General features: G+C 73.1%; 202 protein-coding genes and 1 tRNA gene (1 of these 203 only partly in view). 124 read left to right on the top strand and 79 right to left on the bottom strand.

The window, feature by feature from the left end:
- Positions 1 to 56: 56 nt before the first annotated feature.
- The gene (locus ACN27A_RS16495) at positions 57 to 797 is read left to right on the top strand and encodes a sirohydrochlorin chelatase (RefSeq protein ID WP_421454373.1); all 741 of its coding nucleotides are present in this window, start codon (positions 57 to 59) and stop codon (positions 795 to 797) included.
- Positions 798 to 887: 90 nt separating this feature from the next.
- Here ACN27A_RS16495 and ACN27A_RS16490 read toward each other — a convergent pair whose 3' ends face one another.
- Together ACN27A_RS16490 and ACN27A_RS16485 are read right to left on the bottom strand one after the other, a co-directional pair.
- Positions 888 to 1,145 (bottom strand): WhiB family transcriptional regulator, encoded by a 258-nt coding sequence (locus ACN27A_RS16490; protein WP_007072794.1) that lies wholly within the window; start codon positions 1,143 to 1,145, stop codon positions 888 to 890.
- 450 nt (positions 1,146 to 1,595) lie between these two features.
- Entirely contained in the window at positions 1,596 to 2,546 is a 951-nt protein-coding gene (locus ACN27A_RS16485) for a diacylglycerol/lipid kinase family protein (RefSeq protein WP_357580022.1), read from the bottom strand.
- Between the two features lie 43 nt (positions 2,547 to 2,589).
- Here ACN27A_RS16485 and ACN27A_RS16480 point away from each other — a divergent pair, with 43 nt between their 5' ends.
- A complete protein-coding gene (locus ACN27A_RS16480) occupies positions 2,590 to 2,979 on the top strand; it encodes a hypothetical protein (protein WP_421454369.1) in 390 nt (129 codons plus the stop codon).
- A gap of 42 nt (positions 2,980 to 3,021) precedes the next feature.
- Here the strand turns inward: ACN27A_RS16480 and ACN27A_RS16475 are convergent, their stop codons facing one another.
- Complete coding sequence (locus ACN27A_RS16475) at positions 3,022 to 3,429, bottom strand: ATP-binding protein (protein ID WP_132231108.1); 408 nt, start codon at positions 3,427 to 3,429, stop codon at positions 3,022 to 3,024.
- Between the two features lie 203 nt (positions 3,430 to 3,632).
- Positions 3,633 to 4,037, bottom strand: coding sequence for a superoxide dismutase, Ni (gene sodN, locus ACN27A_RS16470; protein WP_088998581.1), 405 nt, complete (start codon positions 4,035 to 4,037; stop codon positions 3,633 to 3,635).
- 86 nt (positions 4,038 to 4,123) lie between these two features.
- Here sodN and ACN27A_RS16465 point away from each other — a divergent pair, with 86 nt between their 5' ends.
- The 3 genes from ACN27A_RS16465 to ACN27A_RS16455 all read left to right on the top strand — a co-directional run bounded on the left by ACN27A_RS16465 (position 4,124) and on the right by ACN27A_RS16455 (position 6,850).
- On the top strand, positions 4,124 to 4,474 hold the full coding sequence (locus ACN27A_RS16465; RefSeq protein ID WP_421454366.1) for a S24 family peptidase: 351 nt from the start codon (positions 4,124 to 4,126) through the stop codon (positions 4,472 to 4,474).
- A gap of 140 nt (positions 4,475 to 4,614) precedes the next feature.
- A complete protein-coding gene (locus tag ACN27A_RS16460) occupies positions 4,615 to 5,790 on the top strand; it encodes an NAD(P)-dependent malic enzyme (protein ID WP_421454363.1) in 1,176 nt (391 codons plus the stop codon).
- A gap of 97 nt (positions 5,791 to 5,887) precedes the next feature.
- Positions 5,888 to 6,850, top strand: coding sequence for a zinc-binding dehydrogenase (locus ACN27A_RS16455; protein WP_421454361.1), 963 nt, complete (start codon positions 5,888 to 5,890; stop codon positions 6,848 to 6,850).
- Positions 6,851 to 6,938: 88 nt separating this feature from the next.
- Here ACN27A_RS16455 and ACN27A_RS16450 read toward each other — a convergent pair whose 3' ends face one another.
- Together ACN27A_RS16450 and ACN27A_RS16445 are read right to left on the bottom strand one after the other, a co-directional pair.
- Positions 6,939 to 7,934 (bottom strand): alpha/beta hydrolase family protein, encoded by a 996-nt coding sequence (locus tag ACN27A_RS16450; RefSeq protein ID WP_421454359.1) that lies wholly within the window; start codon positions 7,932 to 7,934, stop codon positions 6,939 to 6,941.
- Positions 7,935 to 7,988: 54 nt separating this feature from the next.
- Positions 7,989 to 8,876: an alpha/beta hydrolase family protein gene (locus ACN27A_RS16445; RefSeq protein ID WP_421454356.1), complete on the bottom strand. Its 888-nt coding sequence runs from the start codon at positions 8,874 to 8,876 to the stop codon at positions 7,989 to 7,991.
- Positions 8,877 to 9,034: 158 nt separating this feature from the next.
- On the opposite strand from ACN27A_RS16445, the gene ACN27A_RS16440 reads away from it, so the two are divergent.
- Positions 9,035 to 9,205, top strand: coding sequence for a hypothetical protein (locus tag ACN27A_RS16440; protein ID WP_421454353.1), 171 nt, complete (start codon positions 9,035 to 9,037; stop codon positions 9,203 to 9,205).
- Positions 9,206 to 9,210: 5 nt separating this feature from the next.
- A complete protein-coding gene (locus ACN27A_RS16435; protein ID WP_421454351.1) occupies positions 9,211 to 9,906 on the top strand; it encodes a hypothetical protein in 696 nt (231 codons plus the stop codon).
- An 88-nt stretch (positions 9,907 to 9,994) separates the two neighbouring features.
- Here ACN27A_RS16435 and ACN27A_RS16430 read toward each other — a convergent pair whose 3' ends face one another.
- The 9 genes from ACN27A_RS16430 to ACN27A_RS16390 all read right to left on the bottom strand — a co-directional run bounded on the left by ACN27A_RS16430 (position 9,995) and on the right by ACN27A_RS16390 (position 21,907).
- Positions 9,995 to 11,146, bottom strand: coding sequence for an acetate/propionate family kinase (locus ACN27A_RS16430; RefSeq protein WP_421454349.1), 1,152 nt, complete (start codon positions 11,144 to 11,146; stop codon positions 9,995 to 9,997).
- A complete protein-coding gene (gene pta / locus ACN27A_RS16425; protein ID WP_421454346.1) occupies positions 11,143 to 13,215 on the bottom strand; it encodes a phosphate acetyltransferase in 2,073 nt (690 codons plus the stop codon). The genes ACN27A_RS16430 and pta overlap by 4 nt, the downstream gene beginning before the upstream one ends.
- Positions 13,216 to 13,386: 171 nt before the next feature.
- Positions 13,387 to 14,121, bottom strand: a complete 735-nt coding sequence (locus ACN27A_RS16420; protein WP_421454343.1) for a hypothetical protein — start codon at positions 14,119 to 14,121, stop codon at positions 13,387 to 13,389.
- A gap of 221 nt (positions 14,122 to 14,342) precedes the next feature.
- Positions 14,343 to 14,522, bottom strand: coding sequence for a DUF6104 family protein (locus ACN27A_RS16415; protein ID WP_121399674.1), 180 nt, complete (start codon positions 14,520 to 14,522; stop codon positions 14,343 to 14,345).
- 234 nt (positions 14,523 to 14,756) lie between these two features.
- Entirely contained in the window at positions 14,757 to 18,506 is a 3,750-nt protein-coding gene (locus ACN27A_RS16410) for a multifunctional oxoglutarate decarboxylase/oxoglutarate dehydrogenase thiamine pyrophosphate-binding subunit/dihydrolipoyllysine-residue succinyltransferase subunit (protein ID WP_421454341.1), read from the bottom strand.
- A 280-nt stretch (positions 18,507 to 18,786) separates the two neighbouring features.
- Entirely contained in the window at positions 18,787 to 19,599 is an 813-nt protein-coding gene (locus ACN27A_RS16405) for an ABC transporter permease (RefSeq protein WP_421454338.1), read from the bottom strand.
- Positions 19,596 to 20,531: an ABC transporter ATP-binding protein gene (locus tag ACN27A_RS16400; protein WP_421454335.1), complete on the bottom strand. Its 936-nt coding sequence runs from the start codon at positions 20,529 to 20,531 to the stop codon at positions 19,596 to 19,598. Before ACN27A_RS16400 ends, ACN27A_RS16405 begins: the two co-directional genes overlap by 4 nt.
- A gap of 131 nt (positions 20,532 to 20,662) precedes the next feature.
- Positions 20,663 to 21,322, bottom strand: a complete 660-nt coding sequence (locus tag ACN27A_RS16395; protein WP_421454332.1) for a hypothetical protein — start codon at positions 21,320 to 21,322, stop codon at positions 20,663 to 20,665.
- A 93-nt stretch (positions 21,323 to 21,415) separates the two neighbouring features.
- Positions 21,416 to 21,907, bottom strand: a complete 492-nt coding sequence (locus ACN27A_RS16390; protein ID WP_421454330.1) for a hypothetical protein — start codon at positions 21,905 to 21,907, stop codon at positions 21,416 to 21,418.
- Between the two features lie 51 nt (positions 21,908 to 21,958).
- Here ACN27A_RS16390 and ACN27A_RS16385 point away from each other — a divergent pair, with 51 nt between their 5' ends.
- The 4 genes from ACN27A_RS16385 (at position 21,959) to ACN27A_RS16370 (ending at position 25,099) form a co-directional block, all read left to right on the top strand.
- A complete protein-coding gene (locus tag ACN27A_RS16385) occupies positions 21,959 to 22,558 on the top strand; it encodes a TetR/AcrR family transcriptional regulator (protein WP_421454328.1) in 600 nt (199 codons plus the stop codon).
- 109 nt (positions 22,559 to 22,667) lie between these two features.
- Positions 22,668 to 23,174 (top strand): hypothetical protein, encoded by a 507-nt coding sequence (locus ACN27A_RS16380; RefSeq protein WP_421454327.1) that lies wholly within the window; start codon positions 22,668 to 22,670, stop codon positions 23,172 to 23,174.
- A 105-nt stretch (positions 23,175 to 23,279) separates the two neighbouring features.
- Positions 23,280 to 24,059: a GNAT family N-acetyltransferase gene (locus tag ACN27A_RS16375; RefSeq protein ID WP_421454324.1), complete on the top strand. Its 780-nt coding sequence runs from the start codon at positions 23,280 to 23,282 to the stop codon at positions 24,057 to 24,059.
- Positions 24,056 to 25,099 carry a lysophospholipid acyltransferase family protein gene (locus ACN27A_RS16370; protein ID WP_421454322.1) on the top strand — a complete coding sequence of 348 codons (1,044 nt, stop codon included), beginning with the start codon at positions 24,056 to 24,058 and terminating at the stop codon, positions 25,097 to 25,099. The genes ACN27A_RS16375 and ACN27A_RS16370 overlap by 4 nt, the downstream gene beginning before the upstream one ends.
- Here ACN27A_RS16370 and ACN27A_RS16365 read toward each other — a convergent pair.
- Both ACN27A_RS16365 and ACN27A_RS16360 read right to left on the bottom strand, forming a co-directional pair.
- On the bottom strand, positions 25,038 to 25,238 hold the full coding sequence (locus ACN27A_RS16365) for a DUF397 domain-containing protein (protein WP_393168069.1): 201 nt from the start codon (positions 25,236 to 25,238) through the stop codon (positions 25,038 to 25,040). The genes ACN27A_RS16370 and ACN27A_RS16365 overlap by 62 nt on opposite strands.
- The gene (locus tag ACN27A_RS16360; protein WP_421458491.1) at positions 25,229 to 26,026 is read right to left on the bottom strand and encodes a helix-turn-helix domain-containing protein; all 798 of its coding nucleotides are present in this window, start codon (positions 26,024 to 26,026) and stop codon (positions 25,229 to 25,231) included. The genes ACN27A_RS16365 and ACN27A_RS16360 overlap by 10 nt, the downstream gene beginning before the upstream one ends.
- 555 nt (positions 26,027 to 26,581) lie before the next feature.
- Between ACN27A_RS16360 and ACN27A_RS16355 the strand changes: the two genes are divergently transcribed.
- The 8 genes from ACN27A_RS16355 (at position 26,582) to ACN27A_RS16320 (ending at position 34,597) form a co-directional block, all read left to right on the top strand.
- Complete coding sequence (locus ACN27A_RS16355; protein ID WP_421458490.1) at positions 26,582 to 26,920, top strand: hypothetical protein; 339 nt, start codon at positions 26,582 to 26,584, stop codon at positions 26,918 to 26,920.
- A gap of 97 nt (positions 26,921 to 27,017) precedes the next feature.
- Positions 27,018 to 27,848: a DUF4097 family beta strand repeat-containing protein gene (locus ACN27A_RS16350; RefSeq protein WP_421454319.1), complete on the top strand. Its 831-nt coding sequence runs from the start codon at positions 27,018 to 27,020 to the stop codon at positions 27,846 to 27,848.
- Entirely contained in the window at positions 27,845 to 28,528 is a 684-nt protein-coding gene (locus tag ACN27A_RS16345; RefSeq protein WP_421454317.1) for a PadR family transcriptional regulator, read from the top strand. Before ACN27A_RS16350 ends, ACN27A_RS16345 begins: the two co-directional genes overlap by 4 nt.
- Before the next feature lie 73 nt (positions 28,529 to 28,601).
- Entirely contained in the window at positions 28,602 to 29,303 is a 702-nt protein-coding gene (locus ACN27A_RS16340; protein ID WP_089003225.1) for a response regulator transcription factor, read from the top strand.
- Positions 29,300 to 30,859: a HAMP domain-containing sensor histidine kinase gene (locus ACN27A_RS16335; protein WP_421454313.1), complete on the top strand. Its 1,560-nt coding sequence runs from the start codon at positions 29,300 to 29,302 to the stop codon at positions 30,857 to 30,859. Before ACN27A_RS16340 ends, ACN27A_RS16335 begins: the two co-directional genes overlap by 4 nt.
- 62 nt (positions 30,860 to 30,921) lie before the next feature.
- Complete coding sequence (locus ACN27A_RS16330; RefSeq protein WP_421454310.1) at positions 30,922 to 32,502, top strand: trypsin-like peptidase domain-containing protein; 1,581 nt, start codon at positions 30,922 to 30,924, stop codon at positions 32,500 to 32,502.
- Positions 32,503 to 32,677: 175 nt separating this feature from the next.
- Positions 32,678 to 33,349: a BON domain-containing protein gene (locus ACN27A_RS16325; RefSeq protein ID WP_421454308.1), complete on the top strand. Its 672-nt coding sequence runs from the start codon at positions 32,678 to 32,680 to the stop codon at positions 33,347 to 33,349.
- A 129-nt stretch (positions 33,350 to 33,478) separates the two neighbouring features.
- Positions 33,479 to 34,597, top strand: coding sequence for a glycosyltransferase family 4 protein (locus tag ACN27A_RS16320; protein WP_421454305.1), 1,119 nt, complete (start codon positions 33,479 to 33,481; stop codon positions 34,595 to 34,597).
- A 10-nt stretch (positions 34,598 to 34,607) separates the two neighbouring features.
- On the opposite strand, the gene ACN27A_RS16315 is transcribed toward ACN27A_RS16320, so the two are convergent.
- On the bottom strand, positions 34,608 to 36,269 hold the full coding sequence (locus ACN27A_RS16315; protein WP_421454302.1) for a serine/threonine-protein kinase: 1,662 nt from the start codon (positions 36,267 to 36,269) through the stop codon (positions 34,608 to 34,610).
- A gap of 257 nt (positions 36,270 to 36,526) precedes the next feature.
- Here ACN27A_RS16315 and ACN27A_RS16310 point away from each other — a divergent pair, with 257 nt between their 5' ends.
- The 5 genes from ACN27A_RS16310 (at position 36,527) to ACN27A_RS16290 (ending at position 43,732) form a co-directional block, all read left to right on the top strand.
- Positions 36,527 to 37,360 (top strand): patatin-like phospholipase family protein, encoded by an 834-nt coding sequence (locus tag ACN27A_RS16310; protein ID WP_132231132.1) that lies wholly within the window; start codon positions 36,527 to 36,529, stop codon positions 37,358 to 37,360.
- The gene (locus ACN27A_RS16305; RefSeq protein WP_421454299.1) at positions 37,360 to 38,376 is read left to right on the top strand and encodes a 1-acyl-sn-glycerol-3-phosphate acyltransferase; all 1,017 of its coding nucleotides are present in this window, start codon (positions 37,360 to 37,362) and stop codon (positions 38,374 to 38,376) included. Before ACN27A_RS16310 ends, ACN27A_RS16305 begins: the two co-directional genes overlap by 1 nt.
- 9 nt (positions 38,377 to 38,385) lie before the next feature.
- Positions 38,386 to 38,706 (top strand): divalent-cation tolerance protein CutA, encoded by a 321-nt coding sequence (gene cutA, locus ACN27A_RS16300; RefSeq protein WP_132231134.1) that lies wholly within the window; start codon positions 38,386 to 38,388, stop codon positions 38,704 to 38,706.
- Between the two features lie 47 nt (positions 38,707 to 38,753).
- Positions 38,754 to 42,530 (top strand): SCO7613 C-terminal domain-containing membrane protein, encoded by a 3,777-nt coding sequence (locus tag ACN27A_RS16295; protein WP_421454296.1) that lies wholly within the window; start codon positions 38,754 to 38,756, stop codon positions 42,528 to 42,530.
- 152 nt (positions 42,531 to 42,682) lie between these two features.
- Positions 42,683 to 43,732, top strand: a complete 1,050-nt coding sequence (locus ACN27A_RS16290; RefSeq protein ID WP_421454293.1) for a fatty acid desaturase family protein — start codon at positions 42,683 to 42,685, stop codon at positions 43,730 to 43,732.
- Positions 43,733 to 43,789: 57 nt separating this feature from the next.
- Here the strand turns inward: ACN27A_RS16290 and ACN27A_RS16285 are convergent, their stop codons facing one another.
- Entirely contained in the window at positions 43,790 to 44,563 is a 774-nt protein-coding gene (locus ACN27A_RS16285) for a hypothetical protein (protein ID WP_421454290.1), read from the bottom strand.
- Positions 44,564 to 44,762: 199 nt separating this feature from the next.
- Between ACN27A_RS16285 and ACN27A_RS16280 the strand changes: the two genes are divergently transcribed.
- Both ACN27A_RS16280 and ACN27A_RS16275 read left to right on the top strand, forming a co-directional pair.
- Positions 44,763 to 45,056 (top strand): 4a-hydroxytetrahydrobiopterin dehydratase, encoded by a 294-nt coding sequence (locus ACN27A_RS16280; RefSeq protein WP_421454287.1) that lies wholly within the window; start codon positions 44,763 to 44,765, stop codon positions 45,054 to 45,056.
- Positions 45,053 to 46,204: an FHA domain-containing protein gene (locus tag ACN27A_RS16275; protein ID WP_421454286.1), complete on the top strand. Its 1,152-nt coding sequence runs from the start codon at positions 45,053 to 45,055 to the stop codon at positions 46,202 to 46,204. The genes ACN27A_RS16280 and ACN27A_RS16275 overlap by 4 nt, the downstream gene beginning before the upstream one ends.
- 65 nt (positions 46,205 to 46,269) lie before the next feature.
- Here the strand turns inward: ACN27A_RS16275 and rocD are convergent, their stop codons facing one another.
- The 4 genes from rocD to ACN27A_RS16255 all read right to left on the bottom strand — a co-directional run bounded on the left by rocD (position 46,270) and on the right by ACN27A_RS16255 (position 50,206).
- Entirely contained in the window at positions 46,270 to 47,484 is a 1,215-nt protein-coding gene (gene rocD / locus ACN27A_RS16270) for an ornithine--oxo-acid transaminase (protein WP_421454284.1), read from the bottom strand.
- Positions 47,481 to 48,296: a dimethylargininase gene (ddaH, locus tag ACN27A_RS16265; protein ID WP_421458489.1), complete on the bottom strand. Its 816-nt coding sequence runs from the start codon at positions 48,294 to 48,296 to the stop codon at positions 47,481 to 47,483. The genes rocD and ddaH overlap by 4 nt, the downstream gene beginning before the upstream one ends.
- 340 nt (positions 48,297 to 48,636) lie before the next feature.
- Positions 48,637 to 49,473: a thrombospondin gene (locus ACN27A_RS16260; protein WP_421454282.1), complete on the bottom strand. Its 837-nt coding sequence runs from the start codon at positions 49,471 to 49,473 to the stop codon at positions 48,637 to 48,639.
- 169 nt (positions 49,474 to 49,642) lie between these two features.
- Positions 49,643 to 50,206, bottom strand: coding sequence for a hypothetical protein (locus tag ACN27A_RS16255; protein ID WP_421454279.1), 564 nt, complete (start codon positions 50,204 to 50,206; stop codon positions 49,643 to 49,645).
- A 339-nt stretch (positions 50,207 to 50,545) separates the two neighbouring features.
- Between ACN27A_RS16255 and ACN27A_RS16250 the strand changes: the two genes are divergently transcribed.
- A complete protein-coding gene (locus ACN27A_RS16250; protein WP_421454277.1) occupies positions 50,546 to 51,355 on the top strand; it encodes an Fpg/Nei family DNA glycosylase in 810 nt (269 codons plus the stop codon).
- Between the two features lie 213 nt (positions 51,356 to 51,568).
- Here the strand turns inward: ACN27A_RS16250 and ACN27A_RS16245 are convergent, their stop codons facing one another.
- From ACN27A_RS16245 to ACN27A_RS16220, 6 genes are all read right to left on the bottom strand, one after another.
- Positions 51,569 to 52,447 carry an aminoglycoside phosphotransferase family protein gene (locus ACN27A_RS16245; protein WP_421454274.1) on the bottom strand — a complete coding sequence of 293 codons (879 nt, stop codon included), beginning with the start codon at positions 52,445 to 52,447 and terminating at the stop codon, positions 51,569 to 51,571.
- Between the two features lie 120 nt (positions 52,448 to 52,567).
- Positions 52,568 to 54,049 carry a WGR domain-containing protein gene (locus ACN27A_RS16240; RefSeq protein ID WP_421454271.1) on the bottom strand — a complete coding sequence of 494 codons (1,482 nt, stop codon included), beginning with the start codon at positions 54,047 to 54,049 and terminating at the stop codon, positions 52,568 to 52,570.
- Positions 54,050 to 54,205: 156 nt separating this feature from the next.
- Positions 54,206 to 55,585 (bottom strand): FAD-dependent oxidoreductase, encoded by a 1,380-nt coding sequence (locus ACN27A_RS16235; protein ID WP_421454268.1) that lies wholly within the window; start codon positions 55,583 to 55,585, stop codon positions 54,206 to 54,208.
- Between the two features lie 13 nt (positions 55,586 to 55,598).
- A complete protein-coding gene (locus ACN27A_RS16230; protein ID WP_421454265.1) occupies positions 55,599 to 56,747 on the bottom strand; it encodes a carboxylate-amine ligase in 1,149 nt (382 codons plus the stop codon).
- Positions 56,748 to 56,895: 148 nt separating this feature from the next.
- Entirely contained in the window at positions 56,896 to 57,243 is a 348-nt protein-coding gene (locus tag ACN27A_RS16225; RefSeq protein ID WP_421458488.1) for a hypothetical protein, read from the bottom strand.
- Positions 57,244 to 57,281: 38 nt separating this feature from the next.
- Positions 57,282 to 57,752, bottom strand: a complete 471-nt coding sequence (locus tag ACN27A_RS16220) for a hypothetical protein (protein ID WP_421454263.1) — start codon at positions 57,750 to 57,752, stop codon at positions 57,282 to 57,284.
- A 155-nt stretch (positions 57,753 to 57,907) separates the two neighbouring features.
- Here ACN27A_RS16220 and ACN27A_RS16215 point away from each other — a divergent pair, with 155 nt between their 5' ends.
- The 4 genes from ACN27A_RS16215 (at position 57,908) to ACN27A_RS16200 (ending at position 62,183) form a co-directional block, all read left to right on the top strand.
- Positions 57,908 to 58,201 carry a DUF6412 domain-containing protein gene (locus tag ACN27A_RS16215; protein ID WP_421454260.1) on the top strand — a complete coding sequence of 98 codons (294 nt, stop codon included), beginning with the start codon at positions 57,908 to 57,910 and terminating at the stop codon, positions 58,199 to 58,201.
- Positions 58,202 to 58,294: 93 nt separating this feature from the next.
- The gene (locus tag ACN27A_RS16210) at positions 58,295 to 59,044 is read left to right on the top strand and encodes a YidC/Oxa1 family membrane protein insertase (RefSeq protein ID WP_421454257.1); all 750 of its coding nucleotides are present in this window, start codon (positions 58,295 to 58,297) and stop codon (positions 59,042 to 59,044) included.
- Positions 59,045 to 59,115: 71 nt separating this feature from the next.
- On the top strand, positions 59,116 to 60,540 hold the full coding sequence (locus tag ACN27A_RS16205; protein ID WP_421454254.1) for a carbohydrate-binding protein: 1,425 nt from the start codon (positions 59,116 to 59,118) through the stop codon (positions 60,538 to 60,540).
- Positions 60,541 to 60,779: 239 nt separating this feature from the next.
- The gene (locus ACN27A_RS16200; RefSeq protein ID WP_421454252.1) at positions 60,780 to 62,183 is read left to right on the top strand and encodes a chitinase; all 1,404 of its coding nucleotides are present in this window, start codon (positions 60,780 to 60,782) and stop codon (positions 62,181 to 62,183) included.
- A 290-nt stretch (positions 62,184 to 62,473) separates the two neighbouring features.
- Here the strand turns inward: ACN27A_RS16200 and ACN27A_RS16195 are convergent, their stop codons facing one another.
- The 3 genes from ACN27A_RS16195 to ACN27A_RS16185 form a co-directional block, all read right to left on the bottom strand.
- Positions 62,474 to 63,130 (bottom strand): DedA family protein, encoded by a 657-nt coding sequence (locus ACN27A_RS16195; protein WP_421454249.1) that lies wholly within the window; start codon positions 63,128 to 63,130, stop codon positions 62,474 to 62,476.
- An 84-nt stretch (positions 63,131 to 63,214) separates the two neighbouring features.
- Positions 63,215 to 63,817 carry a DUF1349 domain-containing protein gene (locus tag ACN27A_RS16190; protein WP_421454248.1) on the bottom strand — a complete coding sequence of 201 codons (603 nt, stop codon included), beginning with the start codon at positions 63,815 to 63,817 and terminating at the stop codon, positions 63,215 to 63,217.
- Positions 63,818 to 63,923: 106 nt separating this feature from the next.
- On the bottom strand, positions 63,924 to 64,223 hold the full coding sequence (locus ACN27A_RS16185; RefSeq protein ID WP_421454245.1) for a hypothetical protein: 300 nt from the start codon (positions 64,221 to 64,223) through the stop codon (positions 63,924 to 63,926).
- Between the two features lie 456 nt (positions 64,224 to 64,679).
- Between ACN27A_RS16185 and ACN27A_RS16180 the strand changes: the two genes are divergently transcribed.
- The 3 genes from ACN27A_RS16180 (at position 64,680) to ACN27A_RS16170 (ending at position 69,442) form a co-directional block, all read left to right on the top strand.
- Positions 64,680 to 66,272 carry a class I SAM-dependent methyltransferase gene (locus tag ACN27A_RS16180; RefSeq protein WP_421454243.1) on the top strand — a complete coding sequence of 531 codons (1,593 nt, stop codon included), beginning with the start codon at positions 64,680 to 64,682 and terminating at the stop codon, positions 66,270 to 66,272.
- 118 nt (positions 66,273 to 66,390) lie between these two features.
- Complete coding sequence (locus ACN27A_RS16175) at positions 66,391 to 67,728, top strand: peptidoglycan DD-metalloendopeptidase family protein (protein ID WP_421454240.1); 1,338 nt, start codon at positions 66,391 to 66,393, stop codon at positions 67,726 to 67,728.
- 61 nt (positions 67,729 to 67,789) lie between these two features.
- Positions 67,790 to 69,442, top strand: a complete 1,653-nt coding sequence (locus ACN27A_RS16170) for an alpha-amylase family protein (RefSeq protein ID WP_421454238.1) — start codon at positions 67,790 to 67,792, stop codon at positions 69,440 to 69,442.
- Between the two features lie 49 nt (positions 69,443 to 69,491).
- On the opposite strand, the gene ACN27A_RS16165 is transcribed toward ACN27A_RS16170, so the two are convergent.
- Complete coding sequence (locus tag ACN27A_RS16165; RefSeq protein WP_421454235.1) at positions 69,492 to 71,075, bottom strand: DUF4139 domain-containing protein; 1,584 nt, start codon at positions 71,073 to 71,075, stop codon at positions 69,492 to 69,494.
- Between the two features lie 112 nt (positions 71,076 to 71,187).
- On the opposite strand from ACN27A_RS16165, the gene fabG reads away from it, so the two are divergent.
- Positions 71,188 to 71,946 (top strand): 3-oxoacyl-ACP reductase FabG, encoded by a 759-nt coding sequence (gene fabG / locus ACN27A_RS16160; protein ID WP_421454232.1) that lies wholly within the window; start codon positions 71,188 to 71,190, stop codon positions 71,944 to 71,946.
- A 120-nt stretch (positions 71,947 to 72,066) separates the two neighbouring features.
- Here fabG and ACN27A_RS16155 read toward each other — a convergent pair whose 3' ends face one another.
- The gene (locus ACN27A_RS16155; RefSeq protein ID WP_421454230.1) at positions 72,067 to 72,477 is read right to left on the bottom strand and encodes a hypothetical protein; all 411 of its coding nucleotides are present in this window, start codon (positions 72,475 to 72,477) and stop codon (positions 72,067 to 72,069) included.
- On the bottom strand, positions 72,470 to 72,865 hold the full coding sequence (locus ACN27A_RS16150) for a hypothetical protein (RefSeq protein ID WP_421454227.1): 396 nt from the start codon (positions 72,863 to 72,865) through the stop codon (positions 72,470 to 72,472). Before ACN27A_RS16150 ends, ACN27A_RS16155 begins: the two co-directional genes overlap by 8 nt.
- A gap of 303 nt (positions 72,866 to 73,168) precedes the next feature.
- On the opposite strand from ACN27A_RS16150, the gene ACN27A_RS16145 reads away from it, so the two are divergent.
- From ACN27A_RS16145 to ACN27A_RS16135, 3 genes are all read left to right on the top strand, one after another.
- Positions 73,169 to 74,578 (top strand): glycosyltransferase family 2 protein, encoded by a 1,410-nt coding sequence (locus ACN27A_RS16145; RefSeq protein WP_421454225.1) that lies wholly within the window; start codon positions 73,169 to 73,171, stop codon positions 74,576 to 74,578.
- A gap of 90 nt (positions 74,579 to 74,668) precedes the next feature.
- Complete coding sequence (locus ACN27A_RS16140) at positions 74,669 to 75,895, top strand: glycosyltransferase (RefSeq protein WP_421454223.1); 1,227 nt, start codon at positions 74,669 to 74,671, stop codon at positions 75,893 to 75,895.
- A 703-nt stretch (positions 75,896 to 76,598) separates the two neighbouring features.
- Positions 76,599 to 76,823 (top strand): GntR family transcriptional regulator, encoded by a 225-nt coding sequence (locus ACN27A_RS16135; RefSeq protein WP_421454220.1) that lies wholly within the window; start codon positions 76,599 to 76,601, stop codon positions 76,821 to 76,823.
- A gap of 59 nt (positions 76,824 to 76,882) precedes the next feature.
- Here ACN27A_RS16135 and ACN27A_RS16130 read toward each other — a convergent pair whose 3' ends face one another.
- Complete coding sequence (locus ACN27A_RS16130) at positions 76,883 to 78,253, bottom strand: pentapeptide repeat-containing protein (protein WP_421454217.1); 1,371 nt, start codon at positions 78,251 to 78,253, stop codon at positions 76,883 to 76,885.
- 645 nt (positions 78,254 to 78,898) lie between these two features.
- Here ACN27A_RS16130 and ACN27A_RS16125 point away from each other — a divergent pair.
- Positions 78,899 to 79,252, top strand: coding sequence for a hypothetical protein (locus ACN27A_RS16125; RefSeq protein WP_421454214.1), 354 nt, complete (start codon positions 78,899 to 78,901; stop codon positions 79,250 to 79,252).
- 211 nt (positions 79,253 to 79,463) lie between these two features.
- Here the strand turns inward: ACN27A_RS16125 and ACN27A_RS16120 are convergent, their stop codons facing one another.
- Both ACN27A_RS16120 and ACN27A_RS16115 read right to left on the bottom strand, forming a co-directional pair.
- Positions 79,464 to 79,718 carry a hypothetical protein gene (locus ACN27A_RS16120; protein WP_421454211.1) on the bottom strand — a complete coding sequence of 85 codons (255 nt, stop codon included), beginning with the start codon at positions 79,716 to 79,718 and terminating at the stop codon, positions 79,464 to 79,466.
- A gap of 516 nt (positions 79,719 to 80,234) precedes the next feature.
- Complete coding sequence (locus ACN27A_RS16115; RefSeq protein ID WP_421454208.1) at positions 80,235 to 80,684, bottom strand: DUF664 domain-containing protein; 450 nt, start codon at positions 80,682 to 80,684, stop codon at positions 80,235 to 80,237.
- A gap of 63 nt (positions 80,685 to 80,747) precedes the next feature.
- On the opposite strand from ACN27A_RS16115, the gene ACN27A_RS16110 reads away from it, so the two are divergent.
- Entirely contained in the window at positions 80,748 to 81,653 is a 906-nt protein-coding gene (locus ACN27A_RS16110) for a Gfo/Idh/MocA family protein (protein ID WP_421458487.1), read from the top strand.
- 447 nt (positions 81,654 to 82,100) lie between these two features.
- A complete protein-coding gene (gene erm, locus ACN27A_RS16105) occupies positions 82,101 to 82,898 on the top strand; it encodes an ErmE/ErmH/ErmO/ErmR family 23S rRNA (adenine(2058)-N(6))-methyltransferase (RefSeq protein ID WP_421454205.1) in 798 nt (265 codons plus the stop codon).
- 4 nt (positions 82,899 to 82,902) lie between these two features.
- On the opposite strand, the gene ACN27A_RS16100 is transcribed toward erm, so the two are convergent.
- Positions 82,903 to 83,094, bottom strand: coding sequence for a DUF2795 domain-containing protein (locus tag ACN27A_RS16100; RefSeq protein ID WP_132231166.1), 192 nt, complete (start codon positions 83,092 to 83,094; stop codon positions 82,903 to 82,905).
- 90 nt (positions 83,095 to 83,184) lie between these two features.
- On the opposite strand from ACN27A_RS16100, the gene ACN27A_RS16095 reads away from it, so the two are divergent.
- Entirely contained in the window at positions 83,185 to 84,441 is a 1,257-nt protein-coding gene (locus ACN27A_RS16095) for an erythromycin esterase family protein (protein WP_421454201.1), read from the top strand.
- 111 nt (positions 84,442 to 84,552) lie between these two features.
- On the opposite strand, the gene ACN27A_RS16090 is transcribed toward ACN27A_RS16095, so the two are convergent.
- The 3 genes from ACN27A_RS16090 to ACN27A_RS16080 all read right to left on the bottom strand — a co-directional run bounded on the left by ACN27A_RS16090 (position 84,553) and on the right by ACN27A_RS16080 (position 87,883).
- On the bottom strand, positions 84,553 to 86,748 hold the full coding sequence (locus tag ACN27A_RS16090) for an MMPL family transporter (protein ID WP_421454198.1): 2,196 nt from the start codon (positions 86,746 to 86,748) through the stop codon (positions 84,553 to 84,555).
- Between the two features lie 38 nt (positions 86,749 to 86,786).
- Complete coding sequence (locus ACN27A_RS16085) at positions 86,787 to 87,332, bottom strand: TetR/AcrR family transcriptional regulator (protein ID WP_421454195.1); 546 nt, start codon at positions 87,330 to 87,332, stop codon at positions 86,787 to 86,789.
- A 98-nt stretch (positions 87,333 to 87,430) separates the two neighbouring features.
- Positions 87,431 to 87,883 carry a winged helix-turn-helix transcriptional regulator gene (locus ACN27A_RS16080; protein WP_421454192.1) on the bottom strand — a complete coding sequence of 151 codons (453 nt, stop codon included), beginning with the start codon at positions 87,881 to 87,883 and terminating at the stop codon, positions 87,431 to 87,433.
- A gap of 155 nt (positions 87,884 to 88,038) precedes the next feature.
- Here ACN27A_RS16080 and ligD point away from each other — a divergent pair, with 155 nt between their 5' ends.
- From ligD to ACN27A_RS16060, 4 genes are all read left to right on the top strand, one after another.
- The gene (gene ligD, locus ACN27A_RS16075; protein ID WP_421454190.1) at positions 88,039 to 88,998 is read left to right on the top strand and encodes a non-homologous end-joining DNA ligase; all 960 of its coding nucleotides are present in this window, start codon (positions 88,039 to 88,041) and stop codon (positions 88,996 to 88,998) included.
- A 344-nt stretch (positions 88,999 to 89,342) separates the two neighbouring features.
- Entirely contained in the window at positions 89,343 to 89,894 is a 552-nt protein-coding gene (locus tag ACN27A_RS16070) for an anthrone oxygenase family protein (RefSeq protein ID WP_421454187.1), read from the top strand.
- A 151-nt stretch (positions 89,895 to 90,045) separates the two neighbouring features.
- A complete protein-coding gene (locus ACN27A_RS16065; protein ID WP_421454184.1) occupies positions 90,046 to 92,277 on the top strand; it encodes a PQQ-binding-like beta-propeller repeat protein in 2,232 nt (743 codons plus the stop codon).
- A gap of 769 nt (positions 92,278 to 93,046) precedes the next feature.
- On the top strand, positions 93,047 to 93,928 hold the full coding sequence (locus ACN27A_RS16060) for a hypothetical protein (protein ID WP_421454181.1): 882 nt from the start codon (positions 93,047 to 93,049) through the stop codon (positions 93,926 to 93,928).
- 658 nt (positions 93,929 to 94,586) lie between these two features.
- Here ACN27A_RS16060 and ACN27A_RS16055 read toward each other — a convergent pair.
- Complete coding sequence (locus ACN27A_RS16055) at positions 94,587 to 95,444, bottom strand: AAA family ATPase (protein WP_421454179.1); 858 nt, start codon at positions 95,442 to 95,444, stop codon at positions 94,587 to 94,589.
- Positions 95,445 to 95,888: 444 nt separating this feature from the next.
- Between ACN27A_RS16055 and ACN27A_RS16050 the strand changes: the two genes are divergently transcribed.
- From ACN27A_RS16050 to ACN27A_RS15975, 16 genes are all read left to right on the top strand, one after another.
- Positions 95,889 to 96,137, top strand: a complete 249-nt coding sequence (locus tag ACN27A_RS16050) for a DUF6284 family protein (RefSeq protein WP_421454176.1) — start codon at positions 95,889 to 95,891, stop codon at positions 96,135 to 96,137.
- Complete coding sequence (locus ACN27A_RS16045; RefSeq protein ID WP_421454173.1) at positions 96,137 to 96,511, top strand: RRQRL motif-containing zinc-binding protein; 375 nt, start codon at positions 96,137 to 96,139, stop codon at positions 96,509 to 96,511. The genes ACN27A_RS16050 and ACN27A_RS16045 overlap by 1 nt, the downstream gene beginning before the upstream one ends.
- Positions 96,508 to 97,182 carry an NUDIX domain-containing protein gene (locus ACN27A_RS16040; RefSeq protein ID WP_421454170.1) on the top strand — a complete coding sequence of 225 codons (675 nt, stop codon included), beginning with the start codon at positions 96,508 to 96,510 and terminating at the stop codon, positions 97,180 to 97,182. Before ACN27A_RS16045 ends, ACN27A_RS16040 begins: the two co-directional genes overlap by 4 nt.
- Positions 97,179 to 98,201, top strand: a complete 1,023-nt coding sequence (locus ACN27A_RS16035) for a DUF2637 domain-containing protein (protein WP_421454167.1) — start codon at positions 97,179 to 97,181, stop codon at positions 98,199 to 98,201. Before ACN27A_RS16040 ends, ACN27A_RS16035 begins: the two co-directional genes overlap by 4 nt.
- Before the next feature lie 93 nt (positions 98,202 to 98,294).
- Complete coding sequence (locus ACN27A_RS16030; protein WP_421454164.1) at positions 98,295 to 98,762, top strand: DUF3307 domain-containing protein; 468 nt, start codon at positions 98,295 to 98,297, stop codon at positions 98,760 to 98,762.
- Positions 98,763 to 98,791: 29 nt separating this feature from the next.
- Positions 98,792 to 98,962 (top strand): hypothetical protein, encoded by a 171-nt coding sequence (locus ACN27A_RS16025; RefSeq protein WP_421454161.1) that lies wholly within the window; start codon positions 98,792 to 98,794, stop codon positions 98,960 to 98,962.
- Positions 98,963 to 99,049: 87 nt separating this feature from the next.
- Positions 99,050 to 99,250, top strand: coding sequence for a hypothetical protein (locus ACN27A_RS16020; RefSeq protein ID WP_421454159.1), 201 nt, complete (start codon positions 99,050 to 99,052; stop codon positions 99,248 to 99,250).
- Between the two features lie 90 nt (positions 99,251 to 99,340).
- Positions 99,341 to 99,670 (top strand): hypothetical protein, encoded by a 330-nt coding sequence (locus ACN27A_RS16015; RefSeq protein ID WP_421454156.1) that lies wholly within the window; start codon positions 99,341 to 99,343, stop codon positions 99,668 to 99,670.
- The gene (locus tag ACN27A_RS16010) at positions 99,667 to 101,850 is read left to right on the top strand and encodes a cell division protein FtsK (RefSeq protein ID WP_421454153.1); all 2,184 of its coding nucleotides are present in this window, start codon (positions 99,667 to 99,669) and stop codon (positions 101,848 to 101,850) included. Before ACN27A_RS16015 ends, ACN27A_RS16010 begins: the two co-directional genes overlap by 4 nt.
- A 147-nt stretch (positions 101,851 to 101,997) precedes the next feature.
- Positions 101,998 to 102,237 carry a hypothetical protein gene (locus ACN27A_RS16005; protein ID WP_421454151.1) on the top strand — a complete coding sequence of 80 codons (240 nt, stop codon included), beginning with the start codon at positions 101,998 to 102,000 and terminating at the stop codon, positions 102,235 to 102,237.
- The gene (locus ACN27A_RS16000) at positions 102,234 to 102,536 is read left to right on the top strand and encodes a hypothetical protein (protein WP_421454149.1); all 303 of its coding nucleotides are present in this window, start codon (positions 102,234 to 102,236) and stop codon (positions 102,534 to 102,536) included. Before ACN27A_RS16005 ends, ACN27A_RS16000 begins: the two co-directional genes overlap by 4 nt.
- Positions 102,537 to 102,715: 179 nt before the next feature.
- Positions 102,716 to 103,675 carry a bifunctional DNA primase/polymerase gene (locus tag ACN27A_RS15995; RefSeq protein WP_421454147.1) on the top strand — a complete coding sequence of 320 codons (960 nt, stop codon included), beginning with the start codon at positions 102,716 to 102,718 and terminating at the stop codon, positions 103,673 to 103,675.
- Positions 103,672 to 105,231, top strand: a complete 1,560-nt coding sequence (locus tag ACN27A_RS15990; RefSeq protein ID WP_421454144.1) for a hypothetical protein — start codon at positions 103,672 to 103,674, stop codon at positions 105,229 to 105,231. The genes ACN27A_RS15995 and ACN27A_RS15990 overlap by 4 nt, the downstream gene beginning before the upstream one ends.
- Before the next feature lie 455 nt (positions 105,232 to 105,686).
- Entirely contained in the window at positions 105,687 to 105,854 is a 168-nt protein-coding gene (locus tag ACN27A_RS15985) for a hypothetical protein (RefSeq protein WP_421454141.1), read from the top strand.
- Complete coding sequence (locus ACN27A_RS15980) at positions 105,851 to 106,072, top strand: helix-turn-helix transcriptional regulator (protein WP_421454138.1); 222 nt, start codon at positions 105,851 to 105,853, stop codon at positions 106,070 to 106,072. Before ACN27A_RS15985 ends, ACN27A_RS15980 begins: the two co-directional genes overlap by 4 nt.
- Positions 106,069 to 107,436: a tyrosine-type recombinase/integrase gene (locus tag ACN27A_RS15975; protein WP_421454135.1), complete on the top strand. Its 1,368-nt coding sequence runs from the start codon at positions 106,069 to 106,071 to the stop codon at positions 107,434 to 107,436. Before ACN27A_RS15980 ends, ACN27A_RS15975 begins: the two co-directional genes overlap by 4 nt.
- A 150-nt stretch (positions 107,437 to 107,586) precedes the next feature.
- On the opposite strand, the gene ACN27A_RS15970 is transcribed toward ACN27A_RS15975, so the two are convergent.
- The 4 genes from ACN27A_RS15970 to ACN27A_RS15955 form a co-directional block, all read right to left on the bottom strand.
- A tRNA-Arg gene (locus tag ACN27A_RS15970) sits at positions 107,587 to 107,658 on the bottom strand.
- Between the two features lie 355 nt (positions 107,659 to 108,013).
- Entirely contained in the window at positions 108,014 to 108,706 is a 693-nt protein-coding gene (locus tag ACN27A_RS15965) for a winged helix-turn-helix domain-containing protein (RefSeq protein ID WP_421458486.1), read from the bottom strand.
- Positions 108,707 to 108,938: 232 nt separating this feature from the next.
- Complete coding sequence (locus ACN27A_RS15960; protein ID WP_421454132.1) at positions 108,939 to 109,601, bottom strand: DUF305 domain-containing protein; 663 nt, start codon at positions 109,599 to 109,601, stop codon at positions 108,939 to 108,941.
- A gap of 8 nt (positions 109,602 to 109,609) precedes the next feature.
- Positions 109,610 to 110,476, bottom strand: coding sequence for a DUF3105 domain-containing protein (locus tag ACN27A_RS15955; protein ID WP_421454130.1), 867 nt, complete (start codon positions 110,474 to 110,476; stop codon positions 109,610 to 109,612).
- A gap of 100 nt (positions 110,477 to 110,576) precedes the next feature.
- Here ACN27A_RS15955 and argS point away from each other — a divergent pair, with 100 nt between their 5' ends.
- The 6 genes from argS (at position 110,577) to ACN27A_RS15925 (ending at position 121,122) form a co-directional block, all read left to right on the top strand.
- Positions 110,577 to 112,241: an arginine--tRNA ligase gene (gene argS, locus ACN27A_RS15950; RefSeq protein ID WP_421454127.1), complete on the top strand. Its 1,665-nt coding sequence runs from the start codon at positions 110,577 to 110,579 to the stop codon at positions 112,239 to 112,241.
- 8 nt (positions 112,242 to 112,249) lie between these two features.
- On the top strand, positions 112,250 to 113,635 hold the full coding sequence (lysA, locus tag ACN27A_RS15945; RefSeq protein ID WP_421454124.1) for a diaminopimelate decarboxylase: 1,386 nt from the start codon (positions 112,250 to 112,252) through the stop codon (positions 113,633 to 113,635).
- Between the two features lie 8 nt (positions 113,636 to 113,643).
- On the top strand, positions 113,644 to 114,957 hold the full coding sequence (locus ACN27A_RS15940) for a homoserine dehydrogenase (RefSeq protein WP_421458485.1): 1,314 nt from the start codon (positions 113,644 to 113,646) through the stop codon (positions 114,955 to 114,957).
- A 216-nt stretch (positions 114,958 to 115,173) separates the two neighbouring features.
- Entirely contained in the window at positions 115,174 to 116,223 is a 1,050-nt protein-coding gene (gene thrC / locus ACN27A_RS15935; RefSeq protein WP_357577226.1) for a threonine synthase, read from the top strand.
- 237 nt (positions 116,224 to 116,460) lie between these two features.
- Positions 116,461 to 119,766 (top strand): efflux RND transporter permease subunit, encoded by a 3,306-nt coding sequence (locus ACN27A_RS15930; protein ID WP_421454122.1) that lies wholly within the window; start codon positions 116,461 to 116,463, stop codon positions 119,764 to 119,766.
- A gap of 111 nt (positions 119,767 to 119,877) precedes the next feature.
- A complete protein-coding gene (locus tag ACN27A_RS15925; protein ID WP_421454120.1) occupies positions 119,878 to 121,122 on the top strand; it encodes an MFS transporter in 1,245 nt (414 codons plus the stop codon).
- 12 nt (positions 121,123 to 121,134) lie between these two features.
- On the opposite strand, the gene ACN27A_RS15920 is transcribed toward ACN27A_RS15925, so the two are convergent.
- Positions 121,135 to 121,665, bottom strand: coding sequence for a hypothetical protein (locus ACN27A_RS15920; RefSeq protein WP_421454118.1), 531 nt, complete (start codon positions 121,663 to 121,665; stop codon positions 121,135 to 121,137).
- Positions 121,666 to 121,804: 139 nt separating this feature from the next.
- On the opposite strand from ACN27A_RS15920, the gene thrB reads away from it, so the two are divergent.
- The 3 genes from thrB (at position 121,805) to ACN27A_RS15905 (ending at position 129,600) form a co-directional block, all read left to right on the top strand.
- Positions 121,805 to 122,749 carry a homoserine kinase gene (thrB, locus tag ACN27A_RS15915; RefSeq protein ID WP_421454115.1) on the top strand — a complete coding sequence of 315 codons (945 nt, stop codon included), beginning with the start codon at positions 121,805 to 121,807 and terminating at the stop codon, positions 122,747 to 122,749.
- Positions 122,750 to 123,045: 296 nt separating this feature from the next.
- On the top strand, positions 123,046 to 125,226 hold the full coding sequence (gene rho / locus ACN27A_RS15910; protein ID WP_421454112.1) for a transcription termination factor Rho: 2,181 nt from the start codon (positions 123,046 to 123,048) through the stop codon (positions 125,224 to 125,226).
- 876 nt (positions 125,227 to 126,102) lie between these two features.
- Entirely contained in the window at positions 126,103 to 129,600 is a 3,498-nt protein-coding gene (locus tag ACN27A_RS15905; protein ID WP_421454109.1) for a phosphodiester glycosidase family protein, read from the top strand.
- A gap of 64 nt (positions 129,601 to 129,664) precedes the next feature.
- On the opposite strand, the gene ACN27A_RS15900 is transcribed toward ACN27A_RS15905, so the two are convergent.
- Positions 129,665 to 130,561, bottom strand: coding sequence for an AAA family ATPase (locus ACN27A_RS15900; RefSeq protein WP_421458483.1), 897 nt, complete (start codon positions 130,559 to 130,561; stop codon positions 129,665 to 129,667).
- Between the two features lie 299 nt (positions 130,562 to 130,860).
- On the opposite strand from ACN27A_RS15900, the gene rpmE reads away from it, so the two are divergent.
- Together rpmE and prfA are read left to right on the top strand one after the other, a co-directional pair.
- A complete protein-coding gene (gene rpmE, locus ACN27A_RS15895) occupies positions 130,861 to 131,085 on the top strand; it encodes a 50S ribosomal protein L31 (RefSeq protein WP_088998650.1) in 225 nt (74 codons plus the stop codon).
- Between the two features lie 98 nt (positions 131,086 to 131,183).
- Complete coding sequence (gene prfA, locus ACN27A_RS15890; RefSeq protein ID WP_421454106.1) at positions 131,184 to 132,272, top strand: peptide chain release factor 1; 1,089 nt, start codon at positions 131,184 to 131,186, stop codon at positions 132,270 to 132,272.
- A 27-nt stretch (positions 132,273 to 132,299) separates the two neighbouring features.
- Here the strand turns inward: prfA and ACN27A_RS15885 are convergent, their stop codons facing one another.
- Complete coding sequence (locus ACN27A_RS15885; protein ID WP_421454103.1) at positions 132,300 to 133,850, bottom strand: GGDEF domain-containing protein; 1,551 nt, start codon at positions 133,848 to 133,850, stop codon at positions 132,300 to 132,302.
- 81 nt (positions 133,851 to 133,931) lie between these two features.
- On the opposite strand from ACN27A_RS15885, the gene prmC reads away from it, so the two are divergent.
- The 4 genes from prmC (at position 133,932) to ACN27A_RS15865 (ending at position 138,354) form a co-directional block, all read left to right on the top strand.
- Entirely contained in the window at positions 133,932 to 134,870 is a 939-nt protein-coding gene (gene prmC, locus ACN27A_RS15880; protein WP_421458482.1) for a peptide chain release factor N(5)-glutamine methyltransferase, read from the top strand.
- Positions 134,870 to 135,514 carry an L-threonylcarbamoyladenylate synthase gene (locus tag ACN27A_RS15875; protein ID WP_151452912.1) on the top strand — a complete coding sequence of 215 codons (645 nt, stop codon included), beginning with the start codon at positions 134,870 to 134,872 and terminating at the stop codon, positions 135,512 to 135,514. Before prmC ends, ACN27A_RS15875 begins: the two co-directional genes overlap by 1 nt.
- Positions 135,515 to 136,126 (top strand): phosphotyrosine protein phosphatase, encoded by a 612-nt coding sequence (locus ACN27A_RS15870; RefSeq protein ID WP_421454100.1) that lies wholly within the window; start codon positions 135,515 to 135,517, stop codon positions 136,124 to 136,126. It abuts the gene before it with no gap.
- A 116-nt stretch (positions 136,127 to 136,242) separates the two neighbouring features.
- Positions 136,243 to 138,354 carry a transglycosylase domain-containing protein gene (locus ACN27A_RS15865; protein WP_421454098.1) on the top strand — a complete coding sequence of 704 codons (2,112 nt, stop codon included), beginning with the start codon at positions 136,243 to 136,245 and terminating at the stop codon, positions 138,352 to 138,354.
- 29 nt (positions 138,355 to 138,383) lie between these two features.
- Here ACN27A_RS15865 and ACN27A_RS15860 read toward each other — a convergent pair whose 3' ends face one another.
- A complete protein-coding gene (locus ACN27A_RS15860; protein ID WP_421454095.1) occupies positions 138,384 to 139,877 on the bottom strand; it encodes an SDR family oxidoreductase in 1,494 nt (497 codons plus the stop codon).
- A 35-nt stretch (positions 139,878 to 139,912) separates the two neighbouring features.
- Between ACN27A_RS15860 and glyA the strand changes: the two genes are divergently transcribed.
- The 13 genes from glyA to ACN27A_RS15795 all read left to right on the top strand — a co-directional run bounded on the left by glyA (position 139,913) and on the right by ACN27A_RS15795 (position 150,860).
- Positions 139,913 to 141,199, top strand: a complete 1,287-nt coding sequence (gene glyA / locus ACN27A_RS15855; RefSeq protein ID WP_421454092.1) for a serine hydroxymethyltransferase — start codon at positions 139,913 to 139,915, stop codon at positions 141,197 to 141,199.
- Positions 141,196 to 141,627, top strand: coding sequence for a hypothetical protein (locus tag ACN27A_RS15850; protein ID WP_421454090.1), 432 nt, complete (start codon positions 141,196 to 141,198; stop codon positions 141,625 to 141,627). The genes glyA and ACN27A_RS15850 overlap by 4 nt, the downstream gene beginning before the upstream one ends.
- Before the next feature lie 164 nt (positions 141,628 to 141,791).
- The gene (locus tag ACN27A_RS15845) at positions 141,792 to 142,013 is read left to right on the top strand and encodes a hypothetical protein (protein ID WP_132231195.1); all 222 of its coding nucleotides are present in this window, start codon (positions 141,792 to 141,794) and stop codon (positions 142,011 to 142,013) included.
- Positions 142,014 to 142,835 (top strand): F0F1 ATP synthase subunit A, encoded by an 822-nt coding sequence (gene atpB, locus ACN27A_RS15840; protein WP_392999009.1) that lies wholly within the window; start codon positions 142,014 to 142,016, stop codon positions 142,833 to 142,835.
- Between the two features lie 93 nt (positions 142,836 to 142,928).
- The gene (atpE, locus tag ACN27A_RS15835; protein WP_088998660.1) at positions 142,929 to 143,156 is read left to right on the top strand and encodes an ATP synthase F0 subunit C; all 228 of its coding nucleotides are present in this window, start codon (positions 142,929 to 142,931) and stop codon (positions 143,154 to 143,156) included.
- A gap of 31 nt (positions 143,157 to 143,187) precedes the next feature.
- Entirely contained in the window at positions 143,188 to 143,718 is a 531-nt protein-coding gene (locus tag ACN27A_RS15830) for a F0F1 ATP synthase subunit B (protein ID WP_088998661.1), read from the top strand.
- A complete protein-coding gene (locus tag ACN27A_RS15825) occupies positions 143,718 to 144,539 on the top strand; it encodes a F0F1 ATP synthase subunit delta (protein WP_151452881.1) in 822 nt (273 codons plus the stop codon). The genes ACN27A_RS15830 and ACN27A_RS15825 overlap by 1 nt, the downstream gene beginning before the upstream one ends.
- Positions 144,540 to 144,631: 92 nt before the next feature.
- Positions 144,632 to 146,287, top strand: coding sequence for a F0F1 ATP synthase subunit alpha (gene atpA, locus ACN27A_RS15820; RefSeq protein WP_357577210.1), 1,656 nt, complete (start codon positions 144,632 to 144,634; stop codon positions 146,285 to 146,287).
- A gap of 10 nt (positions 146,288 to 146,297) precedes the next feature.
- Positions 146,298 to 147,227 (top strand): F0F1 ATP synthase subunit gamma, encoded by a 930-nt coding sequence (locus ACN27A_RS15815; protein WP_151452879.1) that lies wholly within the window; start codon positions 146,298 to 146,300, stop codon positions 147,225 to 147,227.
- Positions 147,227 to 148,663 (top strand): F0F1 ATP synthase subunit beta, encoded by a 1,437-nt coding sequence (atpD, locus tag ACN27A_RS15810; RefSeq protein ID WP_421454085.1) that lies wholly within the window; start codon positions 147,227 to 147,229, stop codon positions 148,661 to 148,663. The genes ACN27A_RS15815 and atpD overlap by 1 nt, the downstream gene beginning before the upstream one ends.
- 212 nt (positions 148,664 to 148,875) lie before the next feature.
- Positions 148,876 to 150,018, top strand: a complete 1,143-nt coding sequence (locus ACN27A_RS15805) for an LCP family protein (RefSeq protein WP_421454083.1) — start codon at positions 148,876 to 148,878, stop codon at positions 150,016 to 150,018.
- An 89-nt stretch (positions 150,019 to 150,107) separates the two neighbouring features.
- The gene (locus ACN27A_RS15800; RefSeq protein WP_132231208.1) at positions 150,108 to 150,392 is read left to right on the top strand and encodes a F0F1 ATP synthase subunit epsilon; all 285 of its coding nucleotides are present in this window, start codon (positions 150,108 to 150,110) and stop codon (positions 150,390 to 150,392) included.
- A 12-nt stretch (positions 150,393 to 150,404) separates the two neighbouring features.
- Positions 150,405 to 150,860 (top strand): DUF2550 domain-containing protein, encoded by a 456-nt coding sequence (locus ACN27A_RS15795; RefSeq protein WP_421454080.1) that lies wholly within the window; start codon positions 150,405 to 150,407, stop codon positions 150,858 to 150,860.
- A 166-nt stretch (positions 150,861 to 151,026) separates the two neighbouring features.
- Here the strand turns inward: ACN27A_RS15795 and ACN27A_RS15790 are convergent, their stop codons facing one another.
- Both ACN27A_RS15790 and ACN27A_RS15785 read right to left on the bottom strand, forming a co-directional pair.
- Entirely contained in the window at positions 151,027 to 151,479 is a 453-nt protein-coding gene (locus ACN27A_RS15790; RefSeq protein ID WP_421454077.1) for a VOC family protein, read from the bottom strand.
- A complete protein-coding gene (locus ACN27A_RS15785) occupies positions 151,455 to 152,027 on the bottom strand; it encodes a cob(I)yrinic acid a,c-diamide adenosyltransferase (protein ID WP_132231212.1) in 573 nt (190 codons plus the stop codon). Before ACN27A_RS15785 ends, ACN27A_RS15790 begins: the two co-directional genes overlap by 25 nt.
- Between ACN27A_RS15785 and murA the strand changes: the two genes are divergently transcribed.
- Together murA and ACN27A_RS15775 are read left to right on the top strand one after the other, a co-directional pair.
- Positions 152,026 to 153,465 carry a UDP-N-acetylglucosamine 1-carboxyvinyltransferase gene (gene murA / locus ACN27A_RS15780; protein WP_421454074.1) on the top strand — a complete coding sequence of 480 codons (1,440 nt, stop codon included), beginning with the start codon at positions 152,026 to 152,028 and terminating at the stop codon, positions 153,463 to 153,465. The genes ACN27A_RS15785 and murA overlap by 2 nt on opposite strands.
- A 102-nt stretch (positions 153,466 to 153,567) precedes the next feature.
- Entirely contained in the window at positions 153,568 to 154,416 is an 849-nt protein-coding gene (locus ACN27A_RS15775; protein WP_421454072.1) for a 3-hydroxyacyl-CoA dehydrogenase family protein, read from the top strand.
- A gap of 15 nt (positions 154,417 to 154,431) precedes the next feature.
- Here the strand turns inward: ACN27A_RS15775 and ACN27A_RS15770 are convergent, their stop codons facing one another.
- Positions 154,432 to 155,616, bottom strand: coding sequence for an MFS transporter (locus ACN27A_RS15770; RefSeq protein WP_421454069.1), 1,185 nt, complete (start codon positions 155,614 to 155,616; stop codon positions 154,432 to 154,434).
- Between the two features lie 58 nt (positions 155,617 to 155,674).
- Between ACN27A_RS15770 and ACN27A_RS15765 the strand changes: the two genes are divergently transcribed.
- Positions 155,675 to 156,631, top strand: a complete 957-nt coding sequence (locus tag ACN27A_RS15765) for a helix-turn-helix domain-containing protein (protein WP_421454066.1) — start codon at positions 155,675 to 155,677, stop codon at positions 156,629 to 156,631.
- A 21-nt stretch (positions 156,632 to 156,652) separates the two neighbouring features.
- On the opposite strand, the gene ACN27A_RS15760 is transcribed toward ACN27A_RS15765, so the two are convergent.
- Both ACN27A_RS15760 and ACN27A_RS15755 read right to left on the bottom strand, forming a co-directional pair.
- Positions 156,653 to 157,498, bottom strand: coding sequence for an ABC transporter permease (locus ACN27A_RS15760; RefSeq protein ID WP_421454063.1), 846 nt, complete (start codon positions 157,496 to 157,498; stop codon positions 156,653 to 156,655).
- Positions 157,495 to 158,343, bottom strand: a complete 849-nt coding sequence (locus ACN27A_RS15755; protein ID WP_421454060.1) for an ABC transporter ATP-binding protein — start codon at positions 158,341 to 158,343, stop codon at positions 157,495 to 157,497. The genes ACN27A_RS15760 and ACN27A_RS15755 overlap by 4 nt, the downstream gene beginning before the upstream one ends.
- Before the next feature lie 150 nt (positions 158,344 to 158,493).
- Here ACN27A_RS15755 and ACN27A_RS15750 point away from each other — a divergent pair, with 150 nt between their 5' ends.
- Positions 158,494 to 160,500 carry a protein meaA gene (locus ACN27A_RS15750; RefSeq protein ID WP_421454058.1) on the top strand — a complete coding sequence of 669 codons (2,007 nt, stop codon included), beginning with the start codon at positions 158,494 to 158,496 and terminating at the stop codon, positions 160,498 to 160,500.
- 48 nt (positions 160,501 to 160,548) lie between these two features.
- Here the strand turns inward: ACN27A_RS15750 and ACN27A_RS15745 are convergent, their stop codons facing one another.
- Together ACN27A_RS15745 and ACN27A_RS15740 are read right to left on the bottom strand one after the other, a co-directional pair.
- The gene (locus tag ACN27A_RS15745) at positions 160,549 to 160,851 is read right to left on the bottom strand and encodes a DUF1540 domain-containing protein (RefSeq protein WP_421454055.1); all 303 of its coding nucleotides are present in this window, start codon (positions 160,849 to 160,851) and stop codon (positions 160,549 to 160,551) included.
- Between the two features lie 61 nt (positions 160,852 to 160,912).
- Positions 160,913 to 161,839 (bottom strand): polysaccharide deacetylase family protein, encoded by a 927-nt coding sequence (locus ACN27A_RS15740; protein WP_421454052.1) that lies wholly within the window; start codon positions 161,837 to 161,839, stop codon positions 160,913 to 160,915.
- Between the two features lie 735 nt (positions 161,840 to 162,574).
- Between ACN27A_RS15740 and ACN27A_RS15735 the strand changes: the two genes are divergently transcribed.
- On the top strand, positions 162,575 to 163,171 hold the full coding sequence (locus tag ACN27A_RS15735) for a hypothetical protein (protein WP_421454050.1): 597 nt from the start codon (positions 162,575 to 162,577) through the stop codon (positions 163,169 to 163,171).
- A 69-nt stretch (positions 163,172 to 163,240) separates the two neighbouring features.
- Here the strand turns inward: ACN27A_RS15735 and ACN27A_RS15730 are convergent, their stop codons facing one another.
- Positions 163,241 to 163,858, bottom strand: a complete 618-nt coding sequence (locus tag ACN27A_RS15730; RefSeq protein ID WP_421454047.1) for a DUF4126 domain-containing protein — start codon at positions 163,856 to 163,858, stop codon at positions 163,241 to 163,243.
- Positions 163,859 to 163,929: 71 nt separating this feature from the next.
- Between ACN27A_RS15730 and nucS the strand changes: the two genes are divergently transcribed.
- Positions 163,930 to 164,589: an endonuclease NucS gene (gene nucS / locus ACN27A_RS15725; RefSeq protein ID WP_421454045.1), complete on the top strand. Its 660-nt coding sequence runs from the start codon at positions 163,930 to 163,932 to the stop codon at positions 164,587 to 164,589.
- Between the two features lie 53 nt (positions 164,590 to 164,642).
- Here the strand turns inward: nucS and ACN27A_RS15720 are convergent, their stop codons facing one another.
- Both ACN27A_RS15720 and ACN27A_RS15715 read right to left on the bottom strand, forming a co-directional pair.
- On the bottom strand, positions 164,643 to 165,320 hold the full coding sequence (locus tag ACN27A_RS15720; RefSeq protein WP_421454042.1) for a methyltransferase domain-containing protein: 678 nt from the start codon (positions 165,318 to 165,320) through the stop codon (positions 164,643 to 164,645).
- 68 nt (positions 165,321 to 165,388) lie between these two features.
- Positions 165,389 to 166,885, bottom strand: coding sequence for an aldehyde dehydrogenase family protein (locus ACN27A_RS15715; RefSeq protein WP_421454039.1), 1,497 nt, complete (start codon positions 166,883 to 166,885; stop codon positions 165,389 to 165,391).
- 263 nt (positions 166,886 to 167,148) lie between these two features.
- On the opposite strand from ACN27A_RS15715, the gene ACN27A_RS15710 reads away from it, so the two are divergent.
- From ACN27A_RS15710 to ACN27A_RS15680, 7 genes are all read left to right on the top strand, one after another.
- Positions 167,149 to 167,613, top strand: coding sequence for an FHA domain-containing protein (locus ACN27A_RS15710; RefSeq protein WP_421454036.1), 465 nt, complete (start codon positions 167,149 to 167,151; stop codon positions 167,611 to 167,613).
- 99 nt (positions 167,614 to 167,712) lie between these two features.
- A complete protein-coding gene (locus ACN27A_RS15705; protein WP_421454033.1) occupies positions 167,713 to 168,771 on the top strand; it encodes an alpha/beta fold hydrolase in 1,059 nt (352 codons plus the stop codon).
- Between the two features lie 189 nt (positions 168,772 to 168,960).
- A complete protein-coding gene (locus tag ACN27A_RS15700) occupies positions 168,961 to 170,748 on the top strand; it encodes a 3-hydroxyacyl-CoA dehydrogenase family protein (RefSeq protein WP_421454030.1) in 1,788 nt (595 codons plus the stop codon).
- Between the two features lie 40 nt (positions 170,749 to 170,788).
- The gene (locus ACN27A_RS15695; RefSeq protein WP_421454027.1) at positions 170,789 to 171,283 is read left to right on the top strand and encodes a SigE family RNA polymerase sigma factor; all 495 of its coding nucleotides are present in this window, start codon (positions 170,789 to 170,791) and stop codon (positions 171,281 to 171,283) included.
- The gene (locus ACN27A_RS15690) at positions 171,280 to 172,326 is read left to right on the top strand and encodes a hypothetical protein (protein ID WP_421454024.1); all 1,047 of its coding nucleotides are present in this window, start codon (positions 171,280 to 171,282) and stop codon (positions 172,324 to 172,326) included. Before ACN27A_RS15695 ends, ACN27A_RS15690 begins: the two co-directional genes overlap by 4 nt.
- A 104-nt stretch (positions 172,327 to 172,430) precedes the next feature.
- Positions 172,431 to 172,718 carry a hypothetical protein gene (locus tag ACN27A_RS15685; RefSeq protein ID WP_421458481.1) on the top strand — a complete coding sequence of 96 codons (288 nt, stop codon included), beginning with the start codon at positions 172,431 to 172,433 and terminating at the stop codon, positions 172,716 to 172,718.
- Between the two features lie 66 nt (positions 172,719 to 172,784).
- Positions 172,785 to 173,594, top strand: a complete 810-nt coding sequence (locus ACN27A_RS15680) for an alpha/beta hydrolase (RefSeq protein WP_421454021.1) — start codon at positions 172,785 to 172,787, stop codon at positions 173,592 to 173,594.
- Between the two features lie 63 nt (positions 173,595 to 173,657).
- Here ACN27A_RS15680 and ACN27A_RS15675 read toward each other — a convergent pair whose 3' ends face one another.
- From ACN27A_RS15675 to mce, 5 genes are all read right to left on the bottom strand, one after another.
- Complete coding sequence (locus ACN27A_RS15675) at positions 173,658 to 174,902, bottom strand: AI-2E family transporter (RefSeq protein WP_421454018.1); 1,245 nt, start codon at positions 174,900 to 174,902, stop codon at positions 173,658 to 173,660.
- 322 nt (positions 174,903 to 175,224) lie between these two features.
- Entirely contained in the window at positions 175,225 to 177,438 is a 2,214-nt protein-coding gene (locus tag ACN27A_RS15670) for a hypothetical protein (protein WP_421454015.1), read from the bottom strand.
- 186 nt (positions 177,439 to 177,624) lie between these two features.
- Complete coding sequence (locus ACN27A_RS15665) at positions 177,625 to 178,884, bottom strand: cell division protein DivIVA (protein WP_421454012.1); 1,260 nt, start codon at positions 178,882 to 178,884, stop codon at positions 177,625 to 177,627.
- 310 nt (positions 178,885 to 179,194) lie between these two features.
- Positions 179,195 to 180,550 carry a crotonyl-CoA carboxylase/reductase gene (gene ccrA / locus ACN27A_RS15660; RefSeq protein ID WP_421454009.1) on the bottom strand — a complete coding sequence of 452 codons (1,356 nt, stop codon included), beginning with the start codon at positions 180,548 to 180,550 and terminating at the stop codon, positions 179,195 to 179,197.
- Between the two features lie 345 nt (positions 180,551 to 180,895).
- Positions 180,896 to 181,369 (bottom strand): methylmalonyl-CoA epimerase, encoded by a 474-nt coding sequence (mce, locus tag ACN27A_RS15655; RefSeq protein WP_121399562.1) that lies wholly within the window; start codon positions 181,367 to 181,369, stop codon positions 180,896 to 180,898.
- A gap of 61 nt (positions 181,370 to 181,430) precedes the next feature.
- Between mce and ACN27A_RS15650 the strand changes: the two genes are divergently transcribed.
- The 6 genes from ACN27A_RS15650 (at position 181,431) to ACN27A_RS15625 (ending at position 188,511) form a co-directional block, all read left to right on the top strand.
- Entirely contained in the window at positions 181,431 to 182,630 is a 1,200-nt protein-coding gene (locus ACN27A_RS15650; protein WP_421454005.1) for an acetyl-CoA C-acetyltransferase, read from the top strand.
- Positions 182,631 to 182,732: 102 nt separating this feature from the next.
- Entirely contained in the window at positions 182,733 to 183,668 is a 936-nt protein-coding gene (gene meaB, locus ACN27A_RS15645) for a methylmalonyl Co-A mutase-associated GTPase MeaB (RefSeq protein ID WP_421458480.1), read from the top strand.
- A 74-nt stretch (positions 183,669 to 183,742) separates the two neighbouring features.
- Complete coding sequence (locus ACN27A_RS15640) at positions 183,743 to 184,156, top strand: Asp23/Gls24 family envelope stress response protein (RefSeq protein WP_311412026.1); 414 nt, start codon at positions 183,743 to 183,745, stop codon at positions 184,154 to 184,156.
- Positions 184,157 to 184,264: 108 nt separating this feature from the next.
- A complete protein-coding gene (locus ACN27A_RS15635; protein WP_421454002.1) occupies positions 184,265 to 185,953 on the top strand; it encodes an acyl-CoA mutase large subunit family protein in 1,689 nt (562 codons plus the stop codon).
- Between the two features lie 233 nt (positions 185,954 to 186,186).
- Positions 186,187 to 187,104 (top strand): tetratricopeptide repeat protein, encoded by a 918-nt coding sequence (locus tag ACN27A_RS15630; protein ID WP_421453999.1) that lies wholly within the window; start codon positions 186,187 to 186,189, stop codon positions 187,102 to 187,104.
- An 87-nt stretch (positions 187,105 to 187,191) separates the two neighbouring features.
- Entirely contained in the window at positions 187,192 to 188,511 is a 1,320-nt protein-coding gene (locus ACN27A_RS15625; protein WP_421453997.1) for an arginase family protein, read from the top strand.
- A gap of 354 nt (positions 188,512 to 188,865) precedes the next feature.
- On the opposite strand, the gene ACN27A_RS15620 is transcribed toward ACN27A_RS15625, so the two are convergent.
- The gene (locus ACN27A_RS15620; protein ID WP_421453994.1) at positions 188,866 to 190,827 is read right to left on the bottom strand and encodes a penicillin-binding transpeptidase domain-containing protein; all 1,962 of its coding nucleotides are present in this window, start codon (positions 190,825 to 190,827) and stop codon (positions 188,866 to 188,868) included.
- 287 nt (positions 190,828 to 191,114) lie between these two features.
- On the opposite strand from ACN27A_RS15620, the gene ACN27A_RS15615 reads away from it, so the two are divergent.
- Positions 191,115 to 196,193, top strand: a complete 5,079-nt coding sequence (locus ACN27A_RS15615; RefSeq protein ID WP_421453992.1) for an NAD-glutamate dehydrogenase — start codon at positions 191,115 to 191,117, stop codon at positions 196,191 to 196,193.
- 85 nt (positions 196,194 to 196,278) lie between these two features.
- Here the strand turns inward: ACN27A_RS15615 and ACN27A_RS15610 are convergent, their stop codons facing one another.
- Both ACN27A_RS15610 and ACN27A_RS15605 read right to left on the bottom strand, forming a co-directional pair.
- Complete coding sequence (locus tag ACN27A_RS15610; protein ID WP_421453989.1) at positions 196,279 to 196,962, bottom strand: class F sortase; 684 nt, start codon at positions 196,960 to 196,962, stop codon at positions 196,279 to 196,281.
- A gap of 1 nt (position 196,963) precedes the next feature.
- Positions 196,964 to 198,013: a hypothetical protein gene (locus ACN27A_RS15605; protein ID WP_421453987.1), complete on the bottom strand. Its 1,050-nt coding sequence runs from the start codon at positions 198,011 to 198,013 to the stop codon at positions 196,964 to 196,966.
- 568 nt (positions 198,014 to 198,581) lie between these two features.
- Between ACN27A_RS15605 and ACN27A_RS15600 the strand changes: the two genes are divergently transcribed.
- Positions 198,582 to 200,369 (top strand): glycoside hydrolase family 6 protein, encoded by a 1,788-nt coding sequence (locus ACN27A_RS15600; protein WP_421453984.1) that lies wholly within the window; start codon positions 198,582 to 198,584, stop codon positions 200,367 to 200,369.
- Positions 200,370 to 200,480: 111 nt separating this feature from the next.
- Here the strand turns inward: ACN27A_RS15600 and ACN27A_RS15595 are convergent, their stop codons facing one another.
- From ACN27A_RS15595 to ACN27A_RS15575, 5 genes are all read right to left on the bottom strand, one after another.
- Positions 200,481 to 200,846, bottom strand: a complete 366-nt coding sequence (locus tag ACN27A_RS15595; RefSeq protein WP_327029414.1) for a hypothetical protein — start codon at positions 200,844 to 200,846, stop codon at positions 200,481 to 200,483.
- Between the two features lie 87 nt (positions 200,847 to 200,933).
- Complete coding sequence (locus ACN27A_RS15590; RefSeq protein WP_421453982.1) at positions 200,934 to 201,242, bottom strand: hypothetical protein; 309 nt, start codon at positions 201,240 to 201,242, stop codon at positions 200,934 to 200,936.
- A 16-nt stretch (positions 201,243 to 201,258) separates the two neighbouring features.
- Positions 201,259 to 202,917, bottom strand: a complete 1,659-nt coding sequence (locus ACN27A_RS15585) for a sodium:solute symporter family protein (protein ID WP_421453979.1) — start codon at positions 202,915 to 202,917, stop codon at positions 201,259 to 201,261.
- A gap of 236 nt (positions 202,918 to 203,153) precedes the next feature.
- Positions 203,154 to 204,155: a hypothetical protein gene (locus ACN27A_RS15580; RefSeq protein WP_421453977.1), complete on the bottom strand. Its 1,002-nt coding sequence runs from the start codon at positions 204,153 to 204,155 to the stop codon at positions 203,154 to 203,156.
- Positions 204,156 to 204,165: 10 nt separating this feature from the next.
- Complete coding sequence (locus ACN27A_RS15575) at positions 204,166 to 204,759, bottom strand: hypothetical protein (protein WP_421453974.1); 594 nt, start codon at positions 204,757 to 204,759, stop codon at positions 204,166 to 204,168.
- A 277-nt stretch (positions 204,760 to 205,036) separates the two neighbouring features.
- Here ACN27A_RS15575 and ACN27A_RS15570 point away from each other — a divergent pair, with 277 nt between their 5' ends.
- The 8 genes from ACN27A_RS15570 to ACN27A_RS15535 all read left to right on the top strand — a co-directional run bounded on the left by ACN27A_RS15570 (position 205,037) and on the right by ACN27A_RS15535 (position 215,636).
- Positions 205,037 to 206,527, top strand: a complete 1,491-nt coding sequence (locus tag ACN27A_RS15570; RefSeq protein ID WP_421453972.1) for a catalase — start codon at positions 205,037 to 205,039, stop codon at positions 206,525 to 206,527.
- Positions 206,528 to 206,757: 230 nt separating this feature from the next.
- A complete protein-coding gene (locus tag ACN27A_RS15565) occupies positions 206,758 to 209,502 on the top strand; it encodes a nitrate- and nitrite sensing domain-containing protein (protein ID WP_421453970.1) in 2,745 nt (914 codons plus the stop codon).
- Positions 209,502 to 209,921, top strand: coding sequence for a roadblock/LC7 domain-containing protein (locus tag ACN27A_RS15560; RefSeq protein WP_421453967.1), 420 nt, complete (start codon positions 209,502 to 209,504; stop codon positions 209,919 to 209,921). Before ACN27A_RS15565 ends, ACN27A_RS15560 begins: the two co-directional genes overlap by 1 nt.
- A complete protein-coding gene (locus tag ACN27A_RS15555) occupies positions 209,911 to 210,300 on the top strand; it encodes a DUF742 domain-containing protein (protein WP_357578797.1) in 390 nt (129 codons plus the stop codon). The genes ACN27A_RS15560 and ACN27A_RS15555 overlap by 11 nt, the downstream gene beginning before the upstream one ends.
- Complete coding sequence (locus tag ACN27A_RS15550) at positions 210,281 to 210,883, top strand: GTP-binding protein (RefSeq protein ID WP_421453964.1); 603 nt, start codon at positions 210,281 to 210,283, stop codon at positions 210,881 to 210,883. Before ACN27A_RS15555 ends, ACN27A_RS15550 begins: the two co-directional genes overlap by 20 nt.
- 116 nt (positions 210,884 to 210,999) lie before the next feature.
- Positions 211,000 to 212,037 (top strand): lactonase family protein, encoded by a 1,038-nt coding sequence (locus tag ACN27A_RS15545; RefSeq protein WP_421453962.1) that lies wholly within the window; start codon positions 211,000 to 211,002, stop codon positions 212,035 to 212,037.
- Positions 212,038 to 212,180: 143 nt separating this feature from the next.
- Positions 212,181 to 213,941 carry a substrate-binding domain-containing protein gene (locus ACN27A_RS15540; protein WP_357578800.1) on the top strand — a complete coding sequence of 587 codons (1,761 nt, stop codon included), beginning with the start codon at positions 212,181 to 212,183 and terminating at the stop codon, positions 213,939 to 213,941.
- Between the two features lie 213 nt (positions 213,942 to 214,154).
- A complete protein-coding gene (locus ACN27A_RS15535; RefSeq protein ID WP_421453959.1) occupies positions 214,155 to 215,636 on the top strand; it encodes a sugar transferase in 1,482 nt (493 codons plus the stop codon).
- Between the two features lie 12 nt (positions 215,637 to 215,648).
- Here the strand turns inward: ACN27A_RS15535 and ACN27A_RS15530 are convergent, their stop codons facing one another.
- The gene (locus ACN27A_RS15530; protein ID WP_421453957.1) at positions 215,649 to 216,779 is read right to left on the bottom strand and encodes a PP2C family protein-serine/threonine phosphatase; all 1,131 of its coding nucleotides are present in this window, start codon (positions 216,777 to 216,779) and stop codon (positions 215,649 to 215,651) included.
- A gap of 95 nt (positions 216,780 to 216,874) precedes the next feature.
- Between ACN27A_RS15530 and ACN27A_RS15525 the strand changes: the two genes are divergently transcribed.
- Positions 216,875 to 217,408, top strand: a complete 534-nt coding sequence (locus tag ACN27A_RS15525; protein ID WP_421453955.1) for a MarR family winged helix-turn-helix transcriptional regulator — start codon at positions 216,875 to 216,877, stop codon at positions 217,406 to 217,408.
- Positions 217,409 to 217,528: 120 nt separating this feature from the next.
- Here ACN27A_RS15525 and ACN27A_RS15520 read toward each other — a convergent pair whose 3' ends face one another.
- Both ACN27A_RS15520 and ACN27A_RS15515 read right to left on the bottom strand, forming a co-directional pair.
- On the bottom strand, positions 217,529 to 219,199 hold the full coding sequence (locus ACN27A_RS15520) for a PP2C family protein-serine/threonine phosphatase (protein WP_421453952.1): 1,671 nt from the start codon (positions 219,197 to 219,199) through the stop codon (positions 217,529 to 217,531).
- A 127-nt stretch (positions 219,200 to 219,326) separates the two neighbouring features.
- Positions 219,327 to 220,565, bottom strand: a complete 1,239-nt coding sequence (locus tag ACN27A_RS15515; RefSeq protein WP_421453949.1) for an ROK family protein — start codon at positions 220,563 to 220,565, stop codon at positions 219,327 to 219,329.
- 75 nt (positions 220,566 to 220,640) lie between these two features.
- Here ACN27A_RS15515 and xylA point away from each other — a divergent pair, with 75 nt between their 5' ends.
- The 4 genes from xylA (at position 220,641) to ACN27A_RS15495 (ending at position 225,922) form a co-directional block, all read left to right on the top strand.
- Positions 220,641 to 221,828: a xylose isomerase gene (gene xylA / locus ACN27A_RS15510; RefSeq protein ID WP_421453946.1), complete on the top strand. Its 1,188-nt coding sequence runs from the start codon at positions 220,641 to 220,643 to the stop codon at positions 221,826 to 221,828.
- A gap of 11 nt (positions 221,829 to 221,839) precedes the next feature.
- On the top strand, positions 221,840 to 223,291 hold the full coding sequence (xylB, locus tag ACN27A_RS15505) for a xylulokinase (RefSeq protein WP_421453943.1): 1,452 nt from the start codon (positions 221,840 to 221,842) through the stop codon (positions 223,289 to 223,291).
- Between the two features lie 40 nt (positions 223,292 to 223,331).
- Positions 223,332 to 224,435 carry a DUF5925 domain-containing protein gene (locus ACN27A_RS15500; RefSeq protein WP_421453941.1) on the top strand — a complete coding sequence of 368 codons (1,104 nt, stop codon included), beginning with the start codon at positions 223,332 to 223,334 and terminating at the stop codon, positions 224,433 to 224,435.
- A 62-nt stretch (positions 224,436 to 224,497) separates the two neighbouring features.
- Positions 224,498 to 225,922: an MFS transporter gene (locus ACN27A_RS15495; RefSeq protein WP_421453938.1), complete on the top strand. Its 1,425-nt coding sequence runs from the start codon at positions 224,498 to 224,500 to the stop codon at positions 225,920 to 225,922.
- Between the two features lie 53 nt (positions 225,923 to 225,975).
- Here the strand turns inward: ACN27A_RS15495 and ACN27A_RS15490 are convergent, their stop codons facing one another.
- Entirely contained in the window at positions 225,976 to 227,652 is a 1,677-nt protein-coding gene (locus ACN27A_RS15490) for a glycoside hydrolase family 13 protein (RefSeq protein WP_421458479.1), read from the bottom strand.
- Between the two features lie 61 nt (positions 227,653 to 227,713).
- Positions 227,714 to 228,371 carry the 3' portion of a LacI family DNA-binding transcriptional regulator gene (locus ACN27A_RS15485; protein WP_421453936.1) on the bottom strand. The gene runs 389 nt beyond the window's last position, so 658 of the gene's 1,047 nt are visible here — the last part of the coding sequence; its start codon lies beyond the right edge, outside the window — the gene reads right to left on this strand; the stop codon is at positions 227,714 to 227,716.

The following is a 228,371-nucleotide window of genomic DNA, read 5'->3' as shown; positions in this document are numbered from 1 at the left end:
CGTCAGGGGCGGCCGGGGCGTGGCGGCCGGTCGGGCCGTCGGAGGCGGCCGACCCGGTGGTCCTGGTCGCCCACGGCAGCCGGGACCCGAGGGCCGCCGAGGCGACCCGGGCGCTGGCCCGGGCCGTGTCGGCCGCCCGGCCGGGCACGCCGGTGCTGGCGAGCTGGTTGGACCACACCGAACCGGGGCCGGCGACCGTGCTGCGGAACCTGGCCGCCGCCGGGCACCCCCGGGCCGTGCTGGTGCCGCTGCTGCTCACGGCGGCGTACCACCGGCGGGTGGACGTCCCGGCGGCGGTCGCGGCCGCCCGGGAGTCGGGGTCCCCGATCGCGGTACGGGTGACCGACGTGCTCGGCCCGGCCGACGGGGCGGTGGACGCCGCTCTGCTGGCGGGCCTGCACCGGAGGTTGGGGGAGGCGGGGGCGGGGCGCTTCGACGGACTGGTGCTGGCCGCGGCCGGCACCAGGGACGCCCGGGCGCGCGGGTCGGTGGGCCGGGTGGCCGCCGCGCTGCGCGCCGGTCTCGGCGTGCCCACCCGCGTGTCGTACGCCTCGGCGGCCCCGCCGGCTGTCGCGGCGGCGGTGGCGCGGCTGCGTGCCCGGGGCGCCGGGCGGGTGGCGGTGTCGGCGTACTTCCTGGCTCCGGGCCTGTTCCACGACGCCGTCGCCACGGCGGCGCGGGGCGCCGGTGCGGTGGCGGTGTCCGCCCCGCTGACCGACGCGCCGGAGCTGGCCGAGCTGGTCCTGCGGCGCGTGGACGCGGCGAGCCGGGTGGCTGGGCTCACGGCCGGGTCGTGACCGGAGGCCGGATCACCGGTACGGCCACCGGACAGCAGTACGCCCCGGCGGGCGTACCCGGCCGGGGCGTACTGACTGGTGCGTTGGGGATCAGGCGGAGTGAGCGCGCAGCACCCGGAGGCCACCGCGGCGCTTGACAGCCCGCCGCTCCTCCTCGCTCATCCCGCCCCAGACGCCGGCGTCCTGACCGGACTCCAGCGCCCACTGCAGGCACTGGTCGGTCACGGAGCAGCGCCGGCAGACGGCCTTGGCCTGCTCGACCTGCAGGAGAGCCGGCCCGGACGTCCCGATCGGGAAGAACAGCTCCGGGTCCTCGTCGCGGCAGACAGCATGGTGACGCCAGTCCATGGCGGCAACACTCCTCATTCTGGGTGGGTGGCAGAGATTGCTTCTGTTGCTTTTCCTATATGCATCCGCAGCGCCGAATGGTGACGGTTCGCGTACGCCTATTCGGCAGTGCGTGAGCAGGCTGTGTCGGCCCCGCGGACCTGCTGGAACAGCTCAACCTGACGAGCCTATCCAAACAATGTCCCGGTAACTCAAGTTCGCTTGTGAATACTTTCACGAACGCCCGGGATGTCAAGGGTGACGCTCGGAAAAACTCCGGGCGGTGAGCAAGCCCACAACCCCTTTGTCCGGATTCCAGCACCTTCCTGGTTACCCGGCGTACCACTGTCGAGGATCAATATAGTACAGTCCGCGTGACATTGCTGACATTTCCGGCACAGCCCCTCGGTGTGGCGGCCGTCGCATCGGTCCGGTGTCGCGGCCGCGTCGACCTAGGGCAGTACCCGAGACCTAGCAGATTACTCTCAGTGCGGCGGGAATGGATGTGAATCTGACTTTCTCCCGCTCGCCAAGGTAGTCGCCGTCGAGCTGGAACGCCTGCGGACGGGCCGAGACCAGGGTGAACTCCGCGACATCGTGCAGCCGCAGCACCTGGCGGCCGTGCGGATCCGGGGTCCGGGAGAAGAACTGCGTCACCGTGCGTGTCGTACTGGCCACCCGGAGCTGCCGCAGGGCGAGCACGTCCAGGCCCAGGTCGAACGACGCCTCCGGGTTCGGGTTGACCTCGCGGTCGCCCAGGTACGTCCACGGCGCGGTGTTCTGGATGATGACCGTCGCCAGCTCGCCCTCCGGCAACTCGTCCGGGCGCTCCAGGCTGATCGCCGGATGGCGGCGGTCGGAGTTGAGGAAGTACTGGGCCGCGGTGGACCGGAAGTAGAGCGCGGGCGTCGAGACCCGGCCCCGCCGGCGGGCCTGCTCCACCCGGTGGATGACGGCCGCGTCGAGGCCGAAGCCCGCGCAGAAGGTGAAGTAGCGGTCGTCGGCCCGGCCGAGCCCGATCGTCCGGTAGCGGCCCAGCCGCAGGCCCTCCAGGATCATGCTGGTCCCGTCCGGCCAGTCCCGGGGCAGGCCCAGCGCCCGCGCGAAGACGTTGGTCGAGCCCCCCGGCACGGTCGCCAGGGCGGGCAGCCGCTCGGCCGGCGTGGTGCTGGCGGGGATGGTCGGCGGCTGCGCCGCCATCAGGCCGTTGACGACCTCGTTGACCGTGCCGTCGCCACCGAGCGTCACGACGACGTCGACGCCCTCCTCGGCCGCCTCGCGCGCCAGGTCGGTCGCGTGCCCCCGCCGCCGGGTGTAGCGCACGGACAGGTCGACTTCGCTGCGCAGTGCCCGGACCAGGACGTCCCGGCTGCGCTCGCTGGTGGTGGTGGCCTTCGGATTGACCACCAGGACGGCCCGCATGGGCGGCACTGTACCGCGCGCCACCACGGGTATCGTGGCGCGCGTGACCATCGACTCCGACCCGATCCCCGCCACCCTCAGCTGGGCGGTCCGGCTGCTGCGGGCCGAGGCGGTCGCCGTGGGACTGGTCGCCGCGTGGCTGCTCTGGGCCGATCTCACCGCCACGACCACCGACCTCACGTCGGCGTTGCTCGTGACCGCGTTCGCCATCGGCGCGGCGGCGGCCCTCTGGGCGCTGGGCGGCGCGCTGGCGCACCGGAAGGCGGGAGCCCGGGCCCCGGCGATCGTGCTCCAGTTGATGCTGCTGCCCATCGGCTGGTTCATGGTCCAGGGCGGGATGGGGTGGCTCGGCGTACCGCTGATGGCGCTCGGCCTCGGGATGACCGCTCTGCTGGTGAGCACCCCCACCACCCGGGCGCTCGGCTTCGAGTGACCCCGCCGGGCCCGCGCGGCCAGGCGCCGGACGGGCGGCCGGTCAGTAGCCGGAGGCGCGGCGGGTGAGCAGCGAGATGGTGGCCCGACCGTCGGAGGCCGTCGCGGCCGCCGCCGTGGTCAGCGCCGTGAGCACCTTCCAGGCGAAGGACGACTCGGCGGGGAGCGTCGCGCCGCGGACCGTCGGCACGGTCACCTCCACGGTGAGCGCGTCGTCCGTGACCGCGAAGCGGCAGTCGAGCTCCGCGTCGCGGGTGGCGATGGCGAGCAGCATCGCGCACGCCTCGTCGACGGCGATGCGCAGGTCCTCGATCTCGTCGAGGGCGAACTGCAGCCGCGCCGCGAGCCCCGCGGTGGCGGTACGTAGCACCCCGAGGTAGCCCCCGTCCGCGGGCACGGTGAGGTGCACGACGTCGTCGTCGGTCGTCGGCTGCCCGGTCAGTTGAGTCACCACTCATCCCCCCGGTCGGGGACTCTACCCGCTCGGTCGCCCGAACGTGTGGGGACCGCCACGTTCCCGCCCGCGGGACCCGTCAGCGCGCCCCGCCCGGCTGGTGGGAGCGGGTCCGGGCCCGGCCATGACGTGCGCCATGACGACGACGGCCGGCACGCCCTGGGGACGTGCCGGCCGGATCGTCGGCGGACCGGAGAGGGTCACGCCTGCTTGGTCTCCCAGAAGATCTTGGAGATCTCGTCGATCTTCTGGAGCAGCTCGTCGGCCTTGGACGGGTCGGTGCCGCCCTTCGCGCCGGCGGCGCCGGCCAGCTTGGTGGCCTCGTTGAACAGCTGGTGCAGGTGCGGGTACTTCTCGAAGTGGGCCGGCTTGAAGTAGTCGGTCCACAGCACCCACAGGTGGTGCTTCACCAGGTCGGCGCGCTGCTCCTTGATCAGGATGGCGCGGGTGCGGAACTCGGGGTCGGTGTTGGCCTGGTACTTCTCGCAGATCGCCTTCACCGACTCGGCCTCGATCCGGGCCTGGGCCGGGTCGTAGACGCCGCAGGGCAGGTCGCAGTGGGCGCTGGCGGTCACGCGGGGCGTAAGGATGCGCGGAAGTCGCATCAGGATCCTCCATGGGAAGTTTGCGATGATCCAAGACGACATTACTCCTGGACGCGCTCCGGGGAGGCCGGGTGGAGGGGAAACCGATGGGGACCGATCACCCGACGGTGGCCCCCCGGCTGCGGTGGCCGCTGACCGCCGTACTGGTGACCGGTCCGTCCATGTCGCCCACGCTGCGGCACGGCGACGCGGTGCTGGTCCGCCCCGGCGGCCGGGCGGTCCGCCCCGGCGACGTCGTGGTCGCGGTCTTCCGCAGCCGCCCCGACCTGCTCGTGGTCAAGCGCGCGATCCGCGTCCAGGACGGCGGGTGGTGGCTGCGCGGCGACAACGACCTGGTCACCGACGACTCCCGGGCGTACGGGGTGGCCGACGTGCGGGGCCGCGTGGTGGCCCGCTACTGGCCCCGGCCCGCCCGGGTGCGCCCACAGCGGATATGACCCCGCTCACACCGGTGTGACGGTGGCGACACTATGCTCCAGACGTGCCCGGGTGACCCCCGCACCGCGTGCCGCCGCTCGGCGCCTCACCTCGCGTCCGCGCCGGCCGCCCCGTCTGCTCGACAGATCCTGGAGTCACCATGTCATCCTCCACCGTGGACCCCGCTGATCCCGTCTTCCGGCTGCACCGGGGCGGCAAGATGGCCGTCGCCTCGACCGTCCCGCTGACCAGCCGCGAGGACCTCTCCCTCGCGTACACCCCGGGTGTGGCCCGGGTCTGCGAGGCGATCGCCGCCGACCCGACGCTCGCCGACGACTACACCTGGGCGTCGCACACCGTCGCGGTCGTCACCGACGGCTCGGCCGTACTCGGGCTCGGCAACATCGGCCCGCGCGCCTCGCTGCCGGTGATGGAGGGCAAGGCGGTGCTGTTCAAGCAGTTCGGCGGCGTCGACGCGGTGCCGGTCTGCCTGGACACGCAGGACGTGGACGAGATCGTGGCGGTGGTGCGGGCGCTGGCCCCGTCGTTCGGCGGGATCAACCTGGAGGACATCAGCGCCCCGCGCTGCTTCGAGGTGGAGCGCCGGCTCGACGAGGCCCTGGACATCCCGGTCTTCCACGACGACCAGCACGGCACCGCGATCGTCGTGCTGGCCGCCCTGCGCAACGCCGCCAGGCTGCTCGACCGCAAGCTCGGCGACCTGCGGGTGACGGTCAGCGGCGCCGGCGCGGCGGGGGTCGCGGTGACGAAGATGCTGATCGCCGGCGGCGTGAACCCCGACCAGGTGGTGGTCTGCGACTCCAAGGGGATCATCGGCCGGCACCGGCCCGAACTGACCGGCACCAAGGCCGAGCTGGCGGCGGCCACCAACGCCGACGGTCGCGAGGGCGACATCACCGAGGCGCTGCGCGACGCGGACGTGCTGATCGGCGTCTCGGGCGGGCAGATCCCCGAGGCGGCGGTCGCCGGCATGGCCCCCGGCGGCATCGTCTTCGCCCTGGCGAACCCGACGCCCGAGGTGCACCCCGAGGTGGCCGCCCGGCACGTGGCGGTCGTCGCCACCGGCCGCAGCGACTACCCCAACCAGATCAACAACGTGCTGGCCTTCCCGGGTGTGTTCCGGGGCGCGCTGGACGCCAGGGCCACCCGGATCACCGAGGGGATGAAGGTCGCCGCCGCCGACGCGATCGCAGGCGTGGTGGCCGAGTCGCTCACCGCGGAGGCGATCGTCCCGTCCCCGCTCGATCCCCGGGTCGCCCCCGCGGTGGCCGAGGCGGTCGCCGAGGCCGCCCGCCGCGACGGCGTCACCCGCTGAAAGTTCAAGGAAGGGCTCCTTCCTGTCGCCCAGGCGACAGGAAGGAGCCCTTCCCTACACGTCGGTGCCCTTCTTGTCGGGGGCTCGGCTTGTTACCGTGCCGATCATGCGTGCCGCCTTCGCCTCCCGCTTCGACGACGCCAACCCGCTCGCCGCGCTCACCGTCGGCGAGCAGCCCGAGCCGACCCACCCGGCCGACGACTGGGTGACCGTGCAGGTGCGGGCCAGCTCCCTCAACCACCACGACCTCTGGTCCCTGCGGGGGGTGGGGCTGCGCGCCGAGCAGCTGCCCATGATCCTCGGCTGCGACGCCGTCGGCGTGGACCCGGACGGCAACGAGGTCGTCGTCTACCCGGTGATCCCCACCCCGGGTGACCCGCGCGGCATCTCCATCCTCTCGGAGCACTTCCCCGGCACGCTGGCCGAGCGGGTCGCCGTACCCCGGTCGAACCTGCTGGCCCTGCCGGCGGGACTGGCGGCGGCCGACGCGGCCTGCCTGCCGACGGCCTGGCTGACCGCGTGGCGGATGCTGACCACCGTGGGCCGGGTCGACGAGGGCGACGCCGTGCTGGTGCAGGGCGCTGGCGGGGGCGTGGCCACCGCGGCCGTCGCGCTCGCCGCCGCGATGGGCAAGCGGGTGTACGCGACCAGCCGCGACGCCGCCAAGCGGGAACGGATCGCCGAGCTGGGCGCCACCGCCGTCGAGCCTGGCGCCCGGCTGCCGGAGCGGGTCGACGTGGTGATCGAGACGGTCGGCGCGGCCACCTTCGACCACTCGCTGAAGTCCGCCGCGCCGATGGCCCGGATCGTGGTCTCCGGCGCCACCTCGGGACACGAGCCGAAGGTCAACCTGCGCCGGGTCTTCGCCATGCAGCTGGAGATCCTCGGCACCTCGATGGGCACCCCCGACGAGCTGGCCGCCCTGCTCGCGTTCTGCGCCGAGCGCGGCGTGCGCCCGGTGGTGGACTCCGTGCTCCCGTTCAGCGAGGTCGCCGACGCCTTCGCCCGCCTGCACTCCGGCGACGTCTTCGGCAAGGTCGTCGTCGACCACACCGCCTGAGTCCCGCCGTCGCCGGTGGCCTCCCTGGTCGGGGAGGCCGCCGTCGGTGTCGCCGTGGGCCTCCCCTGGGCAGGGAGGCCGCCGTCGGTCAGAGGCGGTTGTCGAGGGTGGCGACGTCGTCGCGGGCGGCGTCGGTGGGGATGCGGCCCTTGGCGGCCTGGTCGCCGTAGAGCGACCAGCGCAGGAACTCGACAGTGGTGTCCGAGACCACCCGCAGCGAGGCGCCGTCGCTGAGCAGCGCCCGGCCGTGGTCGCCCTTCGGCAGGCTCAGCATCGCCTTCGGCCAGGGCACCCGGTCGTAGGCGGCCTTGCCGGCGGCGTACTCGACCACCTCGTCGGCCTCGCCGTGCACGAAGAGCTGCGGGGCGGCGGCGCCCGCGAAGGCGGTGCCGACGCCGAGCGCCGTGCCGGCGAAGACGACCCCGGCGTCCAGCCGTTCGTCCCGGCCGGCGGTGAACAGGCCGATGGTGGTCACCCCGCCGGCCGAGTGCCCGGCCGCCGCCACCCGGTCCGTGGCCAGCCGGCCGCGCAGCGGGTCGCCGGCCTTGCCGTCGAGGGCGAGGACCTGGGTCAGCACGTACGACACGTCGGCCGGCTGGTTGAGCACGTCGAGCACGTTGCCGTCGCCACCCCGGGCGGTGTGCGGGAAGGTCGGCGCGGCCACCACGAACCCGGCCGCCGCCCAGCGGGTGAGTAGCGTCTCGTAGTCGGCCGGCCGGGCGCTCAACCCGTGGCTGAACATCACCACGGGGAACTTCCCCGTGGCGGCGTCCGCCGACCGCTCCGGCTGCCCGCCGGGCTTTCCGGCCGCCGGGTACCAGACGGTCACCGGCAGCGGGCGCTTCCCGTCGCGGTTCAGCTTCAGCTGCCGTACGCCGACGGCGAAGGCCTTCTCGGGTGCGGTGCCGACGGGCACCTGCGGGGTGGGGCCGGCCGCCTGTGCGGGCGGCGCCGAGGCCGTCACCTGCGGGGCCGCCTGGGAGCCTGCCGCCTGCGGGGCCGGCCCGGCGTCGTCGGAGCAGCCGACCAGACCGGCGGTGAGCAGTGCGGAGGCGAACAGGGCGGGGGTGACACGACGCGGCATGGGAACGATTGTGCCTCGCGGCCCGCCCCCGCCCGCCGGGGATCGACGCGGTGGTCAGCGGGCGGGGCGGGTCTCGTAGAGCGTCACGCCGGGGCGGCGGGCGTCGCCGGGCAGGCGGCGGCCGGCGGCCGGGTCGCCGTAGAGCGTCCAGCGGAGGAAGTCCGTCGTGGTGGCCAGGACCTGGTCGAAGCCGGGCCGCCCCGGGTTCAGGTACTCGCCGTGGCCCTGCCCGAGCAGGCTCAGGAACGCGGTGGGGCCGGTCGTGCGCTGGTACGCGGCGCGGCCGACCGTCACCGGCACGATCTTGTCCGCCGTACCGTGCACGAAGAGCAGCGGGGCCGCCGGACCGGCGAAGCTGCCGGCCGTTCCGCCACCGGCGATCACGATGCCGGCCCGTAGCCGCCCCGAGCGTCCGGAGGTGAACATGCCGGCCGTGGTGAAGCCGCCCGCCGAGTGGCCGGCGGCGGCGACCCGGGTGACGTCGAGGTGCCCGGCGAGCGGGTCTCCGGCGCGGGCGTCGAGCCGCGTCAGGTGCCGGATCAGCCGCCAGCCGTCGGCCGGCTGGTGGCGTACGTCGGCACGGCTGAACCGGGCCGCGCCCCGCCGGGTGTGCGGGTAGGCCGGGGCGGCGACCACGAACCCCGCGGCGGCCCAGCGCGCGGTCAGGCCGGCGTGCAGCTCGGGCAGGCTGTGCAGCCCGTGGCTGTAGACCACCACGGGGAAGCGCCCGGCGGCCACCGCGTCGCCCTCCGCCGGGTACCAGACGGTCACCGGCAGGGGACGCGCCGAGGTCGGGTCGACGGTGAACGTGCGTACGCCGACGGCGTAGGCGGCCACGGGCGCCGGGCGGGCCGGCGGTGTGCCGGGCGCGGCGGCTCCCGCCGGGGCGCAACCGGCCAGCAACGTCGTCATCAGCACGGCGACCAGCCGCCTTGTCCCCACGGATTCACGGTAGGTGCCCGGCGGCCCGCAGTGGTCCCGCCGTCCGGACCGGACGCCCTCACCACCCGGGCGGATCGTCTCCACCGGCCGGCTGGACCTGACCCCGGGACGCGCGCCGGGGACGGCGGCGCGCAACCGGCTTGGCTAGGGTCACCGCCATGCCTGAGAACCGCACCGACCCGAGCGGCAACACCGAGGCGTTCCGCGCCTACGCCCACACCGCCGAGCCCGAGGCACCGACCGGCGCGTCCCGGACGCCGCTGCTCGTCGGCGCGGTGGTCGTCGCGGTCGTGCTGGTCGCCCTCCTCGCCTGGCTCGCGCTGGGCTGAGCGGCGTGGCGCCGCCTGGAGGCCCGGAGCCGGGCGCGGGGGAGCCGCCGACGGTAAGCCCTGAGCCGGGCGCGGGGGAGCTGCCGAGGGAAAACCCGGAGCCGGCGGCGGGCCCGGGGCGGTGGCGGAGGCTCCGCTCCGGTCTTCGCGGCGTCCACCGGGGCAGTGCCGCCCTCGGCCTGGTACTGCTGCTCGCGGGCCTGACGTACGCGGTGGCCATCGGGGCGTACAAGTGGCACCTGCACGCCAAGGCGGAGCGGCTGCGGGCGGACGGCATCCCGGTGCGGGCCACGGTGAGCGACCGCCGCGACACCGTCGGACGCGGCGGCGGCACCGACACCGTCCAGGTCTGGTACGAGTACGGCGGCGTCCAGCACAACGAGCGCATCCTCTGCGGCTCGGCGGGCGGCTGTACCGAGGACCCCCCGGCGGAGATGATGCTCTGGGTCGATCCGGAGCGCCCGGCGGAGTTCGTGGCCGCCAACGGCAACACCGACGACTCGGTCTTCTTCCTCAACTCCTGGGGCGGCGTCCCGTTCGGGCTGCTGGGTGCGGCGTTGGGCGGGGGTTTCCTCTTCGCGGCCCTCGTTCCGACGGGGATGCTCGACCGGCCCGCCCCCGCACCGCCCCGGCGGAGGCCGGGGCGCGACCGCGTCCGGCGTACCCGGGCCGCCCGGCGGCGGGGCAAGGCCCGCCGCTGAGGCCGACGGCATTGGCGCGCGGACTCGACCCATCGGCCAGCGACAGGCTCGCCGGCGCGACGGGCGCTTGCCGTTGCGGCCTGGGCGGTCAGGCGGTGGCCTCGACCACCGCGCGGGTCTGTAGGGCGATCTCGCGTTCCTCGTCGGTGCCGACGACGCAGACGGTCACCTCGGCGCCCTCCGGCGAGATGACCCGGTCGCCGGAGCCGGCGTTGCGTTCGGGGTCCACCGCGATGCCGAGCCGCTCCAGGCCGGCCAGGGCGGCGGCGCGGACCGGCGCGGCGTGCTCGCCCACGCCGGCGGTGAAGGTGACGGCGTCCACCCGGCCGAGCAGCGCGTAGTACGCCCCCACGTAGCCGGTGATCCGCCGGCAGTAGACGTCGAAGGCGAGCGCCGCTGCCGGGTCGCCGTCCGCCCGGCGGGCGAGCACCTCGCGCATGTCGTTGGCGCCGGTCAGTCCGAGCAGGCCGCTGCGGTGGTTGAGCAGGTCGTCGATCTCGTCGACGGAGAGCCCGCCCTCGCGGCGCAGGTGGAAGATCACGGTCGGGTCCAGGTCGCCGCTGCGGGTGCCCATCACCAGGCCCTCCAGCGGGGACATCCCCATCGAGGTCGCCACGCTCCGGCCGCCGGCCACCGCGCAGGCGCTCGCGCCGTTGCCGAGGTGCAGGGTGATCGTGTTCACCTCGGCGTACGGGCGGCCGAGCAGTTCGGCGGTGCGCCGCGACACGTACGCGTGCGAGGTGCCGTGGAACCCGTAGCGCCGGATGCCGTACCGCTCGGCGGTGTCCCGCTCGATCGCGTAGGTCGCGGCGGCCTCGGGCAGGGTGGTGTGGAACGCGGTGTCGAAGACGGCGACCTGCGGCACGTCCGGCAGCGCCGCCCGGGCGACCTCGATGCCGGCCAGGTTGGCAGGGTTGTGCAGCGGCGCGAGCGGGACCAGGTCGCGGATCGCGGCCAGCACCGCGTCGTCGATCAGCACCGGCTCGCCGAACCGCCTCCCGCCGTGCACCACCCGGTGCCCGACGGCGGCCAGCCCGGTCAGGTCCAGCCCGTCGAGGATGCCCCGGACGGCCGTCTCGTGGTCGGCCGGACCGCCGCCGGCCTCGCCGACCCGCTCCACGGTGCCCTTGTCGACCACCCGGTCGCCGTCGAAGAGCCGGTACTTCACCGACGACGACCCGCAGTTGAGGACGAGGACGCGACCGGCCGGGCGCTCCTGCGGGGCGGCGGTACCGCTCATGACGACTCCTCGGTGGCCGCGGCCTGGATGGCGGTGATCGCCACGGTGTTGACGATGTCCGGCACGGTGGCGCCCCGGGACAGGTCGTTGACCGGCCGGCGCAGGCCCTGCATCACCGGCCCGACGGCCACCGCCCCGGCGGAGCGCTGCACCGCCTTGTACGTGTTGTTGCCGGTGTTGAGGTCCGGGAAGATGAAGACCGTGGCCCGGCCGGCGACGTCGCTGCCGGGCAGCTTCGTCGCCGCCACGGCCGGGTCGATGGCCGCGTCGTACTGGATGGGCCCCTCGACGAGCAGGTCGGGCCGGCGCTCGCGGACCAGCTTGGTGGCCGCCGCGACCTTCTCCACGTCGGCGCCCGCCCCGGAACTGCCGGTGGAGTAGGAGAGCATCGCGACCCGGGGCTCGATGCCGAACCGGGCGGCGGTGTCGGCCGAGGAGATGGCGATGTCGGCGAGCTGGGCGGCGTCCGGGTCGGGGTTGACGGCGCAGTCGCCGTAGACCAGCACCCGGTCGGCGAGCAGCATGAAGAAGACGCTGGAGGCCACCGAGACGCCCGGCACGTTGCGGATGATCTCGAACGCGGGACGGATGGTTGCGGCGGTGGTGTGCGTCGCGCCGGAGACCATCCCGTCGGCGTGCCCCGTCTGGACCATCAGCGTGCCGAAGTAGTTCGGCTGGGCGACGACGTCGTGGGCCAGGTCGGCGGTCATGCCGCGGTGCGCGCGAAGCTCGGCGTACGTGGTGGCGAACTCGTCGCGCCACCCGCTGGTGACGGGGTCGACCACCTGGGCGCCGGTGATGTCGATGCCCAGCTCGCGGGTGCGCCGGGCGACGTCGTCGGGGCGGCCGAGCAGGGTGATGTCGGCGACGCTCCGGCGCAGCAGGATCTCCGTGGCCCGCAGGATCCGTTCCTCCGCCCCCTCGGGCAGCACGAGGTGCCGGCGCCGGGCCCGGGCGCGGTCGATCAGGTCGTACTCGAACATCAGCGGGGTGACCCGCTCGGAGCGGCTGACCCGCAGCCGGCGGGCCAGGTCGTCGGTGTCCACGCAGCGTTCGAACGCGCCGAGCGCGGCCTCCACCTTGCGCGGGTTGGCCGCGCTGGGTCGCCCCTCGATCCGGCTGGACGCGGCCACGGTGTCGTAGCTGTCTCTGGGCACGGAGAGCACCGCGAGCCCGGTGTTGAGGCCCTCGACCAGCCGCATCGCGCGCGGGTCGGGCTGCTCGCCGAGGGTCAGCACCAGCCCCGAGACGGAGACCTGCCCGGCCACGTGCGCGGCGCTCGCCGCCACCAGCAGGTCGGCCCGGTCGCCGGGGGTGATCACCAGAGCTCCGTCGGTCAGGTGGTCCAGCAGCGTCGGCACGTGCGCCGCGCCCACCACGTAGTCGAGCACGTCGCGGCTGAGCGCGTCGTCGTCACCGGCGAGCAGGGTGGCGCCGAGCGCCGCCGCCACCTCGGCCACCGTCGGCGCCGACACGGTCGGCACCTCCGGGATGGCGTACGTGGGGACGGGCAGCTCGGGCAGCGTCATCGGGCCCGGGACCCGGTTGGCGATCACCGCCAGCACCGTCGCCCCCAGGTCCTCCAGATCGTGGTACGCCCCGCGCGCGGCGGCCGCGATCGCCGCCGGCTCCTGCCCGAAGCCGTCGACGACGGGCACCACCACGCTGCCGAACTCGGTGGCCAGCCGGGCGTTGAAGGCCAGCTCGCGGGGGCCGGCCCCGTCGCCGCCGTCGGCGAAGTCGCTGCCGACCACGACCACGGCGGGGCAGCGCCGCTCGACCTCCCGGTAGCGCTCGACGATGCCGGCGATGAGCTGCTCCCGCCGCCCGTCGGCGACCAGCGCGGTCGCCTCGGCGTAGCTGGTGCCGCTCAGGTCGGCCAGCGGAAGCTCGATCCGGTAGCGGTCACTGAGCAGGGCGAGGATCGGGTCGGGGCCGTGCCCCCGGACCAGCGGCCGGAACGCGCCGATCCGCTCGACCTGCCGGGACAACAACTCGGCCAGGCCGAGGGCGATTGTCGACTTTCCGCCGCCGGATCCCACGCTGGTCAGGTACACACTCCGCGCCACCCACCCACCCTAGAAGATCTTCGGATCCCCGGCTCGGGTCCTTCGCCCCCCTTTCGTCGATCATGAAGTTGTTGCGGCGACACGCCGGAGTGGAGGGCAACACCTTCATGATCAACAAGTCTGGGTGGCGGTGGGAGGGCGCGTCCGCGCCACCTGGAGGACGGGCCGGCGTCAGCGGGGGGCGCCGGGCGCGTCCGGGTACTGCCGGCGTTCCCAGAGGGGCATGTCAGCGAGAGCCTTCTGGCCGAAGCCGCCGCAACCCGGGCAGACCCTCGACCCGAGACAGACGACGCACCGCCGCCGCGCGCCGCTGTCGTCGTCGAGGAGGTATCCCCGGGTGAGGCACTCCGGGCACCAGCCGATCCCGTCGCAGTCGGGGCAGAGCACCTGACCGGGCTCGCGGGTGGCCTCGGTGACGACCGGTTCGGGCGGTACGAACCGCTCCGGCGGGGCGGGAGGGGGAGGGGGGCGGACCGCAGCGCCGGCCGGATCCGCATAGAGCAGGACGGGCGGGGTGCTGCCGCCGAGGTCGGCCCGGGACAGGCCGGGGTACGCCATGACCCAGAGGAGGAAACCGTCGCGGGTGGCCGACGCGGTGGCGACCGCCGTCGAGGAGGCGTCGAGGGTGGTGTGCCAGCCCTGCGCCGCGAGCCGGTGCGCGATGTGCCGGACGACCTCGACCGAGCCGAAGTCGGCGGTGAGACGGAGCGTGGCCCGGCGGGCGTACCAGAGTGGTTCGTGCCGGAGGTGGTCCTTTGGCTCCCGGGACATCGGAACGGGGAGCCTCCGCCCGGGGGCGAGGTGGGCGGCGACCCCGAGGAGTTCCTCGCGCAGGACGCGACCGTGTCGTTCCAGCGTCTCCCGCGCGCCCGGAACCTCGGCGACGTCCTCCCAGCCGTCAAACACGGCGCTCTGCCGGTCGCTCCGGGGCCCCGATCGCTCCGGGGCCTTCGGCCGGTCGCTCCGGGGCCCTGGTCGCCCCGGCGCGCGTGCGTGGGCGGGAGAGCGGTGGGCGCCGTCGGCCGGCGTGACCGTGGCGCCCCCTGCGCGTCTGCATGCCGTGCCCCGACCCGTCGAGCGGACAGACCGACGTCACTGTAACGCCGGGCCCGTCGACTCGGGTAGGGCTACTCGTCGTCGGGGTCGTCGAGGCGGGCCAGCCAGGTGGCGAATCGCTCGATCGGGGTCTCGAACTCGGGGTTGAGGTCGACGAAGTCGCGCAGACGCTCGCCGAGCCACTCCATGCTGACCTGCTCGTCGCCCCGGCGCTGGACCAGTTCCTCGATGCCTCGGTCGGTGAAGTACATGCTCTCCGTTGCCTCCTCGTGGTCGGTGTGCGTCCCGACGCTCCGCAAGGGCCGGCCCCGCCGGGCCTCGCTCCGGTAAGGCCGAAGCCCGCCGGATTCTCGTGCTGGTGTGGCCGGGCGCCGGATTCCCGCGCCGGTGCGGACAGGTGCCGTCGCGTGCGGGACGGCCGGGACGGCGACCGGGGCAGAGCCGTCGTCGTGACGGTCCCTGCCCCGGTCGGCGGTGCTGTCAGGTCACGGGCGGGGCAGGGCCGCCTCGATCAGCGCGGTCTGCTCGACCTCGTGCATCTTCGCCGAGCCGACGGCCGGGGCGGCGGCGGCCGGGCGGGAGATCCGGCGCAGCCGTACGTCCGACAGGTGCTCCAGCAGGTTGAGCGCGACGAACGACCAGGCACCCTGGTTGGCCGGCTCCTCCTGCACCCAGGCGAAGTCCTCCGCGTTCGGGTACGCCGCGAGGGCGGCCCGGATCTCCTCGACCGGCATCGGGTAGAGCTGCTCGATGCGGATGATCGCGGTGTCGGTGACGCCCCGCTCGGCGCGGGCCTGGAACAGGTCGTAGTAGACCTTGCCCGAGCAGAGCAGCACCCGCTTCACCTGCTCCGGCGCCGGAGAACCCGAGTCGGGCAGCACCGGCTGGAAGGTGCCGGTGGTGAAGTCCTCGACCGGGGAGACGCAGAGCTTGTGCCGCAGCAGCGACTTCGGCGTGAACACCACCAGCGGCTTGCGCTTCGGCGAGAGCGCCTGGCGGCGCAGCAGGTGGAAGTAGTTCGCCGGGGTGGTCGGGATCGACACCCGCATGTTGTCCTCGGCGCACATCTGCAGGAACCGCTCCGGGCGACCGGAGGTGTGGTCCGGGCCCTGGCCCTCGTGGCCGTGCGGCAGCAGCAGGGTGACGGCGGAGCGCTGGCCCCACTTCACCTCGCCGGAGGAGATGAACTCGTCGATCACCGACTGGGCGCCGTTGACGAAGTCGCCGAACTGCGCCTCCCAGGCGACCAGCGCGTTGATGTTCTCCACCGAGTAGCCGTACTCGAAGCCCATCGCCGCGTACTCGCTGAGCAGGGAGTCGTGCACGAAGAACCGGGACCGCTCGCCGTCGCCGGTCAGCGACTGCAACGGCAGGTAGTCGTCGCCGGTCTTGGCATCGACCACGGAGGCGTGCCGCTGGACGAAGGTGCCCCGGCGGGAGTCCTGACCGGCGAGCCGGACGGTGACCCCGTCGTGCAGCAGCGAGCCGAACGCGATGATCTCGCCGAAGCCCCAGTCGATGTTGCCCTCGACGGACATCTTGGCCCGCCGGTCGAGCAGCTGCTGGATCCGCTTGTGCGGGGTGAAGCCCTCCGGCAGGTTGACGTGCGCCTCGCCGACGGCCTTGACGACGGCCGCGTCGGTGGCGGTCTCCACCTGCGGCTCCGGCTCGTCCTCCCGCTTGGGGCGGCTGAGCTGCCGCGGCGTGGTGGCGGCGTCGCGGGTGGCCTTGAAGACCCGCTCCAGCTGCGACTGGTAGTCGCGCAGCAGCTCCTCCGCGTCCTCCACGGTGATGTCGCCGCGCCCGATCAGCTCCTCGGTGTAGAGCTTCCGGACGGACCGCTTCGAGTCGATGATCTTGTACATCTGCGGGTTGGACATCGACGGGTCGTCGCCCTCGTTGTGCCCGCGCCGGCGGTAGCAGACCATGTCGATGACGACGTCCTTGTTGAACGCCTGCCGGTACTCGAAGGCCAGCCGGGCGACCCGGACCACGGCCTCGGGGTCGTCGCCGTTGACGTGGAAGATCGGCGCCTGGATCATCCGGGCGACGTCCGTGCTGTAGAGGCTGGAGCGGCTGTACTCCGGGGCGGTGGTGAAGCCGACCTGGTTGTTGACCACCACGTGGACGGTGCCGCCCGTGCGGTAGCCGCGCAGCTGCGAGAGGTTGAGGGTCTCGGCGACCACGCCCTGGCCGGCGAAGGCGGCGTCACCGTGCACCGCCAGCGGCAGCACGGTGTAGCCCTCCAGCTTGAGGTCTATCCGGTCCTGCTTGGCCCGGACGATGCCCTCCAGCACCGGGTCGACGGCCTCCAGGTGCGACGGGTTCGCCACCACCGAGACCTTGACCGCGTGGTCGCCGTCGGGCGTGGTGAACTTGCCGTTCTGGCCGAGGTGGTACTTCACGTCGCCGGAGCCCTGGGTGGAGCGCGGGTCCAGGTGCCCCTCGAACTCCGAGAAGATCTTCTCGTACGGCTTGCCGACGATGTTGGCCAGCACGTTGAGCCGGCCACGGTGGGCCATGCCGATGACGACCTCGTCCAGGCCGCCCTCGGCGGAGGCCTCCAGCACCTCGCCGAGCAGCGGGATCAGCGACTCGCCGCCCTCCAGCGAGAAGCGCTTCTGCCCGACGTACTTGGTCTGGAGGAAGGTCTCGAACGCCTCGGCGGCGTTGAGCCGGTTGAGCACGTGCTTCTGCTCGTCGGCCGACGGCTTCTCGTACTTGCGCTCGATCCGTTCCTGGATCCAGCGCCGCTCCTCCGGGTCCTGGATGTGCATGTACTCGATGCCGACGCGCCGGCAGTACGAGTCGCGCAGCACGCCGAGGACGGCGCGCAGCTTCATCCGCTGCTTGCCGGCGAAGCCGTTGACGGGGAACTCGCGGTCGAGGTCCCAGAGGGTCAGTCCGTGCTGGAGCACGTCCAGGTCGGGGTGCTTGCGGATCTTGAACTCGAGCGGGTCGGTGTCGGCCATCAGGTGACCGCGCACGCGGTACGCGTGGATCAGCTCGTGCACCCGGGCGGTCTTGTTGATCTGGCCCTCGTTGTTGACCGCGACGTCGCGCATCCAGCGCACCGGCTCGTACGGGATGCGCAGCGAGGTGAAGATCTGGTCGTAGAAGCCGTGCTCGCCGAGCAGCAGCTCGTGCATGACCTTCAGGAACTCGCCGGACTGGGCGCCCTGGATGATCCGGTGGTCGTACGTGCTGGTGAGGGTGATGACCTTGCTGACGGCCAGCTCGGCCAGGGTGGCCTCGGACATGCCCTGGTAGGGGGCCGGGTACTCCATCGCGCCCACGCCGATGATGGCGCTCTGCCCCTGCATGAGCCGCGGCATCGAGTGGACGGTGCCGATGCCGCCGGGGTTGGTCAGCGAGATCGTGGTGCCGGAGTAGTCGTCCATGGTCAGCTCGTTGCGGCGGGCGCGCCGGACCACGTCCTCGTACGCCTGCCAGAACTGCCGGAAGTCCATCTGCTCGCAGGCCTTGATGGAGGGGACCACCAGGTTGCGGCTGCCGTCCGGCTTGGCCAGGTCGATCGCGATGCCCAGGTTGACGTGCTCCGGCCGGACCATGACCGGCTTGCCGTCGACCTCGGCGAAGGAGTTGTTCATCTCCGGGTGGGCGACCAGGGCCCGGACCATCGCGTAGCCGATGAGGTGGGTGAAGCTGACCTTGCCACCGCGCCCACGGGCGAGGTGGTTGTTGATCACAATGCGGTTGTCGACCAGCAGCTTGGCCGGGACGGCGCGCACGCTGGTGGCGGTCGGCACGGCCAGCGAGGCGTCCATGTTCTGGACGATCTTCGCGGCCACGCCGCGCAGCGGGGTGGTCTGCGGGCCGGTGGCGGTCGGCTTGGTGGCCGCGGGCTTGGCGGGGGCCGCCTTCGCGGGCGCCGGCTTGGCCGGGGCGGCCTTGGCGGCGGGCTTCTCCGGCTTGCTCTCCGGCTTGGCCTCGGGCTTCTTCTCCGCCGGCTTCTTCTCCGCCGGCTGCGCGACCGCGGTGGCCGCCTCCTGCTGGCCGGCGGGCTCCGGCTTGGCGGCCGGCTTCGGGGCCTGCTCAGTTCCGCGCGGCTTCCCGGCGCCGGGCGCCGGGCGGTAGTCCGCGAAGAAGTCGTGCCAGGCCGAATCGACGCTGGTGGGGTCGGCGAGGTAGCGCTGGTACATCTCCTCGACGATCCACTCGTTCGGACCGAAACCCGCCAGTGGGTTCTCCTGCGAAGTCTGCTGGGTCGACACGGCCGGTAATCGCCTCTTTCACGCGGGTTTGTGTGTCACGCGGTGTCCGGTGTCGCCCTGCCTTCGAGCGCGCACGAGACGGCTCCCAGGCTACGCCGTACGGATGCCACAGGCATTTCCGCCTCCGACCCGTGGCCCGTTTCACAGAAGATGCCAGAAGTTCACCAAACGCTGCGTGTGCGGCCGGCTGCTGGTAAGGCCCGATGTGGTGGTGGGCCCCATGTCGTACGGCGGCGGGGGTGGTGCCCGGCACCACCCCCGCCACCGACGCCCGGACGCGTCAGGAGATGTCGCGCCGCCGGGTGATGAGCACGCCGGCGACCCCGCTCACCACCGCGTAGCCGATCAGCACGAGCGCGCCGACCCACCACGCGGGGGTGAAGTCGGTCTGGCCCTCGCTGACCATGACGGTCGAGGCGACGGCCGGCCAGATCACCTGCCACTTGACCACGGCCTCGCTGTTCAGCAGGTTCGACAGCAGCACGAAGAGCAGCCCGACGACCTGCGTGCCGACCAGGTAGAGCACCGCCGCGGTGATCACCGCGCCGAGCTGGTTCGTGATCAGCGTGCCGATGCCGATGCCGAGGACCGTCCAGATCGCGTACGCCAGCAGGTTGAGCAGCAGCGCCCGCTGCACGGCCCACTCGCCGAGCAGGGTCCCGTGGCCGTTGGCCGACAGGAACACCGCCCCGGCGGCCAGGTCGATCAGCGTGGTCACCAGCCAGAACGCGAAGCCCAGCAGGCTGGCCGCGACCAGCTTGCTGAGGATCACCGACGTGCGCCGCGGCGTGGCCAGGAACGTCGTGGTCGCCGTCTGGTGGAAGAACTCGTTGGTGACCATCAGGATGCCGATGAGCATCACGAACATCAGGCCCAGGTACTGCCCGGAGGTGTACAGGTTGGCGGCCTGCGCCGCCGCGGAGGCCTGGTCGCCGGTGACGCCCAGTTCCTCGGCGTTGCCGTTCAACGTCTCGTTGGCGACCCAGGCGTTGAAGGCGAAGGCCAGCGCGATCGACAGGAACGCGGCGATGGCCAGCCACCACCACGTGCTGGTGGTGCGGATCTTGAGAAGCTCGGACCGGACGAGGTTCATCGGATGCCCGCCTTTCCGGCCGTCAGCTCCAGGAAGACCCGTTCCAGGTCGGGCCGTTCCGTGGTCAGTTCGTGCAGTTCGACGCCCGCCGTCAGGGCGATTCGCCCCACGGTCGGGGCGTCCACCCCGCCCACCAGCAGGACGCCGTGCTCGTCGCGGTCGACGGTGGCCGGCCCCTCCTTGAGGGCGGCGGTCAGCGCGTCGGCCTGCGGGGTGCGGACCCGGACCCGGACGCCCTGCGCCATCGAGCCGATCACCTGCTCGACCGTGCCCTGCCGGACCAGCTGCCCGGCTGCGATGATCACCACGTCGTCGGCGAGCAGCTGCATCTCCGACAGCAGATGGCTGGAGACCAGCACCGTGCGGCCCTCGTGCGCGAGGTTCTTGAGGAAGCCACGCATCCACCGGATGCCCTCCGGGTCGAGCCCGTTGGCGGGCTCGTCGAGGATCAGCACGCGGGGGTCGCCGAGCATCCCGGCGGCGATCCCGAGCCGCTGCTTCATGCCCAGCGAGTAGCCCTTGAACTTGCGCTTCGCCGCCGGCGTCAGCCCGACCTGCGCCAACGCCTCGTCGGCCCGGTGCCTCGGCAGGCCGGCCGCCGCGGCGATCACCCGCAGGTGGTTGATGCCGGTGCGGCCCTTGTGCGCGCTGGACGCCTCCAGCACGGCGCCGACGTGCCGCAGCGGGTCGGTCAGGTCGGCGTAGCGCCGCCCGCTGATGGTCGCCGTCCCGCTGGTCGGCGTGACCAGGTTCAGCAGCATCCGCAGCGTGGTCGTCTTGCCGGCGCCGTTGGGGCCGAGGAAGCCGGTCACCCGCCCCGGTTGGACGGTGAACGACAGGTCGTTGACGGCCCGGACGTTCTTGTACTGCTTCGTCAGGCCGGACACCACGATCTGACCGTCACCGGTGGGGCTTCTCTGCCCGTCAGTCATTGCTCTCCTTCGTGCGGTGGCGTCGGGGTACGCCGTGACACAGCGTGGCGGGCGGGCGCAACCAGGTCAATCAGGCGCACTTCCGAGATCCACCTCCGCCTCAGGCAGGAGGCCCTCATCCCCAGGAACGATTATCCGGCGTCGTCGGCCACGGCGATCCAGGTTGCCCGGGCCCAGGCCAACAGAGCGCCGTCGGGGGCGTACAGGCTGGTGTGCGCGAGCGCCTTGCGGCCCTCGCCGCCGACCATGACGCCGGTCACCACGCACTCGTCGCCCGGCTCCGGCAGTGCCGCGACCACCGCCGCGATCCGGCCCAGGACGTACGGCCGGCCGGGGGCGATCACGGCCCAGCCGCCGGGGCAGTCCAGCGCGGCCCAGACGGTGGCGGCCGTGACCGACCCGGGCACCCGGAACGGCGCGGCGGTGCGGCCGTCCGGCAGCCGCCCCGGAAAGATCCGCAGCCCGTCGGCGCGGTCCGGGCCGCAGACGTAGCAGCCCGGGAAGGGGTGGTCGACCAGCCCGGGGTACGCCGCCGAGGCGGCCCGCGCAGCCGGCAGGTCCACCGGCGGCACCACCGCCCGGGGGTCCTCCGTGGGGCGGACCTGGGCGACGAGACTGCCCTGCGGGTCGCGGACCTCGCCGTCGGCGAGAGTGAGCGGGGTCTCCAGCGGGGGCGGGCGACGCAGCGTCACCTCGACCGGTCCGGGGCCGGCGGCGCCGGCGAGGACCCCGGCGCTCCAGCCGCCGTTGCCCGAGCCGGGCGGCCCGTTGAAACGCGACTCGATGATCATGAGACACCTCCGACCGCGACGCCCGGCCCCGTCGCCGGTGCGCTCCCGGCAGCCTCGCACGTCGCGGTCCTGCGCCGGCACGGGCCGGGCGCCTCAGGGCTGTCGGCGGCGGGCCAGCGAGCGGAGGCCCCGGACCCGCCGGGTCCAGCGGTGCGACGGGGCCGATGCCAGCCCCAGGTGGTGAGCCGCCGTGTCCAGGCTGTCCTCGATGAGGGCGTCGTGCAGCGGGCGGTAGACCATCGGCCAGCTCACCCACGCCGGCCACCGCGTGGTCATGACGAGGGAGTGACGCAGCAGGCAGCGTCGGTCGGTGACCCGAAGGACCTCGTACCCGTGATGGCCACGGAAGCCGGCCGGCGCGGAGAACTCGAACCGGATCCGCGCCCCGGGCTCGTACGCGACGACGGTGTAGCGGATCGGCCCGTGCCCGCCACGGGCGCCGACGCCGAGCGGGCGGTCGAAGCGCATGGCCGGCCACTGCCCGCGCGGCCACAACCGGTCATCTGCGGTCGCGAGGGAGTCGATCAACGCGCCCACGGCTGCGGGAGGCGCCGCGAGCTGCCGCTCGTGGATGTTGCGGACCATGACTCTCCTAGCGAGCATTCGCTACTTCAAGTAGAGGGTAGTCTCTACCTCATGCCGCAGCCGGTCAAGCACTCGGCCGACGTGATGCTCGACGCCGTCCGCGCCCTGGTGCTCTCAGGCGGGCCTGCCGCCGCCTCAGCCCGTGCCGTCTGCCTGGCCACCGGCGCCTCCAGCGGTTCGGTCTACCACCGCTTCCCCCGCCGCGACGACCTCGTCGCCGCCGCCTGGCTGCGCGCGCAGGACCGCTTCCTCCGCGTCTACCTGGAGGCCCTCACACCCGCCGACGCGCAGGCCGGCGTCCGGGCCGCGGTCGCCGTCCTGACCTGGTGTCGTTCCCATCCCGAGGACGCCGCCCTCCTGATGCGCCACGCCCTGCGTGACCTGCTGCGCGGCGACACCTCACCCGCGCTCGCCCAGCAGGCGCAGGCCCACCACCGCGCCCTCGGCGACGCCCTCGCCGAGGTGGCCCGCGCCACCGGGCACCGCCTGGCCGACGTCGTGTTGGCCGTGGTCGACCTGCCCTACGCGGTCGCCCGCCGCGCCATGCGCGACAACGGCACTCCCGGCGAGGACGACGTCGAGGCCGTACGACGGGCGGTCGCCCTGCTGCTGTCCGGCCCTTCGGACTCCTCGCCGGCGTCGCCGCCGTGACCGGGCGCTGAGGACCGATGTCGAATCGCCCGGGACCGGCCCGCACGAGCGTCCTCCGGGGAGCCGGTGCACATCGGTGGCCGTCCGGTGCTGTGCCACTGTTGGGGCCGTGCCCAGTCCTCACCTGCCGGTCGGCCCGACCCGCGAGGCGGCCCGGCGCCGGCTCCGCGCGCTCGCCGGCTGGGAGCTGCTGAACATCCCTCTACAGGCGTGGGTGTGGTTCCAGTTGGTCGGCCTGCCGCCGACGGCGGCGAACCTCGCCGGCTTCGGGGCGTTCGCGGCCCTGCTCGTGGTGGGCGCGGCCTACTGGGCGCTCAAGCTCCGGCAGTTGCGCCGCGGGGAGCCGCGCCTGCCCGGCCGGCGCCACTTCGTCACCGCTCGCGCCGCCCTGCCGATCCTCCTGGCCGCCGTGATCGCCGCCTGCGCGGTGGCCGCCGCGCAGGCGCCCGGCGCGCGGTCGTACCCGGGGCTGGCCTTCGGCCTCTTCGCCGTACTGGAGTACGTCAACTACTTCCACGTGCAGCTCATGCACGACAACCGGGCCGACCTGCGGCGGCTGGTCACGGTCGGGTTCCGGCGCTCGCATCTCTCCCGGGACCTGCGCGCCACCCGCTGAGGCGAGCGGGCCCGCCGTCGTCGTCCCGACTCCGGCACGGGCCGTTCACCTCATCGACACTCCTCACCCCGCCGGCCGGCAACCCGGGCCGCCTACACAGGTCCCATGGCCGTTCTGCACGCCGCTGGCGCACCCCTGACGACCAGCGGTTACACCCTGCTGATCGCCGACGACCCGCGCGAGGTCGCCGCCGCGCAACGCCTCCGTCACGAGGTGTTCGCCACCGAACTCGGCGCCACCCTGCGCCCGGGGGCCGCCGGGCTCGACGTCGACGACCTCGACGCGTACTGCGACCACCTGATCGTCCGGCAGGAGGGCACCGGCGAGGTGGTCGGCACGTACCGGCTGCTTCCGCCGGGCCGCACCGACCGGCGGTACGCCGCGACCGAGTTCGACCTCATCGGGCTCGACCCGCTCCGCGACGACCTGGTCGAGGCCGGCCGGTCCTGCGTGCACCCCGATCACCGATCCGGCGCGGTGATCAACCTCATGTGGGCCGGCATCGTCCGCTACCTGCACCTACGCGGGTCGCGCTGGCTCGGCGGCTGCGCGTCGGTGCCGGTTGCCGACGGCGGCGGGACCGTCGCGCGGGTGTGGGACGAGGTCTCGGCCCGGCACCTGGCCCCGCCGCGGCTGCGCGTACGGCCGAGGCGCCCCTGGTTCGCCGAGCCGGACCGGATCGCCGGGCCGGCGGCGGCCGACGGCTCGACGGCGCGGACCACGGTCCCGCCGCTGCTGCGCGGCTACCTGCGCCTCGGGGCCTGGGTCTGCGGCGAGCCGGCGTACGACCCGGACTTCGGGGTCGCCGACTTCTACGTGCTCTTCTCCCTGGACCGGATGAACCCCCGTTACCTGCGGCACTTCCTCGGCGGGGCCGAGCGGTGAGCACCGCCGGACGCCTCTGGCTGCCCGCGTCGGGGTGCGGGCCGACCTGCCTCCCGCCGGCCGGCGAGGTGCCGGCCGTGTCGCCCGTACGACGGGCGGGCCGGACCCTCGCCGTCCTCGGGACGCTGTCGGCGGGGGCGGCGCTGGCGGCGCTGCTGCCGGTGCTGCCGGCCGGGGACCGGGCGGCGGCCCTACGTGGTTGGGCCCGGTGGACGCTGCGCGCGTTCGGCGTGCGCCTCGTGGTGCGCGGCCGGCCGCCCCGGCGGCCGGCGCTGCTGGTCGCCAACCACGTCTCCTGGCTGGACGTGCTCGCGCTGCTGGCCGTCGCGCCGGCTCGGATGGTGGCCAAGCGGGAGGTCCGGTCCTGGCCGCTGGTCGGGCTGCTCGCGGCGGCGGCGGGCACGGTCCTGGTCGACCGGACCCGCCCCCGCGCGCTGCCCGCGACGGTCGCCCGGGTCACCGCCGCGCTGCGCGCCGGCAGCCCGGTGGCGGTCTTTCCGGAGGGTACGACCTGGTGCGGCGCCGCCGACGCGGTCGCCTGCCGCCCCGGCCGGGGGTTCCGTCCGGCGCTGTTCCAGGCGGCGATCGACGCCGGGGCGCCGGTGGTGCCGCTGCGGATCGGCTACCGGTGGGCCGCGACCGGCGTGCCGACCACGGCCGCCGCATTCGTCGGGGACGACGACCTGCTGCGCTCGGTGGGCCGGGTGCTCGCCGCCCGGGGCCTGGAGGTGCGGGTGAGCGTCTCCGCCGCGCTGCATCCCGCCCGGGACGCCGACCGGCGGCTGCTCGCCCGGACGGCCGAGTCGGCAGCGCACGCCCCCGCCGAGGCCGTCGAAAGGACGCCGGCGGGGGGTCGACGGGATCACGCGAGCATGGCCCGGGGAACCGTGCCGGGGAAGCCAACTGCCCGCCGGGCGGAACGCGAAGAGGCCCCCGGCGCGGGGGCCCCTTCGGTGTCCGGGTGGAGAGAGAGGCGGGTCAGCCGACCGGGCCGACGTGCTTGGCCAGGCCGACGAACGACTGCCACGCCCGGGCGCTGAAGTGGAGGGTGCCGCCCTCCCGGTCCTTGGTGTCGCGCACCAGCACGACGCCCGGCAGGTTGTCGGCGACCTCGACGCAGGAACCGCCGTTGCCGCCGGATCTCGTCGACTTACGCCACCGCGGGGTCGTCACGTCCATGACTTCGCCACCTCCTTGATCAGCACGGTCGACTGCCGGCGGGGGAGGGCCTCGTTCCGCACGATCTCCCACGTCCTGGCCAGCCTAGCAACATCGGTGGATGCGTCGACGATCTGCGCGCTGAGCTGATTGTCCGCATGGGCCACGCGGGTGCCGTCCGGCAGCTCGGCGATGATGAACTGGCCGGCCAGCCCGAGATACATGCCGGCGTCGGCCGGGACGACGTGGAGCTGCACGTGTTCCAGCGTCGCGACGGCCACCAGGTGGTCGAGCTGCTCGGCCATGAGCCCCGGTTGGTCGAGCACCGGCCGGCGCAGCACGGCCTCGTCGACGACGGCGATGAGCTGGGGTGGCCGCTCCCGGCCGAGGATCGCCTGACGCTCCAGCCTGGACGCGACGATCCGCTCCACCTCGTCGGCCGTGAACCGGCCCCCCGCCAGCGTGGCGCGGGCGTAGCGTTCGGTCTGGAGCAGGCCCGGCACGTACGCCAGCTCGAACCAGCGCAACGTCGCCGCCTCCCGCTCGAACTCGATCCACTCCCGCAGCCAGGCCGGCGTGGCGTCCAGCCGGGCCAGCTCACGGAGCATCCGGCCGAACCGCTCGCCCGTGTCGTGCTGGTCGTCGATCGCCTTCATGTACTCCCGGGTCGGCGGGCGACCGCCCGTCTCGACGGAGCTGACGTGCGATCCGGAGTAGCCGATCGTCCTGCCGAAGTCGTCCTGGCTCAGGCCGAGCTGAGCGCGGAACGTGCGTAGCTCACCCAGCACGTAGTTGGTGGCGGTCCCCATCGATTCCCCACATTCTGCCCGGTCCCGTCGGCGTGTCTCCCGTGCCCGCTCGACCGACTCGTTGACCTGCGCGGATGCGGCGAGCATGTGTCGACGGTAGTGGTGTCCTCACCAGACTGTCACCACGCGGGCCCGTTCGCCGTCGTCGAGGACGTGGGCGGGTCCTGCCGGGGCCGCCCCGCTTTCCCGTGGCGGGGCGGCCCACCTCGACAGCGGGGTGGGGGAGAAAGTGGGCCACCGTGGAGGCTGGCACCGGAGTCGGTGCGGACGGCACTGCGCCTGCCCGAACTGCGCGGAGCGGCGGGAGATCCGGAGCAGGAGTCCGAAGCCGGCGCCGGGGGTCTGGGGCGCGCGGCCGGAGCCCGCTCCGGCGCCGCACCCGCCACCCCGGCCGAGCAGGCCGGCTCCGTACATCCCCGGCCCCATCGGGCCCTTCGTACCGCCTCCGGTCGGGCCGAGGGCGAACGACGCGACCGAGATCCTGTGGTACGGCGCGGCCGATCTGGCCGCCGCCGGGCGGGCGCGGCGGTCGAACGGGGGGCGCTGGTGAGGCCCGTGCTCTCCACCCGGCTCCCGCAGCCCGGCCCCGGGCCGCGCCCCGAGCGGCCCCGCCACCGGATCGAGGGCCGGCCGCCGCACACGCCGCTGCGACCGCACTGGGGTTGTCGCTCGTGCGGCCAGCCGTGGCCCTGCGCGACCGCGCGACTGTTGCTCAAGGCCGAGTACGAGGGCGCGCCGCAGAGCCTGGCGATCTACCTGGCCGGCCTCATGTACGAGGCGATGCGCGACCTCTACCACCTCGACCCCCACGGCGGCCCCAGCCCTCGGGCCATGTTCGACCGCTTCGTGGCCTGGGGCCCGTACCGCCGGCCGCTCGTGGAACCGGTGCCGTGAGGCCGTCCCGTCGGCGCTTGTCATATCGCGATGTATCGCGTTAGTGTCCTGCCATCCGACGCGCCGGCGACTCGGCACGTCGCGGAGGGAGGGACCGATGACCGACTGGACCGTGCACGCCCCGCAGCGGATCACCCTGGACGGGCCCGTCGACCGACTCGACGTCCACCTGCTCAGCGGTCGCCTCAACGTGGTGGCCACCGACGGGCCGCCCCGGGTCGACATCACCCGGGTCGGTCGCCGGCCGGTCTTCGTGGAGCATCGCGACGGCCGGCTCTCCGTACGCCAGCAGCGACGCTGGCGGCTCTCGGACCACGTCTTCTGGCTGGGCCCGCTGTCCCGGCTGCCCCGGGTCGACGTCTCCGTCGCGGTCCCGGCCGACGTGCTGGCCGACCTGGAACTGGTGGAGGGTCAGCTGGTCGCGTCGGGGCTGCGCGGCAAGACCCGGGTGGAGGTGACCTCCGGCCGGATCGCCCTGATGGGCCTGCACGGTCGGACGTCGGCGAAGACCATGGCGGGCCCGGTCGAGGCGCTGGGCGTGGCCGGCGACCTGGACCTGGAGACCGTCGCGGGAGAGGTGACCCTCGCCGACAGCGCGGCCGGGCGGGTCCGTGCGCACACCGTCTCCGGGGCCATCACCTGCGACCTGGACAACCCCCGGCGCAGCGACGTCCGGCTCAGCACGGTCTCCGGCAGCATCACCGTCCGGGTCCGCGCGGACAGCGACCTGGCCGTCCGCCTGCACACCACGTCGGGCCGGATCACCAGCGGCTTCCCCGAGGTGCGGGGCAGCACCGTCCCCGGGTCCGTGGTGGACAGCGAGGGGGTGCTCGGCGCGGGTGGGGGTAGGCTCTCCGCGTCCGCCACGTCGGGCAGCATCGCGCTGCTCGCCCGCCCGGTGGACGACGACGAGGAGGAGCTGCCGTGACGGCCGTGTTCAGTCACGGGCGGCTCCGGCTCTACCTGCTCAAGCTCCTCGACGACGGCCCGAAGCACGGCTACGAGCTGATCCGCCTGCTGGAGGAGCGCTTCCTCGGCCTCTACGCGCCCAGCGCCGGCACCATCTATCCCCGGTTGCAGCGGCTGGAGGCCGACGGCCTGGTCACCCACACCGCCGCCGGTGGCCGGAAGGTCTACGAGATCACCGAGGCGGGGCGGGCCGAGCTGCGGCAGCGGGCCGGCGAGCTGACCGCCCTGGAGTCGGACATCGCCGCCTCGGTGGAGGACCTGTCGGCCCTGGCCGGAGAGATCCAGAACGAGGTACGCGGTTCCGTCCGCGACCTGAAGCGGGAGCTGCGCGAGGCGGCCCGGCAGACCCGTCGTCCCCGCTGGGCGGCCCCCGGCTCCGGCAGCCCGACGCCCGCCCCCGCCCCCGGCCCGTCGCCCGTACCCCCCGCCGGCCCGTCGCCCGCGTTCGGCGCGTCGTCGGAAGCTGGGCCGGCGTCCGCGTCCACCGCCACGCTGGCCGAGTTCGACCAGCGGCTGGCGACCTTCGCCGTCGAGGTGGGCGCCCTGGTCCGGGCCCGCCGGCTCAGCGACTCGCAGCTGCGTACGGCCATCCGGCTGCTCGACGGCGCGCTGGACGGGCTGCGCCGGCTGCTGCGCTGAGCCACGCCGCCTCACAGGTTCTTTCCAGCGAGTGCCCAGCGCGGACGCAGCGAGAGCACGGATGATGGGCGGCATGGCCGCTACCCAGACCGAGGCGCGACTGCTCGTCGTCGAGGACGATCCCAACATCCTCGAACTGCTCTCCGCGAGTCTGCGCTTCGCGGGCTTCGACGTGGCCACCGCGACGAGCGGCAGCGCCGCCCTCAACGCCGCCAAGGACCACCGGCCCGACCTGGTGGTGCTCGACGTGATGCTGCCCGACCTGGACGGCTTCGAGGTCATCCGGATGCTGCGCGAGGGCGGCACCCGTACGCCGGTGGTCTTCCTCACCGCCCGTGACGCGACCGACGACAAGATCCGGGGGCTCACCCTGGGCGGGGACGACTACGTCACCAAGCCGTTCAGCCTGGAGGAGCTGACCGCCCGGATCCGGGCGGTGCTGCGGCGGACCAGCAGCGGCGAGCAGGCGCCCTCCCGGCTCACCTTCGCCGACCTGGAGCTGGACGAGGAGACCCACGAGGTGCACCGGGCCGGCCAGCGGGTGCAGCTCTCGCCCACCGAGTTCAAGCTGCTGCGCTACCTGATGCTGAACGCCAACCGGGTGCTGTCCAAGGCGCAGATCCTCGACCACGTGTGGAACTACGACTTCCGGGGCGACGACAACATCGTCGAGTCCTACATCTCCTACCTGCGCCGCAAGGTGGACAACACCCAGCCCCGGCTGATCCACACCCTCCGAGGCGTCGGCTACGTCCTGCGCAAGCCGGCGGCGTGAAACCGCTCGACCAGGGCAAGGCGCGGCTGCGCAGCGTCCCGCTGCGGGTCAAGCTGGTCGCCGCGGTCCTGGCCCTGGTCGCCGCCGCGCTCCTGGTGATCAGCTCGCTGACCACCGTCTTCCTCCGCGGCTACCTCATCGAGCAGGTGGACGGGGAACTGCGCGGCACCACCCGCTCGGTCGACGCGGTGCTCAACCTCTACAAGGAGGGCAGGGCGGGCGGCACCGTGCTGCCCAGCGACTTCGTCGTGGCCCTGGCCGAGCCGGGCGGGGTGATGTCGCCCGTGTACGACACCCGCAACTTCCGGTCCGACCAGCTGCCGCGACTCCCCGACACCGTCGCGGGTTTCGCCGAGGAGACCGGCGAGCCGCGCACGGTCACCTCCCAGGACCACAGGTCCCGCTGGCGGATGCTCTACACCCAGCTGCCCGATGGTGAGGTCCTGGCTGTCGGGCAGCACCTCACCGACGTCGACCGTGCCGTCAAGCGGCTGGTCTGGATAGACCTGCTGGTCGGCGGCGCGGTGCTGGTCCTGCTCGCCTCCATCGGCGCGGCGATCGTCCGGACCAGCCTGAAGCCGCTGGTGGAGATAGAACGTACGGCCGCCGCCATCGCCGGTGGCGACCTCACCCGGCGGGTGCCCGACCCGGAGCAGGGGCAGCCCGTCCCCACGTCCGAGCTGGGGCGGCTGTCCCGGGCGTTGAACGCCATGCTGAACCAGATCGAGGTCGCCTTCACCGCGCGGGCCGCCTCGGAGCTGGCCGCCCGGTCCGCCGAGGCCGCCGCCCGGGAGGCGGCCGGCTCGGCGCGGGCCTCCGAGGCGCGGGCCCGCCGCTCCGAGGAGCGGATGCGGCAGTTCGTCGCGGACGCCTCGCACGAGCTGCGGACGCCGCTGACCACCATCAGGGGCTTCTCCGAGTTGTACCGGCAGGGCGCGGCGAGCGCGCCGGAGCAGACCGCCGACCTGCTGCGCCGCATCGAGCAGGAGGCGGCCCGGATGGGGCTGCTGGTGGAGGACCTGCTGCTGCTCGCCCGGCTGGACCGGGAGCGACCGCTCTCCCTCGCTCCGGTGGAGCTGCCCGTGCTGGCCAGCGAGGCGGTCGAGGCCGCCCGGGCGGTGGCGCCGGAGCGCCGGATCGAGCTGGAGGTCACCCCCGGCTCCGGTCCGCTGGTGGTCTACGGCGACGACGCCCGGCTGCGCCAGATCATCGGCAACCTGATGACCAACTCGCTCACGCACACCCCGCCGGAGGCCTCGGTGACCCTGCGGCTGCGCGCCGAGCCCGGGAACCTGGCCGTGGTCGAGGTGGTGGACACCGGTCCCGGGCTCACCCCAGAGCAGGCGGAGCGGGTCTTCGAGCGCTTCTACCGGGTGGACGCGGCGCGTACCCGGCGGGCCGGCGGCAACACCGGCACCGGCCTCGGCCTGGCCATCGTCGCGGCGCTGGTGCGCGCCCACCACGGCACCGTCGAGGTGGCCGAGACCCCCGGCGGGGGAGCGACCTTCCGGGTCCGGCTCCCGCTCGTGCCGGACGACGATGGCGATGGCGAGTGACTTTCAGCCAACATTCAGGTGCGTTCCAGGCGGATCGCAGTGGTGCGCGTCAAGGTGGAGACATGACCGAGCACGAGTCCGACCCGCAGCGCCGGCCGGCACACCCCGACGCCGAGCCGTCGCACCCCACCGCCGAGCTGCCGCGCGCCGAGCGCGCGCAGTCCGACTCCACCCCCGCCGGTGACTCCGCCCCGACCATCGGCCTGACCACCGTGCCCGGCGGCGACCCCGCCCCGGCCGCCGGTGACTCCGTCCCGCCCGGCCCCTTCGCGCCCGCCCCGGCCGTTGTGCAGCACCCGGCCGCCGGCCAGCCCCAGCCGTATCATCCGCAGGCCGCCAGCCAGCCCGGTCACCCGCAGGCCGCAGGCCAGTCCGGTTACCCGCAGGCCGCGGGTCAGCCCGGCTACCCCCAGGCCGCCGGGCAACCAGGTCACCCGCAGCCCGGCTACCCGCAGGCCCCCGGCGCGCCCTGGTACGGCCAGCAGTCCGGCTGGAGCGGCGGGGGACAGCCGGGACAGCCGTACGGTCACCAGCCGCACCCCTCCGGCCAGCCGGTCCCGCCCTGGGCGGCCCCGCAGACGGCGGGCCCCCGGCCCAGCCGGATCGCCAAGTTCGCCGGCGCCGGGGTGGCGGTCTTCGCGCTGATGCTCGGCTCGGGCGTCGCCGGCGGGGCGCTCGCGCTCGCCGTCGACGGCGACTCGGGCATCACCCGCACCTACTCCGCCGCGCCGATCATCAACGGTGCCGACCTGCCCCGGATCGCCGCCGCCGTGCAGCCCAGCGTCGTCTCGATCGGCACGGACAACGGCGAGGGCTCCGGCGTGATCCTCACCGCCGACGGCTTCGTGCTCACCAACAACCACGTGGTCGCCTCCGCCACCGACGGCAAGGCCGTGGTGACCTTCGCCGACGGCAAGACCGCCGAGGCCAAGATCGTCGGCACCGACCCGAAGACCGACCTCGCGGTGGTCAAGGCCGACGGCGTCAGCGGCCTCAAGGCCGCCACCTTCGGCGACAGCGACGCGATGCAGGTCGGCGACCAGGTGCTCGCCCTCGGCAGCCCGCTGGGCCTCCAGGGCTCGGTCACCGCCGGCATCCTCAGCGCCCGGGACCGCACCATCCAGGCGGGCAGTGGGCAGCAGCGGCAGGACCCGTCACAGGGGGCCAGCTCGATCGCGGGGCTGCTCCAGACCGACGCGCCGATCAACCCGGGCAACTCCGGCGGCGCACTGGTCAACACCAGGGGCGAGGTGATCGGCATCAACACCGCGATCGCCACCGCCGGGCAGGGCAGCAGCGGCAACATCGGCGTCGGCTTCGCCATCCCCAGCAACAAGGCCAAGGACGTGGCCGGCAAGCTCCAGCGGGGCGAGAAGGTCAGCCACCCGTCGCTCGGGGTCAGCGTGACCCCCGCCGAGGGCGGCGGGGCCCTGGTCGCCGCCGTCACGCCGGGCAGCCCCGCCGAGAAGGCCGGCCTGCAGCGCGGCGACGTGGTCACCCGGTTCGGCGACAAGGTGGTCAACGACTCGGACGACCTGGTCGGCGCCGTGCAGGCCGGCAAGGTCGGCGACCGGGTCGAGGTGACCTACAAGCGCAACGGCACCGAAGCCAGGGCGACCGTGACGCTCGCCGAGACGTCATAACCGGCGACCGAAGACATTCCTCCTCCCTCCGGGCGGCGGGTGGCGGGGCCAAGGGGGTTGGCTCCGTCACCCGTCGCTCCCTCTGACGGCGGTTCACCCGGTGCGGGTGAGCCGCCGTCACCCGTCGTGCCGGAATCGTCGGCAGTCAGGACCGGCGAGGCGTACGGAGGGTGCGATGACCACGGCAGCGGCCGTTCGGACCGACGAGCGGATCCAGCGGGACGTGCTCGACGAACTGGGCTGGGACGCCCAGGCGCAGCCGAACGAGATCGGGGTGACCGTCCACGACGGCGTCGTCACCCTGACCGGTTGGGTCGACGGGTACGCGCGCAAGTGGGCGGCGCGGCGCTGCGCGCAGCGCGTACGGGGGGTGCGGGCGGTCGCCGACGACGTCGAGGTGCGCCTGCCCGGCGAGCCGGGTCGTACGGACGCCGAGATCGCCATCGCGGCGGGCCGGGCGCTGGAGTGGGACAGCTTCGTCCCCGCCGAGCGGCTGGACGTCACGGTGGCCAACGGCTGGGTGATGCTCCGTGGCGAGGTGGAGTTCGGCTGGCAGCGGCGCACCGCCGAGCGGGAGTTGCGCCGGCTGCGGGGCGTACGCGGGGTGACCAACCTGGTCGAGGTGCGCCCCGTCACCCGTGCCGACAGCGAGCGGCTCCGGCGCGACCTCCAGCGGGCGCTGGGGCGCGGCATCGGCACGGAGCGGGTGACCGTCGAGGTGGACGGGGACACGGTCGTGCTGACCGGGGTGGTGCGCTCCTGGTGGGAACGGGACGAGGCGGAGCGGGTGGCCTGGTCCGGCGAGGGGGTTCGGGCGGTGCGGGAGCAACTCCTCGTGGGCGGGTGACCGCCCGGATCGTCCCGTTTAGTGGCGCCGCCGCCGGGAAACCGTCGTCGACCCCGCCCGCCCCGCGGGCATCGGTCGCGGCGGGGCCGGCCCGGTGATGCCACAGCAGTGACCGAGGGGGAGGAATCCGTGGCCGTGAACCGTCCGTCGCCCGACCGATCGGCACCGCGGCCGTTGCGGATCGCGATGGTGGTGCCGCCGTGGCTGTCGGTGCCGCCGCCCGGCTACGGCGGGCTGGAACAGGTGGTGACCGGCCTGGTGGAGACGCTTGTCGACCGGGGTCACGCGGTCACCGTGTTCGGGGCGGGCCGGGAGCACGGGACCGCCGCGGCGTTCGTCTCCACGGTGCCCGAACTCCAGTTCGACCGGCTCGGCGAGGCGCTGCCCGAGCTGGCCCACCTGGCCCGGGTCAACCACCGGGTCCACGCCGGCGACTTCGACATCGTCCACGACCACACCACCATCGGCCCGCTGATCGCCGGCCACCGGGCCGTGCCCACCGTCGCCACCGTGCACGGCAACCCCGTGGGCGAGTACGGCGACGTGCTCAGCGAGACCGACAGGGGGGTCGGGCTGGTGGCCATCTCGCACGCCCAGCGCCGGCTCAACCCGCCGCTGCACTGGGTCGGCACGGTGCACAACGCGATGGACGTCCGGGGCGTCCCGCACAAGACCGCCCCCGGGCAGGGGCCGGTGCTCTGGCTTGCCCGGTTCAGCCCCGACAAGGGCCCGGACGTCGCCATCCGGGCCTGCCGGGCCGCCGGCCTGCCGCTGGTGCTGGCCGGCAAGTGCAACGAGCCGGCCGAGCGCCGCTACTACGACCAGGTGGTCCGGCCCATGCTCGGCGAGGACGTCCGGGTGGTGCTCGACGCCGACCGGGCCGAGGCGCTGCGGCTGCTGGTCGAGGCCCGGTGCCTGATCATGCCGATCCGGTGGGACGAGCCGTTCGGCATGGTGATGGTGGAGGCGATGGCGACCGGGACGCCGGTGGTGGCGCTGGACCGGGGGGCGGTGCGGGAACTCGTCCGCCCGGGAAGGACCGGCCTGATCTGCGAGCACGTGGACGAGCTGCCCAGCGCTCTGCGCGCGGCGACGGGCATCGACCCGGCGGCCTGCGTCGCGCACGTGGCGGAGAACTTCTCCACCGGGCGGATGGCCACCGGCTACGAGGAGGTGTACCGCCGCTTCATCGCGGAGGCGGCGTCGCCCGAGGCGGCCCGGGAGCCGGTCCGGGCGCGGGCCCGCTGACCCCCGGCGGTCAGACCCGCGCCGCCCCGAGCGCGGTGATCGCGCTGTCCAGCCGGCGGGCGTACGCGTCGGTGAGGGCGCCCTCGCCGCGCCGGATCGCGACCTTCTCGCGGAGCCGGGCGATCCGCTCGCCCAGGTCGCCCGAGCGGGCGCGGGCCGCGTCGGTCAGGTTACGCAGCTCGTTGCGGAAGTCGAGGCCGACGTCGGGGCGGATCCCCCCGTCGTCGAGACCGGCGCCGATCAGCCCGTCGATCCGGTTGGCCGCCTCGATGAGGTCGCCGCGCTCCGGAGACGTCGGGGTCGGCCGGGGCGCGACCGGCGGGGCGGACGTCGGGGCCGGGGAGGCCGCCGGGAGCGGTGCGGCGTCGACCGTGGGCGTGGGGGAGGGCGGTGGATCGGACGGGCCGGTGCTGGGCAGCGCCCGGGGCGGGCTCGACTCCTCCTGACGGATCGCGGGCACGGCCAGGGCCACCCCCACGAGCAGTACGACCGGCACGATCAGCACCGGGCGCGGCAGGCGGCGCCGACGGCGCTCCCGGGCGTGGCGGGCGCTGCGCGGCTCGGACCCGCCGCCCGGCCCTGCCGCGCCTGGATCTGTCACGCCTGGATTTGCCACGGCCCGCCCTGCCACGGCTGGTCCTGCCGCCCCGCTGCCCGCCTTCCCGCCGGCCGGTTCTCCCGTGCCGCCCGGGCCTCCCGTGCCCGGCACCGTCCCGTCCGCCGGCACCGCTCCGTCTGCCGGCAGCGTCCCGCCCCCCGGGGCCGGGGTGGCCGGCCCGGCGGGCAGGGTCGGGAGGGTGACCGTCGGCGCGAGCATGGTGGCGGCCTGCGGATCGGCGGGGAGCAGCTGGTCGCGCAGGAGGGTGGCGACCTGGCGGGCGGTGGGCCGGGCCAGCGGGTCCCGCTCCAGGCAGCGCAGGCAGGTGCGGGCGACCTCCGGCGGCAGGCCCGGCAGGTCGGCCAGCGAGGGCGGGCCCTCCCCGGCGAGCGCCTCGCTGAGCTGCTCCCAGGTGTCCGCCGGGTACGGCACCCGACCGGTCAGCGCCTCGTAGAGCAGCACGCCGAGGGAGTAGACGTCGGTGGCCGGCTGGGCGGGTGCCCCGTCGAGCCGTTCCGGCGCCACGTACGCGGGCGTGCCGAAGGTGCCCCCGTCCTCGTCGTCGTCCGGCGCGCCGATCCGGGTGGCGATGCCGAAGTCGAGCACCTTGACCCCGGCCCGGGTCATCATCACGTTGGCCGGGGTGATGTCCCGGTGCACGATGCCGAGCCGGTGCGCGGCGGCGAGCGCGTCCGCCACCTGGGCGGCTACCTCGACCGCCTCGGTCCACGGCAGCGGCCCCTCGGTGAGCCGCACCTCCAGCTCCTCGCCGGCCAGCAGCTCCATCACCACGAACGACGTTATCGAACCGTCGGGCGCGACGGTCTCGCCGTAGTCGTGCACCGAGGTGACGTGCGGGTGGACGAGCTGGGCGGCGGCGCGGGCCTCCTCGCGCACCATGTCGCGGAAGCGGGCGTCGGCGGCGAGCGACGGGGCGAGCACCTTCAGCGCCACGATCCGGTCGAGCACCTCGTCGCGCGCCCGCCAGATCACCGACATGCCGCCGGCGCCGATCTGGTCGACGAGCCGGTACCGGCGGGCCAGCAACCGGCCGGGGTGCAGTGCTGGCTTCACGGAACGCACCTGCCTCGCTGTGGGAGCGCTATCAGGTTGCGCGAATGTGTCGGGCCTGTCAACGGTCGACTACCTTCCGGGACCCGGGCCGCGTCGGCGACCTGCCCCTCCGCCGTCCCCGGGCCGACAACGGGCTGCCCCCGGGCCGCCCCTCAGCCGAGGAGCGGGCCGGCACCGGGCCGCCCCCGGCCCGCTCCTCGGCCGCCGCCGGGCCGGCACCGGGCGGGCGCTTTTGCGCCCGTGCCAGGATGGAACGCATGTCGCAGGGACCGGTGGCGTTCGTGCTCGGGGGCGGGGGAGTCCTCGGGGCGGTCGAGGTGGGCATGCTGCGGGCGCTGTTCCGGGCCGGCATCCGGCCCGACGTGGTGCTCGGCACCTCGATCGGGGCGGTCAACGGCGCGCTGGTCGCGGCCGAACCGTCTGAGGCGGTCACCGACCGGCTGGTCCGGCTCTGGGCCTCCCCCGAGGCGAGCGAGGTGTACGGCGACTCGGTGGCCCGCCAGCTGCGCCGGTTCGCCGCCCGTACCCACCTGCACTCGCCGCGCCCGCTGCGCAAGCTGCTGGAGGCCGAGCTGGGTGCGGAGACCACCTTCGCCGACCTCAAGGTGCCCTTCCGCTGCTGCGCAGCCAACATCGAGCGGGCCGCCGAGCACTGGTTCGACAGCGGGCCGCTGGTGCCGGCCGTGCTCGCCTCCGCCTCGGTGCCGGGGCTCCTGCCGCCGGCCCGGATCGACGACCAGCACTACATCGACGGCGGAATCGTGAACTCCATCCCGATCGGCGAGGCGGTCGCCGTGGGCGCCACGCGGATCTTCGTACTCCAGGTGGGCCGGATCGAGCGGGCCCTGACCCCGCCCCGGCGTCCCTGGGAGATCGCCCAGGTCGCGTTCGAGATCGCCCGGCGGCACCGGTTCGCCCGGGAGATGGCGGCCCTGCCCGACGGGGTGGAGGTGCACGTGCTGCCCACCGGCGGGCTGGAGCCGCGCGACGACACGCCGTGGGCGTACCGGGACATGGCGGCGGTGGGGCGGCGGATCAGCCGCGCCTACACGGCCTCCCGGCGCTACCTGGCGACGCAGTTGGAGCACTGATGCCCCTACCGCCGCGGTGGGTGCGTCGGCTGCTCCTGGCCCCCGGCGTGGTGCTGCTGGCCTTCCTGGTCGTGACGACCCTGCCGGTCTGGGCGCTGCTCGCGGCGGCCGCCTCGCCGCTGGTCCCGGGCCGGCTACGACCGCTGCGCCTGCTCTGGCTCGGCTGCGTCTACCTGGTCTGGGACGCGACGGCGCTGCTCGCGCTCTTCATGCTCTGGGTCGCCTCCGGCTTCGGCTGGCGGGTCCGCTCGCCCGGCTTCCAGCGGGCGCACTACGTGCTCGCCGGCTGGTTCCTGCGGGCGCTCTTCTGGCACGCCCGCTGGGCGCTGCACCTGAGCCTCGACGTGGTGGGCACCGACCCGGACACCGCGCTGCCCGGCCGGCCCGAGCTGGTGCTCTGCCGGCACGCCGGCCCGGGCGACTCGTTCATCCTGATTCACGCCCTGGTCAACTGGTTCAACCGGGAGCCGCGGATCGTGCTGAAGGACAGCCTCCAGTGGGACCCGGCGGTCGACGTGCTGCTCAACCGGCTGCCGAACCGCTTCCTCGCGCCGGGGCCGGACCGCCGGGGGTCGGTGACCGAGCAGATCGGGCACCTGGCCCACGGCCTGGACGACGACGACGCGTTCGTGATCTTCCCGGAGGGCGGCAACTTCACCCCCGGCCGCCGGCTGCGGGCCATCGAGAAGCTGCGCGGCCTCGGCCTCGAACGGATGGCGCGGCGCGCGGAGCGGATGCGGCACGTGCTCGCCCCGCAGCCGGGCGGGCTGCTCGCGGCGCTGGACGCCGCGCCCGACGCCGGGGTGATCTTCGTGGCGCACACCGGCCTGGACCGGATGCTGAGCGTCGGCGACGTGTGGCGGGAACTGCCGATGGACAAGCGGATCATCATGCGCTTCTGGTCGGTGCCGCCCGAGGAGGTGCCGACCGGTCGCCAGGAGCGGATCGACTGGCTTTTCGACTGGTGGGCGCGGATCGACGAGTGGATCGCGGCCAATCGGGACGGTGCCGCGTAGGGTGCGCTGGTGGACCAGATCTGCGTGGTGACGACGGTGGTGGACGCCCGTTCGGTCGCGGACGTGATGGCGGCGGCGGCCGTCGCCGGTCGGCTCGCGGCCTGCGCCCAGGTGGGCGGCCAGGTGGACAGCACCTACTGGTGGCGTTCCGGGGTGGACACGAGCACCGAGTGGTCGGTGCAGTTCAAGACCGCACCGGACCGGGCCGCCGCGCTGGTGGAGCAGATCCGGGCCAGCCACCCGTACGAGGTGCCGGAGATCCTGGTCACCCGGGTGGAGTGCGGCGACCCCGCCTACGCCGTCTGGGTGCACGAGCACACCCGGCCCTGAGTACCCGCACTCTGGTCAGGTGATCTCCCGGCCACCATGATGGCCGGGTGCAGAACACCGGTTACCCCTGTCCCGCCTGCGGCGCGCCGGCCGACCTCGGCTCCGGCTGCTCCGGTTGCGGCCGACCGCCGTACCCGGCCGCCGCCGAGGTGGTCCGGCTCGACCGGGAGATCGTCGCGCTCGGTGGCGAGGTCGAGCGGGCCCGCGCGGCGTACCAGGGACTCGCCGGCCGGCTGAACGCGGCCCGGCAGCGTCGGGCGGCGCTGGCCGCCGCGGTCCGGGCGGAGTTCCCCGCCCCGCGCCCGGCGGCGCCCGCGACTGCGGGGCCGGTGCGCCCCGCGTCCGTCGCGGCCCCGGTGCCGACCCGCCCGGCGCCGGGCGTGACCGCGCCGGTCGCGACCCCGGTGCCGGCGTGGCCGGGCCGGGGGCCCGTCGCTCCGGTCCCCGCGCCGCCGGGTGCGGGCGTCGGCGGGGCGGAGACCTCCACCCGTACGGTGCAGGGCCTGCTCTTCGTCCTCGGCGGGCTGCTGCTGGGCACCGCCGCGGTGGTCTTCACGGCGGTGGCCTGGGCGTCGGTGGGGGTCGCCGGCCGGGCCCTGATCCTGTTCGCGTTCACCGCCCTCGCCCTGGCCGCGCCGCTGGTGGCGGTGCGGCGTGGGCTGCGCGGCACCGCGGAGACCTTCGCCGCCGTGGGGCTGCTGCTGGTGCTCCTCGACGGGTACGCCGCCTGGTCGGTGGACCTGGTCGGGGTAGCGGACTGGCCCGCCACCCGGTACGCCGCGCTGGTTGGGGGGGCCGGCGCGGCGGTCGCCGCCGGGTACGCCCGGCTCAGCGGACTGACCGTGCCGTGGTTCGCGGCCCTGGTGACCGCGCAGCCGGTGCTGCCCCTGCTCGTCGTCGACGCCCGGCCGGACGCCGCCGGCTGGGCGATGACCTTCCTGGGGGTGGCGCTGCTCGACCTGGCGGTGCTGGTCGCGCTGCGCCGCCGGGGCACCCCGACGGCCGGTGCCGGTGCCGTCAAGCCGCCGGCGGCCGGGGCCGTCGGGACGCCGGCGGCCGGGGGCCCGACCGCTGGCGGCCCGGTCGCCGGTGCCGTCGCCCCGGCCGGTGCCGTCGCCCCGGCCGGCGTGGCGCCCGGGCCGTCCGGCGAGCGTCCGGCGGTCCTCGCCGGGCGCGTCCTCGCCTGGGTGGGGCACGCGGGCGCGCTGTTCGTGGCCGCGTGCTGCGCGCTCGTACCGCTGGCCCTCGGCCGGGCCGCCGGCGTTCCGCTGCTGGCCGGTGCGCCGCTGCTGCTGGTGGCGCTGACCCTGCTCGGCACGGCGCTGCTCACCGGCGGGGCGGTGTTCCGCGCCGTGGCCGCCGCGCTGCTGGTGCCGGTGCTGGCCGGCGCGGTGATCCGCCCGATCGCCGAGCTGGACCTGTCGCTGCTGCTCACGGCGCTGGTCGTGGTGGCGGTGGCCGGCGCGGTACGGCTGCTGCCCGCCGGGTGGCGGACCGGTCTCCGGGCCGGCGCGCTGCTGGTGGCCGGCGGGATGGCGCAGTTCGTCGTGCTGCTGGCCGTCGCGCTCGCAGGCGCCACCGCCGGCCGGTCGCTGCCGCCGTGGCAGGGGGCCGCGGCCGGGCCCGACGCCGACGGGGGGTGGCAGTTTCCGGTGGCGATCGCGCTGACCGTGGCCGCCTTCGGGTTGTTGCTGCCGAGGGCCGCCCGGCCGGCGCTGGCCGCGATCGGCGCGGCGGTCGTCGTGCTGGCGGTGCCGGCCGGCTGGCCGTCGCCCTGGCCCGCGGTGGTGGCGCTGGACCTGGTGGCGGCGGTGGGCCTGCTGGCCGTCGCGGTGGGGCGTCCGGGCGTCCGGTCCTGGACGGTCCTGGCCGCGGGGGTGGCCGGGACCCTCCTGCTCGGGCACGGACTGGTCGTCGGGCTCGCCGCGACGGCGGGTGCGGGGGCGGCGCTCGCGGTGGTGCTGGTCGCCGGGACCGCCGTGGCGGCGGCCGGCCGGCGCGGCACGGCCGTGCAACGCCGGGTGGCCGGGACGGCGTCGGCCGTCGTGCCGGTCGCGGTGCCGGCCGGCGCGGTCGTCGCCCTCCTCGCCGTTGGTGCGCCGGCCTGGTGGCAGGCGCGGGCGGCGCTCGCCGCCGTCGCGCTGCTGCCCGTCGGGCTGCTCGCGGTCCGCCGGCACTGGCCCGACCTGCGGGCGTACGCCTCCGTCGGGCTCGCCGTGGCGGTCACGGCGGTCGGGTTGGCGCCGCTGGTAGTACCGGCCGACGAACCGGTGACGCTCTACGCCGCCGTGGCGGTCCTGCTGGCGACGCTGGGCGGTGCGGTGCGCTCCGACGTCGTCCTGCGGGTGGCCGGCATCGGGTTGCTCGTGGTCTCGGCCGCCGCCGCCCTGCCGGTGGCGTTGACGGCGCTCGTCGCCCCGTACGGCGAGGTGTCGCCCTGGTCCGGGGCGCCCACGGTCCGGGCCGAACCGGGGGCGCTCCCGGTGGGCCTGGCGTTGGCCGTGCTGGCGGTGGCCGGGGTGCTGGCCGGCCGGCAGGACCGGGCCGTCGTGCGGACCGGCCCCACCGGCGCGGACGCCGTCGTGTCGGCGGGCGCCGTTCCGTCGGCGGGCGCTGTCGCGTCGGCGGGCGCCGTTCCGTCGGCGGGCGCTGTCGCTTCGGCGGGCGCCGGTCGGTGGCGGGCCGCGCTGGTCGCGGTGCCGTTCGCCGCGGCCGCGCTGCCCGTGCTGCTGGTGGCCGCAGGGGTGCCGTGGCCGGTGTTGCCGGTCGGCACGCTGCTCGGCGGGGTGGCCCTGGTGCTCCTCGCAGCCCTGGCCGCACCGCGTCCGCTGCTCGCCCCGGTCGGGTTGCCGGTGGGGCTGGTGCTGGCGGCGTCCGGGCTGCTCGGGCTGCTGGCCACCCGGACGGGCACGATCGTCGGCCTCGGCGTGCTCGTCGTCGCGGCGGCGGTGGTCGGGATGGCGGCCCGCCGGGACGACGCCCGGCTGGGCGGCGCCCTGGTCGCGGTGGCCGCCGCGACCAGCCTCGCGGTCGTCGCGCCGCTGGCCGGCGGGCTGCCGGTACGGGCGGCCACGTTCAGCGTGCTCGCCGTCGCGGCACTCACCCTGGCCGCCGCGGCGGTGCTCGGTCAGGGCGCGGCCGGTCCGGCCCGCCGGGGACGGGCCACGGCGGCGGCGTTGGACGCGGCGGCCCAGGCGGTGGCGCTGGTCGCGCTGCTGCTCGCGGTGGGCTCGCTGCGCCACGCCGCGGCGGTCTGCGTGCTGTGGGGCGCCGCCGTCGCGCTGCGGGTGCTGCCCCGGGGCGAGTCGGCGGGCCGGCGGTGGGCCTTCGCGGGCATCGCCGGCGGCAGTGAGCTGCTCGGCGGCTGGCTGCTGCTGGCCGCCGGGGACGTGGCGGTGCTGGAGGCGTACACGGTGCCGGCGGCGGCGCTGGCTCTCGTGGCGGGCGTGGTGGCGCTGCGTACCCGGCCCGGGCTGAACAGTTGGCTGGCACTGGGTCCGGGGCTCGCGGCCGGGCTGCTGCCGAGCCTGGTGTCGGTGCTGGTGGCTGCGGACCCCCAGCCGTGGCGGCGGCTGCTGCTGGGCGTCGCCGCGCTCGCCGCGGTGCTCGCCGGGGCGACCCGCCGCTGGCAGGCGCCGGTGCTGCTGGGCGGGGTGACCCTGGCACTGCTCGCGCTGCACGAGCTGGTCCGTGGCTGGGACCTGCTGCCCCGCTGGATCTTCCTGGCCGTCGGCGGGTTCGCGCTGATCGGGCTCGCCACGACCTACGAGCGGCGCCGCCGGGACCTGGCCCGGCTCCGGGCCGCCGTCGGCCGGATGGGCTGATCAGGCCCGGTCACGGGTGCCGGAGGTAGGGCTCGCCCTACCCCCGAACCGGGGGTGGGCAGGGTTACTCAGCGCAACCGTTCGCCGGAGACTGAAAGCGGGACGCGCCGGCCGGCGCGCTCCGGGATCGAGGAACGGGAACGGGAGCCGCGATGGTGCTCGGAGCGGTGGCGGAACCGCCGGTACGGCGGGGCAGTGACTACGCGCAGTTGTCCCGGCGGATCAGCGGGGCGGGCCTGCTGGAGCGACGCCCGGGCCGGTACGTGACCCGGATCGTGCTCACGCTCGGCGTCTTCGCGGCGGGCTGGGCGGCCGTCGGCCTGGTCGGCGACTCGTGGGCGCAGCTCCTGGTCGCCGTCTTCCTCGCCGTCGCCACCACCCAGGTCGCGTTCCTCGGCCACGACGCCGGCCACCGGCAGATGTTCCGGCGGCGCGGGCCGAGCGAGGCCATCGGCCTGCTCACCGGCAACCTGGCGGTCGGGCTCAGCTACGGCTGGTGGGTCGACAAGCACAACCGGCACCACGCCAACCCCAACCACGAGGATGAGGACCCCGACGTCGGGGCCGGCGCGCTGGTCTGGACGTACGAGCAGGCCGCCGCGACGCGCGGGTTAGGCCGCCGGCTGGCCCGCCGGCAGGCGTGGCTGTTCTTCCCGATGCTGCTGCTGGAGGGGCTCGCCCTGCACGTGGCGAGCGTGCAGGCGATCGTGGGGCGGGACTCCGACGGTCGGTTCCGTACCCCGATGCGGCGCCGCGGTGTCGAGGCGCTGCTGCTGGTCCTGCACGCCGTGGGCTACCTCGGTGCGCTGCTGCTGGTGATGTCGCCGGTGAAGGCGCTGCTGTTCGTCGCCGTCCACCAGGGGCTGTGGGGCTTCTACATGGGCTGCTCGTTCGCCCCCAACCACAAGGGCATGCCGATGCCCACCGCCGACGACGACCTGGACTTCCTGCGTAAGCAGGTGCTCACCTCCCGCAACGTGCGGGGCGGCCGGCTCGTCGACGTCGCCCTGGGCGGGCTCAACTACCAGATCGAGCACCACCTCTTCCCGAACATGCCCCGGGCCAACCTGCGCCGGGCCCGGCCGATCGTCCGCGCCTACTGCGCCGAGCAGGGCATCCCGTACGCCGAGACGGGGCTGGTCGAGTCGTACCGTCAGGCGCTCGCGCACCTGCACGAGGTGGGCCGGCCGCTGCGCGGCTGAGACGCGCGAACGGGGGCGGCGCGGTCGGCGCCGCCCCCGTTCCGTGTGCGGTAGGGCTCAGGAGCCCATGGACTCGATCAGCTCCTGCGGTGCCTCCTGCGTGTCGCCCGCGGCGGGCTTCTTGACGGTGACCGGGGCGCCGAAGTCCGAGTAGTTGGTGATCATGGTGCCCAGCGACTCGTGCAGCACCTGGGTGTCGATGGCGAACTCGACGAGCCGGCCCTGGTCGTCCACCCTGGCGGTGAACGGGACGGCCTTGGCCTTGTCGCCGAGGGCCTGGATGGCCTTGTCGTCGGGCTTGGTGCGGGTGTAGTCGAGGGTGCCGGAGTAGCTGCCCGGGGCGGTGCTCTCGACGTCCACCACGCTGTCGACCATCTGCTTCGCGCCGCCCGGGTCGCCGTCGGGCATCAGGTTGAGCTGGCCGCTCTTGCCGAGCTTGGTGGCATCCATGTGCATCCACTTCTTCGGCATCCCCTGCATGCCGGTGACCTTCAGGTAGACGTCGTTGCCGAGCATCAGGATCCGGAAGGTGCCCTCGGCGCCCATCTTCAGCGTCATGTCGCCGGTCTTGGTGGCCGGGTCCATCACGCCGCTGCCGTTGATGACCGGCGACGTGAGCTGCATCTTGACGGTCTGCTGGTTGAGCTTCTGCGCGGCGGCGGCCAGCTCGGCGCGGGCGTCGGCGGGGGCGCTGCTGGCCGGTGCCGCGCCCGTGGTGCCACCGTCGCCGGCCGGAGCAGCCGTGTCCGTCCCCGTACCGCACCCGGTGAGACCGAGGGCGAGGGCGGCGACGAGCGCGACCCCCGTGGTCGCCAGCCGTCGAGTGTTCATCGTGGAAATCTCCTCACGCAGGGTGGGCCGGGGGCGACGCCGGTCGCGGGCCCGGCCGGGCCGCCGGTCAGCCTAACCCCGCCGGTCCACAGCCGCTCATCTATGCCGTGGCGGTCCCCGGGCCGCCGCGCCGCCGGGGTGGGCCACACCTCCCGCCGCTGGTCGGCGTCGTCGCGACCGGTCCCGGTAGGGTCTCCCCATGGCAGACGTGCTCACCGCCGAGGCGGTGCGAGACGAGCTGGGTGGGCTGGCGGGCTGGTCGGGAGACCCCGCCGGGATCACCCGCACCGTGGAGCTGGCCAGCTTCCCGGAGGCCATCGCGGTGGTCGACCGGGTCGCCGTGACGGCGGAGGAACTGGACCACCACCCCGACATCGACATCCGCTGGCGGACCCTGACCTTCCGGTGCGTCACGCACTCGGCGGGTGGGGTCACGCGGCGTGACCTGGAACTGGCTCGGCGGATCGACGAGATCGTGGGGAGCGTCGGATGAGATTCGAGATCAGCAAGGTGCTGGACGCCATCGAGGGCCGGGTCAGCACCGACCCGTCGCTGGCCCGGGCCGTCGTCGACCTGGCCGAGGTGATCCGCTACCAGGATCTCGACGGCGGCCGGCCGGCGAGCCTGCTCCGCCTCGGCATGGTGATCGACGCCCTCGCCCGGGAGATGGAGGAGGACAGCGTCCCGGTCTACGCGGTGGTCCACCGGGCCCTGCTCTCCGACGCCGACCTCACCTCCAACGAGCGCATGGTGGTCCGCCGGTGGGCCGACGACGGGCTGGTCGAGGTGCTCGACAACCCGGGCGACCGGATGCTGGAGGTGGCGGACCTGCTCGGGCTGCCCGTCCTCACCCGGGTGCGGGCCGACGGCCTGCGCGGGCGCTACCCGTGGCTGGTCGAGCAGGCCGGCCGGGTGCTCGCCCCGGTGCCCGGCGCCGGCGGGCCGGCCTTCGTCGCCCACGTCGGCGGCGGGCACACGCCCGTCGCCGGTGACCGGTCACCGGCCGGCGTGAAGCTGCTCGCCCGACGCTGGCGCTGCGCGGAGCCCGGCTGCGCGCTCTTCGGCGGTGGTGGGGGCGGCGGGGCCTTCGCCGACCTGTCCCGGGTGGTGGAGCGCAGCCCGGCCGGCCAGCCGCCGCCCACGCTGCGCGGCGGCGTGCCGACCTGCCCCCGGCACGGCACCCGGCTCGGCGACGCCGGTCCGCGACCGCGGAGCGCCGTCCTGGCCGTGCGCGTGGGAGGGCTGATCCGCCGACGCTTCGTGCTCACCGAGGACGAGCCGGCGGTGGTCGGCCGCGCCCCCGACCAGGCCGGCGGGATCACCCTCGGGCAGTGGCTCAACGACGAGGCGCGCCGCTGGATCAGCCGCAGCCACGTCCGGTTCGAGCTGCGGGTCGGCGAGGTGATCGTGACCGACGTGAGCACCAACGGCTCGGGCATCCGCCCGGGCGGGTCGATGGCGGAGCCCGACCGGGTCCCGCTGGCGCCGCAGCAGTCCCGGGTGCTCGCCGAGGGCGACATGGTGGAGCTCTACCCCGGCGTGCAGATCGGCCGGCCCGACGAGCTTCCCACCGGCGCCCCCTACACGCCCACGTCGGTCATGGCCGAGGCACCCACGATGGCGATGCGCCTGCCCCGCTGAGCCGCCGGGAGACGACGGCGGGCGCCGGGACCGTGGTCCCGACGCCCGCCCTTGTCGTACGAGGCTCAGCCGGCCAGCACCGCGGCGAGCTGGGCGACCGCGTGGTCGATCTCCTCCTCGGTGATCACCAGCGGCGGGGCGAGCCGGATGGTGGCACCGTGGGTGTCCTTGGCGAGCACCCCGCGCTCGGCGAGCCGCTCGCACGCCTCCCGGCCGCTCATCAGCGCCGGGTCGATGTCGAGGCCGGCCCACAGGCCCCGCCCCCGCACCGCGACGAGGCCCCTGCCGACCAGCGACCGGAGGCCGGCGTGCAGCCGGGCGCCCAGCTGGGTCGAGCGGCGCTGGAACTCGCCGGTGGCCAGTAGCCGGACGACCTCGGTCGCGACGGCGCAGGCCAGCGGGTTGCCGCCGAACGTGGACCCGTGTTGGCCCGGCCTGAGCACGCCGAGCACGTCGGCGTTCGCGGCCACCGCGGAGACCGGCACGATGCCGCCGCCGAGGGCCTTGCCCAGCAGGTACATGTCGGGCGTGACGCCCTCGTGGTCGCAGGCGAAGGTGTCCCCGGTCCGGCCGAGGCCGGACTGGATCTCGTCGGCGATGAAGAGCACGTTCTGCTCGGTGCAGACCCGGCGTACGCCCGGCAGGTAGCCTGCCGGCGGCACGACGACGCCCTGCTCGCCCTGGATCGGCTCGATCAGCACCGCGACGGTGTTCTCGTCGATGGCGGCGGTCAGCGCCGCCAGGTCGCCGTAGGGGACGACCGTGAACCCCGGGGTGTACGGCCCGAAGTCGGCCCGCGCGTCCTCGTCGGTGGAGAAGCTGACGATGGTGGTCGTCCGGCCGTGGAAGTTCCCCTCGGCCACCACGATGTTGGCCTGCCCCGGCGCGACGCCCTTGACCTGGTAGCCCCACTTGCGGGCGACCTTGATGCCGGTCTCCACGGCCTCGGCGCCGGTGTTCATCGGCAGCACGAGGTCCTTGCGGCACAGCTCGGCCAGCTCGCGGCAGAAGTCGGCGAACTGGTCGTGGACGAACGCCCGGCTGGTGAGCGTCAGCCGGTCGAGCTGCGCGTGCGCGGCGGCGATCAGCGTCGGGTGGCGGTGGCCGAAGTTCAGCGCCGAGTAGCCGGCCAGGCAGTCGAGGTAGCGGCGGCCGTCCACGTCGGTCAGCCAGGAGCCCTCGGCGGAGGAGATGACCACCGGCAGCGGGTGGTAGTTGTGCGCGGTCCACCGCTCCGCGTCGCGGATCGCCTCCGGCGTCCGCAGCATGTCGTCGATCACTGGCTTGCCTTTCCCTGACGGAGTCGCAACGTGCAGCACTTCGGTCCGCCGCCGGCCTTGCGCAGCTCGGAGAGGTCGACACCGATCGTCTCGTAGCCCCGGTCGCGCAGCTTCGCGGCCAGGCCGGTGGCCTGCTCCGGCAGCACCACGTGCCGGCCGTCGCTGACCGCGTTCAGCCCGAAGACCTCGGCGTCGGCGAGGGTGGCGTGCACCGCGTCGGGGAAGAGCCGGCGCAGCACCGCCCGGCTGCCCGGCGAGAACGCCTCCGGCAGGTACGCCACCGTCCGCCCGTCGAGCACGGTGAGCGCGGTGTCCAGGTGGTAGAAGCGCGGGTCGACCAGCTGCATGGTCACCACGGGGTAGCCGAAGACCTCCTGGAGTTGCGCGTGCGAGGCGTGCGCGGTGCGGAAGCCGGTGCCGGCCAGCAGGTAGTCGCCGGCCAGCAGGATGTCGCCCTCGCCCTCGTTGACGTGCTTCGGGTCGTGCATCTCGAAGCCGGCGGCCTCGAACCAGGCGCGGTAGGCGGGGGCCTCGTCGGCGCGCTGCGGGTCGCGGAACTGCACGGCCATGGCCTTGCCGTCGATCACCGTGCCGCCGTTGGCGGCGAACACCATGTCGGGCAGGCCGGGCACCGGAGCGATCTCCTCGACGGTGTGGCCCAGGTCCCGGTAGATCTGGCGCAGCTGCTCCCACTGCCGGACGGCGAGGTCGGCGTCGACCGGCGCGGTCGGGTCCATCCACGGGTTGATGGCGTAGTCGACGGCGAAGTACGTCGGCCGGCACATCAGGAAGCGCTGGCTGGTGGCGTCCATCGTCATTGTCCTGCTCCCAGGGGTCGGGCGCGCCCGGCCACCTTCGGCCCACGGGCTGGCGCCGTTGCTCAACGTTATGCGCCGTCGATGGTGGAATCCACCGCTGGAAGTTGCGCAGGCCGACGAAACGTTGCGTCTGGGGAGTGCTGGACGATGGTTCGTTGCGTATCGAGCCCTGTCGGTGTGCGCGACCGCAAGGCGGCCCGGGAAACACTTCGGGGGCGGCGAACCGCCGCCCCCGAAAAAGGGTTGCCCGGCTGGTGAACCACCAGGCTGGTCGGGCGTCGCCGGTGAACCACCGGCGCTGCCGGCGCACCGCCGGCGAGCCGAACAGTGCCCGCTAGAAGCGGTTCACAAACTGTGAGTCAAGCCACTCGCGGAACCGCTGCACCCAGTCCCCGTCGGTGGTCGGCCAGTCGAACTGGCCGGTCATCGCCAGCACGCCGAGCACCACCGCGCCGAGGCCCAGCGCGATGCCGAGCAGCGCGTCGGTCTTGCCGGCGATGTGCCGGCGACGGGTGGCCATCAGGCCCAGCACCGCGAGGACCGCGCCGAGGGCGCCGAGGGCGATGCCGTACCCGGCGAGGCTGCCGGTGAGCACGAAGAGCGCCCCGGCCACGCCGACGATCAGCCCCAGCGTGGCGAGGATGCTGGCCCGGGGCTTCGGGCCGGCGACCACCGCCCGCTCCGGCTCGCGGTCGGGAACGCCGTCGCCGTCGCGGTCGACGGGCCGCTCCACGGTGTCCCCGTCGAGCGCGCGGTCCCGGTCCGTCCGGGCGCCCAGCGCCGCGTTCCGGTCCAGGTCGGTCGTCCGACCGTCGAGGGTCCGTTCGAGGGCCGGGTCGGGCTCGGTGGGCCGGGGGACGCGTCGGTGGTCGTCGTCGGTGGGCCGGGCCGTGGCCGCCCGGGCGACTGCCGCCCGCTCGGCCGCCCGCCGCTCGGCGGCGCCGTCCCGCCCGGTAGCGTCGGGCGCGGCGCTGCTGCGGTACGTCGTCTGCTCGCCGTCGCGGTCGGTGACCACCGGACGGCTGTGCCCGCTGCCGCCGTCCGCGTCGGCCCGCGGTACGCCGTCCCGGCCGGTGCCGGCGGGAGCGTCACGGTCGTCGACGCGGCCGTCGAGGTTCTCGTCCCGTGTCGGCGCCTCTTCCGACCTGCGGGACAGCGAGGGAATCTTCACCACACACACCTCCTCGTGAATGCGTGGTGGCCGATGCAACGACTTGCCGCCCACGCGGTACGCCTCTGCAATACCCAGGCGGTCGTTCCGCGACACCGGGCGCGCGCGCCGGTGGGCCGGGTCGGTGCGGAGGATGTTCCGGTCCCCGCGTGCAGCCGGGCGCGGCGTCCTACCGCTGCCACGTGTCGAGGGCACGGACGGCGGCGCGGGCGAAGTCGTCCATCAGGTCCGGGCTGCCGCTGGTGCCTTCCCAGCCCTGGTCGTGGAGCACCGTCGTGACGTCGTCGACGCGGATCACGACGATCTGGCTGACCGCGTCGCCGCCGGTGCGGCTGCCCTGCAAATCCGTCTGCGGCCAGGTCTGGGTCACGAGCAGGGCCTCGTCGCCGACGCCGGGCATCGGGCGGGTCTTGACCTCGACGGTGGCCCCCGACCGGCGGAAGGACCGGCACGAGTCGAGCGAGCCGCGCACCCGCCGCAGGTAGTCCGAGGCGCCCTCGCCCTCGAAGGTGAAGATGGTCTGCGTGACCGTGCCGTACGGCACGTTCTCGGGCGGGTCCTCGATCTGCTTGTAGATGTTCATCATCGAGGCGCTCGCGGTCACCGCCCGACCGCCGGTGCCGAACTCCTCGCCGCACAGCTTGGGTAGGGCGTTCGCGACGGGCGTCGTCGTCCGGGGCGACTTCCGATGCTCCGGCGGCAGTTCGAGAAAGGCCGAGGTGGGAATGGTCACCGGCGCCTCCCCGCTGGGTGAGGGCGGCGGGGCCGTGGCGGTGGGCGTCGACACGGTCGCCGAAGGGGTGGGTGCCGTGCTCTGACCCTGATCGTCGGCCGGGGCGGTGCAGCCACCGCCGAGGCCGATGGCACCGAGCAACGACACACCGAGGGCGGTGGATCGCCGCAGTCTGGTGGCGGGGCGCCGGGGGGTGCGGTGATCCATCGTGGTGCCTCCCTGTGTCGGCCTGTCCCGACCTCTTCCCGGCAGCGCGTCGACCGAAACGAGGGGCTGAGGGGGTGGGGGCGCAGCACGCCTCGGTCGGCGGCCCGCGAGCCGCACGTATCCTTGGCACCCGTGCCAGAGGGACACACCATCCACCGCCTGGCGGCGCGGCACGCCGAGCTGTTCGGCGGGGACAAGCTGCACGCCGCCAGCCCGCAGGGCCGCTTCGCCGAGGGCGCGGCCCGCCTCTCCGGCACCGTCCTGGAGGCCACCGAGGCGTACGGCAAGCACCTGCTGCACCACCACGCGGGCGAGCTGACCCTGCACGTGCACCTCGGGCTCTACGGGAAGTTCGCCGACGGCGCCGGGGAGCCGCCGGAGCCCGTGGGCCAGGTACGGCTGCGGCTGACCAGCGACCGGCACTGGCTCGACCTGCGCGGCCCCACCGCCTGCGAGCTGCTCACCCCGCCCGAGGTGGCGGCGCTGCGGGCCCGGCTCGGCCCCGACCCGCTGCGCGCCGACGCCGACCCCGAGCGGGCGTACGCCCGGATCTCCCGCAGCCCCACGCCGCTGGCCGCGCTGCTGCTCGACCAGTCGGTGGTGGCCGGCACCGGGCTGATCTTCGTCACCGAGGCGCTGTTCCGGGCCGGGCTGCCGCCGACGCTGCCCGGCCGGCGGCTGACCCGCGCCGGCTGGGACGCGCTCTGGGCCGACCTGGTGGCGCTGATGCGGCTCGCCGTCGGCCGCGGCCGCATCGACACCGTCCGCGACGCGCACCTGCCCGAGGCGATGGGCCGCCCCGCCCGCGTCGACCGGCACGGCGGCGAGGTGTACGTCTACCGCCGCCCCGGCGACCCCTGCCACGTCTGCGCCACGCCGGTCAGCCGGGGCGAACTGGCCGGCCGCAACCTCTACTGGTGCCCCACCTGCCAACCGTCCTGACCGCTCCGCCTTCGACGTCATCCCTCCGGCGCCGCTGTCGAGCTGCCCCGTCTGTGGGGGCGGTTCTGGTGGGTGGCGGCTGGTGGTGGTTGCGCTCCTGTCCGGCTGCCCCATCCGTGCGGGCAGCTCGACAGGCGCGGATGGCAGTGGCCGCGCCATGGCCAGGGTCCGACCGAGGATGGCACGGACCGGCATCGCCGGGCTCGTCCAGGTTCAGGCTCCGTCGAGCAGCCAGCGGACCACCTCGACCTGGTTGGGGAAGACCTGCCCCTCGCCGAAGCTCCAGGCCAGCGTCTGCCCGATCGTCCAGCCCCACACCCGCTCCCGGTCCAGGCCCAGCTCCGCGCTGAGCCGGTCCAGCCGGTGCCGGACGGCGTCCGGCGAGTGCCCCAGCTCCGCGCCGCGCACCAGCGGCACCACCCCGAACTCGCGCTCGCCGGTCAGCGGCTTCGGGTCGATGACCAGCCACGGCTCCCGGGTCGCCCGCAGCACGTTGCCGGCGTGCAGGTCCTGGTTGACCAGCACCTGCCCGCCCTGGCTGTCGACCAGGTCGGTCAGCAGCCCGAGTGCCGTGTCGATCAGCCGCCGCTCGTAGGGCCGGCCGGCCCGCTCCCAGTTGGCCGGCAACCGTTCCGCCCAGCCGGCTGCCTCCTCGGCGAGCGGGGTGAACGGCGCACCGGCCGGTCGCCACAGCCGGGGCAGCAGCCCGACCGCCACGTCCAGTGCCGCGTCGGCGGGCAGGGCGTGCAACGGCGTGCCGGGCACGCACCGCTCGACCAGCAGCGCCCGCCGCTGCGGGTCGTGGGCGAGCAGCCGGGCCGCCCCCACCCCGGCCCAGCGCTCCAGTGCCGTCGCCTCGTGGACGCTGTCGGGGTCCGGGTACTGGAGCTTCAGCACCGCCGGGGTGCCGTCGGGCAGCTCCGCCGGCAGGGCCAGCGAGGCGAAGGCGTACGGGAAGGGCGGCCCGAGCCGCAGCGACCAGCGCTCGGCGCAGGCGGCCAGGCGCTCCGGCAGCACCGCCAGCCACTCCCGCCCGGCCGGCGTGCCCCGCACCCAGCCCAGCCCGTCGGGGATCAGGAGTCCGGAATCCACCCGGCCATCCTTCACCAGCGCCCGCCCACCCCGCACCATCGATTCCCCGCCCACCGCCGGTGGTGGTGATCAAGAGGTTCGGGCCCGCAACGGAGATCGAACCGGACGCAAACCTCTTGATCACCGCGTCGGGGGAAGAGGCGGGCGGCGGAGGAAAGAGGCGGGCGGGGGAGGGAGCGCGGTCAGCGGAGGCGGCGGATGTCGCCGTGGGCGCGGTAGAAGCCGCCCCGGCCGGACTCGCGGACCTGGGTGACCAGGTAGCGCGCGCCGGGCTCGCGGATGCCCTTCGGGAACTGCACGGACCAGTCCCGGTGGTAGCCGGGGGAGACCACGTGCACCCGCAGCCGGCCCCGGTCCTCGACGCACTGCACGACCACGCCGCCGTCGACGTCGCTGGTCACCTCGACCGTCGTCCAGGCCGCCGGCTCCGGCATCCGGGGGCGGGGCCTTGACGTCGACCACCTCCGGCACGCTGCCGGCCTCCGCCGCCCGGATCGCCGGCTCGCTGGCGTCGATGCAGGCCAGATGGCCGCTGGTGGTGACGACGTAGAGCCGATCCTCGTGGTACTGCATCGAGTAGGCCGAGCCGCAGCCGGTGCCGAGCTTCCACAGCCGGTTGCCGGCCGCGTCGAAGCAGTAGATCGAGGACTGGCTGTCGCCGGCGAAGACGAACCGGCCGCCCTCGGCCGTGGCGCAGGAGAAGACCGGGGCGTCGCAGCGGTAGGTGCGCTCGGCACGGCCGTCCTTCGCCAGCCGCACCACCTCCCGGGTGCCGGTGCCCGCGAAGACGGCGTCGCGCTCCTGCCAACCGAAGAGCACCGATCCGGTACGGGTGTGCCACCGCTCCTGGCCCGTCCGCCAGTCGTAGCTGGTCACCCCCTGGGAGTGGCCGTGGTAGAGCGCGTCGGCGTCGCAGCGCACCATCCACGCCGACCGGCCGCGACCCTGCCGGCGCCAGAGGAACTCGTCCTCGTGGTCGACGGCGACGATGCCGCCGCCCGCGTCGGACACGCCCAGCACCCCGTCGTGGATGTCCAGCCAGTAGATGTCGATCTCCGGCGCGATCTCGTAGGCCACCCGGGGCACCTTGCCGGACAGGTCGTAGACGTTGCCGTCGTCGCAGCCCGCGTAGATCCAGGCGTCGTCGGCGACGATGCACTTCACCCCGTCGGGGAGGCGGACCTGGTCGAGCACCCGGGCGTCGTGGCCGAGCGTGGTGATGACCCCGCGCTCGTTGCCGACCATGCAGCTCTGCCCGTCGACGAAGATGCCGAGGGCGGGGGCGCCGGAGTCGTAACGCCACAGCACCGGGGCGGTGCGGGCGGTCGAGCGGGTGCTGACGATCTGCCGCCGGGAGACGGCGCGCTTCTGCCGCACGCCGCGCACGGCCGGGGCGTACCCCTTGCGGACCTTCTCGCCGATCTTCTTCGCCGCCGCCGCGCGGGCCTTGGCGTTGTCGGCGTAGGCCGTGGTCTTGACCTGCCCCTGGTCGCCGATCCGGCCGTAGCGGACGGTCAGCGCGGCGTCGTCGACGACGACCTCGTAGAACTTGTGCGCACCGTCCGCTTCGGACAGTTCGAGGTAGGTCGTCTCCTGCGGCATGGGGGGCCTCCGAGGGGGGGTCAGCGACCGGCCTGGCGTGACCGGTGGGGCGCGAGCGGGCACACGCTAACCCCCACCCCCGACAGCCGCACGCAAGGAAGGGCCCCTTCCCATCGCGTACACGACAGGAAGGGGCCCCTTCCGCACACCTGACGCTCAGCGGCCGACGGCGGCCAGGGCGTCGACGGCCTTGCGGGCGGCGATCAGCACCGGATCCCAGACCGGGGCGTACGGCGGGGCGTAGCCCAGGTCGAGCGCGGTCATGTCGTCCACCGTCATGCCGTTCCACAGCGCCACCGCGAGGGTGTCGATCCGCTTGGCCGCCTCGGACCAGCCCACGATCTGCGCCCCGAGCAGCCGCCCGCTGGGCTTCTCCGCGATCAGCTTCACCGTCATCGACCGGGCACCCGGGTAGTAGCCGGCGCGGTTGGTCGACTCGGCGATGACCGAGACGAACTCGAACCCCGCCGCCGCGGCGTCCTTCTCGCGCAACCCGGTGCGCCCGACCTCCAGCTCGCAGACCTTCGTGACGGCGGTGCCGATCACCCCGGCGAAAGTGGCGTACCCGCCGCCGATGTTGATGCCGGCGACCCGGCCCTGCTTGTTGGCGTGGGTGCCCAGCGGCACGTGCACGGGCAGCCCGGTGACCCGGTGCACGGTCTCCACGCAGTCGCCGGCGGCCCACACGTCCGGCACCCCCTGCACCCGCAACCTGCGGTCCACCCGGATCCCGCCGGTGGTGCCCAGCGGCAGCCCGGCCGCCTCCGCGAGCGCGGTGTTGGGGCGTACGCCCAGACCGAGGACGACCACGTCGGCGGGGATGGGCCCCTCGGCGGTGACCACCGCGGACACCCGGCCGTCGGTCTCCTCCAGGCCGGTCACCCCGAGGCCGGTGCGGATGGTGACGCCGATGCCCCGCATCGCGTCCGTGACCAGCTCGGCCATGTCCGGGTCCACGGTGGCCATCGGCTGCTCGGCCTGCTCGACCAGGGTGACGGCGAGCCCGCGCTGGATCAGCGCCTCGGCCATCTCCACGCCGATGTAGCCGCCGCCGATCACCACCGCCCGGCGCGGCCGGGGCTCGGCGTCCAGCCAGTCGCGCAGCGCGGCGCCGTCGTCGAGGGTCTGCATCCCGAAGACCCCGCCGGCGTCGGTGTCCGCCCAGCCGGGCTTCTTGGGCACCGCGCCGGTGGCGTACATCAGGGTGTCGAAACGCTCCCGGACCTCGCCGCCGCCGTCGAGGTCCCGGGCGGTGACCTCGCGCCGGTCGAGGTCGATGGCGGTCACCTCGTGCCGGAGCCGGACGTCGATGTCGAACTTCTCCCGGAACGTCTCCGGGTCGCGGGCGATCAACTGGTCCCGTTCGGGCACCAGCCCGCTGATCCAGTACGGAATGCCGCACGCCGAGTACGACGTGAAGTGCCCCCGCTCGAAGGCGACGATCTCCAGGTCGCCGCGGTCCCGCCGGCGTCGCGCCTGCGACGCCGCCGCCATTCCCGCGGCGTCCCCACCGATGACGATCAGCCGTTGCGCCACGTTCACCATCCTGTCACGAGCGGCCCGCGCCACGGGTCTGCCGCGCGACGTCCTCCACCACGTCCACGAGCCTGCCGGTACGCGCGAAGACGGCGCGCTGCCTGGCCGCCCCGGTGCCGTGCCGGCGCAGCCCCGCGACGAGCCCGGTCACCTCGTCGAGGTCGCCGTGCCGTTCCAACGCCGGGCGCAGCCGCTCGATCAGCTGCTCGAACAGCTCCCAGGCCGGCCGCAGCTCGCCGTCGGTCAGGTCGACGCCGTCGCCCTCCAGCCCGTCGTGGGCCGCCCGCCAGTGCGCGGCGACCAGCAGGTGGTGGTCGGTACGCAGGGCCGGCCGCCCGGCGGCGATGTCGTCCATCGCGGTCGCCACCATGGCCCGGACCAGCGCGGCGACGAGCACCGCGTCGTCCACCGACGGGCAGACGTCGCCGATGCGGATCTCCACCGTCGGGTACTTGGCCGACAGGCGGGCGTACCAGTAGAGCATCCCCTCGTCGAGCATCACGCCGCTGGCGATGAGCTGCCGGATCAGCCGTTCGTAGTGCTCGTGGGACTCCAGGTACGGGGTGGGCGCCACCGACGGCCAGCGCTCCCACTCCACCGACCGCCAGCTCGCGTACCCGGTGTCCTCGCCCCTGGCGAAGGGGGAGTTGGTGGTGACCGCGTGCAGCACCGGCAGCCAGGGCCGGACGTGGTTGAGCACCTGCACGCCGGTCTCCGGGTCGGGCACCCCGACGTGCACGTGCATGCCGTTGTTGCCGGGGCCGGGGACCAGCAGGCGGAACCGCTCGATCATCCGGTCGAAGCGGGGCTTGTCGACCACCGGGGGCACCGGACCGTCGACCGGCCCGGTGCCGATGGCGAGCAGCCGTACGCCGGCCCGCTCGGCCGCGTCGGCGAGCGCGGCCCGCAGCACGCCGAGGGAGTGCCGGATCGAGGAGAGTTCCAGGCCGGGCGGGCTGCCGATCTCGATCTGGCTGGTCTGGAACTCCCGCTCCACCTGACCGCGCAGCTCGGGCGGCACCTGCTCCATGACGAGGTCGACAGCGGGCACCGCGGCCCCGGTGTGCGGGTCGACGAGCAGGAACTCCTCCTCGACACCCACCGTGAGCAGGTCGGTCCCCTCGGCCGTACCGCTCGGAGCCTCCGCCACCTGGCCGGTCATCGTCACCACCGTCCGTTCGCGCCCGCCAGCGGTCCGTCCGCGCCGGGTCGGTCAGTGGTTACCCACCGTGCGGAGGCGGAGAAACGCGGCCCCGGCGTGTCGCCCGCCGCGCCCGGGCGAGGCGATCACGCCGTGCGCGACCCGCGCGTCATCGTGGCCCGCGGTCCTCGCCGTCGCGCACCAGGGCGCGGATGCGGCGCAGCGTGGCGTCCGGGGCCAGGATGGCCTCCCGCCACCGGTCCAGGGTCCGGCGCAGGTCCCAGACCGTCGCCCGCAGCTGCCGTTCCTGCTCGCGGGCCGAGTCGAGCTGCGCCCGGGCGAGCAGCGCGGCCTCCTCCAGCTCGGCGACGCGGGTGCGCAGCGGCTGCACCAGCGTGAGGGCGGCGTCGGTGAGGGTGTCGGCGGCGTCCGCCTTGAACTTGCCCCGCTGCACGATGACGGTGGCGATGACGGCGAGGCCGCCGGTCCCCCCGAGCACGCCGAGGACGGAGAGCAGGACCTGCACCCAGTGCGGGGCGGCCGGCGCCGTGGTGTTCACAGCCCACCCCTGGCCGAGAAGGTGCCACCGATGTCCACCCCGGCCAACTGGGTGGCCTGACCGGCCAGGGTCAGCCGGCGCAGGTCGAGCGCGATCTGGACGGCGCGCCACCCGGAGCCGACGGCCACCGCGACGACGAACGACATGGCCGCGACCCCCTGCGCGCCGGCGACCACCGCGAGGGCGACGGCGTACATGCCGGTGATCGTGCCCAGCACGAGCACCGAGGCGAGTTCGATGCCGAGGCCGGTGGAGAGCCGGCCCGGCCAGAGCACGCCCAGCAGCCCGGCGACGCCGGCCACGATGAGGCCCGACTCCCAGCCCGCCTGGATGGGCCCCGGCATGGCCATCTCTACCGACTGCGGCCGGACGTCGAGGACGATCAGGAGGACCCCGCACACGGGGGCGGTCGCCATGATGGCGATCTCGAAGGGCTGGTGCCTCGATCGGATTCGGTTGTGGGGCACGGCAGCTCCTTACCTCGACGCCCCAAGTCGTACCACTTCCGTTGCGCCTCCGTCCACCCCGGACCTGTCGTATAACCGCAGGTCAGAGTGGGTGCAGGGGGTTTGTTGCGCGAACTTGGCCGGGTGGTGTGACAGCGGGTCCTAGGCTGGGCGGCGTGCCGGGGCTGCTGGGGATCGTGCTGGGGACGTGGGCGTACGCCCTCGCCCACCTGACCCTGCTCGCGGACCGCCCGGCCGGGCTGCTCGCCGGGGCCGCGCTCGCCGCGGTGGCGCTGCTCGCCGTCGCGCTCGCGGCGCACGCGGCCGGCGTCGTCGACACGCCCCGGGCCGGCCGCGCCGCCGCCCTGCGGGCCCGGTCCCGCCGCCGCCGGGTGCCGCGGCAGGTCGACCCGGACGCCGCCGGGCGTCCCCGTCCCCGCGCGCCCGGGCTGCTCCCCTCGGCCGCGTAGCACCGCCGCGCGGCCGATTCCGCCGCCATCCGCCCGTCCGGCGACCCGCCTTCCCGCCGGACCGGCACCCGGAATCGGACCGAGGGGTCACCCATGCTCGCCTTCGCACCTCTGCACGACGCCGTCGGCGCCGCCGGCCGCGCGCTCACCTGGTTCACCACCCTGCTGGAACCGCTGGCCGGCGACGCGGCCACGGCCGCCGCCATCGTCGCCCTCACCGTCGTCGTCCGGTTGCTGATCTCGCCGCTCACCCTCATGCAGGTCCGCGGGGAGCGGCGCCGCGCGGCGCTCGCCCCCGAGGTCCGCGAGCTTCAGCGGCGGTACGCGGACGACCCCACCCGGTTGCAGGGCGAACTGTTCGCGCTCTATCGGGCCAACGGCGCCAGCCCGGTGGCCGGCTGCCTGCCGCTGCTGCTCCAGGCCCCGTTCCTGCTGGTGATGTACCGGCTCTTCACCACCGCCGAGGGCGGCACCGGGCTGCTGGCCGAGCGCCTGGCCGGTGTGCCGCTGGGCCACCACCTCGGCGACGGGGTGGTCGGCGGCGCGCTGCCGCTGTTCGGCGCCCTGCTGGCGGCCCTGCTCGTGCTCGCCTGGTGGACCTCGCGGCGGATGCGGCGCGCGGCGGCGGCGACGGGAACGGTGGCCGGTGCGCCGACCGAGGGGCCGGGTGCGGCCTTGCTCGGCCGGCTGCTGCCGCTGCTGCCGTACGCGACGGTGCTGGTGGCGCTGGTGCTGCCGCTGGCCGCGGTGATCTACCTGGTCACCACCACCGCCTGGTCGGCGGGGGAGCAGGCGGTGCTGCGCCGCCCGCGGCCCGAGCCGGCTCGCATCGATAAGCGTTGACATCTGCGGAGCCGGCACGTACAACTCCTGAGAGAGCGCTCTCTCGCCCGTTCCCGCAGAGAGGCACGTCAATGACACATGCCCCGGCGGCGCCCGCCGCCCTGCCCCCGCGACGCCGGCTGACCCTGGCGTTGACCCTCCTCACCGCCGCCGCGACCGCACTGGTCGGCACCACCGTGACCGCGAACGCCGCCGTCCCGGCTCCCGCGCCCGGCTGGAGCCTGGTGTGGAGCGACGACTTCACCGGTGCGGCCGGCACGCTGCCGTCCGCCGGCAACTGGATCATCGACACCGGCACCAGCTATCCCGGCGGCCCGCCGAACTGGGGCACCGGGGAGATCCAGACGTACACCAACAGCACCGCCAACGTCAGTCACGACGGCGGCGGCAACCTGCGGATCACCCCGCTGCGCGACGCCTCGGGCCGTTGGACCTCGGCCCGGATCGAGACCGTGCGCAGCAACTTCAAGCCGCCGTCCGGCGGCGTGCTGGCCATCGAGGGCCGCATCCAGATGCCCAACGTCACCGGGGCCCAGGCGTCCGGCTACTGGCCGGCGTTCTGGGCGCTCGGCTCGCCGTACCGGGGCAACTACCAGAACTGGCCGGGCATCGGCGAGTTCGACGTGATGGAGAACGTCAACGGCATCAACTCGGTATGGGGCGTACTGCACTGCGGCGTGGCCCCCGGCGGGCCGTGCGACGAGTTCAACGGCATCGGCGCGTCCCGGGCCTGCCCCGGCAGCACCTGCCAGTCGGCCTTCCACACGTACCGGTTCGAGTGGGACGCCTCGGCCAGCCCGCAGCAGCTGCGCTGGTACGTCGACGGCCAGCTCTACCACTCGGTCAGCCAGTCCCGGGTCGGCGAGCCGTACTGGTCGCAGATGACCAGCCACGCCGGCTACTTCCTGCTGCTCAACGTGGCGATGGGCGGGGCCTTCCCGAACGGGGTGGCCGGTGGCGCCACGCCGACCGCCGCCACCGTCCCCGGCCGTCCGATGCTCGTCGACTACGTGGCGGTGTACAGCCGGGGTGGCGGCACCACGCCTCCGCCCACGACCCCGCCGCCGACGACGCCGCCGCCCGGTGGGGTGCGCGACGCGTACGCGACGATCCAGGCGGAGTCGTTCAACGCGCAGAACGGGGTGCTCGTCGAGGCGTGCGCCGAGGGCGGGCAGAACATCGGCGCGCTGCGCAACGGCGACTGGGTGCGGTTCGACAACGTCGAGTTCGGGGCCACCCCGCCACGCGACTTCGTCGCCCGCGTCGCCTCCGGCGCGGCGAGCGGGGTCAGCGGCCTGGTGGAGGTGCGGCTGGACAGCCCGACCGGCCCGACGATCGGCAGCTTCGCGATCGGGAACACCGGTGGCTGGCAGAGCTGGCGCTCGGTTCCCGGCAACGTCGCCGGCCCGACCGGCCGCCGGACGGTCTACCTGACCTTCAGCAGCGGGCAGCCCGCCGACTTCGTCAACGTCAACTGGTTCACCTTCCGCCGCTGAGCCTGCTCGGCCCGCTGGGGCTGCTCGGCCCGCTGAGCCTGCTCCTGCCCGCTGAGCCTGCTCCTGCCCGCTGAGCCTGCTCCTGCCCGCTGAGCCCGCTCCTGCCCGCTGAGTCCCGTGGAGCCCCCGGCCGTCGCCGGGGGCTCCCGTCGGCCTGCTCTGGACAGAAACAGTTAACACTCCTAATAATGGGCGTCAATGTCGATGCCGATGGATGGCGTCCGGGTGTGGAGGGTGTCGTGAAAAGACCTAGATCTCTGGTGTTCTCGCTGGTCACAGCGGTGGTGGCGGCGCTCGGCGCGGTGTGGGTGGCGATGCCCGCATTCGCCGCCGGGGTGACCGCCAGCTTCGTCAAGACGTCCGACTGGGGATCGGGCTGGGAGGGGAAGTACACGATCACGAACGGCGGCGGGTCCACCGTCGACGGCTGGACCGTCGCCTTCGACCTGCCGGCCGGCACCACTCTCGGCAGCTACTGGGACGCGCTGCTGACCTCGTCGGGTCAGCGGCACACGTTCACCAACCGGTCCTGGAACGGTCGCCTCGCCCCGGGCGCCTCGGTCTCGTTCGGCTTCCTCGCCGCCGGGCCGGGCTCGCCCACCAACTGCCAGCTCAACGGCACGGCGTGCGGCGGCGGCACCAGCCCCACCACCGCGCCGCCCACCACCGCACCGCCGACGACCGCACCCCCGACCACCCCGCCACCGACCACGCCGCCCCCGACGAGCCCGCCGCCGAACACCGGCCTGCCGAAGCACATCCTCACCGGGTACTGGCACAACTTCGACAACCCGGCCGTCGAGCTGCGGCTGCGTGACGTGCCGGCCGAGTACGACGTCGTCGCGGTCGCCTTCGCCGACGCCACCGCCACCCCCGGTGCGGTCGCCTTCGCCATCGACCCCGGCCTGTCCGCCGCCCTCGGCGGCTACACCGACGCCGACTTCTCCGCCGACGTGCGGACCCTCCAGTCCCGGGGCAAGAAGGTGATCATCTCCGTCGGCGGCGAGACCGGCCGGGTGGCGGTCAACGACGCCGCCTCCGCCGCCGCCTTCAGCGACAGCGTCCACGCGCTGATCCAGCGGTACGGCTTCGACGGCGTCGACATCGACCTGGAGAACGGGCTCAACCCGACCTACATGGCCCAAGCGCTGCGCTCGCTGCGGGCCAAGGTGGGCGCCGGACTGATCATCGCGATGGCCCCGCAGACCATCGACATGCAGTCGCCGGCCACCAGCTACTTCAAGCTGGCGCTCGACATCAAGGACATCCTCACCGTCGTCAACACCCAGTTCTACAACTCGGGGGCGATGCTGGGCTGCGACCGCAACGCCGCGTACGCCCAGGGGACGGTGAACTTCATCGTCGCGCTGACCTGCATCCAGCTGGAGGCCGGGCTCCGCCCGGACCAGGTCGGCCTCGGCCTGCCGGCCGGTCCCGGGGCGGCCGGCGGCGGCATCGTCGCGCCCAGCGTGGTCAACGCGGCGCTGGACTGCCTGGCCCGGGGCACCAACTGCGGCAGCTTCCGCCCGCCGCGCACCTACCCGGGCATCCGTGGCGCGATGACCTGGTCGGTCAACTGGGACGTGAGCAACGGCAACACCTTCGCCCGCACGGTGGCCCCCCACCTGGACACCCTCCCCTGACCCCTCCCGTCCCTTCCTGACCCTGCTCCCCGCTCCCCGCCGCGCCGCCCCGCCCCTCCAGCCCTCTCCCCGCCGTCCCGCCCCTCTCCGCGTGAAACCGCTCAACAGGGTTCACCCCGCGTGAGCCCGCTCAACGGGGTCGATCATGCAGTTGTGGTGGTCCGCATAAGCCGCTGATGCGGTCATTTTCGGCACCACAACTGCATGATCGGCGCGGCGCGGGGCGGCGCGGGGCGGGGTGGGGCGGGGCGCGGTGGGGTGGGGTGGGGTTGGTGCGGCGGGGCGGGGAGTCAAGGGGTGGCGTCGGCGTGGGCGCGGCGGCGGCGGGTCTTCTTGATCACCCACCAGGCGATCATCACGACGAAGACGGCGATGATGCTGTAGTCGAACCACTTGCTGTACTGCTCGATCTGCTGCCAGCGGGAGCCGAGCGCGTAGCCCAGGCCGACGAAGAGCGCGTTCCAGATGCCGCTGCCCAGCGTGGTGAACACGATGAACTCCGGCAGCGGCATCCGGTTGGCCCCGGCGGGGATGGAGATCAGGCTGCGGACCACCGGCATCATCCGGCCGAAGAGCACCGCCCACCGGCCGTGTCGCTCGAACCAGCGGTCGGCCTTCTCCAGGTCGTCCAGGTCGACCAGGGGCAGCCGGTCGAGCCAGCGCTTGAGCCGGTCCTCGCCGGCCGCCGCGCCCAGCCAGTAGAGGACGAGTGCCCCGCCCAGGGAGCCGGCGGTGGCGGCGAGCCCCACCAGGACGACGTTGAACCGTCCCTCGCTGGCCAGGTAGCCGGCCATCGCCAGCACGATCTCGCTCGGGATCGGCGGGATGATGCTCTCCAGGGCGACCAGCAGGGCGACGCCGACGGCGCCGGCGGCGTCGATCACCCCCGCCACCCACCCGGTCAGGCCGCCGAGTTCGGTCGGGTCGACGTTCTCGGCGAGTGCCATTGCGATCCTTTCGGCCGGGCCCGATCAGAGGCATCTACCCTGCGGTCCGGCCGCCACACCTGCCCGTGAGTCGGGCCACCCGGTTCATCCCTCCGGGTGCAGCGCCGCGTCGGCCGGCCCGCGCCGCCAGCCGGTGAACCGGACCCGCAGGCCCGCCCGGGTGGGGGAGCAGCAGTACGGCCCGGCCGTCGCCACCGCGTCGGGGGCCAGCGGTGCGAGCCGCACCAGCCGCCACGGCTCGTCGTCGGCGCGGGCCCGTACGGTGAGCGCGTCCCCGTCGCGGCTGACCCGGACGGTCACCTCCCGCCCGGCCCACCTCGGCACGCCGGCGACCGACCAGTCGGAGACGTCCCGGGTCACCACGGCGCCCACCTGCGGCTCGCCGTCGCTGACCTCCACCCCGGCCTTGACCCAGTTCCGGTCGTCCACCCGCACCAGCACGCCGGCCTGGTCGAACTGCTCGCCGTAGTCGAGCACGAAGGTGACCTCCATCGCCTCGCCGGCGGGCAGCGGCGCGAGCAGCGCCGGGGCGTCGTCGTGGACGAAGCCGTACGAGGTGTGCCGCCACAGGTCACTGCCCTCGGCCGGCTGCACGAGCAACTCGCCCGCCGGCCCGTTCTCGACCCCCACCGGCTCGTTCCACCACTCACCCTCGGCCCAGTCGACCGGTCGCTCCGCGTCACCCATGCCGGCGACCGTACCGCCGTGGCCCGTCCGGACGCCGGCACGGGCCGGTCGCAATCGGGTGGCTGCCGGCCCGGGTGACCGCGCCCGGTGTCGCGTGGCGGTGCCGTCAGCCGGCGTCACACACGTCCCGGAGGTGCTGGGCGTCGCGGTCCGTCCTGGCCTGCACCACCTCGTAGTCGCTCGCGACCATGCCCGACAGGATGAAGCGCAGCTCGGAGAAGTCCTGCGACAGTGCCACCGTGGCCTGGTGGACGCCGCCCTCGGCCTGGAGGCTCGCGCCCATCATGCCCTGGTACGCGGTCGTGGCGGCGGCCTGCCGGCTCTGCCTGGTCGAACCCGCGGTCCGGTAGAAGCGGTCGACGACGGCGAGCGCCTCCGCACAGCCGGCCGGGTGCAGCGGCGCCAACGACGGCAGTCGACCCGGGGCGGGCGGCCGCGGCGTCCTGGTGACGGGGGGGTCCTTCGTGGCGTCCGCGGTGGGCGTTGTCGTCCGGTCCGGCGGGGTCCGGTCGGGCCTGGCCTGGGCGGACGTGGTCGGGTCGGGCCCCGCTGACGGCCCCGCTCCGGCTCCGGGGGCCGGCGGCGGCACGGAGGGCTCCCGTGGCAGCACGTACGTGAGCAGGGTGAGCACGGTGGCCGCCACACCGGCGATCGCGCCAACCGCGGCCCAGTCCGGGCTGCGCGACGCGGAGCCGGCTCCGGACGGGCTGCGCCCAGATCGTTGACTGCTGATGTCTCCAATGTAGCGGCGGGCGGTCCCACGGCGGTCCCCGTTCTCCGCCGAGGGCTCCCGGCCCGCAGCCGGGTGGATGCCACCCACCCTGCCGCGCACCGCGCGCGGGGCATCGGCTAGGAACGTGCCATGCCCCGCTACCTGCTCTTTCCCGGCCGCCACCACCTGTTGACCCGCTTCCAGGCCGGGTACCTCCGGCAGCTCGCGGCGCAGGGCGACGACCCCCTCGCCGACGGTGACGGCGTGACCGGGAGCGAGGACGCGGGAGGGGCGACCGGGAGCGAGGACGCCGGCGGGGCGACCGTGGTGTGGGCGGTCACCTCGGCCAACCACGAGAACACCCGGCGCAACCCGGTCCCGTACCACCGGCGGGAGGCGGCGATCGAACGGTTCAGCGTGCTCGCCGGGCTCCGGTCGGTGGTGGTGCCGGTGTTCGACACCGTACCGACCGACAGGTTCGCCGAGGTGACCCTGAAGACCGTCGCGGCGTCCACCGGGCTGGAGCTGACCCCGGCGGACACGGTGGTCGCCTGCTCCACGCCGGAGGTCGCCGCGATGTACGAACGGCTCGGTTTCCGGATCGCCGGGGTCGAGGCCGACGTCGAGCCGGCACCGGTCCGGCCGTGGGACGTCCTGCTGCGGCTGGCCGACGACGACCCGTCGTGGCGGGACCTCACCCACCCGGCCACCGTCGACGTGTACCGCCGCTACCGGCTCGACGACCTGGTCCGCTCGGTCGTGAACGACCCGGTGGTCGGCGACGAGGGTGGACTGACCGCCACCCGCGACTACCGGACGTACGCCGAGGCGTTCAGCGACGCCGCGCAGCGCAAGTGGGACGCGGTCCGCGAGCACGTGCGACCGGGCCGGATCGTCGACGTCGGCTGCGGCGCGGGCGCCGTCCTGGAACTGGCCGACCGGGAGCCGGCCCTGCGGGAGAGCGACCTGATCGGCGTCGAGGTGGCCCGGCACCTGTTCGAGGAGTGCGTCCACAAGAAGGCGCAGGGCGTCTTCGCCAACCCGAACGTCTTCTTCTACCGGCGCAACGTGCTCGGCGGGGCGGTGTTCGCGCCGCGCTCGGTGGACACCACGATGACCTTCGCACTGACCCACGAGATCTGGTCGTACGGCGAGCAAATGGCCTCGCTGCGCCGGTTCGTGCAGGCCCTCTACGACCACACCGTGCCCGGCGGGGTGTGGATCAACAGCGACGTGTGCGGGCCGGACGGCCGGGACCGGACCGTGCACCTGCGCCTGGCCACGACGGACGGCGTCAACCCGCCGACGCCGCGTGCCGACCTGGCGGCCCTGCCGCCCGGTGAGGTGACGGCGTACGTCGACGCGCTGTCGACCCGGGCCCGGCTGGACCAGTTCGCGGTCGACTACCGGTTCCCGTTCGCGTACCGCCCGGTGGACGGGGCGGACGGCGTGGTCGAGTTGACCCTCGGCGCGGCGATGGACTTCCTCACCCGCAAGGACTACACCGACAACTGGCTGTCGGAGACGCAGGAACAGTTCTGCGGCCTGGAGTACGCCGACTGGAAGTCGCTGCTCACCGACGTCGGCTTCGAGATCGACCCCGCGAGCGCGACGTCCCGCAACGACTGGATCGTCACCAACCGCCTCGCCCCGGTGGCCGCCCTCAGCACGCCGACCGGCGAGCCGCTGGACTGGCCCGTCACCCACGTACGCCTGATCGCCCGCCGCCCGGTCAACACCTGACGGCCCCGGCCCGGACGTCCCCGCCGCCGCGGCACGGGCGCGGCGAGGACGCCGGCGACCGCCTCGTCTATCTTGTCTGCGCAGTTGTATCGATGCCGATGAGATCGCGAGGCATGGCGTGGGCAAGGAGACAGCGGGTAGGCGGCTGCGGGCGCTGACGGTGGCCGCGGCGGTCCTGTGCGGACTTGCGCTCGTGCCGGCGCAGCCGGCGGCCGCGCAGACCGGGGCCATGATCCAGCCGGTGGGCGGGCGGGTCACGGGGGTGTTGTCGAACAGGTGCGGCGCCACCGACAGCGACCACTACGGGGTGGACGTCGCGGGGAACGCCGGGATGGCGATCGGGGCCGCCTATCCGGGCACTGTCGCGTTCGCCGGTTGGACCTCCGGCGGGGGCAACTCGGTGACGCTCTCGCACGCCGGCGGCTACCAGACCCGCTACCTGCACATGGTGCAGCCGGCCTCGGTCGCGCTCGGGCAGCAGGTCGGGCAGGGGCAGGTGCTCGGGTACGTCGGCAGCACCGGCAACTCGACCGGCCCGCACCTGCACTTCGAGATCCGCCGCAACGGCGCGGTCCACAACATCGCCCCGGCGTACGCCTGCGGCGCCACGGTGACCAAGGGCGCGCCGATCAACCTTCCGTTCCCGGACCTGACGCCGGCCGGGGCCGCTCCCGACCGGTTCGCGTTCGTGAACTCGGCGGGGGTGTTGTACGCGAAGGATGGCGCGTACTCGTCGTGGCAGGCGGTCAACGCCGGCGGGGCGACGAAGGTGGTGCTCTCCGGCAACTGGATCGGTTGGGTGCAGGGCGGCAACTTCTATGTCAAGGAGGGTGTCTACGGGCAGTGGTTGACGCTGGCCGGGGGCGGGCAGGTGCGGGACATCGCGGTCAGTGGTGACCGGTTCGCGTTCGTGAACTCGGCGGGGGTGTTGTACGCGAAGGACGGCCTGTACTCGTCGTGGCAGGCGGTGAACTCGGGTGGGGCGACGAGGGTGGTGCTGTCCGGTAACCGGATCGGTTGGGTGCAGGGCGGCAACTTCTATGTCAAGGAGGGTGTCTACGGGCAGTGGTTGACGCTGGCCGGGGGCGGGCAGGTGCGGGACATCGCGGTCAGTGGTGACCGGTTCGCGTTCGTGAACTCGGCGGGGGTGTTGTACGCGAAGGATGGCGCGTACTCGTCGTGGCAGGCGGTGAACTCGGGCGGGGCGACGAAGGTGGTGCTCTCGGGTAACCGGATCGGTTGGGTGCAGGGCGGAAACTTCTACGCCAAGGACGGCATCAACGGCGGGTGGCTCACCCTGGCCGAGGGTGGGCAGGTCAGCGACGTCGCGGTCGGCGGCGACGACTGGTTCGCGTTCATCGGCGGCGGGAACTTCTTCGCCAAGCAGGGCATCTACGCCGGGTGGCTGACGATGGCCGGCGGCGGGCAGGTCGGCGACGTCGACATCGCCACCTGACGGGCGCGCCCGCCGGGCCCCGGTGTTTGCGGGAAGCCGGGATCGGAGACATTAGCCCGGCATGGCTGACAGGTGGTACTCGGAGGCGGTCGTCTACTGCCTCGACATCGACACGTACGCGGACTCCGACGGCGACGGCGTCGGCGACATCCGGGGGCTCATCGGCCGGCTGGACTACCTCGCCCGGCTGGGCGTGACCTGCCTGTGGCTGCACCCCATCCACCCGTCGCCCAACCGCGACGACGGGTACGACGCGACCGACTTCTACAACATCGACCCGCGCTTCGGCACCCTCGGCGACTTCGCGGAACTGCTGCACCAGGCGCAGAACCGCGGCATCCGGGTCATCATCGACCTGGTCGTGAACCACACGTCGAACGAGCACCCGTGGTTCCAGTCCGCCCGCTCCTCGCCGGACTCGCCGTACCGCGACTGGTACGTCTGGGCCGACCACGAGCCGAGCGACCGGCACCAGGGCATGGTCTTCCCCGGCGAGCAGCACGAGACGTGGACCTACGACCGGACCGCCAAGGCCTGGTACTACCACCGGTTCTACAAGTTCCAGCCGGACCTGAACTTCACGAACCCCGCCGTCCGCGAGGAGATCAAGAAGATCGTCTCGTTCTGGCTCCAGCTCGGCGTCTCCGGCTTCCGGATGGACGCGGTGCCGTTCATCATCGAGCTGACCGAGCCGGGCAACCCGAACTCGCCGAAGGACTTCGAGTTCCTCACCGAGCTGCGCCAGCACGTGCAGTGGCGCCGGGGCGACGCCGTCCTGCTCGCCGAGGCCAACGTCGAGCCCGACCAGCTGCCGACCTTCTTCGCCGACAGCGGCGGCTCCGGCAACCGCCTGCACATGCTCTTCGACTTCATGCTCAACGGGCGGCTGATGCTGGCCCTGGCCCGGCAGGACCCGGAGCCGATCATCGAGGCGCTGCGGGACACCCCGGCGCTGCCCGAGGGCGGGCAGTGGGCCACCTTCCTGCGCAACCACGACGAGATCGACCTCTCCCGGCTCACCGCCGAACAGCGCAACCAGGTGTACGAGCAGTTCGGCCCCGACGAGAACATGCGCATCTACGACCGGGGCATCCGCCGCCGGCTCGCCCCGATGCTCGGCAACGACCGCCGCCGCATCGAGCTGGCGTACGCGTTGCAGTTCTCGCTGCGGGGCACGCCGGTGCTGCGCTACGGCGAGGAGATCGGCATGGGGGAGGACCTGTCGCTGCCCGGCCGGGAGGCGATCCGCACCCCGATGCAGTGGTCCTACCAGCCGAATGCCGGCTTCTCCACGGCCGACCCGGAGAAGCTGATCCGCCCGGTGATCGACAAGGGCGAGTTCTCGTACGAGAAGGTCAACGTGACCGCCCAGCGCAGCGACCAGAAGTCGCTGCTCGCCTGGTTCGAGCGGATGATCCGTACGCTGCGCGAGGCCCCCGAGGTGGGCTCGGGCTCCACCACCCACGTCGACGTGGCGATGCCGCCGGGCGTGCTGGCGCACCGGGCCGACGGGCGGACCGGCACGATGCTCTTCCTGCACAACCTCGGCACCACCGACGCCGAGGTGGACCTCAGCATGCTGGAGCCGGAGGCGGACCTGCCCATCGACGTCCTCGCGGACCGCAACTACGGCGACGTCGGCAAGCTGGACCGGCTCAAGGTGGCCGGCTACGGCTACCGGTGGATCCGCCTCTGCCGGGGTCGCGGCCTCTGACCCGGCCGCCGCGTCGACGGCCGTCCGCCCCACCCGGGCGGACGGCCGGTCACTCCCGCCAGCCGGCCAGCTCGACCCCCTTGGCGATCTCGACCCGGAAACCCATGGCGATCTCGCCGCTCTCGCCCGGCCCGAGCTGGAGCCGCCAGGTCAGCTCGCCCAGCTCGGTGCGCTCGGCCGGGGGCGGGACGAGGGTGGACTCCCGCACGACCACCGCCTCGTCCCGGGACACCGGCAGCTGGTCGCGCACCTCCACGCTCGCCGGCCGGGGCGTGTGGTTGGCCACGCTGATCCGGTACTCCACGTCCCGCCGCCGGGTCGAGCCGAGCGTGGCCCGGGTGTCGGCGCGCCGGCCCAGCTTCCGCTCCACCCGTACCCGGTCGTCCACGCCGAGCGCCAGCTCGGTCTCCTCGCCGGGCGCCCACACCGGCAGCCGGGTGGCCGCGACGAAGTCGGCGCCGTGGAAGACCGCCGCCGGGCCGGGGAGCAGCGTGTGCGACGAGGTGTTGCGCACCGTCGCACGCAGGTGCGCCTCGGTCGCGCGGACCGGCACCGTCACGTGGTCCAGCCGCGCAGGCAGCTCCAGCACGGCGATGGTGGCCCGGTGGGCGCTGCCGTCCGCCGGCACCGCGACCGGGCGGGCCGGCCGGTAGGTGGCCGCCGTGACCCCCTGCTCGACGGTGGCCACGCTCTCGCGCATCTCGGGGCGCGGCGCGCCGGACCGGGCCACGGCCCCGGCGGGCGGACCGGCGGGCGCCGCGGGGGCCGGCATCGCGCCGAAGCTGGCCGCCCTCGGCATCGGCGGGGGCACCGGCCGGAGCCGGTCGAGATACCAGGGCGTCAGCTCGGGTACGCGGGTCGCCGCCGCCGGCCGGGCCGTCGAGAGTTCGAGTACGCACTCCGGCCAGTCCTCGCCGGTGTCCTGACTGACCAGCCCGAACCAGGTGACGGTCATGGTGTCGTCGACCAGCCGCAGGTCGTAGGAGGGCTGCCAGCGGGCCCCGTCGATCAGGTAGCTCAGCTCCAGGTCCAGCTCGTCGTCGTCGGCGTCCACCGACACGGTGACCTCGGCGACCAGCTGGTCCGGTCTCCGCTTGCCGCGCGTGGCGTCCAGTTGCCGCTCGACGGCCGCCAGCTCCTCGGTCAGGTCGGTACGCTGCCGGGCCAGCGCGCGACGGCGGCGCTGGGAGTCGGCGAGCTGACCGGCGACCGAGTCGGCGAAGGTGGCCACGTCGGTCGGGGCGGCGTCACCGGAGGCCAGCGCGCGGGCGTACGTGCCGCCGGCCCGGTCGGCCAGCCGGGTGAGGAACTGCCCCCGCTGCGTCTCGACCTCGCACGCGTCGTCGACCTCGGCCAGCGCGTCGGCCAGTTCCCGGCTCCGCTGCTCCAGCTCGTGGACCTGCCCGTCGGTGCTGCGCGGCTGCCGCCACGTCGTGACGTCCACGCCGAGCACGGTGGCGGCGCCCCGCCCGCCGACCCGCAGCGAGTCCCGCCGCAGGCCCATCGGCAACGGTGCGACGCGTACGCGGTGCTCTCCGGCGGCCAACCGGGTGCTGCCCCGGCGGGTGACCCGGGCCCGGTCCGGATAGACGGTGACCCCGACGACGGGTGCTTCGATCTCCACTGCCTCCACGGCGGCGAGAGTAGCCGGGCGATGCTCGTGACCGGCGTCCCGCGCCGGGCCGGCGTCGGCGTACGGCTGGGTTAAGCTCCTTCGATCGAGCGTAAGTTACCGGGAGGTAGGCATGTCGGAGGAGCAGCGGGTCGCCATCGTCACGGGCGCGGCGCGGGGGATCGGGGCGGCCACCGCCCGGCGGCTGGCGGCCGACGGCCTCGCGGTCGCCGTGGTCGACATCGAGGAGTCGGCGACGAAGGAGACCGTGGACGCGGTCGTGGCGGCCGGCGGCCGGGCGCTCGGCGTCGGCGCGGACGTGTCCGACCGGGCCCAGGTCGAGGCGGCCGTGGCGCGGGTCGCCGCCGAGCTGGGCGCCCCGACGGTGCTGGTCAACAACGCCGGCGTGCTCCGCGACAACCTGCTGTTCAAGATGACCGACGCCGACTGGGACACGGTCATGGGCGTGCACCTGCGCGGCGCGTTCCTGTTCAGCCAGGCCGCCCAGAAGCACATGGTCGAGGCGAAGTGGGGCCGGATCGTCAACCTCTCCAGCACCTCGGCGCTGGGCAACCGGGGCCAGGCGAACTACGCCGCCGCGAAGGCCGGCCTCCAGGGCTTCACCAAGACCCTCGCCATCGAGCTGGGCCCGTTCGGGGTGACCGTCAACGCGGTCGCGCCCGGCTTCATCGTCACCGACATGACCGCCGCCACCGCCGCCCGGATGAAGGTCGACTTCGAGGCGCTCCAGAAGCACGCCGAGTCGGAGATCGCGGTACGCCGGGTCGGCCGCCCCGAGGACGTCGCGCACACCATCTCGTTCCTGGCCAGCGAGGGCGCCTCCTTCGTCTCCGGCCAGGTGATCTACGTGGCCGGCGGCCCCAAGTCCTGACCCCAACCCCCGATGCCGTCGATCATGCAGTTGTGGTGCCCGGCGAAAGCGGTGAAAGTGGCCGTAACGGGCGCCATGACTGCATGATCGACGCCGATCCTGAGGGCGGCGAGGGCGGGGTCAGGGGCGGGTGCGCCAGAGCCAGAGCAGGCCGAGCACCGGCAGGACCAGCGGGATGTAGCCGTACCCGCTGCCGAACTGCGACCAGACCGTCTCGTCGGGGAAGAGCTCCGGGTCGGCGAGGCTGAGGGCCCCGACGCCGAGCACCCCGACCAGCTCCACGGCGCAGCACGCGAGGGCGACGCGCCGGCCGGCGGCGCCGGCGCGGGCCAGCCCCACCGCCGCGACGATGTAGATGGCCGCGGCGAGGGCCGAGAGCAGGTACGCCACGGGCGCCTCGTCGAACTTCGTGGCGATCTGGAGGCCCGCGCGGCTCGTCGCGGCGATCGCGAAGAGCAGGTAGACCGCGATCAGCAGCCGCCCCGGGCCGGCGTTGGTCCGCGTCGCCTCCGGGGCGCGTACGTCAGCCACCGAGCACCTCCCAGGTCTGCTGGAGCCGTACGACGACCACCGGCGTGACCAGGCAGACCGCGCAGACGATCGCCGAGCCCCAGCGCGTCGGCTCCATCCGGGCCAGCACCCAGGCCAGCGGCGGCAGGCAGACCACCGTGGCGACGTACCCGAAGAAGGCCCCCGGTTCGCCCGGCCGCTCGCCGCCGCTGATGGCCACCAGCGCCACCGCCGCGAGCGCGAGCAGCGCCACCTCCAGCACGGCCAGGCCGGCGAACTGCACGCGGTCCGGTGCGCGGTGCCGCAGCGTCGCCACCAGCGCCCATGCGGCGACGAGGAGCGACAGCACGATCGAGGCGGTCGCGAGGAGCCCGTCCACCGGCGAACCCGCCGACGCCGCGCTGGTCATCGGGGTCGTCCGGGGTGTGTCTCGGTCACCGGCACAGCCTACTAACCCGCGTAGTACACCCCGTCACCCGCCGCCTCCTGTCAGGGGTCCACCCTCCGTCCGTCCCGGCTCCCGGTGGCCCGACGGCGTCGGGCCGGCGGGTGTGGGAGCGTGTTCCGCCGAGGCGGCGACGAATGTCGTCAAAGGACAGTGGGGTACCCCTATCGACCCCTACTCACGGGTAAGCGGAACGTCGCGGACCGTTATTCTCGGGCCATCGTCGCCACACTCGGACGGCACGTTCGTCTGACGGAGAGGATCGCCATGTCGCTGCCCACCATCCCCCCGGCGCTGAGCGTGGTGATGCCGACCTACCAGGATCCGCAGTGCCTCGCGCTGACCCTGCGGGCGCTGACCCGGCAGACGCTGCCGCCGGAGCGCTTCGAAGTGATCGTGGTCCGGGACGGTGGATCGTCCGACGGGTACGCCGAGGCCCTCGCCGAAGGTGCCGGCCTCCGCCTGCGCGTGGTGGAACTCCCCCGGCGCAAGGGCCGCTCCACCGCCCGCAACGAGGGGGCACGGGCTGCCACCGCACCCCTGCTCGTCTTCCTCGACGCCGACTCGTGGGCCGTGCCCGACCTGTTGGAGAGGCACCTGGCGTGGCACGGCACGCCCGGCAACGCGGCGGTGCTGATCGGCCGGCGGGACGAGATAGGCCTCGCGGACCTCCCGGCCGTGCTGGCCGGCGAGTCGGACACGATCGCGCGTGCCTTCCCGCACGGTGGCGACCTGCGGTTCGCGACGGGACTCCCGGACGACGGCGGCGACTGGCTGCGGGCCGGCTGGGTGATCGCCTACACGCACAACATCTCGCTCTCCACCGCGCTCTTCACGAAGGTCGGTGGCTACCGCGAGGCGTTCGGTCTCAGCTACGGCGTGGAGGACGTCGAGCTGTTCTACCGCGTGGACCGGAGCCTGCCGGACGGGGTCAACTTCGGCTACGACGACGAGGCCCGGGTCGTCCACCTGCCGCACCACAAGAACATCACCCGCAACTGGATGGAGATGAAGGCCAACTTCCAGCAGGCGGCCAGGTTGTACCCCTGCCTCGAATGGGAGTTCCTCACCGCGGTCATGGGGTACGAGGCGATCCGGCGGATCCTGTACTACCGGTCGCTCGTCGACGAGTGCGTCGAGCACTCGGCCTGCGCCATCGGGCCCGCCGTCGCGCGCCTCGCCGGCAAGTTGCGGGGACCCAAGGCGCTCTGGATCGGCACCGGCCGCGCCGAGGCCAGGCTGCCCGCCTCGGCGCTCACCTACGACTACTCCGCTCCCGTCGGGCCGGCCAACTTCCACCTGCTCGGCGTGGCCCCACCCATGCCGGCGGGCAGCATGGACGCGGTGGTGAGCGTCGACTTCTGGCGGTACCTGCTGTGGCCGGAGCTCTGCCAGTTCATCTCCGCCTCGGTGCAGCTGGCCGGCGAAGTCCACCTGGTCGCCACCGCCGACGCGACGCCGGGAATGTGCGCCGCCGACCCGCGGACGCTGGACTACCTGCGCCAGGCGCAGGCCGCCGAGTACGTGGCCGAGCTGCGCGCGGTCGAGGGGCTCGGTGACGTGTTGACGCTACGGGCCCGCCAGCCCGTGGCCGGCGTCACGCGCCGGGTGCCCGGCCAGGTTCCCGCCCGGGCACGACCCACGGCACAGGCGCCGGGGCGTCCCCCGGCGAGGTAGCAGATCGACGGTGCGGCCGGGCCCGACGTGCGGGTCCCGGCTCGCTGCACCGTGCCCGGATCCGTCGCTACAGCCGGAAAGGCGAGCATCATGCGCGTACTGTTGTCGACCCTCGGGTCACGCGGCGACGTCCAACCACTGGTGGCGCTGGCATCGCGGTTGAAAGCTCTCGGTCTGCAGGTTCGCCTCTGCGCCCCACCGGACTTCGCCCGGTGGGTGGCCACCTTCAAGATCCCCTTCGTGCCCGTCGGTCCGCCCTGGCGCAGGTCGGCGGCACCCAGGCCGCGGGCCGCCGTACCCCGCCCGTCGCCGGCGCAGGTGCGCCAGCTGGCGGAGTCCTCCATCGGCATCCAGTTCGAGGTGCTGTCGGCGGCGGCCCGGGACTGCGACGCCGTCGTCGCGTCGACCGGCCTCCAGATCGCCGCCCGCACCGTGGCGGAGAGGCGGGGCATACCGTACGTCTTCTCGGCGTTCTGCCCGGCGGCCCTTCCCTCACCACACCACGCTCCGCTGCCGCTGCCCGCCCTCGGGGAGGTGCCCGCGCCCGCGTCCGCGGACAACCGCGAGCTGTGGGCCGCCAACCAGCGGCACGTCAACGACACCTTCGGCGCGCCGCTCAACGCGCTCCGGGCGACGATCGGACTGGTTCCGGTCGAGGACGTCAGCGCCCACATCCACACCGACCAGCCGTGGCTGGCGGTCGACCGGACGCTGGCGCCCTGGCCGGACGCCGCCGACCGGACCGTCTACCAACCGGGCGCCTGGCTCCTGCCGGACGAGCGGGCGCTGCCGCCCGAGTTGACGACCTTCCTGGACGCCAGCGACGAGCCGTGCGTCTACGTCGGATTCGGCAGTGTCGCCGCACCCCCGGGCCTGCTGGAGACGGCCGTCCAGGCGGTGCGCGCGGTCGGCTGCCGCCTGGTCGTCTCCCGGGGCTGGGCGCCCCTCTCGCTGGCCGTCCGGGCGCCCGACTGCCTGGTCGTCGGCGAGGTGAACCAGCAGGAGCTGTTCAAGCGGGTGGCCGCGGTGGTCCACCATGGCGGCTCGGGCACCACGACCACGGCCGCGCGGGCCGGGACGCCGCAGGTCGTCATCCCGCAGGTCTACGACCAGCACTACTTCGCGCGCCGCGTGTCCGCGCTCGGCATCGGCGGCGCGCACTCCGGCGCGGTACCGACCGTCGAGTCGCTGACCGCGGCCCTCAGCGCCGCGCTGCGGCCCGAGGTGGCCGCCCGCGCCCGGACGTTCGCCGACGCCATCAGCACCGACGGAGCCCAGCTCGCCGCGGAGCGGTTGACCACCACCCTAGGGAGCTGAGGCGCCCGACCTTCCCGGAGCGCCGTCCGGACAGGAGGAGACCCGGCGCGACGGCATGTCACCGGCGGATGGTCCGCGACGACCCGGCGGCGGGGGTGGGCACGTGCCGGCCGGGCGCCGCCGGGAAGCAAGCGGCGCGCGGCCGAACCAGCCGCCACCCTGACCACCGCGCGAAGTGGGCAGTTGACGACAGGCCCCCACTCATCAGGAGGACGCACGCTGAGTTGATCTTGGGCTATGGCAGGTCACCGCTTCTGCAACATGATCGACGCAAAGTGTGCGTAGCGCTCCAAAGCCCAATCAAGCTGGGAGCAGGTGTACGAGTCTTGACACTGTATGCATCCGCCTGCTCGCCACGGCCGAACAGGCGAGGAAGACCAGTGAACGCCCAGGATGCGATGAACTTCAAAGATTTCCCGCGCTGTGGAGACCGGCTCATCGATCGGCATAGCGGGCACCTCTCCCGAGTGATCACAGGTAGGCCGCCGCAGGGGGCAGAGTCCGTGCGTCGTGCTCCCCCACGGCGGAACGACCGGAAGCCCTCGGATTGCTGAAGTCCAGGAGCAACCGACCACTGTCTCACTGTATCCACTGTCTCACTGTAGTCAAGTTCTCACTGTCTCTACTTCGCTGGGTTGTCGGCTTGTCCTGGTCACGTCCGGGCTGGAAGCATGATCACTGCTGAAGTCCAGGAGAGCTGATCATGCCCACCAGACCACCGCACTACCGGCGCGTTGCCGACGACATCGAGCGAAAAATCAGGTCAGGCGAGTTCCCGCCTGGCCACCAGTTGCCGTCCGTCTCTGAGATCGGAGAGCTTTACAACGTTGCTCGCTCAACTGCGTATCGCGCCGTCAAAGAGCTGCACGCCCGAAATCTAGTTTACGGGCAACAGGGACAGGGCGTGTTTGTCGCCGGGCCCGAGTAGACAGGGCTAGCGGTCATGCCGGCCCAGCAAAGGCCGGCATGACCGGCACACATAGGGAATTACTGTTCCTGTGACTCGGGATCCGGAATCTTCTCTTCGAGGCCAGGGCCGTCGTCTTCGGATCGCGCAAGGGTCATAGGGCTGACCTTGGGTTCTTCTGAGTCATCCTCCCACCATCCGCGATCGGTCGTCTTGAGAACCTCCCCGAAGCCCTCCTCGGCTTCATCGCTAAGGGTGAAATCTCTTGGCCAGCTATGATTGCCAGGCACATCCACTGCCGCTCGGGCCCCTTGGAATTCCCACACAAACGCTCTAGCCCCGCTGAAGGACACCACCCTATTGAAGGCCACACCAATGAAGTGGCTGTAGGTCAGCCTAGCTGTGTGAAAAATCGCCTCTCCATCAAAGCGGGATCCCTCACAGATGAAGCCGTCGAAGACCGCGCTTGTAAAATTTGCGGTGCCACCGAACCTCATCTGCGAAAAGACCCCCGATTCTTGACAGAAGAACTCGGAGAACTCGGACCGCCCGAATACTCTAGCCCGACTCATGTTGATAGAGGCGACCGCACAACCTCCAAAGTTGACGTGGGTCAAAGCAGCGCCGGTGAGATCCACATCAATTCCCGACCAAAATGCCGGTGACCCAGCGGCCCTGCGAGAACGGCCCTCACCAACAATCTCCGAATACCTCAGGTGTCTTGTCAGAATCTTCTGCGCCGCTAACCGAACCTGAAGTTCATGGTGACGCTTCTCGTCTTCCTCGTCGCGCTTCCCATTGACATGCCGAATCCCGTCATGCTGCGGCACGTCGTAGGGCATCCTGAGGTAGGCACAGATCAAATCCACAATTGTTTGTCGGTGTTCAGAGTTGTCCTGGGCAACACGTTCAAGTGCGTAGAGCGCAGCCAAGCGAACCGCAGCCTTCTCCGAACCTAGTTGTTCAGCAGCCTTCACGTAAAGCTCAGTAACCCGCTTTTCCGCGGCATCATGCTTTGTATCTTCTGCGATCCGGTTTTTGTACTCCTGGTCGGCATGGTCTACACGCTCTTTGACGTACTGACGCCGTAGGGCAAGAAAGAGAGCGATAAGGCCACCGGTTCCAGCGCCCACAGCGAGGATGTTGCGGATAACGTCAACGCGAAGCTGCGCCTCACGAACGGCAAGTTCCGGCGAGCTGGGAAGACTCGCCGGAACCTTTGCTGCATCCCACATCAGCCATGCTGCGAAACCCGTGACTATAAGCGCAGCGATCGACAGGATTAGCAAAGTTGCTATATGAATGGGCTTGTAGGTTCGCGGCTTCGGGGTCTTCTCTGGCTTCTTGCCCTGCATCTGCATTTTCGCCTCGTCAGCAGCACGCTCAGACCAACGCTTACGTAAAGCCATAATCGGCTTAACGCGCTCGTACCACGGGGGACGTTCGGACATCCCTAGATTATCGCGCAAGAGCACAATATCGGTCTAGCTAACGTCAGTTCGTCCACAGCGGGCGGTGGAGGTATCTCCGCATGCGTGTCGTTTGGCGGAGCGGGCAACTCTTGCAAGCCAGTTCGATTTACTAGCCCACCACGCTTAAGGTTGGCAATCCGCCTTTCCAATGCGCTCATCACGTCGATTAAATCTGGCGCACCTAGAGAAGCTGCGCACTTTCATTGCTGCCCGTGACCGGGTGTTGGAGTTTACCTCCCGCCCTGAGGGCGTGCGCTTTACGTGACCGGAGTGCGGAGAGCAGGCAGCCCTTCTGTCCGAGGGCCGCCACTTTCTGGGTCACCCACACGCTGAAGTCGGGGGTGCTGTACGGACGCTTCCAGGACTACAGCCGTGCACGCCCCTTGGCGCGTGAGGAGTACAGGAGCCCGACCATCGACGCGTCGATGCTCCCGCTGCACCTGTCCGGGAGGAGGGGAGCTACGTAGTACTCCCCTCCGTCCGGGGACAAAGGGACAGGACGGAGCCGGCCAGAGAAGAACAACAAGATCCACACCGACACGGCGGCCAGAGGGCACCTCTCTCCTGGCCGCCGGGCCATACCCTGGCCGCCTGTGTCAGCACCGTCCGAAGGAGACAGACCGCATGACCGATCCCATCGTGATCTCCGTAGCCAAGCCGCTCTGGACGACCTGGGGGGCGGACCGGAAGCTAACTAGGATGAGCCGACAGGGTCTTGCCATGCGGTCCACGGACCAGCTCCGCGAAGACCTCTCATTCATGGAGGAGACGGCGGAGGACGTGAAAGCGGAGGTGGTGTACGGCCTCTGGATGGACGGCTCGCAGAACCTCCCCCGGCCCATCACGGAGAAGGGCCTGGTGCCCGAGGAGGAGTTGTACGCCCTGGGCGAGACGCCGGAAGAGGCCCTGAGGAAGGGCCAGAAGATGCGGGCCAACCTGGCGGCCCGCATCCAGGAGGAGCTGGATAACCGGAACTGACTCCTCCCTGGCCGCCTGGCCCGCTGCCTGGGCGGGGCTGGGCGGTCGCCCAACGAATTCCCCAGGCCAGGGACCTTCTTCTTCTGGTTCGGCCCTGGCTAGGCGGGAGGCCTTCCGGGGCCGGAGAGGAATCTCCGGCCCGGGCAACCCCGGCATGATGATGACGTTGGTGAAGCCGGGGCCGGAGATGAAGTCCGGCCCCGGCTCCAGGCTAGGTGCGCCTCCTGCTGGGCCGCCTCCGCAGCATCACCGTAATGGCGCTGATGGCAGCAACACCAACCCCGCCGATCGTGGCGATGGCGGCCTGCCCGACGGCGTCGATCTGCGGGCCGTGCGCCAGGGCAATCCAAAGCACCGCCCCGACCGGCACGAACACCACCAGCACAAGCGCCCAGATCGGGATGTTCTCCGGGCTCAGCAGCCCCCCGGGCTGGTCCTGCCCGATCTCTCTCGTTACCGTGGTCACCTGGTCTCGTTCCTCCTGATAGCTGGTCCTTGCTCGGACATTGGTGGACGCGACCGTTCAAGGCGGCCCCCCGGGTGGCACCCCGGGGGATCCGCCGCCTTGACCCACTCATGCGGGCCGATCGCTTTGTCCGGAGACTGTATCGCCCGGGTATTACTGAAATCCCGCCCCGCGCGTTCGGCAGATGCCGCCGAACAAACTGCCGAACAAGCGCCGAACACGAGTCACCCCCGCTCCGTGCTGGTCAGGTGAGTGCGCTTTGACTGGTCGGGACGCCTCTCGCCATGTCGAAAACCTCCTCCTTCGGGTGGGTGAGCCTGCCCGGGAAGTCACCTGATGGACCTCGCCGAAGGGGCACCCGGTGGTCGTTTGGATCGCACCATCGCCACTGATGCAGGCACTGCCTGGGACGCCCATGAACACCTTGCACGTCCCACCCCTGCCGCTGGCGGCCCAGTCGTCCGTCATCGGCGGTTGACTTTCACCACCCACTGCGCTCAGCGCATAACCACAGCCTCAGCGCGCCTCGGGACGGGACCGCCTCGCGTGACCGTCCACGGCATCCCCCACGACGACGCCCCGCTGCTCCGCGCCGGCCCGGTCCTCATCGCCGCCATCGTGCGCCTGCCGGGGGCGCCGGAAACCTAGCCGGTTGCCGGCGTCGAGGGCAGCCTGCTCCACCCGCTGGCGGTGGTCCCGCCACCACGGCTCGTCAGCGGATGGCAGGTTGTCGTTACCGGGCAGCAGCCCAGCCGCGCCGTCGACCAGCTCGCGCACGATGTCCGCGTGGCCGGCGTGCCGTTGTGTCTCCGCGACGACGTGGACCAGGACGCGGTGCAGCGTGACCGTGGCATCGCCCCACCACGGCACCCGGCCGACGTCGTCGAGCGCGAGGGCTTCGATGGTGGTGTCGGCGTGGAGGCTGGCGCGACGGTAAAACGCGGGCGCGCCGACGACATCCGGCACAGGGTCCGGTGTGGCGCATGGCCGCGGGTACCGTGGTGTGACGCGACGACGGTGGAGGTGTTCGTGGTGCGGTTCGGGTTGTTCGGCACCGGTCACTGGGCGGCCGAGACGCACGCCGCGGCGCTGCACGCGCACCCGGGGGTCGTGTTCGCCGGCGTGTGGGGCCGGGACCCGCGCAAGGCCGCGGCCCTGGCCGAGCGCTACGGGGTGCCGGCGTTCGACGACGCCGACGCGCTCATCGACGCCTGCGACGCGGTCGCCGTGGCCCTCCCGCCGGACGTCCAGGCGGGCATCGCGGTCCGCGCGGCCACCGCCGGCCGTCACCTGCTGCTGGACAAACCGCTCGCGTTGAGCGTCGCCGACGCCGACCGGGTGGTCGACGCCGCGCAGGCGGCGGACGTCGCCTCGGTGGTCTTCTTCACCGGCCGCTACCGGCCCGACGTGGCCGCCTTCCTCGCCTCGACGGCCGCCGTCGGCGGGTGGCACACCGCCAGGGCGCTCTGGTTCGCGTCCATCTTCAAGCCCGGCAGCCCCTACGGGGCCTCGTCCTGGCGCCGGGAGCACGGCGCGCTGTGGGACATCGGCCCGCACGCGCTGTCGTTCGTCCTGCCGGTGCTCGGCCGGGTCACCCGCGTCGCCGCGATGGACGGGCCGAACGGGCTCGTCAACCTGCTCCTCACCCACGACGGGGGCGCCACCAGCACGGTGTCGCTGACCCTGGACGGCCCGCAGGAGGCGGTGGCCCGGGAGTTCGTCTTCTACGGTGAGAACGGCGTCGAGACCGCTCCGGCGGGCCAGGGCGACGCGGCGACCGCCCTCGGGGTGGCGATCGACCAGCTGCTGGAGGAGATCCGCTCGGGCACCCGGGACCACCGCTGCGACGTGCGCTTCGGCCGCGAGGTCGTGGCCGTGCTCGCCGCCGCCGAGACCGCCCGCGCCGAGGGGCGCACCGTCGACCTGCCGAGCTGAGGGCCGCACCCGGGAGGCGGAAAAGCGGTCGCCTCCGGGGAGGGGCGCGGCTAGGGTCGCCGCATGTCCGCACACGCTCTGATCGAGAGGGTCGGCACGCCGGCCGTCCTCGGGTCGCTTCTGGCGGCCCGTCTGCGAGTCCGGCGTCCGGCCCTGGCCGGCGCGACCCGCGACTGACCCCGTACCGCACCCGCGGCGCCACCGCCTGGGCATCCCCGGGCGAGACGCCGCCCCCGCCACGCATCCGGGTGCCGTCCCGGGGCTGAGTGCCGCCCGTCGGCACCACCCCCGGTCGTCCGCTCCGACGTGGCGCTTCGCCGTGCGCCGCCGATCCCGCGTTCCGCGTCACGCCCAGGGCCGTCCGAGTCCCCGAACCCTCGGACAGGCCCCCTTCCGCGGCTGCCTGTCCGCTCCGTCGCCGCACGGCGACAGACAGGACGACGACCTGTGGCGCCCCGCCGTACCCGAGCAACCGAACGCGACCGGTCCCGTCGCGTACTCTCCCAGAACTTCCTCGCCGACCCGGCCGCGATCGCCCGGATGGTGCACGCCGCCCGCCCCCGGCCCGACCGGCTCCTGCTCGAGGTGGGCGCGGGCCGGGGCCAGCTCACCCGGCCGCTCGCGGCCCGCTGCCGGCACCTGACCGCGTACGAGGTGGACCCGGCCGCCGGCGCCGAGCTGGCCAGGGTCTGCGCGGCTCTGCCGAACGTGACGCACCGGCAGCTCGACTTCCTCACCGTCACCCCACCGCCGGAGGAGTTCGATGTGGTCGGCAACATTCCCTGGTCGCTGACCTCGGCCGTGGTGCGCTGGTGCCTGGCCGCGCCCAACCTGCGCGCGGCCACCCTGCTCACCCAGGTGGAGTACGCCCGCCGCCGCAGCGGCGACTACGGCCGGTGGACCAGGCTGACCGTGCTGACCTGGCCGGAGTTCGGCTGGCGGCTCGCCGGGCGGGTGCCCCGCACCTCGTTCCGCCCGGTGCCGGGGGTGGACGCCGGCATCCTGCGCGTCGAGCGGCGGCCGGAGCCGCTGCTGGCCCCGTCGGCGCTGCCCGCGTACCGCCGGATGGTGGAGATCGGCTTCGACGGGGTCGGCGGCTCGCTCGCGGCCTCGCTGGCCCGGCACCACCCGCGGGCGCGGCTGGCGGCGGCGCTGCGGGCGGTCCGGCTCGACCCGGCCACCCCGGTCGGACATGTCTGGCCCGAGCAGTGGCTGGTGCTGTTCCGGCTGTTGCACGCCCGATGAGGAGTCAGGCCAGCGTGTTGAGGGCCTCGCTCAGCTCGGCGGGGGAGTCGAACTCCTCCGCCGGCAGGGCCCGGAGCGTCTGGAGCATCGCCGTGCTGACCCCGTTCTCCTGGCCCCAGCGGACCAGGTCCTCCCGCGAGACCGGGTAGTCGAGCCCGGCCAGGTACTCCTGCAACTGCACGCCGGTGACGGTCATGCCGGCGGCCTACCCGCTCAGCCCGCCGGCACACGCCCGCCGATCGACGTTCGGCGGTTTGCTCCGGCGGCGCGCCGGGTAGCCGCCGGCATGCTGGTTCAGCGGCTCGGCGCGCCGAGCGACTTCGACCCGTTGCTGGAGCGCGTCCGGGACGCCCGGATCGTGATGATCGGCGAGGCGACACACGGCAACTACGACTACTACCGCCTGCGCGAACAGCTCACCCGCCGGCTGATCGCCGAGTGCGGGTTCTCCTTCGTGGCCGTGGAGGGGGACTGGCCCGACTGCGACCGGGTGCACCGCTCGGTGACCGCCGCCCCGGGCGGGGCCGCCGACCCGCGCGTCGCGCTGGAGCGCTTCGAGCGCTGGCCGACCTGGATGTGGGCGAACGCCGAGGTGGCCCGCTTCTGCTCCTGGTTGCGGGCGTGGAACGTGGAGCGGCCCCAGGACGCCCGGGCCGGCTTCCACGGCCTGGACGTCTACAGCCTGTGGGAGTCCATGCAGGCGATCTTCGACTATCTCGGCGAGGAGGACCCGGGGTCGCTGGAGGCGGCGCAGGACGCGTACCGCTGCTTCGAGCCGTACGGCAAGCGCGTCGAGGAGTACGGCATGGCGAGCCGGTTCGTCTCCGCCCGCTGCGAGGAGGAGGTCGTGCGCCTGCTGGCGCGTACCCGCGAACAGGCCGTCGCGGACGGCCCGGACAGCTTCTCGGCCTGGCAGAACGCGGAGGTGGTGGCCGGCGCGGAGCGCTACTACCGGGCGATGGTGGGCGGCGGGCCGGAGTCGTGGAACATCCGGGACACGCACATGACGGACACCCTCGACCGGCTGCTGGAGCGCTACGGCCCGGGCGCGCGGGGCATCGTCTGGGCGCACAACACGCACGTCGGCGACGCCCGGGCCACCGACATGGCCGCCGACGGGATGGTCAACATCGGCCAGTTGGCCCGCGAGCGGCACGGCGCCGACGAGGTGGTCCTGGTCGGCTTCGGCGGCTACCGGGGCACGGTGATCGCCGCGCCCCGCTGGGGTTCGCCGGCCGAGGCGATGGTGGTGCCGCCGGCCCGCCCCGGCTCGGTCGAGCACCGGCTGCACGAGCTGATGCCCGAGCGGGCCGTGCTGGTCTTCGGCGGTGACGACCAGCCCGGCTGGGTCACCGGAACCGCCGACCACCGGGCGATCGGGGTGGTCTACGACCCGTCCTTCGAGTCGTGGGGCAACTACGTGCCGACCCGCCTGGGGGAGCGCTACGACGCCCTGATCTGGTGCGACGAGACCACGGCCCTGCACCCCCTCCCGGCCCTGACCACCCCGGGCGAGATGGAGACCTACCCGGCCGGCGTCTGACCCGGGCCCACCCAGGTCCCGGCGATCATGCAGTCGTGGTGCCCGTTCCAGCCGGGTTCGCCGGTTGTGCGGGGCACCACGACTGCATGATCGACCGAAGCGGTGGGTGGGTCAGGGGTGGGCGGGGTGCTTTTCGTCCAGGTGGGCGCGGAGGCCCTCGCCCTCGATGTCCACGTTGGGCAGGATCTTGTCCAGCCAACGGGGGAGCCACCAGGCCCGCTTGCCGAGCAGCGACATCACGGCCGGCACGATGGTCATCCGGACCACGAACGCGTCGATGGCGACGCCGATGGCGAGCGCGAAGCCCATCGACTTGATGACCGGGTCGTCGAGGAAGACGAAGCCGCCGAACACCGAGATCATGATCAGCGCGGCGGCGGTCACCACCCGGGCGCCGTGCCCCATCCCGTTGATGGTCGCCTGCTGCGCGGTGTCGCCGTGCACGAAGTCCTCCCGCATCCGCGAGACCAGGAAGACCTCGTAGTCCATCGCCAGGCCGAACAGGATGCCGATCAGCAGGATCGGCAGGAAGCTGACCAGCGGACCGGGCGTGTCCAGGCCGACCAGGTCGGCGAGGTGGCCCTGCTGGAACACCGCCACGGTGATGCCGAAGGTGGCGGCGACGGTGAGCAGGAAGCCCAGCGCGGCCTTGACCGGCACCAGCAGCGAGCGGAAGACCAGCATCAGCAGCAGCACCGACAGGCCCACCACCAGCAGCAGGTACACCGGCAGGGCGTCGGAGAGCTTCTCGGAGACGTCGATGCCGATCGCGGTCGCCCCGGTCAGCAGCACGTCGACGTCGCCGAACCCGCCCACCTCCGCGCGGACGTCGTTGACCAGGGTCTCGGTGGCCTCGTCGGTCGGGCCGGTCTTCGGCACCACCCCGAGCAGTGCGGTGCGGCCGTCCGGACTGAGCTGCGGCGGGGCCACCGCGAGGACGTTCTCGGTGCGCTGGATCAGCGCGGTGACCTGCGGAATGGCGGCCGAGGTCGCCTGCGGGGTGTCACCGGCGACCACCACCGCGAGCCGGCCGGTGAAGCCGGGCCCGAAGCCCTCGGTGATCACGTCGTTCGACTCCCGGGCGGCCGAGCCGACCGGCGCGGTGCCCGCGTCGGGCAGCGCCAGCCGCATGTCGGGCGCGGGCAGGGCGAGCAGCCCCAACCCGATCAGCCCGACCAGGATGACCGGCACCCGGAACCGGGTGACGAGGCGCGCCCAGCGGAACCCGAAGCCCGACCGGTCCTCGGCGGGCGGGGTGACCGCGTCGGCGGCCCGGTCCCCGGCCGGCACCGTCGAGCGCAGCTTGCGGGGCAGCACCCGGCGGCCGGCGAAGCCGAGCAGGGCCGGCTGGAGAGTGATCGCGACAAGCACCGCGATGGTGACCGTGCCGGCGGCGGCCAGACCCATCACCGTCAGGAACGGGATGTTCACCACGGCCAGCCCGGCCAGCGCGATGACGACGGTGGCGCCGGCGAAGACCACGGCCGAGCCGGCGGTGCCGACCGCCCGGCCCACCGCCTCGTCCGGTGGCAGCCCCTCCATCAGGTTCTGCCGGTAGCGGGAGGTGATGAAGAGCGAGTAGTCGATGCCGACCGCGAGGCCGAGCATCAGGGCGAGGATCGGCGCGGTGCTGCTCAGGTCGACCACGCTGCTGATCGCGAACAGACCCGCCATGCCGACGCCCACGCCGATCAGCGCGTTGAGCATCGTCATCCCGGCCGCCACCAGCGAGCCGAAGGTGACCACCAGGACGATCGCGGCGACCGCCACGCCGATGGCCTCGGTCGAGCCGACCTCCGGCACGCTGCTGAGCACCTCGCCGCCGGGCGCGACCTCCCAGCCCTGGGCCTCGGCCCGCTCGCCGACCCTCTCGTACGCGTCGCGCTGGGCGTCGGTCACCTCGTCGGCGCCGGTGGCGAACTGGACCTGGACCAGCGCGTACCGGCCGTCGGGGGAGACCGCCCCCACCTGGAACGGATCGACGGCGCCGACGACGCCGGGCAGCGTGGCGGCCTCCTGGGTGAGTTCCTTCACCACGGCCTGCCCCTGCGGGCTGGCGAGCGCGCCGTCGGCCGGCGCCTTGACCGCGATCGTGCCGGTCGCGCCGCTCGCCGCCGGGAACTGCTCGGCGAGCAGGTCCAGGGCGCGCTGCGACTCGGTGCCGGGCATGGTGAAGTTGTCGGCTATCGGGCCGCGCAGGGTCGCGGCGGCGAGGCCGAGACCGACGAGTACGACGAGCCAGATCGCCGCGACGAGTCGCCGCCGGCGCATCGAGCCCCGGCCGAGCCGGTAGAGCAGGGTGGCCATGAGTTCCTTGTCCTCGGTCGTGGATGGTTGGGTACGGATCAGTCGACGGGCTCCAGTGCCCGCCGGGCGAGTGCCAGCAGGGCGGCGCGCAGTTCCTCGTCGGGTATGTCGGCGAACTCCCCGCAGGTCTCGGAGATGCCAGCGAGCAGCACCAGCGCCACGATCCGGGCGGACGGGCGTTCCGGGTGCCCGGCGAGCGCGTCGACCAGCCGCTCGGAGATCCGCTGGATGTGCGCGAAGGCGGGCTGCTTGAGCAGCTCCGGGAACTCGCCCCGGAGCAGGGCGATCTCGCGGCGGAAACGGACCGCGAGGTCGACGAAGCCCTCGGCGGCGACCCGTTGGGCGTCCGCGCCGTGATGCGCGCGGATCCGCTCGTCGAGCGCCTGGAGGACGTCGATCGCCGGGGCCATCAGCTCGGTGAGGATGGCCTCCTTGTTGGCGAAGTGGTAGAGCACCGCCGCCTTGGAGCAGCCCACCTCGCGGGCGATGTCCTGCAACGAGGTGCCCCGGTAGCCGGTCGTCGCGAAGCGTCGGGCCGCCGCCGCAAGGATCTCGTCGTGCGTCTCCGGAACCATCCGCGCCATGCCGGCCCACCTCCCCGACCAGCATGCCTGACCGATCGGTCAGACCCTGACCGATCGGTCAGATCGAGAGCGTGGCGTTCCCCACACGCGGCCGGGGTTTAGCCCTCCGGGACGGGCGGAAGGTCCCCGACGTGCGCCCGGTCGTACCTGGCCCGGGCGTCGGCGATCGCGCTGCGGTGCCGTTCCGCCCAGCGGGTCAGGGCCACCAGCGACTCGTGGAGTTCCAGCGCGATCGGGGTGGCGGTGTACTCCACCTTCGGCGGGACGGTCGGATGGACCTTCCGGTGCAGCAGCCCGTCGCGCTCGAGGTTGCGCAGGGTGAGGGTGAGCATCCGGCGGCTGATCCCCTCCACCCGGCGTTCCAGCTCCGTGAAGCGCACCGGGCCCTGGGAGGCGGCCACGAGGATGCCGATGCTCCACTTGCCGCCCACCCGGTCGAGCACCTCGCGGACCGTGCAGGCCGTGGTCTGGCCGGGGGCGAAGGATCCGTCGACCGCCCCGCACGCCCCGGACGCCCGCCCGCCGGTGCCGTCGCTGTTTCCCTGCGACACGCCCCTGCCTCCTCACGCTCCGCCCTCATGGTCACAGAGGGTGTTCCCCGCCGACAAACCGCGTCCCCCGTGCGCCGCCGGCGGCGATCCGTTCGCGGCGGTTCGCCCCGCCGCGTCCGGTTGACCGTTGGCCCCCGGGCCGCGAAGGTGGTCGGATGAGTGGCGCTGACGAGACCCGGGACGGGGTGTCGCTGACCAACCTCGACCAGCCGTTGTTCGACGGCGCCGACGCGACCAAGCGGGACCTGGTCGACTACCTCGACGCGGTGCACGAGCGGATCCTGCCGCAGCTGCGCGGCCGGCCGCTGTCGGTGATCCGGGTCCGGCCGGGGCAGCCGCCGTTCATGCAGAAGAACCTGCCGAAGTACACGCCGGACTGGGTGGCCCGCACGCCGGTCTGGGCCGAGGCGTCGCACCGCGAGATCTCGTACGCGCTCTGCGACGACCGGCGCACCCTGCTCTGGTTCGCCAACCAGCGCGCGGTGGAGTACCACCCCACCCTGGCCACGGTCGACGACCTGCACCGCCCCACCCACCTGGTGCTGGACCTCGATCCGCCGGAGGGGGACTCCTTCGCGCTGGCGGTCGCCGCGGCGCGGCTGGTCCGGCAGGCGCTCGCCGACGCGGGGCTCGCCGGCGCGGTCAAGACCAGCGGGGCCAAGGGCGTGCACGTCTTCGTACCGGTGGCGGAGGGCGCCACGGTGGAGGACATGGCCGCCGCGACCCGGGCGGTGGCGGCCCGCGCCGAACGGCTCGATCCGGCGCTGGCCACCACCGCCTTCATCCGCGAGGACCGGGGCGGCAAGGTGTTCGTCGACTCGACCCGGGCCGGCGGGGCGACAGTGGTGGCCGCCTACAGCCCCCGGCTGCGGCCGGGCGTGCCGGTCTCCTTCCCGGTCGACTGGGCCGACCTGGGCGACGTGACCCCGGCCGACTTCACCATCCGCACCGCCCCGGCGCTGACCGCCGGACACGACCCCTGGGCCGAGCGGCTGCCCGCGCCGCAGCGGCTCCCGGCGGACCTGGTCGCGGAGGGGCACACCATCCCGGTCGCCCGGGTGCAGGCCATGCACGAGGGCAAGCGCCGGGCCCGCGCCCGCCGCGCCGCCGGCTGACGTACGCGCACCAGCCCCGCCCGCCACCGGCGGCCCTGCCGGTGCCCGTCACGCCGCCGCCGCCGTCGCTCGCCGCCGTCGCTCGCCCGTCGCCTGTCGCCGTCGCCCGTCCCGTCGTCCGTCGCCTGTCGTCCACCCGGGCTACGTCGGGAGGCGACGCCCGGCCGCGCGGACGGGCGACCGGCCTGCGCCGCCGTACGTCCACAGGCGACCCCGCCTTCACGCCGTCGGGCGGCAGACGGGCCGCGGCGGCCGACCTAGCGTCGACGACGACCCAGCGGACGGCGCCGGGACGGCCCGGCCGACGGCGCCGGGACGGCGTCGACGGATCGGCAGGAGGACCCATGACCCGCGACAGGCTCACCTGGACGGTGCTCGTCGTTCTGGTGTGGACGGCGATGATGTCGTTCGGCGGCGTCGCCGCCGAGACCGTGATGCTCTACCCGAACATCTTCGGGGACCCGCCGTCGTCGCTGGACCGGGCCCGCGAGTTCCTGGTGGCGGGCGGCCCGAGTGACTACTTCCCGCCGCTCGGCGCGACCGTCGTGCTCGCCTGCCTCGCCGCGGCGGTGCTGACCTGGCGCGACCGCCGGCTGCGCTGGTGGATCGCCGGCGCGGCCGTGGTCTTCGTCGCCTGCGAGTTCCTGTTCTCCGTGTTCTTCTTCTGGCCGCGCAACGAGATCATGTTCGTCGACCCCGTCGGCACGCACTCACCGGAGTACCTGCGTCAGGTCGCGGCCGAGTTCGTCGCCGGGCACCGGGTGCGTCTGGTGGGCGGGGCGGTGACCGCCGCGCTGGCGTTCGTCGCGCTGCTGCGCTGGGCGGGGCGGCCCGGCACGGACCCGGCCGACCGGGCGGGACGGCGCGCCACGGACCCGGCCGACCAGGTGGTGTGAGCCCGGACCTGCAAGGAAACGAACATTTCTCCGGCGATGTTGACGATCTCCTGCGGATCCCGGCGAGATGTGCAGGAGATCGCTGGTTCGGCGGTCGTGGCCCATGCCACACTTCCCGGCATTTCCCGCGCCCGTCGGAAGGACCGCACCCATGCCATCGCCGACCGCCAACGAACCCGCCCGTCTCCCGATGGACCGCCGCCGTCTGCTCGGCCTGGGCGTCGGCGCGGTCACCGCAGCGGCCACCGGCGCGACGGTCGGCGCCGCGCCCGCGACCGCCGGCCGGCCCGCACCCCGACCCGGGGGGCCCTGGTCGCCGGGGTTCGCGCTGCTGGGCGACACGCAGATCGACGTGGACCTGCCCGAGCGGACCGAGGGCGTGCGCTGGACGTACGAGCAGATCGCCGCCCGGAACCCGGAGGTCGTCTGCCACGTCGGGGACATCGTCGAGCACGGCTCCGTGGCCGAGTACGACACCTACCTCGACACCATCCCGGTGGCGCTGCGACCCCGGATCCGGCACGTGCCGGGCAACCACGACTGGCGGTGGGACAGCACGGCCGGCGAACGGTACGGGTCGCTGTTCGGGCCGAGCCGGTACTCGTTCGACCACGACGGCCTGCACTTCGTCGCCCTGGACCCGAGCCACCTGCTCCAGGAGCCGGGCGGGTTCGGCGAGTCCGGCATCCGGTGGCTGACCCGCGACCTGGACCGGGTGCCGCGCGGCGTGCCGATCGTCATGCTCTGCCACTTCCCGTTCGGCGGCGACAACTACTACGTCTCCGACCAGGAGCGGCTGCTGCGGCTGCTCGACCGCTACGACGTACGGGCCATGTTCGCCGGGCACGTGCACGCCGAGCAGGTGCAGCGCTTCAACGGGGTGACCCAGTTGGCGGTCGACGACACCCGCGGCTCGGCGATCTACTACTGGGTGCAGCGCACCGACGGCCCCGACGGTGAGGTGCTGAAGGTCACGGCCGTGCAGCGGGCCGCCGACGGCAGCGCCGAGTCCCGGGCGGTGCTGGACATCCCGATCGCCGGCCCGCGTACCGCCGCCGCGCAGCGACCCCAGACGGTCTCGCTCGACCCGGCGGGCGCGGCGCTGGCGGTGTCCGTGCGGCTCGCCCCGCACGCCCGCACCGCCAACGTGAAGGCCCAGCTCTATCCGCAGCACACCTACGGGCTCAAGGACGACGGCCAGTGGCGCAACCTGGCCCCCGACGGGGCCGGCCGCCGCTACACCGGCGGGCTGGACCTCACGTCGCTCCCGCCCGGCGAGCACCGGATGACCGTACGGGTCACCGACGCCGACGGCGCCTGGCACGAGCAGACCCGCACCTTCGCGCTGCGCGACCCGACCCGGCGGCTGCGCTGGAGCGAGCAGCTCGGCGCGCCGGTGCAGGCCGGCCTGGCGGCCCGGGACGGCCTGCTGGTCGCGGCGACCACCGGCGGGAACGTTCTCGGCGCCCGCCCCACCCGCCGGGGCTTGTCCCGGCGCTGGCAGACGCGGATCGGCGCGGTGTACGGCCGGCCGGCGTTCGCCCCCGACGGCAGGACCGTCTACGTCCCCTCCGACGACCACCGCCTCCACGCCCTCGACGCGGCCACCGGCCGGCGCCGGTTCAGCCACGACGCCGGCGCCCCGGTGCTCGGCAGCCCGCTGGTCACCACGGTCGACGGTCGTACCGTCGTGGTGATCTCCGCCGGCGAGACCCGGCAGGCCGTCGACGCACGCACGGGCGACCCGGTGTGGCGGGTGGCCGGGAAGGGCATGTTCGCCGGGCGCGCCGCCAGCGACGGCACCCGCGTCTACGCCGGCGCCGGCGACGGCAACGTCTACGCCCACGACGCCCGCACCGGTGCCGTGCTCTGGTCGTTCTCCACCACCACCCGCACCACCGCCTACAGCCGCCTCATCTACGGCCCCTGGGCGGACAACCTGGAGGTGCTGCCCAACGGGCTGGTCCTGGTGTCCACCGTGGCCAGCGCGTTCGCGCTGGACCCCGCGACCGGGGAGCCCCGCTGGTCGATGGCCGGCTCCTATGTCTACGCCCCGAAGCTCGTGCTGGACGGCGGCGACGTGCTGATGTTCGACGACGGTGGCCGCACCGCCTCCCGGGTGGACCCGGCCACCGGCCAGGCCCGCTGGACAGCCGGGCTGGGTGCCCGCCCGGTCAGCACCGGCGCGGCGATCCACGACGGCGTCGCGTGGACCCCGACCACCACGGGACTGCTGGTCGGGCTCGACGTGGCCACCGGGGCCGTCCGCTCCCGGTTGCAACTGACGACCAGCGCCTACTGCTACAGCCCGCCGGTCGTCATCGGCGACCTGCTGCTGGTCGGCGACCAGGACGGTTTCCTGCACGGCCTCGCCGCCGACTGACCCCGTGGCGGTGCGGCACCGCCGACTCCTCGACGCGGTGCCGCCCGCCCGCACTGCTTCCGGCCGGGTGTCCGCGCGGACGGCGGCTGTGGGCGCGAGTGCGGCCCGGGTGACACCCCACCCGGGCCGCAGCAGTACGTGACCACGGCGATCTGGGTACGCGGGCCGGGCCGGCTGGGTGGTCGGTGTTCGCGCGCGGGACGGGGCGCCGGTCGGCCTCGGACGGCGTGCGTCGAAGGCCACCCGCGTCGCTGCCGGGAACGGCCTCGCCGCAGCCCTGGTACACGGAGACGCCCGACGACACCTGTCGTCGGGCGTTTGCGTGGTCGTCTTCGTCGAAGATCGACGGAGGGAACGGTCAACCTCGGATGAGCGAGGTATTGACTGATGTGGTGTGGTGCCCCCGGCAGGATTCGAACCTGCGCCCCCGCCTCCGGAGGGACGTGCCGTACCCATGATGCAATTGCCTCTGACCTGGAGAAACACCCAGCCCGTCGGAAGGGACATCTCTACGTCGGCACGCATTCGGCACAGAGCGCGCAAGTAATCGACGTCACCGCTGTTGCAGGGCAGACTGTGCGAGTAGCAAGAAGTCACCGCATGGTTACGCCCTGTCCGTGGGCTCGACGGCCACTCCCGGCCATGTTCAACCGACTCAACCTCTTCCTTTTCTGTCGCATCGGTGACAGCCGAACGTTCAAATCCATACGCCCCGTACACTGTCTGATCGGCTACTGCATGTCCACGCCTCGCCTCAGATGGGGTTATTTTGTCGAACAAGAGAACGACCTTTCGCCAAAGGTCATGGGGTGCCTGGGCCGGCGACCTGCGCGAACTGCATGCCCTTGCAAATATCCTTCGTGAGAGCATCCGCGAACGTCAGCAGACCGCCTTGAAAGAGCTAGAAGAACTCATTGATTCCGTTGGCAATGAAATTGAGCGCGAGCCTTCCGATTTCAAGAGAAATAAGCTAAACCAGCTACGGGGGTCGCGGGAGCGCATCCTGTCGGGGAAAATTGAGTTCTTCGTTCGTCTGGACGTCGAAGACCAGCACGAGACGGTGTCAGGGCAAGCCGAAGAAGTGCTTTCGGAGCTTGACAGGCGTAGTACTAAGTCTGTGGCCATGACCGCCAGTCCATATCGGTACCTGGCCGGGGATATTCATGATGTCGAGTTGGAGCATGAGTCGACTCTTATCGAAGGGATCTATCTGCGCCTGGGTGGCAGTAGCCGCTCTAACCTTCTGGGTGCGGAGGTCCGGGTGTCGTCTCCTGACACCGGTTGGGCCCGATCAACATTTGCCCGGATTGTGGACGAAATTGAGAAAGGCGTTCCCCGGTGGGCTCGCCTCCGTAGGCACTTCCTGTTGCCTGCCGTATTCATGACGGTAGCCCTCGCAATTCTAGGCTTCTCAGTTGCTTATTCGGTAAAGGAATACTGGAGAGACTGGCCGGTTTTGCCTGTTCTTGCAGGCTTCGTAGGATTTATGGGTTTTCCTCTCGCCTATGGGACCAAGCTTTTTGACTGGCTTTTTCCGCCCTTTGAGGTAACGGGTGAGGGGAGTCAGCCATCCGGAGCCCGACGAATCGCGGTCATAGTGTCCCTTATGCTCTCAATCCCCATTGGGGTATTCGTTAACTCGATATCCTGAGTGCGCCCACGTCGATGACTGAATAGCCTGGATAGCCTACGAGCGGAAGGAGGGGTTTCGCTCGCCGGATGTCGGGGGGATGAAGCGGGAGACTGGAGATTTCAGCCTTGTACGCGCCCGATTGGCCTGAGGCCTTAAGCGTCTCTGATCGCACGTGCGATCAAGGTGGCAGCCTGATCCGGGGTAAGACTGTTGGTGTCAATTCGTAGGTCGGCTTCGATCAAGTCTCTCGTTTCATCCCAGGCCCTCATTCGCGCATCGACATCCCCGGTGCCTCTTGCTGAGATGCGGTTGAGCGCTATATGCCTAGGGCAGGATAAAGCCACGATAAGCCAGCGGGACTTAGGGATTGCCTTAACGACGGCGCTGACTGCCTGAGCCTGGCCGAGATGAACGACGGGTATCGTGCTAGCAATATCGTGTTCAAGGGTGGGTCGGTCGATTAGGTAAAGGGAATCGTATCGGGCATTTTCCCAGATTATCTGTCCCCTTGATCGGAGTGCGCCCGCCTCTTCCTCGGTTGTCATTCGATACCCGGCAGTTCGCCCGCTGCCAACTTTCATTCGATGGAACAAGGTGAATCGTGAATCCCGGCGTTCCAGTTCGGCCGTAATGGTGTCCTTTCCTGCGCCAGGGGGGCCGTATAGAATAACGCCCCTCACCTGCGAGCCTCGCCGTCCAGAATGCGGCTCAGTAGTTCTTTTGCTTGCTGCTGCAAGGGGAGGCCGGAAGCGCAGTTGTCGATCAGGTGATGTGCGACGGGCGGCCGAAAGCTTGTATCGATGCCAGCAATGTAATCTGACCAGTTAGAGAGCTTGGCGGAATCGCGTGCCGCGCCGCGCCGGCGCACGTAAGTATGCATCACGTCCTTGTCGCAGTATAGCCACACGAGGACTGTTTTAGCCCCCATGTCTTCATAGGTTGCCTGTGTTCTTTTCAGCCATGCCTCGTCGCTGAACTCGCGGATAAACGGCGCAGTTAGAACCACACTGTTGCCGCACAATACGTTCTCATGTGCTGCCGCCGCCAATGCCTCATACTCGCGCGGGCGAACCTTATCAAGGTATTCGCTCGATTCGCGGTCGTTAGGCGAATGCCCTAGGAATTCTAAAGCGGCCTCTACGACCGGCCGGGTAAGCGTGTCTTTGTCGAGCATTGGCCAACCAGTTTCCCTGGCGAGAATGCGCCCTAGCTCCGTCTTTCCGCTGCCCGGATATCCTCCCACCAGGACAACATTCGGTTGCCTTAGGCGGACTTCCTTCGTGCGTACTTGTCCTGGCGCGCGAACTACCCGCTTTGATCGCGACTTGCTTTCAATTAGGCCTTCACCTGCGAGTATCTTCATCGCTTCGGAAATCGTGAAGACGCTAACGCCCCACTGTGCTGCCAACTCCCGCGTGGACTGCAAAACCGTGCCATCGCGCAGAGCGCCAGATTCGATGTCATTCCTGATGTTTCGGGCAACCTGCACATGCAGTGACTCCGCCCGGTTCAGTGGGGCCGGAGGGGTGGCCATCGATCACTCTCCCTTACTGGACATGTGGCGAACCGGGTCAGCCTACCAGCTACCTAACAGGTGATAGGTCGGCTACCGCAGGTCAACGGGCATCTTCGCGCGTCATTCGACCTAACAGTTGACCGGAGCACCTACCAGTTGTTAGCTTGCTTCTACGCAAGCCGGCCGGATGGCTCGGGGGACGGCGGCACACGGTTGCCGCGCGCCCATGGGACGCCGGATCAGGTCGATCTTTCTTAACTCCACAGCGACAGGAACAAGCGCGCGAAGGCCGTCACGCGGCATCCCTGCATTGAGCCACCAGGTGGCCGACCCCGGTAGGTCCCGGGCGAGCGGGGCGAGTGAAGACGGCTACCGCGCGCTGCACATGCCCACTTCTGGCGCGGCGGCGCGGGGCCGAGACGGCCCCCCGCCGCTTCCCACCGACTTCCCCGGAGGTTCCCCGTGCGAACGCACCTCACCCCTGTCACCGCCGAGCCGACTGCCGCCGACCTGGCCGCGATCGACGCGGAGTGGCCGCTGATCGCGGCTGAACTGGACGTGCTCGACGCCGAGATCACGATGTTCTACGCCGAGGACCACGGCGGCCCGACCGCGCTGGATTGGCGGCGGCTGCGCCGGGCCGAGGCCCGCGTCACCCGCGCCGCCGCCGAGCTGGCCGCCGGCATCGCCGGCCCGCACCGCGCGGCCTGATGTCGCGCATCCGCGCCGCCTACCACGACCCGGAAGGCACGCGGTACGGCATCCCCACCTACTGGTGGCACGGCGCTCCCGCCGGCTACGCCACCCGCCGCCAACTGACCGCCGCCGGCCTACGGCCCGGTGGTCAGCCGATCGCCGCTCAGGTGCTCTGGCAAGGGGTCGGCGGTACCCGTGCCGCCTACCTGTACCGGGTCGACCTGGCCCGCCCCAAGCGCACCGCCACCCCCGCCCAGCTCCGGGCGGTCCGCGCCGCGCTCACCGCCCGCCGGACCTGCCGCATCTGCCGGCAGGTGCGGCCGTACTACATCCCGCGCTCGCTCGGCGAGTGCCTCGAATGCGCCCACCCCATGGAGGCCGCCGCATGATCCCCCGCACCTACACCCACCCGAGCGTTCTGGCCGGCATCGCCGCCGGAGCGCCGTGGGCCGACCCGACCATGGACCCCACCGCCATCGACTGGACCTCCCGCCGGGCCGCCGCCGCGATCCCGTTCCCGCTGGTCGACGGACGCCCCGTCAACCCGTACGCCCCGACCGGCATCCGCTACGGCCGCAACCAGCTCGGCCACTGGGGCGAGGCCCTGGCCGCCGACGCCCTGGTGTCGCTCTGGGACGAGAACCGGCACCGGTGGATCGTGATGGTGGAGCGCGGCGACGGCCACGGCTGGGCGCTGCCCGGCGGCCACGTCGACCCCGGCGAGACGCCGGCCGACGCCGCCGTGCGGGAGCTGGCCGAGGAAACCGGCCTGATCCTTCCCGATGCCCGGTGGGACCTGTCGGCACCGCGCTACGTGCCCGACCCCCGCGCCTCGGACGAGGCATGGATGGTCACCGTCCTGGCCCGCACCTGGATCGGCCACCACCGCCGCGACGACTTCCCGCCGGTCACCGGCGCCGACGACGCCCGCCGGGCGCTGTGGCTGCCCGCCGACGACTACGACGTGCTCGCCGACTACCTGGCCGACGCCTACGACGGCCAGGTGTTCCCCGCCCACCGTGACCTGCTCGCCGACAACCTGGACGAGGTGACCCGATGACCGCCCCCACCATCAACGGCACCCGCTACCCCCAGCCGGTAGACGCCCTCCTGCCGGCCGCCCGGAACCTGGACCTACCCGCCGGGCAGACGCTGCCGTCACGTAACCGACTCATGCGGGAGTTCCGCATCGGAGCGCCGAAGGCGGATGACCTGCTCGCCCGCCTCAAGGCCGAGCGCGAGAAGCGCACCCGCACCGAGCAGACCCGTACGGTGATGATCGCCCGGGGTGCCCTGCTGCCCCTCGACGCCGACCTGACCGACCTCGCACTGACCGACCTCGCCGAGCCGGCCCCCGTGCCACTGGACTACGCCGAGCCGATCGGCCCGAACCCGGCACCGCCGGCACCGGCCGAGACGACGGAGCGGGCAGACACGCTGCGCGCGGCGATGACCGCCCGGGGCGCACTGCTGCCGCCCGCCGGCACGTCCTGGACGGACCCGGGCGTACCCGAGTCCGCGCCGGTCGCCGAGCCGGCCCCGACCCCCGCACCGCCGGCCCTCGTCGCCGAGGCGGCCGAGCAGGTCACGGTGGTCGGTCACCCGGGTCCCAACATCACCACCGCACCGGCCGCTACCCGCTCGGCGGGGCGGGGGTGGGCGTACGTCGGGGTGATCCTCGGCGGGGTGGTGTCCATCGCGGCGAACGTGGCTCACACCTACTTGCCGAAGCCGCCTGAGGGCGCACCCGCCGGGTGGACCCCGGCCCCGGACTGGTCCCCGTCGCCCCTGGCGGTGGCGTTCTCGGTGTTCTGGCCGGTCGCCCTGTTCGTCGCGGTGGAGATCCTGACCCGCATCCCGTGGGGCGAGGGCCTGCGCTGGTTCATGGCCCGCATCGTCGGTGTGCTGCCCGTCGCCCTGGTCGCCGCTGTCGTCTCGTACCGGCACCTCGCCGGACTCCTGGAGCACTTCGGCGAAGACCCCCTGACTGTCGCCATCGGCCCCCTGGCCATTGACGGGCTGATGGTCATGGCATCCGCCGCCCTGCTCGCGACCAACCGCCACCGCAACCGCACGTAACGCCGCCCGGCGGCACGGCCCTGTGGCCTAGGAACCCGTGCCGTGCCGCCGGCCCTCACCCCTCAGCCGATCCGACCTCGGGAGAGACCACCCATGTTCCCAGACCCCACCGGCGCGCACGCTGGCGCGTTCGCGGCCGTGTTCGTCGCCCTCTACGTCGCCCACCAGGTCGCCGACCACTGGGTGCAAACCCAGCACCAGGCCGACTGCAAGGGCCAGCCTGGCTGGCCGGGCCGCATCGCCTGCGCCGCGCACGTCGCCACCTACACCCTTACCGCCCTGGTCGCGCTGCTGTTCCTGATTGCCGGTACCGGCCTGCGGCTGGGCCCGTGGGGCGTGGCGGTCGGGCTGACGATCTCGGCGGTCAGCCACTACGTCGCCGACCGGCGCACCCCGCTCAAGCGCATCGCTGCCGCCCTCGGCTCGGCCCGCTTCTACGCCCTCGGCACGCCCCGGCCCGGCCGCGACGACAACCCGTCGCTTGGCACCGGCGCCTACGCCCTGGACCAGTCCTGGCACATCGGCTGGCTGTTCATCGCCGCCCTGTTCTGCGCCGCCTAACCCACCCCCATACGAAGGAGAAAGCCCTGATGGCAAGCATCTCGATCGGCTCCAGCGGCGGGCGCATCACCACCGGCAGCTCGCAGTTGTGGTGTCCGGCCTGCGGCAACGAAAGCAACTGGCGTGACATCACCGCCGACAGTCAGCGCACGCACGCGACCTGCGGTGACTGCGGTAACCGCGTCTCCGTCAAGAGCTGACCGCTCCCGTCGTCACCGGCTCATCACCCGGTGATGTGCGGAAGCCGCCAGACCCGCTGACGGCCCAACCGAAGGAGCACCCCCGCTATGGGTAAGCGCAACGTCGCCTCCGGCACCGACCACGTTGACGTGCAGGTCGGTCACGTCGCCGGCCGCCGCGACACCGGCAAGCCCTCGAAGGACACCACCGCCGCCACGGCGGGCCGGACCGAGAACGTCCGCACCGGCAACGCCCGCGTTGGCCGGCAGGTCGACGAGATCACCGGCTCCCTGCACATCCGGTTCTGACCTGACCCGGCGGCACGGCCTCTGGCCTCGACAACCCGTGCCGTGCCGCCGGCCCCCCCATCCGGCTTCAACCGTCAGGAGAGACCTCTGATGTTGTCACCCTTGCGCGCACTGCGCCGCGCAGTGATCCGCTTGCGGCCCCGCCGCCGGCTCTGGCTCGGCACGCCGCTGCGAGCCACGATCGCCGCCGCCGCGTGCGGCGGCTACATCCTGCTTCTCCACTACACACAGGGCGTCGAGCGGGTTGACCTGCCGCTGCGCATGGAGGAATACGACCGGCCCGATGAGCGCGAGTTCACCGCCGTTGCCGCCGCCCTCGCGTCGCGTGGCCTGACCCGCACTACGCCGTGGCAGATCGACGCCTACGGCCGGCTGTGCGCCCCCATCGCTGTCATCCGCCCCGGGAAGGAGTCCCGATGACCGAGCCGAACACCGACCCCGGCGACCGTTTCGACTGGCAGGCTGCCGAAGCCGACATCACCGGCCCGGATGCGGAGGTGGTCGACCTGGACGCCGCCCGCGCCGCCCGCACCCCCGACCCCGACGAGGACGGCGACGGCGGGCCGGTGCTGGTGGACTCGCCGGCCGCGCAGAAGTCCCCGCGGTTCACCCTGTCGGGGGCGCGTGCCGGGCAGCGTCGGCCGATCCTGCCCGCCTGGTTGCGGTCGCTCGATGAGTTGCGTGACGTGATGCGGTGGACGGTGGGGCACCTGCTACACAGCACCGCCTACCACTTCACCCGGCTGCCGAAGTACGGCGGCAAGCTGCTGCTGCGCGCCCCCGCCGGTGCCGCCCGGGTCGCCTCTGGCGCTACCCGGTGGCTGTTCGACTGGGAAGGCGAGCAGTTGCGGCAGTCGACCTCCCAGACCAAGGACGGGGAGCTGTATCTGAAGCTGTCGCGGCAGCGTGACCGGCGGGTGCGGTGGCGCGGCATCGTCGCCACCTTCACCCTGGCCGTCACCCTGGCCGGTGGTGTGGCGGTGGCGTTCGCGCCGCCGTGGTCGCGGTGGGCGGTGCTGGCGATGCTGGTGACGTTGTGTGGGATGTTCGGTCAGCCGGCCGACAAGCCGCTGCTCGACACCGCCGTGGTCATCCCGCGCGTGGCCCGGCTGACCTCGGATGTGGTGGTGCGCGCCCTGGCGGTGCTTGGCATCTCCGGCATCACCCAGGCCATCGCCAAGCAGGGACAGCGCGCAATCGCCTTCACCGCGCCGATCGTGCGCGACGGGCCGGGCTGGCGGGCCGACATCGACCTGCCGCCCGGCGTCACGGCCGGGGACGTGATTGAGCGGCGTGACCGGCTCGCCGCCGGCCTCACCCGCCCTCTCGGGTGTGTGTGGCCGGAGGGACAGCCGGAGGTGCACCCGGGCCGGCTGCTGCTGTGGGTGGGCGATCAGGACATGGCCGCCACGCCGCCGAAGCCGTGGCCTCTGCTCAAGGCGTCCGGCGGGTTCGACCTGGGGCGGCCGGTGCCGTTCGGCACCGACCCGCGCGGCCGGGTCATCTCCATCGAGCTGCCCTACACGAACGTGCTCATCGGGTCGATCCCTGGCTACGGCAAGACGGCCGCCACGCAGGTGCCGATGCTCGCCGCCGCCCTCGACCCGTACGCGGAACTGTGGTGCTTCGACTTCAAGGGCACCGGCGGCCTCGACCCCTTGGAGAAGGTGTCCGTTCGATTCGCGTCGGGGCAGGACGACGACACCGCCGAGGAAGGGCTGTTGGCGTTGCGGGAGCTGCGCAAGGAGTGCCAGCGCCGCGCCGCCGTCCTCAAGGGCCTGCCCAAGGCGGTATGCCCGGACAACAAGGTCACCCCGGAGCTGGCCCGCCGCAAGAAGTTGGGCCTTCACTGGCTGGTCGTAGCCCTAGACGAGGTGCAAGAGCTGTTCTCGCACCCGGAGTTCGGCAAGGAAGCCGGCGAGCTGGCCGAGAAAATCATCAAGCTCGGTCGCGCCCTGGGCGTCATCCTGGTCCTGGCCACGCAGCGGCCGGACGCCAAGAGCCTGCCTACCGGGGTTAGCGCGAACGCGGGTACGCGGTTCTGCCTGCGGGTCATGGGTCAGATCGAGAACGACATGATCCTTGGCACGTCGGCGTACAAGAACGGCATCCGGGCGACCATGTTCGCCAAGAAAGACAAGGGCGTCGGCTACCTCGTCGGCGCGGCCGACGACGCGCAGATCGTGCGGACCTTCTACGTGGATGGTCCCACCGCCGAGAAGATCACCGACCGGGCGCGCGCCCTGCGCGAGGCTGCCGGCACCCTCACCGGCCACGCCATCGGGCAGACCACGGCGACCCCGGCGGCCCGCCGGGACACGCTCTTGGACGACATCCTCACCGTGGTCCCCGCGACCGAGGCGAAGGTGTGGGCGGAGACGCTGACCGAGCGCCTGGCCGACCTCAACGCCGACGCGTACGGGGACCTGACGCGCGATCAGCTGACGGCGGCGCTCAAGCCGTACGGGGTCACCACGGGGCAGGTCTGGGGCACCGACCCGGTCACCGGCAAGGGCGCGAACCGGCGGGGCCTCGAACGGCAGCACATCGCCGATGCGGTCGCGGAGCGTAACAAGCGGCGAGGCGACAAAGCCGCCTAAGCCGGACAGCGTGTGGTTGCTAGGTCTAGCGGCACCCCCCGCTAGACCTAGCACCCCCGCTAGCAACCCATCCCAACCCTGGCCAGCGCCCTAGTTCCTAGCGGCGTCAGCCTTTTGCACCCTCAAACCGGCTCGTGGAGGCGTTTCGTGACCACCGTTGCCCTGCTCGCTAACCTCGCCGCCCTCGGTTACGCACTGTGCTACCTGGCCGTGTGCTTCACCTCGCCGTGGGGACGCTGCCGCCGCTGCCACGGCCGCCGCTCTCACCGCACCGCCATCGGCACCCGCCGCGACTGCCGCCGCTGCGACGGCACCGGCATCCGCGTCCGCTACGGCCGCCGCCTCATCGACTACATCCGCACCGAGTACCGGGCGGGCCACCAATGACCGCCCGCCGCGCCGGCCGCGCCGGTCACACCGACTGGTGCGGCCGGGACCACCGATGCGGCCTCGGCGAGCACCGCTCCGGCGAAATCGTGGTCGACGCCGGCCACGCCCGCGCCGTGCTCGTCAGGGTGCGTACCGCCGCCGGCCGCGAGCACGCCGAGGTGCGCGTCAGGGTGGCCCTCGCCCCCGGCGAACTGGCGGCCCGCCGCCAGTTGGTGGGGCTGCTCGGCGACGTGCGCCAGGCCGTGACCCGCGCCGCCATCGCGGCCCGGCCTCGACCCGGGCGGGCCGGACAGTGACCGGCGGGCGGTGCGGCCACTGGATCGGCACCGCCGCCCGCTACTGCCACACCCCGGACAACCTCCGGCCCTATCTCCAAGGCCCCCGCTGCCCCGCCCACACGCCCTCAGCGCTCGCCGGGCGGCCGGAGCCGCCCTCTACCCCCATCTGTCCGCCATCGACCGAAGGAAGGGGCCTCATGCCCGACCCTGGCCTGTTGGCCGCTGCCCTTGCCCACGCCGCGCGCGGATGGCACGTCTTCCCGCTGCGCCCCGACGACAAGCGGCCCGCGTTCCCCGACCACACCGCCGACAACTGCGCCCAGCTCGACCCGCGTTGCCGCGCCGCCGGCCGCCACCTCGGGTGGGAACCCCGCGCCACGACCGATCCGGACCGCATCCGGCGCGCGTGGTCGACGCGCCCCTACGGCGTTGGTATCGCGTGCGGCCCGTCCGGGCTGGCGGTGGTCGACTTGGACGTGCCGAAGACCGCCGACGACACCCCGCCCGCCGCGTGGGCCGGGGCGCGTGACGGCCTGGACGTGCTCACCGCCCTCGCCGCCCGCCACGGCGGCAGCATCGACACCACGTACACCGTGACCACCGGGCGAGGCGGAAGCCACCTCTACTACCGCCATCCCGACAGCGGCCCGGAGTTGCGCAACACGACGGGGGAGCGGGGCGGGTTGGGGTGGAAGGTCGACACCCGCGCGCACGGCGGCTACGTCGTCGCCGCCGGCAGCACCGTCGCCGGCCGCCCCTACGCCGTGGCGCTGGACTGTGACCTGGCGCCGCTGCCCGCATGGCTTGCAGGGCTACTCACCCCGACCGTGCGACCGGCCTGCCGGCCCGTCCCGGTGGCGCTGCCGGCCGACCGGCACGGCCCGTACGTGGCGGCAGCGATCCGCCGCCAGGTCGCCCACCTCACCGCCGCCCCGGACGGGCAACGCAACCACGCCCTGTTCGCCTCCGCCGTCGCCCTCGGCCAGCTGGCCGCCGGAGGGGCGCTCACCGACAACGACGTGACCGCTGTTCTGGAACCGGCCGCGCTGTCGATCGGCCTGCGGCCCGCCGAGGTCGCCCGCACGATCGCGTCCGGCCTGCGCACCGGGGCGCACAACCCGCGTCACCTCACCAACCTCGGAAGGACGGCGGCATGACCACCCGCCTACAGATCGGCTCCGGCCCGGAAACCATCCGCGTGCTCAAGGCCGCACTCAGCGACGGACTCTTGCCCGACACCTACGTGTCGGCCGGCTCCCTCGTGCACATGGAAGCCGTCTCCGGCGGCCTCACCGACGCCGTTGACGAAGACTCGCCGCTGCCGGTGTCGGCCAGCACCATCAACCCCGCCGGCCTCGCCGGGCTGCTCGCCCAACACGCCTACGTCTACCGGATCAAAACCCGCAAGGACGACAAGGGCAACCCGGACACCTACGAAGACGAGGTGACCCCACCCCGAGACGCCTTGTCGTCGGTGCTGGCCGGCAAGACGTGGCCGGGAGTGGCACCGCTGCGCGGAATCATCGGCGCGCCCGTGCTGCGCCGAGACGGCACCCTGCTCCAGGCCCCCGGCTACGACCCGGCCACCGGCTTCTACCTCGCGTCGAAGGTGGCGCTGCCACCGGTGCCGGACGCGCCCACCCGAGAGCAGGTCGCCGAAGCGCGCCGGTTCCTGCTCGGCGCGTTCCTGCGTGACTTCCCCTGGTCGTCGCCAGCGGACCGGGCCAACTACATCGCGTTGTTGGCAACGCCGGTGCTGCGGCACTACACCCGGTCGTTGACGCCGTTCGGGCTGATCGACGCGACCATGCCCGCCTCCGGTAAGAGCATCCTCACCGCCGGCCCCGGAATGCTCTACGGGCAGCGCATGATGCCCTGGGTTGACAGCGATGAAGAACTCCGCAAGAGCATCACTGCGGTTCTTGCCGATCAGGTTGGCGTGGTCATCTGGGACAACGTTCCCGAAGGTGGCGTCATCGATTCGGCGATCCTCGCCCAGCTCGTCACCAACACCGTGTGGTCTGACCGGCAGCTAGGCGCGTCGCGCAACATCGCCACCATCAACGACCGGCTATGGATGGCCACCGGCAACAACCTCCAGGTGGGCGGTGACATGGCGAGCCGCACGGTGCGGGTGCACCTCGACCCGAACATGCCGCACCCCGAACTGCGCGACCAAGAGGCGTTCGGCATTCCCTACCTCGACCAATGGATCACCGAACCCGCCAACCAAATGACCGTCCTGTGGCACGTCCTGATCCTCGTGCTCGACTGGACGCGCAACGGCGCGCCCCGCGCCTCCGGCCTCACCATGCGGCAGTTCACCCCGTGGGCGCAGGCCCTCGGCGGATTCCTCGCCTGGCACAACATCCACGGGTTCCTCACCAACGCCGCCGAGGTGCGCGGGATCGATGAAGACGAAACGCGCTGGCGCGCGTTCCTCACCACCTGGCACGAGCGCCACGGTGGTAAAGCCATGACGGCCGCTGACCTGCGCAGAGACGCAGAGCCCATGCACCTCGGCAGCGACGTCAACGACCCGTGGGACGGGCAATTCATCACCACCACCGCTGGACGCCTACCCAACCCGCTGCAACTCGGCCGGCTCCTGACCGGACAGGCCGGACGCTGGCGCGGTGACCACGTCATCCGTGCCGGCAAGCACGAACGCGGCAACCGGGCCGTGTTCTGGGTCGAGCGCCACGAGGGCTAGGGGGTCAAACCCCGCTGAACCATCTCGGCATCTCGGCATCTCGGCGGAAACGGCACCCTACCTGGGAAAACACCCTGCCGAGAACAAGGCCATCGGTAAACCTCAATCTCGGCATCTCGGCAACCTCCTGCCGAGATGAAAGCCGGTTGCCGAGATCGACCCTCAACCCCGGTCAAGATCTCGGCAGACGTTTTCCCAGCTCAACGGCACCTTTGCCGAGATGCCGAGATGCCGAGATGGTTCAGCCCTCTCCCACAGAAGCCATCGACCACCCGCCACCAACCCCACCCAGCCGGCCCGCTGAGAGCCACACAGCCACCCTTGCGCATCCCTTCACACCAGGGCTCCGCAGATCTTGGCTATACGGCGCTCTCAGCGGGCCGCTCTGCGCCCTTCTGCCATGCCGGCCCCCCGACCCACGGCCGCATCCTCCGCCCGCTCGAAAGGCCGCCACCATGCAACTCAGGCTGCACGGCACCCCCGGCGAAACCACCGCCACCCTCGCCGCCCTCGCCCGCGTGCTCACCATCCGCACCGTCAGCCGCCCCTACCCCGACCGCCCCCCATCCACCCGGCATCGCATCTACCTCGAAGTCACCCCGAGGAAGGACACGCGCCCATGACCACCCCGATTCGCCGCGAAAAGGTGACGCCCCTTCCGAATCGTCACCTCACCATTGCCGACGTTTGTGACGACCTGGGAATCAGTCGATCCACCTTCTATGACTGGCGAGCAAAGCGAAAGGGGCCGCCGGCCCGCAAGCTGCCGAACGGTGAAATCCGAATTGAACGACGCGACTACGAGTCCTGGCTTGAATCGCTCTACGAGGAGGCCGCTTGAATACCACCTATGACGTGCGCGTCTGGTCAATCGAGACCTACGAGGGCAAGAGGAGCTGCACCTACTGGGTTCGTTGGCGAGTTGCCGGCCAGCCACTTAAAGAGGCGTTCAAGACCAAAGCTCTCGCCGAGAGCTTTCGTTCCGAGCTGGTTGCCGCCTCTCGAAAGGGTGAGGCGTTTTACGTCGAGACGGGTCGCCCTGTCTCCATGCGCCGCGATGCTGTCGTCAGTTCTTGGTACGAATTGGCGTGCCAGTTTGCCGACATGAAGTGGCCGCACGTGGCTGCGACGACCAGGCGCACCCACGCGGAAGCCTTGACGGCGCTGACCGTGCTCATGCTGACCAACGCCCGAGGTCGGCCGGACGGCAAACTTCTTCGCTACGCGCTGTGTCGCTGGGCCTTCAACACCCCCCGCCGCACGGGGGAAGGCGTTCCCGAGCAGGTGAAAACCACGCTCGATTGGGTGAAGCGAAACACCCGCGACGTGGCTAGCCTCAGCCGTCCCGAAGTGCTGCGCCCGGTCCTGGACGGCCTCACCGTGCGAATCGACGGCGCGCCGGCCGCGCCGAGCGTTATCAGCCGCCGCCGGAAGATACTCAATACCGCAATCGAATACGCGGTAGAAAAGCGACTGTTGACAGCGAACCCGCTACCACAGTTGAAATGGAAACCGCCGAAAACTGTTACCACGATCGACAGGCGATCGGTAGCCAATCCGGTGCAGGTGCGAACTCTGCTAGAAGGGGTGCGAGAGCAGGGGCGTATCGGCCCGCGCATGGTGGCTTTCTACGCCTGCTTGTACTACGCGGCACTAAGGCCAGAGGAAGCCGTACGCCTCGCCAAGCCGAACCTGCACCTACCCGAAAAGGGGTGGGGAGAATTCACGCTTGACGGAGCGGACCCGCACGCCGGCCGCGAGTGGACCGATAGCGGAAAGAACCGAGACAGCCGCCAACTCAAGCAACGGGCGCGGGGGGAGACGCGAACGGTTCCGTGCCCGCCCGAACTAACCGCGATCATCAACGCTCACGTCGAGCTGTTCGGCTACGGGCCGAATAACCGCCTGTTCGTGGGGGAGCGCAATAAGGAGGAGCTTCCAAAAGGGACAATCAACCGCGTGTGGCGATGGGCACGGGCCGCTGTATTTACCCCCGAGGTGCACACCTCGCCCCTGGCCCGCACCCCGTACGACCTGCGGCACGCCGCCGTGTCGACCTGGCTCAACGGGGGAGTGCCACCAACCCAGGTAGCCGAGTGGGCAGGGCAGTCGGTAGAGGTGCTGCTGAGGATCTACGCCAAGTGCCTTGACGGCGGTGACGCTGCTCTCAGGCAGCGCATCGAGCGAGCGCTAGGCCACGACTGAGGCCGGGCCAAACTTCGGCACGTATTCGGCACAGACGCCCGCCACGGGCCGCTGACGGCCGGACACAGCCGGACACACGATGAAGGCCCCTGACCGGGTTATGCCTGGTCAGGGGCCTTTTCGTGCTGGTCAAAGCTTCCTTAGCAAGTGTGCCCCCGGCAGGATTCGAACCTGCGCCCCCGCCTCCGGAGGGCGGTGCTCTATCCCCTGAGCTACGGGGGCTCAGCGACTGGAGAAGACTAGCAAACGTCTCCGCGGAACGCCGAATCGGTATTCGGTGCGCGCCCTCGTGTCGCCCGCCCTGCTGGTGCCGGTCGCCCGAGGACCGGTGGCGGATGCCGCCCTGTTCCACCTGCGTCGGACGCCGCTGCCGGAAAGCCCTCCGGCCGGCACGAGTGGAACCTCGCGGGTGTCTCCCGGCGTCGGATACACCCCTGACGTTCCACTCGCCGATGCCGCTGGCTGGTGCGGCCCGCTGGGTCCCGCCGGCCGAGGCGGCGGGCTGGTCCGACCGGCCGGCTGGGGGAGATCAAGAAGGTGCCGGGCGGTGGTCCGGGCACCGGGGCGGGAGCGGGGGTCAGGCGGCGACGGCGCGGCCGCAGCTCGGCAGCGGGTGCAGCACGATGCGGCGGGGCAGGCGTCGGGGCCACTCGTTGCGGGGCCAGGAGCCGTCGACGATCAGGTGCACGGTCCGCTGCTCCTCGCCGCTCAGCCGCAGCACGAAGTCGCGCGGGAGCGGCGGATCGACCGACGGAGTGGTGATCATGAAGCGCACCCGGCCGCGGGAGGAGACGGCGGAGATGACGTCCGCCGCGGGCATCGTGCCCCGCAGGCGTACGCGGCCGATCCAGTAGACCTCGGCGAGGTGTTCCTGCGCCGCCCGGGTGATGGCCGGGTACTCGCTGCGCACCCAGCGTTCCACCGCGCCGACGCAGAGGCCGCAGGCCCGTTCCCGGGGCTCCCGGGGGCCCAGCCCCCAGGCCCGCAGGTACGCACCCACGGCCCCGGCGTCCATGGACGGCTCGAAGCGGTGCTGGATGAGTGTGTGCAGGCTCTGCCGCGTCCACAGCTCCTCGTCCAGCCCCAGCTCGTCGGGATGGACGCCCCGCAGGATGTCGATGAGTTCGAGCTCCTGTTCGCGGCTGAGCGTTCCCGGCTCGCCCTGCCGCTGTCCGCGACGGACGGCTGCCACCGCCCCGTCACCGCCGATGGTGTGGCGCCGGCACCAGCTGGTGACCGAACGCCGTGCGTCTCTCAGTGCAACCCCCACGTCCTGCGCAACGAGCCCGAATCGCAACTGGTCACGATATGTGTGGAGAAAACTCTCTTAGTGTCGCAATGGGGTAGATCGTTCATGACGCCGCTTACCAGTCAAAGCGGACAGGGGGGTGTGGGGTGGTCGGCTTCCTGAGGGGGCCGGGATGGCGAGAGGTCCGCGTCGGCCGGGTGGAGCGGCGGCGACGCGGACCTCTCGATCGGGCGACGGTGCGGTGGCGGCGGGGTCAGCCGCCCAGCCGCTTCAGCGCGTTCTGGAGATTGGTGAGGTCGTTGCGCTGGGTGTTCTTCATGGTCTGCGCGGTCCTGACGACGTCGGGCTCGTCGCTGACGTCGAGGATGCCGTCGATCATGTGGATGCCGCCCAGGTGATGCTTGATCATCAGTTGCAGGAAGAGGACGTCCAGCTCCCGGCCCTCGGCCGCGTGCAGCTTCGCCATCTCCTCGGGGGTGGCCATGCCCGGCATGAGGCCGTTCCTGACCAGGCCGGAGCCGTCGGACATCCACGACATCGGCGGCTCGCTGCCCGCCGGGTCGAGCCCCCACGAGCGCAGCCACGTGTGCATGGTGCCGATCTCGCCCTGCTGGGAGGTGGCGATGTCGCCGCCGATGCTGCGGACCTCCGGGTCGCTGCCCTCGTCGAAGGCGACCAGGCCCATCTCCACCGCCTGCGCGTGGTGGGTCAGCATGTCCCGGGCGAAGCCCGCCTCCGCCGAGGCGTCGCCCGGCCGGGTGAGCCGGGGGGTCAGCATGCCGCCCGCGTAACCGAGGAGCAGCCCGACCACGACGGCCAGGGCCAGCGCGGCCGTGCCCCAGCGGGCCGGCGACCGCCGCTCCTCCGGAGCCGGGCTGGCCGGCTCGCTGGTCGCGGTCATGGTCGGGATGCTCATCGCTCTCCTCAGCCCTGCGGCATCTGCTGGGCGTCGTCGCGCGGCGTGGTGCCGGTGGCGGTGATGCCCTGGCTGCACAGCGCGGTCGGCCCCTCGATCGAGGCGTTGACCCGCAGCGTCTTGATGAACTCGTCGATGCGGCCGTCGTCGGCGTTGTCGACCTTGAGCTGGTAGCCCCAGGCCTGGAGGGAGATCGGCTTGTCCAGCCCCTCGAACGGGCTGAGCATCAGCTTCTCCTTGCCCCGCACCTTGTCGGCGAGCTTCGTCACCTGGTCGGCGGGCAGGTCAGGGCGGTAGGTGATCCAGACCGTGCCGTGCTCCAGGCTGTGCACCGCGTGCTCGTTGGCGATCTGGGCGGGGTAGACGTCGCCCATGCAGTTCTGCCAGGCCGCGTTGTGCGGGCCGGCCACCGGCGGGAGCACCGTGTAGGTGAGGGGCCCCGTCTTGTGGTTGCCGCCGGACACGAGGTCCTTGTCCTTCTCGCGGTAGTTGACGATGCCGTCGATCGCGTCGGCCCGGTCCTCCCAGGGCTTGGCGCCCTGGAACGTCGCCCAGGCGCCGTAGCCGATGATCGCCACGGCCAGCACACCCACGGCGACGAAGAGCGCGATCGGCCCCCACGAGCGGCCCTGGCTCACCTTCACCGGGGCGATGGGCTTGCGGCCCTTGCCCCCGGCGCCGGGGCGGGTGCCCGTCGGCTTGCCGGACCCGGCCTTGGCGCCGGTGGAACCGGTCTTCGCGCCGGTGGAACCGGGCTTGGCGCCGCCGGACCCGGCCTTGGCGCCTGCTGCCGGCCGGCCCGCTGCCGGCTTCTTGCCGGTGCTGACCACGTTCGGGCGCCGCTCGGGGCCGCCACCCGGTGTGCTGATGCTCATCGTGCCTCGTCAGGTCGGTCGGTCAGGGGATCCGGCGGGCCGGTCTCACACACTGGGTCGCCGCCGCGGGTGCCGAGTCTACCCCCGATAACATGGATCAGTGACTCCCGCAGAACTCGCCGAGGTCGTCCTATCCGCAGCCCACGCCGTCTTCACCGAGCGTGGCCTGGACCGCTCCGCCCTGCCGGAGCGGACGGCGGTCGAGCGACCTCGCAGCCCCGAGCACGGCGACTACGCCTCCACGCTGGCCCTCCAGCTCAGCAAGAAGGTGGGCGTCCCGCCGCGCGAGCTGGCCACGGCCCTCGCCGAGCAGCTCGGCCGGGCCCCGGGGGTCAAGTCGGTGGAGATCGCCGGCCCGGGCTTCCTCAACATCCGGCTCGACGCGGCCGCCGCCGGCCAGCTCGCCCGCACGATCGTCGAGGCGGGCGAGGCGTACGGGCGCAGCGACCGGCTCGCCGGGCAGCGGATGAACCTGGAGTTCGTCTCGGCGAACCCGACCGGTCCGGTGCACATCGGCGGCGTCCGCTGGGCGGCCGTCGGCGACGCGCTGAGCCGGCTCCTGCGCGCCACCGGCGCCGAGGTCGGGACGGAATACTACTTCAACGACGCGGGCTCCCAGATCGACCGGTTCGCCCGGTCGCTGCTCGCCGCCGCCAAGGGCGAGCCGGCCCCCGAGGACGGGTACGCCGGGGCGTACATCACCGAGATCGCCGACGCCGTCCGGGGCGTCCGCCCCGACGTGCTGGAGCTGGACGACGCCGCCGCCCAGGAGGTCTTCCGGGTCGAGGGCGTGCAGCTCATGTTCGCCGAGATCAAGTCCTCGCTGCGCGGCTTCGGGGTGGAGTTCGACACCTACTTCAACGAGAAGGACCTGCACGACCGGGGTGAGCTGGACCTGGCCCTGAAGCGGCTGCGTGACCAGGGCCACCTCTACGAGTCGGACGGCGCGACCTGGCTGCGCACCACCGACTTCGGCGACGACAAGGACCGGGTGCTGCGCAAGTCCAACGGCGAGTGGACCTACTTCGCCGCCGACTGCGCCTACTACCTGGACAAGCGGGAGCGCGGCTTCGACCGCGTCGTGATCATGCTGGGGGCCGACCACCACGGCTACATCGGCCGGATGAAGGCGATGGCCGCCTGCTTCGGCGACGACCCGGAGCGCAACCTGGAGATCCTGATCGGCCAGCTGGTCAACCTGGTCCGCGACGGCGCCCCGGTCCGGATGAGCAAGCGGGCCGGCACGGTGGTGACCCTGGAGGACCTGGTCGACGCGATCGGCGTGGACGCCTCCCGCTACGCGCTCGCCCGCTACTCCAGCGACTCCCCGATCGACATCGACGTCGAGCTGTGGACCCGGGCCACCCGCGACAACCCGGTCTACTACGTGCAGTACGTGGCGGCCCGGACGGCCAGCGTGGGCCGCAACGCCGCCGAGGTGGGGCTGACCCGGGGCGACGCCGAGGCGTTCCGCCCCGACCTGCTCGGCCACGAGAAGGAGAACGAGCTGCTCAAGGCGCTCGCCGAGTTCCCCGCCGTGGTCGCCGCGGCGGCCGAGCTGCGCGGCCCGCACCGGGTGGCCCGCTACCTGGAGGAGCTGGCCGGGGCCTACCACCGGTTCTACGACGAGTGCCGGATCCTGCCGCGCGGCGACGAGAAGATCACCGACCTGCACCGGGCCCGGCTCTGGCTCAACGACGCCACCCGCACCGTGATCGCCAACGGCCTGCGCCTGCTGGGCGTCTCGGCCCCGGAAAGGATGTAGGAGCGGTAATGCGTGCTCACGAGGCCGGTGCGCTGCACGGTGACATCGGCAGCCGGGGGCCGTCCTGGCTGCGTACCCCGGTCGACGTCAACGCCCTGGTGCCGCAGCTGTGGCCGCGCAACGTCACGCGCGACGGCGACGGCGTGCTCACCGTGGCCGGCCTCGGCGTCCGCGACGTCGCGGCCGAGTTCGGCACCCCGGTCTACGTCCTCGACGAGGACGACCTGCGGTCGCGCGCCCGGGACTTCCGCACCGCCTTCGACGGCGTCGACGTCTACTACGCCGGCAAGGCGTTCCTCTGCCGGGCCGTGGTCCGGATGATCGCCGAGGAGGGCCTGCACCTCGACGTGTGCACCGGGGGCGAGCTGGCCACCGCGCTGTCGGCCGGGATGCCGCCCGGGCGGATCGGCTTCCACGGCAACAACAAGTCGGTGACCGAGCTGACCCGGGCGCTCGACGCCGGGGTCGGCCGGATCATCCTCGACTCGTTCGACGAGATCGGCCGCCTCACCGCGCTCGCCCGCGAGCGGGGCGTCCGCCCCCGGGTGATGATCCGGGTCACGGTCGGCGTCGAGGCGCACACCCACGAGTTCATCGCCACCGCGCACGAGGACCAGAAGTTCGGCTTCTCCCTCGCGGGCGGGGCGGCGGCCGAGGCGGCCTTCCGGGTGCTCGACGAGGGCGTCCTGGAGCTGCGCGGCCTGCACTCGCACATCGGCTCGCAGATCTTCGACGCCAGCGGCTTCGAGGTCTCCGCCCGCCGGGTGCTCGGCCTCCAGGCGCAGATCCGCGACGCGCGCGGGGTGGAGCTGCCCGAGCTGGACCTCGGCGGTGGCTTCGGCATCGCGTACACGACGCAGGACGACCCGGCCGCCCCGCAGGACCTCGCGAAGCGGCTGCGCCGGATCGTCGAGGCCGAGTGCGCCGCCGAGCGGCTGGCGGTCCCGCACCTGTCGATCGAGCCGGGGCGGGCGATCGTCGGGCCGGCCGTGTTCACCCTCTACGAGGTCGGCACGGTCAAGGACGTCGATGGGATCCGGACGTACGTGAGCGTCGACGGCGGGATGAGCGACAACATCCGCACGGCGCTCTACGACGCGTCCTACTCCGCGACGCTGGCGTCCCGGGCGTCGACCGCCGAGCCGATGCTCGCCCGCGTGGTGGGAAAGCATTGTGAGTCCGGGGACATCGTGGTGAAGGATGAATTCCTGCCCGCCGACGTGCAGCCCGGAGATCTTGTCGCGGTGCCGGGCACCGGCGCCTACTGCCGGAGCATGGCCAGCAACTACAACCACGTGCCCCGCCCCCCGGTGGTCGCGGTGCGCGACGGCCAGGCGCGCCTGATCGTCCGGCGGGAGACCGAAGAGGACCTGCTGGCATTGGACGTGGGATGACATCACCTGTGCGCCTGGCACTGCTCGGCTGCGGCACGGTCGGTAGCGAGGTGGTCCGGCTGCTGCACGAGCAGGCGGCCGACCTCGCCGCCCGGATCGGCGCCCCGCTGGAGATCGCCGGCATCGCCGTACGCCGTCTCGGCCGCGACCGGGGCGACCTGCCCGTCGACCCGACCCTGTTCACCACCGACGCGCTCGGCCTGATCAAGCGCGACGACGTCGACGTGGTGGTCGAGGTGGTCGGCGGCATCGAGCCGGCGCGGGGCTGGCTGGTGGAGGCGCTGCGGGCCGGCAAGAGCGTGGTCACGGCCAACAAGGCGCTGCTCGCCGAGGACGGCGCCGCCCTGCACGACGCGGCGGCCGAGGGCGGCGGCGACCTCTACTACGAGGCGTCCGTGGCGGGGGCGATCCCGCTGCTGCGCCCGCTGCGCGAGTCGCTGCACGGCGACCGGATCAACCGGGTCACCGGCATCGTCAACGGCACCACCAACTTCATCCTCTCCGCCATGGACGCCACCGGCGCCGGCTTCGCGGAGGCGCTGGAGGAGGCCACGGAGCTGGGCTACGCCGAGGCCGACCCGACCGCCGACGTGGAGGGCTTCGACGCGGCGGCGAAGGCGGCCATCCTCGCCTCGCTGGCCTTCCACACCCGGGTCGGCGCGGCCGACGTGCACCGGGAGGGCATCACCGAGGTCACGGCGGCCGACGTGGCCAGCGCCAAGGCGATGGGGTGCACCATCAAGCTGCTCTGCATCGCCGCCCGGGGCGCCGACGCCGCCGGCCGGGAGACGGTCAGCGTGCGGGTGCACCCGGCGATGATCCCGCTGGGCCACCCGCTGGCCAGCGTCGGCGACGCGTTCAACGCGGTCTTCGTCGAGGCCGAGGCGGCCGGGCCGCTGATGTTCTACGGCCGGGGCGCGGGCGGCGCGCCGACGGCCAGCGCGGTGCTGGGCGACGTGGTGGCGGTCTCCCGCAACCGGCTCGCCGGGGTGCGGTCGGCCAGCGAGAGCGCGTACGCCGACCTGCCGGTGCGGCCGATGGGGGAGGCGCTGACCCGCTACCACATCAGCCTCGACGTGGCGGACCGGCCGGGTGTGCTGGAGGCGGTGGCCGGCGTGTTCGCCCGGCACGACGTGTCGATCGCCACCGTGCGGCAGGGCCCGGCGGGCGGCGGCGCGGCAGGCCGGGGCGAGGACGCCGACCTGGTGATCGTCACCCACGTGGCGCCGGACGCGGCGCTCGCCGCCACCGTGCGGGAGCTGCGCGGGCTGGACATCGTCCGCTCCGTGGCGAGCGTGCTGCGGGTCGAGGGCGGGCTCTGAGCGGTCCGCCCGCGGGGCCCGGTGACGCGCGCGGGACCGCCGGCGGTGGGGCTCGGGCGGGCCGGGGCCCGTCCGCCGGCCCGGCCCGGCGGGGCGAGCGCTTCCGCGTCTCGCCTGATGGTTAACTGCGGGTGCGCCGGCGGGCACGCGGCGAGACTGGTCCAGGCTGGAGGCGTGCCCGACTCGGCGGGACGGTACGAGGCGAGGGAGAACGACATGTGGCGGGGTCTGATCGACGCGTACCGGGACCGGCTGCCGGTCACCGACGCCACCCCGGTCGTGACCCTGCACGAGGGGAACACGCCGTTGCTGCCCGCGCCGGTGCTCTCCGCCCGGCTCGGCTGTGACGTGCACCTGAAGGTGGAGGGCGCCAACCCGACCGGCTCGTTCAAGGACCGGGGCATGACCCTCGCGGTCTCGAAGGCGGTCGAGGCCGGCAACAAGGCGATCATCTGCGCCTCCACCGGCAACACCAGCGCCTCCGCGGCGGCGTACGCGGCCCGCGCCGGCCTGACCTGCGCGGTGCTCGTGCCGCAGGGCAAGATCGCGCTGGGCAAGCTGGCCCAGGCGCTCGTGCACGGGGCGAAGCTGCTCCAGGTCACCGGCAACTTCGACGACTGCCTGTCGCTGGCCGCCAAGCTCGCCCAGGACTACCCGGTCGCCCTGGTCAACTCGGTGAACATCGACCGGCTGCACGGCCAGAAGACGGCCGCGTTCGAGATCGTCGAGGCGTTGGGCGACGCGCCCGACATCCACTGCCTGCCGGTCGGCAACGCCGGCAACGTCTCCGCCTACTGGATGGGCTACTCGGAGGACCTGCGGGACGGCAACGCCACCCGGGCCCCGAAGATGTACGGCTTCCAGGCCGCCGGCGCCGCCCCGATCGTCACCGGGGAGGTGGTCCGCGAGCCGTCCACGATCGCCACCGCCATCCGGATCGGCAACCCGGCGAGCTGGACCAGGGCGCTCGACGCCCGGGACTCCTCGGGCGGGCTGATCGCCGCCGTCACCGACCGGGAGATCCTGGCCGCGTACCGGCTGCTGGCCCGCGAGGTCGGGGTCTTCGTCGAGCTGGGCAGCGCGGCCAGCGTGGCCGGCCTGCTCCAGCAGGCCGCCGCCGGTCGGGTCCCGGCCGGCTCGACGGTGGTCTGCACGGTCACCGGCCACGGCCTGAAGGACCCGGAGTGGGCGATCTCCACCGCGCCCGTGCCCACCACCATCGCCAACGACCCGCTGGCCGCCGCCCGCTGCCTCGACCTCGCCTGAGCCGCCTGCTGCCTCGGCCTCGCCTGCGCCGCCGGCGGATCGGCCTCGCGTGAGCCGCTGCCGGATCGCGTGAGCCGTCGGCCGATCGGCGCCGGTCGAGTCGACGGGAGGAAAACCGGGGCGGAGCACACGAGTCCTGTGCATCGGACTAGGGCAGGGCCGGCCGGGGCCGGTCGGGTGGGGTGGGGGAGAATTCGTACCCCCGCCAATCGCCTTTTTCAGGAGTGAGTCACGCCGATGTCGCTGCTCGCCAGATTCAGCCTCGCCAACCGAGGGCTGATCGCCCTCATCGCGGTGGTGACCACGCTGTTCGGGGCGTTCGCCGTACCGTCACTGAAGCAGCAACTCCTGCCGTCGCTGGAGTTCCCGGCGGCCTTCATCGTGGCGGTCTACCCCGGCGCCGGGCCCGAGGTCGTCGAGTCGCAGGTCACCGAGCCGATCGAGAACGCCCTCCAGGGCATCCCCGGGCTGGACCAGGTCACCTCGACCTCCCGCGAGGGCTCCACGACCGTCCAGGTCCAGTACGAGTTCGGCACCGACCTGGACGACGTGGTCAACAAGATGCAGACCGCGCTCAACCGGATCGACGCGCAGCTGCCCGAGGGGGTCGACCCGCAGGTCATCGCCGGCAGCACCGACGACCTGCCCGCAGTGGTGCTCGCCGCCTCCGGCGGTGACGACCAGCGCGTCCTCGCGGAGAAGCTGCGCGCCACGGTGGTGCCCGAGCTGGAGGCGATCGAGGGGGTGCGGACGGTCGACCTGACCGGCGCCCGCGACGACGTCGTGGTGGTCACCCCGGATCCGGCCAAGCTGGCGGCGGCGAAGCTCCAGCCGACCGCCCTCGGCGCGGCGTTGAAGACCAACGGCGTGACGGTGCCGGCCGGCGCGGTCACCGACGGCACCCGCGCGCTCCCGGTGCAGGTCGGCACCCGGCTCGCCACGCTGGAGGACCTCCGGGGCGTCGTGGTCGCGCCAGCGGCGGGCCGGGCGGCCCCGGTCCGCCTCGGCGACGTGGCCACCGTCGAGCAGCAGCTCGCGCCGGCCACCGCGATCACCCGCACCAACGGCAAGGACAGCCTGGGCATCGCGGTCACCGCCTCCCCGGACGGCAACGCGGTCGAGATCTCCCACGAGATCCGGGACCGCCTCGCCGACCTGCGGGAGGCCTCCGGCGCCGAGCTGACCGTCGTCTTCGACCAGGCTCCCTTCGTCGAGAAGTCGATCGAGAGCCTGACCACCGAGGGCCTGCTGGGCCTGATCATGGCCGTCATCGTCATCCTGGTCTTCCTGCTGTCGGTCCGCTCCACCGTGGTCACCGCGGTCTCCATCCCGCTCTCGGTGGTGGTCGCCCTGATCGCCCTCTGGATCGGCGACTACTCGCTCAACCTGCTCACCCTCGGCGCGCTCACCATCGCGGTCGGCCGGGTGGTCGACGACTCGATCGTCGTGCTGGAGAACATCAAGAGACACCTGGAGTACGGCGAGCCGAAGCGGCAGGCGATCCTCGCCGCCGTCCGCGAGGTGGCCGGCGCGGTGACCGCGTCCACCCTCACCACGGTCGCCGTCTTCGCGCCGATCGCCCTGGTGGGCGGCTTCGTCGGACAGCTCTTCGCGCCGTTCGCGATCACCGTCACGGTGGCCCTGCTCGCCTCGCTGCTGGTCTCGCTGACAGTCATCCCGGTGCTCGCGTACTGGTTCCTGAAGCCGCCGAGCGGCACGGCGGACGGCGCCGCGGTGCGCCGGGCGGCCGAGGAGAAGGAGCTGCGCAACCCGTTGCAGCGGGCGTACCTGCCGGTGATCGGGTTCGCCACCCGTAAGCGGGCCACCCGGTGGATCACGCTGGGGCTCGGCGTGCTCGTGCTGTTCGGCACCTTCGGCCTGTCCCGCCAGCTGGAGACCAACTTCATCGACGACTCCGGCCAGGACACCCTGAGCATCACCCAGGAACTGCCGGCGGGCACCGGCCTGCTCGGCACCGACGCGGCTGCCAAGCAGATCGAGGCGGTGCTGGAGCGCACCGAGGACGTCGAGACGTACCAGGTCACGGCGGGCGGCGGGGACAACCCGTTCGGCGGCGGCGGCAACAACGTCGCCAACTGGTCGCTGGCCCTCGGTGACGGGACCGACGCCCAGGAGATGCGGGAGAAGCTGCGCCGGGAGTTCGACGCGCTGGGCCCGGCCGTCGGTGAGGTCAGCTTCGGCGCCGGCCAGGGCGGGGCGGCGGCCAACCAGATCGAGGTGGTCGTCCAGGGCACCGACCCGGAGGCGCTGACCCGGGCCGCCGAGGAGGTCCGGTCGGCGATGGCCGGGCTGGCGGGCGTCGAGGACGTCTCCACCAGCCTCGCCACGCGGGTGCCGCGCGTCGACGTCACCGTCGACCGGGTCGCCGCCGGCCGGGTCGGGCTCACCGAGGCCGCCGTCGGCCAGGTGGTGGCCCAGGCGTTCCGTGGTTCGCCCCTGGGGCAGGTCACGCTCGACGACGGGCAGCGGGACGTGGTGCTGCGGTTCGCGGGCAAGCCGCCGACCACAGTGGAGGAGTTGCGGGCGATGCCGGTCGGGCCGGTGAAGCTCGACGACATCGCCGACGTCACCCAGACCGAGGGCCCGCAGCAGGTGAGCCGGATCGACGGCGAGCGCAGCGTCTCCGTCACCGGTACGGCCACCGGCTCGAACCTCGGCGCCATCACGCAGGAGCTGCAGAAGAAGCTGGACGGCATCGACGTGCCGGGGGCGTCCTTCGCCATCGGCGGCGTCAGCGCCGACCAGGAGGAGGCCTTCGCCGACCTGGGCCTGGCCGTGCTCGCCGCCATCGCGATCGTCTTCCTGATCATGGTGGCGACGTTCCGGAGCCTGGTCCAGGCGCTGATCCTGCTGATCTCCATCCCGTTCGCGGCGACCGGCGCGATCGGCCTGCTGCTGGCCACCGGCACCCCGATGGGTGTGCCGGCGCTGATCGGCGTGCTCATGCTGGTCGGCATCGTGGTGACGAACGCGATCGTGCTGCTGGATCTCGTCAACCAGTACCGGTCGCAGGGCATGGGGGTCCAGGAGGCGGTGGTCGAGGGCGGCCGGCGCCGGCTGCGGCCGATCCTGATGACGGCGATCGCCACCATCTTCGCGCTGCTGCCGATGGCGCTCGGCCTCACCGGGGAGGGCGGCTTCATCTCCAAGCCGCTGGCGATCGTGGTGATCGGCGGGCTGCTCAGCTCGACGCTGCTCACCCTGATCCTGGTGCCGACGCTCTACGCCATGGCGGAGAACACCAAGGAGTCGTTCCGCGCCCGCCGGGCCCGCCGCTCCGGCGGGGTGGCCCCGGCCACCGGCACGGGCGACGGCGAGCCGGCCGGCGACGACGGTGGGACGCCCGCCGCCGAGCCGGTCCCGGTGCCCGCCGCGGGCGCCCCGTCCACCGCCGGCACGGAGGCCACCGACGCCCCGGCGTCCCGGCCGACGCCGTCGGGCGCGCTGGTGGACGGCACCGACCAGTTCGAGGTGCTGCGGCTGCCGAAGAGCCGCACGTCCCCGCTGCCGCCGGCCGAGTAACGGCAGTGCGCGAACACCCCCGACGGGTCCCACCCGCCGGGGGTGTTCGCGTTCGGTCAGGTACCCGCCGTACGGCCGGCCCGCCGGTCACCGACCGGTAGGGTCCCGAACGTGCCGTCCACCGTCTCGGTCCTCACCCGCAACCGCAACTTCCGCAACCTGTTCCTCGCCGAGCTGGTGGTCTTCGGCGCCGACTGGTTCGTCATGGTGCCGCTGCTGGTGCTGCTGCCGGACCTGACCGGCAGCGGCGTGTGGGGCGCGCTGGTGCTCGCCGTCGACACCGGGATCGTGGCGCTGCTGCTGCCGTACACGGGCACGATCGCGGACCGGTTCGACCGGCGCAAGATCATGATCATTGCGAACGTCGCGGCCCTGCTCGGCGTGCTGCTGCTGCTCGGCGTCCGCAGCGCGGGGACCGCCTGGCTGGCGATGGCCGGGATCGGGGTGGTGGCGGTCGCCAAGGCGTTCTACTCCCCGGCGGCCCAGGCGGCCCTGCCCAACGTGCTCGACCCCGACGAGCTGGCCGCCGGCAACGCCGTCGCGGGGTCGGCCTGGGGCACCATGACCGTCGTCGGCGCCTCCCTGGGTGGCGTGCTCAGCGCCGCCGTCGGCCCGTACGCCTGCTTCTGGGTGGCGGCGGTGGGCCTGGTGGTCGCCGCGGGCCTGGCCACGCTGATCCGCCGGCCGTTGCAGGCGCCCCGCGACGCGGAACTGCCCGTGCAGCGGACCTGGCCGGCGATCCGGGAGGCGCTCGGCTACATCGGGCACCGGCCGAGGGTGCTGGCGCTGGTCACCGTGAAGTCGGCGGTGGGCCTCGGCAACGGCGTGCTGACGGTGTTCCCGCTGCTCGCGGCCGTGTACGGCGTGGGCCCCGTCGGCACCGGGCTGCTCTTCGCGGTCCGCGGGGCGGGGGCGCTCGTCGGGCCGATCCTGATGCGGCGGGTGCTGACCAACCGCGCCTGGCTGCTGCCCGGGCTGGCACTGTCGATGTCCCTCTACGGCCTGGCCTACCTCGGCACCTCGGTCGCCAACTGGTTCCCGCTGGTGCTGGCCCTGGTCTTCGTCGCCCACTTCGCGGGCGGCAGCAACTGGGTGATGTCGAACTTCGCCCTGCAAGGGGAGGTGCCGGACCGGCTGCGGGGCCGCGTCTTCGCCACCGACATGATGCTGGCGACCCTCGCCGTCTCGGTCAGCCAGCTCGCCGTGGCGGCGGTGGTGGACACCGTGGACGAGCGGGTGGTGCTGGCCAGCTGCGGCCTGGTCACGGTGGTCTACGCGCTCGGCTGGCGGATCGCCACCCGTCGGCTCTCGCTCACGGACCCGGCCGCGCAACCGGCTGCGAGCGCCGCCCGCTGACCCGCCCGGCGGTCAGGCCTGGTCCGTCCCGGCGCCCGTCGGCGCGTCCGGCCGGGATCGACCGCCCCACTGCGCCGGCACGTCGGCCCCGCCCCCCACGGTCCACCCCGGGTCGGCCGGCGGCACCGGCTGGGCGGCGGGCACCGGCGCGGTGGTCGGCACCGGCCCGCCGCCGGCGAGCGGTCGTCCGCCGAACGGGCCGGCCTCCGCGCCGCCCGCCCGCCGCCCGACCAGCACCGCCGCGATCAGCAGACCCGTCCCGATCGGGTACGCCAGGGCCTGCACCCCGCCGTAGGCCAGGTTCATGAACCGGAAGTTCGAGTAGCCCCAGTCGAAACTGAACGTGCGGGGCAGCAGCAGGGTCCAGGCCACGCTGAGCAGTGCGCTGACCAGCAGCACAGCGAGCCCGGACAGCGCCAGCAGCCGGGGCTTGCGGGGCAGCCGCCCCCCGGCCGTCGCGGCCAGTACGAGCCCGACCAGCAGCACCAGCACCGAGGGCGCCTCGAAGACGACCGCCGTCGCCAGGTACCCGAATTCGCGCATTCCCGCCTCCAGCCGCCGTCGGTCGGGTCAGGCTAACGGACCGGCGCTGCCACCATCGTCCGGTGACGAGACCCTCCGGCCCGATCCCATCCGTCGGGCGGCGGTCCGCCCCGTCGGTGCGCAGCCCTACCATGAGCCCGTGCCGACGAACTTCATCTCCGGCCCGGTCCGGGTCCGGGTCCCCGCCACCAGCGCCAATCTGGGGCCGGGGTTCGACGCCCTGGGGCTCGCCCTGGCGCTGCACGACGACGTGGCCGCCGAGGTGACGGCGGGAGGCGTCACGGTGAGCGTGGCCGGGCAGGGCGCCGGGGAGTTGCCGGCCGACGACCGGCACCTGGTCGTCCGCGCCATGCGGGCGGCCTTCGACGGGCTCGGCGGGCAGCCGCCCGGGCTGGCGGTGGAGTGCGTCAACCGCATCCCCCAGGCCCGTGGGCTGGGCTCCTCGTCCGCGGCGATCATCGCCGGCGTGCTGCTGGCCCGTGCGCTGGTCGCCGACGGCGAGATCCGGCTCGACGACGCCGCCGCGTTGCGCCTCGCCGCCGAGATCGAGGGCCATCCGGACAACGTGGCGCCGTGCCTGCTCGGCGGCTTCACCCTGGCCTGGACGGAGCCCTCCGGCGCCCGGGCGGTGTCGCTGCCGGTCGCCGACGGCGTACGACCGACGGTCTTCGTGCCGGCGGAGCGCGGCCTGACGGCCACCGCGCGGGCCGCGCTGCCGGCCACCGTGCCCCACGGCGACGCGGCGCTGAACGCCGGCCGCGCCGCGCTGCTGGTGCACGCGCTGACCGCCGACCCGGGTCTGCTGCTGCCGGCCACGGTCGACCGGCTGCACCAGGACTACCGCGCCGACGGCATGCCGGGCAGCGCCGCCCTGGTAAAAGCGCTGCGTGAGGCCGGTGTGGCCGCCGTGATCAGTGGTGCGGGCCCGACCGTCCTGGCCCTGACCGGCCCGCCCGAGGGCTTCGACCCGGGAACAGGCTGGGAGGTCTGGCGGTTGGATCCAGACGGGCGCGGAGCACAGGTTGCCCGGGGTAGACTGGGACACGCAGAGCGGGACCCTGTTGCCGCAGGTCGGAAGAGTTGATTACGCTCTAGACTTAGCACAGCCGCGAAGCATGCGATCTCCCTGCGGGTCGGCGCACCCCCGAAGCTTTCGGCGGTCAGCCCGTCACCCCTGCCTAGGCCCACGCCGCACCGCAGTCTTCACAGGTCGCCGCAGACGGCGAGACCTGCTCACCGACCTTCGGTGAGTCGGGAAACCGACCGGCTGCTGTGTCACAGACTCCCGCGACGCGTCCATGCGAGGCGGGTGCACCGAGGCCGCCCGGCCACCTTGTTTTCGACTCCGGGCAGTCCCGGCCTATCGAGGGAAGGAATCCATTGAGCGACACCACCGACGTGACGTCGGATGTTTCCAACGTCGCTGGCGATGCCACCACCGCCGCCGCCCCCGCCCGTCGTCGGCGCAGCGGCACCGGCCTCTCGGCGATGCTGCTGCCGGAGCTGCAGAGCCTGGCCGCGTCGCTCGGCATCTCGGGCACGGCCCGCATGCGCAAGGGCGAGCTGATCAGCGCGATCTCCGAGCGGCAGGGCGGCGCCACCGCCGGGACCCCTCGACCGCGGGCCGAGGCCGCTGCCGCTCCCGCCCGTGAAGAGGCCCACGCCGAGGTCCGCGAGAGCACCGAGCGGCCGACGGCCGGGCGGCGTACCGCGGAGCAGGCTCCGGCGGAGCCGGCGGCGGCCGAGGCCGAGCCCCGTGGCCGGACCCGGCGCAGCCGGGCCGCCACCTCCGAGGCGCGGGCCGCGGAGGCCCGTCCGGCGGAGGCTCGTGAGGCGGAGGCCGTCCGTCCGGCGGAGGTTCGTCCGGCGGAGACGCGCGCGGACGAGACCGAGGCCGGCGAGCGTGCCGACCGTGGCCGTGAGCGCGGCGACCGTGCTGAGCGCGGCGACCGTGCGGAGCGGGGCGACCGTGCCGAGCGGGGCGACCGTGCCGAGCGGGGCGACCGTGCCGAGCGCGGCGACCGTGCCGAGCGGGGCGACCGCGCGGAGCGTGCCGAGCGGGGTGACCGCAACGAGCGCGGGGACCGTGCCGAGCGCGGGGACCGTGCGGACCGTGCCGAGCGCGGTGACCGTGCCGAGCGGGGCGAGCGCAACGAGCGGGGTGACCGCGGCGAGCGTGCGGAGCGCGGGGACCGCAACGAGCGGGGCGAGCGCGCCGATCGGGGCGACCGTGACCGCAACGAGCGCGGCGACCGGGGCCAGCGCGTCGAGCGTGACAACGACGGCGACGACGACGAGAGCGGTGGCCGGCGTGGCCGGCGCAGCCGGTTCCGGGACCGCCGCCGTGGCCGCGGTGAGCGCGCCGAGGGCGGCGACGGTGGCCGCGAAGGCGGGCGCGACGGCGGACGCGAGCCGCAGGTCGGCGAGGACGACGTGCTCGTCCCGGTGGCCGGCATCATCGACGTGCTCGACAACTACGCGTTCGTACGGACGACCGGCTACCTGGCCGGCCCGAACGACGTCTACGTCTCCATGTCGCAGATCAAGAAGTACGGCCTGCGGCGCGGCGACGCCATCACCGGTGCGGTGCGCGCCTCGCGCGACGGCGAGCAGCGGCGGGACAAGTACAACCCGCTGGTGCGGCTCGACACCATCAACGGGATGGAGCCGGACGAGGCGAAGCGCCGGCCGGAGTTCTACAAGCTCACCCCGCTCTACCCGCAGGAGCGCCTGCGGCTGGAGACCGAGCCGCACATCCTCACCACCCGGGTCATCGACCTGGTCATGCCGCTCGGCAAGGGCCAGCGCGCGCTGATCGTGTCGCCGCCGAAGGCGGGTAAGACGATGGTGCTCCAGGCCATCGCGAACGCGATCACGCACAACAACCCGGAGTGCCACCTGATGGTGGTGCTGGTGGACGAGCGGCCCGAAGAGGTCACCGACATGCAGCGGTCGGTGAAGGGCGAGGTCATCGCGGCGACGTTCGACCGTCCGCCGCAGGACCACACCACGGTGGCCGAGCTGGCGATCGAGCGGGCGAAGCGCCTGGTCGAGCTGGGCCACGACGTGGTCGTGCTGCTCGACTCGGTGACCCGCCTCGGTCGCTCGTACAACCTGGCGGCGCCGGCCAGCGGTCGGATCATGTCGGGTGGTATCGACTCCACCGCGCTCTACCCGCCGAAGCGCTTCCTGGGTGCGGCCCGCAACATCGAGAACGGCGGCTCGCTGACCATCCTCGCCACCGCGCTGGTGGAGACAGGGTCCATGGCGGACACGGTCATCTTCGAGGAGTTCAAGGGCACCGGCAACGCGGAGCTGAAGCTGGACCGGAAGATCGCCGACAAGCGCATCTTCCCAGCCATCGACATCCACCCGTCCGGCACGCGCAAGGAGGAGATCCTGCTCGCGCCGGAGGAGCTGGCCATCATCCACAAGCTCCGGAAGGTCCTGCACTCGCTGGACTCGCAGGCGGCGCTGGACCTGCTGCTGGACAAGCTCAAGCAGACCCGCACCAACATCGAGTTCCTGATGCAGATCGCCAAGTCGACGCCGGGGGAGTGACCCTCCCCGGGTGAGGCAGCGAGAAGGGCACGGCCACGAGGCCGTGCCCTTCTCGCGTCCCTGCCCGTCGGTCTCGTGGGTGAGCTTCGGTGCCGCGTGCCGCGTGCCGGGCGTCGGGTGCTGTGCACCGCAGACGGGCAGCCGGGCGATCCACCTTGCCAGCTCGTGTCCGTGACGATCGGTGACCTTCGCCTCGAAGAGTCTTCGTTGTGACTCTGCGTGACCGAATTTGGGCGCGTGAAGAGCTTGCCGCTGTGGGCGTCGCTGGCAAGGGCCTGTGACCAGGTGATTCGTCGTGAAGGCGCGATCCGGCCGTACAGTTCTTCAGTCCCCTTTGCTCTGCATCCACATAGGCACCGCTTACATGGCGTGTCCGGTGCGGATATGGATGCAGAGCAAAGGGGACGGAGCGAGGGGTGGAGCGGCGCGGAGTCGCCCACTCTCCGTAATCGAATGTGGGTGGTCGTGCGGCCCCGGGCGCACGGCGCAGGGCGGCCCCTGAGCGCACGCGCGGTGCGGGTGGCCGTGGAGCCCCGAGCACACGCTGCGGTGTGGCCCCTGAGCGTGCGCTGCGCGGACCCGTGCGGTTCGGCGGTGAGGTCCGTGGGTGGGCGTGCGGTTCCGTGGGTGTGGTGGCGGGCGCGCGCATGCGGCACGTGCTGCCGGGCTGTGGCTCCGCTTGCGCGATGCGGGGGAGGCGCGCTGCGGGGAGGCGCGCTGTGGGGAGGCGCAGTGCGGGGAGGCGCGCTCCCGGGGCCCGCGCTCCGGAGGGCGGTACCGGCAACGGCGGGGACGACCGCCGGAAGGGTGGAGTTTTCCTTCGCTTTGGCCGGCAGCTATTGAAACTTCTATTCACCGTCCGGTTGACTGTCGCCCATGCGTACCCGCAGACGATCCGCCCGGCTCGCAGGCGTCCTGCTGCTGACGCCGCTGCTCACCCTGGCCGGCACTGTGCCGGCGAACGCCGGTGCGCCCGCCCCGGCCACCGACCCGTCCCTCACCGCCGCCGAGGACGCACCGCGCGCCTCCTCGTACTCCGCGGGCTCCGTGACGCTCGCCGGCGACCCTGCCGCGAGCATGTCGGCCGCCGCAGCCCCGACCGGCGTGGAGCCGGCCGGCGGGCTGGAGACGGCGAAGACCACCCGCCCGGTCGCCCCGGGCCTCAACCTGACCTCCTTCGACCGGTACGACGCCGACGGCTGGCTGCGCGCGGACGCGCTGACCGCCGACCTCACCGGCGGCCTCACCGTGGACTACGTCAACTCCGGCGCGGTCAGCCGGGCCGAGCCGCTGCGCGGCGCCGTCGACGCGGCCCGTGCGGTCGCCGCCGTCAACGGCGACTTCTTCGACATCAACAACTCCGGTGCCGCCCAGGGCGTCGGCGTCCGTGACGGCCAGCTGGTCCAGTCCGCGGTCAGCGGGCACCGCAACGCCGTCGCGATCACCACCGAGGGGCTCGGCCGGGTCATCGAGGTGAACTTCGACGGCACCGCGACCCTGCCCACCGGTCCGGTGACGCTGACCCAGTTCAACAACATGATCCAGGCGAACGGGATCGGCGTGTTCACCGCGCTCTGGGGGTCGTACACCCGGCAGCGTGCGGTCGAGGGCGCCGCCCGCGTCACCGAGGTCACGGTGGTCGACGGCCGCGTCGCCACCGTCGCCGGCACGGCCGGAAGCGGGGCGGTCCCGGCCGGCACCACCGTGCTGCTCGGCCGCGACGCCGGCGCGGACGCCCTCGCCGGGCTGCGTCCCGGCGACGCGGTGACCGTCGCCTACCGGCCGAAGCCGGCCGACGGCAGCAACCTGCACGCGGCCGTCGGCGGCGGCAACGTGCTGGTCCGCGACGGGGTGGTGCAGAGCATCGCCGACGCGTCGCTGGCCCCGCGCACGTCCGTCGGCTTCTCCGCCGACGGCCGGCGCATGATCATGCTGACGGTGGACGGCCGGCAGGTCGACAGCCGGGGCGTCACCCAGACCGAGATGGGCCGCATGATGGCTGAGCTCGGCGCGCACCACGCGCTCAACCTCGACGGCGGCGGCTCCTCGACGCTGCTCGCCCGGGAGCCGGGCGCGGCGGCCGTGCAGGTGGAGAACAGCCCGTCCGACGGCAGCGAGCGGGCCGTGCCCAACGGCCTGGCCATCTACGCGCCCAAGGGCAGCGGCCGGCTCACCGGGTACTGGCTGGAGACCGCCAGCGACCCGACCACCGCCCCCGGCGTCGCGCCGGTGCGCGGCGGCCGGCCCGACCGCGTCTTCCCCGGCCTGACCCGCCAGCTCACCGCCGCCGGCCACGACGAGACGTACGGCCCGGCGGCCGGCGCGCCGACGTGGCGGGCCAACCCGGCGGTGCACGGCGTCGTCGACGGCAAGGGCCGCTTCCGGGCCCTCCTGCCCGGAAGCACCACGGTCACCGCCTCGCGGGGCGCGGCCCGTGGCACCCTCGACCTGACCGTGCTCGGGCCGCTGGCCCGGATCGACTCCACGGTGGAACGGGTCGGCCTGACCGGCGCGCAGGGCAGCGCGCTGTTCGGCGTCGTCGGCTACGACGCCGAGGGCAACACCGCCCCCATCGAGCCGGCCGACCTGAAGCTCGACTACGACAAGGACCTGCTGAAGATCGCCCCGACCGCCGACGGCAACCTCGCCGTCACCGCCCTGCGGGACACCGGGTCGGCGCTGGTCACCGTCCACGTCGGCCGGAGCAGCACCGTCCTGCCGGTCACCGTCGGGCTGACCGACGTGCCGGTGGCCGGCTTCGACGACGCGGCATCCTGGAAGTTCAGCCAGGCGCGGGCCAGCGGCGCGGTCGCGCCAGCGCCGGGCCGCACCGGCACGGGCCTGAAGATGACGTACGACTTCAGCCAGTCCACCGGCACCCGGGCCGCGTACGCCGACCCGCCCGCCTGGATCGAGGTCGCCGGCCAGCCGCAGGCGTTCGGCATGTGGATCCACGGCAACGGCACGGGCGAGTGGCCCAGCCTGCACCTGCACGACGCGCAGGACACCCAGCACGTGCTGCGCGGCCCGCTGATCACCTGGACGGGCTGGAAGTACGTCGAGTTCGCCGTCCCCGCCGGGGTGCAGTACCCGGTGCGGGTCCGCCGGTTCTACGTGGCCGAGACCAACGCCGCCGCGCAGTACCGCAGCGAGGTCATCATCGACGACCTGGTGGCGAAGGTGCCGCCGACGGTCGACGTGCCGGCCGAGAAGCCGCGCACCGACCGGGTGGTGCTGCGCGACGGCACGGTGGACGGGGCGCCCTGGCGCTTCGCCGTCCTGTCCGACGCGCAGTTCGTCGCGGCGAACCCGGACAGCGACCTGGTCGCCCAGGCCCGCCGTACGCTGCGCGAGGTCAAGGCCGCGAAGCCGGACTTCCTGGTGATCAACGGTGACTTCGTGGACACCGCCTACCCGGCGGACTTCGCGCTGGCCAAGCGGCTGCTGGACGAGGAACTCGGCGGCGAGGTGCCGTACTACTACGTGCCCGGCAACCACGAGATCATGGGCGCCCCGATCGCCAACTTCCGGGCCGCCTTCGGCGACACCGAGCGGACCTTCGACCACAAGGGCACCCGGTTCGTCACGCTCAACTCGTCGACGGGCTCGCTGCGCGGCGGCGGCTTCGACCAGGTGCGGATGCTGCGCGAGGCGCTCGACTCGGCGACCGGTGACCCGGCCGTCAACTCGGTGGTCGTGCTGCACCACCACCCGCCGCGCGACCCAAGCCCGGCCAAGGCCAGCCAGCTGGGCGACCGGAAGGAGGCGGCCCTGCTGGAGCAGTGGCTGGCCGACTTCCAGCACCGCACCGGCAAGGGCGCCGTGTTCGTCGGCGGGCACGTCGGCACCTTCCACGCCGACCGGGTCGACGGGGTGCCGTACCTGATCAACGGCAACTCGGGAAAGAACCCCTCCACCCCTGCCGACCAGGGTGGCTTCACCGGGTGGACCGAGTTCGGGGTGGACCCGGTGAGCCCGGCCGAGGCCGACCGGGCGCGGCGCAACCCCCTCGTCGAGGGCCCGCGCTGGGTCGCCGCCGAGATGCACGCGCACGTCGACGCGCTCACGCTGACCGCCCCGGCCAGCGTCGCGGTCGGCACCCCGGCGACGGTCACCGCCACGGTGACCCAGCCCGGTGGGCGTACGGTGCCGGTGGCGGCGCCGGTGAGCGCGGACTGGTCCGCCTCGCCGAACGTGCACGTCGGCTCGATCCTGGGGCTGAAGCCCTGGCACGTGGCCCGCTTCGACCCGGCCACCGGCAAGCTCACCGCCCTGCGCCCCGGCGCGCAGGTCAAGCTCGCCGTCGCGGTCAACGGCGCGCGGGCGGAGGCGACGATCACGCTGGCGGCCGCCGCCGCGGCTCCCGCCGCCTGAGTTGCACCGCCCCGAGGCCCGCACCGACTTCCGGTGCGGGCCTCGGTGGTGACCGGTGCCGGCCTCAGAAGTCGCCCTCGGCGACCTGGAAGACGGTGAGGCCGAGGGCCCGCCACATCCGCACCACCTGCTGGCGGTCGTCGAAGACGCCGACCACCCGGTAGCGGTCGGCGATCTCGCGCTCGTAGATCTCCCGCTTCACCACGGAGTCCTTGCGGCTGTCGCCGACGGCGCGCAGGTGCAGCCCGAGGTAGGGGACCCGGACGTGCCGGGCCAGCCACGCCTCGGTGGCGGCGCGGGCGGTGACGTCCCGGCCCGAGCAGAACACCACCCCGTACCCGGCGGCGTGCATCGCCCGGACCGCCGCGATCACCGCCGGGTTGGGCTCGTCCTCGGCGACCCGGGTCATGTCGTACGGGCTGCGCGAGACGTTCAGCGCGACCGTGCCGTCGATGTCGACCAGCACGATCTCCGGCGGCTCGGTCGGCGGGGCGTGCACCGTGGCGGGCCGCCCCGTCCGGGCCTGCGGCACGGGCAGCGGCAGCGTACGTCCTTCCAGGTAGCGCTCGTGCAGCCGGCGGATCCACGCCTCGCCGACCCGGTCGGCCTCGGGGCGGGCGGCGTCGCGGCGCAGGCACTCCGCGAGCGGCACGTCGGTGAAGTCGTGCACCTCGAACCCGGCGCCGTGCCGGGCGGCCAGGTCGGCCCAGTCGCGCAGGGTACGCGAGCGCAGGTTGGTGTCGTCGACGCAGACGTCGGCGCGGGCCCGCAGCAGCGCCTCGACCTGCGCCCGCTGCACGAGGGTGACCTGCCACTCCGCCCACTGGGTGAACAGCCGCTCGCCGTGCAGCATGCGGCGCAGGTCGTCGCGGTTGACGCGGACCACGGAGGGCTGGAGGGTCCGGGCGAACGTGGTCTTGCCGGAGGCGGGCAGTCCCCGGGTGGCGATCAGGCGGGCCATCGGCTCCTCCGTGTCGTACGTCGTCGGCGGTCCCGCCGTCCGCGCCGCGTGCCCCGGCCGGGGCACGACGCCGACGGCGGCCGTGCCGGGACGAATGCCCGGCCAGGCGTCGGGAATGCGGGAGGTGGGGCGTGCGTTGTCGATGCCGGACCAGCCGTGCGGCCCGACTGCCGGGTCGGCGTACGCCCATGGCACACTGGTCAATCGGCCACCGGTTCCGGTTCACGCCCGAGCCCGTCGCGCGCCGCGACGGACACCGACGGCGACCCGGCGACCATCCACGAGAGGACCGAGGCGAGATGAAGTCCAACATCCACCCGGAGTACGTGACCACCGAGGTCAGCTGCTCCTGCGGTAACACGTTCACCACCCGCAGCACCGCCAAGGGCGGCTCGATCCACGTCGAGACCTGCAGCGCCTGCCACCCGTTCTACACCGGCAAGCAGCGCGTCCTGGACACCGCGGGCCGGGTGGCGAAGTTTCAGCAGAAGTACGCCAAGGTTCAGGCCAAGAAGGCCAAGTAGCTCCTCGTTCGGCGCCCGCGTCCGGTTTCGTGCCGGACGCGGGCGCCGTCCGTATTCCCCTGGTCCTGCCCCGTACCCGTCGAAGGAGCCTCCCCCGCATGAGCAGCGAGCGCCTGGCCGCCCTCCTCGACGAGTACGCCGAGCTGGAGAAGCGGCTGGCGGACCCGGCCATCCACGCCGACCAGAACACCGCCCGCCGGGTCGGCCGCCGGTACGCCGAGCTGGTCGGACTGCACAAGGCGGCCGGTGAGCTGGAGCAGGCCCGCGCCGACCTCGTCGCCGCCCGGGAGCTGGCCGCCGAGGACGCGTCCTTCGCCGCCGAGGCCGAGTCGATCGCGGAGAGCCTGCCGGCGCTGGAGCAGCGGCTGGCGGAGCTGTTGATCCCGCGCGACCCGCACGATGCCAAGGACGTGATCGTCGAGATCAAGGCCGGCGAGGGCGGCGAGGAGTCCGCGCTGTTCGCCGGCGACCTGCTGCGGATGTACACCCGCTACGCCGAGCGGCGCGGCTGGCTCACCGAGGTGATCGACGCCCAGGACTCGGACCTGGGCGGGGTGAAGGACGTCTCGCTGGCGATCAAGACCAAGGGCGTGCCCGAGGGCGGCAACGGCGTCTGGTCCCGGCTGAAGTGGGAGGGCGGCGTGCACCGGGTGCAGCGCGTACCGGTCACCGAGTCGCAGGGCCGCATCCACACGAGCGCCGCCGGGGTGCTGGTGCTGCCGGAGGCCGAGGACGTCGACGTCACCATCGACCCGAACGAGCTGCGCATCGACGTGTTCCGCTCGTCGGGGCCCGGCGGCCAGTCGGTGAACACCACCGACTCGGCGGTACGGATCACGCACGTGCCGACCGGCATCGTGGTCTCCTGCCAGAACGAGAAGTCCCAGTTGCAGAACCGGGAGCAGGCGATGCGGATCCTGCGCGCCCGGCTGCTGGCGGCGGCCCAGGAGCAGGCCGACGCGGCCGCCTCGGACGCCCGCAAGGCGCAGGTGCGCACCGTGGACCGCTCCGAGCGGATCCGCACCTACAACTTCCCGCAGAACCGGATCACCGACCACCGGATCGGCTACACAGCGTACAACCTGGACCTGGCGCTCGCCGGTGACCTGGACGGGGTCCTCGACGCCCTCGCCGAGGCCGACCGCGCCGCCCGCCTCGCCGGCGACACCGAGCTGACCCGCCGCTGACCCCCGGGCCCGACGGGGCGGCCGGGGTCAGGAGGCGCGGGGGCGGGTCTTCGCCGCCAGCATCGCGCGGTCGGCGGCCTCGAACGCGGTGCCGAGGGCGTCGCGCAGGCCCGGGCCGGTGGCGCCCACCTCGGCGAAGCCGACGCTGACCCCGACCGGCGTGCCGGGGACCAGCGACTCCCAGTCCTCGGTGCGCACCGCGGCGTCGATGCGGCGGCCCACCTCGGCCGCCTCGGTCATCCCGGCGCCGGGCAGCACCACCACGAACTCGTCCCCGCCGTAGCGGGCCACGAAGTCGCCCCGGCGCATCACCCGGTTGATCACCCCGGCGATGCGCTGGAGCACCAGGTCGCCGGAGTGGTGCCCGTGCCGGGTGTTGACGGCCTTGAAGCCGTCCAGGTCGCAGACGCCGATCACCACCCGGTCGCCGTGGGCGACCAGGGTGGCGATGTAGCGCTCCAGCCGCCGCCGGTTGGGCAGCCCGGTCAGCGGGTCGGTCAACGCCTCGCCCTCGAAGCGGGCCGCCTCGCGGCGCATCTCCTCGTGGTCGATGCGGGCGGCGATGCCGTCGATGTAGACGTCGCGGAGCCGGTCGTTGCGCTGGGCGGCCAGCCGGAACGCCAGCCGGTCGGCCCGGTGCGCCCCGGCGTGGTCGCCGGCGCGGGCCAGGGCGATGCTGCGCAGCCGGGCCGGTTCGGCCGCGCCCAGCGTCTCCGTGGAGACCTGGACGGTGTCCAGCCGGGTGACGGCCTCGATCGGCCGCCCCTCGGCGACGGCCAGGCAGACCTGGCCGAGCTGGCGCATGTCGCGGGCGCGGGCGCTGTCGCCGCCGTGGCCGAGCAGCCCGGCCGGGCCGGCCTTCGGGTCGACGTCCCACCGGTCGCCGAGGGCGGCCCGCCGGGCGGCGGCGTAGCCGTACGCGGCCAGGCTGCTGGGGCGCAGCTTCCCGGCCCGTCCGCTGCCCACGAACCGGTCCAGGTCGGCGGCGACGTCGCGCAGTACCCGCAGGCAGCCGTCGCTGTCGCCGTTGTGGTCCAGGGCGACGGCGTTGCGCAGCCGGATCCCGGGGGCGGCGAAGGTCTCCTCCGGGATCTCGGCGGCGCTGCCGAGCTGCCGCGCCCGTTCGATGGCGCCGAGGGCGTAGCCGTGGAAGCTGAGGTACGAGTAGGCCATCGCCAGGTCGTGCCAGCCCCACGCGGTGTCCCGGTCGGGGTCCGCCACGGCGCCCAACGCCCGGGCGGCCTTCACCAGGTGGGTGACGCAGCGGTCCAGCGCGCCCTGGTGGTGCGCGGCGAGGGCGGCCAGCGCGTTGAGGTGCCCGAGCAGGTAGGGCTCGGCGAGGTCGCGGACGGCGGTGGAGGCCTCCTCGACGGCCCGGGTGTACTCCGCCGTCCGCCCGAGGTTGATCACCGCGGAGAGGCGCTGCACCAGGGCGTCGGCCCGCGCGTACGGGTCGGTGGTGGTGGCGACGACCCGGTCGAGGATCGCGTACGCCTCGGCGGAGCGGCTGGACTCCTGGAGGGCCCGCGCCCGCGTCAGGGCGTCAACCTGGTCGGTGACCCGGTCGAGCCAACCCACCGCGACCTCCTGTCGGTGTGCGTCCGGACGCATCCGCTCGTGATGTCCAGCGCGACGCCCCATGATTATCTCGTGACCACCGTGCCGCAACACCCGTCCGAAGGGACGAGACGGCAGCGCCCTTCCGTGGCGTTGGCCCGGGCGTCCCGGGCCCTCGCCGACGCCGGTATCGCCTCGCCCCGCGCCGAGGCGGAGCAGTTGGCCGCGTACGTGCTGGCGGTGCCCCGGGGGCGGCTGGCGCTGGCCGACGACCTCACGGCCGAGCAGCTCGACCGGTTCGACGAGCTGGTCGCGCGGCGGGCCGGGCGGGAACCGTTGCAGCATCTCACGGGCAGCGCCGGCTTCCGGCACCTGGAACTGGCCGTCGGGCCGGGCGTCTTCGTGCCCCGGCCCGAGACGGAGCTGCTCGCCGGCTGGGGGATCGCGCAGGGCCGGCGCCTGGGCGCCGCGCTGGTGGTGGACCTGTGCAGCGGCTCGGGGGCGATCGCCCTCTCGGTGGCCCAGGAGCTGCCGGCGGCCCGGGTGGTGGCGGTGGAACGGTCGGCGGCGGCGCTGCCCTGGCTGCGGCGCAACGCGGCGGCCCGCGCCGAGGCGGGGGACCGGCCGATCGAGGTGGTGGCGGCGGACGTCACCGCCGCCGACCTGCTCGCCGACCTGGTGGGCCGGGTCGACGTGCTGCTCTGCAACCCGCCGTACGTGCCGTCGGACGTGGCCGTGCCCCCGGAGGTGGGCCGGCACGATCCGGCGGACGCGGTCTTCGGCGGCGGGGACGGCCTGGCGGTGATCCGCCCGGTGATCGCGCGGGCGGCGGCGCTGCTGCGCCCGGGCGGCGTGTTCGGCGTGGAGCACGACGACACGCACGGCACGGCGGTGCCCGACCTGCTCGCCGCGGACGGCCGGTTCGAGGCGGTCGCCGGCCACCCGGACCTGACCGGACGGCCCCGCTTCGCGACCGCGTCCCGCCGGGCGGACGGCCAGCACGCCGCCGTCGCCGCGACGTGGCAGACTGACTCCTCGTGATGCTCTACGACTGCCGGTCGCCCGCCGACCGGGACCGCGGCATCGCCGCTGCCATCGAGGCGGTCAAGAACGGCGAGCTGGTCGTCCTGCCGACCGACACGGTCTACGGGATCGGCGCGGACGCGTTCACCCCGTACGCGGTCAAGGCCCTGCTGGACGCCAAGGGTGGCCGTCAGGTGCCGCCGCCCGTGCTGATCGGCTCCCGGCACACCCTCGACGGCCTGGTCTACTCGCTGCCCCAGGCGGCCCGGGACCTCGTCGAGGCGTTCTGGCCCGGGGCGCTGACCATCATCGTGGCCCACTCGCCCAGCCTGCGCTGGGACCTCGGCGACTCCTCCGGGACGGTGGCGGTGCGGATGCCGCTGCACCCGGTGGCGCTGGAGGTGCTGCGCGAGACCGGCCCGATGGCGGTCGCCTCGGCCAACAAGACCGGCCAGCCGGCCGCCCTCACCGCCGAGGAGGCCCGCGACCAGCTCTCCTACTCGGTGCGGGCCTACCTGGAGGCCGGGCCCTGCCCGGATCCGGTGCCGAGCACGATCGTGGACCTCACCGGCGAGGTGCCGCAGCTCCTCCGTCAGGGCGCCGTCGGGTTGGAGAAGCTCCGCGACGTGGTGCCCGACATCCTCGTCGGCCAGGGGGTCTGAGTGCCTCCGTTCACCGTGCTGCACGTGTGCATGGGCAACATCTGCCGCTCCCCGATGGCCGAGCGGCTGCTGGCCCTCGCCGTCCGGGAACGGCTGGCCCGCCACGAGATCGACCCGGAGCGCGCCGACGAGCTGCTGCACAGCCACAGCGCCGGCACCGGTGGCTGGCACGCCGGCGAGGAGATGAACCCGCCGGCGTCGCGCCAGGTGACCTCCCGGGGCGGCAGCGTCGCCGGCTTCGCCGCGCGCAAGCTGCGCTCGGACCACATCGACGCCGCCGACCTCGTCCTGACCGCCACCGCCGACCAGCAGGAGTACGTGGTGGCGCTGCGCCCCGACGCCGAGTCGCGCACGTTCGTGCTGGGCGAGTTCGGCCGGCTGCTCGCCGGCGTGGACGCCGCCGCGCTGCCGGCGGCCGAGGCGACCCCCGACGCGGTGTACGCGCGTGGCGTGGCCCTGGTGGAGGCCGCCCACGCCGCCCGGCTGGGCACCACCTCGCTGCCCACCGACGATCTCGACGATCCGTGGGGGCGCGGCGACCAGTGCTTCAGCCGGGTCGCCGACGAGATCGAGGAGAGCGTCCACCCCCTCGCCGCGGTGCTCCTGCCGTAACCCGCCCGAGTTACCCGCCCGCGTGAGTTTCCTGCGGGTTTGGGGGAAAGGGGGGGTCCAAAGGGGCTTTCGGGTCATTCTGAGTGGGTCCTGACCGGCTCCTGCGGGGAGAGCTGATGACCCGGGCACGCCTCGACAAAGTGTTCACCGTGCTGCTCGCCGGCTCGCTGGCCGGGCTGGCGCTCGCGGTGGCGGCCCTCCCGGCCGCGCTGGTCTTCGGGATCGGGTTCTCGGCGCTCGCCGCGCCGTACTCGGAGTTGCCGAACACGCTGCGCACGCCGCCCACGCCCCAGCGCTCGAACCTCTACGCCAACGACGGCAAGACGCTGATCACCTCCTTCTACCAGGAGGACCGGGTGGACGTGCCGCTGGCCGAGGTGGCGCCGGTGATGCGGCAGGCGGTCATCGCCGCCGAGGACACCCGGTTCCACGAGCACAGCGGGGTCGACCTGCGCGGCGTGGCGCGGGCCTTCACCGTCAACCGGGGGGCCGGGGAGACCCGGCAGGGCGCGTCCACGCTGACCATGCAGTACGTCCGCAACGTGCTCAGCAACGACCCCCGGCTGAGCGAGCGGCAGCGCGCCGCCGCCACCGAGCTCAGCACCGCGCGCAAGATCCAGGAGATGCGGTACGCGCTGGCCCTGGAACGGGAACTGAGCAAGGACGAGATCCTCGCCCGCTACCTCAACATCGCCTACTTCGGCGCGGGCGCGTACGGGGTGGGGGCCGCGAGCCGCCGCTACTTCTCGAAGCCGCCGGCGGACCTCACCCTGGCCGAGGCGGCGCTGCTGGCCGGCCTGGTCCGGTCCCCGCACACCGACGACCCGATCAACGGCGACGCGGACGCGGCGCTCGCCCGCCGGGCGTACGTGCTGGACCGGCTGGTGGAGTCCGGGCAGGTCCCGGCCGAGGCGGCGGACCGGGCCAGGGCGGAGCAGTTGAAGCTGCGCCCCACCCAGACGCCGAACGACTGCACCGCGGTGCCGGCGGAGCACAACGACTGGGGCTTCTTCTGCGACTGGTTCACCCGCTGGTGGAACGCCCAGCCGGCGTTCGGCGCGACGGTCGACGAGCGGCAGCTCACTCTGCGCCGGGGCGGGTTCTCCATCGTCTCCTCGCTCGACCCGGAGGTGCAGCGCGCCACCACCGAGCAGGTGCGCCGGATCTACTCGGTGGACGACCGCCGGGCGGCGCCGACGGCGGTGGTCCAGCCCGGCACGGGCCGGGTCCTCGCGATGGCGGTGAACCGCAACTACGGCGTGGCCGCCAACCCGGCCGGGCAGAAGAACCACCCGAACACGGTCAACCAGCTGGTCGCCGGGGGCGGGGCGATCGAGGGCTACCAGGCCGGCTCCACGTTCAAGGTCTTCACGATGCTGGCCGCGCTGGAGTCCGGGCTGCCGCTGAGCACGGAGTTCGACGCGCCGGAACGGATCGTGACCGACTACTCGGCGAGCGGGGCGGCGAGCTGCGACGGGTACTGGTGCCCGCGCAACGCCAGCGACCGGATGGACGGCCGGCACACCATGTGGACCGCCTTTGGCGAGTCGGTCAACACGTACTTCGCCTGGCTGACCGAGCGGGTCGGCGCGGACCGGGTGGTGGAGATGGCCGAGCGGCTCGGCATCGTCTTCCGCGCCGAGGACGACGCGCGGCTGGCCCGCCACGGCGCGCGCGAGTGGGGGCCGTTCACCCTCGGCGTCTCCGCCACCACCCCGCTCGACCTGGCCGGCGCGTACGCCGCGGTGGCGGCCGAGGGCTCGTGGTGCGCGCCGCTGCCGGTCGTCTCGATCGCCGACGCCGCCGGCCGCCCGGTGGCCGCCGCGCGGACGCACTGCCGGCAGGCGGTGGACCCGGACGTGGCCCGGGCGGCGGCGGACGCGGCCCGCTGCCCCGTGGGCGACCAGTCGATGTACCGGGAGTGCAGCCTCGGCACCGCCGAGGGGCTGCGTCGGCAGCTCGGGCGGCCAGTGGCGGGCAAGACGGGCAGCTCGGACGGGTACGCGACGGAGACGGTGGTCGCCTTCACCCCGCAGTTGGCGGTCGCCTCGATCGCCGCGAACCCCGACGACCCGCGCGACGCGGTGGGCCAGCGGGTGCAGGGGCAACTGGTCGAGGCGGTGGGGGAGGTGCTCGCCTTCGCGCTGCGCGACGAGCCGGTCCGCGACTTCGTGCCGCCCAGCGAGGCGAGCGCCTTCCGGCTCACCGGCGCCCGCGCCGGCAACTGAGACCGGCGGGCCGCAGGGGCGCGGGCGGCTCAGCGGCGCGGGGACGCGGCCACGGGCCGGCGGGCCGCCTGCTCGGCCTGGCGGGCGATGTTGCGGGCCATTCCGCCGAAGACCACCGCGTGGAAGGGCGCCACCGCCCCCCAGTACGCGTGCCCGGGCAGCCCGCGCGGCAGGAACACCGCCCGCTGCTGGTAGCGGCTGCCCGCGCCGTCCGCCCGGAGCACCCGCATCTCCAGCCAGGCCCGGCCCGGCAGCCGCATCTCGGCGCGCAGCCGCAGCAGCTCGCCGGGCACGATCTCCTCCACCCGCCAGAAGTCCAGCGCCTCGCCGACCTGGAGGCGGTGCGGGTCGCGCCGGCCCCGGCGCAGCCCCACGCCGCCGATCAGCCGGTCCAGCCAGCCGCGGACCGACCAGGCCAGCGGGAACGAGTACCAGCCGTGCTCCCCGCCGACGCCCTCGACGACCCGCCACAGCTCCTCCGGCGGTGCGTGCACCGCCCGCTCGCGGACGTCGGTGTAGGCGGTCCCGCCGGACCACTCCGGGTCGCTGGGCAGCGGCTCGGCCGGGGCGTCGGGGCCGCTCGCGGTCGACCAGCGGGTCTCCACCTCGCCGTCGCGGACCTTCGCCAGGGCCGCCGCGACCGCCTGGTCGAAGCCGGTCAGCCCCTCCGGCGGGTCGGGCACGTACGCGGCGATGTCGTGCTCGTGGGCGACGGCCTCGTGGACCAGGCTCTCCACCAGCGGTCGGGCGATCGCGTTCGGCACCGGCGTGACGAGCCCGACCCAGTGCGAGGAGAGCGACGGCGTCAGCGGTCGCACCGGCACGATGGTCCGCCGGCGCAGCCCGGCCACCCGCGCGTACCGCTGCATCATGTCCTGGAAGGTGAGGATGTCCGGCCCGCCGATGTCGAAGGCGCGGTTGACCTCCGGCGGCAGGTGCGCGCAGCCGGCCAGGTAGCGCAGCACGTCCCGGACGGAGATCGGCTGGATCCGGTTGCGGACCCAGCGGGGGGTCACCATGGCGGGCAGCCGCTCGGTCAGGTAGCGCAGCATCTCGAACGAGGCCGACCCGGACCCGATGATCACCGCGGCCCGCAGCACCGCCGTCGGCACGCCGCTGTCGAGCAGGATCCGCCCCACCTCGGCCCGGGAGCGCAGGTGCGCCGACGGGACCTCCCGGTCCGCCGCCGGCTCCGGACCGCCCAGGTAGACGATCCGGCGTACGCCGGCGGCGCGCGCGGCCTCGGCGAACCGGGTGGCGGCCTCCCGGTCGGCGGCCTCGAAGCCGGCCTGGCCGAGCGAGTGCACCAGGTAGTAGGCGACGTCCACGCCCGCGAACGCGGCGGGCAGCGTCTCCGGCCTGCGCAGGTCGCCCTCGACGATCTCCGTCTGCGCCGCCCACGGCACGTCCCGCAGCCGCCCCGCCCTGCGGGCGAGGCAGCGCACGGTGTGCCCCTCGGCCAGCAGCCGGGGCGTCAGCCGCCCGCCGATGTAACCCGTCGCTCCCGTGACCAGGCATCTCACGGTCTCCAGTGTGCGGCCCAATAGACTCTGGCGCTGTGGCTACTGAGACGAGCACCTTCTGGGGGCCGGACTTCGACCAGCTCCGCGCGACCGACCCGGAGATCGCCGGGGTGGTGCTCGGCGAGCTGGACCGGCTCCGGGGCGGCCTGCAACTGATCGCCAGCGAGAACCTCACCTCGCCGGCGGTGCTGGCCGCGCTCGGCTCGACCCTGACCAACAAGTACGCCGAGGGCTACCCGGGCCGGCGCTACTACGGCGGCTGCGCCGAGGTCGACCGGGCCGAGGAGATCGGCATCGCGCGGGCGAAGGAGCTCTTCGGCGCGGAGCACGCCAACCTCCAGCCGCACTCGGGAGCGAGCGCCAACCTGGCCGCGTACGCGGCGCTGGTCCAGCCGGGGGACACGGTGCTCGCCATGGACCTGCCGCACGGCGGCCACCTCACCCACGGCAGCCGGGTCAACTTCTCCGGCAAGTGGTTCCACACGGTCGGCTACACGGTCCGGCGGGACACCGAGCTGATCGACTACGACGAGGTACGCGACCTGGCCCTCGCGCACCGGCCCAAGATGATCATCTGTGGCGCGACGGCGTACCCGCGGTTGATCGACTTCGCGCGGTTCCGCGAGATCGCCGACGAGGTCGGGGCGTACCTGATGGTCGACGCCGCGCACTTCATCGGGCTGGTCGCCGGGAAGGCCGTCCCGTCGCCGGTGCCGCACGCCGACGTCGTCTGCCTCACCACGCACAAGGTGCTGCGGGGGCCGCGCGGCGGCATGATCCTGTGCCGGGAGTCGCTCGCCCAGCGCATCGACAAGGCGGTCTTCCCGTTCACCCAGGGCGGCCCGCTGATGCACGTCGTCGCCGCCAAGGCGGTCGCGCTGCGCGAGGCCGCCCAGCCCGAGTTCCGGGCCTACGCCGAGCGCGTGGTGGCGAACGCGCGGGCGCTCGCCGCCGGGCTGGCCGACGAGGGGATGCGCCCGGTCTCCGGGGGCACCGACACCCACCTCGCCCTGGTCGACCTGCGCGAGGTCGGGGTCACCGGAGCGGACGCCGAGGCGCGCTGCGACGCCGCCGGCATCACCCTGAACAAGAACGCGATCCCGTACGACCCGCAGAAGCCGATGGTCGCCTCGGGCATGCGGGTGGGCACCCCGAGCGTCACCACCCAGGGCATGCGCGAGCCGGAGATGCGGCAGGTCGCCTCGCTGATCGCCCGCGCCGTGCGCACCGATCCGGCCGCCCCCGGGGGCGCCGACACCCTCGCCGGGCTCGCCGGCGAGGTCGCCGAGCTGGTCGCCGCCTTTCCGGCGTACCCCCGATGAGCGAGCCGCGCGCGGGCGAGCCGGGCGCCATCCGGTCCCGGCTGCCGCACCTTCGCCTGCCGCTGTTGGCCTGTGGGGTGCTCGCGCTGGTCGGGGTCCCGGTCGCGGCGGTGCTGCGGGGCGGCACCGGCGCGGCCGGCGTGGCCGCCGGGATCGCGCTGGTCGTCGTCAGCTACCTGGTTTCGGGTCTCTCGGTGGCCTGGGCCGACGCCGTCAACCCCCGGATGATCATGTCGGTGGGGCTGGTCACCTACGCCACGAAGATCGTGGTGCTCGGCGTGGCGATGGCCGCCGTGGCGGCCACCGGCTGGCCCGGCCTGCCGGACATGGGGGTGGCCATCATCGCGGCCGTGGTGGTCTGGACGGGCGCCCACCTGGGCTGGGCCCTGCGTACGCCGCTGCCCACATTCGAGCGACGCGGTGAGTGAGCGTTCTGTCGGATCTGCGTCCGGCATTTCGGGCTGCCGCGGCGGGCCGCACGGGAGTAACCTGACCAACGACTTTCGCGCCCGCACCATGGCCCGCACGCTGTTCGCAGTGTGGGGGGTGCCGCACACTCCCGCGCGTCTCTGCTGATATTGTTCGCCACGTCATGGCCGAAGACCCACACCCCCGCAGGTCCGACGACCCTTCGTCGGAAGGCGCGGCAGGTGCCGTTCTGGGCTACCTACTCGCCGGCATCGTGGTGTGGGGCTTCCTCGGGTGGTTGGCGGAGCGTTTTCTCGATCTGCGAACCGGCGTCGGGGTCGCCCTCGGCATGATCTTCGGCGCGGCCGGAGCGATTTACCTGATCATGAAGAGGCTCAGTGCTTGAGTGCCAGCACGCGCGGGTCTGTCGAGTGCGGAGGATGACACGGTGAGTGGACAGCTCGTCGCCGCCGAGGGGCTTCCCTGGCCCCCCAGCGTCGGAGATTTCTACCCGCCGGACGTGGCTGGCCCCTGGGTCACCAAGTTCGGGATCATGGTCTGGCTCGCGGTCGCGTTGCTGATCATCTTCTTCATGCTCGCCTACCGGAAGCCCAAGCTGGTCCCCAGCAAGGCCCAGTGGTACGCGGAGTCGGTCTACGGCCTGGTCCGGGACAACATCGCCCGCGAGCAGATGGGCAACGCGGGCATCCGCTTCGCGCCCTACTTCACGGTGCTGTTCAGCTTCATCGTGCTGACCAACCTCTTCGCCATCGTGCCCGGGTTGCAGATCTCGCCGAACTCGCACATCGCGTTCCCCATCGTGCTCGCCGCGATCTCCTACGTGATGTACCTCTACATCGGCGCCCGCAAGCACGGTCTCGGCAAGTACCTCAAGATGAGCCTGATCATCCCGAACGTGCCGTGGCCCATGCACATCCTGCTGATCCCGATCGAGTTCATGCAGACGTTCATCGTCCGGCCCGTCACGCTGGCCCTGCGGCTCTTCGCGAACCTGTTCGCCGGCCACCTGCTGCTGCTGGTCTTCACCATCGGCGGCTTCGTGATGCTCAACTCGAGCAGCCTGTTCATCCAGGTGACCTCGGTCTTCTCCTTCCTGATGGCGATCGTGATGGCCTTCTTCGAGGTGCTGGTCGCCGTCCTGCAGGCCTACGTCTTCGTCACGCTGAGCGCGAACTACATCGGAAGTTCGCTCGCCGACGAGCACTGATCGGGCTCGGCGGGCCACCCGGCCCGACCAAGCTTCTGGTACCGACCCGCGTACGCGTGAGACCTCACGCGTCGAACAGGAGGAATACCCGCAATGACTGTTCTTGCCGAGATCGGCGGTAGCGTCAACACCATCGGCTACGGCCTCGCCGCCATCGGCCCCGGTATCGGTGTCGCCCTGGTCTTCGCGGCCTACATCCAGTCGAGCGCGCGCCAGCCGGAGTCCGCCGGCTACAACCGCACCTGGCTGATCCTGGGCTTCGCCCTCGTCGAGGCGCTCGCGCTCTTCGGCCTGGTGCTCGCCTTCGCCGTCGGCGGCTGACGAGAGTTCTCTCCCGACCCGGAGGTCTGACATGTTCATCGCCGCAGAAGGTGTGGAGCACAACCCGATCCTGCCCATCTGGCAGGAGATGGTCGTCGGGACCATCGCCTTCGCCCTGCTCTGCTTCGTCCTGCTGAAGTTCGTCATGCCCCGCATGGAGGCGATGTACCAGGCGCGGGTCGACGCGATCGAGGGTGGGCTCAAGCGGGCCGAGGCCGCCCAGGCCGAAGCGAACCAGGTGCTCGAGCAGTACCGGGCCCAGCTCGCCGAGGTGCGTACCGAGGCGGCCCGGATCCGGGACGACGCCCGGGCCGACGCCGAGGGCATCCGCCAGGACATCCTCGCCAAGGCGCGGGAGGAGTCCGACCGGATCATCGCCGCGGGCAAGGAGCAGCTCGCCGCCGAGCGCGCCACCATCGTGCGCGAGCTGCGCACCGAGGTCGGCACGATCGCGGTCGACCTGGCCAGCAAGATCGTCGGCGAGTCCCTCGCCGACGAGGCGCGCCGCAAGGGCACCGTCGACCGGTTCCTGAGCAACCTCGAGAGCGCGGGGGCCCGCTGATGCAGGCCGCCAGCCGGGAGTCGTACAAGGTCGCGGCCGAGCGCCTCGACACGTACGTCCGCGGTGCGGAGCCGTCGGCGGTGGCCACCACCGCCGACGCCATCCTCTCCGTCGCCAACCTGCTGCGGCGCGAGCCGCGGCTGCGCCGGGCGCTCTCCGACCCGGCCCGCACCGGTGCCGACCGTGCCGGGCTGCTCGGCGAGCTGCTGCGCGGCAAGGTCGACGCCGAGGCGCTGGACCTGATCGCCTCGCTGGTCTCCGGCCGCTGGTCGGCGCCCTCGGAGCTGCTCGACGCCGCCGAGCGGCTGGGCGTCGACGCTCTCCTGGCGGGCGCCGACTCCGCGGGCGAGCTGGGCGAGGTCGAGGACGAGCTGTTCCGCTTCGGGCAGGTCGTCGCCGGTTCGCCGGGGCTGTCCAGCGCGCTCTCCGACCCGACCGTCCCGGCGGAGCGGCGGGCCACGCTGGTCGACCAGCTGCTCGCCGGCAAGGCCCGGCCGGTCACCGGCTACCTCGTCGGGGTCGCGCTCGCCGGGTTCGGCGGACGCAACTTCGCCGGGGCGCTCACCCGGCTGGTCGAGCTGGCCGCCGACCGGCGGGACCGGCAGGTGGCGTACGTGACCGCCGCGGCCCCGTTGAGTGAAGAGGACGAGCGCCGGCTGGGCGCGAGTCTCTCCGCGATATACGGTCGGGAGGTCTCCGTCAAGCAGACGGTGGACCCCTCGGTTCTCGGTGGCGTGAGCGTGCGGGTCGGTTCCGACCTGTACGACGGCACCGTCCTGCGCCGCCTCAACGAGAGCCGCAACGCGCTCGCGAAGCGCTGAGGCGGCAGCACCGCTCAGCGCCTGTGAATAGACGCCATTCGGACCGGTCGGTACTAGGTATCCCGGGCCCCTGATACTTAAGGAAGCAGAGGATGGCCGAGCTGACCATCTCGACGGAGGAGATCCGCGGCGCCCTGGAGCGCTACGTCTCCTCCTACTCGTCCGAACTCTCCCGCGAGGAGGTCGGCACCGTCGCCGACACCGGCGACGGCATCGCCCACGTCGAGGGCCTCCCCTCGACCATGACCAACGAGCTCCTGGAGTTCGAGGACGGCACGCTGGGTGTGGCGCTGAACCTCGACGTCCGGGAGATCGGTGTCGTCGTTCTCGGTGACTCCGCCAAGCTCGAAGAGGGGCAGCGCGTCAAGCGCACCGGCCGGGTGCTCTCCGTGCCGGTCGGCGACGCCTTCCTCGGCCGCGTGGTCAACGCGCTCGGCCAGCCGATCGACGGCCTCGGCGACATCGCCAACGAGGGCTTCCGCGAGCTGGAGCTCCAGGCCCCGAACGTGATGGCCCGGCAGTCCGTCGACGAGCCGCTGCAGACCGGCCTCAAGGCCGTCGACGCCATGACCCCGATCGGCCGTGGCCAGCGTCAGCTGATCATCGGCGACCGGAAGACCGGCAAGACCACCGTCGCGCTGGACACCATCCTCAACCAGCGGGACAACTGGCGCTCCGGCGACCCGAAGAAGCAGGTCCGCTGCATCTACGTCGCCATCGGCCAGAAGGCCTCCACGATCGCCTCGATCAAGGGCGTCCTGGAGGAGGCGGGCGCGATGGAGTACACCACCATCGTCGCCTCCCCGGCCTCCGACCCGGCCGGCTTCAAGTACCTCGCCCCCTACACCGGCTCGTCCATCGGGCAGCACTGGATGTACGGCGGCAAGCACGTCCTGATCGTCTTCGACGACCTGAGCAAGCAGGCCGAGGCGTACCGCGCCGTGTCCCTGCTGCTGCGTCGCCCGCCGGGCCGCGAGGCGTACCCGGGTGACGTCTTCTACCTGCACTCCCGCCTGCTGGAGCGCTGCGCGAAGCTCTCCGACGAGCTGGGCGGCGGCTCGATGACCGGCCTGCCGATCATCGAGACGAAGGCCAACGACATCTCGGCCTTCATCCCGACCAACGTCATCTCCATCACCGACGGCCAGATCTTCCTCGAGACCGACCTGTTCAACCAGGGCGTCCGGCCGGCCATCAACGTCGGCACCTCGGTCTCCCGGGTCGGTGGCGCCGCGCAGGTGAAGCCGATGAAGAAGGTCGCCGGCTCGCTGCGGCTCAACCTGGCCCAGTTCCGCGAGCTGGAGGCGTTCGCCGCCTTCGCCTCCGATCTGGACAAGACCTCCCGCGCCCAGCTGGACCGCGGTTCCCGCCTGGTCGAGCTGCTCAAGCAGGCGAACTACTCGCCGTACCCGGTGCAGGAGCAGGTCGTCTCGGTCTGGGCCGGCACCGAGGGCAAGCTGGACGACGTCCCCGTCGGCGAGATCCGTCGCTTCGAGTCGGAGTTCCTCCAGTACCTCCGGCACAAGCACGAGGGTGTCCTGGCGAGCATCGCCGACCACCAGTGGAACGACGACATCATCAACTCCCTGGACTCCGCCATCACCGAGTTCAAGCAGGTCTTCCTCGGCAAGGAGGACGAGCGGCGGATCAACGACGCGCCGGCCGCGCCGCTCGAGGGCGAGCAGGACCGCGAGACGGTGAGCCGCTACCGCGACGGCACGGGTGACCGCCCGGCCGAGAACCGGTAAGGGCTGATTCATGGCGGCCCAGGTTCGCGTTCTTCGTCAGCGGATCCGCTCGGCGAAGGGGATGAAGAAGATCACCAAGGCGATGGAGCTCGTGGCGACGAGCCGCATCGCCAAGGCCCAGGCCCGGGTGGCGGCGTCCCTGCCGTACGCCCAGGCGGTCACCGGCGTGCTCACGGCGCTGGCGTCCAACGCGCGGATCGACCACCCGCTGCTCACCCCGCGCGAGCGGGTGCGGCGGGCGGGCGTCCTGCTGGTCACCTCCGACCGCGGCCTCGCCGGCGGCTACAGCTCCAACGCCATCAAGATGGCCGAGTCGCTGATCGCCCGGCTGCGCGCCGACGGCAAGGAGCCGGTGCTCTACGTCATCGGGCGCAAGGGTGTCGGGTTCTTCCGGTTCCGTGACCGGCCGATCGAGGCCAACTGGACCGGGTTCTCGGAGCAGCCGACCTTCGCCGACGCCCGCGCCGTGGGCGAGACGCTGATCAAGGCGTTCACCGCCGGCGCGGACGACGTCGACGGCGGCGCCGGTGCGGACGGGGTGCTCGGCGTCGACGAGCTGCACATCGTCTACACCGAGTTCCACTCCCTGATGACCCAGACCCCGGTCGCCCGGATCATGGGCCCCATGCAGGTGGAGGACCGCCCCCGGTCCGAGGGCGCGCTGCCGGCCTACGAGTTCGAGCCGGACGCGGAGGCGCTGCTCGACGCGCTGCTGCCGAAGTACATCAACACGCGGATCTACGCGGCGTTGCTGGAGTCGGCGGCGAGCGAGTCGGCGGCCCGTCGGCGGGCGATGAAGAGCGCCACCGACAACGCCGAAGAGATGATCGAGAAGTACACGCGTGAGATGAACTCGGCCCGCCAGGCCGGGATCACCCAGGAGATCAGCGAGATCGTCGGCGGCGCTAACGCGCTGGCCGCGTCGGGAAGTGAAGTGTGATGACTGCCCCAGTAGAGACCAAGACGGCCACGGGTCGCGTGGTCCGGGTCATCGGCCCGGTCGTCGACGCCGAGTTCCCGCGCGACGTCATGCCGGCCCTGTTCAACGCCCTGCACGTGGACGTGACGCTCTCGGGCGGCGAGAAGACGCTGACCCTGGAGGTCGCCCAGCACCTGGGTGACAACATGGTCCGCGCCATCTCGATGCAGCCGACCGACGGCCTGGTCCGTGGCACCGAGGTGCGCGACTCCGGCTCGCCGATCACCGTTCCGGTGGGCGACACGGTCAAGGGCCACGTGTTCAACGCGATCGGCGAGTGCCTCAACCTCACCGAGGGCGAGACGCTCCAGCCGGACGACCACTGGGGCATCCACCGCAAGGCCCCGGCCTTCGCGGACCTGGAGCCGAAGACCGAGATGCTGGAGACCGGCATCAAGGTCATCGACCTGCTCGCCCCGTACGTCAAGGGCGGCAAGATCGGCCTGTTCGGCGGTGCCGGCGTCGGCAAGACGGTGCTCATCCAGGAGATGATCACCCGTGTGGCCCGGAACTTCGGTGGTACCTCGGTCTTCGCCGGCGTGGGTGAGCGCACCCGTGAGGGCAACGACCTCATCGCCGAGATGACCGAGTCCGGCGTCATCGACAAGACCGCGCTGGTCTACGGCCAGATGGACGAGCCGCCGGGCACCCGGCTGCGGGTCGCCCTGTCGGCGCTGACGATGGCGGAGTACTTCCGCGACGTCAAGAAGCAGGAGGTGCTGCTCTTCATCGACAACATCTTCCGCTTCACCCAGGCCGGCTCCGAGGTCTCCACCCTGCTCGGCCGCATGCCGAGCGCGGTGGGCTACCAGCCGACCCTGGCCGACGAGATGGGCGAACTCCAGGAGCGGATCACCTCCGTCCGGGGCCAGGCCATCACCTCGATGCAGGCGATCTACGTGCCGGCGGACGACTACACCGACCCCGCCCCGGCCACCACGTTCGCCCACCTCGACGCGACCACCAACCTGGAGCGGTCGATCTCCGACAAGGGCATCTACCCGGCCGTGGACCCGCTGGCGTCCTCGTCCCGGATCCTCGCCCCGGAGTTCGTCGGCGCCGACCACTTCGCGGTCGCCACCGAGGTGAAGCGGATCCTGCAGAAGTACAAGGACCTGCAGGACATCATCGCCATCCTCGGTATCGAGGAGCTCTCCGAGGAAGACAAGATCACCGTGCAGCGCGCGCGGCGCATCGAGCGCTTCCTGTCGCAGAACACCTACGCGGCGGAGCAGTTCACCGGCGTGCCGGGCTCGACGGTTCCGATCCAGGAGACCATCGAGGCCTTCCGGAAGATCAGCGAGGGCGAGTACGACCACTTCCCCGAGCAGGCCTTCTTCATGTGCGGCGGTCTCGAGGACCTGGAGCGCAAGGCAGCCGAGCTCATGAAGAGCTGACCTGTCGGTCCTGACGGAAGGCCGCCCCGGCAACGCCGGGGCGGCCTTCCGTCCGTTTCCGGGTCCGATGATCGCCGCTGGCCGGTTCCGCGTGGTCGGCGATCATGCCGTACGCGAGGTACCGTCGATCCGCCCACCCACCACGTGGGCGTCGATCCGCAACGAATCGGCCGCATGCGCCCGTCTCCTGATCGTGGGCGTGACGAACGGAGATGATCGTGGGTAAGGCCGACAAGGGCGGCGGCAAGCCGTCCAGGTGGTCGGGGGTGCCGCGCTGGGCCCGGGTCTGCACCGTGTTCGGTGCCGTCCTGATGCTGCTCAGCGGGGCCGTGCTGGTCGGTGCCGAGGCGCTGATGGCCCGTTACGAGGGGGCCGTCGGCAAGGCCGACCTCTTCGGCGACCAGGCCGCCGGGGCGAAGGAGCGCAAGAGCGACATCAAGGGGCCGCTCAACATCCTGCTGGTGGGCATCGACCCGCGCAACCCGGAGATGCCGCCGCTGGCCGACTCGGTCATGGTGCTGCACGTGCCGGCGGAGCTGGACCGGGCCTACCTCTTCTCCATGCCGCGTGACCTCATCGTGGAGATCCCCGAGTTCAGCCGGGCGGAGTTCAACGGCGGCACCGACCGGCTCAACGCGGCGATGTCGTACGGCAGCCGGGTGCCCGGCGGCAACCCGGACGCGGCCCGCGGCTTCGAGCTGCTGGCGACGACGGTGCAGAACGTCACCGGCATCACGCGCTTCGACGCGGGCGCGATCATCAACTTCAACGGATTCAAGAAGATCGTCGACGCGATGGGCGGTGTCGACATGTACATCGAGCGCGAGGTGCGCTCCGAGCACCGCGAGCCGGACGGCAAGCACCGCAAGGCCAACCCCAACGGCGAGGGCTACGTCGGTCCGCAGGCGGTCTACAAGAAGGGCAACCAGCACCTCAACGGCTGGCAGGCGCTCGACTACGTCCGCCAGCGCTACCCGAAGAACGGCGTCCCGGACGGCGACTACGGGCGGCAGCGGCACCAGCAGCAGTTCGTCAAGGCCATGGCCGGTCAGGCGCTCAGCGCCGACGTGGTCACCAACCCGGTCAAGCTGGACCGGGTGCTGCGCGCGGCCGGGCAGTCGCTGATCTTCAGTGGCCGGGGCCACGGCGTGGTCGACTTCGGCCTGGCGCTCAAGGACATCCGCCCGGAGACGATCCAGATGATCAAGCTGCCGGGTGGCTCGGTCATCCAGGACGGCGAATACCGGGGCGAGAAGTTCCAGCCCGCCGTGGACGACTTCTTCGCCGCGCTGCGCAACGGGCAGCTCGACGCGTTCCTGGTGGAGCATCCCGACTTCCAGAACAAGGCGAAGTAGCCGTGGCGCAGGTCTCGCCACCCGCGTTGGGGGCGGGTCGGCGGCACGACTAGACTTTCGACAATCCGCCGCCGCAGCAAGGAGACAGCGTGGCAAAGCAGCTTCACGTCGAGCTCGTAGCCGTCGAGGAGAAGGTCTGGTCCGGCGAGGCCGAGATGGTCGTCGCCCGCACGACCGAGGGCGAGCTGGGTGTGCTGGCGGGGCACGCGCCCCTGCTCGGCCAGCTTGCCGAGCCCGGCGAGGTGCGCATCAAGCTTCCCGGCGGCGAGCAGGTCTCCTACGAGGTGGCCGGCGGCTTCCTGTCGGTGACCGCCGAGGGCGTCACCGTCCTGGCCGAGAGCGCCACCCCGGTCTCCGCCGCGCAGAGCCGCTGAGCCGAAGCGTCGATGGAGATCGTCGAGGGGATCGGAATCGGCGTCGCCGTCATCCTCGGCGCACTGCTGATCCTCTTCGCCCGGCGGGCCGTCGTCACCCGTAGCGGTGGCATCATCCGGCTCGGCGTCCGGACCTCCACGATGCTCGACGGCCGAGGCTGGTCTCCCGGCTTCGGCCGCTTCGTCGGCGACGAACTCCGCTGGTACCGGCTGTTCAGCTTCGCCATCCGGCCCGCCCGGGTGCTCTCCCGCGAGGGGCTCGCCGTCGAGCGACGGCGGCTGCCCGAGGGGCAGGAGCGCCTCTCGATGCCCGCCGACTGGGTCATCCTCCGCTGTACGAGTGACCACGCCCCGGTGGAGATCGCCATGGCCCGGTCCACGGTCACCGGATTCCTCTCCTGGCTCGAGGCCGCCCCTCCGGGGGCGGTCTCGCCGCGTCTGGCCTCCCAGGACTGGCCCGCCGCCTGATCAGGTGTGCGGTGGGGGGTTTCCGCCGGAGCCCACCCGCTCCGGGCGGTCAGGCTTGATCCCTCCGCGGGCGGGCTCCGGCGGAAACCCCTGCCGTCACACGGTCCGCGGTCCGGCGCACTCTTACACCCTGCACCGTTACCGGTTTCGTCAGGTGCCCGCGGGACTACCCGGGTGGCGACGCGACCAGTTCGATTTCGTACCCCTGGTTATCGGTGAGATAGGCGGCGTACGTGTCGGGACCGCCGGCGTGCGGATGGCGGTCGGGGAAGAGCAATGACCAGCCGTACGCCGGCGCGGCCTCGACCAGCCGGTCCACGGCGGCGGGCGGGCCGGCGTGGAAGGCCAGGTGGTTCAGGCCGGGGGCCAGCCGGTCGTGCCGCCGCCCGCGCAGCGCCTGCGACTGCTCCAGCACCAGGTACGTCGGGCCGAGCCGCCAGGAGCGGCCGTCCGGCCACTCCTGGAACGGCTTCCAGCCCAGCTCGACGAGCAGCCAGCCCCAGCAGAGTGTGGCGGCGTTCAGATCGGGCACCCAGACCTCGACGTGATGCAGCGTGCCCACCGGGTTCTCCGACGGGCACGAGGGACGCGTGGTCAGCGGTTGCCGCCCGGCACCCATAGCACATCTCCGTCCGGATTTGCCGTTCTTGACAGGATAAAGAGCAGATCCGATAGCCGGTTGAGATACTTTGCCGGGAGCGAGCTGGTCCGCTCGGGGTCGTGCGCGACCAGGGCCCACGCCGCCCGCTCGGCGCGTCGGGCGACCGTCCGCGCCACGTGCAGCAGCGCCGCACCCGCGGTGCCGCCGGGGAGGATGAAGGAGTCGAGCTTGCTCAGGCGTGCGTTGTACTCGTCGCACCAGCCCTCCAGGCGCTCGACGTACGCCTCGGTGACCCGCAGCGGCGGGTACTTCGGGTCGGGTTCGACCGGGGTGGCCAGGTCGGCGCCCACGTCGAACATGTCGTTCTGGATCGACGCCAGGACGGCCCGCAGCTCCTCGTCGAGCTGTCCCAGGGCGAGCGCCACGCCGATCGCGGCGTTGCACTCGTCGACGTCCGCGTACGCGGAGATGCGCGGATCGGTCTTCGGCACCTGCTCGTTGTTGCTCAGCCTGGTCATGCCGGCATCGCCGGCCTTGGTGTAGATGCGCGTGAGGTGGACGGCCATGACGCACAGCCTACGGATACCGGACCTGACGATCCCGGAGCGGCCGGGCGGCACCGCCGTCCGAGCGGCCGGGGGCCCCGGCGACGCCGGTGACCCGGCGGTCCACGACCTCGACGTCATCCGGGTGCGTGGCGACGCGCGCCTGGCCGGCTCGGTGCACGTCGTGGGAGCCAAGAACTCGGCGCTGAAGCTGATGGCCGCCGCGCTGCTCGCGCCGGGCCGCAGCGTCATCACCAACGTGCCGCGCATCACCGACATCGCGATCATGGGCGAGGTGCTCCGCCGGCTCGGCTGCGGCGTCCGGTTCGACGCCGACGACCCCGTCGACCCGATGGTCGCGTACGGCGGGGTGGCCCGGTCCCGGTCGGTCGTCATCGACGTGCCCGAGCAGCCCGGCGCGGAGGCGGACTACGACCTCGTACGCCGGCTGCGCGCCTCGATCTGCGTGCTGGGCCCGCTGCTGGCCCGCCGGGGACACGTGCGGGTGGCCCACCCGGGCGGCGACGCCATCGGCTCGCGGGGCCTGGACATGCACGTCTCCGGGCTGACCCGGATGGGCGCCGAGATCTCGGGGGAGCACGGCTTCGTGATCGCGTCGGCGCCGCACGGGCTGCACGGCGCGGAGATCGTGCTCGACTTCCCCAGCGTCGGGGCGACCGAGAACCTGGTCATGGCGGCGGTGCTGGCCCGGGGGCCGAGCGTCATCGACAACGCCGCCCGGGAGCCGGAGATCGTCGACATCTGCACGATGCTGAACCAGATGGGCGCCCGGATCTCCGGCGCCGGCACCTCCACCCTGCACATCGAGGGGGTGCCGGGGCTGCGGCCGGTGCGGCACGCGACGGTGGGGGACCGGATCGTCGCCGGTACCTGGGCGTTCGGCGCGGCGATGACCCGGGGGGACGTCACCGTGACCGGCGTGGAGCCGGCGTTCCTGGAGGTGGCGCTCGACAAGCTGGTCTCCGCCGGGGGCCTGGTGGAGACCCGGGGCGACGCGTTCCGGATCCGGATGGACGACCGGCCGAAGGCGGTGGACGTCGTGACGCTGCCGTACCCGGGCTTCGCCACCGACCTGCTGCCGATGGCGATCGGGCTGGCGGCGGTCAGCGACGGGGCCTCCCTGATCACCGAGAACATCTTCGACGGCCGGTTCATGTTCGCCAACGAGATGATGCGGCTCGGCGCGGACATCAAGACCGACGGCCACCACGCGGTGGTCCGGGGCCGGGACCGGCTCTCCGGCGCGCCCGTGCGCGCCACCGACATCCGGGCGGGCGCCGGGTTGATCATCGCCGGGCTCTGCGCCGAGGGGGTCACCGAGGTCTCCCACGTGCACCACGTGGACCGGGGCTACCCGGACTTCGTGGCCGACCTGCGCGCGCTCGGGATCGAGGTGGAGCGGGGCACCGCACCGGAGGAACCGGACCTGAGCATCTGAGCCTGCCGCGCCCGAGCGACACCTCGCCCAGCCGCCTTAGCATCCGTTCAGGCTCGCCGACTAGGGTGCTGGCAGACACTCAATCAGGCGAGGGAGAAGCAGATGGCGGGTCGACTCGCGGTCGTCGGGGCCGGGCTGATGGGCTCGGGCATCGCCCAGGTGGCGGCGCAGGCGGGCTGGCAGGTGACGCTGCGGGACCTGGACGACGCGGCCACCGGGCGGGGCATGGACGGCATCCGGAAGTCGCTGACCAAGTTCGCCGAGAAGGGCAGGATCGAGGCGTCCGAGGTCGAGGCGGCGCTGGGCCGGATCACCCCCACCACCGACCTGGAGGCGGCGGCCGACGCGGACATCGTGGTCGAGGCGGTCTTCGAGCGGCTGGAGATCAAGCACGAGGTGTTCCGCGCGCTGGACAAGATCTGTAAGGCCGACGCGGTGCTCGCGACCAACACCTCGGCCATCCCGGTGACGCAGATCGCCGCGGTGACCGAGCGCCCGGAGGCGGTCGTCGGCACCCACTTCTTCTCGCCGGTGCCGATGATGAAGCTCTGTGAGCTGGTGCGCGGCTACAAGACCAGCGACGAGACCCTGGCCACGGTGAAGTCGTTCGCCGAGGAGATCGGCAAGACGGTCGTGGTGGTCAACCGGGACATCGCGGGCTTCGTCACCACCCGGCTGATCGCGGCCCTGGTCGTCGAGGCGGTCAAGCTCGTCGAGTCGGGCGTGGTGTCGGCCGAGGACCTGGACACCGCCTGCCGCCTCGGCTTCGGCCACGCCATGGGGCCGCTGGCCACCACGGACCTGACCGGCGTGGACGTGCTGCTGCACGCCTCGAAGAACATCTACACCGACACGGCGGACGAGAAGTTCTTCCCGCCGGAGCTGCTCCAGCGCATGGTCACCGCCGGCGACCTCGGGCGCAAGAGCGGCAAGGGCTTCTACACGTACTGACCGGCAGCCGGCCGCTCAGCGGACCGCCTCCACCGGCGCGGGGGCGGTCCGCCGCAGCCCGGCGGTGAGCATCAGCGTGGCCGCCAGTGACGCCGTGGCGAGCAGCGCGACGGCCCAGCCCGCCGGGACCAGGTCCGCGACCGTGCCGGCGAGCACGGCACACAGCGCCTGTGCGGCCATCATCCCGTTGTGGTGCAGGCCCAGCACCTGGCCCCGGATCTCGGCGGGCGAGTGCACGATCAGCCGCTCCTGCAACGGCAGCCCGGCGGCGAAGCCCACCGAGGCGACGGCCGCGACCAGCATGGCCAGCGGCAGCGCCGGCGACAGCGCGAAGGCCAGGTAGGGCAGGGCGAGCAGCAGCCGCAGGACGGGGACCAGCCGGTCCCGCCGGCCCGCGGGCAGGAACCGTCCCACCAGGACGTCGCCCGCCAGCATCCCGAGGGCCGCGGCGGCGAAAAGGAAGCCGGCCCGGTCCTCGGCGTACGGCACGAACAGGCTCTCGCAGCCTACGACCAGGCCGTTCGGCACCCACAGGTTGAGCAGGAGCGAGCGGCGGCCGGGATCCGCCCACAGTTCCCGGTTCACCCGCAGCGTGCGCCCGACCGTCGTCCGGGCGGTGGTCCGGGCCGGGCGCTCCGAGATCCCGAACCACCCGACTGCCGCCGCCACCGCCCGCAGCACCGCCGCGAGCAGGAACACCTCGTACGGGTCCAGCCAGAACAACAGGACGCCGCCCAGCCCGAAGCCGGCGATCTGCATCGCCCCGACGCTCGTGTTCATGGTGGACCTGCCCAGCACGTAGGCGCCGGTCGGCAGGATGTCGGTGAGCAGCGCCCACCGGGCCCCGCCCGTGATCGACCCGACGTACGCGCCGGTGAAGATGATCGCGAACCGGGCCCACAGGGGCAGGCCGGGCACCGCCTGGAGTGCCGCTCCGACGGCGACCAGCACGGCGGCGAAGGTCAGCGCCCGGCGGGGCGGCAGGCTGTCCGCGGCCGACAGCAACGTCAGGCTGCCGAGCACGCCGGCGAGCGGCGCGCCGAACATGCTCAGCGCGGTGAGCAGCGCCGAGCCGGTCGACGCGTAGGTCAGCGAGCCCAGCGCCAGCGCCGACGTCGTGTGCGCCGCGATTCCCGCGCAGTTCGCCAGGAACAGGTTGCGGAACTCCCGGACCGCGAACAGATCTGCGTACGTTCTCACGGGCCCGATCGTGTGGGGTGCCGGGTGGATCTCCTAGAGTTACGTCTGGAGGCGAAACATGGGCGTCTGGCAGGTGCCGTCGGATCTCCTCGCGCGCAGCCGCTTCACGGTCTCGCCGATGGTCGACACGGTCGCCGCGCTGCGCGCACTGTACTACCCGCGTAACCCGTGGCAGCGGTCCTGGCGGGAGCCGCACGTCGCGGCGTTCCGGCGGATGCTGGCCGGTCGGCCGGTGGTCCGGGCGCTGCTGCCCGCCTCGTTCCACCCCCGGTGGACGGCGGACTTCCTCACCATCGCGCCCGCCGCGCCGGTACCGACGTTCGCGGCGGAGCTGGCGGCCGTCGGGCGGCTGTCCGACGAGCGGATCCGGGCCGACCTGCGCGCCACCCGCCCGGAGCCGCTAGCCGCCGAGCTGCTGGCGGACGGTCTCGCCGGGCAGGTGGTGGAGCTGCTCGACTGGGTCTGGACGCACACCGTCGAGCCGGAGTGGCCGGAGCGGGAGCGCCGGCTCCGGGCGGACATCGTGGCCCGCACCGCCGCGCTGAGCGCGGGCGGCTGGGCCGGGGTGTTCGCCGACCTCAACCGCAACGTGTGCTGGCTGGGCGACGGTCGGCTCCAGGTCAACGACTACCCGGCACCGCCGCTGTCGCTGGACGAGGCCGAGCAGTTGGTCTTCCTCCCGGCGCACTGCCGTCGCGGCTGGGTGGTCTGGGACAGGCCGACCCGGTTCGGGATGGTGTACCCGGTGCACGGGATCCTGGTGGATCCCACCTCACCGGCGCCCGACGGGCTCGCCCGGCTGATCGGCGCGAACCGGGCCCACATCCTGGCCCGGCTGGACACGCCGCTGAGCACCTCGCAACTCGTGGCGGTGACCGGGCTCTCCCTCGGTACGGTGGGCGACCACCTGCGGGTGCTGCTGGACGCGGGCGTCGTCGGCAAGCGGCGGTCCGGGCGCGAGGTGCTCTACTGCCGTACGCCGCTCGGCGTCGCCCTCACGTCGTCCACGCGTTAGCAGGGGGCTCTTCCTTACACCTCAGCCGTCGCGCTTGGTCGTCCAGCGGAAGGTGGTCAGGCAGAGCACCAGGCCGATCACGCACCACGCGACGAGGACCAGGGCGACCCGGTCCAGCTCGAACGAGCCGCCCGGTTCGCGGGCGCCGAAGCCGTCCGGCAGGAAGACCGAGCGCAGGCCCTGGCACATCCACTTCAGCGGGAAGAGCGCCGCCACCTGCTGCATCCAGGTCGGCAGCTCGGTGAAGACGAAGAACACCCCGGAGATGAACTGGAGCACCAGCGCGACCGGGGTGACCACCGCCGAGCCGCTGCGGGCGGTGCGGGCCAGCGACGAGATGGCGATGCCGCACAACGTGCAGGCGGTGACGCCGAGCACCGACACCCAGCCGAAGGTCAGCCACTTCGCGGCGGTCCCGGGCAGTTCCAGGTCGAACAGCGCCACCGAGACCGCGAGCAGCAGCACGGTCTCGGCGATGCCGATCGCCACGACCATGATCACCTTGCCGGCGAACCAGACCCACTTCGGCATCGGCGTGCCCCGGTAGCGCTTGAGCACCCCCCGGTCCCGCTCGATCGGGATCCAGATGCCGAGGTTCTGGAAGCTCACCGTCATCAGGCCCGTGGCGATCATGCCGGTGATGAAGTACTGCGTGTAGCTGACGCCGGGGGCGATCTCGTCGTCGAAGATCGCCGCGAAGATCAGGATCATGATGACCGGGAAGCCCATCGTGAAGACGACGGACTCCCGGCTGCGCAGGAACTGGGTGATCTCCAGCCGGCTCTGCCGCAGGCTGAGGGCGACCGGGCCGGGGCGCCGGGCCGGTGCCGTGGTGGCCGGCGCGGCCGGCGTCGTCGTGGTGGTCATCGGTGTCCGATCATGCGCAGGTAGATGTCCTCCAGGGTCGGCCGGGTCACGGTCAGGCCCGGGACCTCGCCGCCGAAGCGCGCTGCCAGCTCCGCCACCAGCGCCGTCGGCGTCGCGCTCTCCGCCGTCTCCCGCGCCCCCTCCGGCGTACGCCAGGAGACCGTCGCCAGGGCCTCGCGCCGGTTGCCGAGCTGGTCGGGCGTGGCCACCTCGACCACCCGGCCGCCCGCGATGACGCCGACCCGGTCGGCGAGGGACTCCGCCTCGTCGAGGTAGTGGGTGGTGAGCACGATGGTGGTGCCGGCGGCGGCCAGGTCGCGGATCAGCTCCCAGAACTCGCGGCGCGCCTCCGGGTCGAAGCCCGTGGTCGGCTCGTCCAGGAAGAGCAGCTCGGGGCGGCCCACGATGCCGAGCGCCACGTCGAGCCGGCGCTTCTGCCCGCCGGAGAGGGTGTGCGTACGCGCTTTCGCCTTGCCGGCCAGCCCCACCCGCTCGACGACCTTGTCGGGGTCGTCCGCGTCGGCGTAGAAGCCGGCGAAGTGGCGCACCACCTCGCCGACCGTCAGCTCGTCGAACTCGCCGGTGCCCTGGAGCACGATGCCCACCCGGGAGCGCCAGTCGGCGGCCGGACGGGCCGGGTCGCTGCCGAGGACGCTCACCTCGCCGGCGTCGCGCCGCCGGTAGCCCTCCAGGATCTCCACGGTGGTCGTCTTGCCGGCGCCGTTGGGGCCGAGGAGGGCGAAGACCTCGCCGCGGTGGACGTCGAGATCCACGCCCGCCACGGCGACGTTGTCCCCGTACGCCTTGCGCAGCCCCCGCACGGAGATCGCCAGCTCGTCATGCATGCGTCAAGTGTGCGACCTGGCCGCGGCGGCGGGCCGGCCGGGGTGTGGTGGTCGCGCCCATGTCGGGCGCTTCGCACCCGGGTTTCCGCTCCATGGAGCTGTGTGGTTTTCCACAGCTCTGGTGACTGAACGGTAACTTAGACTCCCGCCATGGACGAGAAGGCTCTCCCCGGCCGGCTGCCCGAGCGCGACCGCCCCTGGGTGATGCGCACCTACGCCGGGCACAGCTCGGCCGCGGCGACGAACGCGCTCTTCCGCCGCAACCTGGCGAAGGGGCAGACCGGGCTGTCGGTCGCCTTCGACCTGCCGACCCAGACCGGCTACGACCCCGACCACGAGCTCGCCGCCGGCGAGGTGGGCCGGGTCGGTGTGCCGGTGGCGCACCTCGGCGACATGCGGGCCCTCTTCGACGGCATCCCGCTGGCCGACATGAACACGTCCATGACCATCAACGCGCCGGCGATGTGGCTGCTCGCCCTCTACGGCACGGTCGGCGCCGAGCAGGGCGCGGAGCTGTCCCGCTGCGCCGGGACCACGCAGAACGACATCATCAAGGAGTACCTCTCCCGGGGCACCCACATCTTCCCGCCGGCCGCGTCGCTGCGGCTGACCGCCGACGTCGTCGCGTACACGCTGCGCGAGATGCCGCGCTGGAATCCGGTGAACATCTGCTCGTACCACCTCCAGGAGGCCGGCGCGACGCCCGTGCAGGAGGTCGGCTTCGCGCTCTCCACCGCCGTCGCCGTGCTCGACGCGGTCCGCGACTCGGGGCAGGTGCCCGCCGAGCGGATGGGCGACGTCGTGCAGCGGATCTCCTTCTTCGTCAACGCCGGGGTGCGCTTCGTCGAGGAGATCGCCAAGATGCGGGCCTTCGGCGCGCTCTGGGACGAGATCACCCGCGAGCGCTACGGGGTGGAGAACCCCAAGCAGCGGCGGTTCCGCTACGGCGTGCAGGTCAACTCGCTGGGCCTGACCGAGGCGCAGCCGGAGAACAACATCCAGCGCATCGTGCTGGAGATGCTCGGCGTGACCCTCTCCCGGGACGCCCGCGCCCGCGCCGTGCAGCTGCCCGCCTGGAACGAGGCGCTCGGCCTGCCCCGGCCGTGGGACCAGCAGTGGTCGCTGCGCATGCAGCAGGTGCTCGCGTACGAGTCGGACCTGCTGGAGTACCCGGACCTGTTCGAGGGCTCGCACGTGATGACGGCGTTGGTCGAGGAGATCGTCACCGGGGCCCGGATCGAGCTGGAGAAGGTGCTGGAGATGGGCGGCGTCGTCGCGGCCGTCGAGACCGGCTACCTCAAGAGCGCGCTGGTCGCCTCGCTGGCCGAGCGCCGCCGCCGGATGGAGTCCGGCGCCGACGTGGTGGTCGGCGTCAACCGGTTCACCGAGACCGAGCCGTCGCCGCTGACCGCCGCCGGCGCCGAGTCCGTCGAGCAGGTCGACCCGGCCGTCGAGGCGGCGGCCACTGAGGCCGTACGCCGGTGGCGATCCGGGCGGGACGACGCGGCGGTCGACGCGGCACTGGCCCGGCTGCGCGCGGACGCCGCGACCACGACGAACCTGATGCCGGCGACGCTGGAGTGCGTGCGGGCCGGGGTGACCACCGGCGAGTGGGCCGGCGCGCTGCGCCAGGTCTTCGGCGAGTACCGGGCGCCCACCGGCCTGACCGGCGCCGCCGGGGCCGGCGGGGACGCCACCCTGGCCGCCGTCCGGGCGCGCGTCGCCGCCACCGCCCGCGAGCTGGGCAGCGGCCGGCTGCGGCTGCTCGTCGGCAAGCCCGGCCTCGACGGGCACTCCAACGGCGCGGAGCAGATCGCGGTACGCGCCCGCGACGCCGGCTTCGAGGTGGTCTACCAGGGCATCCGGCTGACCGCCGGGCAGATCGTCGCCGCCGCCGTCGAGGAGGACGTGGACCTGGTCGGCCTCTCGGTCCTCTCCGGCTCGCACCTGGCGGCGGTACCGGCGGTGCTGGACGGCCTGCGCGCCGCCGGCCGGCCGGACCTGCCGGTGGTGGTCGGCGGGATCATCCCCGCCGGCGACGCGGAGCAGCTCCGCGCCGCCGGGGTGGCCCGGGTCTTCACGCCGAAGGACTTCGCCCTGACCGGGATCATCGACGACCTGGTCACGGTGGTCCGGGAGGCCAACGGCCTGCGCTGAGGGAAGGCCCCCGGCGAGGGCACGCGTCGCCAGGGGCCTGTGCCCGGGTCAGCGGCTGACGTAGGTCATGCAGTCGGCCATGTCGTTGTCGGGACCGACCTTGATCGCGGGCGCGCGGCACTCCAGCTGCTCGTTGTGCTGGCAGTCCGCGCGCTGGCAGGCACCCACCTGCGCGGTCATGCCGCCGTCGACCCCGCCCCGGACCGCCGGCATCTCGACGAAGGTGTGGCAGTGCGCGTGGTCCGGGCTGCCGATGGTGATGGCGAAGGCGTGGCAGTCGTTGGTGTGGTTGTACGAGCACGCCGCCACGACACATTCCTGGACGCGGGGCATCTCCACTGCTGCGGTCATGGTGACCTCCTATAGAGTCGTGCCCCGATTCTAGGCTTTTGTGGGATTTGTCGAGCCTGATTCAGCCCACTCCGAGCACCTCCGACAGCGGGGCCGGCTCGAGGCCGCGCTCGGCCAGCCCGGCCAGGATGTGCGGCAGCGCCTCGTCCGTCATCGGCGCGTTCGCCTCCGTCACGTGCAGGACGATCACCGACCCCGGACGCACCCCGTCCAGCGAGGCACGGACCACCGGCCGCCAGGACTTCGCGAACGGGTCGCCGCTGACCACGTCGCCGTCCACCACCGTCACCCCCAGCGGCGCCAGCGCGGCCAGCGCCTTCCTGTCGTGGCACAGCCCGGGGAAGCGGAAGTACCGGGTCTGCCGACCCCCGTACGCGGCCACCACGTCGAACGTGCGGGCCACGTCGGCGGTCATCTCCCGCTCCGCGATGCGGGGCAGGCCGTAGCAGTCCGGCGTGAAGGCCAGGTGCCCGTACGTGTGGTTGGCCAGCTCGAAGCGCGGGTTCGCGGCGAGTCGGCGGGTCACGTCCGGGTACTGCTCCACCCACTTGCCGGTGAGGAAGAAGGTGGCCGGCACCCGCTCCCGCTCCAGCAGGTCGATGATCTTCAGGTTCGCGTACGACCGGACCGCGCCGCTGCGCAGCTGGTACCGCATCGCGTCCGTCATGTCGGCGTCGAAGGTGAGCGCCACCTTGTTCCCCGTACGCGGCCCGTGGTCGACGACGGGCGGCCTGGTCCCGACCGGGGTCGCGCCGGGGACCGTCCCCGCGGGCGCGGCAGGCGCCGTGGTCTCCGGTGCTGCCGGGGCCGCCGTCCCCGTGGGCGCGGCGGGGGCCGTGGTCTCCGGGGCGCTATCCGTTGCCGCGATGCGGACGATGCCGGCGTCGGCCGGCGCGCGCAGCGGACTCGGGAGGGCGAGGAGAGCCGCGGCGGCGACGACGGCGGTGAGGGTCGCGACGAGCGGAACGCGGGGGATCTTCACGTGCACCGGGAGATGATGTCAGCGCCTGACGTTTCCTGCGCGCCCGCTGTCGAGCGTGCTGCCTGAGCAGGCTGCGCGCGTGGACCCTGTCCACTGGGTGGACGCCGCTCGTCCGCCGGGCTCAAACCGGAGATCTTGGCAAGAAAACGCCCCTATGGAGGCACTCTCCTACCAAGATCTCCAACGGACTGGGCGGCTGCGGATCCAACTGTGACCGGTGTCCGGTTTGGGTGGTACCTGTGCTGGGTGCTTTGTCCGTTTTTGTGGGCGTGGCCGGGGGCATCGTGGGGGCGGAATCGTGGCGGGGGCGGGGTCGTTACACCCTGCGTACGACCGAGCGAGACCGCCGTCGCGGGAGACTGACCGGCCGCCATTCCCCTCGCCGGCCGTGCCCCTCCCGAGCGGCGCGGGCCGGCCCCGATCGAGTGCGGGCCAACCCCGTCCGAGTGGGCCAGGCCACGCTGTCCGACGGCTGGCGGGCCTGGGCCCCGGAATGATGGCGGGTCGGCGGTGGTTACACATGGTCACGGCCCGCGTAAGGGCATCCCGTGAGGGGTTCCCGCCCCGCGAGACGGCTTCGACCTTCGCGGTCAGGCATCCGGCGGGCGCGGCCGATCCGATCTTCCTCCGGACGAGTTGCCGGAGATCCCCCGTGAGTTCATGAGCGCCGGACGGTGCTTGCACCCGCGTGTAGCCGATCCCCCTCGGTGCGGGTGCCGACCCCCGAATGGAGCGTCTCCGATGAACACGATCATGCGTAAGAGCGTTCTTGGTATTGCTGGCCTGGCGGTCGCCGGTGGTCTTGCTGCCGGTCCGCTGAACCACGCCAACTCCGGTGTCGAGGCCGAGGCGGGCTCGCCGATCACGGCGGTCGCGGTGCAGGCCGACAAGCCGGACATGGGCAAGCTGGTGCCCCACGGCGTGCAGGGCGCGCAGTCGCGTATCGACCTGTCCGACGAGCAGGTCGCCAACGTGAAGGCGATCATCGCGGCGACGAAGAAGGCCGGCATGGACGAGCGCGCCGCGGTGGTGTCGATCGCGACCGCGTTGCAGGAGTCGAAGCTGGAGAACCTGGGTCACCTGGGTGACCGCAACGACCACGACTCGCAGGGCCTGTTCCAGCAGCGCCCGTCCAGCGGGTGGGGCACGGTGGAGCAGATCACCGACCCGGAGTACTCGACGACGGCGTTCCTGAAGGGTCTCAAGCAGGTCGACGGGTGGCAGGACATGCCGCTGACCAAGGCCGCGCAGACGGTGCAGGTGTCGGCGTACCCGGACCACTACGCCCAGTGGGAGCAGCAGGCCGCCGACCTGGTGGCCGAGCACTGGAACAGCTGACAGCAGTAGACGGATCGCCGCTGGCCGGCACCCCGCCCGGGGTGCCGGCCAGCGGCATGTCCGGATGCGTCAGACGCGGAAGCCGGCGGCCCGCGCCGCCTGACGCTCCCGGCGACGGTCGGAGCGGCGGCGCACGAACCAGAAGACGAAGACGACCAGCCCGAGCAGGAACGCCAGCACCAGCACCGGCAGGATGATCGCCACCACCGACATGGCCACGCTGGTGGCGTCCTCGGCGGTGCTGGCCACGGGTGCGCCGACGCCGGCCGTGGTCGCGTTGATGACCGGCCGGGCGGCGGACTTCAACAGGTGCACGCCGAGGGCGATCACCACCCCCGCCACCACGGGGACCCACTGGCTGGACGAGAAGAAGGTGCCCGGGTCGCTGACCGTCACCGTCTCCGAGGACGAGCCGGCGCCGAACGCCAGGCCGCCGGCGGTCGGCCGGACCACGGTCTGCACGACGTCGTTGACGTGGTCGACCACCGGGACCTTGTCGGCGACGACCTCGACGACCAGCAGCACCGCCAGGATCGCGATCACCCAGCCGTTGCCCAACCACTGCCAGCCGCCGGGCAGGTCGATCAGGCTGGTGTAGCGGGCCAGGAGACCCATGGTGAGCAGGGGGATGTACGCGTTCAACCCCGCCGAGGCGGCGAGACCGGTACCGGTGAGAACTTCGAGCACCGTCTCAGCATCGCACCGGCGCGCCAGTGCCGCTCGGTGGCGCGGGCCGGGGTCTCGGCTACCCTCGTCGGGTGCGGTTGGTCATTGCGAAGTGCTCGGTGGACTACGTCGGACGGCTCTCGGCCCACCTGCCGCCGGCCACCCGGTTGCTCATGGTGAAGGCGGACGGGTCGGTGTCGATCCACGCCGACGACCGGGCGTACAAGCCGTTGAACTGGATGAGCCCGCCCTGCCGGTTGGAGGAGGCCCCCGGCGTCTGGCGGGTCGTCAACAAGGCGGGGGAGGAGCTGCGGATCACCCTGGAGGAGATCTTCCAGGACACCTCGTACGAGCTGGGCGTCGATCCGGGCCTGCGCAAGGACGGCGTGGAGGCGCACCTCCAGGAGCTGCTGGCGGCCAACCCGGAAGCGCTCGGCGAGGGGTTCACGCTGGTCCGCCGGGAGTACATGACGGCGATCGGCCCGGTCGACCTGCTCTGTCGGGACGCCAACCAGGGCGCCGTGGCCGTGGAGGTGAAGCGGCGCGGCGAGATCGACGGCGTGGAGCAGCTCACCCGGTACCTGGAGCTGATGAACCGCGACCCGCTGCTCGCGCCGGTCGCCGGGGTCTTCGCGGCGCAGGAGATCAAGCCGCAGGCCCGGGTGCTCGCCACGGACCGGGGCATCCGCTGCGTCGTCGTCGACTACGACAAGCTGCGCGGCATCGAGCGCGACGAGCTCACCCTGTTCTGACGGACCGCCCTCGCGGCATCGCGGGGACGCCGGGGGCCGGGCCCGCCGCAACGTCAACGGGGCGGCTCCGGCGGGCCGTCCGCGCGGACGGCGATCAGGGACTTGGGCAGGCCGGCGACCCGCTCGACGAGGATCCGCGAGCCGGGGAAGTAGTGCCGCATCTGCGAGCGGTCCAGCAACTCCGTCCAGAGCACCTGGTGGATGGCGGCCTCGTGGCTGCGGGTCGGCTTGTGCCCGAGCGGCCAGCGGCGGGCGAACGCGGTCCGCAGCCGCACGGGGAGGAACTGCATCCCCGGCGCGATCCAGTGCGGCTCGATGGGGAAGTAGCGGTAGGGCGTCTGCACCCAGTGCCGGTCGCCTAGGTTGCGCACGGCGTCGGCGAAGCGCAGCCGCCGCTCGTGCCCGCCGACGTGCTCCAGCACCGAGTTGGAGAAGACCAGGTCGTAGCGGCGCGCGGTGATCCGGGCCGGCAGGTCGCAGGCGTCGGCCCGGTCGACCTCCGCCCACTCCGGCACGTCCGTGGGCGGTCGCTCCAGGTTGACCACGTGTACGCGCGCCGGCCGCACCTCGGCCCGGGTCCAGGTGCCGAGCCGGCCACCCAGGTCGATGACGTGCATCTTTTCCAGGTCAGGGAACGTCCGGACCAGCCAGTCGGCGCGGCGACGCCGCTGCCGGGCACTCCACGACCGGTCACTGTCGACGAGGTGGAAGCGCAATCGATGGGGGCGCATTTAACGCAATGTACCGCTCCCACCACGTTGGACACACGTGAGGGTGTTCATGATCGGTTATCCGACAGTCACCTGCCGTGCATGACCTTGATGGCCTTGACGAGTCGCGCGACATCGGCCGGCGTCCGCTCGAAGGTCGTCGAGGGCAGCAGCGACCGGGCCCGCCGCCGGGTGATGGCCTTGGCGCGGCTGAACTCGCGCAGCCCGTCCTCGCCGTGGATGCGCCCGAAGCCGGAGTCGCCGACGCCGCCGAACGGCAGGGTGGACATCCCGGCGAAGGTCAGCGCCGAGTTCACCGACGCCATGCCCGAGCGCAGCCGCCGGGCGATCGCCACCGCGCGCCGCCGGCCGAAGACCGAACCCCCCAGGCCGTACGACAGGGCGTTGGCGCGGGCGACGGCCTCGTCGGCGTCGCGGACCCGGTTGATGGTCAGGGTCGGCCCGAACGTCTCCTCGCGTACGGCGGCGGAGTCCTCCGGGACGTCCACCAGCACGGTCGGCCGCACGTACGGCGGCTGCACCGCGTCCGCGCCGCCGAGCACGGCCCGGCCGCCCCGGGCCAGCGCGTCGTCGATGTGCCGGCGGATCACGTCGACCTGGCTCGGCATGGTGATCGGGCCGATGTCCGCGTCGTCCGGGCCGACGGTCAGCCGGCCGGCCCGCTCGACGACCTTGCCGACGAAGGCGTCGAAGACCGGCTCGACCGCGTAGACCCGTTCGATGCCGATGCAGGTCTGCCCGGCGTTGGTCAGCGCGCCCCAGACGCACGCCTCGGCGGCGGCGTCCAGGTCGGCGTCGGCGTCGACGATCATCGCGTCCTTGCCGCCCGCCTCCAGCAGCACCGGCGTCAGCGACTCGGCGCAGGCCGCCATCACCTTCCGCGCGGTGGCCGACGAGCCGGTGAAGGCCACCTTGTCCACTCCGGAGCGGCAGAGCGCCGCACCGACGTCGCCGAGCCCGTGCACGGCGGTGAACACCGGCCGCTCCGGCACCACCTCGGCGAACGTGTCGATCAGCCACTGCCCGACGACGGGGGTGTACTCGCTGGGCTTCAGCACCACCGCGTTCCCCGCCGCCAGCGCGTACGCGGCGGAGCCGATCGGGGTGAAGACGGGGTAGTTCCACGGGCCAATCACGCCGACGACGCCGTACGGCTGGTATTCGAGGTGGGCGGAGAACTCGGCCAGGACGAGGCGCGAGCGGACCCGGCGGGGGCCCAGCACGCGGCCGGCGTTGCGGGCCGCCCAGTCGACGTGCTCGACGGCGCTGACGAGTTCGACGACGGCGTCGGCGACCGGCTTGCCGCCCTCGACGTGCACCAGCTCGGCGATCTCCTCGATCCGCCGGGCGAGCAGGGTGCGCCAGCGCAGCAGCCGCTCCCTGCGCCCGCCGAAGCCGAGCCCGGCCCACCACTCGCCGGCTGCTCGGGCCCGCTCGACGGCGTGCCCGACGTCCTCGGCGGTGGCGACCGGCAGGCGTCCGGCCTCCGCGCCGGTCGCCGGGCTCGTCGACACCAGCCGACCGTCCTCGATGACCGGGGTACCCGGGACACGCACAGCCGTCATGGCGGAAGTCTAGACCCGAGAATTACTCGCCGGTAGGGCCGCGACGGCCGGGTCCCGCCGGTCGGACCGGCCGCGGGACGGCGGAACGGGGTGGACGCCGGTCGGCCGGACTTGTGATGATTCTTCCGCCGGAGGGCGCCGAATCGCCGAACGCGAGGTGTCCGGCCGGGGACGCGGAGGTGACCATGCGGCGGTGGGAGCGACTACCGTGTGGTGGCAGGCTGACGCGCGGGGTGACCGCGCGGGGTGGAGGCTGACATTCCATGGAGGAACATCCGGAACTGAGACCGTTGTTGACGGTGGCCGGTGGGTCGATGCGGGGGCTGAGCGTCCGGGTGGGCCCTGAGCGGCAGGTCATCGGCCGGGGGTCGACCGCCGACATCGTGGTGCACGACGCCCACCTGAGCCGCCGGCACGCCGAGGTCTGGCTGACGGGCGAGGGGGCGGCCCTTGCGGATCTGGGTTCCACCAACGGCACCTGGCTGAACGACCGGCGGATCACCGGCGTGGAGCGGCTGGCCGACGGGGACGTGATTCGGCTCGGCCGCACCGAGCTGCGCGTCTTCGACCCGGGCGTGGCGCGGACCGACCCGGTGGGCTTCAGCTTCGGCGAGCCGCGCCGGGACCGCCGCCCGACCCTGCCGCTGCCGATCGCGGCGCAGGCCGCACCGGCCGTCGACGCGGTGTCGCCGGTGGCGCTTCCGGCGGGGTCGTCCGCGCCGTCCTGACCGGCGCCGACGGCGGATGCCGGCGCACACCTCCGGGCCGGGGAAGGTGGCGGGCCGGCCCATGGACGCGTCCGGCGCCCTCGTGGCAGCATCCGGCGGATGGAGACCGGACAGCGGCAGGTGTCGGCGAACGGCATCACCCAGGCGGTACGGGTGGCCGGGCCGCCGGACGGCGTTCCCGTACTGCTGATCCACGGCAACTGCTCGTCGGCGGCCTTCTGGGAGCCGCTCCTGCGGCGACTGCCGGCCACCCTCCGGGTGGTCGCGCCCGACCTGCGCGGCTACGGGCTGACCGACACCGCCCCGGTGGACGCGACGCGGGGGCTGCGCGACTTCGCCGACGACGTCGCCGCGCTGCTCGACGAGCCGTCCCTCTTCGCCCCCGGCGCGCGGCCGGTGGTGGTCGGCCACTCGCTCGGCGGCGGGGTGGCCATGCGGCTGCTCGTCGACCACCCCGACCGGGTGGGCGCGCTGCTGCTCGCCGCTCCGGTCTCGCCGTACGGCTACGGCGGCACCCGGGACCTGGCAGGGACGCCGACCACCCCCGACTTCGCCGGCACCGGCGGCGGCACCGCCAACGGGGACTTCGTCAGGCGACTGGCCGCCGGCGACCGGGGCGTGGACAGCCCGGCCAGCCCGCGCGCCGTGCTGCGGGCCACCTACGTGGCGGACCCGGCCTCGCTCGGCGACGACGAGGAGCTGCTGCTGGACAGCCTCCTCTCCACCGCGACCGGTGACGACAACTATCCCGGCACGGCGGTGGCCTCGGCGAACTGGCCCGGCACCGCCCCGGGGCGGCGTGGCGTGCTCAACGCCCTCTCCCCGGCGCACTTCCGGATCGCCGACGAGCTGGTCGCCGTGCCCGGGAAGCCGGCGATCACCTGGATCCACGGGGACGCCGACGTGATCGTCTCGGACACCGCGATGATGGACCTGGCCCACCTGGGCTCGCTGGGCGTGGTGCCCGGCTGGCCGGGGGAGGCGGCCTGCCCGGCGCAGCCGATGGTGGCGCAGACCCGGGCGGTGCTGGATCGTTACGCGGCGGCCGGCGGGGCGTACCGCGAGGTGCTGCTGCCCGACTGCGGGCACAGCCCGCACCTGGAGCGGCCGGCCGAGTTCGTCGCCGAGCTGCTGGGGCTTACCGACACGCTGGCCTGACCGGCTGGCGAGCTGGCGAGCGACCGACCGGCCGCGAGCCGACCCGCCCCGCCGGACGGTGTGCGCGCAGCCCGCTGGGCTCGTGAAATTTCCCACGGCGCCTCGACAACGCAGCGTCACGTGGCAGACTCGCGCGCATAACCTTAATGGTCGTTAACGTGGCTGTGCGGAGCATCGAGGAGGCTGGTCGTGGCGCGTGATTTCACCAGCGTGGGCGTTGTGGGGCTGGGCACCATGGGTGCCGGCATCGTCGAGGTATTCGCGCGCAACGGGGTCGACGTCGTCGCGGTGGAGGTCTCCGAGGACGCGCTGGAACGCGGCCGGGCCATCCTCACCGGGTCGACGGACCGGGCCGTGGCCAAGGGCAAGCTCGCCGAGGCCGACCGGGACGCGCTGCTGAGCCGCGTACGGTTCGCCGTCGGGCTGGACGCGCTGCACGCGGTGGACCTGGTCATCGAGGCGGTGCCCGAGCACCTGGACCTCAAGCAGCGGATCTTCGCCGAGCTGGACCGGGTCTGCAAGCCCGAGGCGATCCTGGCCACCAACACCTCGTCGCTGAGCGTCACCGAGATCTCCGTCGCCACCAGCCGTCCCAACCAGGTGATCGGCATCCACTTCTTCAACCCCGCCCCGGTGATGAAGCTGGTCGAGGTGGTCCGGACGGTGGTCACCTCCGCCGACGTGGTCGCCGACGTGGAGGCGCTCTGCAAGCGGCTCGGCAAGGTCGACGTCACCATCAGCGACCGGGCCGGCTTCATCGCCAACGCGCTGCTCTTCGGCTACCTCAACCACGCCGTCGGGATGTTCGAGGCGCACTACGCCACCCGCGAGGACATCGACGCGGCCATGAAGCTCGGCTGCGGCCTGCCCATGGGCCCGCTGGCGCTGATGGACCTGATCGGCCTGGACACCGCGTACGAGATCCTCGACACCATGTACCGGCGCGGCGGGCGGGACCGCCGGCACGCCCCGGTGCCGCTGATCAAGCAGATGGTCACCGCCGGGCTGCTCGGCCGCAAGTCCGGCCGTGGCTTCTACACCTACGAGCGGCCGGGCTCCCCGGTCGTCGTACCCGACGAGCAGACGCCGGTGGCGACGGAGGCCGCGCTCGCCGGCGCCGCCGCGATCGCGAAGGTCGGCGTCGTCGGGTCCGGGACGATGGCCACCGGCATCATCGAGGTCTTCGCGAAGGCCGGCTACGAGGTCGTCTCGGTGACCCGGGGCGCGGAGAAGTCCGCCAAGGTCTTCGAGGCGGTCAAGACCTCGCTCAACAAGGGCGTGGTGCGCGGCAAGCTCAGCGAGGCGGACCGGGACGCCGCGCTCGGCCGGATCAACTGGTCGGCGACGCTGGACCACCTCGCCGACGTCGACCTCGTCGTCGAGGCCGTGGTCGAGGAGCTGAGCGTCAAGAAGGCCCTCTTCGCCAGCCTCGACGAGATCTGCAAGCCGGGCGTCGTGCTCGCCACCACCACCTCCTCGCTGCCGGTGATCGACGTCGCGATGGCCACCCAGCGGCCCGCCGACGTGATCGGGCTGCACTTCTTCAACCCGGCGCCGCTCATGCCGCTGGTCGAGGTCGTGGAGACCATCCGCACCTCGGCGGAGACCACCGCCACCGCCCGCGCGGTCTGTGCCGCGCTGGGCAAGACGGGCGTGGTCTGCGGCGACCGGTCCGGCTTCATCGTCAACGCGCTGCTCTTCCCGTACCTCAACGACGCCGTGAAGATGCTGGAGGCGAGCTACTCCACCGCCGACGACATCGACCACGCCATGAAGCTGGGCTGCGGCTACCCGATGGGCCCGTTCGAGCTGCTCGACGTGGTCGGCCTGGACGTCTCGCTGGCCATCCAGCGGGAGCTCTACCTGGAGCTGCGCGAGCCGGGCTTCGCGCCCGCGCCGCTGCTGGAGCACCTCGTCACGGCCGGCTACCTGGGGCGCAAGAGCGGCCGGGGCTTCCGCGACCACACCCGTCGCTGACCCGGTCAACACCGTCAGCCGGTGACGGCGTCTGCATGGTGTGACCTTCGAGGAGTACGTCGGCAGCCGAGGCCCCGCCCTGATGCGGCTGGCCCGGCTGCTGACGGGCGACGAGCACCGGGCCGAGGACCTCACCCAGGACGTCCTGACCCGCGCGTACGTGCACTGGCGGAGGATCGCCCGGGTGGACCGGCCGGACGTGTACGTGCGCCGGATGCTGGTCAACGCCAACAACTCCTGGTGGCGCCGGCGGACGAACCGGGAGCTGGCCACCGCCGACTTCGCGGAACGGCCCCAGCACGGCGACCTCGGCGGCGAGACCGCCGACCGGGACGCCATGTGGCAGCTCGTCCTCGGGCTGCCGGACCGCCAGCGGGCGGTGCTCGTGCTGCGCTACTACGAGGACCTCGACGACGCGACCATCGCCCAGATCCTCGGCTGCTCGCCGGTCACCGTCCGCACCCATGCCATGCGGGCGCTCAACCACCTCCGGGAGCGTTACGGCGTCCCGGCGACGAACGGGAGCCGGGCGTGACCGACCTCGACGAACGGATCGTACGGACGCTGCGGGAACGCGCCGAGGGAACGGTCGACACCGACCTGCTCACCGCCCGTGCCGTCGCCGCGGGACGGGTCCGCCGCCGTCGCCGTCGGGCCGGCGCGGGCGTCGCGCTGGGCGTGGCGGCGGTGCTCGGGTTCACCGCCGCCACCGGCGTGGGCCTGCCGGAGCGGGTACGCCCGCCGGACGCCGCCGCGCCAACCGCCGCCGCCGCGCCGCCCCGGCTGGAGAACGTCCCCGGCGCGGCCGCCCGGCCCGACCTGGTCGGCACGGATCCGCAGGTGCTGCACTTCGGGTTCGACCCGGCCCGCGCCCGCTACCGGGGCTGGCACGTCGGGTTCGGCGTGGAGAGCATCCGCGTCGAGGTCGGCGGTGGCCGGCCGGTGAGCGTCGCGCTGGCCCGTTCCGCCGACGCGCTGTGGGAGTACGCGGTCGAAGGGCTGCCGCCGGGGGCCACCGGAATGACGGGCGGGACGGTCTTCGACGGCAGCGACCGCCTGCACCGGGAGGGCGGCACCTCCGTCTGGATCCGGCTCTGGCAACCGGCCCCCGGCCTGTACGCCCGGGCCGCCGTGACCGCCACGACCGCCGAGGAGATCGAGGTGGCGATCGGCGCCCTCCGGTTGGGTGAGGCGCGCCGCTGCGTCGCGCCGGTGCGGCTCACCACGCTGCCCGCCGGCGCCCGGCTGGACCAGTGCACCGTCGATGCGGGGTCCTTCCCCGCCACGTTGCACATGTCGCTGGTGGTGAACGGGCCCGGGGAAGCGGAGACGCGTGTCGCGTTCGACTACGCGCGCTCGACGGTCACCGGCCGTACGGCGGGCAACCGGACGATCGGGGGCCGGGCCGCCTACCTCTACCCGCGGGGCGACCAGTTGGAGCTGCTCGGCATCCCGAAGGCCCACCTGATCGTCGATTTCAGCTGGTCGCACGGGGACTTCACCGAGGCGGACGCCGCTGTCCTGCTGGGCGGGGCGCAGGTCGCCGCCGATCCCGGTGACCCGCAGACCTGGGACTGACCAGCGGCGGGGCCGGCCCGCCCACCCCGGGCCGGTCTCGCCGCCGGCCCGTACGCTTGGCAAGCGTGAGCCCCCGTCGCAACCGACCCCGCCGCGATGACGCCGTGCACCTCGACTCCGACCGGGCCCGGCAGGGCGTCGCCTCGGTGCAGCAGTGGCGCGACGGCGACTGGCAGGTACGCGGCATCAGCGGCGGCGCCTCCACCAAGACGTACCGCTGTCCGGGCTGTGACCAGGAGATCCGGCCCGGGGTGGCGCACCTGGTGGCGTGGCCGGCGGACGGGCGGGGCGACCTGACCGACCGGCGGCACTGGCACAGCGGGTGCTGGCGGGCCCGGGACCGGCGCGGGCCGGTCGTCCAGCGCGGTCGCGGTGCTCCCCGCTACGGCTGAGCGATCTGGATCACGCTGTTTCCGCCCCGCCCGGCGGTTCCCGGCCGCACCGGCGAGACTGGTGGGGTGAGCACACCGATCCGCGCGTCCTCCATCCTGCCCGGGCACCGCGAGGACATCGAGCTGCACACCGCGGACGGTCTGCGGCTGGTCGGCGAGTTGGCCCGTCCGCTGGACCGTGACCCGGTGGGCACCCTCGTCTGCCTGCACCCGCTGCCGACGCACGGCGGGATGATGGACAGCCACGTGTTCCGCAAGGCGGCGTGGCGGCTGCCGGCCCTGGCCGACCTGGCGGTGCTCCGCTTCAACACGCGGGGGACCACCAGCCTGCGCGGCACCAGCGAGGGGGCCTTCGACAACGCGGTCGGGGAGCGCTTCGACGTCGCCGCCGCCATCGAGTACGCCGAGTTCCACGAGCTGCCGAACGTCTGGCTGCTCGGTTGGTCGTTCGGCACGGACCTGACCCTCAAGTACGGCTGCGACCCGGCCGTCGTCGGGGCGATCCTGCTCTCCCCGCCGCTGCGCTTCTCCGCCCCGGCCGACCTGGAACACTGGACGGAGTCCGGCAAGCCGCTGACCGCGCTGGTGCCCGAGTTCGACGACTACCTGCGCCCCGACGAGGCCCGGGAGCGCTTCGCGCCGGTGCCGCAGGCCGAGGTGGTCGGGGTGCCCGGGGCGAAGCACCTCTGGGTCGGCGACGCCGAGACCGTGCTGGACGAGGTGGTCCGCCGGGTCAACCCGGCCGCCGCCGTGCCGCTGCCGACCACCTGGGACGGCCCGATGGAGACCGGCGACGTCAGCGCGTACGCCGACCGCACGGTGGCCTCCTTCGCGGACCGCCCGGTGCCCGGCCCGCCCGCCGGCCAGGCCGGCTGACCCACCCTCCCGTCGCGGCCCGGCCGGCCGGTCCACCCGTGGCCGACCGGGCGGGGGTTGGGGTCAGCGGGACTCCTGCCGGGGCAGGACCACCTCCCGCAGGATGAGCTGGAGCGCGGCCACCGCCGGGATCGCGATCAGCGCGCCCACCACGCCCAGCAGGGAGACCCCGAGCAGGGCCGCCACCAGGGCGGCCACCTCGTTGACCGACACCGACCGGCGCATGATCTTGGGATAGATCAGGTAGTTTTCCACCTGCTGGTAGATCAGGAAGAACACCGCACAGGCGATGCCGACCGGCAGGTCCGTGGCGAACCCGACCAGGCTGACGATCACCGCGCCGAGGGTCGCGCCGATCTGCGGGATGAGGTCCGTCACCGCGACCACCACGGCCAGCGCGAACGGGTACGGCAGGCCGACGATCAGCGCGAAGACGAACGTGGACACCCCGGCCAGCACCGCGATGCTGAGCGCGCCCACCATGTACGCGCCCACCTTGGTGAGGATCTCGTCCCCGATCAGCCGTACCCGCTCCCGGCGCGAGCGGGGCACCAGCGAGTAGCCCAGGTCGCGGAGCCGGTCGAAGTAGGCCAGGAAGTAGATGGTCAGCACCAGCACGGTCAGCCCCCGGAAGACCGTGCCGAAGATCAGTTGGGCGCCGCCGAGCACCCCGCCGAGGGCCTGACCGACCGTGTCCGCGTTCGCCGCGCTCTGCACCCGCTCCATCAGGTCGTACCGCTCCACCAGGTCGTTGACCGTCTCGTTGCGGCGCAACGACTCCAGGTAGCTCGGCAGCTGCTCTATGAACTGCCCGGTCTGCGTGACGATCGGCGGCACCAGGGCGAACAGGCCACCGCAGAGCAGCAGCACGACCGTCAGCGCGACCACCGCCACGGCGAGCCCGTGCGGCAGCCCCCAGGACCGCAACCGGACCACCGCGGGGTGCAGGCCGACGGCAAGGAAGAGCGCGATGACCACCAGGACCAGGATGCCGGCCGCGTTGCGCAGGCCCAGATAGAGGGCGTACGCGAGCAGCACCCCGGCCGCGCCGGTGAAGCCGACCAGGAAGCTGCTGCGCTTCAGCGGCCGCCCCGGCGTACCGAACCGGCTCGACCCGTTCCCCGCCGGCTCGCCGTCGTCCGACGTGCCGGTCGTGCTCGTCGTGTCTCTCGTGCCCGCCGTGCCTGTCGTCCGGTCGGCGTGTTCGGGCGCGGTGGCGTGCTCCGGCTTCCGGTTCCTGTCGCCCGGTGCCGGGGCGCGGTCGGGCTCCCGGTCGCCGCTCGACGCCATCGGTCCGTCGTCCGCCATCGGACCTCCCTGGATCGATACCCGTGGGACGGCCCGACCACGGCTCACGTCGGCGGATCCCACCCGGGAGCGTACGCCGCAGGCCCGACCGTGCCACCCGCCCGAGCCGTACCACCCGCCCGCGCCGTACCACCCACTCGGGCGGTGCCACTCGACCCGGCTGTGCCACCGGGACCAGCCAACGCCACCTCTCTGCGCACCCTCTGGGTGCGGGCAGGACCGAAGTCCTGAGATCTTGGTACGGCACGGCCCCTATAGGGGCCCGATCCTTCCAAGATCCGCCCGATGGTCCGGGTCGTCGGGCGGTGGAGCGGTCCGAGGGTCAGTCCTTCTCGACGACGACCTTGCTCGGCTTGGCGCTGCGCTCGTCGGTGGTCGGCTTCGCCGGGCGCTTACCGTTCTCGCCGGTGCTGGTGATCTTCGTCGGGGTGGCGCCCCGACCTCCCTCGCCAGGCATCGCCGCCACGGTCGGCTCCCCGTCCACGCCGGCGCTGGCCGTACCCCCGTCGACGGTGGTGACGGTGGCCTTGCCGTTGGCCGGCTGCCCGGCGTCGGCCGGCTCGATCCGGCCCTTGGCCGGCTGCCCGGCGTCCTCCGGCTCCACCTTGCCGGCGGCGGGCTTCCCGTCCGAGGAGGACAGGGCCGCATCCGCCTTGGCCGCTTCCGTCGGGGCCGTGCCCGATCCCGCCGTGGTTGCACCCGCGCCCGCCGGGGTCCTGTCCACCTTGTCCGTGCCCGCGCCGATCGGGGTCGTGCCCGCGCCCGCCGGGGTCTTGTCGGCCGGGGGCTTGTCCGTGTCGGGGCGGGGCCTGCCGCCGTTCGCCGTGGCCGGCTTGCCGTCCGCCACCACCGGGGCGGCGGCACCGTCCGTCCCGCCCGGCCGGTCGGCCGCGGCGAGCCGACCCAACCGCAGCTCCGCCACCTGCCGCTGGAGCTCGTCGGACTCCTGCCGGGACTTCCAGGTCTCCTGCCGCAGGTCGGCCAGCTCCTGCTGGGCCTGGGCGATCTCCAGCATCACCTGGGCGAGCTGCTGACGGCTGGCGGCGGCCTCCTGCTGCGTGGCGGCGAGGTGCTGCTGGGTGGTGGCGAGGTGCTGCTGCGTCGTGGCCGCGTACTCCTCGAACTGCCGCCGCGACGTCGCGACGTGCTCGTCGGCCTTGCGGCGCTTGTCGGCCGCCTCCGACTCGGCCCGGCCGAGCAGCGCCGCGGCCTCCTCCTCGGCCTGCCGGCGCATCGTCAGCGCGTCCTGCTCGGCGGCCTGGCGCACGGCGGCGGCACCCTGCTCGATCTCGTTCTTCCGGGCGGTGTACTCCGCCTCCAGCGCGGCGCGGCGCGACTCGAACCCGGACTCCAGCTCGTCGTGCCGGCTCGTGTGCTGCTTCTCCAGCTCGGCGAGCCGGGTCTTGTACTGCTTCTCCAGCTCGTCGCGGCGCTTGGTGAACTCCTGCTCGGCCGCCGCGCGGCGCTGGGTCAGCTCGCGGTCCGCGGCCTCGCGCCGGCTGTTGACCTCCTGCTCGACCCCGGCCCGCCAGGCGCCCAGCTCCTGCTGCGTCTGGGCCCGGGCGTGCTGCACGTACGCCTCGGTCTCGGTGCGCATCCGCTGCACGTACGCCTCGGTCTCGGCGCGGTTGCGCTTGGCCGTCTCGGCCGCCTGGGTGGTGAGCCGCTCGGCCTCCTGGCGGGCCTTCTCGCGGGTGGCCCGGCCGGCGCTCGCGGCGTCGTCGATGATCTGCTTGGCGTCCCGCTGCGCCTTGGCGTGGGTGGCCCGGCCCGCCTCGGTGGCCTGGTCGACCAGGCGCTTGGACTCCTGCTGGGCCTTGGCGTGCACCTCCTTGGCGGCCTCCCGCAGCTGGGTGGCCTCCTGCTGGGCCTTGGCGTGCGCCTCCTTGGCGGCCTCGCGCAGCCTGGTCGCCTCCTGCTGGGCCCGCTGGTGGATCTCCTTGGCCGCGTCGCGCAGCTGGGTGGCCTCCTGCTGGGCCTTCGCGAGCGCCTCCTGGGCGGCCTTGCGCAGCCGGGCGGCCTCGTCCTTGGCGGTCCGGACGGCGGCGTCCGCCTCGGCCCTGCGGGCCGCGGTGTGCCGCTCCTCCTCCGTCCGGCGGGCGGCCAGCGCGATCTCGAAGTCCTTGAGGGCGGTGGCGGCCTGCTCGCGGGCCTCGTCGACGATGTGCTCCGCGGCGGCCCGGCGAGCCTCGATCTCCTCGTTGGCGGAGGCCAGGATCGCGTCGGCCTGCTCCTCGGCGATGGTGAGGATCTGTTCCACCCGGGGGCCCAGGTGCCGGTAGGAGACGTTCTCCAGCGCCCCGGACGACTTGCGCGCCTGGGCGAGGTCGCGTTGGAGCACCTCGACCTGGCCGGCCAGCTTGTGGATCTGTGTGTAGGCCTGTTCCCGCTCGGCCGCCAGGGCCGCGATCTCGTGCTCCGCGCGAGCGACGTACCGGTCGACCTGTCGTTTCTCGTACCCCCGCAGAGCGGACTCGAAGCTGGGCTCCGTGGTCACATCCCCGCCGAGAGCGAACAGTTCCTCGCCGTGCGACATGCCCCCATCCTCACACGGCTCCAGTCCGGCTGGGGCGATACGGACGCCCCGGATAGGACCTACTTCACTGCCGACACGCCCGGGCAATTCGGTTGGCGGGAAAAAGCGTACGGCGCGGGGCGCACCGGTCACCCGGTGTCACCCCGCGCCGTGGAAATCATGCCCCGGTCGGGTGGGTCGGTCGGGTCAGTTGGCGGTCTCCGCGGCCACCCGCTCGTCGGCGTTGTCGGCCTTCTTCGCCTCCGGCTTGGCCGGCGCGGCCGGCACGCCCGGCACGCCCGGCACGATGCCGGCGAGGCCGGAGAGCATCTGGCCGAGCTGCGAGGTGACGGCGTCCTTCTGCCGGGTGAGGTCCTCGACCTCGCGGCGGGCCGCCTGGGTGGTCAGCTCGGCCTCGGTGCGCGCCTCGGTGAGCAGGCGCTTCGACTCGGCCTTCGCCTCGGTGAGGGTCTTGTCGGCCAGCGCCTTGGCCTTGTCGACCGTCTCGTTGGCGGTGCGCTCCGACTCGACCCGGCGGGCCTCGGCGCGCTGCTCGATCTCCTTGGCCCGCTCCTGCGCGGCGTGGGCCCGCTGCTCGGCCTCGCTGACCAGCTTCTGGGTCTGGGCCACCTGCGCGGCGTGCCGCTCGGACTCCTCGCGCTCGGCCTTCTCCCGGCGCTCGGCCAGCTGGAGCTCCAGGGCCTGGAGGTCCTTGTCGCGCTTGTCGCGGGCGTCGGTGAGCAGCTTGGTCGCCTCGGCGCGCTTCTCCTCGGCCTCGCGGGCCGCCTTCGCCCGCTGCTGGGTGATCTCCCGCTCGGCGGTGGCCCGCAGGGTGGCGACCTCGCGCTCGACGGTGGACTTCAGCTCGGCGACCTCGTGGGCGGTGACCGTGCGCAGCTGCTTGGTCTCCCGGTCGGCGTCGGCGCGCAGCGTGTCGGCCTCGCGCCGGGCCTGGACGCGGACCTCGGCGGCCTCGCGCTCGGCGGCGGTACGGACGCTGCCCGCCTCCCGCTCGGCGTTGGCCTTCATGGCCGCCGCCTCGGCGCGCGCCTTGTCGGTGATCTCGCGCGCCTCGAGGCGGGCGGCGGAGAGGATGCCCTCCGACTCGCGCTTGGCCTCGTTGCGGTGGTCGTTGGCCTGCTCCTCGGCCAGCCGCAGGATCTGCTCGACGCGGGTGCCGAGGCCGGAGAGGGTGGGCCGGCTGTTCTCCTCGAGCTGCTTGTTGGTGTCGGCGAGCTTCTGCTCCAGCGCGCTCATCCGCTGCTCGGCCTGGCGGAGCCGTCGCTGGGCGTCGTTCATCCGCTGCTCGGCCTCGGCGCGGGCCTGCTCGGACTGGGTCAGCGCGGCCGTCATCCGGCCGATGAAGTCATCGACCTGGTGGGTGTTGTAGCCGCGCAGGCCAACGGTGAAATCGGGCTGCGAGTTCGCGTTATCGAAGAACGCAAGAGGGGAGGACTGCTGGGGCATTGGGACATACTCGCAGACCCCCCAGGGTGCTTCGCAAGAGCGGTGCCGAGCTTTCGTGTCCTCATTACATGGTCAACTGCGGGTCCGCCGAGGACCGGGCAGATCGCCGATCTTGGCAGGTCCCGGGCGGGTCGGACGGCACGGAGCGTGACAGGGGAGAGGGCACGGAGCGTGACATGGAAAAGGGCCGCGGGAGTGCCCCGCGGCCCTTTGTCGCGCCATGGTCGGCATCGCTCGAATGAGCGTCCGACACTAGGCGGAAAGGCAATCGCCGTTCACCGCAATGGTCGACGGCGCCTCGTCCCTCGGGTCAGTGGCCGCGGAACCGGTTGATCGCGTCCTCGTGCCGGGAGCGCAGCTCGCGGTCGCGTACGCCGAGGCCGTCCGTCGGGGCCAGGCAGCGGACGCCGACCTTGCCCTGGTGCGCGTTGCGGTGCACCTCGTACGCGGCCTGGCCGGTCTGCTCCAGCGCGTAGGTCTTCGACACGGTGGGGTGGACCTTGCCCAGGGCCACGAGCCGGTTGGCCTCCCACGCCTCGCGGTAGTTGGCGAAGTGGCTGCCGATGATCCGCTTCAGGTGCATCCAGAGGTAGCGGTTGTCGTACTGGTGCAGGTAGCCGCTGGTGGAGGCGCAGGTGACGATGGTGCCGCCCTTCTTGGCCACGTAGACGCTGGCGCCGAAGGTCTCCCGGCCGGGGTGCTCGAAGACGATGTCCGGGTCGTCGCCGCCGGTCAGCTCGCGGATGCGCTCGCCGAAGCGGCGCCACTCGTCCTGGTCCTGGGTCTGCTCGTCGGACCAGAAGCGGAAGCCCTCGGCGGTGCGGTCGATCACCAGCTCGGCGCCCATCTTCCGGCACAGCTCCGCCTTCTCCGGCGAGGAGACCACGCAGACCGGGATCGCGCCGCCGTTGAGCGCCATCTGGGTGGCGTAGCCGCCGAGGCCGCCGGAGGCGCCCCAGATCAGCACCACGTCGCCCTGCTTCATGTTCGCCCCGTGGTGCGACACCAGCTGCCGGTACGCCGTCGAGTTGACCAGCCCCGGGCTGGCCGCCTCCTCCCAGCTCAGGTGGCGCGGCTTGGGCATCAGCTGGTTGGCCTTGACCACGCACAGCTCGGCCAGGCCGCCGAAGTTGGTCTCGAAGCCCCAGATCCGCTGTTGCGGATCCAGCATGGTGTCGTCGTGCCCGGCCGCGTCCTCCAGCTCCACGGAGAGGCAGTGCGCGACGACCTCGTCGCCGGCCTTCCACTTCGTCACCCCGGGCCCGGTGCGCAGCACCACGCCGGCGGCGTCGGAGCCCACAACGTGGTACGGCAGGTCGTGCCGGCGGGTCAGCTCGGAGAGCCGGCCGTAGCGCTGGAGGAACTTGAAGGTCGGCAGCGGCTCGAAGATGCTGGTCCAGACCGTGTTGTAGTTGATCGCGCTCGCCATCACCGCGACCAGCGCCTCGCCCGGGCCCAGCTCCGGCGTCGGCACCTCCTGCACGTGCAGCGCCTTGCGTGGGTCCTTGTCCCGGGTGGCCAGGCCGTCGAACATCCGGGTCTCGTCGGCGCGCACCACCACGCCGCGGTACGTCTCGGGTACCGGTAGGCCGCCGATCCCGGCGAGCTCCCGTGCGGGTTGGTCGGATCCCTCCGCCGCCATGATCGCTTCGAGGATGTCCTGCACGTCGACCTCCCGTTCGTCCGCACCCCGCCCACGCGGGCCTGGGTGCTGCCATCGTCGGCGTCGGTGCGGGCCACCGCCATGTCGGCATCCGACACATCCGGTACCGGCCGCGCTCCTGTGGGGCGGGACGTTACTGAACAGTAGGTAGGGCCGGAAGTCCTCTGTGAAAAACTGCATTGGCCGATGCGTGGAGGTGCCCGGGCGGCGGCGGAACCACGCACCGGCGCGCTCGGCGGGGCCTCCGGCCCTCTCCCACCAGCCGGGGAGCGGCCCCCGGCCCCTCTTCCGCCAGCCGGGGAGTGGCCCCCGGCCCCCGCCCGGTCGGCGGGGGCCGGAGGCGGGGGATCAGTGCCCGGCGGCGGGCTCGACGAGTTCGACCAGCACCCCGCCGGCGTCCTTCGGGTGGACGAAGTTGACCCGCGAGTTGGCGGTGCCGCGCTTCGGGGTGTCGTAGAGCAGCTTCACGCCCCGCTCGCGCAGCTTCGCGCAGGCGGCGTCGATGTCCTCGACGGTGTACGCCACCTGCTGCACGCCCGGGCCCTTCTTGTCGAGGAACTTGGCGATGGTCGACTCCGGGGTCAGCGGGGCGAGCAACTGCACGCAGCCGCCCTCGGCGTCCGGGCCGACGGCCAGCATCGCCTCGCGTACGCCCTGCTCGGCGTTCACCTCGGTGTGCACGCAGCGCATCCCGAAGGTGCGCTGGTAGAAGTCGATCGCGGCGTCCAGGTCGGCGACGGCGACCCCGACGTGGTCGATGCGGCGCAGGCCGATGTCTGTGACATAGTCGGCAGCGGTCTCGACGGGGGAGTTCTCAGCCATGACGCTAGTCTGACCGAACAATCGTTAAGGCGTACAGGTCGGCACCCCCTCGGAGGCAGGCATGGCTTCGGTGATCGTCAGCGGCGCGCGGACCCCGATGGGGCGCCTGCTGGGCAACCTCAAGGACCTCCCCGCGACCAGGCTCGGCGGCATCGCGATCAAGGCGGCGCTCGAGCGGGCCGGCGTCGCCCCCGAGCAGGTCCAGTACGTGATCATGGGGCAGGTGCTCCAGGCCGGCGCCGGACAGATCCCGGCCCGCCAGGCGGCGGTCGAGGCCGGCATCCCGATGTCCGTGCCGGCGCTGACCGTCAACAAGGTCTGCCTCTCCGGCCTGGACGCGATCGCCCTGGCCGACCAGCTGATCCGCGCCGGCGAGTTCGACGTCGTCGTCGCTGGCGGCATGGAGTCCATGACCAACGCCCCGCACCTGCTGCTCGGCCAGCGCGGCGGCTACAAGTACGGCGACGTGGTGGTCAAGGACCACATGGCGCTCGACGGGCTGACCGACGCCTGGGACAGCTGCGCGATGGGGGAGTCCACCGAGCGGCACAACGGGCGGCACGGCATCACCCGCGAGGAGCAGGACGCGTTCGCCGCGACCAGCCACCAGCGGGCCGCCGCCGCGCAGAAGAACGGCCACTTCGCCGACGAGATCACCCCGGTGGTCATCCCGCAGCGCAAGGGCGACCCGCTGGTGATCAGCGAGGACGAGGGGATCCGCCCGGACACCACCGTCGAGTCGCTGGCGAAGCTGCGCCCGGCGTTCGCCAAGGACGGCACCATCACCGCCGGCAGCTCCTCGCCGATCTCCGACGGCGCCGCCGCGGTGGTCGTCATGAGCAAGGCCAAGGCCAAGGAGCTGGGGCTGACCTGGCTGGCCGAGATCGGCGCGCACGGCAACGTCGCCGGCCCGGACAACTCCCTGCACTCGCAGCCGTCCAACGCGATCCAGCACGCCCTCAAGAAGGGCGGGCTCGGCATCGAGGACCTGGACCTCATCGAGATCAACGAGGCGTTCGCCCAGGTGGGCATCCAGTCCACCCGTGACCTCGGGATCAGCCCGGACAAGGTCAACGTCAACGGCGGGGCGATCGCGCTGGGCCACCCGATCGGCATGTCCGGCGCCCGGCTGGTGCTCACCCTCGCGCTGGAGCTCAAGCGCCGGGGCGGCGGCACGGGCGCCGCGGCGCTCTGCGGCGGCGGCGGCCAGGGCGACGCCCTGATCATCCACGTCCCGGCCCCCGGCGAGAGCGGTCACTGACCGCCGGCCGGCCGATCCCGTAGAGGCAGCACAGTGAGCGAGATCGTCGACAACGTCCCGGCGGCCGGCGCACCCCCGGTGCGCCGCAGCCGGGACGTGCCGATGCTGGTCGAGCGGGCCCGCGCGGGCGATCCGCGCGCCGTGGCCCGGCTGATCACCCTGGTCGAGTCGGGCGACGAGACGTTGCCGCGGATCGCGGCGGCCCTCGCGCCGTACGCCGGCCAGGCCCAGGTGGTCGGGCTGACCGGCTCGCCCGGGGTGGGCAAGTCGACCACCACCAACGAGCTGGTCCGGGCGCTGCGCGCCCGCGGCCACCGGGTGGGCGTGCTGGCCATCGACCCGTCCAGCCCGTTCACCGGCGGGGCGATCCTCGGCGACCGGGTCCGGATGCAGGACCACGCCACCGACCCGGGCGTCTACATCCGGTCGATGTCGAGCCGGGGCCACCTGGGCGGGCTGTCCGCCGCCACGCCGCAGGCGGTGCGGGTGCTGGAGGGCGCCGGCTGCGACGTCGTGCTGGTGGAGACCGTGGGCGTCGGGCAGGCCGAGGTGGAGGTCGCCTCGCTGGCCGACACCACGCTGGTGCTGCTCGCCCCCGGCATGGGCGACGCGATCCAGGCGGTCAAGGCCGGCATCCTGGAGATCGCCGACGTCTTCGTGGTCAACAAGGCCGACCGGGACGGCGCCGACGCCACCTACCGCGACATCCAGGGCATGATCGCCCTGGGCGAGCGCGGCCCGGGCGACTGGCGGCCGCAGGTGGTGCGCGCGATCGCCTCCCGGGGCGAGGGGATCGACGACATCGCCGCCGCCGTCGACAAGCACCGCGCCTGGCTGGTCGAGCACGGCGAGCTGCGTCGCCGCCAGGAGGCGCGGGCCGCCGCCGAGGTCGAGGCGATCGCGCTGGGCGTGCTCCGCGCCCGGATCGGTTCCCTGCGCGACGGTACGGAGCTGCCGGCGCTCGCCGCGAAGGTGGCCGAGGGCGCCCTCGACCCGTACGCGGCGGCCGACGAACTGCTCTCCCAACTCGGCTCCTGAGGGGCCCGTCGAGCTAGTACGCTCGCACCGCTGCACGGTCGGCGTGGGGCGGTGCGCGGCGGAGTGGGGAGACGATGGGCGACGAGGCGACGCAGGAGCTGTCGGTGACGCCGGACGCGGTGCCGGGCGGGACGACGCTCGTCTCCGACGAGGTGGTGGAGAAGATCGCGGTGGCCGCCGCGCGGTCCGTGCCCGGGGTGGTCGAGCTGGGCGGCGACGTGGCCCGGTTCTTCAACGCGGTGCTCGACAAGGTCGGGCTCGACCAGGTCGGCGACGCCCGGCGCGGCTGCTCGGCCCACGTGACGAACGGCGCGGCGGTGGTCAACCTGGTCATCGTGATCGAGGCCGGCCGGGCGGTGCCGCAGGTGACCGCCGAGGTCCGGGCGCAGGTCGCCGGGGCGGTCGAGGCGTACGGGCTGCGGGTCGACGAGGTCAACATCAGGGTCGACGACGTGGCCCTGGGCGGTCCCGCCGCGCCCGTCGCGTGACGCGCCCGGCGGCCCAGGTTACCTGCCGGTACGAACTTACTTAGCGATCGTTCAGGTCTGGGCTCTACACTCGCAGTGCAGTCGAGGACTCGAGGAGGAGCCCCGCCGATGAACGCCGACGAGATCGCCGCCGGACGGGCGCGCTGGCAGGCCCGCTACGACGCCGCGCGCAAGCGGGACGCCGACTTCACCACGCTCTCCGGGATGCCCGTCGACCCGGTCTACGGGCCGCCGGAGGGCGTGGCCTACCCGGGCTTCGAGCGCATCGGCTGGCCGGGCGAGTACCCGTACACCCGGGGCCTCTACCCGACCGGCTACCGCGGGCGGACCTGGACGATCCGGCAGTTCGCCGGGTTCGGCAACGCCCAGCAGACCAACGAGCGCTACAAGATGATCCTGGGCGCCGGCGGCGGGGGCCTCTCCGTCGCCTTCGACATGCCCACGCTGATGGGCCGGGACTCCGACGACCCGCAGGCGCTCGGCGAGGTGGGCCACTGCGGCGTCGCCATCGACACCGCCGCCGACATGGAGACCCTCTTCGACGGCATCGACCTGGCCGGGGTCACCACGTCGATGACCATCTCCGGGCCGGCCGTGCCGGTGTTCTGCATGTACCTGGTGGCCGCCGAGCGGCAGGGCGCCGACCTGTCCACCCTGGACGGCACCTTGCAGACGGACATCTTCAAGGAGTACATCGCGCAGAAGGAGTGGCTCTTCGACCCGGAGCCGCACCTGCGCCTGATCGGCGACCTGATGGAGTACTGCGCCCGGGAGATCCCGCGCTACAAGCCGCTCTCGGTCTCCGGCTACCACATCCGCGAGGCCGGCTCGACCGCCGCGCAGGAGTTGGCGTACACCCTCGCCGACGGGTTCGGCTACGTCGAGCTGGGGCTCTCCCGGGGACTCGACGTCAACGTCTTCGCGCCCGGCCTGAGCTTCTTCTTCGACTCGCACGTCGACTTCTTCGAGGAGATCGCCAAGTTCCGGGCCGCCCGCCGCATCTGGGCCCGCTGGCTGCGCGACGTCTACGGCGCGACCAGTGAGAAGGCGCTCTGGCTGCGGTTCCACACGCAGACCGCCGGGGTGTCGCTGACCGCCCAGCAGCCGGTCAACAACGTGGTGCGTACCGCCGTGGAGGCGCTCGCGGCGGTGCTCGGCGGCACCAACTCGCTGCACACCAACGCCCTGGACGAGACCCTGGCGCTGCCCACCGACGAGTCCGCCGAGATCGCCCTGCGTACCCAGCAGGTGCTGATGGAGGAGACCGGGGTGACCAACGTGGCGGACCCGCTGGGCGGGTCCTGGTACGTCGAGGCGCTCACCGACAAGATCGAGGCCGAGGCGGAGGAGATCTTCGCCCGGATCCGGCAGCTCGGCGGGGAGGGTCCGCACCGGATCGGCCCGATGACCTCCGGCATCCTGCGCGGCATCGAGGACGGCTGGTTCACCGGCCACATCGCCGAGTCCGCCTTCGTCTACCAGCAGGCGCTGGAGAAGGGCGACAAGCGGATCGTCGGGGTCAACTGCCACACCGGCACGGTCGCCAAGGACCTGGAGATCCTGCGCATCTCGCACGAGGTGGAGCTGGAGCAGCGCCGGGTGCTGGCCGAGCGGAAGGCCGGCCGCGACGACGCCGCCGTCAAGGCCGCCATCGAGCGGATGGTCGCCGTCGGCCGGACCGACGGCAACATGATCCCGGCCATGCTGGACGCCGTCCGCGCGGAGGCCACCCTCGGCGAGATCTGCGACGCCCTGCGCGCCGAGTGGGGCGTCTACCGCGAACCCGCCCGCTTCTGACCCCGTCCCCACCTCGCGATCCCGCTCCACCGCGATCCCGCACCCCGTGTCCCGGCAGCCGCCGGGCAGGCCTCGTACCGGGGACCGGAGGTGCGGGATCGCGCCGTGCCGGGCGGGAGGTCGGGCAGGGACGCGGGACGGGGTGGGGAAGGGCGGGAGCAGCCGTGACAGTCGCAACTGTCGCCGTCGCGGTTGATCTGAGTTCCGTGGGTCGCGTGCGAGACTAGGTAACCATGAGCGACCCACGGATCACCTCGTCGATCTTCACCCGCGGCGCGGTCGACCTCAGCGCGCTGCGCACCCCCGCACCGGCCCCTGCCCGCCCGGCCACCCCGGCCCAGTCCGCCCCCTCCGGCGATTTCCCCGGCGCCGCCGGTGGCGGCGTCGCCGTCATCGACGTGAGCGAGGCGACATTCCAGTCCGAGGTTCTCGAGCGCTCGCTCACCACACCGGTGATCGTGGACTTCTGGGCCGAGTGGTGCGAGCCGTGCAAGCAGCTGAGCCCCGTGCTGGAGCGGCTGGCCGCCGAGGGCGGCGGCGCCTGGGTGCTCGCCAAGGTCGACGTGGACGCCAACCCCCGGATCGCCCAGATGTTCCGGGTGCAGGGCATCCCGATGGTCTACGCGGTGGTCGGCGGCCAGCCGATCGACGCCTTCTCCGGCGTGGTGCCCGAGGCACAGCTGCGGCAGTGGATCCAGGCGGTGCTCAAGGCCGGTGGCGTGAGTGTCGCCGAGCCGGAGGACCCGCGCCTCGACGAGGCCGACGACGCCCTGATGAGCGGCGATCTCGACGCGGCCGAGCAGGCGTACCGCAAGATCCTCGCGGAGTCGCCCGCGGACGCCGCGGCGGAGGCGGGCCTCGCCCAGGTCGGGCTCGCCCGCCGGGTTGCCGGGGCCGACCCGGGCGCGGCCGTCGCCGCCGCCCAGGCGAACCCCGACGACGTCGAGGCCCAGCTCCTGGCCGCCGACATCGAGGTGCTCAGCGGTCAGGCCGAGGCGGCGTACGCCCGCCTGGTGGGCCTGGTCCGTCGCACCGCCGGTGAGGAGCGGGAGAAGGTACGCCAGCACCTGGTCAGCCTCTTCACGGTCGCCGGGCCGGAGGATCCCGCGGTCGCCGCGGCGCGCCGGGCCCTGGCCAGCGCCCTGTTCTGAGCACCACGCCCTGCTTGTGAGTACGTAGCACGCCAGCGCGGGCCGGCGTTCCGGCCGGCCCGCCCGACACCTCGAGGACGGGAGCCCATGATGCGCCGGATCGCCGTCCTCGACGCGCCCAGCAACCTCGGCCTGCGCCCACCCACGTCCACCTCGGTCCCTGGCTGCGGCAAGGCCCCGGGCGCGCTGCGCGACCAGGGGCTGCTCGCCCGGCTGCGGGCCCGCGACGCGGGCTGCCTCACCGCGCCCCGCTACGACCCCGGCGACTGGCGACCGGGCGACGGGGTCTGCCACGCCCGCGAGATCGCCGACTACTCGGTGGCGCTCGCGGAGCGGATCGGCGCCATCATCGACCGCAGCGAGTTCCCGCTGGTGCTCGGCGGCGACTGCTCCATCCTGCTCGGCTCGGCACTGGCCATGCACCGGCTCGGCGAGGCGGTCGGCGGGCGCATCGGGCTGGTCTTCGTCGACGGCCACTCCGACTTCCGGCACCCCGGCAACGCCTCCTACGTGGGCGCGGCGGCCGGCGAGGACCTCGCGCTGGTCACCGGGCGGGGGCAGGCCGACCTGGCCGCCATCGAGGGGCGCCGGCCGTACTTCCGGGACATCGACGTGGTGGTGCTCGGCATCCGGGCGCAGGACGAGTACCGCCTCGACCTCCAGGCCGCCGGGATCACCACCCGGCCGGTGCCGGCGCTGCGCGCCGAGGGCGCCGCGCGTACGGCACAGTGGGCGCACGAGCAGCTCGCCGACTGCGCCGGCTACTGGGTGCACATCGACGTGGACGTGCTGGACCCGGCCGTGATGCCGGCGGTCGACGCCCCCGACCCGGGCGGGATCGCCTTCGCCGAGCTGGAGATCCTGCTCGCCGGCCTCGTCGACACCCCGCACTGCCTCGGCGTCGAGCTGACCGTCTTCGACCCCGACTACGACCCGGACGGCGCGTACGCGGCCGAGATCGTCAACACCGTGGTGGCCGGGCTGCGCCCGGTCTCGGCGCCGACGGCTTCGCCGCCCCGACTGCTGCCGGGCCCGTCTGCGTCCGCCGCCCCGCCCGCGCCGTCACGCTCTGCCGCCCCCACCAGGCCCTCCGCCCCCACCACGCCGTCGGCGTCCGCCCCGGCGCTCGTTGCCGCCCCCGTTGCACGCAGCGACGGCGACGACCGGCACCCGGGCGGCGCCGGGGAGCGTGCCGAGGACGTTCCGCCAACCCCGCTCCGGCCGCTCGGGCCGGTGGCCCCGGCTGCCGCCGCCTCCGACGGTCCCGCCGAGCCGGAACCCGTCGGCCCGCCCGCCTCGGCAGGCCCGGGCCTGCTGCGCCGGGCACCGCTCGCGGGCCTGGACCCGGGCGACCCGCTGCCCGCGCCCGAGGACGGCACCTCGCCATCCGCCGCCGGTATCGCCTGACCTCCTGTCGAGCTGCCCCATCTGTGCGTCCACCTGCGGTCCCGCCGCGCCGGGACGGCTGACCGCACGTGCCCGGTTCAGGGCGAGGCGAGGCGGCTGGTGGCACGCGAGGTGACGAGTGGAACGTCAAGGGTGTCACCGGAGGTCTTTGACACCCATGACGTTCCACCGGTGGATCGCCGGACGTGCGCTCGGCTGCGTCGGCGCCTGCCTCGTCGGTAGGGGCAGCTCCACAGCGTCGCTCCGGTTGCGCGGGGAACGCCCGCCACCCAGTGGTGATCAGGACGCCATGGACGTCAAAACCGCCGGCCTCGGCACGGGCGCCGGCCTCGGCACCGAGGCCGGTGAGGTTGGTCAGCGGGAGAGGGCGCGGAGGAAGCGTTCGGCGGCGGGGACGGCGGTGGCGGTGCTGGCTCCGCCCTTTTCGACGAAGACCGCGAACGCGACGTCGCCCTGCCAGCCGACGAACCAGGCGTGCGTGTGCGCCGGGTTGTCGTCGTATTCGGCGGTGCCCGTCTTGCCGTGCACCGGCGCGCCCGGCACGTCCCGCAGCGCGCTGCCGGAGCCGGCCGTGACCACCTCCCGCATCATCGCCCGGACCCCCTCGACCGACTCCGGCTTGAGCTGCGGGCCGGGGGCGGCGGGCTGGGCCGGGGCGGGGTCGAGGACCAGCTTCGGCTGCTCGAACCGGCCCCGGGCGACCGCCGCGGTGGCCGACGCCATGGCCAGCGGGCTGACCAGCGTGGTGCCCTGGCCGATGGCGGCGGCGGCCTGCTCGGTCGCCCCGCCGTTCGCCGAGACCTTGCCGGTGAAGGCGTCGAGGCCGACGTCCCACTGCCCCTCCAGCCCGAGGGAACGACCGGTCACGGCCAGCCCGTCGGGGCCGAGCTTCGGCGCCAGCGCGGCGAACGCGGTGTTGCAGGACTTGGCGAAGTCGGTGCGGAAGGGCACCGGCCCCAGCACGAAGTTGTCGGAGTTCTTGAACGGCTTGCCGTCGACCGTGAACGTCTTCGGGCAGTCCACCGTCGCGGCCGGCGTGACCGCGCCCCGGTCGAGCAGGCCGAGCGCGCTGACCATCTTGAAGGTGGAGCCCGGCGGGACCTGGGCGGTGAAGGCCAGGTTCTCCCCGGCAGCGCCGGGACCGTTGGCTGCGGCGAGCACCGCGCCGTCGCTGATCCGCACCGCCACCAGCGCCGCCCGGCGCTTCTCGCCGCGCAGGGCGGTGTCGGCCGCGTTCTGGGTGGCGACGTCGAGCGTGGTCCTGACCGGCTGCCCCGGCTTCGGCTCGCTGCGGAACACCTCGGTGCCGGTGGGCACCAGCGTGCCGTCCGGGCCGGGGCGCTCGGTGATCACGGTCAGCCCAGCCGCGCCGCGTAGCCGCTCGTCGTGGCGGCCCTGGAGGCCCCCGTGACCCACCAGGTCGCCGGCCTGGTAGCGGTCGGGGTGCTGGGCGAGGTCGTCGGCCTGGGCCGGGTCGACGGAGCCGAGCACCGCCCGGGCGAACTCGCGGGTGGGAGCCAGGTCGAGCTTGTCGCTGCGGAACTTGGTGCCCGGCAGGTCGTAGATGCGTTGTTTGATCTGCCGGTACGCCTCCTCGCGCAGGGTCACCACCTCGACGAACGCGCCCGGATCCGCGTCGTCGAGCCGCTTGCGCAGCCCGGAGAGGTCCACCGGCGGGGTGATCGCCGGTCGGATCGCCCGGAAGGCCGCGTCCAGCCTCCGGGTCAGGCCGGGGAGGTCGGTGACCTCGCCCGGTTGGAGCCCGACCCGCACCACGGGTCGGGGCGCCACGATCGGCTGGCCGGCGGCGTCGAGCACCGCGGCCCGGGTGGCGGTGTCGCGGCGCAGCCCGAGCCGGTCGCCCCGGGTGAGCTGCTCCTGCACCAGCTGCGGCTCCCAGATCACCCGCCACTCGTCGCCGCCGCGGGTGAGCCGCACCGGACGCTCGTACGCCCAACGGGTCCCGCCCGGGAGGGCCCAGTCGACCTTGACCACCGCGGTCGCGACGTCCTTGGTCACCTTCGCCTCGCCCCGGCGGGTCAGCGTCGGCGGCGTGGTCGCCAGCTCGCCGGAGAGCTCCTTGAGCTCGCGGGCGACGTCGGCCGCCGGCACCTTGGCGCCGGTCGGGTCGACGAAGCCGACGGCCTGGAGGTCGCCCGAGCGCCAGCCGGACAGGAACGCGTCGACGCTGCGCTCCGGTCCGTCACCGCCCGAGCACGCGGTGAGGGCGCCGGCTGCGAGCGCGGTCGCGGCGAGCAGCGCCAGCGGCGGGCGGAGCCGGTTGCGGCGGGGGCGGCGGGGGTACGACAGGCGCATGGAAGCGGATCTCCGATCTCGGAACTGCCCTGCACGCTAGTACGGCGGCGCCGTCCGTACCGTCCCCCCGCACCGGGACGTGCGGAAAGAGAGCCGCTGCCCGGGTGATGAACGACTGGTGGCGGGGTACTCCTGAACCGGCCAACCTCGTACCCGCAACGGGTGAAAGGACGAAGTCCGGAACCGGACGTCCGCACTGTGGTCCGCCGAGCAAGGGGCGGAACGGCAGGGCCTAGGCTGGGCGGCAGAGTGACCCACAATGCGGTGGGTCGAGGGGAGTGGCACCGATGGACCGGCGTCCGGCGATCAAACCGGGACCCGACCTCCGGCAGGATGACACCGGCCGGGACGACAGCTTCGATTCGGCGACCGACGGGGACGGCTTCGGCCGGCTCGACACAGGAGTGACCGGGATGACCGGTTCGAGTATCGACACCCTCTACGATCTGGGCCTGCCCGTTGACGCGCTGGCCGACGACGTGGAGGACAACGAGCTCGACGAGCCGGTTCCCAACGTGGAGCGCCTGGTCGCCCAGGCGGTCGCGCTCGCCGGCGACGACCACGACGCGGCGACCCTGGTCAGCCGCTTCTGGCGGTTCGCGCCGGACGAGGAGCTGATCGGCTTCACCGCCGAGGAGATGCTGGAGGCGGCCCGGGCGCACCGCGACCTCGCCCAGCAGCGCGTACCGGGCGAGTTGAAGCTCCGCATCCACGAGCCCGACGCCGAGCAGCACCACTCCGTCATCGAGATCGTCACCGACGACATGCCGTTCCTGGTCGACTCGGTGACCGCCCTGCTCAACTCGCACCACCTGGACGTGCACCTGCTGGTCCACCCGCTGGTGGTGGTCCGGCGCGAGCCGCTGGGCCAGCTGGTCGAGGTCTCCGCCGACGTCGAGCCCGACGACGCCATCGCCGGCGACCTGGTCGAGAGCTGGATGCACATCGAGATCGACCCGGTACGCGACGCCGCCGAGCGGGACCGGCTGCGCCGGGAGCTCCAGCGGGTGCTCACCGACGTGCGGGAGGCGGTGGAGGACTGGCCGAAGATGCGCCAGCGCGCCCTCGCCCTCGCCGACGAGCTGGCCGCCGCGCGGACGTCGGACAACCGGCCGCCGGTGCCGGAGAAGGACATCACGGACTCGGTGGAGTTGCTCCGCTGGCTCGCCCACGACCACTTCACGTTCCTGGGCTACCGGGAGTACCGGCTGGTCGACACCGGCGAGTCGGGTGCCGGGGACGGGGAGCGGGGCAGCGGCCAGGCCCTGGAGGCGGTGCTCGGCACCGGCCTGGGCATCCTGCGCCAGGACTCCCCGGAGGCCCGGCCGCTGTCGTCGATGACGCCCGAGGCGCACGACAAGGTCACCGAGAAGCGGCTGCTGATCATCACCAAGGCGAACTCGCGGGCCACCGTGCACCGCTCCGCCTACCTCGACTACATCGGCTTCAAGATCTTCAATGAGGCCGGCGAGGTGATCGGCGAGCGGCGCTTCCTGGGGCTGTTCTCGACGGCCGCGTACCGGACCAGCGTGCAGGAACTGCCGGTGGTCCGCCGCAAGGTGGCCGAGGTGCTGGACCGCTCCGGCCTGAGCCAGCGCAGCCACTCCGGCAAGGACCTGCTCCAGATCCTGGAGACCTACCCGCGCGACGAGCTGTTCCAGATCAAGACCGAGGACCTCTACCACGCGGTCATCGGGGTGCTGCGGATGGCCGGCCGCCGGCAGCTGCGGGTGTTCCTGCGTCGGGACGCGTACGGGCGGTTCATCTCCTGCCTGATCTACCTGCCCCGGGACCGGTTCACCACCCAGAACCGCCTGCGGATGCAGGACATCCTGCTGCGCGAGCTGAACGGTGTCGGGGTCGACTACACGACCCGGGTCACCGAGTCGATGCTCGCCCGGGTGCACTTCATCGTCCGGACCGACCCGAGCCGGACCCCGGGCGACATCGACGCCGACCTGCTCGCCGAGGAGCTGGCCGACGCGACCCGGCTCTGGGACGACGACTACCGGCTGGTGCTGGAGCGCAAGCTCGGCGACGAGCAGGCCAAGCACCTGTTCACCCGCTACGCCGACGCCTTCCCGGAGGGCTACAAGGACGGCCACACGCCGTACGAGGCCATGAAGGACCTGGCGAAGCTGGAGCTGCTGGAGGAGCCCGGCCAGCTGGAGATGCACCTGTTCCGCAAGCAGCTCGCGCCGCGGGCCGGCGGGCGGGGGCCGGACGTCGACGAGGCGATGGACGTCCGCTTCAAGGTCTACCGCTACGGCGAGCCGATGATGCTCTCGGCCGTGCTGCCGGTGCTGCACTCGCTCGGCGTCAAGGTGGTCGACGAGCACCCGCACGAGGTGGACCGGATCGACGGTCGGGTCTACCTCTACGACTTCGGGCTGCGGCTGCCAGAGGGCCACCAGGAGCTGTCCGAGGTGCGCCCGCACGTGGAGAACGCCTTCGCGGCGGCGTGGCGGGGCGAGGCCGAGGTGGACGGCTTCAACGAGCTGGTGCTGCGCGCCGGCCTCACCTGGCGGCAGGTCGTGGTGCTGCGCGCGTACGCGAAGTACCTGCGCCAGGCCGGCACGGTCTTCTCCCAGGAGTACATGGAGCAGACCTTCATCGCGTACCCGAGGATCGCCGCCCTGCTGGTGGAGTTGTTCGAGGTGCGGTTCGCGCCCGGCGGGGACGGCCACGAGCAGCGGCAGCAGCGCAGCGCCGAGCTGGTGGGCGACATCCGGGCCGCGCTGGACGACGTCGCCAGCCTCGACCAGGACCGGATCCTGCGCGCCTACCTGACGATGATCCAGGCCACCCTGCGCACCAGCTTCTACCAGAAGCGCACCGACGGGCGGCCGAAGTCGTACGTGGCGCTCAAGCTGGACCCGCAGGCGATCCCCGACCTGCCGGCGCCGCGGCCGAAGTTCGAGATCTTCGTCTACTCGCCGCGCTTCGAGGGCGTGCACCTGCGGTTCGGGCCGGTGGCCCGGGGCGGGCTGCGCTGGTCCGACCGCCGGGAGGACTTCCGCACCGAGGTGCTCGGCCTGGTCAAGGCGCAGATGGTGAAGAACGCCGTCATCGTGCCGGTGGGCGCCAAGGGCGGCTTCGTACTCAAGCAGAAGCCGGGGGACCGCGACGAGGCGGTCGTCTGCTACAAGGAGTTCATCTCGGCGCTGCTGGACGTCACGGACAACATCGTCAGCGGCGAGATCGTGCCGCCGGAGGACGTGGTCCGGCACGACGGGGACGACCCGTACATGGTGGTCGCGGCGGACAAGGGCACGGCGACGTTCTCGGACATCGCCAACGAGATCTCCACGGCGCACCAGTTCTGGCTCGGCGACGCGTTCGCCTCCGGTGGCTCGGCCGGCTACGACCACAAGAAGATGGGCATCACCGCCCGGGGCGCCTGGGAGTCGGTGAAGCGGCACTTCCGCGAGATGGGTCACGACACCCAGACGCAGGACTTCACCGTGGTCGGTGTCGGCGACATGTCCGGCGACGTGTTCGGCAACGGGATGCTGCTGTCGGAGCACATCCGGCTGGTGGCCGCGTTCGACCACCGGCACATCTTCCTCGACCCCGACCCGGAGGCCGCCGCCTCGTACGCCGAGCGGAAGCGGCTGTTCGACCTGCCCCGCTCGTCGTGGGAGGACTACGACCGGGCACTGATCTCGGCCGGCGGCGGGGTGTACCCGCGTACCGCCAAGTCGGTGCCGGTCTCGCCGCAGGTCCGCGCGGTGCTGGGCCTGGGCGACGACGTCACGCAGATGTCGCCGCAGGAGCTGATGAAGGCGATCCTGACGGCGCCGGTCGACCTGTTCTGGAACGGCGGCATCGGCACGTACGTGAAGGCCTCCAGCCAGACCAACGCGGAGGTGGGCGACAAGTCCAACGACGCGATCCGGGTGGACGGCAGGAACCTGCGCTGCCGGGTGGCCGGCGAGGGCGGCAACCTGGGCTGGACCCAGCTCGGCCGCATCGAGTACGCCCAGACCGGCGGCCGGATCTACACGGACTTCATCGACAACGCGGCCGGGGTGGACTGCTCCGACCACGAGGTGAACATCAAGATCCTGCTGAACACGGCGGTCGCCGACGGCGCGCTGACCGTTCCCGAGCGGGACGAGCTGCTCGCCGCGATGACCGACGAGGTCGCCGAGCTGGTGTTGCGGGACAACTACGACCAGGCCCGGGCGATCAACAACGCGCAGGCGCAGGCCGCCTCGCTGCTGCCGGTGCACCGGCGGATGATCACCGATCTGGAGCGCTCGGGGGCGCTGGACCGGTCCCTGGAGGCGCTGCCGCCGGACGACGAGATGGCGGTACGGACCGAGTCCGGGCTGACCGCGCCGGAGTTCGCGGTGCTGCTCGCGTACGTCAAGATCGTCCTTGAGACGGAGATCCTGGCGGAGGGGCTCGCGGACGAGGAGTGGACGACCGAGGTCCTGGTCAACTACTTCCCGACGCCCATGCGCGAGCGGTTCGCCGACCGGATGGGCCAGCACCGGCTGCGTCGGGACATCGTGACGACGGTGCTGGTCAACGAGGCGATCAACCGGGGCGGCATCTCGTTCGTCTTCCGGGTGGTCGAGGAGACGGCCGCCTCGGCGGCGGACGTGATCCGGGCGTACGTGGTGGTCCGCGAGGTGTTCGGGCTGCGCGCGCTGTGGGACGCGGTGGAGGCCCTGGACAACAGGATCGACCCCGAGTTGCAGACCAGCGTCTACCTGGACACCCGGCGCCTGCTCGACCGGGCGGTGCGGTGGCTGGTGACCAACCGCCGTTCGCCGATCGACGTGCCGGCGGAGATCGCCCGGCTGCGCGACGGGGTGGCCCAGCTCCTGCCCGACCTGGAGGAGCGCTTCTACGGCAGCGAGCGGGACTCCCTCGCGGCGCACATCGACTCGCTCACCGAGCGGGGGCTGCCGCGTGACCTGGCGGAGCAGGCGACCCGGCTGATGTACAGCTTCGGCCTGCTCGACGTGGTGGAGACCGCGGCGAGCAGCGGGCGGGACGTGGGCGAGGTGGCCTCGGTCTACTTCGTGCTCTCCGACCGGTTCCGGGTCGACTCGCTGCTGTCGAAGATCTCCCTGCTGCCGCGCGAGGACCGCTGGCAGACGCTGGCCCGGATGGCGCTGCGCTACGACCTGTACGCCGCGCTGGCCGCGCTGACCGCGGAGGTGCTCGACTCCACCGCCGGCAGCCTGTCGCCGCAGGAGCGGGTGCTCCAGTGGGAGCAGTCGAACGCCACGTCGATCCACCGCGCCGAGCGGGCGATGGGCGAGTTCGACGAGTCCCGGGCGGATCTCGCCGCCCTGTCGGTGCTGCTGCGTCAGATCCGCACCCTGGTGCGGACCTCCGCCGCCGCCTGACCCGTACGGCATGCGGCCCGGCCGGTCTCCCGACCGGCCGGGCCGCGTCGTGTCCCCGGGTGGAGGTTGCCGCGCGGTTGCCGGCTCACGCCGGCATGGAGGCGAAGACGACCACGTTGTCGGGGTAGCTGCCGGCGGCCTGGTCGAAGGTCCCGCCGCAGGTCACCACGCGCAGGCCGGGCCGGTCGCTGGGGCCGTAGACCTGCTCGGTCGGGAACTCCGTCTTCGGGTACGCCTTGACCGACTCCACGGTGAAGGTGGCCTGCTGCCCGTCCTCCCGGGTGACGGTGATGGTGTCGCCCGGTTGCAGGGCACCGAGGGAGAAGAAGACCGCCGGCCCGATCGCCGCGGAGTCGACGTGCCCGACGATGACCGCGTTGCCGATCTCCCCCGGGCTCGGCCCCGGCTCGTACCAGCCGGCCAACTGCGCCTGCTCCAGCGGGGGCACCTGGACGGTGCCGTCCGGGTTGGTGCCGAGCGACATGATCGAGGCGTCGACCCCGATCCGGGGGATGGCGATCGTGGTGGGGGCGGAGCGCGCCAGGCCCGTGCCGGCGACGTCCGGGTCCGCGTCGGGGTTCGGCACGTCGGCGTCTGCCGGCCCGGTGCTGGCGGGCGCGGCCAGGGGCTGCGGGGGGCGGGGCGCGGGGGCGTTCTTGACCGAGGCGCCGATCAGACCGGCGCCGACCATGGCGACCACGACGACGACGGCCGCGCCGGCGGCGCGCCACGGTGTCCCGTGACGGCCGCCGGCCGGTGTCGCCGTCATGTCAGACGAAGGACTCATCGGTCCGACGCCGGCGCATCAGCACGAGGCCGCCCAGGGCCGCCGCGCCGATCAGGCTCGCCCCACCGGCGGCCAGGCCCCGGTCGGTGCCGGCGGCGGCGCCACCGTCACCACCGTCGACCCCGCCGCGCGGCAGCACGACCAGTTCGCCCTCGCCGCAGGAGCCCTTGAGCTCGTAGCGGCCCGGCTTGGCGTCCTCGGAGACCTCGGCCTCGCCGTAGTAGATGAAGTCCCGCTTGTGCTCCCAGCGGTCCTCGTCCTTGCCGTTGCCCTCGGACTCCTCGTCCGACCAGCCGCTGTCGTGGCCCTTGCGGTCGTACTCGTCCGAGCCGTACCCGTCGTGGTCCTTGCGGTCCTCGCGGTCGTACTCGTCCGAGCCGCTGCTGCCCGAGCCGTACTTGTCCTCGCGGCCCTCGCGGCCTTCGCGGTCGCCCTTGTCGTGGCCCTTGTCGCGGCCCTCACGGTCGCCCTCGGCGTCCTGGCCGTGCTCGTAGCCCTTCCAGTCGCGCTCGCCCTCGGCGCCGGCGTCGGCGGCGCCGCCACCCTGGCCGTTGGCGGGCGGCTGGCCACCGTTGGCCGGCGGCTGCGGCTGTCCGGTGGCGGTGTTCGACGGCTGCGGCTTGGGCGTCTCGCCCTTGCCGTTGTCGTCCTTGCCGTTGTCGTCCTTGCCGTGGTCGCGGCCCTTGTCCTCGTGGTCCTTGCCCTTGTCGTGGTCGCGGCCCTTGTCCTCGTGGTCGCGGCCGTTGTCGCGGGAGTCCTCCTCCCCGCCACGCCAGTGGTTGCGGCCCTCGGCCGGCTTGAGCTTGACCTTGCCGGTGACCTTCGACCACACGTAGGCGTGCTCCTGCCGGTCGGGGCAGACCTCGAGCAGCTTGACCGTCTCGCCCGCCCTGACGACGTGCGGCTTGGCGTAGACCTTGCCCTCGTCGTCGTGCTGGCCGTCCGCGAACGCGATCCCCGGCGTGAACACGAGCAAGGAGGCGCCACCGAGGGCCGCGCCAGCAACGACCTTCCCGAGCATCTTGTTTGCCATGACCTGCGTCACTCCATCCCTGTTGTCCTGGAGCCCGGTGACAACCGAGCTACGGACGACGTTAGACCGTTTCACGAGCTATGCAGGGAAAGATTCGTGTTTTGGTATTTGTGGAGGGTAAGGGCGGTAGGAGAGCTACGCCGCTTTGGCGGCGTGTCCGCCCGGCTCGGGTGGTTCCCGCCCTCGCGGCACCCGGAGGGTCGGTCGCGCGGCGCGTGCCCGCGCCGGTGGTCCCGTCCCGTCCCGTCCGCCCCGCCGGCACCGGCCGTCCCCCTCGGCCGCTGCTCTCACATCGAGGCATTGCCATGGAAGCGCTCCCATGCAAGAATCGCTGCACGCGGTTCGGGGAGCCACACCGCGCAGGCAGGAGTCGAGGGCACCGGTCCGCCGGACGACCTCCCGCCTCCCGACCGGCCCATCGGCGCCGGTCGGACCACCACCAAACGCCCGTCCGGGTCGGGCACCCCCCGAAGAACCCGTGGTACCGGCGGACGTCCGCGCAGGACGCCCATCGGGCCGTATCGCCGGGCCGTTCGCGGATCCGGTCTCGCCCAAGGAGATCAGTAGCATGAATGTGTGGAGAAGGCTGTCCGGCCCCCGCCGGGCCCTCGCGCTCGGTGGCGCGGGCGCTCTGGTCGCGGGCGGACTGGTGACCCTGCCGGTCACCGTGGCACACGCCGCCACTCAGTGCGACGTGTCGTACACGACAAGCGACTGGCAGGGCGGGTTCACCGCCTCCGTCAACATCAAGAACACCGGTGACGCCCTCAACGGCTGGACGCTGGGCTTCACCTTCCCCGACGGCAGCCAGCGGGTGCAGCAGGGCTGGTCGGCCCGCTGGTCGCAGAGCGGCCAGAACGTCACCGCGCAGAACGAGTCCTACAACGGCGTGGTGGCCAGCGGCGCCACGGTGAGCCTCGGCTTCAACGGCGCCTGGAGCGGCAGCAACCCGAAGCCGACGTCGTTCACGCTCAACGGCGTGACCTGCAACGGCGGCACCAACCCCACCACCCCGCCGCCCAGCACCCCGCCGCCGTCGACGCCCCCGCCGACCACCCCGCCGCCCACGACCCCGCCGCCCACCACGCCGCCCCCCGGCCAGCGGGTGGACAACCCGTACCTCAACGCCAAGGGGTACGTGAACCCGGAGTGGAAGGCGAAGGCCGAGTCCGTGCCCGGCGGCAGCCGGGTGTCGAACAACCCGACCGCCGTCTGGATCGACCGGATCGCCGCCATCAACGGCACCCCGGACAGCAGCTCCAACGGCGCGATGGGCGTCCGCGACCACCTGAACAAGGCGCTCGAGCAGGGGGCGAACTACATCCAGTTCGTCATCTACAACCTGCCCGGCCGCGACTGCGCCGCGCTGGCCTCCAACGGTGAGCTCCAGGCTCACGAACTGCCGCGCTACAAGGCCGAGTACATCGACCCGATCGCCGCGATCCAGGCCGACCCGAAGTACGCCAGCCTGCGGATCGTCAACATCATCGAGATCGACTCGCTGCCGAACCTGGTGACCAACACCTCCGGCAACCCCGGCGGCACCGCGATGTGCGACACGGTGAAGGCCAACGGCGCCTACGTCAACGGCGTCGGCTACGCCCTGTCGAAGCTGGGCGCGATCGGCAACGTCTACAACTACATCGACGCCGCCCACCACGGCTGGATCGGCTGGGACAGCAACTTCAGCCCGACCGCGCAGATCCTGAAGGACGCCGCCGTCGCCTCCGGCAGCACGGTGAACAACGTGCACGGCTTCATCGTCAACACCGCCAACTACTCGGCGCTGCGTGAGCCGTACATCAAGATCACCGACAACGTCAACGGCACCAGCGTGCGGCAGTCGAAGTGGATCGACTGGAACTTCTACGTGGACGAGCTCTCGTTCGCCCAGGCGTTCCGCAACGAGCTCGTCGCCAAGGGCTTCGACTCGAAGATCGGCATGCTGATCGACACGTCCCGCAACGGCTGGGGCGGCACCGCCCGGCCCACCGGCCCGGGCGCGACGACCAGCGTGGACACGTACGTCAACGGCGGTCGGGTGGACCGTCGGATCCACGCCGGCAACTGGTGCAACCAGGCCGGGGCCGGCCTGGGCGAGCGCCCGAAGGCCGCGCCGGAGCCGGGCATCGACGCCTACGTCTGGGTGAAGCCCCCGGGCGAGTCGGACGGCTCCAGCAAGGAGATCCCGAACAACGAGGGCAAGGGCTTCGACCGGATGTGCGACCCGACCTACACCGGCAACGCCCGCAACGGCAACAGCATGAGCGGCGCCCTGCCGGACGCCCCGATCTCGGGCGCCTGGTTCCCGGCGCAGTTCACGCAGCTCATGCAGAACGCGTACCCGGCGCTCTGAGACTGGAGCCCACCCGCCGCTGGCAGTAGGTGAGGCGCTCCAGCGGCAGGTTCCCCGGGCCCCCGGTCCGACCGTCCGACGGTCGGGCCGGGGGCCCCTCGCGTACGCCGGTCAGGGCACCGTCTTCTCGATCGCCGCGCGGCCCAGCTCGGCCAGGTCCCGGCGGGCCCGCTCGACGTTCTCCGGCGTGATGTCCTGCCCCCGGGCCGCGACCAGGTCCTCCGGCTCCCAGGGCTGCTCCGCCCCGGTGCGGATGTCGTCCGGGGCCGCGCCCGTGCCGGTGCCGGTCGCGCCGGTGCCGGCGGCGTACGGGTCGCCGATCAGCTCGTCGCCGCCCGACCGGTCCCCGGTGAACGACGGAGTGTCGCGGTCGGCGCCGCCGCCGGTCCTCAGCTGCGGGATGCCGGTGTCGTCCTCGACCGCCGCGGCCACCTCCGGGCTCTCCTCCAGCGGTCGGTCACGGTCACGATCCGTCATGTCGCTGCCCTCCCGTCGCCAGGTGGTCTCCTGATCCTGCTCGCGTACCCGGCGGGGCGGTGCCCATGCGGGTGCCGGCGGGGCGGCTCAGCGCTCCTCGTCGGAGGTCTCCGGCGGTTCGACCGGATTGCGCCACTGCCAGAGCAGCATCAGCACGCCGAAGGCGAGCATGCCGAGACCCGCCCAGAGGTTGATCCGGACCCCCTGCGCCTTCTGCACGGCGGATTCGCCGTCGAAGACGCCGATCAGGGTGACGATCGCCCCGTACGCCGTGAAGAGGCCACCGATCACCCGGCGGATGTCGAACAGCCGGGCGGCGGCCGAACGGCGGCGGGCCTCCTCGGTGGCCTCGACCGACCGGTCGTGCCCGTGCGGGTTGAGGTTTTCCATGCTCATGGCCGAGCGCCCCTTCCTAGAAGAACGGCACGTAGAGGAGGAGGGACAGCGCCACCGCGATCAGGCCGAGCAGCACCGGGGAGCGCCACCAGACGGCGTCCCCGGTCAGCAGGTCGCCCTTCACGTCGACGGCGCCCATGCCGTAGACCAGCCCGCGCAGGTCCTCGTCCTGCTTCCTCGCGGTGAACGGGGTGACGACGGCGGCGACGACGGCCGCCGTGACGAACGCGATGCCGGCACCCCAGAAGCTCTCCTCCAGGTCGGAGTTGAAGTGCACCACCCCGGCCTTGTAGAGCAGGTAGGTGGCCAGCGCCGCCAGGGTGCCCAGCAGCAGGGAGAGGAAGCCGGCCGCCGCGCTCATCCGCCGCCAGAACATGCCGATGATGAAGGTGGCGAACAGCGGCGCGTTGAACAGCGAGAACAGCGCCTGGATGTAGTTCATGATGTTGCTGAAGCCGGCGGCGATGAACGCCGTGCCGATGCCGACCAGCACGCCGCCGACAGTCGCCCACCGGCCGATGCGGATGTAGTAGTCGTCGGGGCGGTCCCGGCGCACGTACTGCTGCCAGATGTCGTAGGTGAACACGGTGTTGAAGCCGCTCACGTTCGCTGCCATGCCGGCCATGAACGACGCGACCAGGCCGGTCACGGCGATCCCGAGCACGCCGTTGGGCAGCAGGTCACGCATCAGCAGCGGGATCGCGTTGTTGTAGACCAGGTCGCCGCTCTCCGCGCCGAGCCCCTGCACCGTCACCAGGGCGACCAGGCCGGGGATCACCGTGACCACCGGGATGAGCAGCTTCGGGTACGCGGCGATGATCGGCGTCCGCCGGGCGGCGCTCATGTTCTTGGCCGACAGCGCGCGCTGCACCTCGGCGAAGTTGGTCGTCCAGTAGCCGAAGGAGAGCACGAAGCCGAGCCCGAAGACGATGCCGATCCAGTGCGCGCCGAGCGGGTTGTCGGTGCCGCCGGTGTCCTGCCAGGTGTGCAGCCCCGCCTCGCCCAGCTTGGACTCGCGCACCGCGTCCATCAGGCCGGACACCCCGCCCACCTTGACCAGTCCCAGGATCGTGATCGGCAGCAGGCCCGCGATGATCACGAAGAACTGGAGCACCTCGTTGTAGATCGCCCCGGAGAGTCCCCCCACGGTGATGTACGCCAGCACGATCAGCGCGCCGACCACGATGGCGACCCAGAGCGGCCAGCCGAGCAGCGCCTGCATGATCAGTGCCAGGGCGTAGAGGTTCACGCCGGCGATGAGCACCTGGGCGACGGCGAAGCTGAGCGCGTTCAGCAGGTGGGTGGGGCGGTTGAAGCGCAGCCGCAGGTACTCGGGCACGCTGCGGACCTTGGAACCGTAGTAGAACGGCATCATCACGATGCCGAGGAAGACCATCGCCGGCACGGCGCCGATCCAGTAGTAGTGCAGCGTCATCGCGCCGTACTGGGCGCCGTTGGCGGCCATGCCGATGATCTCCAGCGCCCCGAGGTTTGCCGAGACGAAGGCCAGGCCGGTCACCCAGGCGGGCAGCGAGCGGCCGGAGAGGAAGAAGTCGACGCTGGTCCGGATGGCCCGCCGGGCGGCGAAACCGACACCGAGCACCGTGACGAAGTAGAGCGCCAGGATGCCGTAGTCCAGGACGTTCATGTTCAGCCGCAGGCCATCGCCGTCCATCCCGGTAACCCTTCGTCGACCGTCTGTGCCCGTTGAGTGTGCGCGCGGGCAATTACCCCGAACGCGCAGTTTCACGCCTGCGGCGGCCAAACCCGTCCGCACCCCGCTTCCCGACCCGGGTGGGCACGGACGGGACGGCCCCCACCGGAGGCGTCGGAGGGCGGCCGCCGACAGCGGGGTCCCGACGCGGAGGCGCCCCCGGCCGGTCGGCCGGGGGCGCCTGCGGGGAACCGGGGTCAGCGCCCGAGCACCCGGTCCAGGAAGTCGCGGTAGTGGCGGACGGCCATCCGGAGCTGTTCGGTGTCGGCGGAGCCGGCGTCCTGCCAGCCGCCCAGCTTGTTCTTCTGCGCGGACAGCGCCGAGGAGAGCGCCTGGATGGCCTCGTCGACAAGCGACTGGGCCTCCCCGGCCGCCGCGCGGGGATCGTCCACGAAGCGCAGCTGGACGTTGCGCCAGCGGTCCCGGAAGCCCTGCGCCGTCGCCGGGTCGAAGAGGGTGGCCGGTTCGGCGGCCACCGTCGCGCCCGCCGGCCGGTCGGTGCCCGCGGCCCCCAGTTCCCCGGTGGCCGGGCGCCCCGCCGGCGCGTGCTCGGCGTCCGGGTCGACCATCGCGGGCGTGGCGCTGCCGTACCCGGCCGCCCCGGCCGCGCCGCCCTCCGGGTCGCCGGCCCACCCGGTGACGTCGGCCCGGCGCTCGGGACGGCCGTCGGCGGCGTCCGGCGGCAGCACCTCGGCGCCGTCCCGGCGGGCCAGCCGGTCGTCGGAACGGTCGTCGCCGAGCCCGACGGAACGGTGGAACTCGGCGGTCGGGTCCGCCCGGCGGCCCTCCCGGGGGCCGCCCACGGCACCGTCGCCCGGCCGCGCGGTCGACTCCGTACGCGGGTCGGGCTCGTCCTCCGGCAGGGGGCTGGCCAGGGCGGACGCGGCGACCGCGCCGCCGACGCTGCTGGCACCGAAGGCGGTCGGCACCGGCCCCGGCTCGTGGAACCCGCCCTCGCGGTCGGCGTCCCGGTCGTCCGGCCGGGCCCGGTCGGCGTCCCGGTCGCGCGACGGCTCGTCGCCGCGGTCGGCCCGGTCGCGGTCGGCGACCGCCGGATCGTCGAAGGTGCCCCGGTCGTCGAGGACGTCCTCGGGTACGTCGGCCCGGCCGGACCGGTCGCCCGGAGGCGGTACCGGCACCGGCTCGGAGCGGACGGCCTCGGGGTGCTCGTTGCCCACCCGCTGCTCTTCCTGGCGCATGGTCATCCTCCTAGCGGCTCGTGACGTCGTGCTGGCTGTCCGGGTCGTGCTGCGCGGACGGTCGGGCTCCGACCGGCTCCTCGCCGAGCAGGTCCGCGAAGAGGGCGCGGTAGTGGACGACGGCCTGGCGGAGCTCCTCGGTGCTCGCCTCGCCCCGGGAGTTGCGCAGGTGGATGTCGTGGGCGTCGCGGTAGTGGCCGAGCGTGCGGGCGTGCTCGACGGAGAGGTGGGCGATCTGGTCGGAGAACTCGCCGGTGGGGTAGCCACGTTCCGCGATGAGCCGGGTGACCAGTTCGTCCGCCTCGCCCACGGTCTCGGCGGGGGAGTCGACGAAGCGGACCTGGAGCTCCTCCCACGCGGCGGAGTACCGGGCCCGGGACTCGGGGGCGAGGGGGGTCAGCGTGAGTTCCGCGTGGCGGCGCTCCCGCTCCCGCAGCTCCCGCTCGGCGGCGGTCCGGCTGTCCTGCTCGGCGACGGCACGGTCGTACTCGGGACCGAACCGCGACCGCAGCGCGCGGCGGCGGGCGTACGACCGGGCGGCCACGGCTACGGCCGCGATCACCAGCACGACGAGAACGATGACGACTATCTGCGTGGGCGACATGGCTCCTCCTTCGTCAGGTGGTATTCCCTCCGCTCACTGCTCGCCAATCCCGTTCCGGGGCACTTTCCTGACGGAACCCGACCCCGCTGCCCGACGGACCCGCCCCCGCTGGTTCCCCGCCACGGCATGACGAGTCACACAGCGTGACCGGCCGCCAAAACTTGACTCGTTCCAGAAAGCGCGCTTGGGTGGGGTGATGCCGGTCGGATCCTGCTGCGCCGGTTCGGCCCCGGCCGGCGGACCGACGCCAGCCGCCACACCGATCAGGAGGAGAGCCATGAGCGACCCGCAGGCCAACAGGCCGATCCTCACCACCCGTCAGGGTCACCCCGTGCACAACAACCAGCAGCAGCGGACGGTCGGTTCGCGCGGCCCGGCGACGCTGGAGAACTACCACTTCCTGGAGAAGATCAGCCACTTCGACCGGGAGCGCATCCCGGAGCGGGTGGTGCACGCCCGCGGCTTCGTCGCGCACGGCGAGTTCGAGGCGTACGGGACGATCGGCGACCAGCCGGCGTCGACGTACACCCGGGCCAAGCTGTTCCAGACCAGGGGCAAGAAGACGCCGGTCACCATCCGCTTCTCCACCGTCATCGGCGGCCGGGACTCCTCCGAGGCGGCGCGCGACCCGCGCGGCTTCGCCGTGAAGTTCCGCACCGAGGACGGCAACTGGGACATGGTGGGCAACAACCTCCAGATCTTCTTCATCCGCGACGCGATCAAGTTCCCGGACGTGATCCACGCGCTGAAGCCGGACCCGGTCACCTTCCGCCAGGAGCCGAACCGGATCTTCGACTTCATGTCGAACACGCCCGAGTCGATGCACATGCTGACCTGGCTCTTCTCCCCGTACGGCATCCCGAAGAACTACCGGACGATGCGCGGCTCCGGGGTGAACACCTACCGCCTCGTCAACGCCGGGGGCGAGGGCGTGCTGGTCAAGTTCCACTGGCTGTCCCAGCAGGGCGAGCACAACCTCACCCAGGCCGAGGCGGACGCCATCCAGGCCACCGAGCTGGGCCACGCCTCGAAGGACCTCTACGAGGCGATCGAGCGCGGCGACCACCCGAAGTGGGAGCTCAACGTCCAGGTGATGAGCGACGACGAGCACCCGGAGCTGGACTTCGACCCGCTCGACGACACCAAGATCTGGCCGGAGGAGGACTTCCCCTACCTGCCGGTCGGCATGATGACGCTCAACCGCAACATCACCGACCACCACAACGAGAACGAGCAGATCGCCTTCGGCACCGGCGTGCTGGTCGACGGCATCGACTTCTCCGACGACAAGATGCTGATCGGCCGCACGTTCTCCTACTCGGACACCCAGCGTTACCGGGTCGGCCCGAACTACCTCCAGCTGCCGGTCAACCGGCCGCGCGAGGACGTGCGGGTCAGCACCAACCAGACCGGCGGCCAGATGTCGTACGGGGTGGACGACCGCGGCGCCAACCCGCACATCAACTTCGAGCCGTCCTCGGTCGCCGGTCTCCGGGAGGCCGACGAGTCCTACCGGGAGTACCGTCCGTTCGTCTCGGGCCAGGTCATGAAGGCCCCGATCGAGCGGCAGAACAACTACTCCCAAGCCGGCCGGCGCTACCGCGAGATGGCCGACTGGGAGCGGGACGACCTGATCCTCAACCTCACCACCCTGCTGGCCCAGTGCGACAAGCACATCCAGGAGAAGATGGTCTGGCACTTCAGCCAGTGCGACGCCGACTACGGCCGCCGGGTCGCCGAGGGCCTCGGCATCTCCGTCGAGGCCTGATCCGCACCGCCCACGAACGCCCCGCCGGCCCCCGGCGGGGCGTTCGTCGATCATGGACGTTCGTCCGGTAGGCCCGGCGCGACGGACGGTAGTGCATCGGGCGAGGATTACGTATCCTGCCCAAGGCGTCAGCCGGACCTGCCCGGCACCGCGGGCCGGAACAGTCCGACCGCGACGCTGCCCGGCCGGCGCCGGCGCCCCCGCAGCCACACCTTTCGGGCGAGGTCTGATTGAACACCCGCGACTGGCCGATCCGCTCGAAGCTGACCGCATTGGTCGTCGTGCCGGTGACCGCGCTGCTGGCACTCTGGATCTTCGCCACCACGCTCACCTTCGGGCCCGCCCTCGACCTGCTCGCCGCCCGGACGCTCCTCTACGACCTCGGCCGTCCCGGCGAGACGGTGGTGGCCGAGCTGCAACGGGAACGCCGGCTATCGGTGGTGCGGTTGGCGGGCGACAGCGACGCGCCGGGGCTCGCCGAGCAGCGGCAGCGGACCGACCGGGCGATCGCGGAGCTGCGCCGGCGGGTCGGCGGGGAGGAGTTGCGCGACGCCGCCGACGACATCCTCGACGCCCGGCTCGACCAGCTGGTCACCGCGCTGGACGCGCTGCCCGCCGGGCGGGGGTTCATCGACCGGCGGGCGGTGGACCGGGCCGGCGCGGTCGGGCTCTACAGCGGAATGATCAACTCGGCCTTCCAGGCGTTCTCCGCGATGGCCAACCTGCCCGACCGGGACCTCAACCGGCAGGCGCTGGCCGTCACCGGGCTCGGCCGGTCCCGGGAACTGCTCGGGCAGACCGACGCCCTGCTCGCCGGGGCGTTCACCGCCGGCCGGTTCGCCGACGGCGAGCATCTCCAGCTGGTGCAGACCGTCGCCAACCAGCGGTTCCTCGCCGAGACGGCGATCGCCGACCTGCCGGACGCCGAGCGCGCCGCGTTCCAGCGGCTGACCGAGGGGGCGGCCTTCGCCCGGTTGCGGGCGATGCAGGACGAGCTGGTGGGCGCCGGCTCCGCCACCCGGCCGACCGTGGACCCGAGGGCCTGGCAGGAGAACTACCAGGCGGTGCAGCAGGCGCTGCGGGAGTTCGAGCTGGCGCAGGCCGACGGGCTCGCCGAGCGGTCGGTGCCGTCGGCCGTGCGCATCCTGGTCCGCCTCGGCGCCGCCGGGCTGCTGGGCCTGGCCGCCGTCGTGGTCTCGGTCCTCGTGTCGCTGCGGGTCGGCCGCAACCTCGCGCACCGGCTCTCCGGCGTACGCACGGCCGCGCTGGAGACGGCCGAGCACCGGCTGCCCGACGTGGTGGCGCGGCTGCGCCGGGGCGAGCAGGTCGACGTCGCCCGGGAGGCGCCCCCGCTGGAGTACGGCGGCGACGAGATCGGCCAGGTGGCGCGGGCGTTCACGGCGGTGCAGCGCACCGCCGTGCAGTCGGCCGTCGACGAGGTGACCCTGCGCCGGGGGCTCAACGAGGTGTTCCTCAACATCGCCCGGCGCAGCCAGGGGCTGGTGCACCGGCAGCTCGCGCTGCTCGACCGGATGGAGCGGCACACCGAGGACCCGGACGAGCTGGCGGAGCTGTTCCGCGTCGACCACCTCGCCACCCGGCTGCGGCGGCACGCCGAGGACCTGGTCATCCTGGCCGGCGCGGCCCCCGGACGGGGCTGGCGCAACCCGGTCGCGACTGTCGACCTGGTCCGGGGCGCGATCTCCGAGGTCGAGTCGTACGACCGGGTCGACATCACCACCGTGGCACCCGCCGGCGTGCTGGGGCGGGCCGTCGGCGACGTGATCCACCTGCTCGCCGAGCTGATCGAGAACGCCACCGCGTTCTCGCCGCCGAAGACCCGGGTCGAGGTCTCCGGGCAGCACGTGGCGAACGGCTACGCGGTGGAGGTCACCGACCGGGGCCTGGGCATGTCCGCCGCCGCCCTGGAGGACACGAACCGGCGACTGGCCCGCTCACCCGACTTCGAGCCGTCCGAGACCGCCCGCCTCGGACACTTCGTGGTGGCCCGCCTCGCCGCCCGGCACGGGGTCCGGGTGCGGCTGCGCCCGTCCGACGGCGGCGGGCTGACCGCCGTGGTGCTCATCCCCGCCGACCTGGTCACCGACGAGCCCTCCCTGCCCCCGACCGGCGGCCCGCCGGTGGCGCCCCGACCCGCCTCGACGTCGGAGGAGCGGCGGCTCGCCCGGGCGAGCCGGCTGGGCACGCTGCCCCGCCCGGCCCGCTCCACCGGGCCCGCCACGCCCCGTTCCGCCGGTGCTCCGGCCTCCTCCCGCCCCGCGCACGCCGGCACGGGCCCCGCGCGGCCGGCCCCGGCCGGCGTACCGTCCGCGGGCCTGCGGGCCGGCGCGGCCCCCGATCATCCGGTCCCGAGTGGCGCGGCTGTCGGTGACCCGGCTCCGGACGGCGCGGCCTCCGGTGCTCCGGTCCCGGACGGCGCGGCCCCCGGCAGTCCGGTCCCGGACGGCGCGGCCCCCGGTGGTCCCGCTCCGGACGGCGTGGCCTCCGGCTCGGCCCCGGGTGGGGCGGCCGCCAGCGGTCCCGCCCCGGTCGAGGCCGTCGGGGAGATCGACGGGCTGCCCCGTCGGGTGCGCCGGCGGCCGCCGGCGGCCCGGCCCCGACACCCGGGCCCGCACCCGACCGGGGAGCACTCGTCCGCCGGGGACGCCCCGGGTCGGCGATCCGCGCTGGACGGCCCGACGCTGCGGCAACCGGTGATCGCCAGTCCCGCCCCGCGCAGCCCGGAGGAGGCGCGGCGGATCATGTCCGCCCTGCAGGCCGGCACCGCCCGTGGCCGCGCGGCGGCCACCGGGACGACCCCGCGACCGGCCGCGCCCGCCGCCGACCGGCCGGACCCGGCGAGTGCGGACCCGAGCCCGACGCCGGCAGACCCGCCGAGTGCGGACCCTAATCCGACGCCGGCCGAGCAGCCGGTGGACACCGAACCCAGGACCGCGACTGAGAGGGACGCCTGATGCATCCGACAAGGCAGAGCGCCGATCTCGACTGGTTGCTCGACGAGCTGGTGGAACGGGTGCCACCCGCCCGGCAGGCGGTGGTGCTCTCGGCGGACGGGCTGCTGATCGGCGCCTCCGCCGGGATGGACCGTGCCGACGCCGAGCACCTGTCCGCGCTGGCGTCCGGCTTCTCCAGCCTGGCCCGGGGGGCGAGCCGGCAGGTGGCCGGCGGGGCGGTCCGGCAGACCGTGGTGGAGATGGAGTCCGCGTACCTCTTCGTCACCGCGGCCGGGCAGGGCGCCTGCCTGGCCGTGGTCGCCGACGCGGACGCGGACATCGGCCTCGTGGCGTACGAGATGGCGATGCTCGTCACCCGGGTCGGCGAGTACCTCAGCGCCCCGGCCCGGACGACGGCGGGGACCGCCGATGCGGGCTGAGTCGCCCGGGCCGCAGCACGAGTGGCTGGACGACGACGCCGGCCCGGTCGTGCGGCCCTACACCCTCACCGGCGGTCGGGTCCGCTCGGGCGCGGTCGGCTTCGACCTGGTCGCGTACGTGCTGGCCGAGGCTGCCGCCGACCCGACCGTCCACCCGGAGCTGCACCCCGAGCACCGGCGCCTGGTGGAGTTGGCCGCCCGACCGGTCCCCGTCGCGGAACTCGCGGTCGACCTCGACCTCGCGGTGGGCGTGGTCCGCGTGCTCCTCGGCGACCTGCTGTCGCGCGGGCTGGTCGCGGTGCACCAGCCGACGGCCGCCGCATACCTGCCCGACGACGACATCCTCAAGGCGGTGGTCAGTGGACTCCGTGCGTTATGACCGAAACGGATCCGACGCCCGGATCCCGCTCGCGTTGAAGATCCTGATCGCCGGGGGGTTCGGCGCCGGCAAGACGACGCTGGTGAGCGCGCTCAGCGAGGTCCGGCCGTTGCAGACGGAAGAGGTGCTGACCGGTGCCGGCATCGGCACCGACGACCTCTCCGGCGTCGAGACGAAGTCGACCACCACGGTGGCGATGGACTTCGGCCGGATCACGATCAACGACGACCTCCAGGTCTACCTCTTCGGCACCCCGGGCCAGGACCGGTTCTGGTTCCTCTGGGACGAGCTGGCGTTCGGCGCGCTCGGGGCCGTGGTGCTCGCCGACACCCGCCGACTGGCCGACTGCTTCCCGTCGATCGACTACTTCGAGCAGCGGGGCGTCCCGTTCGTGGTGGGGGTGAACTGCTTCGACGGCGCCCGCCGGTTCAGCCTGGAGTCCGTACGTCAGGCGCTGGACCTCGACCCCGACGTGCCGCTGGTGCTCTGCGACGCGCGGGACCGGCAGTCCGGCAAGGAGGTGCTGATCGCGCTGGTCGAGCACGTGGCCCGGCAGCGCGGCGAGCCCGTACCGGCGGCCTGAGCCGGCGGGCCTCTTCCGGCGGGCCGCCACGATTCGGTGGGGGTTTCGGGGCTAAGCGGGCGGCCCAGTGGGAACGCTGGTGGGATCGACGGAGGAATCGGCGGAAGGCGGACGCGGTGACAGGTCAGGGCGAGATCGTCCACATCGGCGGCTACACGGCGCACAGCGGGGGCCGGGCCGCCGGCATCGTCGCGGCGCGGCGGGACCCCGTCTCCGGTGAGCTGACCCCGCTCGGCACCGTCGCGGTCACCCCCTCGCCCTCGTTCCTGGCCCGGCACCCGCGGCTGCCCGTGCTCTACGCGGTGAACGAGCTGCCCGACGGGCAGGTCAGCGCCTTCCGCGTCGGCGCCGGCGGCGAGCTGACCCCGCTCGGCACCCGGTCCACCGGGGGCGCGGAGCCCTGCCACCTGGCGGTCGTCCCGGACGGCGGCCACCTCGTGGTGGCCAACTACGGCGGCGGCAGCGTGACGGTGTTCCCGCTCGACCCCGACGGGGTGCCCGGCGAGCGCAGCGACCTGGTGCAGCACGAGGGGCACGGGCCGGACCGGGAGCGTCAGGAGAGCGCGCACGCCCACATGGTCAATCCCGACCCGGGCCGGGGCCCGTTGCTCGCGGTCGATCTGGGCACCGACTCCATCTACCGCTACGACCTGGACGCGGCCTCCGGCCGGCTGGTGCCCCGGGCGCCCCGGGTGCGCACGGCCGCTGGCGTCGGTCCCCGGCACCTGGCCCGGCATCCGGACGGGCGGCGCTGCTGGGTGGCGGGGGAGCTGGACGGTTCGGTCACCGCCTACGAGCTGACCGGCGACGGCGCGCTGCACCAGCGGGGCCGCGTCGAGGCCAGCGACCGCACCGGGCCCGTCCAGCCGTCGGAGATCGCGGTCGGCCCGGACGGACGTTTCCTCTACGTCGCCAACCGGGGAGTGGGCACCGTCGCGGTCTTCGCCGTGGCCGGCGAGCTGCCGGAGTTGGTCGCCGAGGTGGACACGGGCGGGGAGTGGCCGCGGCACTTCGCCCTGGCCGGGGAGCACCTCTACGTCGCCGACGAGCGGGCCGACATGATCCGGGTCTTCCGGGTGGACGCGGGCACCGGCGTACCGGCCCCGGTCGGGGAGCCGGTGGCTGTGACGTCCCCCACCTGTGTACTGCCCTGACCAGCCAACATCTCCGCGACATCGACGCGACGGGGCGGCATAATCACCCACCGTAGCAATTCGGTGATCAACTATTTCTTCTGCGTAACTTTCGTCCGAACGGCCCGTGGCAGTCGTCCCGACAGGTCCGCAAGATGGTCACCGTGTCAGCAGGCCGCCATCGCATGCGTACGAATTTCCACGCAGCCACCGCCGCCGCTGCCGTGGGCGTCCTCGCCGTCACGGCCGGTGGCTGGTTCGGCTACCAGCAGCTGGCGCAACCGAACTGCTCGGGCCGGACCGAGCTGTCCGTCGCGGTCGCGGCCGAGCTCGCCCCGGCAGTCGACGCCGCCGCCGCGCGCTGGGTGAAGGACGGTGCCGCGGTGGGCGGCACCTGCATCGCGGTGAACGTCACGGCGGCCGATCCGGTCGACGTGGCCGCGACGGTCGCCGCCAAGCACGGCGTCACCCTGGCCGGCGTGGGGCAGGCCAGCGGCACCTCGGTCAGCCCGGACGTCTGGGTGCCCGACTCCTCCACGTGGCTCCTGCGGCTCAAGACCGGTGGCGCCACCGCCTTCGAGCCGGGCAACGGGGCGTCCATCGCCCGCAGCCCGGTGGTCGTGGCGATGCCGGTGCCGATCGCCACCCGGCTCGGCTGGCCGCAGAAGAAGTTCAGCTGGACCCAGCTCCTGCAGCAGGTGCAGAGCGACAAGCCGTTGCGCACCGGGATCGTCGAGCCGACCCGCGACGCCGCCGGCCTGTCCGGCCTGCTCTCGCTGACGGCCGCCGCCAGCGCCTCCGGCGGCCCCGACGCGGAGAAGGAGAAGGTGGCCGCGCTGCGGGCGCTCGCCACCGACCGCTCGGCGCTGCGGCCGGACCTGCTCGCCCGGTTCCCCACCGCCTCGGATCCCACGACGATCGCGAGCAGCCTGGGTGCGGCGGCGCTCTCCGAAGAGGACGTGATCCAGTACAACAGCAAGAAGCCGCCGGTGCCGCTGGCCGCGCTCTACCTGGAGCCGGCGCCCGCGCCGCTGGACTACCCGTACGCGGTGCTGCCCGGCATCGAGCCGGCCAAGGCGGCGGCGGCGAGGGTGCTCTACGAGGTGCTCGTCACCGACGACTTCCGTGACCAGTTGGCGAGCCGGTCGCTGCGCGCGCCGGACGGCAACTGGGGCGCGGGCTTCGACGCGCCGCAGGGCGCGCCCAGCCCGGCCGGCGGCGCGCCCGCCCCACCGGCCAACGGCGGCGGATCGGCTCCGGGCGGGCTCGACCCGCAGGCCATGGAGCGCGCCGTCTCCAGCTGGTCGATCGCCACCCAGTCCGGCCGGATGCTCGCCGTCATCGACGTCTCCGGGTCGATGAAGGAGAAGGTGGCCAACGCCGGCAACGCGACCCGGCAGCAGGTCACCGTCGAGGCGGCCCGGCGCGGGCTGAACCTCTTCGACGACTCCTGGTCGATCGGTCTCTGGACGTTCTCCACGCAGCTGGTGGGCGCCCGCGACCATCGGGAGCTGCTCACCATCGGGCCGCTGTCGCGCCAGCGCGGCAAGCTGGAGCAGTCCCTGGGCTCGATCCGCTCGTCGAACGGCGACACCGGCCTCTACGACACCGTGCTGGCGGCGTACCAGGAGGTGCAGGACAACTGGGAGCCCGGCCGGGTCAACTCGATCGTGCTGTTCACCGACGGCAAGAACGAGGACTCCGACGGCATCACGCAGCAGAAGCTCCTGGCCGAGCTCAACAAGCTCAAGGACCCGGAGCGGCCGGTGCAGGTCGTGATCATCGGTATCGGCAGCGACGTGAGCAAGGCCGAGCTGAAGTCGATCACCGACGTCACCGGCGGAGGCGCCTTCGTCACCGAGGACCCGACCAAGATCGGCGACATCTTCCTCAAGGCGATCGCGCTGCGCAAGGCCCCGGCCTGAGCCGCGACGCAGCGCGGGGCGCACGCGCCGCACGGGATCCGGTGCCGTGGGCCCTTTCCCCGCAAGGGGTTCCTCGGGGAAAGTAGTGACGGTAATGCGTCCGAAGCAATCGGCGAGCGGGGTTGTCGGGGCACGATGTCCTGGTGCCCCTACGGCCGGCCCGCGACCCGGGCCCGGCGTACGGGCCGTCGGCGACCGAAGTGGGGAGGGCCGGTGACCTCAGCGACGCTGTTGACCCCCGCCAGCACGTCGTCGAGACCGGACGAACCACGGCCAGGGCCGGCCCGCACCCGCGAGCGTGCCTACGTCCGTTCCCTGGTGGTGCTGGACACCACCGTCCTGACCATCGCCGTGCTCGTCGGGTACGTCGCCCGGTTCGGCGACGACGCCCCCGGCGGATCGAAGATCCCGTACGTCCTGGTCGCCCCCGGGCTGGTCCTCGCCTGGCTGGTCTCGCTGCGGGTGCTGCGCTGCTACGACGACCGCGTCCTCGGCTACGGCGCCGACGAGTACCGGCGGGTCGGCACCGCCAGCCTGCGCCTCGCCGGCGGCATCGCGATCGCCGGCTACATCGCCGACGTGGGCGTCTCCCGGGGATTCCTCGGCATCTCGTTCGCCGTCGGCATGCTCGGCCTGGAGCTGGCCCGGTTCGCCGCCCGCAAGCGGCTGCACCGGGCGCGCTCCGAGGGCGCCGGCTGGTCGCGCAAGGTGTTGGTGGTCGGGGACACCGCGCACGTGCTGGAGCTGGTGCACACCTTGCGGCGCGAGCCGTACGCGGGCTACCAGGTGGTCGGGGCCTGCATCCCGGACGCGCTGCTCGCCCCGGTCGCGCAGCGGCTGGGTGACGTGCCGGTGGTCGGCTCGTTCCGGGGCATCCCCGAGGCGGCCACCGCCATCGGCGCGGACACCGTCGCGGTGACCGCCTCCGGCGAGCTGACCGCCACCCGCCTGCGCCGGCTGGGCTGGCAGCTGGAGGGCACCGGCATCGACCTGGTGGTGGCCCCGGCGCTGACCGACGTCGCCGGCCCGCGCATCCACACCCGGCCGGTCGCCGGCCTGCCGCTGATCCACGTCGAGGCGCCCGAGTTCCGCGGGGCCCGCAAGCTGGTCAAGGGCTTCGTCGACCGGGCCGTCTCGTCGGTGGCGCTGACGCTGCTGCTGCCGCTGCTGGCCGCCATCGCGCTGGCGATCAAGGTCGACAGCCGGGGGCCGGTGCTGTTCCGGCAGACCCGGGTCGGGCAGGGCGGGCGGGAGTTCGGCGTCTACAAGTTCCGCACCATGGTGGTCAACGCCGACGCCCTGCTGGCCGCGCTGGCCGTCCGCAACGAGACCGACGGCCTGATGTTCAAGATGCGCGACGACCCGCGGGTGACCCGCATCGGGCGGCTGCTGCGCAAGTGGTCGCTGGACGAGCTGCCGCAGCTGGTCAACGTCCTGCTCGGGCACATGAGCCTGGTCGGCCCCCGCCCGCCGCTGCCCTCCGAGGTGGCCCGCTACGACGGCGACGTGGCCCGCCGGCTGCTGGTCAAGCCGGGCATGACCGGCCTCTGGCAGGTGAGCGGCCGCTCCGACCTGAGCTGGGAGGACGGCATCCGGCTCGACCTCTACTACGTGGAGAACTGGTCGCTCGCGGCCGACCTGACGATCCTCTGGAAGACCTTCGGCGCGGTGGTCAACAGCCGCGGGGCGTACTGAGCGGCGCGACGCTCAGTCCTGCGGGCCCGTCCAGTCCAGGCACACCACCACCGCGTCGTCGGTCAGGTCGCCGGCGACGAACGCGCGCAGGTCGCCGATCAGTGAGCGGACGGCGTCCAGCGGCTCCATCGGTCCGGTCCGGCGCAGGAACCTGTCGAGCGCGGTCTCGCCGTACCGGACGTCCTGCCCGGTGGCCTCGATGACGCCGTCGCTGACCACGAAGAGCCGATCGTCGCGGCACAGCTCGAAGTGCTGCTCCCGGTAGTCGGTGGCCTCGAACATGCCGAGCGGGAACTGCGCTTCCAGCGGCAGCTCCCGGACCTGCCCGTCGCGCAGCAGCACGAGGCGGGGCGACCCGGCGTCGACCACGGTGAGGTGCCCCGAGCGCAGGTCCAGCTCCATCAGCAGCACCGCGAGGTGCTGGTCCCCCCGGTGCAGGTCGTAGACCGCCTGGTCGGCGAGGGCCGCCTGGTCGGCGAGGGCGAGCCCGGAACGGCGGGCGTTGCGCAGCGCGTGGGTGGTGAGCGAGGTGAGCATGGCGGCGGCCACCCCCTCACCCGTGCCGTTGATGGTCGCCAACCAGACCCGGCTGCCGTCGTCGGACCAGTCGAAGCTGTCGCCGCGCACCGCGTACGCCGGTTCCAGCTGCCCGGCGAGGCTGAACGACGGGCGGGTCCGGCTGCGGCCGGGAAGCAGCTCCCACTGCATCTCGGCGGCGAGCGTGAGCCGCCTGCTACGGCTCGCCATCCGGTACACGTCCGTGCCCTCGGTGACGGCGGCGATCTCGTGGGCGAGCGCGGTCGCGATCTCCGTCAGCTCGTCGAGGGCGGCCGGCCGGGCCGGCGAGGGGGTCACCACCAGCACGCCGCGGCGTTCCCCGCGCATGGAGACCGGGAGGTATCCGGTGCCGTCGGCGACGATCGGGGTCTGGTGGTCGAAGCAGCGCCAGGCGGGATGCCCCGGCGCGGTGACGGGCTCGTCCCCGCCGAGCGGCAGCAGCGCCGCCAGCCGGTAGTCGACCTGGAGCAGTTCCACGCGGACGATCCCGTAGTCCGCGGCCAGGACGTCGGCGATCCGGTCCAGCAGCAAGTCGGCGGGCGCCTCGTTGAGGGCGCGCCGTGCCCGGTTGACCGGTTCGCTCATCATCGCTCCTTCGTCACGAGCCCAGACTTGGGATTCGGAGTAGTCTCGGCCCCACCATGGCGGAACTGCACGGTCCTGGCGGACCCGAGACGAGTATGGCGGTCGAGCTCGACGCGGTGGCCGATGCCCTGCTGACGGTCTGGGAGGCCGCGCGGGAGCGGACGACCAGCCGGGTCTCCGGCGCGCAGTTGCGCGCGATCATGCTGGTCGAGCAGCACGAGGGGATCAACCTCCGCCGCCTCGCCACCGGGCTCGACATGCTGCTCTCCTCCGCCAGCCGGCTCTGCGACCGCCTGGTGGCGGCGGGCATGCTGGAACGGGAGCCCGGCCGGTTCGACCGGCGGGAGATCTCGCTGCACCTCACCCCGGAGTCCCGCCGGCTCCTCGCCGAGCTGCGCGACGACCGGCGCCAGCAGCTCGCGGCGATCCTCGCCGACATGACCGCCGAGGGACGGCAGGCTCTGCTGCGGGGCATGCGGGAGTTCGACGAGGCGGCGCGGCACCGGGACGCCTCCGTGCAGTCCGTCGAGGCGGCCGGCCCCTGGCCGGCGGTGACGCGCGAGCGTCCGGTCGGCCTGCCGGCGCAGGAGCGGCCGGGGAACGAGCCGCGGGTGGCCAGGACGGCCTGACCCGGCCGGAGTGGGCCCGGGTTCCCGTCGACGGGGCCCGCCGAAGGATCGGGCGCGGCAACGGGTTGTTCCGACGGTCCATCCGGTCCGGCGGGCACCCGGGCGCGACGGTCCGGCCGGTCAGGGCGCTGCCGCCGCGACGGCCAGCATCGCGATGTCGTCCTGGCTCTGCCCGTCGAGCCACTCGTCGACGGCATCGAGGAGCCGGTCGACCAGCGCGGTCGGGGCCAGCCCGGCGGCCGAGGCCAGCGCCGCGCGCAGCCGTTCCTCGCCGAACATCTCCTGGCCGCCGGGACCGCCGCGCGCCTCCACGACCCCGTCGGTGTACGCGAGCAGCAGCTCGCCGGGGCCGAGGCACAGCTCCGCCTCGGCGAACCGGGCGGCGGCCAGCGCGCCCACCGGCATCCCGCCGACCGCGACCGGGGCGACCCCACCGTCGGCGCGGACCAGCAGCGGGGACGGGTGACCGCCGCCGGCGATCCGGACGGTGCACCCGCCGCCGGGCGCGGCGTGGAGGGTGCCGAGCAGCAGGGTGGTGAACTGGCTGCGGCGGGCCGCGTCCGGGGAGTCGAAGAGCGCCTGGTTGAGCAGCCGCATCAACTCCAGCGGCCGCTGCTCGACCAGGCGCAGGGTCCGCAGGGACTGGCGGACCCGCCCGGTGAGGACGGCCGCGCCGACGCCCTTGCCGGCCACGTCCCCGAGGGCGAAGATCGCGCCCCGGGGGATGGGGAAGACGTCGTAGAAGTCGCCGCCGATGCGCAGCCGGTCCCCGGCCGCCCGGTACCCGCCGGCGAGGGTGGCGCCCGGCACGGCCGGCAGGTCGGGCGGGAGCAGGCTGTTCTGCAACACCCGGGCCAGGTGGACCTGTTCGCCGTAGAGTTCGGCGGCGCCGAGGGCCGCGCCCGCGCGGGCGGCGAACTCCCGGGCCAGCTCGACGTCGCGCCCGGCGAAGCCGGCCCGACCGGCGCGACGGACCAGCACCAGGGCGCCGGTGGTGCGGCCGGCGCCCCGCATGGGGCTGGCCAGCACGGTGCCGGGCCTGCCGAAGCCGGGCGGAAGCACGGTGGACAGGCCGGCCGTCTCCTTTTTCGGCCACGGGGCCGGGTGGGCCGCGTGCCCGGCCAGTGCCTCGGCCAGGCCGGGCAGCGAGTCGGTCAGCGACCAGGTCGCCAGCCCGGTCGCCGGGGCGGGATCGATCCCGTCGTACCGGATCCAGTGCGGCTGGCCCTCCGCGGGCGGGGGCGGCAGGTGGACCACCATGGCCAGGTCGGCCAGGTAGGGCACGGGCAGGGTCGTGGCGGTCCGCAGCGTCTGCTCGCGCTGGAGGGACAGCCCGAGGCGGCTGCCGGCCTGGGCGAGGAACGACGTCCGGGACCGCTCGACGCTCAGCGCCTCGGTGCGCGCGTGTTCGTCGGTGACGTCCCGCACGTACCAGGCGTGCCGCCCGTCGGCCAGGTCGCGTCGTACGCCCCGCAGCCGGCGACCGCCGTGTTCGGCGTCGAAGCTGTCCGCCCCGGCCCCCGCCGACCGGGCCATGGCCGGTATGGGGCAGGTGCGCAGGTCGGTGCCGGGCACGAGCTCGGGGAGCAGGGCGGTCGCCATCGCGTTGACCAGCGTCACCAGCCCCGCCCGGTCGGTCGTCACGACCGCCTCGGTGAGCCCGTCGAGCACCTCCCGGCTCAGTCGGGAGTCGACCGGGCGCGCGGGGCCGGGGGAGAGGCCGGAGCGGAGGCGGGCGGGCTGCCCGCCGTCGGCCGGGCGCGTGCCACCACCCCCGGGAACGGTGGTCACCGCCGCTCGCCGGGCGCCCCGGTCTGTCGACCTGTGCGCATGCTGGTCGTGCTCTCCTCGGATGGGGGTCGTTGCCTTGGGACAAGCGTACCGAGGCGCGGCGACGCCGCCGTCGGGGGAATCCGGCTCAGGCCGCCCGGGCCAGCCAGCCGGCCGGGCGCGCCAGGATCCGGCGTACCACCGAACCGGCCCCGCCGACGGCCGCGGCGGCGGCGCCGAGGGACGCCGGGCGGACGGTGACCGGCGACCAGGCCGCGGTGAGCACCCGCCGGGAGATCTCGGCGAGCACCGGCGGGCGCAGCCACGGCGCCAGCGGGGCGTACCCGCCGCCGAGCACCACGGTGTCCAGGTCCAGCAGGTTCACCACGCCGGCGACGGCGACCCCCAGGGCGGTGCCGGCCTCGGCCAGGGCCCGCAGCGCGCCAGGGTCGCCGGCCCCGGCCAGCTCGGCCAGCCGGGTCGTCGCGGTGTCCGCCGGCAGGTCCGCGCCGGCGAGGCCGGCCGCGGCGAGGATCGCCTCCTGACCGGTGTACGTCTCCAGGCAGCCCCGCCCGCCGCACCGGCAGGGCGGGCCGTCGGGCCGGATCGGGAGGTGACCGATCTCCCCGCTCCAGCCGCGCGCGCCCCGGAACAGGGCTCCGTCGAGGACGATCCCGGCACCGATGCCGACCTCGCCGGAGATGTGCAGGAAGCTGGCCCGGCCCGCCGGCCCGGCGTGCAGCTCGCCCAGCGCGGCGAGGTTGGCCTCGTTGTCGACCACCAGCGGCGGTACGCCGTCGACGTGCGCGGTCAGCGGCGGCCCCTCGGCGAGCAGCGCGGGGACGGGCACGTCGCGCCAGCCCAGGTTCGGGGCGAGGCGGACCAGGCCGGCGTCGTCGACCAGGCCGGGCACCGCGAGGGCGGCGCCGGCCAGGGTGAGCCCGTCGCGGGCGGCGTCGGCGCGGGCGCGGGCGGCCAGGTCGGCCAGCCGGGCGAGCGCCTCGGCGGGGGAGAGGGGCCGCAGGTCGGCGCGGTGCACGGTGTGGTGGCGGACCCGGCCGGCGAGGTCGACCACGCAGGCGGCCAGGTAGTCGACGTTGACCTCCAGGCCGAGCCCGGCCGGGCCGTCCGTGGCGAGCACCAGGCCCCGCGAGGGCCGTCCCGCCCCGGTCCGGGGCGTCGGCTCCGACTCGGCGACCAACCGGCCGGCGAGCAGGTCCTCCACCACGGCCGAGACGGTGGCCCGGGTGAGGCCGGTGCCGGCGGCCAGCTCGGCCCGGGAGGGCGGGCGGTCGGCGGCGGCGATCCGGCCGAGCACCACGGCGAGGTTCCACTCGCGCAGGCTGCCCTGGCGTACGGCCCCGGGCGGGGCGTCGGGTCGGCTCACCCCTTGACAGTGCCACAGGCCCGCCAAATAATTCAACCACTGAACAAATAGTGGACGACACCTCGGAGGTCTGCCATGGCACCCCGTCCCACCCCCGCCGACAAGTTCTCCTTCGGCCTCTGGACGGTGGGCTGGCAGGCCCGCGACCCGTTCGGCGACGCCACCCGCCCCGAGCTGGACCCGGTCGAGGCGGTGCACCGGCTCGCCGAACTCGGCGCGTACGGGATCACGTTCCACGACGACGACCTGGTGCCCTTCGGCGCGGACGCCGCCACCCGCGACCAGCACGTGGCCCGCTTCCGCAAGGCGCTCGACGAGACCGGCCTGGTGGTACCGATGGTGACCACCAACCTCTTCGCCCACCCGGTCTTCAAGGACGGCGGCTTCACCAGCAACGACCGCGACGTCCGGCGCTACGCCCTGCGCAAGGTGCTGCGCAACGTCGACCTCGCCGCGGAGCTGGGCGCCCGTACCTTCGTGATGTGGGGCGGCCGGGAGGGCGCCGAGTACGACCTCGCCAAGGACGTCCGGGCCGCCCTGGACCGCTACCGGGAGGCCGTCGACCTGCTCTGCCAGTACGTCGTCGACTCCGGCTACGACCTGCGCTTCGCCCTCGAGCCCAAGCCGAACGAGCCGCGCGGCGACATCCTCCTGCCCACCGTCGGGCACGCCCTGGCCTTCATCTCCACCCTGGCCCGCCCCGAGCTGGTCGGGCTCAACCCGGAGGTGGGGCACGAGCAGATGGCCGGCCTGAACTTCGCCCACGGCATCGCCCAGGCGCTCTGGCAGGGCAAGCTGTACCACATCGACCTCAACGGCCAGCGCGGCGTCAAGTACGACCAGGACCTCGTCTTCGGCCACGGCGACCTGCTCAACGCGTTCGCCCTCGTCGACCTGCTGGAGCACGGCGGCCCCGGCGGCGGGCCCGCCTACGACGGCCCCCGGCACTTCGACTACAAGCCCTCGCGCACCGAGGACATGACCGGCGTCTGGGCGTCGGCGGAGGCGAACATGCGCACCTACCTGCTGCTCAAGGAGCGGGCCGCGGCGTTCCGGGCGGACCCGGAGGTGGCCGGGGCACTGGCGGCGAGCCGGGTCGCCGAGCTGGGCACGCCGACGCTGGCGCCGGGGGAGGGCTACGCCGAGCTGCTCGCCGACCGTTCCGCGTTCGAGGAGTTCGACGTCGACACCGCCGCGGCGAAGGGCTTCGGCTTCGTCCGGCTCAACCAGCTCGCCGTCGAGCACCTGCTCGGCGCGCGCTGAGGCCGCCGGCGATGCCGATCGTCGCGGGGGTCGACTCCTCGACCCAGTCCTGCAAGGTGGTCGTCCGGGACGCGCAGACCGGCGCCCTGCTCCGGCAGGGCCGGGCGCCGCACCCGGCCGGCACCGAGGTCGACCCGGCGGCATGGTGGTCCGCGCTGGGCGCGGCGGTCGACGCCGCCGGCGGGCTGGCCGACGTGGCGGCGGTCTCCGTCGCCGGCCAGCAGCACGGCATGGTGTGCCTCGACGAGGCGGGTGACGTGGTCCGGCCGGCGCTGCTGTGGAACGACACCCGTTCCGCCGGGGCCGCCGCCGAGCTGGTCGAGGAGGCCGGCGGCGGGGAGACCGGCCGCCGCTTCTGGGCCGACGCGGTGGGCAGCGTGCCGGTCGCCAGCTTCACCGTCACGAAGCTGCGCTGGCTGGCCCGGCACGAGCCGGAACACGCGGCCCGGGTGGCGGCGGTCTGCCTGCCGCACGACTGGCTGACCTGGCGGCTGGCGGGCGCGCCGGGCCTGCCGGCGCTGCGCACCGACCGGGGCGACGCCAGCGGCACCGGCTACTGGTCCCCGGCCACCGGCGACTACCGCCTCGACCTGCTGGAGCGGGCGTTCGGCCGGCGGCCGCACGTGCCGACCGCGCTCGGCCCGGCGGAACCGGCCGGCGTCGTACACCCCGACGCCCTGCCGGGCCTGCCCACCGCTGGGGCGGTGCTCGGCCCGGGCACCGGGGACAACGCCGCCGCTGCGCTCGGCGTCGGCGCGGGCCCGGGCGACGTGGTCGTCTCGATCGGCACCTCGGGCACCGTGTTCAGCGTCGCCGACGCCCCGGCCGCCGACCCGAGCGGCACGGTCGCCGGCTTCGCCGACGCCACCGGCCGCTTCCTGCCCCTGGTCTGCACGCTCAACGCCGCGCGGGTGCTCGACGCCGCCGCGACGATGCTCCGGGTCGACCTGGACGAGCTGGCCCGGCTGGCGCTCTCCGCCCCCGCCGGCGCGGACGGGCTGGTCATGGTGCCCTACCTGGAGGGCGAGCGGACGCCCGACCGGCCGCTGGCGTCCGGGGCCGTGCACGGGCTGACCCTGCGCACCTCGACGGCCGCCCACCTGGCGCGCGCCGCCGTCGAAGGGCTGCTCTGCGCCCTCGCCGACGGCCTCGACGCGCTCACCGCCCAGGGCGCCGCCGTGCGCCGGGTGATCCTGGTCGGCGGGGGCGCCCGCTCGGCGGCGGTGCGCCGCATCGCGCCGCAGGTCCTCGGCGTGCCGGTGGTCGTCCCGCCGCCCGGCGAGTACGTCGCCGACGGTGCCGCCCGCCAGGCCGCCTGGGTCGCCCTGGGCGGCGCGGCGCCCCCCACGTGGTCCGTCGACGGCACCGAGGAGTACGCCGCCGCCCCCGTTCCCGCCATCCGGCAGCGGTACGCTGCCGCCCGCGAGCACTTCCTCGACCGGGTCGACGCCGTGGCGGGGTAAACGACTGTACGGGCGCGCCCCGGCTCGCGATCATCGACGGATGCGAACCACCCCCGAAGCGGACGAGGCGCCCGGCACCGGCATTCCCTCGATGCTCCAGTACGACGACGCGGACACCCCCTGCGACGTCATCGACGCGCTGGTCCTGGCGGACTTCGTCACCGGCCGCCACCCGTGGTCGCACACCGTCCGGCTCTCCCGGGTGCGCCCCGACGCGCCGCTGACCGCCCCGGACGGGCGACTGCTCCGTACGGCCGTCGAGAACCGCCAGCTGTCCCGCCTGCTGGCCGGCGACGGCTGGACGGCCCGGGTGGTCACCTGGAAGGGGCGCGGCGCGGAGGTGACGGTCACGGCGGTCTCGGAGGAGGTGGGCCGGCCGGCCCTGGACCGGATCGTCGACGGGGCCGCCGAACCCGAGGATCCGGGCGCCGGCCGGATCGGCTTCTGGCACCAGAACCCCCGTCGGGGCAGCCAGCGCGACGTGCGCTCGATCGCCGCGCCGGAGTGGGCGGCGATCCGGCCGAACTACGCCGCCGCGGCACGCGACGCGCTCGACGAGCTGATGGCGACCACCCCGGAGCGCCTCTCCGGCCGGCTGGTGCTGCTGCACGGGGCACCCGGGACGGGAAAGACCACCGCGCTGCGCGCCCTCGCCCGCCAGTGGCGCGACTGGTGCCAGGTCGACGCCGTACTCGACCCGGACGTGCTCTTCGCGGACACGGCGTACCTGTCCGAGGTGGCGGTCGGGGACGAGGACGGCGAGCAGGGGACGGGCCGCCGGTGGCGGCTGCTCATCCTGGAGGACTGCGACGAGCTGATCCGGGGCGAGGCGAAGCAGGCCGCCGGGCAGGCCCTGTCCCGGCTGCTCAACCTGACCGACGGGCTGCTCGGGCAGGGGCGCGACGTGCTCGTCGCGATCACCACGAACGAGGACCTGTCCCGGCTGCACCCGGCGGTGGTCCGCCCGGGGCGCTGCCTGGCCCGTATCGAGGTGGGCCCGCTGTCGTACCAGGAGGCGACCGGGTGGCTGGGCACGGCGGCGGGGGTGCCGCCCCAGGGCGCGACCCTCGCCGAGCTGTACGCGCTGCGGGCGGGCACGCCGGCCGCGCCCGCCGCCCCGCCCGCGATCGGCGGCTATCTCTGAGCGCCCCGGCGCGCCCGCGCGTCGTCACCCGCTCGTGACCTGATCCTGGTTGGCTGCCGCACATGACCTTGACCAGGGGCGGGCCGGCGCGGGCCCGGGGCGGGACGCCCACGCACCGGTTCTACAGCGTCGTGGTCTTCGTGCTGCTCGCCTCGCTGGACAACGTGGCGATCGGTCTGGTGCCCCCGCTGTACGGGCCCATCTCCGCCGCCTTCGACGTGCCGCAGCGGCTGCTCGGCCTGGTCACCGCCGTGAGCTTCCTGGCCAGCGCGGTCGCCGCGGTGGGCTGGGCGTACGTGGGCGACCGCGCGAACCGCAAGCCGCTGCTGATGGTCGGCACCCTGATCTGGGCGCTGGGCACGGGCGGCAGCGCGGTCGCGGCGAACTATCCCGCCTTCCTGGCGGCGCAGATCCTGGCGGCGGTCGGCCTGGGCGCGGTCGGATCGGTCGGCTTCTCGGTCGTCACCGACCTGATCTCGCCCCGCCGCCGGGGGCTGGTGATGAGCTTCTGGGGGCTGTCGCAGGGCGTCGGCACGCTCGCCGGCACGCTGGTCGGCGGGCTGCTGGGGGCCGCCGACTGGCGACGCCCGTTCCTGCTGCTGACCGTGGTCGGCGTCGCGGCGACCGTCGCCTACCTGTTCACCTACGACATCCGGCGCGGGCAGAGCGAGCCGGAGTTGGCCGACGCGCTCGCCACCGGCGCCGAGTACGACTACCGGATCAGCCGGGCGGACCTGCCGAGGATCCTCGGCCGGCGGACGAACCGCTGGCTGATCCTCCAGGGCCTCACCGCGCAGGCGGCCTTCGGGTCGCTGGTCTGGCTGCCGGTGCTCTTCGCCCAGCGGGCCGAGGACCAGGGCTACTCCGCCGCCACCGCCGTGATCGTGGGCAGTGTCTTCGCCACCCTGTTCCAGCTCGGCGGGGTGCTCTCCATCGTGGGCGGGCTGGTCGGCGACGCGCTGCAACGGCGTACGCCCCGGGGCCGGGCCCTGGTCGCGGCGGTCGGCATCCTCGCGGCGCTGCCGTTCTACCTGGTGCTCTTCTTCGTGCCGGTACGCATCGACGTGCCGGACGGCGCGGGCGCCGGCGCGGTGGTGCGGGCGGTGCTGACCAGCGTGTTCACGGAGCCGACGGTCGGGCTGAGCCTGCTCACCGCCGTCGTGGCGCTGGCGCTCACCTCGGCGAACTCGCCGAACTGGTTCGCCCTGATCGCCGACGTCAACCCGCCGGAGCACCGGGGCACCGTCTACAGCCTCGGCAACCTGGTCAACGGCGTCGGCCGGGCGGCCGGAAACGGGCTGGTGGGGGTGGCCTTCCACGGCCTGCGGGCGGCCTTCCCGCCGCCGCTGAACTACGCCGTCGGGCTGGCGGCCTTCCAGCTCTTCTTCATCCCGACGGGCGTCATGTACTGGCTGGCCTCGCGGACCTCGCCGGGCGACATCGACGACGTCCGCGACCTGCTGCACGACCGCGCCGAACGGCTGTGAGGAAGGGCACCTTCCTGACGCACAGCGTCAGGAAGGTGCCCTTCCTCACACGCTCAGGCCGGGCGGACCCAGACCGTCACGTCGGTGGGCACGGCGCCGTCGGCGTCCAGCGGGGCGCTGGCGTGCACCAGCTCGGACCCGGCGGGCAGCGGCACGGCGGCGTCGCCGAAGTTGGTCAGCACGGTCAGCCCCCCGTTGCGGAAGGAGAGCACCTCGTCGCCGGAGGCGAGCCACTCCAGCGGGCCCTCGCCGAGCCGGTGCTCGCGGCGCAGCCGCAGCGCCGTCCGGTACAGCTCGTACGTCGAGCCGGGCGTGTCCCGCTGCCGGTCCAGGGCGTACTCCGCCCAGAGCGACGGCTGCGGCAGCCAGCTCGCGTCGGTCGGCCCGAAGCCGTACGAGGGGGCGTCGGCCTCCCACGGGATCGGCACCCGGCAGCCGTCGCGACCTCGCTCGGTGTGCCCGCTGCGCGCCCAGGTCGGGTCCTGCCGGGCCTCGTCGGGCATCGTGGTGTGCTCCGGCAGGCCCAGTTCCTCGCCCTGGTAGAGGTAGGCCGAGCCGGGCAGGGCGAGCATCAGCAGGGTGGCCGCCCGGGCCCGGCGCAGGCCGAGCGCGGCGTCCGGCTGCGGGTCGCCGATGCCGATGCCGTTGGGCCGTTTGCCGCCGATCGGCAGCCCCAGCCGGGAAGCGTGCCGGACCACGTCGTGGTTGGAGAGCACCCAGGTGGTCGGGGCGCCGACGGCGTCGGTGGCCTCCAGCGAGCGGGTGATCACCGCGTACTGGGCCGGGGCGGTCCACGCGGCCAGCAGGTACTCGAAGTTGAACGCCTGGTGCATCTCGTCCGGGCGGACGTAGCGGGCCAGTCGCTCGGCCGGCTCGACCCACGCCTCGGCGACCAGGATCCGCTCGTCGGGGTAGCCGTCCAGCACGCGCCGCCAGTCCCGGTAGATCTCGTGCACGCCCTCCTGGTCCCACATCGGCGGGCGCGGCTTGTCGATCTCCTGACCGGAGAGGATCTCCTGCGGCTCCTGCCAGTCGGCCAGGTCGGCCTGCTTGATCAGGCCGTGCGCCACGTCGACGCGGAAGCCGTCGACGCCGCGGTCCAGCCAGAACCGGAGCACCTCCAGGAACTCCTCCCGGACCTCGGGGTTGTCCCAGTTGAGGTCGGGCTGACCCGAGTCGAACAGGTGCAGGTACCACTGGCCGGGGCGGCCGTCGGCCCCGTCGACGCGGGTCCAGGCCGGTCCGCCGAAGACGCTCTGCCAGTCGTTCGGGGGCTGCGCGCCGTCCGGTCCCCGGCCGTCGCGGAAGACGTAGCGGTCGCGCTCCGGGCTGCCGGGGGCGGCGGCGAGCGCCGCGGCGAACCACTCGTGCGCCGACGACGTGTGGTTGGGCACCAGGTCGACGATGACCCGCAGCCCGCGCGCGTGCGCCCCGGCGATCAGCCGGTCGGCGTCGGCGAGGGTGCCGAAGAGCGGGTCCACGTCCCGGTAGTCGGCCACGTCGTACCCGGCGTCGGCCTGCGGCGACGGGTAGAACGGCGACAGCCAGAGCGCGTCCACGCCCAGCTCCACGAGGTGGTCCAGGCGGGCGGTGATGCCGGGCAGGTCACCGATCCCGTCGCCGTCGGAGTCGGCGAAGGAACGCGGGTAGACCTGGTAGATGGTGGCCCTGGTCCACCAACCGGTGGCCGGGCCGGCGGGCGTGTCCTGGTGCGTCGGGTTGCTGTTCAGGGCCTTCTCCCGTGTGTCGAGCCGGACGGTCGGATGCTGCCGGGCGTCGCCGGTTTTCCCGTTAGTGTGCCCGGGGCGGTGCGGTCGATTCACGCACGATCAGCCGAGTGGGCAGGATCACCGGTGAACCCGGCGTGTCGAGGTAGGGGGTGCTCCCCGGCGGCAGGGCCCGGCCGTGCAGCGGGTCGAGCAGGATCCGCGTGGCGAGCCGGCCCTGCTCCGCCGCCGGCTGGGCGATCGTGCTCAGCCCGAGGACGCTGGCCAGGTCGTGGTCGTCGACGCCGATCACGCTGACGTCCTGCGGCACCCGCAGGCCGGCGTCGCGCAGCGCGGTCATCGCCCCCATCGCCATCTCGTCGCAGGCCGCGAAGATGGCCGTCGGCGGGTCGCCGCGCCGCAGCAGTTCCTCGGTGGCCCGCGTGCCGCCGCTGATGGTGAACTGCGACTCGACGTCGAGGCAGGGATCCGGGTCGATTCCGGCGTCGCGCAGCGCCTCCCGGTAGCCGCGCCGCCGGTCGAGGTGGGTGGTGTAGGCCAGTTCGTCGTCCGGGTCGCCGGAGATGTGGGCGATCCGCCGGTGCCCCAGGTCGAGCAGGTGCCGGGTGGCGGTCCGCGCGACGCCGACGTCGTCGATGCGTACGCAGGGCCAGCCGGGCACCACCGTGCCGGAGCTGATGGTCACCCCGGGCAGCTTCAGCTTCGTCAGGGCGGTCAGGTCG

It is taken from the genome of Micromonospora sp. WMMD737, from assembly GCF_049179055.1.
Lineage (GTDB): Bacteria > Actinomycetota > Actinomycetes > Mycobacteriales > Micromonosporaceae > Micromonospora > Micromonospora reichwaldensis.
The sequence above is the reverse complement of the archived record's forward strand: the minus strand, read 5'-3'. Positions and strand labels throughout refer to the sequence as shown.

Bases quoted from the DNA above. Each gene is read 5' to 3' on its own strand.
- ACN27A_RS16490 (WP_007072794.1), bottom strand. From the start codon at position 1,145: ATGGACTGGCGTCACCATGCTGTCTGCCGCGACGAGGACCCGGAGCTG.
- ACN27A_RS16485 (WP_357580022.1), bottom strand. From the start codon at position 2,546: ATGCGGGCCGTCCTGGTGGTCAATCCGAAGGCCACCACCACCAGCGAG.
- sodN (WP_088998581.1), bottom strand. From the start codon at position 4,037: ATGCGACTTCCGCGCATCCTTACGCCCCGCGTGACCGCCAGCGCCCAC.
- ACN27A_RS16465 (WP_421454366.1), top strand. From the start codon at position 4,124: ATGGGGACCGATCACCCGACGGTGGCCCCCCGGCTGCGGTGGCCGCTG.
- ACN27A_RS16460 (WP_421454363.1), top strand. From the start codon at position 4,615: ATGTCATCCTCCACCGTGGACCCCGCTGATCCCGTCTTCCGGCTGCAC.
- ACN27A_RS16450 (WP_421454359.1), bottom strand. From the start codon at position 7,934: ATGCCGCGTCGTGTCACCCCCGCCCTGTTCGCCTCCGCACTGCTCACC.
- ACN27A_RS16440 (WP_421454353.1), top strand. From the start codon at position 9,035: ATGCCTGAGAACCGCACCGACCCGAGCGGCAACACCGAGGCGTTCCGC.
- ACN27A_RS16430 (WP_421454349.1), bottom strand. From the start codon at position 11,146: ATGAGCGGTACCGCCGCCCCGCAGGAGCGCCCGGCCGGTCGCGTCCTC.
- ACN27A_RS16415 (WP_121399674.1), bottom strand. From the start codon at position 14,522: ATGTACTTCACCGACCGAGGCATCGAGGAACTGGTCCAGCGCCGGGGC.
- ACN27A_RS16405 (WP_421454338.1), bottom strand. From the start codon at position 19,599: ATGAACCTCGTCCGGTCCGAGCTTCTCAAGATCCGCACCACCAGCACG.
- ACN27A_RS16400 (WP_421454335.1), bottom strand. From the start codon at position 20,531: ATGACTGACGGGCAGAGAAGCCCCACCGGTGACGGTCAGATCGTGGTG.
- ACN27A_RS16395 (WP_421454332.1), bottom strand. From the start codon at position 21,322: ATGATCATCGAGTCGCGTTTCAACGGGCCGCCCGGCTCGGGCAACGGC.
- ACN27A_RS16390 (WP_421454330.1), bottom strand. From the start codon at position 21,907: ATGGTCCGCAACATCCACGAGCGGCAGCTCGCGGCGCCTCCCGCAGCC.
- ACN27A_RS16385 (WP_421454328.1), top strand. From the start codon at position 21,959: ATGCCGCAGCCGGTCAAGCACTCGGCCGACGTGATGCTCGACGCCGTC.
- ACN27A_RS16375 (WP_421454324.1), top strand. From the start codon at position 23,280: ATGGCCGTTCTGCACGCCGCTGGCGCACCCCTGACGACCAGCGGTTAC.
- ACN27A_RS16365 (WP_393168069.1), bottom strand. From the start codon at position 25,238: ATGGACGTGACGACCCCGCGGTGGCGTAAGTCGACGAGATCCGGCGGC.
- ACN27A_RS16360 (WP_421458491.1), bottom strand. From the start codon at position 26,026: ATGGGGACCGCCACCAACTACGTGCTGGGTGAGCTACGCACGTTCCGC.
- ACN27A_RS16350 (WP_421454319.1), top strand. From the start codon at position 27,018: ATGACCGACTGGACCGTGCACGCCCCGCAGCGGATCACCCTGGACGGG.
- ACN27A_RS16340 (WP_089003225.1), top strand. From the start codon at position 28,602: ATGGCCGCTACCCAGACCGAGGCGCGACTGCTCGTCGTCGAGGACGAT.
- ACN27A_RS16330 (WP_421454310.1), top strand. From the start codon at position 30,922: ATGACCGAGCACGAGTCCGACCCGCAGCGCCGGCCGGCACACCCCGAC.
- ACN27A_RS16325 (WP_421454308.1), top strand. From the start codon at position 32,678: ATGACCACGGCAGCGGCCGTTCGGACCGACGAGCGGATCCAGCGGGAC.
- ACN27A_RS16310 (WP_132231132.1), top strand. From the start codon at position 36,527: ATGTCGCAGGGACCGGTGGCGTTCGTGCTCGGGGGCGGGGGAGTCCTC.
- ACN27A_RS16305 (WP_421454299.1), top strand. From the start codon at position 37,360: ATGCCCCTACCGCCGCGGTGGGTGCGTCGGCTGCTCCTGGCCCCCGGC.
- ACN27A_RS16290 (WP_421454293.1), top strand. From the start codon at position 42,683: ATGGTGCTCGGAGCGGTGGCGGAACCGCCGGTACGGCGGGGCAGTGAC.
- ACN27A_RS16285 (WP_421454290.1), bottom strand. From the start codon at position 44,563: ATGAACACTCGACGGCTGGCGACCACGGGGGTCGCGCTCGTCGCCGCC.
- ACN27A_RS16280 (WP_421454287.1), top strand. From the start codon at position 44,763: ATGGCAGACGTGCTCACCGCCGAGGCGGTGCGAGACGAGCTGGGTGGG.
- ACN27A_RS16275 (WP_421454286.1), top strand. From the start codon at position 45,053: ATGAGATTCGAGATCAGCAAGGTGCTGGACGCCATCGAGGGCCGGGTC.
- ddaH (WP_421458489.1), bottom strand. From the start codon at position 48,296: ATGGACGCCACCAGCCAGCGCTTCCTGATGTGCCGGCCGACGTACTTC.
- ACN27A_RS16240 (WP_421454271.1), bottom strand. From the start codon at position 54,049: ATGCCGCAGGAGACGACCTACCTCGAACTGTCCGAAGCGGACGGTGCG.
- ACN27A_RS16230 (WP_421454265.1), bottom strand. From the start codon at position 56,747: ATGACCGGCCAGGTGGCGGAGGCTCCGAGCGGTACGGCCGAGGGGACC.
- ACN27A_RS16210 (WP_421454257.1), top strand. From the start codon at position 58,295: ATGCTCGCCTTCGCACCTCTGCACGACGCCGTCGGCGCCGCCGGCCGC.
- ACN27A_RS16205 (WP_421454254.1), top strand. From the start codon at position 59,116: ATGACACATGCCCCGGCGGCGCCCGCCGCCCTGCCCCCGCGACGCCGG.
- ACN27A_RS16195 (WP_421454249.1), bottom strand. From the start codon at position 63,130: ATGGCACTCGCCGAGAACGTCGACCCGACCGAACTCGGCGGCCTGACC.
- ACN27A_RS16190 (WP_421454248.1), bottom strand. From the start codon at position 63,817: ATGGGTGACGCGGAGCGACCGGTCGACTGGGCCGAGGGTGAGTGGTGG.
- ACN27A_RS16180 (WP_421454243.1), top strand. From the start codon at position 64,680: ATGCCCCGCTACCTGCTCTTTCCCGGCCGCCACCACCTGTTGACCCGC.
- ACN27A_RS16170 (WP_421454238.1), top strand. From the start codon at position 67,790: ATGGCTGACAGGTGGTACTCGGAGGCGGTCGTCTACTGCCTCGACATC.
- fabG (WP_421454232.1), top strand. From the start codon at position 71,188: ATGTCGGAGGAGCAGCGGGTCGCCATCGTCACGGGCGCGGCGCGGGGG.
- ACN27A_RS16150 (WP_421454227.1), bottom strand. From the start codon at position 72,865: ATGACCAGCGCGGCGTCGGCGGGTTCGCCGGTGGACGGGCTCCTCGCG.
- ACN27A_RS16145 (WP_421454225.1), top strand. From the start codon at position 73,169: ATGTCGCTGCCCACCATCCCCCCGGCGCTGAGCGTGGTGATGCCGACC.
- ACN27A_RS16140 (WP_421454223.1), top strand. From the start codon at position 74,669: ATGCGCGTACTGTTGTCGACCCTCGGGTCACGCGGCGACGTCCAACCA.
- ACN27A_RS16135 (WP_421454220.1), top strand. From the start codon at position 76,599: ATGCCCACCAGACCACCGCACTACCGGCGCGTTGCCGACGACATCGAG.
- ACN27A_RS16130 (WP_421454217.1), bottom strand. From the start codon at position 78,253: ATGTCCGAACGTCCCCCGTGGTACGAGCGCGTTAAGCCGATTATGGCT.
- ACN27A_RS16125 (WP_421454214.1), top strand. From the start codon at position 78,899: ATGACCGATCCCATCGTGATCTCCGTAGCCAAGCCGCTCTGGACGACC.
- ACN27A_RS16100 (WP_132231166.1), bottom strand. From the start codon at position 83,094: ATGACCGTCACCGGCGTGCAGTTGCAGGAGTACCTGGCCGGGCTCGAC.
- ACN27A_RS16095 (WP_421454201.1), top strand. From the start codon at position 83,185: ATGCTGGTTCAGCGGCTCGGCGCGCCGAGCGACTTCGACCCGTTGCTG.
- ACN27A_RS16090 (WP_421454198.1), bottom strand. From the start codon at position 86,748: ATGGCCACCCTGCTCTACCGGCTCGGCCGGGGCTCGATGCGCCGGCGG.
- ACN27A_RS16085 (WP_421454195.1), bottom strand. From the start codon at position 87,332: ATGGCGCGGATGGTTCCGGAGACGCACGACGAGATCCTTGCGGCGGCG.
- ligD (WP_421454190.1), top strand. From the start codon at position 88,039: ATGAGTGGCGCTGACGAGACCCGGGACGGGGTGTCGCTGACCAACCTC.
- ACN27A_RS16070 (WP_421454187.1), top strand. From the start codon at position 89,343: ATGACCCGCGACAGGCTCACCTGGACGGTGCTCGTCGTTCTGGTGTGG.
- ACN27A_RS16065 (WP_421454184.1), top strand. From the start codon at position 90,046: ATGCCATCGCCGACCGCCAACGAACCCGCCCGTCTCCCGATGGACCGC.
- ACN27A_RS16055 (WP_421454179.1), bottom strand. From the start codon at position 95,444: ATGGCCACCCCTCCGGCCCCACTGAACCGGGCGGAGTCACTGCATGTG.
- ACN27A_RS16045 (WP_421454173.1), top strand. From the start codon at position 96,137: ATGTCGCGCATCCGCGCCGCCTACCACGACCCGGAAGGCACGCGGTAC.
- ACN27A_RS16040 (WP_421454170.1), top strand. From the start codon at position 96,508: ATGATCCCCCGCACCTACACCCACCCGAGCGTTCTGGCCGGCATCGCC.
- ACN27A_RS16035 (WP_421454167.1), top strand. From the start codon at position 97,179: ATGACCGCCCCCACCATCAACGGCACCCGCTACCCCCAGCCGGTAGAC.
- ACN27A_RS16030 (WP_421454164.1), top strand. From the start codon at position 98,295: ATGTTCCCAGACCCCACCGGCGCGCACGCTGGCGCGTTCGCGGCCGTG.
- ACN27A_RS16025 (WP_421454161.1), top strand. From the start codon at position 98,792: ATGGCAAGCATCTCGATCGGCTCCAGCGGCGGGCGCATCACCACCGGC.
- ACN27A_RS16020 (WP_421454159.1), top strand. From the start codon at position 99,050: ATGGGTAAGCGCAACGTCGCCTCCGGCACCGACCACGTTGACGTGCAG.
- ACN27A_RS16015 (WP_421454156.1), top strand. From the start codon at position 99,341: ATGTTGTCACCCTTGCGCGCACTGCGCCGCGCAGTGATCCGCTTGCGG.
- ACN27A_RS16010 (WP_421454153.1), top strand. From the start codon at position 99,667: ATGACCGAGCCGAACACCGACCCCGGCGACCGTTTCGACTGGCAGGCT.
- ACN27A_RS16000 (WP_421454149.1), top strand. From the start codon at position 102,234: ATGACCGCCCGCCGCGCCGGCCGCGCCGGTCACACCGACTGGTGCGGC.
- ACN27A_RS15995 (WP_421454147.1), top strand. From the start codon at position 102,716: ATGCCCGACCCTGGCCTGTTGGCCGCTGCCCTTGCCCACGCCGCGCGC.
- ACN27A_RS15990 (WP_421454144.1), top strand. From the start codon at position 103,672: ATGACCACCCGCCTACAGATCGGCTCCGGCCCGGAAACCATCCGCGTG.
- ACN27A_RS15985 (WP_421454141.1), top strand. From the start codon at position 105,687: ATGCAACTCAGGCTGCACGGCACCCCCGGCGAAACCACCGCCACCCTC.
- ACN27A_RS15980 (WP_421454138.1), top strand. From the start codon at position 105,851: ATGACCACCCCGATTCGCCGCGAAAAGGTGACGCCCCTTCCGAATCGT.
- ACN27A_RS15960 (WP_421454132.1), bottom strand. From the start codon at position 109,601: ATGAGCATCCCGACCATGACCGCGACCAGCGAGCCGGCCAGCCCGGCT.
- ACN27A_RS15955 (WP_421454130.1), bottom strand. From the start codon at position 110,476: ATGAGCATCAGCACACCGGGTGGCGGCCCCGAGCGGCGCCCGAACGTG.
- lysA (WP_421454124.1), top strand. From the start codon at position 112,250: ATGCGTGCTCACGAGGCCGGTGCGCTGCACGGTGACATCGGCAGCCGG.
- thrC (WP_357577226.1), top strand. From the start codon at position 115,174: ATGTGGCGGGGTCTGATCGACGCGTACCGGGACCGGCTGCCGGTCACC.
- ACN27A_RS15930 (WP_421454122.1), top strand. From the start codon at position 116,461: ATGTCGCTGCTCGCCAGATTCAGCCTCGCCAACCGAGGGCTGATCGCC.
- ACN27A_RS15920 (WP_421454118.1), bottom strand. From the start codon at position 121,665: ATGCGCGAATTCGGGTACCTGGCGACGGCGGTCGTCTTCGAGGCGCCC.
- ACN27A_RS15905 (WP_421454109.1), top strand. From the start codon at position 126,103: ATGCGTACCCGCAGACGATCCGCCCGGCTCGCAGGCGTCCTGCTGCTG.
- ACN27A_RS15900 (WP_421458483.1), bottom strand. From the start codon at position 130,561: ATGGCCCGCCTGATCGCCACCCGGGGACTGCCCGCCTCCGGCAAGACC.
- rpmE (WP_088998650.1), top strand. From the start codon at position 130,861: ATGAAGTCCAACATCCACCCGGAGTACGTGACCACCGAGGTCAGCTGC.
- prfA (WP_421454106.1), top strand. From the start codon at position 131,184: ATGAGCAGCGAGCGCCTGGCCGCCCTCCTCGACGAGTACGCCGAGCTG.
- ACN27A_RS15875 (WP_151452912.1), top strand. From the start codon at position 134,870: ATGCTCTACGACTGCCGGTCGCCCGCCGACCGGGACCGCGGCATCGCC.
- ACN27A_RS15865 (WP_421454098.1), top strand. From the start codon at position 136,243: ATGACCCGGGCACGCCTCGACAAAGTGTTCACCGTGCTGCTCGCCGGC.
- ACN27A_RS15850 (WP_421454090.1), top strand. From the start codon at position 141,196: ATGAGCGAGCCGCGCGCGGGCGAGCCGGGCGCCATCCGGTCCCGGCTG.
- ACN27A_RS15845 (WP_132231195.1), top strand. From the start codon at position 141,792: ATGGCCGAAGACCCACACCCCCGCAGGTCCGACGACCCTTCGTCGGAA.
- atpE (WP_088998660.1), top strand. From the start codon at position 142,929: ATGACTGTTCTTGCCGAGATCGGCGGTAGCGTCAACACCATCGGCTAC.
- ACN27A_RS15830 (WP_088998661.1), top strand. From the start codon at position 143,188: ATGTTCATCGCCGCAGAAGGTGTGGAGCACAACCCGATCCTGCCCATC.
- ACN27A_RS15825 (WP_151452881.1), top strand. From the start codon at position 143,718: ATGCAGGCCGCCAGCCGGGAGTCGTACAAGGTCGCGGCCGAGCGCCTC.
- atpA (WP_357577210.1), top strand. From the start codon at position 144,632: ATGGCCGAGCTGACCATCTCGACGGAGGAGATCCGCGGCGCCCTGGAG.
- ACN27A_RS15815 (WP_151452879.1), top strand. From the start codon at position 146,298: ATGGCGGCCCAGGTTCGCGTTCTTCGTCAGCGGATCCGCTCGGCGAAG.
- atpD (WP_421454085.1), top strand. From the start codon at position 147,227: ATGACTGCCCCAGTAGAGACCAAGACGGCCACGGGTCGCGTGGTCCGG.
- ACN27A_RS15805 (WP_421454083.1), top strand. From the start codon at position 148,876: ATGATCGTGGGTAAGGCCGACAAGGGCGGCGGCAAGCCGTCCAGGTGG.
- ACN27A_RS15795 (WP_421454080.1), top strand. From the start codon at position 150,405: ATGGAGATCGTCGAGGGGATCGGAATCGGCGTCGCCGTCATCCTCGGC.
- ACN27A_RS15790 (WP_421454077.1), bottom strand. From the start codon at position 151,479: ATGGGTGCCGGGCGGCAACCGCTGACCACGCGTCCCTCGTGCCCGTCG.
- murA (WP_421454074.1), top strand. From the start codon at position 152,026: ATGACGCACAGCCTACGGATACCGGACCTGACGATCCCGGAGCGGCCG.
- ACN27A_RS15785 (WP_132231212.1), bottom strand. From the start codon at position 152,027: ATGGCCGTCCACCTCACGCGCATCTACACCAAGGCCGGCGATGCCGGC.
- ACN27A_RS15775 (WP_421454072.1), top strand. From the start codon at position 153,568: ATGGCGGGTCGACTCGCGGTCGTCGGGGCCGGGCTGATGGGCTCGGGC.
- ACN27A_RS15765 (WP_421454066.1), top strand. From the start codon at position 155,675: ATGGGCGTCTGGCAGGTGCCGTCGGATCTCCTCGCGCGCAGCCGCTTC.
- ACN27A_RS15760 (WP_421454063.1), bottom strand. From the start codon at position 157,498: ATGACCACCACGACGACGCCGGCCGCGCCGGCCACCACGGCACCGGCC.
- ACN27A_RS15755 (WP_421454060.1), bottom strand. From the start codon at position 158,343: ATGCATGACGAGCTGGCGATCTCCGTGCGGGGGCTGCGCAAGGCGTAC.
- ACN27A_RS15750 (WP_421454058.1), top strand. From the start codon at position 158,494: ATGGACGAGAAGGCTCTCCCCGGCCGGCTGCCCGAGCGCGACCGCCCC.
- ACN27A_RS15745 (WP_421454055.1), bottom strand. From the start codon at position 160,851: ATGACCGCAGCAGTGGAGATGCCCCGCGTCCAGGAATGTGTCGTGGCG.
- ACN27A_RS15735 (WP_421454050.1), top strand. From the start codon at position 162,575: ATGAACACGATCATGCGTAAGAGCGTTCTTGGTATTGCTGGCCTGGCG.
- ACN27A_RS15720 (WP_421454042.1), bottom strand. From the start codon at position 165,320: ATGCGCCCCCATCGATTGCGCTTCCACCTCGTCGACAGTGACCGGTCG.
- ACN27A_RS15715 (WP_421454039.1), bottom strand. From the start codon at position 166,885: ATGACGGCTGTGCGTGTCCCGGGTACCCCGGTCATCGAGGACGGTCGG.
- ACN27A_RS15710 (WP_421454036.1), top strand. From the start codon at position 167,149: ATGGAGGAACATCCGGAACTGAGACCGTTGTTGACGGTGGCCGGTGGG.
- ACN27A_RS15705 (WP_421454033.1), top strand. From the start codon at position 167,713: ATGGAGACCGGACAGCGGCAGGTGTCGGCGAACGGCATCACCCAGGCG.
- ACN27A_RS15675 (WP_421454018.1), bottom strand. From the start codon at position 174,902: ATGGCGGACGACGGACCGATGGCGTCGAGCGGCGACCGGGAGCCCGAC.
- ACN27A_RS15670 (WP_421454015.1), bottom strand. From the start codon at position 177,438: ATGTCGCACGGCGAGGAACTGTTCGCTCTCGGCGGGGATGTGACCACG.
- ACN27A_RS15665 (WP_421454012.1), bottom strand. From the start codon at position 178,884: ATGCCCCAGCAGTCCTCCCCTCTTGCGTTCTTCGATAACGCGAACTCG.
- mce (WP_121399562.1), bottom strand. From the start codon at position 181,369: ATGGCTGAGAACTCCCCCGTCGAGACCGCTGCCGACTATGTCACAGAC.
- ACN27A_RS15650 (WP_421454005.1), top strand. From the start codon at position 181,431: ATGGCTTCGGTGATCGTCAGCGGCGCGCGGACCCCGATGGGGCGCCTG.
- meaB (WP_421458480.1), top strand. From the start codon at position 182,733: ATGCTGGTCGAGCGGGCCCGCGCGGGCGATCCGCGCGCCGTGGCCCGG.
- ACN27A_RS15640 (WP_311412026.1), top strand. From the start codon at position 183,743: ATGGGCGACGAGGCGACGCAGGAGCTGTCGGTGACGCCGGACGCGGTG.
- ACN27A_RS15635 (WP_421454002.1), top strand. From the start codon at position 184,265: ATGAACGCCGACGAGATCGCCGCCGGACGGGCGCGCTGGCAGGCCCGC.
- ACN27A_RS15630 (WP_421453999.1), top strand. From the start codon at position 186,187: ATGAGCGACCCACGGATCACCTCGTCGATCTTCACCCGCGGCGCGGTC.
- ACN27A_RS15625 (WP_421453997.1), top strand. From the start codon at position 187,192: ATGATGCGCCGGATCGCCGTCCTCGACGCGCCCAGCAACCTCGGCCTG.
- ACN27A_RS15620 (WP_421453994.1), bottom strand. From the start codon at position 190,827: ATGCGCCTGTCGTACCCCCGCCGCCCCCGCCGCAACCGGCTCCGCCCG.
- ACN27A_RS15615 (WP_421453992.1), top strand. From the start codon at position 191,115: ATGGACCGGCGTCCGGCGATCAAACCGGGACCCGACCTCCGGCAGGAT.
- ACN27A_RS15610 (WP_421453989.1), bottom strand. From the start codon at position 196,962: ATGACGGCGACACCGGCCGGCGGCCGTCACGGGACACCGTGGCGCGCC.
- ACN27A_RS15605 (WP_421453987.1), bottom strand. From the start codon at position 198,013: ATGGCAAACAAGATGCTCGGGAAGGTCGTTGCTGGCGCGGCCCTCGGT.
- ACN27A_RS15600 (WP_421453984.1), top strand. From the start codon at position 198,582: ATGAATGTGTGGAGAAGGCTGTCCGGCCCCCGCCGGGCCCTCGCGCTC.
- ACN27A_RS15595 (WP_327029414.1), bottom strand. From the start codon at position 200,846: ATGACGGATCGTGACCGTGACCGACCGCTGGAGGAGAGCCCGGAGGTG.
- ACN27A_RS15590 (WP_421453982.1), bottom strand. From the start codon at position 201,242: ATGAGCATGGAAAACCTCAACCCGCACGGGCACGACCGGTCGGTCGAG.
- ACN27A_RS15585 (WP_421453979.1), bottom strand. From the start codon at position 202,917: ATGGACGGCGATGGCCTGCGGCTGAACATGAACGTCCTGGACTACGGC.
- ACN27A_RS15580 (WP_421453977.1), bottom strand. From the start codon at position 204,155: ATGCGCCAGGAAGAGCAGCGGGTGGGCAACGAGCACCCCGAGGCCGTC.
- ACN27A_RS15575 (WP_421453974.1), bottom strand. From the start codon at position 204,759: ATGTCGCCCACGCAGATAGTCGTCATCGTTCTCGTCGTGCTGGTGATC.
- ACN27A_RS15570 (WP_421453972.1), top strand. From the start codon at position 205,037: ATGAGCGACCCGCAGGCCAACAGGCCGATCCTCACCACCCGTCAGGGT.
- ACN27A_RS15560 (WP_421453967.1), top strand. From the start codon at position 209,502: ATGCATCCGACAAGGCAGAGCGCCGATCTCGACTGGTTGCTCGACGAG.
- ACN27A_RS15555 (WP_357578797.1), top strand. From the start codon at position 209,911: ATGCGGGCTGAGTCGCCCGGGCCGCAGCACGAGTGGCTGGACGACGAC.
- ACN27A_RS15530 (WP_421453957.1), bottom strand. From the start codon at position 216,779: ATGAGCGAACCGGTCAACCGGGCACGGCGCGCCCTCAACGAGGCGCCC.
- ACN27A_RS15525 (WP_421453955.1), top strand. From the start codon at position 216,875: ATGGCGGTCGAGCTCGACGCGGTGGCCGATGCCCTGCTGACGGTCTGG.
- xylA (WP_421453946.1), top strand. From the start codon at position 220,641: ATGGCACCCCGTCCCACCCCCGCCGACAAGTTCTCCTTCGGCCTCTGG.
- xylB (WP_421453943.1), top strand. From the start codon at position 221,840: ATGCCGATCGTCGCGGGGGTCGACTCCTCGACCCAGTCCTGCAAGGTG.
- ACN27A_RS15500 (WP_421453941.1), top strand. From the start codon at position 223,332: ATGCGAACCACCCCCGAAGCGGACGAGGCGCCCGGCACCGGCATTCCC.
- ACN27A_RS15495 (WP_421453938.1), top strand. From the start codon at position 224,498: ATGACCTTGACCAGGGGCGGGCCGGCGCGGGCCCGGGGCGGGACGCCC.